Source organism: Pseudomonas sp. FW215-R2 (assembly GCF_058789255.1).
On the sequence record NZ_JBYTBO010000014.1, the window covers coordinates 1 to 184,059 of the forward strand.

Annotated in this window: 163 protein-coding genes and 1 tRNA gene; 82 read left to right on the plus strand and 82 right to left on the minus strand. The window is 60.4% G+C overall.

Translation table 11 applies throughout. The features are described 5' to 3' along the window. Positions 1 to 67 precede the first annotated feature (67 nt). Both AC3WRD_RS19310 and AC3WRD_RS19315 read right to left on the minus strand, forming a co-directional pair. Positions 68 to 682 carry an NAD(P)-dependent oxidoreductase gene (locus AC3WRD_RS19310; protein WP_096818388.1) on the minus strand — a complete coding sequence of 205 codons (615 nt, stop codon included), beginning with the start codon at positions 680 to 682 and terminating at the stop codon, positions 68 to 70. Positions 683 to 728: 46 nt separating this feature from the next. Continuing rightward, positions 729 to 1,607 carry an MBL fold metallo-hydrolase gene (locus AC3WRD_RS19315; protein WP_096818389.1) on the minus strand — a complete coding sequence of 293 codons (879 nt, stop codon included), beginning with the start codon at positions 1,605 to 1,607 and terminating at the stop codon, positions 729 to 731. 114 nt (positions 1,608 to 1,721) lie between these two features. Here AC3WRD_RS19315 and AC3WRD_RS19320 point away from each other — a divergent pair, with 114 nt between their 5' ends. Both AC3WRD_RS19320 and AC3WRD_RS19325 read left to right on the plus strand, forming a co-directional pair. Continuing rightward, positions 1,722 to 2,627: a LysR family transcriptional regulator gene (locus tag AC3WRD_RS19320; protein WP_096818391.1), complete on the plus strand. Its 906-nt coding sequence runs from the start codon at positions 1,722 to 1,724 to the stop codon at positions 2,625 to 2,627. A 41-nt stretch (positions 2,628 to 2,668) separates the two neighbouring features. Then, positions 2,669 to 2,896, plus strand: a complete 228-nt coding sequence (locus AC3WRD_RS19325; protein WP_085730216.1) for a hypothetical protein — start codon at positions 2,669 to 2,671, stop codon at positions 2,894 to 2,896. 9 nt (positions 2,897 to 2,905) lie between these two features. Here the strand turns inward: AC3WRD_RS19325 and AC3WRD_RS19330 are convergent, their stop codons facing one another. Continuing rightward, positions 2,906 to 3,802, minus strand: coding sequence for a helix-turn-helix domain-containing protein (locus AC3WRD_RS19330; RefSeq protein WP_096818393.1), 897 nt, complete (start codon positions 3,800 to 3,802; stop codon positions 2,906 to 2,908). A gap of 178 nt (positions 3,803 to 3,980) precedes the next feature. On the opposite strand from AC3WRD_RS19330, the gene pobA reads away from it, so the two are divergent. Together pobA and AC3WRD_RS19340 are read left to right on the plus strand one after the other, a co-directional pair. After that, positions 3,981 to 5,174 carry a 4-hydroxybenzoate 3-monooxygenase gene (pobA, locus tag AC3WRD_RS19335; protein WP_102620739.1) on the plus strand — a complete coding sequence of 398 codons (1,194 nt, stop codon included), beginning with the start codon at positions 3,981 to 3,983 and terminating at the stop codon, positions 5,172 to 5,174. Positions 5,175 to 5,253: 79 nt separating this feature from the next. Next, on the plus strand, positions 5,254 to 6,771 hold the full coding sequence (locus tag AC3WRD_RS19340) for an MDR family MFS transporter (RefSeq protein ID WP_102620740.1): 1,518 nt from the start codon (positions 5,254 to 5,256) through the stop codon (positions 6,769 to 6,771). Positions 6,772 to 6,814: 43 nt separating this feature from the next. Here the strand turns inward: AC3WRD_RS19340 and AC3WRD_RS19345 are convergent, their stop codons facing one another. The 4 genes from AC3WRD_RS19345 to AC3WRD_RS19360 all read right to left on the minus strand — a co-directional run bounded on the left by AC3WRD_RS19345 (position 6,815) and on the right by AC3WRD_RS19360 (position 10,717). Further along, a complete protein-coding gene (locus AC3WRD_RS19345) occupies positions 6,815 to 7,660 on the minus strand; it encodes a cache domain-containing protein (protein ID WP_102620741.1) in 846 nt (281 codons plus the stop codon). Positions 7,661 to 7,792: 132 nt separating this feature from the next. Then, positions 7,793 to 8,671 (minus strand): ATPase, encoded by an 879-nt coding sequence (locus AC3WRD_RS19350; protein ID WP_096818401.1) that lies wholly within the window; start codon positions 8,669 to 8,671, stop codon positions 7,793 to 7,795. A gap of 105 nt (positions 8,672 to 8,776) precedes the next feature. Then, entirely contained in the window at positions 8,777 to 9,769 is a 993-nt protein-coding gene (locus tag AC3WRD_RS19355; RefSeq protein WP_102620742.1) for an NAD-dependent epimerase/dehydratase family protein, read from the minus strand. A gap of 54 nt (positions 9,770 to 9,823) precedes the next feature. Next, entirely contained in the window at positions 9,824 to 10,717 is an 894-nt protein-coding gene (locus AC3WRD_RS19360; RefSeq protein WP_096818404.1) for a LysR family transcriptional regulator ArgP, read from the minus strand. Between the two features lie 96 nt (positions 10,718 to 10,813). Between AC3WRD_RS19360 and AC3WRD_RS19365 the strand changes: the two genes are divergently transcribed. From AC3WRD_RS19365 to AC3WRD_RS19410, 10 genes are all read left to right on the plus strand, one after another. Further along, positions 10,814 to 11,215, plus strand: a complete 402-nt coding sequence (locus AC3WRD_RS19365) for an ACT domain-containing protein (protein ID WP_102620743.1) — start codon at positions 10,814 to 10,816, stop codon at positions 11,213 to 11,215. Between the two features lie 5 nt (positions 11,216 to 11,220). Further along, positions 11,221 to 11,823, plus strand: a complete 603-nt coding sequence (locus tag AC3WRD_RS19370; protein WP_085709557.1) for a LysE/ArgO family amino acid transporter — start codon at positions 11,221 to 11,223, stop codon at positions 11,821 to 11,823. Between the two features lie 175 nt (positions 11,824 to 11,998). Then, positions 11,999 to 12,595 carry a superoxide dismutase gene (locus tag AC3WRD_RS19375; RefSeq protein ID WP_003227660.1) on the plus strand — a complete coding sequence of 199 codons (597 nt, stop codon included), beginning with the start codon at positions 11,999 to 12,001 and terminating at the stop codon, positions 12,593 to 12,595. A gap of 356 nt (positions 12,596 to 12,951) precedes the next feature. Continuing rightward, the gene (locus AC3WRD_RS19380) at positions 12,952 to 15,003 is read left to right on the plus strand and encodes a putative bifunctional diguanylate cyclase/phosphodiesterase (protein ID WP_102620744.1); all 2,052 of its coding nucleotides are present in this window, start codon (positions 12,952 to 12,954) and stop codon (positions 15,001 to 15,003) included. A gap of 184 nt (positions 15,004 to 15,187) precedes the next feature. Further along, positions 15,188 to 16,531, plus strand: coding sequence for an imelysin family protein (locus AC3WRD_RS19385; protein WP_096818411.1), 1,344 nt, complete (start codon positions 15,188 to 15,190; stop codon positions 16,529 to 16,531). A 155-nt stretch (positions 16,532 to 16,686) separates the two neighbouring features. Further along, positions 16,687 to 18,114, plus strand: coding sequence for a di-heme oxidoreductase family protein (locus AC3WRD_RS19390; protein ID WP_102620745.1), 1,428 nt, complete (start codon positions 16,687 to 16,689; stop codon positions 18,112 to 18,114). 26 nt (positions 18,115 to 18,140) lie between these two features. Continuing rightward, the gene (locus tag AC3WRD_RS19395; protein WP_096818414.1) at positions 18,141 to 19,205 is read left to right on the plus strand and encodes an imelysin family protein; all 1,065 of its coding nucleotides are present in this window, start codon (positions 18,141 to 18,143) and stop codon (positions 19,203 to 19,205) included. Between the two features lie 14 nt (positions 19,206 to 19,219). After that, a complete protein-coding gene (locus tag AC3WRD_RS19400; protein ID WP_102620746.1) occupies positions 19,220 to 20,320 on the plus strand; it encodes a DUF1513 domain-containing protein in 1,101 nt (366 codons plus the stop codon). Positions 20,321 to 20,466: 146 nt separating this feature from the next. After that, complete coding sequence (locus AC3WRD_RS19405; RefSeq protein WP_096818418.1) at positions 20,467 to 21,615, plus strand: efflux RND transporter periplasmic adaptor subunit; 1,149 nt, start codon at positions 20,467 to 20,469, stop codon at positions 21,613 to 21,615. Positions 21,616 to 21,628: 13 nt separating this feature from the next. Further along, a complete protein-coding gene (locus AC3WRD_RS19410; RefSeq protein ID WP_102620747.1) occupies positions 21,629 to 24,664 on the plus strand; it encodes a multidrug efflux RND transporter permease subunit in 3,036 nt (1,011 codons plus the stop codon). A gap of 67 nt (positions 24,665 to 24,731) precedes the next feature. On the opposite strand, the gene AC3WRD_RS19415 is transcribed toward AC3WRD_RS19410, so the two are convergent. The 5 genes from AC3WRD_RS19415 to colR form a co-directional block, all read right to left on the minus strand. Further along, on the minus strand, positions 24,732 to 24,959 hold the full coding sequence (locus AC3WRD_RS19415; protein WP_102620748.1) for a hypothetical protein: 228 nt from the start codon (positions 24,957 to 24,959) through the stop codon (positions 24,732 to 24,734). Positions 24,960 to 24,961: 2 nt separating this feature from the next. Further along, positions 24,962 to 25,675, minus strand: coding sequence for a lipopolysaccharide kinase InaA family protein (locus tag AC3WRD_RS19420; RefSeq protein ID WP_102620749.1), 714 nt, complete (start codon positions 25,673 to 25,675; stop codon positions 24,962 to 24,964). Between the two features lie 4 nt (positions 25,676 to 25,679). Beyond that, positions 25,680 to 26,348, minus strand: coding sequence for a class I SAM-dependent methyltransferase (locus tag AC3WRD_RS19425; RefSeq protein WP_096818423.1), 669 nt, complete (start codon positions 26,346 to 26,348; stop codon positions 25,680 to 25,682). A gap of 160 nt (positions 26,349 to 26,508) precedes the next feature. Further along, on the minus strand, positions 26,509 to 27,783 hold the full coding sequence (locus tag AC3WRD_RS19430) for a sensor histidine kinase (protein ID WP_102620750.1): 1,275 nt from the start codon (positions 27,781 to 27,783) through the stop codon (positions 26,509 to 26,511). Further along, entirely contained in the window at positions 27,773 to 28,456 is a 684-nt protein-coding gene (gene colR / locus AC3WRD_RS19435; RefSeq protein WP_065258608.1) for a two-component system response regulator ColR, read from the minus strand. Before colR ends, AC3WRD_RS19430 begins: the two co-directional genes overlap by 11 nt. A 203-nt stretch (positions 28,457 to 28,659) precedes the next feature. Between colR and AC3WRD_RS19440 the strand changes: the two genes are divergently transcribed. Both AC3WRD_RS19440 and AC3WRD_RS19445 read left to right on the plus strand, forming a co-directional pair. Further along, the gene (locus tag AC3WRD_RS19440; protein WP_102620751.1) at positions 28,660 to 30,609 is read left to right on the plus strand and encodes an LTA synthase family protein; all 1,950 of its coding nucleotides are present in this window, start codon (positions 28,660 to 28,662) and stop codon (positions 30,607 to 30,609) included. 52 nt (positions 30,610 to 30,661) lie between these two features. Next, on the plus strand, positions 30,662 to 31,405 hold the full coding sequence (locus tag AC3WRD_RS19445; protein ID WP_102620752.1) for a phosphatase PAP2 family protein: 744 nt from the start codon (positions 30,662 to 30,664) through the stop codon (positions 31,403 to 31,405). 90 nt (positions 31,406 to 31,495) lie between these two features. Here AC3WRD_RS19445 and groL read toward each other — a convergent pair whose 3' ends face one another. From groL to AC3WRD_RS19465, 4 genes are all read right to left on the minus strand, one after another. After that, on the minus strand, positions 31,496 to 33,142 hold the full coding sequence (gene groL, locus AC3WRD_RS19450) for a chaperonin GroEL (RefSeq protein ID WP_096818431.1): 1,647 nt from the start codon (positions 33,140 to 33,142) through the stop codon (positions 31,496 to 31,498). A 51-nt stretch (positions 33,143 to 33,193) separates the two neighbouring features. Beyond that, on the minus strand, positions 33,194 to 33,487 hold the full coding sequence (locus AC3WRD_RS19455; RefSeq protein WP_007916610.1) for a co-chaperone GroES: 294 nt from the start codon (positions 33,485 to 33,487) through the stop codon (positions 33,194 to 33,196). Between the two features lie 259 nt (positions 33,488 to 33,746). Further along, positions 33,747 to 34,223 carry an FxsA family protein gene (locus AC3WRD_RS19460; RefSeq protein WP_096818434.1) on the minus strand — a complete coding sequence of 159 codons (477 nt, stop codon included), beginning with the start codon at positions 34,221 to 34,223 and terminating at the stop codon, positions 33,747 to 33,749. Positions 34,224 to 34,288: 65 nt separating this feature from the next. Next, complete coding sequence (locus tag AC3WRD_RS19465; protein ID WP_102620753.1) at positions 34,289 to 35,020, minus strand: HugZ family pyridoxamine 5'-phosphate oxidase; 732 nt, start codon at positions 35,018 to 35,020, stop codon at positions 34,289 to 34,291. Between the two features lie 162 nt (positions 35,021 to 35,182). Here AC3WRD_RS19465 and AC3WRD_RS19470 point away from each other — a divergent pair, with 162 nt between their 5' ends. Further along, positions 35,183 to 35,941 (plus strand): SDR family oxidoreductase, encoded by a 759-nt coding sequence (locus AC3WRD_RS19470; protein ID WP_085709540.1) that lies wholly within the window; start codon positions 35,183 to 35,185, stop codon positions 35,939 to 35,941. A gap of 68 nt (positions 35,942 to 36,009) precedes the next feature. On the opposite strand, the gene apbC is transcribed toward AC3WRD_RS19470, so the two are convergent. After that, complete coding sequence (gene apbC, locus AC3WRD_RS19475) at positions 36,010 to 37,104, minus strand: iron-sulfur cluster carrier protein ApbC (protein WP_096818437.1); 1,095 nt, start codon at positions 37,102 to 37,104, stop codon at positions 36,010 to 36,012. Between the two features lie 155 nt (positions 37,105 to 37,259). Here apbC and metG point away from each other — a divergent pair, with 155 nt between their 5' ends. From metG to AC3WRD_RS19515, 8 genes are all read left to right on the plus strand, one after another. Beyond that, entirely contained in the window at positions 37,260 to 39,311 is a 2,052-nt protein-coding gene (gene metG, locus AC3WRD_RS19480; RefSeq protein WP_102620754.1) for a methionine--tRNA ligase, read from the plus strand. 131 nt (positions 39,312 to 39,442) lie between these two features. Next, complete coding sequence (locus AC3WRD_RS19485) at positions 39,443 to 40,012, plus strand: electron transport complex protein RnfA (RefSeq protein ID WP_102620755.1); 570 nt, start codon at positions 39,443 to 39,445, stop codon at positions 40,010 to 40,012. Beyond that, complete coding sequence (gene rsxB, locus AC3WRD_RS19490; RefSeq protein ID WP_102620756.1) at positions 40,009 to 41,223, plus strand: electron transport complex subunit RsxB; 1,215 nt, start codon at positions 40,009 to 40,011, stop codon at positions 41,221 to 41,223. Before AC3WRD_RS19485 ends, rsxB begins: the two co-directional genes overlap by 4 nt. Next, the gene (locus tag AC3WRD_RS19495) at positions 41,210 to 42,193 is read left to right on the plus strand and encodes an RnfABCDGE type electron transport complex subunit D (RefSeq protein WP_102620757.1); all 984 of its coding nucleotides are present in this window, start codon (positions 41,210 to 41,212) and stop codon (positions 42,191 to 42,193) included. Before rsxB ends, AC3WRD_RS19495 begins: the two co-directional genes overlap by 14 nt. Beyond that, entirely contained in the window at positions 42,190 to 42,795 is a 606-nt protein-coding gene (locus tag AC3WRD_RS19500; RefSeq protein ID WP_102620758.1) for an RnfABCDGE type electron transport complex subunit G, read from the plus strand. Before AC3WRD_RS19495 ends, AC3WRD_RS19500 begins: the two co-directional genes overlap by 4 nt. After that, entirely contained in the window at positions 42,792 to 43,373 is a 582-nt protein-coding gene (locus AC3WRD_RS19505) for an Rnf-Nqr domain containing protein (protein ID WP_102620759.1), read from the plus strand. Before AC3WRD_RS19500 ends, AC3WRD_RS19505 begins: the two co-directional genes overlap by 4 nt. Continuing rightward, positions 43,370 to 44,008: an endonuclease III gene (gene nth / locus AC3WRD_RS19510; RefSeq protein WP_096818452.1), complete on the plus strand. Its 639-nt coding sequence runs from the start codon at positions 43,370 to 43,372 to the stop codon at positions 44,006 to 44,008. The genes AC3WRD_RS19505 and nth overlap by 4 nt, the downstream gene beginning before the upstream one ends. 107 nt (positions 44,009 to 44,115) lie before the next feature. Beyond that, positions 44,116 to 44,289 (plus strand): PA3496 family putative envelope integrity protein, encoded by a 174-nt coding sequence (locus AC3WRD_RS19515; RefSeq protein WP_096818454.1) that lies wholly within the window; start codon positions 44,116 to 44,118, stop codon positions 44,287 to 44,289. 88 nt (positions 44,290 to 44,377) lie between these two features. On the opposite strand, the gene AC3WRD_RS19520 is transcribed toward AC3WRD_RS19515, so the two are convergent. Beyond that, complete coding sequence (locus AC3WRD_RS19520; RefSeq protein ID WP_085730184.1) at positions 44,378 to 45,004, minus strand: response regulator transcription factor; 627 nt, start codon at positions 45,002 to 45,004, stop codon at positions 44,378 to 44,380. Between the two features lie 395 nt (positions 45,005 to 45,399). Here AC3WRD_RS19520 and AC3WRD_RS19525 point away from each other — a divergent pair, with 395 nt between their 5' ends. Continuing rightward, a complete protein-coding gene (locus AC3WRD_RS19525) occupies positions 45,400 to 45,984 on the plus strand; it encodes a hypothetical protein (RefSeq protein ID WP_102620760.1) in 585 nt (194 codons plus the stop codon). Between the two features lie 161 nt (positions 45,985 to 46,145). Here the strand turns inward: AC3WRD_RS19525 and AC3WRD_RS19530 are convergent, their stop codons facing one another. Further along, positions 46,146 to 47,363, minus strand: a complete 1,218-nt coding sequence (locus tag AC3WRD_RS19530) for an argininosuccinate synthase (RefSeq protein WP_096818458.1) — start codon at positions 47,361 to 47,363, stop codon at positions 46,146 to 46,148. Positions 47,364 to 47,492: 129 nt separating this feature from the next. Then, positions 47,493 to 48,401 carry a flagellar protein MotY gene (locus AC3WRD_RS19535; protein ID WP_096818459.1) on the minus strand — a complete coding sequence of 303 codons (909 nt, stop codon included), beginning with the start codon at positions 48,399 to 48,401 and terminating at the stop codon, positions 47,493 to 47,495. A 159-nt stretch (positions 48,402 to 48,560) separates the two neighbouring features. Here AC3WRD_RS19535 and pyrC point away from each other — a divergent pair, with 159 nt between their 5' ends. Then, complete coding sequence (pyrC, locus tag AC3WRD_RS19540; protein WP_095190451.1) at positions 48,561 to 49,607, plus strand: dihydroorotase; 1,047 nt, start codon at positions 48,561 to 48,563, stop codon at positions 49,605 to 49,607. Further along, the gene (gene rnt, locus AC3WRD_RS19545; RefSeq protein WP_085709496.1) at positions 49,604 to 50,278 is read left to right on the plus strand and encodes a ribonuclease T; all 675 of its coding nucleotides are present in this window, start codon (positions 49,604 to 49,606) and stop codon (positions 50,276 to 50,278) included. The genes pyrC and rnt overlap by 4 nt, the downstream gene beginning before the upstream one ends. 74 nt (positions 50,279 to 50,352) lie before the next feature. On the opposite strand, the gene AC3WRD_RS19550 is transcribed toward rnt, so the two are convergent. Beyond that, positions 50,353 to 50,955 carry a peroxiredoxin gene (locus AC3WRD_RS19550; protein ID WP_003227723.1) on the minus strand — a complete coding sequence of 201 codons (603 nt, stop codon included), beginning with the start codon at positions 50,953 to 50,955 and terminating at the stop codon, positions 50,353 to 50,355. A gap of 291 nt (positions 50,956 to 51,246) precedes the next feature. Between AC3WRD_RS19550 and AC3WRD_RS19555 the strand changes: the two genes are divergently transcribed. Together AC3WRD_RS19555 and bfr are read left to right on the plus strand one after the other, a co-directional pair. Continuing rightward, positions 51,247 to 51,465 (plus strand): bacterioferritin-associated ferredoxin, encoded by a 219-nt coding sequence (locus AC3WRD_RS19555; protein ID WP_003227725.1) that lies wholly within the window; start codon positions 51,247 to 51,249, stop codon positions 51,463 to 51,465. Between the two features lie 199 nt (positions 51,466 to 51,664). Continuing rightward, the gene (bfr, locus tag AC3WRD_RS19560; protein ID WP_102620761.1) at positions 51,665 to 52,141 is read left to right on the plus strand and encodes a bacterioferritin; all 477 of its coding nucleotides are present in this window, start codon (positions 51,665 to 51,667) and stop codon (positions 52,139 to 52,141) included. Positions 52,142 to 52,247: 106 nt separating this feature from the next. On the opposite strand, the gene grxD is transcribed toward bfr, so the two are convergent. From grxD to plzR, 3 genes are all read right to left on the minus strand, one after another. Continuing rightward, a complete protein-coding gene (grxD, locus tag AC3WRD_RS19565) occupies positions 52,248 to 52,589 on the minus strand; it encodes a Grx4 family monothiol glutaredoxin (protein ID WP_003227729.1) in 342 nt (113 codons plus the stop codon). Positions 52,590 to 52,686: 97 nt separating this feature from the next. Further along, entirely contained in the window at positions 52,687 to 54,792 is a 2,106-nt protein-coding gene (locus AC3WRD_RS19570) for a molybdopterin oxidoreductase family protein (RefSeq protein WP_102620762.1), read from the minus strand. Between the two features lie 134 nt (positions 54,793 to 54,926). After that, positions 54,927 to 55,217, minus strand: coding sequence for a PlzR type 4 pili assembly inhibitor (plzR, locus tag AC3WRD_RS19575; protein WP_085730176.1), 291 nt, complete (start codon positions 55,215 to 55,217; stop codon positions 54,927 to 54,929). 393 nt (positions 55,218 to 55,610) lie between these two features. On the opposite strand from plzR, the gene argF reads away from it, so the two are divergent. Then, positions 55,611 to 56,531, plus strand: coding sequence for an ornithine carbamoyltransferase (gene argF, locus AC3WRD_RS19580; protein ID WP_096818463.1), 921 nt, complete (start codon positions 55,611 to 55,613; stop codon positions 56,529 to 56,531). Next, positions 56,528 to 57,637: an ABC transporter ATP-binding protein gene (locus tag AC3WRD_RS19585; protein WP_102620763.1), complete on the plus strand. Its 1,110-nt coding sequence runs from the start codon at positions 56,528 to 56,530 to the stop codon at positions 57,635 to 57,637. Before argF ends, AC3WRD_RS19585 begins: the two co-directional genes overlap by 4 nt. Positions 57,638 to 57,687: 50 nt before the next feature. Here AC3WRD_RS19585 and AC3WRD_RS19590 read toward each other — a convergent pair whose 3' ends face one another. Both AC3WRD_RS19590 and ybaK read right to left on the minus strand, forming a co-directional pair. Then, entirely contained in the window at positions 57,688 to 58,470 is a 783-nt protein-coding gene (locus AC3WRD_RS19590; RefSeq protein ID WP_102620764.1) for a PhzF family phenazine biosynthesis protein, read from the minus strand. A gap of 89 nt (positions 58,471 to 58,559) precedes the next feature. Then, positions 58,560 to 59,030 carry a Cys-tRNA(Pro) deacylase gene (ybaK, locus tag AC3WRD_RS19595; RefSeq protein ID WP_102620765.1) on the minus strand — a complete coding sequence of 157 codons (471 nt, stop codon included), beginning with the start codon at positions 59,028 to 59,030 and terminating at the stop codon, positions 58,560 to 58,562. A 361-nt stretch (positions 59,031 to 59,391) separates the two neighbouring features. Between ybaK and AC3WRD_RS19600 the strand changes: the two genes are divergently transcribed. From AC3WRD_RS19600 to AC3WRD_RS19665, 14 genes are all read left to right on the plus strand, one after another. Further along, complete coding sequence (locus AC3WRD_RS19600) at positions 59,392 to 60,243, plus strand: MIP/aquaporin family protein (RefSeq protein WP_085730171.1); 852 nt, start codon at positions 59,392 to 59,394, stop codon at positions 60,241 to 60,243. A gap of 77 nt (positions 60,244 to 60,320) precedes the next feature. Further along, positions 60,321 to 61,823 (plus strand): glycerol kinase GlpK, encoded by a 1,503-nt coding sequence (gene glpK / locus AC3WRD_RS19605; protein WP_096818468.1) that lies wholly within the window; start codon positions 60,321 to 60,323, stop codon positions 61,821 to 61,823. A gap of 95 nt (positions 61,824 to 61,918) precedes the next feature. Beyond that, entirely contained in the window at positions 61,919 to 62,674 is a 756-nt protein-coding gene (locus AC3WRD_RS19610; protein WP_007953179.1) for a DeoR/GlpR family transcriptional regulator, read from the plus strand. Between the two features lie 325 nt (positions 62,675 to 62,999). Next, a complete protein-coding gene (gene glpD, locus AC3WRD_RS19615; RefSeq protein ID WP_102620766.1) occupies positions 63,000 to 64,535 on the plus strand; it encodes a glycerol-3-phosphate dehydrogenase in 1,536 nt (511 codons plus the stop codon). 342 nt (positions 64,536 to 64,877) lie between these two features. Beyond that, positions 64,878 to 65,792 (plus strand): glutamate/aspartate ABC transporter substrate-binding protein, encoded by a 915-nt coding sequence (locus AC3WRD_RS19620; protein WP_102620767.1) that lies wholly within the window; start codon positions 64,878 to 64,880, stop codon positions 65,790 to 65,792. Between the two features lie 194 nt (positions 65,793 to 65,986). Continuing rightward, positions 65,987 to 66,733, plus strand: a complete 747-nt coding sequence (locus AC3WRD_RS19625; protein WP_102620768.1) for an amino acid ABC transporter permease — start codon at positions 65,987 to 65,989, stop codon at positions 66,731 to 66,733. Next, positions 66,733 to 67,404, plus strand: a complete 672-nt coding sequence (locus AC3WRD_RS19630; RefSeq protein ID WP_102620769.1) for an amino acid ABC transporter permease — start codon at positions 66,733 to 66,735, stop codon at positions 67,402 to 67,404. The genes AC3WRD_RS19625 and AC3WRD_RS19630 overlap by 1 nt, the downstream gene beginning before the upstream one ends. Continuing rightward, a complete protein-coding gene (locus tag AC3WRD_RS19635; RefSeq protein WP_102620770.1) occupies positions 67,401 to 68,135 on the plus strand; it encodes an amino acid ABC transporter ATP-binding protein in 735 nt (244 codons plus the stop codon). The genes AC3WRD_RS19630 and AC3WRD_RS19635 overlap by 4 nt, the downstream gene beginning before the upstream one ends. Positions 68,136 to 68,200: 65 nt before the next feature. Next, positions 68,201 to 70,102: a two-component sensor histidine kinase AauS gene (gene aauS, locus AC3WRD_RS19640; RefSeq protein ID WP_096818478.1), complete on the plus strand. Its 1,902-nt coding sequence runs from the start codon at positions 68,201 to 68,203 to the stop codon at positions 70,100 to 70,102. After that, entirely contained in the window at positions 70,099 to 71,427 is a 1,329-nt protein-coding gene (aauR, locus tag AC3WRD_RS19645) for a two-component response regulator AauR (RefSeq protein WP_102620771.1), read from the plus strand. Before aauS ends, aauR begins: the two co-directional genes overlap by 4 nt. 20 nt (positions 71,428 to 71,447) lie before the next feature. Continuing rightward, positions 71,448 to 71,777: a GlpM family protein gene (locus tag AC3WRD_RS19650; RefSeq protein ID WP_173861349.1), complete on the plus strand. Its 330-nt coding sequence runs from the start codon at positions 71,448 to 71,450 to the stop codon at positions 71,775 to 71,777. Between the two features lie 123 nt (positions 71,778 to 71,900). After that, entirely contained in the window at positions 71,901 to 72,821 is a 921-nt protein-coding gene (locus AC3WRD_RS19655; protein WP_102620772.1) for an arginase family protein, read from the plus strand. After that, positions 72,818 to 73,192 carry a DMT family transporter gene (locus AC3WRD_RS19660; RefSeq protein WP_085730163.1) on the plus strand — a complete coding sequence of 125 codons (375 nt, stop codon included), beginning with the start codon at positions 72,818 to 72,820 and terminating at the stop codon, positions 73,190 to 73,192. Before AC3WRD_RS19655 ends, AC3WRD_RS19660 begins: the two co-directional genes overlap by 4 nt. A gap of 31 nt (positions 73,193 to 73,223) precedes the next feature. Next, complete coding sequence (locus AC3WRD_RS19665; RefSeq protein WP_371858314.1) at positions 73,224 to 73,607, plus strand: DMT family transporter; 384 nt, start codon at positions 73,224 to 73,226, stop codon at positions 73,605 to 73,607. 45 nt (positions 73,608 to 73,652) lie between these two features. Here the strand turns inward: AC3WRD_RS19665 and AC3WRD_RS19670 are convergent, their stop codons facing one another. Together AC3WRD_RS19670 and AC3WRD_RS19675 are read right to left on the minus strand one after the other, a co-directional pair. Beyond that, the gene (locus AC3WRD_RS19670) at positions 73,653 to 74,519 is read right to left on the minus strand and encodes a fatty acid desaturase family protein (RefSeq protein WP_096818489.1); all 867 of its coding nucleotides are present in this window, start codon (positions 74,517 to 74,519) and stop codon (positions 73,653 to 73,655) included. Positions 74,520 to 74,586: 67 nt separating this feature from the next. Continuing rightward, positions 74,587 to 75,348 carry a MipA/OmpV family protein gene (locus AC3WRD_RS19675; protein ID WP_102620774.1) on the minus strand — a complete coding sequence of 254 codons (762 nt, stop codon included), beginning with the start codon at positions 75,346 to 75,348 and terminating at the stop codon, positions 74,587 to 74,589. A gap of 218 nt (positions 75,349 to 75,566) precedes the next feature. On the opposite strand from AC3WRD_RS19675, the gene AC3WRD_RS19680 reads away from it, so the two are divergent. From AC3WRD_RS19680 to AC3WRD_RS19705, 6 genes are read left to right on the plus strand one after another with little or no spacing between them, the layout of a single operon-like run. Further along, positions 75,567 to 76,295: an HAD-IB family phosphatase gene (locus AC3WRD_RS19680; RefSeq protein WP_096818663.1), complete on the plus strand. Its 729-nt coding sequence runs from the start codon at positions 75,567 to 75,569 to the stop codon at positions 76,293 to 76,295. Beyond that, positions 76,288 to 77,682, plus strand: a complete 1,395-nt coding sequence (locus tag AC3WRD_RS19685) for an aspartate aminotransferase family protein (RefSeq protein WP_096818493.1) — start codon at positions 76,288 to 76,290, stop codon at positions 77,680 to 77,682. The genes AC3WRD_RS19680 and AC3WRD_RS19685 overlap by 8 nt, the downstream gene beginning before the upstream one ends. Beyond that, positions 77,679 to 78,560 (plus strand): alpha/beta hydrolase, encoded by an 882-nt coding sequence (locus tag AC3WRD_RS19690; protein ID WP_102620775.1) that lies wholly within the window; start codon positions 77,679 to 77,681, stop codon positions 78,558 to 78,560. Before AC3WRD_RS19685 ends, AC3WRD_RS19690 begins: the two co-directional genes overlap by 4 nt. A gap of 43 nt (positions 78,561 to 78,603) precedes the next feature. Next, positions 78,604 to 79,731, plus strand: coding sequence for a GNAT family N-acetyltransferase (locus tag AC3WRD_RS19695; protein ID WP_102620776.1), 1,128 nt, complete (start codon positions 78,604 to 78,606; stop codon positions 79,729 to 79,731). A 9-nt stretch (positions 79,732 to 79,740) separates the two neighbouring features. Beyond that, on the plus strand, positions 79,741 to 81,513 hold the full coding sequence (locus AC3WRD_RS19700) for a sensor histidine kinase (protein ID WP_173861350.1): 1,773 nt from the start codon (positions 79,741 to 79,743) through the stop codon (positions 81,511 to 81,513). Continuing rightward, positions 81,503 to 82,891 carry a sigma-54-dependent transcriptional regulator gene (locus AC3WRD_RS19705; protein WP_096818501.1) on the plus strand — a complete coding sequence of 463 codons (1,389 nt, stop codon included), beginning with the start codon at positions 81,503 to 81,505 and terminating at the stop codon, positions 82,889 to 82,891. The genes AC3WRD_RS19700 and AC3WRD_RS19705 overlap by 11 nt, the downstream gene beginning before the upstream one ends. Positions 82,892 to 82,929: 38 nt before the next feature. On the opposite strand, the gene AC3WRD_RS19710 is transcribed toward AC3WRD_RS19705, so the two are convergent. From AC3WRD_RS19710 to metE, 3 genes are all read right to left on the minus strand, one after another. Continuing rightward, entirely contained in the window at positions 82,930 to 83,595 is a 666-nt protein-coding gene (locus AC3WRD_RS19710) for a DsbA family oxidoreductase (protein WP_102620778.1), read from the minus strand. Between the two features lie 50 nt (positions 83,596 to 83,645). Further along, positions 83,646 to 84,680 carry an alpha/beta fold hydrolase gene (locus AC3WRD_RS19715; protein WP_102620779.1) on the minus strand — a complete coding sequence of 345 codons (1,035 nt, stop codon included), beginning with the start codon at positions 84,678 to 84,680 and terminating at the stop codon, positions 83,646 to 83,648. A 149-nt stretch (positions 84,681 to 84,829) separates the two neighbouring features. After that, complete coding sequence (gene metE, locus AC3WRD_RS19720) at positions 84,830 to 87,142, minus strand: 5-methyltetrahydropteroyltriglutamate--homocysteine S-methyltransferase (protein WP_102620780.1); 2,313 nt, start codon at positions 87,140 to 87,142, stop codon at positions 84,830 to 84,832. Between the two features lie 111 nt (positions 87,143 to 87,253). Here metE and metR point away from each other — a divergent pair, with 111 nt between their 5' ends. After that, positions 87,254 to 88,171, plus strand: a complete 918-nt coding sequence (gene metR, locus AC3WRD_RS19725; RefSeq protein ID WP_096818509.1) for a transcriptional regulator MetR — start codon at positions 87,254 to 87,256, stop codon at positions 88,169 to 88,171. Here the strand turns inward: metR and AC3WRD_RS19730 are convergent. The 4 genes from AC3WRD_RS19730 to nosR form a co-directional block, all read right to left on the minus strand. Continuing rightward, entirely contained in the window at positions 88,155 to 88,685 is a 531-nt protein-coding gene (locus AC3WRD_RS19730; RefSeq protein WP_102620781.1) for a GNAT family N-acetyltransferase, read from the minus strand. The genes metR and AC3WRD_RS19730 overlap by 17 nt on opposite strands. A 2-nt stretch (positions 88,686 to 88,687) precedes the next feature. After that, positions 88,688 to 89,326, minus strand: a complete 639-nt coding sequence (locus AC3WRD_RS19735; RefSeq protein ID WP_102620782.1) for a LysE family translocator — start codon at positions 89,324 to 89,326, stop codon at positions 88,688 to 88,690. A 23-nt stretch (positions 89,327 to 89,349) separates the two neighbouring features. Next, positions 89,350 to 89,784, minus strand: a complete 435-nt coding sequence (locus AC3WRD_RS19740; protein ID WP_102620783.1) for an NUDIX hydrolase — start codon at positions 89,782 to 89,784, stop codon at positions 89,350 to 89,352. 72 nt (positions 89,785 to 89,856) lie between these two features. After that, positions 89,857 to 91,212 carry a response regulator c-di-GMP phosphodiesterase, NosR family gene (gene nosR, locus AC3WRD_RS19745; RefSeq protein ID WP_096818516.1) on the minus strand — a complete coding sequence of 452 codons (1,356 nt, stop codon included), beginning with the start codon at positions 91,210 to 91,212 and terminating at the stop codon, positions 89,857 to 89,859. Between the two features lie 248 nt (positions 91,213 to 91,460). Between nosR and AC3WRD_RS19750 the strand changes: the two genes are divergently transcribed. The 5 genes from AC3WRD_RS19750 to AC3WRD_RS19770 are packed head-to-tail and all read left to right on the plus strand — an operon-like array spanning position 91,461 to position 99,781. Next, positions 91,461 to 93,734 carry a GGDEF/EAL domain-containing response regulator gene (locus AC3WRD_RS19750; protein WP_102620784.1) on the plus strand — a complete coding sequence of 758 codons (2,274 nt, stop codon included), beginning with the start codon at positions 91,461 to 91,463 and terminating at the stop codon, positions 93,732 to 93,734. Then, complete coding sequence (locus AC3WRD_RS19755; protein WP_102620785.1) at positions 93,731 to 95,605, plus strand: putative bifunctional diguanylate cyclase/phosphodiesterase; 1,875 nt, start codon at positions 93,731 to 93,733, stop codon at positions 95,603 to 95,605. The genes AC3WRD_RS19750 and AC3WRD_RS19755 overlap by 4 nt, the downstream gene beginning before the upstream one ends. Then, on the plus strand, positions 95,602 to 96,570 hold the full coding sequence (locus AC3WRD_RS19760; RefSeq protein WP_102620786.1) for a cytochrome-c peroxidase: 969 nt from the start codon (positions 95,602 to 95,604) through the stop codon (positions 96,568 to 96,570). Before AC3WRD_RS19755 ends, AC3WRD_RS19760 begins: the two co-directional genes overlap by 4 nt. After that, on the plus strand, positions 96,567 to 98,381 hold the full coding sequence (locus AC3WRD_RS19765; protein WP_102620787.1) for a DAHL domain-containing protein: 1,815 nt from the start codon (positions 96,567 to 96,569) through the stop codon (positions 98,379 to 98,381). Before AC3WRD_RS19760 ends, AC3WRD_RS19765 begins: the two co-directional genes overlap by 4 nt. Continuing rightward, positions 98,378 to 99,781 (plus strand): ATP-binding protein, encoded by a 1,404-nt coding sequence (locus AC3WRD_RS19770; RefSeq protein ID WP_102620788.1) that lies wholly within the window; start codon positions 98,378 to 98,380, stop codon positions 99,779 to 99,781. Before AC3WRD_RS19765 ends, AC3WRD_RS19770 begins: the two co-directional genes overlap by 4 nt. Before the next feature lie 12 nt (positions 99,782 to 99,793). Here AC3WRD_RS19770 and AC3WRD_RS19775 read toward each other — a convergent pair whose 3' ends face one another. Both AC3WRD_RS19775 and AC3WRD_RS19780 read right to left on the minus strand, forming a co-directional pair. After that, positions 99,794 to 101,119, minus strand: coding sequence for an APC family permease (locus tag AC3WRD_RS19775; protein ID WP_096818526.1), 1,326 nt, complete (start codon positions 101,117 to 101,119; stop codon positions 99,794 to 99,796). A 224-nt stretch (positions 101,120 to 101,343) separates the two neighbouring features. Next, complete coding sequence (locus tag AC3WRD_RS19780) at positions 101,344 to 102,165, minus strand: carbon-nitrogen hydrolase family protein (protein ID WP_102620790.1); 822 nt, start codon at positions 102,163 to 102,165, stop codon at positions 101,344 to 101,346. A 125-nt stretch (positions 102,166 to 102,290) separates the two neighbouring features. Between AC3WRD_RS19780 and AC3WRD_RS19785 the strand changes: the two genes are divergently transcribed. Continuing rightward, positions 102,291 to 103,091 carry a helix-turn-helix transcriptional regulator gene (locus AC3WRD_RS19785; RefSeq protein ID WP_102620791.1) on the plus strand — a complete coding sequence of 267 codons (801 nt, stop codon included), beginning with the start codon at positions 102,291 to 102,293 and terminating at the stop codon, positions 103,089 to 103,091. 36 nt (positions 103,092 to 103,127) lie between these two features. Further along, positions 103,128 to 104,747 (plus strand): FMN-binding glutamate synthase family protein, encoded by a 1,620-nt coding sequence (locus AC3WRD_RS19790; RefSeq protein ID WP_096818530.1) that lies wholly within the window; start codon positions 103,128 to 103,130, stop codon positions 104,745 to 104,747. Positions 104,748 to 104,779: 32 nt separating this feature from the next. Here AC3WRD_RS19790 and AC3WRD_RS19795 read toward each other — a convergent pair whose 3' ends face one another. After that, positions 104,780 to 106,285 carry a glucosyltransferase domain-containing protein gene (locus tag AC3WRD_RS19795; protein ID WP_102620792.1) on the minus strand — a complete coding sequence of 502 codons (1,506 nt, stop codon included), beginning with the start codon at positions 106,283 to 106,285 and terminating at the stop codon, positions 104,780 to 104,782. 170 nt (positions 106,286 to 106,455) lie between these two features. Further along, entirely contained in the window at positions 106,456 to 107,877 is a 1,422-nt protein-coding gene (locus AC3WRD_RS19800; RefSeq protein ID WP_102620793.1) for an amino acid permease, read from the minus strand. Positions 107,878 to 108,374: 497 nt separating this feature from the next. Between AC3WRD_RS19800 and AC3WRD_RS19805 the strand changes: the two genes are divergently transcribed. After that, positions 108,375 to 111,518, plus strand: coding sequence for a transglycosylase domain-containing protein (locus tag AC3WRD_RS19805; RefSeq protein ID WP_102620794.1), 3,144 nt, complete (start codon positions 108,375 to 108,377; stop codon positions 111,516 to 111,518). A gap of 150 nt (positions 111,519 to 111,668) precedes the next feature. Beyond that, positions 111,669 to 116,693 (plus strand): NEL-type E3 ubiquitin ligase domain-containing protein, encoded by a 5,025-nt coding sequence (locus AC3WRD_RS19810; RefSeq protein ID WP_102620795.1) that lies wholly within the window; start codon positions 111,669 to 111,671, stop codon positions 116,691 to 116,693. A 52-nt stretch (positions 116,694 to 116,745) separates the two neighbouring features. Here AC3WRD_RS19810 and AC3WRD_RS19815 read toward each other — a convergent pair whose 3' ends face one another. The 7 genes from AC3WRD_RS19815 to AC3WRD_RS19845 form a co-directional block, all read right to left on the minus strand. After that, on the minus strand, positions 116,746 to 117,906 hold the full coding sequence (locus AC3WRD_RS19815) for a hypothetical protein (RefSeq protein ID WP_256580615.1): 1,161 nt from the start codon (positions 117,904 to 117,906) through the stop codon (positions 116,746 to 116,748). A 137-nt stretch (positions 117,907 to 118,043) separates the two neighbouring features. Next, on the minus strand, positions 118,044 to 118,547 hold the full coding sequence (locus tag AC3WRD_RS19820; RefSeq protein WP_102620797.1) for a CS1 type fimbrial major subunit: 504 nt from the start codon (positions 118,545 to 118,547) through the stop codon (positions 118,044 to 118,046). A 111-nt stretch (positions 118,548 to 118,658) separates the two neighbouring features. After that, positions 118,659 to 119,159 (minus strand): CS1 type fimbrial major subunit, encoded by a 501-nt coding sequence (locus AC3WRD_RS19825; protein WP_102620798.1) that lies wholly within the window; start codon positions 119,157 to 119,159, stop codon positions 118,659 to 118,661. Positions 119,160 to 119,173: 14 nt separating this feature from the next. Next, positions 119,174 to 119,917, minus strand: coding sequence for a pilus assembly protein (locus AC3WRD_RS19830; protein ID WP_102620799.1), 744 nt, complete (start codon positions 119,915 to 119,917; stop codon positions 119,174 to 119,176). Positions 119,918 to 119,961: 44 nt separating this feature from the next. Further along, positions 119,962 to 121,173: a hypothetical protein gene (locus AC3WRD_RS19835; protein WP_102620800.1), complete on the minus strand. Its 1,212-nt coding sequence runs from the start codon at positions 121,171 to 121,173 to the stop codon at positions 119,962 to 119,964. A gap of 4 nt (positions 121,174 to 121,177) precedes the next feature. After that, positions 121,178 to 123,700, minus strand: a complete 2,523-nt coding sequence (locus tag AC3WRD_RS19840; protein ID WP_102620801.1) for a TcfC E-set like domain-containing protein — start codon at positions 123,698 to 123,700, stop codon at positions 121,178 to 121,180. Between the two features lie 103 nt (positions 123,701 to 123,803). Then, positions 123,804 to 124,295, minus strand: coding sequence for a CS1 type fimbrial major subunit (locus tag AC3WRD_RS19845; protein WP_102620802.1), 492 nt, complete (start codon positions 124,293 to 124,295; stop codon positions 123,804 to 123,806). Positions 124,296 to 124,798: 503 nt separating this feature from the next. Here AC3WRD_RS19845 and AC3WRD_RS19850 point away from each other — a divergent pair. Then, a complete protein-coding gene (locus tag AC3WRD_RS19850; RefSeq protein WP_102620803.1) occupies positions 124,799 to 125,374 on the plus strand; it encodes a PadR family transcriptional regulator in 576 nt (191 codons plus the stop codon). Further along, complete coding sequence (locus tag AC3WRD_RS19855; protein ID WP_102620804.1) at positions 125,371 to 126,156, plus strand: siderophore-interacting protein; 786 nt, start codon at positions 125,371 to 125,373, stop codon at positions 126,154 to 126,156. Before AC3WRD_RS19850 ends, AC3WRD_RS19855 begins: the two co-directional genes overlap by 4 nt. Before the next feature lie 17 nt (positions 126,157 to 126,173). On the opposite strand, the gene AC3WRD_RS19860 is transcribed toward AC3WRD_RS19855, so the two are convergent. Beyond that, entirely contained in the window at positions 126,174 to 126,812 is a 639-nt protein-coding gene (locus AC3WRD_RS19860) for a Pr6Pr family membrane protein (RefSeq protein ID WP_102620805.1), read from the minus strand. Position 126,813: 1 nt separating this feature from the next. Further along, positions 126,814 to 127,044 (minus strand): VF530 family protein, encoded by a 231-nt coding sequence (locus AC3WRD_RS19865; RefSeq protein WP_007956650.1) that lies wholly within the window; start codon positions 127,042 to 127,044, stop codon positions 126,814 to 126,816. A 301-nt stretch (positions 127,045 to 127,345) separates the two neighbouring features. On the opposite strand from AC3WRD_RS19865, the gene AC3WRD_RS19870 reads away from it, so the two are divergent. From AC3WRD_RS19870 to cmoB, 9 genes are all read left to right on the plus strand, one after another. Then, positions 127,346 to 128,707: a carbohydrate porin gene (locus AC3WRD_RS19870; protein WP_102620806.1), complete on the plus strand. Its 1,362-nt coding sequence runs from the start codon at positions 127,346 to 127,348 to the stop codon at positions 128,705 to 128,707. 120 nt (positions 128,708 to 128,827) lie between these two features. Further along, a complete protein-coding gene (locus AC3WRD_RS19875; protein ID WP_102620807.1) occupies positions 128,828 to 131,239 on the plus strand; it encodes a glucose/quinate/shikimate family membrane-bound PQQ-dependent dehydrogenase in 2,412 nt (803 codons plus the stop codon). A 392-nt stretch (positions 131,240 to 131,631) separates the two neighbouring features. Beyond that, the gene (locus tag AC3WRD_RS19880; RefSeq protein WP_102620808.1) at positions 131,632 to 132,006 is read left to right on the plus strand and encodes a DUF6124 family protein; all 375 of its coding nucleotides are present in this window, start codon (positions 131,632 to 131,634) and stop codon (positions 132,004 to 132,006) included. A 635-nt stretch (positions 132,007 to 132,641) separates the two neighbouring features. Continuing rightward, complete coding sequence (gene lon, locus AC3WRD_RS19885) at positions 132,642 to 135,065, plus strand: endopeptidase La (RefSeq protein ID WP_102620809.1); 2,424 nt, start codon at positions 132,642 to 132,644, stop codon at positions 135,063 to 135,065. A gap of 208 nt (positions 135,066 to 135,273) precedes the next feature. Then, complete coding sequence (locus AC3WRD_RS19890; RefSeq protein ID WP_102620810.1) at positions 135,274 to 135,666, plus strand: protease inhibitor I42 family protein; 393 nt, start codon at positions 135,274 to 135,276, stop codon at positions 135,664 to 135,666. Between the two features lie 2 nt (positions 135,667 to 135,668). After that, the gene (locus AC3WRD_RS19895) at positions 135,669 to 136,304 is read left to right on the plus strand and encodes a lysoplasmalogenase (RefSeq protein WP_173861346.1); all 636 of its coding nucleotides are present in this window, start codon (positions 135,669 to 135,671) and stop codon (positions 136,302 to 136,304) included. A 132-nt stretch (positions 136,305 to 136,436) separates the two neighbouring features. After that, complete coding sequence (locus AC3WRD_RS19900) at positions 136,437 to 136,919, plus strand: hypothetical protein (protein ID WP_102620812.1); 483 nt, start codon at positions 136,437 to 136,439, stop codon at positions 136,917 to 136,919. Between the two features lie 205 nt (positions 136,920 to 137,124). Continuing rightward, a complete protein-coding gene (cmoA, locus tag AC3WRD_RS19905) occupies positions 137,125 to 137,832 on the plus strand; it encodes a carboxy-S-adenosyl-L-methionine synthase CmoA (protein WP_219737186.1) in 708 nt (235 codons plus the stop codon). Continuing rightward, on the plus strand, positions 137,829 to 138,785 hold the full coding sequence (cmoB, locus tag AC3WRD_RS19910) for a tRNA 5-methoxyuridine(34)/uridine 5-oxyacetic acid(34) synthase CmoB (RefSeq protein ID WP_102620813.1): 957 nt from the start codon (positions 137,829 to 137,831) through the stop codon (positions 138,783 to 138,785). The genes cmoA and cmoB overlap by 4 nt, the downstream gene beginning before the upstream one ends. 58 nt (positions 138,786 to 138,843) lie before the next feature. On the opposite strand, the gene tadA is transcribed toward cmoB, so the two are convergent. Both tadA and AC3WRD_RS19920 read right to left on the minus strand, forming a co-directional pair. Further along, positions 138,844 to 139,341 carry a tRNA adenosine(34) deaminase TadA gene (tadA, locus tag AC3WRD_RS19915; protein ID WP_102620814.1) on the minus strand — a complete coding sequence of 166 codons (498 nt, stop codon included), beginning with the start codon at positions 139,339 to 139,341 and terminating at the stop codon, positions 138,844 to 138,846. Next, entirely contained in the window at positions 139,341 to 140,717 is a 1,377-nt protein-coding gene (locus AC3WRD_RS19920) for a multicopper oxidase family protein (RefSeq protein WP_102620815.1), read from the minus strand. Before AC3WRD_RS19920 ends, tadA begins: the two co-directional genes overlap by 1 nt. A gap of 291 nt (positions 140,718 to 141,008) precedes the next feature. Between AC3WRD_RS19920 and AC3WRD_RS19925 the strand changes: the two genes are divergently transcribed. Then, the gene (locus tag AC3WRD_RS19925; RefSeq protein WP_102620816.1) at positions 141,009 to 145,313 is read left to right on the plus strand and encodes a membrane-targeted effector domain-containing toxin; all 4,305 of its coding nucleotides are present in this window, start codon (positions 141,009 to 141,011) and stop codon (positions 145,311 to 145,313) included. Positions 145,314 to 145,410: 97 nt separating this feature from the next. Here AC3WRD_RS19925 and guaA read toward each other — a convergent pair whose 3' ends face one another. The 4 genes from guaA to AC3WRD_RS19945 all read right to left on the minus strand — a co-directional run bounded on the left by guaA (position 145,411) and on the right by AC3WRD_RS19945 (position 150,062). Next, positions 145,411 to 146,988: a glutamine-hydrolyzing GMP synthase gene (guaA, locus tag AC3WRD_RS19930; protein ID WP_096818575.1), complete on the minus strand. Its 1,578-nt coding sequence runs from the start codon at positions 146,986 to 146,988 to the stop codon at positions 145,411 to 145,413. Between the two features lie 99 nt (positions 146,989 to 147,087). Further along, positions 147,088 to 148,557: an IMP dehydrogenase gene (gene guaB, locus AC3WRD_RS19935; RefSeq protein ID WP_085709413.1), complete on the minus strand. Its 1,470-nt coding sequence runs from the start codon at positions 148,555 to 148,557 to the stop codon at positions 147,088 to 147,090. A 115-nt stretch (positions 148,558 to 148,672) separates the two neighbouring features. Further along, positions 148,673 to 149,221 (minus strand): sugar ABC transporter ATPase, encoded by a 549-nt coding sequence (locus tag AC3WRD_RS19940; protein WP_096818577.1) that lies wholly within the window; start codon positions 149,219 to 149,221, stop codon positions 148,673 to 148,675. Between the two features lie 73 nt (positions 149,222 to 149,294). Beyond that, complete coding sequence (locus tag AC3WRD_RS19945) at positions 149,295 to 150,062, minus strand: sulfite exporter TauE/SafE family protein (RefSeq protein WP_096818578.1); 768 nt, start codon at positions 150,060 to 150,062, stop codon at positions 149,295 to 149,297. Positions 150,063 to 150,162: 100 nt separating this feature from the next. On the opposite strand from AC3WRD_RS19945, the gene AC3WRD_RS19950 reads away from it, so the two are divergent. The 4 genes from AC3WRD_RS19950 to leuA all read left to right on the plus strand — a co-directional run bounded on the left by AC3WRD_RS19950 (position 150,163) and on the right by leuA (position 155,288). Beyond that, the gene (locus tag AC3WRD_RS19950; protein ID WP_102620817.1) at positions 150,163 to 151,050 is read left to right on the plus strand and encodes a LysR family transcriptional regulator; all 888 of its coding nucleotides are present in this window, start codon (positions 150,163 to 150,165) and stop codon (positions 151,048 to 151,050) included. 10 nt (positions 151,051 to 151,060) lie between these two features. Continuing rightward, entirely contained in the window at positions 151,061 to 152,440 is a 1,380-nt protein-coding gene (gene xseA / locus AC3WRD_RS19955) for an exodeoxyribonuclease VII large subunit (protein WP_102620818.1), read from the plus strand. A 3-nt stretch (positions 152,441 to 152,443) separates the two neighbouring features. Further along, a complete protein-coding gene (locus AC3WRD_RS19960) occupies positions 152,444 to 153,265 on the plus strand; it encodes a peptidoglycan DD-metalloendopeptidase family protein (protein ID WP_102620819.1) in 822 nt (273 codons plus the stop codon). A gap of 343 nt (positions 153,266 to 153,608) precedes the next feature. Further along, a complete protein-coding gene (gene leuA / locus AC3WRD_RS19965) occupies positions 153,609 to 155,288 on the plus strand; it encodes a 2-isopropylmalate synthase (protein ID WP_096818584.1) in 1,680 nt (559 codons plus the stop codon). 68 nt (positions 155,289 to 155,356) lie between these two features. On the opposite strand, the gene AC3WRD_RS19970 is transcribed toward leuA, so the two are convergent. The 21 genes from AC3WRD_RS19970 to trmJ all read right to left on the minus strand — a co-directional run bounded on the left by AC3WRD_RS19970 (position 155,357) and on the right by trmJ (position 174,255). After that, positions 155,357 to 156,148, minus strand: coding sequence for an amidohydrolase (locus tag AC3WRD_RS19970; RefSeq protein ID WP_102620820.1), 792 nt, complete (start codon positions 156,146 to 156,148; stop codon positions 155,357 to 155,359). After that, positions 156,136 to 157,284: a pyridoxal phosphate-dependent aminotransferase gene (locus AC3WRD_RS19975; RefSeq protein ID WP_096818588.1), complete on the minus strand. Its 1,149-nt coding sequence runs from the start codon at positions 157,282 to 157,284 to the stop codon at positions 156,136 to 156,138. The genes AC3WRD_RS19970 and AC3WRD_RS19975 overlap by 13 nt, the downstream gene beginning before the upstream one ends. A gap of 155 nt (positions 157,285 to 157,439) precedes the next feature. Then, the gene (gene der / locus AC3WRD_RS19980; protein ID WP_096818590.1) at positions 157,440 to 158,912 is read right to left on the minus strand and encodes a ribosome biogenesis GTPase Der; all 1,473 of its coding nucleotides are present in this window, start codon (positions 158,910 to 158,912) and stop codon (positions 157,440 to 157,442) included. A gap of 260 nt (positions 158,913 to 159,172) precedes the next feature. After that, positions 159,173 to 160,324 (minus strand): outer membrane protein assembly factor BamB, encoded by a 1,152-nt coding sequence (bamB, locus tag AC3WRD_RS19985; protein ID WP_096818592.1) that lies wholly within the window; start codon positions 160,322 to 160,324, stop codon positions 159,173 to 159,175. Next, positions 160,317 to 160,958 (minus strand): tetratricopeptide repeat protein, encoded by a 642-nt coding sequence (locus tag AC3WRD_RS19990; protein WP_096818595.1) that lies wholly within the window; start codon positions 160,956 to 160,958, stop codon positions 160,317 to 160,319. Before AC3WRD_RS19990 ends, bamB begins: the two co-directional genes overlap by 8 nt. Positions 160,959 to 160,999: 41 nt before the next feature. After that, a complete protein-coding gene (hisS, locus tag AC3WRD_RS19995; protein WP_096818596.1) occupies positions 161,000 to 162,289 on the minus strand; it encodes a histidine--tRNA ligase in 1,290 nt (429 codons plus the stop codon). A gap of 22 nt (positions 162,290 to 162,311) precedes the next feature. Next, on the minus strand, positions 162,312 to 163,421 hold the full coding sequence (gene ispG / locus AC3WRD_RS20000; protein WP_020795607.1) for a flavodoxin-dependent (E)-4-hydroxy-3-methylbut-2-enyl-diphosphate synthase: 1,110 nt from the start codon (positions 163,419 to 163,421) through the stop codon (positions 162,312 to 162,314). A 3-nt stretch (positions 163,422 to 163,424) separates the two neighbouring features. Continuing rightward, positions 163,425 to 164,474 (minus strand): RodZ domain-containing protein, encoded by a 1,050-nt coding sequence (locus tag AC3WRD_RS20005; protein ID WP_102620821.1) that lies wholly within the window; start codon positions 164,472 to 164,474, stop codon positions 163,425 to 163,427. Next, on the minus strand, positions 164,474 to 165,232 hold the full coding sequence (gene pilW, locus AC3WRD_RS20010) for a type IV pilus biogenesis/stability protein PilW (protein WP_096818600.1): 759 nt from the start codon (positions 165,230 to 165,232) through the stop codon (positions 164,474 to 164,476). The genes AC3WRD_RS20005 and pilW overlap by 1 nt, the downstream gene beginning before the upstream one ends. Before the next feature lie 12 nt (positions 165,233 to 165,244). Next, on the minus strand, positions 165,245 to 166,393 hold the full coding sequence (gene rlmN, locus AC3WRD_RS20015; protein ID WP_096818602.1) for a dual-specificity RNA methyltransferase RlmN: 1,149 nt from the start codon (positions 166,391 to 166,393) through the stop codon (positions 165,245 to 165,247). Positions 166,394 to 166,422: 29 nt separating this feature from the next. Continuing rightward, entirely contained in the window at positions 166,423 to 166,848 is a 426-nt protein-coding gene (gene ndk, locus AC3WRD_RS20020) for a nucleoside-diphosphate kinase (RefSeq protein WP_007916882.1), read from the minus strand. A gap of 88 nt (positions 166,849 to 166,936) precedes the next feature. Next, positions 166,937 to 167,137, minus strand: a complete 201-nt coding sequence (gene iscX, locus AC3WRD_RS20025) for a Fe-S cluster assembly protein IscX (protein WP_027619659.1) — start codon at positions 167,135 to 167,137, stop codon at positions 166,937 to 166,939. A 14-nt stretch (positions 167,138 to 167,151) separates the two neighbouring features. Next, the gene (fdx, locus tag AC3WRD_RS20030) at positions 167,152 to 167,493 is read right to left on the minus strand and encodes an ISC system 2Fe-2S type ferredoxin (RefSeq protein WP_003227897.1); all 342 of its coding nucleotides are present in this window, start codon (positions 167,491 to 167,493) and stop codon (positions 167,152 to 167,154) included. Further along, entirely contained in the window at positions 167,493 to 169,358 is a 1,866-nt protein-coding gene (gene hscA / locus AC3WRD_RS20035) for a Fe-S protein assembly chaperone HscA (RefSeq protein ID WP_102620822.1), read from the minus strand. Before hscA ends, fdx begins: the two co-directional genes overlap by 1 nt. Before the next feature lie 51 nt (positions 169,359 to 169,409). Then, entirely contained in the window at positions 169,410 to 169,931 is a 522-nt protein-coding gene (hscB, locus tag AC3WRD_RS20040) for a co-chaperone HscB (protein ID WP_102620823.1), read from the minus strand. Positions 169,932 to 169,939: 8 nt separating this feature from the next. Continuing rightward, positions 169,940 to 170,263 carry an iron-sulfur cluster assembly protein IscA gene (gene iscA / locus AC3WRD_RS20045; protein ID WP_003227904.1) on the minus strand — a complete coding sequence of 108 codons (324 nt, stop codon included), beginning with the start codon at positions 170,261 to 170,263 and terminating at the stop codon, positions 169,940 to 169,942. Positions 170,264 to 170,291: 28 nt separating this feature from the next. Next, positions 170,292 to 170,678, minus strand: a complete 387-nt coding sequence (gene iscU / locus AC3WRD_RS20050; protein WP_003227907.1) for a Fe-S cluster assembly scaffold IscU — start codon at positions 170,676 to 170,678, stop codon at positions 170,292 to 170,294. Positions 170,679 to 170,779: 101 nt separating this feature from the next. Next, the gene (locus tag AC3WRD_RS20055; RefSeq protein ID WP_007956689.1) at positions 170,780 to 171,994 is read right to left on the minus strand and encodes an IscS subfamily cysteine desulfurase; all 1,215 of its coding nucleotides are present in this window, start codon (positions 171,992 to 171,994) and stop codon (positions 170,780 to 170,782) included. Positions 171,995 to 172,044: 50 nt separating this feature from the next. Then, positions 172,045 to 172,536, minus strand: a complete 492-nt coding sequence (gene iscR, locus AC3WRD_RS20060) for a Fe-S cluster assembly transcriptional regulator IscR (protein WP_007956690.1) — start codon at positions 172,534 to 172,536, stop codon at positions 172,045 to 172,047. 169 nt (positions 172,537 to 172,705) lie between these two features. Further along, on the minus strand, positions 172,706 to 173,482 hold the full coding sequence (cysE, locus tag AC3WRD_RS20065; RefSeq protein ID WP_007956691.1) for a serine O-acetyltransferase: 777 nt from the start codon (positions 173,480 to 173,482) through the stop codon (positions 172,706 to 172,708). A 2-nt stretch (positions 173,483 to 173,484) separates the two neighbouring features. Then, on the minus strand, positions 173,485 to 174,255 hold the full coding sequence (gene trmJ, locus AC3WRD_RS20070; RefSeq protein WP_007956692.1) for a tRNA (cytosine(32)/uridine(32)-2'-O)-methyltransferase TrmJ: 771 nt from the start codon (positions 174,253 to 174,255) through the stop codon (positions 173,485 to 173,487). Positions 174,256 to 174,400: 145 nt separating this feature from the next. Here trmJ and suhB point away from each other — a divergent pair, with 145 nt between their 5' ends. Beyond that, on the plus strand, positions 174,401 to 175,219 hold the full coding sequence (suhB, locus tag AC3WRD_RS20075) for a type III secretion system regulator SuhB (RefSeq protein ID WP_007903571.1): 819 nt from the start codon (positions 174,401 to 174,403) through the stop codon (positions 175,217 to 175,219). Positions 175,220 to 175,356: 137 nt separating this feature from the next. Here suhB and AC3WRD_RS20080 read toward each other — a convergent pair whose 3' ends face one another. The 6 genes from AC3WRD_RS20080 to queA form a co-directional block, all read right to left on the minus strand. Continuing rightward, positions 175,357 to 175,905, minus strand: coding sequence for a glycine zipper 2TM domain-containing protein (locus AC3WRD_RS20080; protein WP_085709392.1), 549 nt, complete (start codon positions 175,903 to 175,905; stop codon positions 175,357 to 175,359). A 131-nt stretch (positions 175,906 to 176,036) separates the two neighbouring features. Further along, positions 176,037 to 176,951 carry a protein translocase subunit SecF gene (secF, locus tag AC3WRD_RS20085; protein ID WP_102620824.1) on the minus strand — a complete coding sequence of 305 codons (915 nt, stop codon included), beginning with the start codon at positions 176,949 to 176,951 and terminating at the stop codon, positions 176,037 to 176,039. Between the two features lie 9 nt (positions 176,952 to 176,960). Next, positions 176,961 to 178,829, minus strand: a complete 1,869-nt coding sequence (secD, locus tag AC3WRD_RS20090) for a protein translocase subunit SecD (RefSeq protein ID WP_096818611.1) — start codon at positions 178,827 to 178,829, stop codon at positions 176,961 to 176,963. Between the two features lie 62 nt (positions 178,830 to 178,891). Continuing rightward, a complete protein-coding gene (yajC, locus tag AC3WRD_RS20095; RefSeq protein WP_003227923.1) occupies positions 178,892 to 179,230 on the minus strand; it encodes a preprotein translocase subunit YajC in 339 nt (112 codons plus the stop codon). A gap of 43 nt (positions 179,231 to 179,273) precedes the next feature. After that, positions 179,274 to 180,389 (minus strand): tRNA guanosine(34) transglycosylase Tgt, encoded by a 1,116-nt coding sequence (gene tgt, locus AC3WRD_RS20100; protein WP_173861352.1) that lies wholly within the window; start codon positions 180,387 to 180,389, stop codon positions 179,274 to 179,276. A gap of 14 nt (positions 180,390 to 180,403) precedes the next feature. Then, complete coding sequence (gene queA / locus AC3WRD_RS20105; protein WP_102620826.1) at positions 180,404 to 181,468, minus strand: tRNA preQ1(34) S-adenosylmethionine ribosyltransferase-isomerase QueA; 1,065 nt, start codon at positions 181,466 to 181,468, stop codon at positions 180,404 to 180,406. 108 nt (positions 181,469 to 181,576) lie between these two features. Here queA and AC3WRD_RS20110 point away from each other — a divergent pair. Continuing rightward, positions 181,577 to 181,661 (plus strand) — tRNA-Leu (locus AC3WRD_RS20110). 137 nt (positions 181,662 to 181,798) lie between these two features. Beyond that, complete coding sequence (locus AC3WRD_RS20115) at positions 181,799 to 182,128, plus strand: hypothetical protein (RefSeq protein ID WP_096823087.1); 330 nt, start codon at positions 181,799 to 181,801, stop codon at positions 182,126 to 182,128. Positions 182,129 to 182,162: 34 nt separating this feature from the next. On the opposite strand, the gene AC3WRD_RS20120 is transcribed toward AC3WRD_RS20115, so the two are convergent. After that, a complete protein-coding gene (locus AC3WRD_RS20120) occupies positions 182,163 to 182,912 on the minus strand; it encodes a hypothetical protein (RefSeq protein ID WP_102620827.1) in 750 nt (249 codons plus the stop codon). A gap of 119 nt (positions 182,913 to 183,031) precedes the next feature. On the opposite strand from AC3WRD_RS20120, the gene AC3WRD_RS20125 reads away from it, so the two are divergent. Then, the gene (locus tag AC3WRD_RS20125; RefSeq protein ID WP_102620828.1) at positions 183,032 to 183,397 is read left to right on the plus strand and encodes a hypothetical protein; all 366 of its coding nucleotides are present in this window, start codon (positions 183,032 to 183,034) and stop codon (positions 183,395 to 183,397) included. Positions 183,398 to 184,059: the final 662 nt, after the last annotated feature.

The following is a 184,059-nucleotide window of genomic DNA, read 5'->3' on the forward strand; positions in this document are numbered from 1 at the left end:
CTTCGGCATGGGACGCGGAGCGTCCCGGGCTGCATTCCCACGCGGAGCGTGGGAACGATCCAAACCATCAATAACCGACCGTAAACCGCTGACGCGAATGCTTCGGCGTTTCCACTTCGTCGATCAGCGCAATCGCGTAGTCGGCAAAGGTGATCGAGCTCTGGCCTTCGGCGCTCACCAGCAAGTCATCCTTGCCGACGCGGAACTTGCCGGTGCGCTCGCCTTCGACAAACAGCGCCGACGGCGACAGGAACGTCCAGTCCAGCTCCTTCTCCTGACGCAGCGCATCAAGGAACGCCGCACCGGCGCTGGCCTCAGCCTTGTACTCGGCTGGGAAACCGGCGCTGTCGATCACTCGGGTGCCGTCCGGCAGCAACAGCGAACCGGCACCGCCGACCACCAGCAGACGTTTCACCCCGGCCTGTTTCACCGGACCGATCAGCGCGCTGGCCGGGACCGTGGCGAAATGCGCGGCACTGATCACCACATCGTGACCGGCGACGGCGTCTTGCAGCGCGGCGGCATTCAAAACGTCTACGTTCTTGCTGACCACACCGGCGCGGGCGCCGATCTTCGAGGTGTCCCGAGCGATGGCGGTGACGCTGTGGCCGCGACGCAGGGCTTCTTCCAGCAATTGGCTGCCGGCACGGCCGGTGGCACCAATGATTGCGATCTTGCTCATGACATTCTCCAGTTGGCTTGAGAGTGCTGCGTTTTTCAGAATCGGGTTACCACTTCATCTCGCCCTTGGCGACTTTGGCGCTCAGCTCCAGCGAGCTTTCTTCGCCCAGTTTCGGGTAGCGTTTTTTCATCGCGGCGATCAGCGCGGCAGAGTCCTTGGCCTTGGCGGTTTCTTCGTCGAACGCCTTGATGTAGTCGGCGGTGAACTTCACGGCGGCCAGTGAACGGGCGCTATCACCCAGGTAGTGACCCGGCACCACGGTTTTCGGTTTCAGGGTTTCGATCGAGTGCAGGGTTTCCAGCCAGTCGGCGTGGGATTGTGCAGTCTGGGTATCGGCCATCCACACGTGGATGTTCTCGGCGACAACGACACCACCGACCACGGCTTTTAACGAAGGAATCCACACGAAGCTGCGATCCGGTTGCTTGCCTTCCAGACCGACTACCTGCAGTTTCTGGCCTTCAAGCATCAGGCTGTCGCCCTTGAGCACGCCCGGCACGATGGTTTTGGCCGGCACGTCGGCGCCCATTTTCGGGCCCCAGAACGCCAGTTTGCCGTCGACGGTTTGCTTGATGTGATCAACGGTCGGCTGCGAAGCCAGTACCTTGGCATTCGGGAATGCCTTGGTCAGGGTGTCGAGACCGAAGTAGTAATCCGGGTCACCGTGGCTGATGTAGATCGTGGTCAGTTGCTTGCCGCTGGCGCGGATCTTTTCCACCACTTGCTCGGCCTGGGACTTGCCGAACTGGGCGTCCACCAGGATCGCGTCCTTCTCGCCGCTGACCAGCACCGAGGTCACCGGGAAGATTGCGTTGGTGCCTGGGTTGTAGACATCGAGGCTCAGGTTCGCTGCCGCTGCGTGGGCAGCAAAACCGAGGGTGGCGGTGGCCAGTAAAACGCGCTTGAGAGTGGTGAAGCCGATCATGGGTTGCTCCGCTGTTCGTATGCCGTGCTTGGCGATGGGACAGAGCTTAGTTGCCAGACTCATTACAAAAAATGCGATGCTTAAACATAGTTTGTTTCTGAAAGCGGGCAAATCATGGATCGTCTCCAAGCAATGCGGGTGTTTGTCACGGTTGTGGATCTGGGCAGCCAGTCGGCGGCGGCCGATCACCTGGACCTGTCGCGGCCAGTGGTGTCGCGGTATCTGGCGGAACTGGAAGACTGGGTCGGCGCGCGCCTGATGCACCGCACCACGCGCAAACTGAGCCTGACCGCCGCCGGCAACGAGATCCTGCCGCGCTGCCGGCAGATGCTCGAACTGTCGAGCGACATGCAGGCCGCCGTCAGCGAACCCGACGATGCGCCACGGGGTTTGCTGCGGATCAGCGTCAGCACCTCGTTCGGCCAGGCGCAACTGGCCGATGCCATGGCCGCGTTCGTCAAACGCTACCCGGGCGTCAACATCGACCTGCAAATGCTCGACCGCACGGTGAATCTGGTGGACGAGCGCATCGACCTGGCGATCCGCACCAGCAACGATCTCGATCCCAACCTGATCGCCCGGCGCCTGACCGTCTGCCGCTCGGTGGTCTGCGCCGCACCTGCCTATCTGCGGGAACACCCGCAGCCGCAGCGCGTAGAAGATCTGAGCCGACACAACTGCCTGACCCATTCCTATTTCGGCAAGAGCCTGTGGCATTTCGAAGAGGATGGCGAACCGGTGTCGGTGCCGGTGCAGGGCAACATCAGCGCCAATGAGGCCAGCACCCTGCTGCGCGCGACACTGGCCGGTGCCGGGGTGGCGATGCTGCCGACCTATCAGGCCGGCGTACATATTCACAGCGGGGAACTGGTGCGCCTGCTGCCGCACGCCGAGCCTCGGCGGATGAACATCTACGCGGTGTACGCCTCGCGCAAGCACATGCCGGTGGCGCTGCGCAGCATGCTGGATTTCCTGGTACTGCGGTTTCCCGAAAACCCGCAATGGGATGTCGGCTTGTAAACCCGTTCGCCGCGCGGCTGGCAACTCCACGGCGCTGACCTATGCTGAAAGTAGTACCCAAGGGTATTCGTTCAGAGGTCAACGCCATGATCATGAGCACCAGAACAAGAAGATACCTCGCGATTTTCATCACCTGCGCGGCCACGCTGGCGCTGTACGGCACCGCGGCATGGCGCGTGGAGCAGTTGCGGCAACTGCCCCGTGAGTACGCGAGCTGCAACTTCGAGCGCTGCATCCCTCACAACGCCACCCTCAACGCCCTGCGCTGATACAGGACGTCAGGCGTCGTCGTTCTGCTCGGCCTTCAAGCGGTCGCGGAACGCCTTTGGCGAGATCCCCACCCGGCGCCGGAACAGGCGCGTGAAGTTGGTCGGATCGGAAAAACCCAACACGTCGGACATCTCGTAAATGGTCATGCTGGTGTACGTCAGCAGACGCTTGGCTTCCAGCAACTGACGTTCATGCATGATCTGCAACGCCGGCTGCCCCGCCAGTTCGCGGCAGGTGCCGTTGAGGTGCGAGACCGAAATCCCCAGGCGATGAGCCAGGTCCTCGACCTTGACGTGCTGACGGTACGTCTCCTCTACCAGTTGAATAAAGCCATTAAGGTATTCGCGCTGACGCTGCGGGCGTTGCGTGGCGTTGTGACGGTGGATCGCCTGGCGGCTGACCCAGACCATGATCACGCTGACCAGCGAATGCATGAGCATTTCCCGCGCCGGTTGATGACCGTTGTACTCGGCCTGCAACGCGGCAAACAGACTGTTGAGGTAGTCCGCGTCCTTGCCCGCCGGGTAGCTTTCGGCCTGGGCCAAAGCCTGCACTGCGCTGCCCAGTTGCGCCTGCAAATGGTTGATCAACGGCGTGGCCAGGGTGACGACAAATCCTTCGACGTCCTCGGAAAAACGGAAACCATGCACCGATAACGGCGGCAGGATCTGGATCGCGGTTTCGTTCAGTTGCGTGCGTTGGCCTTCGATTTCAAGCTCTGCCTGACCTTTGAATACGAAGAGCAACTGGCACAAATCGGCGTGGCGGTGGGGTTTGATTTCCCATTGATGTTCGCGGCTGCGTTTGGAAATGGTTTCACAGTGCAGCAAGTCAGGGGTTGGCCAGTCCAGGCTTTCACCGTAGAGCTTGAACACCGGAATCGAAGGCAGGTCAGGCTTGTTCATCACTTCAATCCAGGCCTCGAAGGTTGCGGGCGATAATCGCACCGATTGGCAGAATGTACAGGTATCGGCTCAGTTTTCACCTTCAATTGACAGACCCGCAAGGGAAAAATGCAAGCACTCGAATCCTGAAAATCATTCACCGGCCGTTGTCGCGTGAAGCTTGCGAGTCATAAAAACAATGAAAACGCTGAAAACCCAAGTCGCCATCATTGGCGCCGGTCCGTCCGGATTATTGCTCGGCCAACTGCTGCACAACGCTGGCATCGACACCCTGATTATCGAGCGCCAGACACCTGACTATGTACTCGGCCGAATCCGCGCCGGGGTCCTTGAACAGGGCATGGTAGAGCTGTTGCGCGAGGCTGGCGTGGGTCAGCGGATGGACGCCGAAGGGCTGGTCCACGGTGGGTTCGAACTGGCCCTCGACGGGCGTCGGGTGCACATCGATCTGCAGGCGCTGACCGGTGGAAAAACCGTGATGGTCTATGGCCAGACCGAGGTCACCCGCGACCTGATGGCCGCTCGTCGGGAGACCGGCGGACAGACGATCTACGAAGCCAGCCATGTCGCTCCCTGTGGCATGAAAAGCGACGAGGCCTACGTCACGTTTGAAAAGGATGGCGAAACCTGGCGTGTCGATTGCGATTACATTGCCGGTTGCGACGGTTTCCATGGCGTGGCCCGGCAGTCGATTCCGGCGGAATGCCTGAAGGTCTTCGAACAGGTTTATCCGTTCGGCTGGCTGGGGATACTCGCCGACACACCACCGATTCACGACGAACTGGTCTACGCCCGTCACGAGCGCGGCTTTGCCCTGTGCAGCATGCGTTCGGCAACCCGCACCCGCTATTACCTGCAAGTGCCGGCCGAGGAGAACGTCGACGACTGGTCGGATCAACGCTTCTGGGATGAACTGCGCAATCGTCTGCCGGCGGATCTGGCGCAGAAGCTGGTGACCGGTCCGTCGATTGAAAAGAGCATCGCGCCGCTGCGCAGTTTTGTGGTCGAGCCGATGCAGTACGGGCGGATGTTTCTGGTGGGGGATGCAGCGCATATCGTTCCGCCGACCGGTGCCAAGGGTTTGAACCTGGCGGCCAGCGACGTCAGCACCCTGTTCAGGATTCTGCTGAAGGTTTACCGCGAAGGGCGCGCTGACTTGCTGGAGAAGTATTCGGAAATCTGCCTGCGTCGGGTGTGGAAAGCCGAGCGGTTTTCCTGGTGGATGACCTCGATGCTGCACCGTTTCGACGAACACGATGATTTCAGCCAGCGGATCAGTGCTTCGGAACTGGACTACTTTGTCAGTTCAGAGGCCGGTCAAAAAACCATTGCAGAAAATTACGTCGGACTTCCTTATGAGGCTATCGAATAGCCTGCTACCGACTTACACTGGCGAGCATCCACCCGCTCGCCTTGCCCCTGCGGGTCAATCACTGCCCGCAGGTTCGCCCGTGACCAATCTCAACCATCCCGAAACGCCCAAACCGGCCATTCGCAGCGTGCTGGTCGCGCTGATGATGGCGATCTTCCTTGGCGCGCTGGACCAGACCATCGTCGCGGTTTCCATGCCGGCCATCTCCGCGCAATTCAAGGACGTGAGCCTGCTGGCCTGGGTGATTTCCGGCTATATGGTGGCGATGACCGTGGCGGTGCCGATCTACGGCAAGCTCGGTGACTTGTACGGGCGGCGCAAACTGATGCTGTTCGGCATGGGCCTGTTCACCCTGGCCTCGCTGTTCTGTGGCATGGCTCAGAGCATGGAGCAACTGGTGCTGGCGCGGATCTTCCAGGGCATCGGTGCCGGCGGGATGATTTCGGTGAGCCAGGCGATCATCGGCGACATCGTCCCGCCCCGGGAGCGTGGTCGCTATCAGGGTTACTTCTCCAGCATGTACGCGGTGGCCAGTGTTGCCGGTCCGGTGCTGGGCGGCTACATGACCGAGTACCTGTCGTGGCGCTGGGTGTTCCTGATCAACCTGCCGCTGGGCCTCGGCGCCTACTGGGTAGCGCGACGCAATCTGATCGGCCTGCCGATTCCCCAGCGCAAACCGGTCATCGACTACCTCGGCACACTGCTGATGATCATCGGCCTGACGGCATTGTTGCTGGCGATCACTCAGGTCGGCCAAGGCCATGCGTGGCGCAGCAGTGAAGTCCTCGGTCTGTTCGCTTGTGCAGTGGCGGTGCTGGCGGTGTTCGTCTGGCATGAGCGACGTGCCCGGGAGCCGTTGCTGCCGATGCACCTGTTCACCAACCGCAGCGCCCTGCTGTGCTGGTGCACGATTTTCTTTTGCAGCTTTCAGGCGATTTCGTTGATCGTGCTGATGCCGCTGCGCTTCCAGAGCGTGACTGGCGCCGGGGCGGACAGCGCGGCCCTGCACTTGTTGCCGCTGGCGATGGGTTTGCCGATCGGTGCCTATTTCGCCGGTCGTCGCACGTCGATTACCGGGCGCTACAAGCCACAGATTTTCACCGGTGCGCTGCTGATGCCGATCTCGATCCTCGGCATGGCCTTCAGCCCGCCCGATGCGACGCTGATCAGTAGTGTGTTCATGTTGCTCAGCGGTATCGCCGGGGGTATGCAGTTCCCGACCTCGCTGGTCGGCACGCAAAACTCGGTCGAGCAAAAGGACATTGGCGTCGCCACCAGCACCACCAACCTGTTCCGCTCTTTGGGCGGTGCGGTGGGCGTGGCGTTGATGTCAGCACTGTTGCTGGCGTTGTTGCAGGACTCCAGTTTCGCCCACCTGACCGGCGCATCGCTGATCGGCGAAGGTCATTCCGGCAACGTGCTGCTCGATGGCCTGAACGCGGCGCCCGGCGATGCGCAGAATGCCTTGCGCGCCGAGTTGCTGGTGACGTTCCGGCATTTGCTGATGGTCAGTGCCGGGGTGTCGCTGCTCGGGCTGGCGGCGGCGATTGCCATGCCGAACCGCCTGTTGCGCGGGCGTGAACACAGCGCCCGCTGACCGATGCCGATGGCTCCCACGCCTTGCGTGGGAGCCACTGGGATCAAGCGCTGTAATAACCGACCGCCACCAGATAATCCCCGACCTTCTTCAGGTAGGCATGTTTGTCCTCGACCTTGCCGGTCACCGGATTTTTCCAGCGGTATTCGTACTCGCCCTCATCCTGTTTGCCGATCAGCGCCAGAATCGGCTCGCCCACCGGTTTGCCTTCCGGGTCCTTGACCTTGGCGAAGTCGGTATTGATCAACCGCAGGTTGGTACCGTGGGCGACGTAACGCTGGGTTTTCAGGTCCACCACGAACACGTAAAGGTCGTCCTGCAAGTAACCGCCCTTGAGCGAGTTGACCGCCATCAGCGTGCCCTTCTCGTCCTTGGTCAAATCGGTGGCGGCTTTGTCGAGGAATGATTTCGCCTGTTCCGCCGATGCTCGTGGCAAGTAATAACCGACCGCCAGAATCCGCTGACCGATGCGCTGATAGAACACATGCTTGCGCTCGACCTTGCCGTCGGCCTGATTCTGCCAGCGATATTCGGCCTGCTGGATGCCGTTGCCTTCCGGCACTTTCAGCGCGTCCTTGAACGCTTTCTGCAAATCCGGCCCGAGCACTTCGCTCACGTCCCGGCCGATCAACGCCGAAGACGGCCCGCCGCTGGCGAGCATTACGCCCTTGGTATCGACCACGAACACGTAGCGATCCTTGTCGACGAACTCGCCCTGGCGGCTGAACGCCGCGAACGCCTTGTCGCCGTTGTCGTGATAGTAGGCCAGAGCCTTTTCCAGCAAGGCGATGGCGGCCTTGCTGTCATCCTTTTCCGTGGCCGCATTGGCCTGTCCGAAACTCAACAACAGCACCGCGCCGAGCCAGGCCAGTTTTTGCACAAACCCCATGACGCATCCCTCGTTCTTGTTGGTGTTTCAAGAGCGTAGACGGCCTGACGGCAGGTATGGATATTCAGAAAGCTTCTGAATGTTGCGATGGGTGTGTGGCGAGGGCGTTCGCGCCCTCGCCACAGAAGGGGCTCACGGCCGGGCGTTGATCTGCTGTTGCAGGTTCTGGATCTGCGCCTGCAGGGTGTTGAGGTTGCGGGTCATCTGCCCACGAAACGCATCGAACTCGGCGGTGCTGGAGCCGCCCTGTGCCGAAGCCGGACGGTTATCCTGCTCGCTCTTGAGCACAACGATTTCCTGTTCCAGACGATCGATCGCGGCGTTCGACCCGCCTTGTTTTTTCAGGGCCGTGATGTCGGCGCCGAGGCTCTTGAACTGCGCATCGAAACCCTTGACCTGTGCATCGAAGCTTTTCAGCTGGGCATCGACCTTGCTGGTGTCGGCCGGCGTGCTTTTCAGCGTTGCCAGCTCTGCACTCAGGGCTTTGACCTGGGCCTGCAACTGGGTATTAGCGTTCTGCTGTTCAGTGGTCTGGGCGGTCATCTGCGCCAGACGCTTGTCCAGATCCGTCGCCTGACCCGCCACACCCTGCTGCTGTTTGCTCTGATCCTGCAGTGCGCTTTGCAACTGTTTGATCTGCAGTTTCAGCGCTTCGCTGTCGGTGTTGACGTTGGTCTGGCTGGCCACGACCTTGCCGGAAATGTCCTGCAGGCGTCCCGCCGCTTCTTCACTGATCCGCGCGAAGCTTTCCTGGGTCGCCACCAGTTGCTGCTCCATCAGCGAGATCTGCTGGAAACTCCACCAGGCCAGACCGATGAAGGCAAAGAACAATGCGCCGACCAGCGCCCACAATGGCCCGGTGCTGGCCGACTTGACCTTGACCACGGGTGGCGTGCGCGAATGCACGGAAGTGCGAGTGGTGGTAGGGAAATCGTCGTCATCGAGTGTGTCGGCGCGCAGGCTCGGAACATCGTCGAAATCGTCGTCGTGTGCATCGTTACGCATGGACATTGAGGCAACCTTTGTGAAACCCGGTAATGGCTGATTGCGGCGCAGTATAAACCCCGCAGCCGCAGGGATTGACCCCCAACCCGTGGCTGGGTTCAGCACTTCGTATCAACGAATGTCCTGGGCCTTCCACCAGCCACAGAACTCATCGAGGGCCGTCCAGAGACTGACTTTCGGATCGTAGTCCAGATAATGCCGGGCGCGACTGATGTCGAGGGTGAAATTTTTGTTCATCACCTGCATGCCCAGCCGCGACAGGGTCGGCTCGGGACGTCCCGGCCAGAGTTTACATGCGCCTTCGTTGAGCGCCGCCACACTGTAGGCCAGCCCGTAGGAACGGTACTTGGTGACCTGTGGGACTTCCATTCTGCGCATCACGTAATTGACCACATCCCACAGCGGCACCGGGGCGCCGTTGCTGATGTTGTAGGCCTTGCCCAGCGCAGAACCGGCCGCCAGAAGACTGCTCAACAACGCTTCGTTGAGGTTGTGCACGCTGGTGAAGTCGACCTTGTTCAGGCCGTTGCCGATGATTGCCAGACGCCCTTTGCGCTGCATCTTCAGCAGGCGCGGAAAAATGCTCATGTCCCCGGCGCCGGTGACGAAACGCGGGCGCAGGGCCAGGGTTTCGAGGCCGAACTCCTGAGCGCCGGAGACCTTTTGCTCGGCCAGATACTTGGTCGCCGCGTAGTGGTGTTTAAAGCGCTTGGGCACTTGCTCTTCGGTCAGGCCGAGGTGGTCGCGGCCGTCAAAATAGATCGACGGCGACGACAGATGCACCAGACGTCGCACCCGTTGCTTGAGGCAGGCTTCGACTACGTTTTCGGTGACCTGCACATTGCCCTGATGAAAGTCCTGATAGCGTCCCCACAGCCCGACCGCGCCGGCGCAATGCACCACGGCTTCAACGTCGGTGCAGAGCGCACGCACCAGTTCCGGATCGCTCAGGTCGCCCTGAACGAACTCCGCACCCCGACGCACCAAATGCTCGACACCCTCGGCCCGGCGACCGTTGACCCGCACGTCCAGGCCCTGCTCCAGGGCAAAACGCGCAAAGCGTCCGCCAATGAAGCCGCTTGCGCCGGTGACCAGAATTTTCATGTAGAGCTCCGCTGTCTTTCGTTTTGCCTGATTCGTGAGTCTTGACGCTGGCCGTCAGTCCAACGGCACCAGCCATTGCGACGACGAACGCACCAATTGGTCGGTCAACAACCCCAGCAACTGGCCGCCATTGCGCCAATGATGCCAGTACAACGGCACGTCGATCGGTTTATCTGGCAACAGTTCGCGCAACACGCCGCGTTCCAGTTGCTCGCGCACCTGCAATTCCGGCACCAGTCCCCAGCCGAGCCCGGCTTCGGTCAGGCGGATAAAACCTTCGGATGACGGGCACAAATGATGTTCGAAACCACCATCGACGCCGAGAGACGCGAGATACCGGTGTTGCAGAAAGTCGTCCGGACCGAACACCAGCGCCGGGGTGCGCGGCAGTTGTTCGGCCCGAACGCCGTCGGGAAAATGCCGCTCGATGAATGCCGGACTGGCCAGCGCCCGATAGCGCATCGCCCCGAGCAACACACTGCGGGCGCCCGCCACCGGCCGTTCACTGGCGCAGACACAGGCCGCCACTTCACCAGCACGCATGCGCTTGAGGCCGACGGTCTGGTCTTCGACGATCAGGTCCAGCAACAGGTGTTGCTCGGCGCAGAAGTCGCCCACCGCCTCGGCCCACCAGGTGGCGAGGCTGTCGGCGTTCAGCGCGATGCGCAGCCGTTCCGGCAGGCCCTCTTCGTCCAGCGCCGGCACCAGCGTCTGCAAATCCCGTTCGAGCAGGCGCACCTGCTGCACATGGTTGAGCAGGCGCCGACCGATCTCGGTGGGTGATGGCGGCGTCCCGCGCACCAGCACCGGCTGGCCAACCCGCGCTTCCAGCAGTTTGATCCGCTGGGAAATCGCCGATTGCGAAAGGCCCAGCACCTGCGCCGCCCGTTCGAATCCGGCCTGCTCGACCACGGCGGCCAGAGCGGAAAGCAATTTGTAGTCGAACATCAGTTTTCCTAATGAGCGATCAGCACTATTGGTTTTTCTTATACAGCGTCTGCCCGGAGAATAGCCAGCAAGCACTCTTTATCAAGGACCACCCCCATGGCTGGCGAAACCTCTTTGACCACCCTGCTGCGCAGCATGAGCCCGCAGCTCAATGCCGGCGAATACGTGTTCTGCACCTTGCGCGACGGCCAGTTGCCGAGTGGCCTGGAGGTCGTGGGCAGTTTCCGCGAACAGGAAGGCCTGACGGTGATTCTGGAGCGCTCCCACGCCGAACGCGCCGGTTTCAGTTTCGACTACGTTGCGGCCTGGATCACCTTGAACGTGCATTCGGCGCTGGAAGCCGTTGGCCTGACCGCCGCATTCGCCACCGCACTGGGCAAGTCCGGTATCAGCTGCAACGTGATTGCCGGCTACTACCACGACCATTTGTTCGTCGGTCAGGCCGACGCCGAACGCGCCGTGCAAGTGCTGCGCGATCTCGCAGCCAACGCGGAGTAATTGTCATGTGGCAAAGCTATACCAACGGTTTGCTGGTGGCGTTCGGGCTGATCATGGCGATCGGCACCCAGAATGCTTTTGTCCTGGCCCAGAGTCTGCGTCGTGAACATCACCTGCCGGTCGCCGCGCTGTGCGTCGCCTGCGATGCGTTGCTGGTGGCGGCGGGCGTGTTCGGTCTGGCCACGGTGCTGGCGCAGAACCCGACGTTGCTGGCGGTTGCCCGCTGGGGCGGTGCAGTGTTCCTGATCTGGTACGGCAGCCAGGCGTTGCGCCGGGCGTTCTCGAAACAGAGCCTGCAACAGGGTGAAAACCAGACCGTGCGTTCATTGCGCGCGGTGATGCTCAGCGCACTGGCGGTGACCCTCCTCAACCCGCACGTCTATCTGGACACCGTGCTGCTGATCGGCTCCCTCGGCGCGCAACAGTCAGTGCCCGGCGCTTATGTCGTGGGCGCGGCGAGCGCTTCGCTGCTGTGGTTTTTCACTCTGGCGTTCGGCGCGGCATGGCTGGCACCGTGGCTGGCGCGTCCGGGTACGTGGCGAATTCTCGATCTGTTGGTGGCGGTGATGATGTTCACGGTGGCGGGTCAGCTCATTCTGGCCTCGTGATTATTCCAAACGGCTCTGGAACCTCTATCCCACACAGTTGTTGCGTGGTTATGCCGCACCCCCGGTGCTATGATCCGAACCCTGCGCCGCAAAGAGTAAAAACTCGCCGGTGCATTTCTGGCCGCCCGTGATCGGCCTTGCGCTCACCGCAACAGACCTGATTAGGAGAATCATCATGGCTTTCGAATTGCCGCCGCTGCCTTACGCACACGATGCCCTGCAGCCGCACATTTCCAAGGAAACCCTGGAATTCCACCACGACAAGCACCACAACACCTACGTCGTGAACCTGAACAACCTGGTGCCAGGCACCGAGTTCGAAGGCAAGACCCTGGAAGAAATCGTCAAGACTTCCTCGGGTGGCATCTTCAACAACGCCGCTCAGGTCTGGAACCACACCTTCTACTGGAACTGCCTGGCGCCAAACGCCGGCGGTCAACCAACCGGCGCACTGGCTGAAGCCATCAACGCGGCTTTCGGTTCGTTCGACAAGTTCAAGGAAGAGTTCAGCAAAACCTCGATCGGCACCTTCGGTTCCGGCTGGGGCTGGCTGGTGAAAAAGGCTGACGGTTCCCTGGCTCTGGCCAGCACCATCGGCGCCGGCAACCCGCTGACCAGCGGCGACACCCCGCTGCTGACCTGCGACGTCTGGGAACACGCTTACTACATCGACTACCGTAACCTGCGTCCTAAGTACGTCGAGGCGTTCTGGAACCTGGTCAACTGGAAGTTCGTGGCCGAGCAGTTCGAAGGCAAGACCTTCACCGCTTAAGCTGCGCGCCAGACAAAAAACCCGGCTATTGCCGGGTTTTTTTATGCCTGCGAAAAACACGAAGGTGAATCTGATCGCAAACAGGGCCATTTCCCACACGCAAAGCAGCCCTTGTCCCCTTGCTCCCGAGCCACAGCGGACTAACATCAAACAGAGGAAAAAATGTCCGACGCCCCTCAAGTTGGAGGCCAAAACTACCGACACAGTACAACCAGGGCAAATACTCCAGGCAGCAGCATTTCGGCCAAGGCCACGGACAAATTTTCCGCGGCTCGATTGTCCCTTTGACTGCCAACACGGGATTGCCAATACTCATGGCAACTTGACGCTACCCGCACGGAACAAGGAATAACCCTTTGAAGCTGGAACTCAAGAACAGCTTGTCGGTGAAGTTGCTCCGGGTCGTGCTCCTGTCGGCATTGATCGTCGGCGTAGTCTTGAGCTGCGCGCAGATCGTTTTCGATGCCTATAAAACACGCCAGGCCGTCGCCGGCGATGCCGAACGCATCCTCGACATGTTCCGCGATCCTTCAACCCAGGCCGTCTACAGCCTGGACCGGGAGATGGGCATGCAGGTGATCGAAGGCCTGTTCCAGGACGATGCCGTGCGCCAGGCCTCCATCGGGCATCCCAACGAAGCGATGCTCGCGCAGAAATCCCGTGAATTGCAGCATTCCAACAGCCGCTGGCTGACCGACCTGATTCTCGGACAGGAGCGCACGTTCACCACCCAACTCGTGGGTCGCGGCCCCTACAGCGAATATTACGGCGACCTGAGCATCACCCTCGACACCGCCACCTACGGTCAGGGTTTCATCGTCAGTTCAGTGATCATCTTCATTTCCGGCGTATTGCGCGCCCTGGCCATGGGCCTGGTGCTGTATCTGGTCTATCACTGGCTGCTGACCAAGCCGCTGTCGCGGATCATCGAGCACCTCACGGAAATCAACCCGGACCGCCCCAGCGAACACAAGATTCCACAGCTCAAGGGTCACGAGAAAAACGAACTCGGCATCTGGATCAACACCGCCAACCAGTTGCTCGAATCCATCGAACGCAACACCCATCTGCGCCACGAAGCGGAAAACAGTCTGCTGCGCATGGCCCAGTACGACTTCCTCACCGGCCTGCCGAACCGTCAGCAATTGCAGCAACAGCTGGACAAGATTCTGGTGGACGCCGGCAAGCTGCAGCGCCGGGTCGCGGTGTTGTGCGTCGGGCTGGATGACTTCAAGGGCATCAACGAACAATTCAGCTACCAGACCGGCGACCAATTGCTGTTGGCCCTCGCTGATCGCCTGCGCGCCCACAGCGGCCGTCTCGGCGCCCTCGCCCGCCTGGGTGGCGACCAGTTCGCCCTGGTACAGGCCGACATCGAACAACCTTACGAAGCGGCGGAACTGGCGCAAAGCATCCTCGATGATCTGGAAGCGGCATTCGCCCTCGACCATCAGGAAATCCGCCTGCGCGCCACCATCGGCATCACCCTGTTCCCGGAGGACGGCGACAGCACCGAGAAGCTGTTGCAGAAAGCCGAGCAGACCATGACCCTGGCCAAGACCCGCTCGCGCAACCGCTATCAGTTCTATATCGCCAGCGTCGACAGCGAGATGCGCCGTCGCCGCGAACTGGAAAAAGACCTGCGCGATGCCTTGCTGCGGGATCAGTTCTACCTCGTCTATCAGCCACAGATCAGCTACCGCGATCACCGCGTGGTCGGTGTCGAGGCCCTGATCCGCTGGCAACATCCGGAGCACGGGCTGGTGCCGCCGGACCTGTTCATTCCGCTGGCCGAACAGAACGGTACGATCATCGCCATCGGCGAGTGGGTGCTGGATCAGGCCTGCAAACAACTGCGCGAATGGCACGATCAGGGTTTCGTCGACCTGCGCATGGCGGTCAACCTGTCCACCGTGCAACTGCACCACGCCGAGCTGCCCCGGGTGGTCAACAACCTGTTGCAGATGTACCGCCTGCCGCCGCGCAGCCTGGAACTGGAAGTCACCGAAACCGGCCTGATGGAAGACATCAGCACCGCCGCCCAGCACTTGCTGAGCCTGCGCCGCTCCGGCGCACTGATCGCCATCGACGACTTCGGAACCGGCTACTCCTCGCTGAGCTATCTCAAGAGTCTGCCGCTGGACAAGATCAAGATCGACAAGAGCTTCGTCCAGGATCTGCTGGATGACGACGATGACGCGACCATCGTTCGCGCCATCATTCAACTGGGCAAGAGCCTCGGCATGCAGGTGATCGCAGAAGGCGTGGAAACCGCCGAACAGGAGACCTACATCATCTCCGAAGGCTGCCATGAAGGTCAGGGCTATCACTACAGCAAGCCGCTGCCGGCGCGGGAGTTGAGCGTTTATCTCAAACAGGCCCAGCGCAGCAACGCGGCGATCCTCTGAACGCTGCCGGCAAGGGCCGCCACACGCCTTGTGCCCGGCACCGTTGATCCAGCGCAAACCCCGCGCGAATAGGAAATATTTCCAGCCACAACCCTTTACACATAATGCGAAAGATTTGCATTATGTCGCAGCTTTTGCGCACCCCCGCGCCTGTCCACTCAATTACCGAAGCAGGATGTTCGCCATGATTCGTATGCCTCTGGCTACCGCCAGTCTGCTGGCCATCGCTATTTCCCTCGCCGGTTGCGGCGAAGGCAAAGACAAGGCCGCCGCTCCAGCAGCGCCGACGCCAGCCGCCAGCACCGCCGCGCCGGCGGCTCCTGCCACTGCCGGTAAAGTCGACGAGGCCGCTGCCAAGGCTGTGGTCGCACACTACGCCGACATGGTCTTCGCCGTTTACAGCGATGCCGAATCCACCGCGAAAACCCTGCAGACCGCTATCGACGCTTTCCTCGCCAAGCCGAACGCCGACACTCTGAAGGCCGCACGTGCAGCCTGGGTTGCCGCCCGCGTTCCTTACCTGCAGAGCGAAGTGTTCCGCTTCGGCAACACCATCATCGACGACTGGGAAGGTCAGGTTAACTCCTGGCCTCTGGACGAAGGCCTGATCGACTACGTCGACAAATCCTACGAACACGCACTGGGCAACCCGGGCGCCACCGCCAACATCATCGCCAACACCGAAGTACAGGTCGGCGAAGACAAGGTCGACGTCAAGGACATCACTCCGGAAAAACTCGCCAGCCTGAACGAGCTGGGCGGTTCCGAAGCCAACGTTGCCACCGGCTACCACGCCATCGAATTCCTGCTCTGGGGCCAGGACCTGAACGGCACCGGCCCTGGCGCCGGCAACCGTCCAGCTTCGGATTACCTGGAAGGCGCTGGCGCCACCGGCGGTCACAACGATCGTCGTCGTGCCTACCTGAAAGCCGTGACCCAACTGCTGGTCAGCGACCTGGAAGAAATGGTCGGCAACTGGAAGCCGAACGTGGCCGACAACTACCGCGCCACCCTGGAAGCCGAACCGGCCGAAAGCGGCCTGCGCAAAATGCTGTTCGGCATGGGCAGCCTGTCTCTGGGCGAGCTGGCTGGCGAGCGCATGAAGGTGTCCCTGGAAGCGAACTCCCCGGAAGACGAACAGGACTGCTTCAGCGACAACACCCACAACTCGCACTTCTACGATGCCAAAGGCATTCGTAACGTTTACCTGGGCGAGTACACCCGCGTCGACGGCACCAAAATGACCGGTGCCAGCCTGTCGTCGCTGGTGGCCAAGGTTGACCCGGCTGCCGACACCGCCCTGAAAGCCGATCTGGCCGCTACCGAAGCCAAGATCCAGGTCATGGTCGATCACGCCAACAAGGGTGAGCACTACGACCAGTTGATCGCCGCCGGCAACACCGCTGGCAACCAGATCGTTCGTGACGCCATCGCCTCGCTGGTCAAGCAGACCGGTTCGATCGAAACGGCGGCCGGCAAGCTGGGTATCAGCGACCTGAACCCGGACAACGCCGATCACGAGTTCTGATCAAGCGCGTCTGACTGAACAAGGCGACCTCCGGGTCGCCTTGTTCGTTCTGGCTGACCTGACGTGTATCAAGCAAACGATAATTCCTCTTATTCAAACCCCCTCGCCCTGTTAGACTTTGCGCCTTTAAATTCGCCCCTCTTGCAGGAAGTCTGATGCCCTCGCTGCCTCTTCGCTTGTCCGCACTGTTTCTGGCCCTGGGCCTGAGTGCCTGCGATGACGCCCCGCGTTTCACCAAGGCCGAGCCCGGCGAAGCCCGCTCCGGCGGCACCGCGACCGTACGCAAGACGGGTCAGAATTCATTTTCCCTGCCCTCCGCGAATCTTCCGCCCTCGCGTCGGGTGGACTTCAGCGTCGGTAACAGCTTCTTTCGCAGCCCTTGGGTGATCGCACCGTCGACCACCACCGCCCGCGACGGCCTCGGCCCGTTGTTCAACACCAACGCCTGCCAGGGCTGCCACATCAAGGACGGCCGCGGCCATCCGCCGACGCCGGATGCGCCCAACGCCGTATCGATGCTGGTGCGCCTGTCGATTCCCGATGCGCCGCAGTACGCCAGATTGATCGAGCAGGTCGGCGTGGTGCCGGAGCCGGTCTACGGTGGGCAGTTCCAGGACATGGCCGTGCCCGGCGTTGCGCCGGAAGGCAAGGTGCGGGTCGATTACACGCCAGTGCCGGTGCGCTTCACGGACGGCACCGAAATCGAACTGCGCAAGCCGGTCTTGCAGATCACCCAACTCGGCTACGGCCCGATGCACCCCGACACACGTTTCTCCGCACGCGTTGCGCCACCGATGATCGGCCTGGGTCTGCTCGAAGCCATCCCCGAAGAAGCGATTCTCGCCAACGCCGCCGCGCAGGCCAAAGAAAACAACGGCATCAACGGCCGGCCCAACCGCGTCTGGGATGACGCACAGCAAAAGACGGTCATGGGGCGATTTGGCTGGAAAGCCGGCCAACCGAACCTCAATCAACAAAATGTTCACGCGTTTTCTGGTGATATGGGCCTCACCACGAGCCTGAGACCGTTTGATGACTGCACTGATGCGCAAATCGCCTGCAAACAGGCGCCGAATGGCAATGGCCCGGACGGCGAACCTGAAGTCAGCGACAACATCCTGCGCCTGGTGCTGTTCTACACCCGCAACCTCGCCGTTCCCGCACGCCGTGGCGTCAACGATGCTCAGGTGCTGGCCGGCAAGAACCTGTTTTTCCAGGCTGGCTGTCAGTCCTGTCACACGCCGAAATACACCACCGCCGCCAACGCGGCCGAACCTGAACTGGCCAATCAAGTGATTCGCCCGTACAGCGATCTGCTGCTGCATGACATGGGCGAAGGCCTGGCCGACAACCGCACCGAATTCCAGGCCAGCGGCCGCGACTGGCGCACCCCGCCCCTTTGGGGCATCGGCCTGACGCAGGCGGTCAGCGGCCACACTCAGTTTCTGCATGACGGCCGCGCCCGCAACCTGCTCGAAGCTGTGCTCTGGCATGGCGGCGAAGCCAAGGCGGCGCAGCAACAGGTTTTGTCTTTCAATGCCGAGCAGCGTGCCGCGCTGCTGGCGTTTTTGAATTCACTTTAAACACTTAAAAGAATCGGGAGCCCGACATGTTCCGTCCCAAGCTGTTGTTCACCAGCCTTGCCGCACTGGCCCTCGGCGCGTGCTCGCCGCAGGATCCGCAAGCCGTCACCTCCGCCGCCATCGCCAAATCGGTGATCCTGCCGACTTACACCCGCTGGGTCGAAGCCGACAAGCAACTGGCTGTCAGCGCCCTCGCCTACTGTCAGGGCAAGGAAAACCTGGAAACCGCCCGCGCCGACTTCCTGCACGCGCAGAAAGCCTGGGCCGAGCTGCAACCGCTGCTGATCGGTCCACTGGCCGAGGGCAATCGCTCGTGGCAGGTGCAGTTCTGGCCGGACAAGAAAAACCTGGTCGGCCGTCAGGTCGAGCAACTGGTCACCGCCCAGCCGCAGATCGATGCCGCTGCACTGGCCAAGTCCAGCGTCGTGGTCCAGGGCCTGTCGGCCTACGAGTACATCCTGTTCGACGCCAAGCCTGACGTGGCCAACGACGCGCAGAAAGCCAAGTACTGCCCGCTGCTGGTGGCCATTGGCGAGCGCCAGAAACTCCTGGCCGAAGAGATCCTCAGCAGCTGGAACAACACCGACGGCATGCTTGCGCAGATGAGCAAGTTCCCGAACCAGCGCTACGCCGATTCCCACGAAGCGATCGCTGATCTGCTGCGGGTACAGGTCACCGCCCTCGACACCCTGAAGAAAAAGCTCGGTACGCCAATGGGCCGCCAGAGCAAAGGCGTGCCGCAACCGTTCCAGGCCGACGCGTGGCGCAGCCAGTCGTCTCTGACGGCCATGGAAGCCAGCCTCGCCGCCGCCAAGACCGTTTGGGAAGGCGTCGACAACAAAGGCCTGCGCGGCTTGCTGCCAACTGAGCAGAAACCATTGGCGGACAAGATCGACGCCGCTTACGCAGCCTCGCTCAAACTGTTCGGTAGCACTCAACGCTCGCTGACTGAAATGCTCGAAGACGACGCCGGTCGCCAGCAACTCAACGACATCTACGACAGTCTCAACGTCGTCCATCGCCTGCACGAAGGCGAACTGGCCAAGGCGCTGGGCATCCAACTGGGCTTCAACGCCAACGACGGTGACTGATGAGGGCAAGTGCCATGCTGCGACGCCAGGCTCTGACTTTAGGTAGTTTGCTGCTGGGAGCAGTGACACTGGGCGGCTGGACGCTGTTCAAGCGCAAGGATCAGAGCCCGCTGCTGCTGTCGGCGCGGGACGACACCGACGGCAAGCACTACGCCGTCGGCTATCGGCTGGACGGCAGGCGAGTGTTCGCCACCGAAGTCGGTCAGCGCTGCCACGACATCATCAATCACCCGACGCTGCCGATCGCGCTGTTCGTCGCCCGGCGTCCGGGCACCGAGAGCTACCTGATCGACCTGCGCGACGGTGCGTTGTTGCAGACCGTGTCCTCGCAGCCGAACCGGCATTTTTACGGCCACGCGGTGATCCACCACAGCGGCGATTACCTGTACGCCACCGAGAACGACACCACCGATCCGGGCCGCGGCCTGCTCGGGGTGTACAAGTTCGAGGGTGAACGGCTGGTGCACAGCGGCGAGATTTCCACCCACGGTCTCGGCCCGCATCAAGTGTCGTGGATGCCCGACGGTGAAACCCTGGTGGTGGCCAACGGCGGGATCCGCACCGAAGCCGAAAGCCGGGTCGACATGAACCTCGACGCCATGGAACCGAGCCTGGTGCTGATGCAACGCGACGGCACCCTGCTGAGCAAGGAAACCCTCGCCCAGTCGATGAACAGCGTGCGGCACCTGGGGATCGCCGGCGACGGCACCATCGTCGCCGGCCAGCAATTCATGGGGCCTTCCCAGGAGCGTTCCGAGTTGCTGGCGATCAAACGTCCGGGCCAGCCGTTCGTGGCGTTCCCGGTGCCGGAGCATCAGTTACAGTCGATGGGTCATTACACCGCCAGCGTTGCCGTACACAGCGACCTGCGTCTGGTGGCGCTGACCGCACCGCGTGGCAACCGCTTCTTCATCTGGGATCTGGACAGCGGCGAAGTACGCCTCGATGCACCGTTACCCGACTGCGCCGGTGTCGGTGCGGTGAAGGACGGTTTTGTCGTGACCTCGGGGCAAGGACGTTGCCGTTATTACGATTGCCGCCAGGACGAACTGCTGGCCAAACCGCTGGATTTGCCCGCAGGGCTCTGGGACAACCATCTTCATCTGATGGCCTGAAATTCGCCGCCGACCGCTCGGTCGGCGGCACCGCTTTTCTACACCTTCCTCCATCACACCCTGTAAAAACTGGCAGTTGGAATCCCTGCCGGAGTCGGGGTAATGTGCCCGCCTGTCTCGCCTGATTTTCTCCAAGGAACTGGAATATGCTGCGTCGCCGCATGCTGATCATGTTGGGTGTTGTACTGCTGATCGTTCTGCTCCTCGCCGGTTACAAGGCCTTCTCGATCTACACGATGATCCAGGGCTTTGCCAAACCGAAGCCGCCGATCAGCGTCGCCGTGGCCACCGCCGCCGAGCGCCCGTGGCAGATGCGCCTGCCTACCGTCGGCACGCTCAAGGCGCTGCAGGGTGTCGAGCTGAGCCTGGAAGTCGCCGGCACCGTGACCGAACTCAAGTTCGAATCAGGCCAGAAGGTCAAGGCCGGGCAACCGTTGCTGCAACTCGACAGCGCCGTCGAATCCGCACTGCTGGAAACCGCCAAGGCCGACCTCGGTCTGGCGCAACTGGACTTCGGCCGTGGCAGCCAGCTGGTTGGCAGCAGTGCTATTTCAAAAGGCGAGTACGACCGACTCTCGGCGGTCCTGCAAAAGAACAAGGCCACGGTCAATCAGCTCAATGCATCGCTGGCAAAAAAACGCATTTCCGCACCGTTCAGCGGCACCATCGGTATCCGTCAGGTCGACGTCGGTGACTATCTCGCCAGCGGCACGAAAATCGCCACCCTGCAGGATCTGAGCAGCCTCTACGCCGACTTCTATGTGCCTGAGCAATCAGTGCCGAAGCTGGCCATCGGTCAGCCGGTGCAGATTTCGGTTGCCGCCTATCCCGGGCAGAACTTCCCTGGCGCGATCAGCGCGATCAACCCGATTGTCGAAAGCACCACCCGCAACATTCTGGTCCGCGCGACGCTGGCCAATCCCGACGGCAAGTTGCTGCCGGGCATGTTCGCCAGCCTTGAAGTGCTGCTGCCGGACCCGCAGAAACACATCGTCGTGCCGGAAAGCGCGATCACCTACACCCTTTACGGCAACTCGATCTACGTGGTCGGGCAGAAGAAAGCCGAGGACGGCAGTGTCGAGAAAGACGACAAGGGCCAACCGGTACTGATCGCCGAGCGCCGTTTCATTGAAACCGGTGAGCGCCGCGAGGGGCTGGTGATGATCAACAAGGGCGTGCAGAGCGGCGAACAAGTGGTGACGGCCGGCCAGATCAAACTGGACAACGGCGCGCACATCGCCATCAGCGACGACAAGACCCTCGGCGAGCAGAACAGTCCGCGCCGCGCTGACTGATCAAGGAATCCTCATGGCCTTTACCGATCCGTTCATTCGCCGCCCGGTGCTCGCCACCGTGGTCAGCCTGCTGATTGTGCTGCTGGGCTTCCAGGCCTGGAGCAAGCTGCCGCTGCGCCAGTACCCGCAAATGGAAAACGCCCTGATCACGGTGACCACCGCCTACCCCGGGGCCAACGCCGAAACCATCCAGGGCTACATCACCCAGCCGATGCAGCAGAGCCTGGCGAGCGCCGAGGGCATCGACTACATGACCTCGGTCAGTCGGCAGAACTTCTCGGTGATTTCGATCTACGCACGCATCGGTTCCAACAGCGACCGCTTGTTCACCGAACTGCTGGCCAAGGCCAACGAGGTGAAAAACAAACTGCCACAGGATGCCGAAGACCCGGTACTGAGCAAGGAAGCCGCCGATGCCTCGGCACTGATGTACATCAGCTTCTTCAGCAAGGAACTGAGCAACCCGCAGATCACTGACTACCTGTCCCGGGTGATCCAGCCGAAACTGGCGACGCTGCCAGGCATGGCCGAAGCCGAGATTCTGGGTAACCAGGTGTTCGCCATGCGCCTGTGGATCGACCCGGTGAAACTCGCCGGTTTCGGCCTCAGCGCCAGCGACGTGAGCAACGCGGTGCGCCAGTACAACTTCCTCTCCGCCGCCGGCGAGGTAAAAGGCGAGTACGTGGTTACCAGCATCAACGCCAACACCGAACTGAAGTCGGCCGAGGCCTTCGGCAAGATTCCGCTCAAGGTCAGTGGCGACAGCCGTGTGCTGCTCAGCGATGTGGCGCGGGTGGAAATGGGTGCGGAGAATTACAACTCCATCAGCTCCTTCGGTGGTACACCCTCGGTGTACATCGGGATCAAGGCGACGCCCGGCGCCAACCCGCTCGACGTGATCAAGGAAGTGCGCAAGATCATGCCCGAGCTGGAGGCCCAGTTGCCGCCCAACCTCAAGAGCGAGATCGCCTACGACGCGACGCTGTTCATCCAGGCCTCCATCGACGAGGTGGTGAAAACCCTGTTCGAAGCGGTGCTGATCGTGATCGTGGTGGTGTTCCTGTTCCTCGGCGCCCTGCGTTCAGTGGTGATCCCGGTGGTGACCATTCCACTGTCGATGATCGGCGTGATGTTCTTCATGCAGATGATGGGCTACTCGATCAATCTGCTGACCCTGCTGGCGATGGTGCTGGCGATCGGTCTGGTGGTGGACGATGCCATCGTCGTGGTGGAAAACATCCACCGACATATCGAAGAAGGCAAGACACCGCTGGACGCCGCACTTGAGGGCGCCCGGGAAATCGCGATGCCGGTGGTCTCGATGACCATCACCCTGGCAGCGGTGTATGCGCCGATCGGTTTCCTCACCGGGCTGACCGGGGCACTCTTCAAGGAGTTTGCGTTGACTCTGGCCGGGGCCGTGGTGATTTCCGGCATCGTCGCCCTGACCCTGTCACCGATGATGTGTGCCTTTCTGTTGCGACATGAAGAAAACCCCAGCGGACTTGCCCACCGCCTCGACCGGATCTTCGAAAACCTCAAGCGACGCTATCAGAGCATGCTCCACGGCACCCTCAACACCCGGCCAGTGGTGCTGGTGTTCGCAGTGATCGTGCTGTGCCTGATTCCGGTACTGCTCAAGTTCACCAAATCGGAACTGGCGCCGGATGAAGACCAAGGCATCATTTTCATGATGGCCAACGCGCCGCAACCGACCAACCTCGATTACCTGAACACCTACACCGACGAGTTCGTGAAGATCTTCAAGGAATTCCCGGAGTACTACTCCTCGTTCCAGATCAACGGCTACAACGGTGTACAGACCGGTATCGGCGGTTTCCTGCTCAAACCGTGGAACGAGCGCAGCCGTACACAGATGCAGATTCTTCCCGAGGTGCAGGGCAAACTCGGCAACATCCCGGGGTTGCAGATCTTCGGTTTCAACCTGCCTTCCCTGCCCGGCACCGGCGAGGGTCTTCCGTTCGAATTCGTGATCAACACGGCCAATGACTACGAGCTGTTGCTGCAGGTGGCTGACCGGATCAAGAAGCGTGCGATGGAGTCGGGCAAGTTCGCGTTCGTCGACCTTGACCTGGCCTTCGACAAACCGGAGGTGGTGGTCGATATCGACCGCGCCAAGGCGGCGCAGATGGGCGTGTCGATGCAGGATCTGGGCGGTACCCTCGCCACCCTGCTTGGCGAAGCGGAGATAAACCGTTTCACCATCGAGGGTCGCAGTTACAAGGTCATCGCCCAGGTTGAACGGGCCTACCGCGACAATCCGGACTGGCTGAACAACTACTACGTGAAAAACACCCAGGGCGAGCTGTTGCCGCTGTCGACCCTGATCACCGTGACCGATCGGGCACGACCGCGACAGCTCAACCAGTTCCAGCAGCTCAATGCGGCGAAGCTGTCCGGGTTCCCACTGGTCAGCATGGGCGAGGCCATCGACAGCGTGGTGCAGATCGCCCGGGAAGAGGCACCCGCCGGTTTTGCTTTCGATTACGGCGGCGCTTCACGGCAGTTCGTACAGGAAGGCAGCGCGCTGTGGGTCACCTTCGCGTTGGCGCTGGCGATCATTTTCCTGGTGCTGGCGGCGCAGTTCGAGAGTTTCCGCGACCCGCTGGTGATCCTGGTGACCGTACCGCTGTCGATTTGCGGGGCGCTGATTCCGCTGTTCCTCGGCTGGTCGAGCATGAATATTTACACCCAGGTCGGGCTCGTGACACTGATCGGCCTGATCAGTAAACACGGGATCCTGATCGTCGAATTTGCCAATCAACTGCGCAAGGAAAAGGGCCTGACGCCCCGTGAAGCGGTCGAGGAAGCGGCGGCGATTCGCTTGCGACCCGTCCTGATGACCACCGCTGCCATGGTGTTCGGCATGGTGCCGTTGATCCTCGCCAGTGGCGCGGGTGCGGTGAGCCGCTTCGATATCGGGACGGTGATTGCCACCGGGATGTCGATCGGGACGTTGTTTACGCTGTTCGTCTTGCCCTGCGTCTACACCGTGCTGGCCAAACCCGATCCCAAACCCTCCACCTGACCGCCGCTTCCACACAAGCATAAAAAAAGGCCTCGCATGTGCGAGGCCTTTGGCTCTTGTAGACGTTTCAACTCTGCGGCCTCATCCCTTGAGAAAGTCCGAACATGAACAGCAGCAAATCATGGTCGGGCTTGGTTGCCACGGAGGCTTTCGCCACCCGCGGCATCGGACAATGGGCATCATTGGTCGATGCCCCGATCACTTGCATGCGTGGCTGTTCCCAGGCCGCCACCGCCAAAGATGCAACTGCCAAGGCTCCTACCAGAAACAAACCTCGCGCAATTTCTAGTTTCATCGCTATAAACCTTTGATAGCGCTGCCAAACGCCGTCTCATAAAAATAGACGAGTTTCTTCCAGTCCGTAGGGCTGAACGACGAGTGGCGGCGCAATTGTTTCATGTCATGGGAGGCCGCGCGATGAGCGGTCAGGCGTTGACGGCACTTTTCCAGATCGATCAGGGCCACTTCGACTTTGGCTGACTCACCCTCGCCGGTGACGCGGACAAATACGTGCTTGATGTAAATGCAGCTGTGCTGCCAGCGCCCCTTGTGCATGCGAGCCAGGTTCTCCGCGAGATCCTTGAGTACACGCTCATACACCGCTTCACCGTACTGCTCGCGGCCGCCTGCCGCTTCCCAATGTTCAAGCTCCTGAAAGCCGTCCAGCGACTTGGTGACCAGCAACGCCCGCCACTTGTGCTGCGGGTCAGGCTGAGCACCGCAAAAGACAATTTCCGGTACCCGGACGCCAAGTTTGGTTACACCGGTCAGTGCATCCAGTTCACGCAAAACAGTCGGTCGCCCGAACGGGTGCAGCCAACTGCGATAGATATGGCCTGTCTGGCGTTTGGCATACAGCAGTTGACCATCGCGCCCCACCACCCGCTGTACACCACTTTCCCCACCACGACGCACGTTGGGTTCTTCCACCCATTCACCGCGCTGGTTCCAGTAGTAGTCAAAGCGATCCTGGGGAGCGACTCCCGTTTCTGCTGCAAATTGCACTGCCATCCTCTTACCTCTTGCGTAGTACGTAAACTCGCCACATGGCATAGAGCGGAATAAAGTCCAGTTGTTCCTGGATCCTGAATCCTGCCTCTTCGAATTCCTTTTCAACCGTAGCGGCCGGTAGCACAAATCGATTCTGGTAACCTTCCTGCCCGCGTTTTTTCTCGGCGCGCTTGCGTTTCCAGGCTTTGAAATTGCCATCTACCCACAACGAAATGATCACACTGTCCCGGGTAACGCGTTCGAACTCACGCAAAATCGTCTGCCGATGCTCGGCCTCGCCGATGTGGTGCAGCAGACGCATGCAGAAAATGCTGTCCACGGAGTTGTCAGGCAACGCAATGTCGAACGCCGAAGTGTGCAAGGGTTGTACCCGTTTCACCACATCCGCCGGTTGGGCCTGCATCGCCGTCTTGATCATCGACTCGGAATTGTCTGCCCCGATGATCACCCGATTGGGCTTTTCTGCCAGCAGTGGCCAGAAACGCCCGGCACCGCACGGCAGATCCAGCACCAGCCCCGGCTCACCGACCAGGGTCAGTGCCTTGCGAGCCAACTGCTGATCTCGCCAGTTGGACAAACGACGCCCCAGACCATCCTGATGCTTGCGCAGGTATTTCTGCGCGTGGTTGTCGTCGTACTTTTCGGAAAAATCGAGTTTGATCGGGCCGGCCATCGTCGGGACTCCTGAATGCTGATAGCTCCACCTTAGGCACGGGAGTGTCAGCGTCAGGTCATCCCTTTGTGAAAAAAACGTCGCGTAAACCCCCGAACTATTTCAAGGTTATACAGGATTCGTTCAGGTTGGCAGCTTTTTTACGTCGCCCGGGAGGGATTCAGCGCTTGCCAAGATCTACTTCGAAACGGCAGCCATTGGGCTCCATCGTACTCAATGTGACACTCCAGCCCTGGTTCTCGCAGATGCGCTGTACCAATGACAGACCGAGCCCCAGACCCTCTCCACGCTTTTCGCTGCCCCGTACGAAAGGCTGGAACATCGCCTCGCGTTTCTCCTCGGGAATGCCCACGCCCGAGTCCTCGACCACAAAGCCGTTGTCATTGAGCGTCAGCCGAATGAAGCCATGCTCGGTGTAGTGCAACGCATTACGCAGCAGGTTGCCCATCACGGCATTGAGCAGGGTGGCGTTGTAACGGGTTTCCGGCGGGTTGCCCGGTTCGAAAATCAAATTCAGGCCCTTCGACTCGATCGGCTCGCGCCACAGGCCCAACAGATTGTCCGCCACCTGGCCGAGATTGTGCTGGGGCGCGGCCCCCGCATCTTCGCGCTGGGCACGGGCCAGCATCAGGAAAGTCTGCACCAGTTCGCGCATTTCTTCGCTGGCACGGGCGATGCGTTCGACCTGGGCGCGGCCGCGCTGATCGATGCCCGGGTTTTCCAGCAACAGTTCACAGGAACTGGCCAGCACCATCAGCGGTGTACGCAATTCATGGCTGACGTCACTGGTGAACAGCCGCTCACGCGTCAGCGCCTGACGCAAACGCCCCAGCGTCGCATCGAATGCCACCGCCAGTTCACCCACTTCATCGGCGGCGTAGTCCGGCGCCAGCGGCGGTGCGAGTCCCAGCAACTGATCGCGATGACGCACCTGACGCGCCAGCCGGACCACCGGCGCCATCACCTTGCGTGCCAGCACCCAGCCGAGGAAAACCGCCAGCGCCAGGCTGAGCACGAAGCCCACCAGCACCACGGCAAACAGTACGCGCTCACGCTCTTCGAAATCGCTTTGGTCCTGCAGCAGCACATAGCGCCGGCCGTCGACGATTTCGACCATCGCGTGATACGACAGCTGCTCGCGGAAGACTTCGTGGAACCCGGAATCCAGATGTCGCAGATCCTTGGGCAGCTCGAAGTCACCCGGGCCGCCGCTGAAATAGAACAGTTGATCCGGCTCCGGCCGATGGCTCCAGTCCGAGACGTTGTCCATCAACAACAGGCGCTGCAAGTCGCCGCCCAGTCCTGCGGAAATCAGTTTTTCTTCCACCAGGTGCACGGTCGCGACGATGCCCATGGCGAAGGCCCCTGCCACCAGTGCGCTCATCAGCGCAAAGGCGATGATGATCCGCTGGGCAAGGCTTTGCTTAAACTCCATCGCGGCCCTCGGCCAAGCGATAACCCACGCCGTGCACGGTGTGCAGCAGTGGTTTGGCGAACGGCTTGTCGATCACCTGACGCAATTGGTGGACGTGGCTGCGCAGGCTGTCGCTGTCCGGGCAGTCATCGCCCCACAGGGCTTCTTCGAGAATTTCCCGACGCAGTACATGCGGGCTCTTCTGCATCAGCACCGCGAGCAACTTGAGGCCGACCGGGTTGAGCTTGAGCAGTTTGCCTTCGCGGGTCACTTCGAGTGTGTCGAGGTCGTAGCTCAGGTCACCGACCTGCAGGGAACGGCGACCGCCGCCCTGGGTCCGGCGCATCACGGCTTCGACCCGCGCGGCCAGTTCCGACAACGCAAAGGGTTTGACCAGGTAATCGTCAGCCCCGGATTTGAAGCCCTGCAGGCGATCGTCGAGTTGGTCGCGGGCGGTGAGCATGATCACCGGCGTGTCGCGGCGCGCATCTTCGCGCAGGCGTTTGCACAGGGTGTAGCCGTCGATGCCGGGCAACATGATGTCGAGCACGATCAGGTCATAGTGCTCGGTAGCCGCCAGATGCAGGCCCGACAGACCGTCCTGGGCGCAATCGACGGTATAGCCCTTCAGGCCCAGGTAATCGGCCAGGTTGGCCAGGATATCGCGGTTGTCTTCGACCAATAGAATTCGCATGGGCACCTCTTCCGTACACAGTAACGGCCGTCATGGCCCGCGCAGCTTACGGCCAACTTCGGCTCAGGGCTAGGGTTGCAGCCCCGACAGATCGATTTGCTCAACCAACATAAATCTTTAACAAAGTTTTCACTATCGGTTCACAACCTCATTACAGTGACTTCGCGAAACTCCCGCGCCATTGATAAAAGGAAAAGAAAACAATGGGTTTCTTCAAGACAGCGCCTATGCGCTATCTGCTGCTGGTCACCGGTGCCTGGCTGGTCGTGTTTCTCCTCACCCGTATCGTACTGCTGCTGACTCATCTGGATGAGGCCGGTGGCGGTGCGCTGTCCGTGTTCGGTGTCGGTCTGGTCTACGACCTGGGCTTCCTCGCCTACGCCGCTTTGCCGATGGGTCTGTATCTGCTGCTGTGCCCGCCGGCCTTGTGGCGCCGTCGCGGTCACCGCTGGTTCCTGCAGGGACTGCTGACCGTCAGCCTGTACGCCATGCTGTTCACGGCGGTGGCCGAATGGCTGTTCTGGGATGAGTTCGGGGTGCGCTTCAACTTCATCGCTGTCGACTACCTGGTGTACTCCGACGAAGTGCTGAACAACGTGCTGGAGTCTTATCCGATCGGCAAGTTGCTGAGCATTCTGGCAGTTCTGGCCGTGGGACTGAGTCTTGTCTTGCGCAAGGCATTCAATGCAGCGCTGGATGCACCGCTGCCGCCACTGCGCGGTCGGCTGCTGAATGCCTTGGCGCTGTTGGTGGTGGCGGGCCTGAGCCTGCAACTGGTCAGTCAGGACGCACCGCGTGCCCAGGGCGGCAACGCCTATCAGAATGAACTGGCGAGCAATGGCCCGTATCAGTTCTTCGCCGCGTTCCGTAACAACGAACTGGACTACAGCCAGTTCTACAAGAGCCTGCCAGCGGACAAGGTTGCCGGTCAGATTCGTGCCGAACTGAACGAGCCCAATGCCCGTTTCGTCGGCCAGGATCCGCAGGACATCCGTCGCAATATCGATAACCCCGGCGTCACCCGCAAGCCGAACATCGTGCTGGTGACCATCGAAAGCCTGAGCGCCAAATACCTGGGCAGCAATGGTGATGGCCGCAACCTGACGCCGAACCTCGACGCCTTGCGCAAGCAGAGCCTGTACTTCAACAACTTCTATGCCACCGGCACTCGCACAGACCGTGGACTGGAAGCCATCACCCTGGCTATTCCACCGACGCCGGGCCGTTCGATCGTCAAGCGCATCGGTCGCGAAAGCGGTTTCGCCAGCCTCGGCCAGCAATTGAGCGCGGTCGGCTATGACAGCGTGTTCGTGTACGGTGGGCGTGGTTACTTCGACAACATGAACGCGTTCTTCAGTGGCAACGGTTATCGCGTTGTCGATCAGAGCAGCGTCGATGAGTCGGAGATTCACTTCAAGAACGCCTGGGGCATGGCTGACGAGGATCTGTACAAACAGACCCTGAAGCTGGCGGACGCCGACTACGCCAAGCAGCAACCTTTCCTGTTGCAGCTGATGACCACCTCCAACCATCGTCCGTACACCTATCCGGATAACCGGATCGACATCAAGTCCGGCAACGGTCGCGATGGTGCGGTGAAGTACACCGACTACGCCATCGGCCAGTTCCTGGCGCAGGCGCGTGAGAAGCCGTGGTTCGACAACACGATCTTCATCTTCGTCGCCGACCACACGGCCGGCAGCGCGGGCAAGGAAGACCTGCCGATCACCAACTACCAGATCCCGCTGTTCATCTATGCACCGAAGATGATCGAAGCACGGGAAAACGCGCAACTGGCCAGCCAGATCGACCTCGCGCCGACCCTGCTGGGGTTGCTGAACCTGGATTACCAATCGACCTTCTTCGGTCGCAATCTGCTGCAGGACAACCCGCTGCCACCTCGGGTCGTGGTGGGCAACTATCAGCATCTGGGGCTGTTCGACGGCAAGGATCTGGCGATCCTCAGCCCACGCCAGGGCCTGCGCCGGCATGACGACGCACTGACCGAAAGCCGCGAGTCCCGGGTCAACAGCGACGACCCACTGGTCAGCCGCGCCATCACGTATTACCAAACCGCCAGTTATGGCTTCAAGCAACAGCTGCTTGGCTGGAAAGCGCCCAAGGAGGGTGCCGCGCAAGTCAGCGATCGTTAATCGAAGCGCCCCGGGCTGATGCCCCGGGGCGTTTTCCCGTTCTGGATCCCTCATGTCATCAAGCGTTGTACGCCCTGCCCCTCGCCCGCTGAACTTTTGGCTGTGCCTGGGGATACCCGCCGTCGCGGCCGCCATTCTGGTCTTGCTCGAACTGACCGATCTGGACATGAACCTGGCCCGGATGTTTTACGACCCCGCCGCCGGCGACTTCATCGGGCGCCACAGTTACTTCCTGGAGAACATCCTTCACGACCGCGCCAAACAGGTGGTGATCGCGTTTTCGGTGTTTTCCGTCATTGGTTTCATCGCGGCGTTCTTCATCGCGCGGCTCAAGCCCTTCAAGCGTGAGCTGGGTTGCCTGGTGCTGTCGCTGGGCCTGGCGACGTCATTCGTGACACCGATGAAAGCCGTGACTGCCGTGCAGTGCCCGTGGAGCCTTGAGCAGTTCGGCGGCCATGAAACCTACAGCAAACTGCTGGATCACCGCCCGCCGACCGACAAGCCCGGACGTTGCTGGCCCGGTGGCCATGCCGCAACGGGTTTCACCTTGTTTGCGCTGTTCTTCGTGCTGCGTGACCGTCGCCCGCGACTGGCGCGGCAGGCATTCATCTTTGCCTTTGCGCTGGGCTCGGTGTTCTCGATCAGCCGGATGATGCAGGGCGCGCACTTCTTTTCGCACAACGTGTGGACGGCGATTTTCTGCTGGTTGATCTGCCTGGGGTCGTATTACTGGGTGCTCTATCGCCCGACCGTCAAAGCGGAAGCGGTCATGAAGGCACAACCGGTAAACGCCTGAGTACTTGAAGCTCTGCCTATAAAATCAGGGCAATAAAAAACCCCGCCTGCTCATCGCAGGCGGGGTTTTTCGTTTCGGGGTAAGGCTGGCTTACATCATGCCGCCCATGCCACCCATGCCGCCCATGTCTGGCATACCGCCGCCAGCTGCACCGTCTTTCTTCGGTGCGTCAGCAACAGCAGCTTCGGTGGTCAGGATCAGACCGCCGATCGACGATGCAGCTTGCAGAGCGGAACGGGTTACCTTGGTTGGGTCCAGGATGCCCATTTCGATCATGTCGCCGTATTCGCCAGTCGCAGCGTTGTAACCGAAGTTACCTTTGCCGTTCTTGACTTCGTTGACCACAACGCTTGGCTCGTCGCCGCTGTTGGCAGCGATCTGACGCAGCGGTGCTTCAACGGCACGACGCAGAACAGCGATACCTACGTCCTGGTCGGCGTTGTCGCCTTTCAGGTTGATGATCGCGTTCAGAGCGCGGATCAGCGCAACGCCACCGCCAGGTACCACGCCTTCTTCAACGGCTGCGCGGGTTGCGTGCAGGGCGTCTTCAACGCGGGCTTTCTTCTCTTTCATTTCAACTTCGGAACCAGCGCCAACCTTGATCACTGCAACGCCGCCGGACAGCTTGGCCAGACGCTCTTGCAGTTTTTCACGGTCGTAGTCCGAGGAAGTCTCGGCAACCTGGGCACGGATCTGAGCGATACGCGCCTGGATGTCGCCTTCAACGCCAGCACCGTCAACGATGATGGTGTTTTCCTTGGACAGGGTCACGCGCTTGGCGCTACCCAGGTGTTCCAGGGTGGTGCTTTCCAGGCTCAGGCCGATCTCTTCGGAGATAACGGTACCGCCGGTCAGAACGGCGATGTCCTGCAGCATGGCCTTGCGACGGTCGCCGAAGCCTGGAGCCTTGACGGCTGCGACTTTAACGATGCCACGCATGTTGTTCACTACCAGAGTCGCCAGGGCTTCGCCTTCAACGTCTTCGGCAACGATCAGCAGTGGGCGGCCGGCTTTGGCAACGGCTTCCAGCACTGGCAGCATTTCGCGGATGTTCGAGATCTTCTTGTCGACCAGCAGGATCAGCGCGCCTTCCAGCTCGGCAACCATGGTCTCTGGCTTGTTGACGAAGTATGGGGACAGGTAGCCACGGTCGAACTGCATGCCTTCTACAACCGACAGTTCGTTTTCCAGGCCCGAGCCTTCTTCAACGGTGATCACGCCTTCTTTACCGACTTTCTCCATGGCTTCGGCAATGATGTCGCCGATGGAGTTGTCGGAGTTGGCGGAGATGGTGCCAACCTGAGCGATCGCTTTAGTGTCGGTGCATGGTGCGGACAGCTTTTTCAGCTCGGCAACAACAGCGATGGTCGCTTTGTCGATACCGCGCTTCAGGTCCATCGGGTTCATGCCGGCAGCGACGGCTTTCAGGCCTTCGTTGACGATCGACTGAGCCAGAACGGTAGCGGTGGTAGTACCGTCACCAGCGTCATCGTTGGCACGGGAGGCAACGTCTTTGACCAGCTGCGCGCCCATGTTTTCGAAACGGTCTTCGAGTTCGATTTCCTTGGCAACGGAAACGCCGTCCTTGGTGATGGTCGGAGCGCCGAAGCTCTTCTCGAGGATCACGTTACGGCCTTTCGGGCCCAGGGTCGCTTTTACCGCGTCAGCCAGGACGTTTACGCCAACCAGCATTTTCTTGCGGGCGGAATCGCCGAATTTAACTTCTTTAGCAGCCATGATCGATATTCCTTAAATACTTTGTAGTAGCGGGAAAATGAACGGGGGTCATCAGCCTTCGATAACAGCGAGGATTTCGTTCTCGCTCATTACCAGCAGGTCTTCGCCGTCGACTTTCACAGTGTTGCTGCCGGAGTAAGGACCGAACACAACCTTGTCGCCTTCCTTAACGGACAGTGCGCGCACTTCGCCGTTTTCCAGAGCTTTGCCCGGGCCTACAGCGAGAATCACACCGTGGTTGGCTTTTTCAGCAGCCGAACCTGGCAGGACGATACCGCCAGCGGTTTTCTTTTCTTCTTCGCTGCGACGGATAACGACGCGGTCATGCAGAGGACGAAGCTTCATTGTCGATCTCTCCTAATTGTGGTTTTCATCGGCCGGTGTAGTCCCGGCGGGTTTAACGAATCCGGCCTGCGCCGGTTGCGGCTCGTCGAGCGAACCGCGGAAGTCTGTCCGACTCAAATGTCGGAAACCTTTCGGTGACCGATACATAAGGGCGCATAAGCTTATTACAAGGGCGGGGCTAAAAAAATTTCACTGCAGGTTTGATGAATCTGCCCCGCAAACGAACACGGCACCCGAAGGTGCCGTGTCGATGCAGAAGTTACTGGGTGTCGCGGTGTTCGAACTCGCCTTCGATCACATCGCCTTCGCGCCCCAGAGGCTGACGCGGTGCGGGACCGCCGCGAGGTTGCAGGTCATCGGCGAACGCGCGCTGACGCATGGCCTGTTCTTCGGCGCGCTGGCGCATTTTGTTGGCGACCAGACGACGGCTGAATGGCAGCAACAGCACCAGACCGACCACGTCGCTGATGAAACCCGGCAGGATCAACAGGCCACCGGCCAGGGCCAGCATCAGGCCTTCGAGCATGGTTTGCGCGGGCAGTTCGCCGCGGTTCAGGCTTTCACGGGCACGCAGGGCGGTTGCCAGTCCGGCGACGCGCAGCACGAACACGCCGAACATCGAGCCGAGAATGATCAGCAGCAGGGCCGGGAAAAATCCGATCGATCCTGCCACTTTGACGAATACGAACAGCTCCAACACCGGGAACAGCAGAAAGAGCAACAAAAAAGGGCGCATCAAAGTTTCCTCAACGCAAGAAATGCCTTGCAGTAAGCCTTAGATGACGTCGCCCTTTCGTGAATTCAAGCGTCGGCCACCGCATTTTTTGGCCAGACCTCGGCGTGAGCCAGAGAAACCAAGGCTTCGCGCACTTGTATCGGCGTATGACAAGGCGCTTGAAACGGCAGCCAGTACAGCGCCTGACCGATGCGCAGGTGCATGCCTTCGGTGTCGATCCCGGCCATTTGTGCCGGGACGGTTTTCGGCAGCCCGGCGAGGTCGACGTAATGCGCGATGGCCTTGGCGTGGTCGCTGTTCATGTGCTCGACCATGCTGATTTCGGCCTTGCCGGCGAACGGGTTGGCCAGGGTCAGTTGATCGACCCAGTGGATCGCGCCGAAACCGCCGATGTAGCGATGACGTACCGGAGTGAGCACCCAGAAGTCGAAATCGTGGGCCTTGTGGTAATTCTGCGAGTCGGGGAAATAGCGGTAGTAGCGCTCGGCGGCGGCTTCGATGGCAGCCGCATCTTCGAGCTTTTGAGCCTCGGCCAGATAGGTCAGGCGACCGACGGCTTGCACGTCATCGGCCTCGCGCTCGCCCACCAGCAGCGAACACTTCGGATCTTTCTGCAGGTTGTGGGTGTGCTGGGCGATGCGGCTGATCAGGATCAGCGGCCGGCCCTGCTCGTCCAGACAGTAGGGAACCACGGAGCCGAACGGAAAACCGGGCATCGATTTGGAGTGGGTCGACAGCACGCCACGGTATTCCTTGAGAAGCAATTCTCGGGCATTCTTAGCCGCTTCAACGCTCAATTTATGACTCCTTAAATAGAATCCGTCGAAAAAACGGACGGGCGACACGGATAAGTATCAGTCGCCACAGGGGCAGTTCTCATGTGCAGCCGGGCTTTGTCAGGCGCAGATCGAGAGGCTCTCTAAAGGACACCACTCTGACCTGCTCTCGGGGACATGCGAATGCAACTCAACGACAAAGTAATCATTATCACTGGCGGTTGCCAAGGCCTGGGCCGCTCGATGGCCGAGTATTTCGCAGGCCTGGGCGCGAAGCTGGCACTGGTCGACCTGAATCAGGAAAAACTCGATGACGCCGTCGCGGCCTGCAAGGCCAAGGGCGTCGAGGCGCGCAGCTATCTGTGCAACGTCGCCAATGAAGAGCAAGTGACGCACATGGTTGCCCAGGTCGCCGAGGACTTCGGCGCGATTCACGGCTTGATCAACAACGCCGGGATCCTGCGCGACGGCCTGCTGCTCAAGGTCAAGGACGGCGAAATGACCAAGATGAGCCTGGCCCAATGGCAGGCGGTGATCGACGTCAACCTGACCGGCGTGTTCCTCTGCACCCGTGAAGTGGCGGCGAAAATGGTCGAGCTTAAGAACAGCGGCGCGATCATCAACATCTCGTCGATCTCCCGCGCGGGCAACGTCGGCCAGACCAACTACTCCGCCGCCAAGGCCGGTGTGGCGGCAGCGACCGTGACCTGGGCCAAGGAGCTGGCGCGCTACGGCATTCGTGTGGCCGGCATCGCGCCGGGCTTCATCGAAACCGAGATGACCCTGGGCATGAAACCGGAAGCGCTGGAGAAAATGACTTCGGGCATTCCGCTCAAGCGCATGGGCAAGCCGGAAGAGATCGCCCATTCGGCGGCGTACATCTTCGAGAACGACTACTACACCGGTCGGATTCTGGAGATGGACGGCGGGTTGCGCATCTGACCGCTGTCGCGAAATGAAAAACGCCCCGGTGCTTAAGCACCGGGGCGTTTTTGTTTAAACCACAGGCATCAATCGTCGCTGATGGTGATATTCGGCATCGCTGGCGATGCCGCTTCCTGCAACACGATCCGCGCACCGACGTGGCGGGCCAGTTCCTGATAGACCATGGCGATCTGGCTGTCCGGCTCGGAAATCACCGTCGGTTTGCCACCATCGGCCTGTTCGCGGATCAGCATCGACAATGGCAGCGAAGCCAGCAGTTCGACGCCGAACTGGGTCGCCAGCTTCTCGCCACCGCCCTCACCGAACAGATGCTCGGCGTGTCCGCAGTTCGAGCAGATGTGCACGGCCATGTTTTCCACCACGCCCAGCACCGGAATGTTGACCTTGCGAAACATCTCCACGCCTTTGCGTGCGTCGAGCAGCGCCAGATCCTGCGGCGTGGTGACGATCACGGCGCCAGCCACCGGGACTTTCTGCGCCAGGGTCAGCTGGATATCGCCGGTGCCTGGCGGCATGTCGATCACCAGATAATCCAGGTCGCCCCACGCGGTTTGCGTGACCAGTTGCAGCAGCGCGCCGGAGACCATCGGCCCGCGCCAGACCATCGGCGTGTTGTCATCGGTCAGGAAGGCCATCGACATGACTTCCACGCCATGGGCCTGCAGCGGCACGAACCACTTCTGATCCTTGACCTGCGGACGGGTGCCCTCGGGAATGCCGAACATGATGCCCTGGCTCGGGCCGTAGATATCGGCGTCGAGAATCCCGACTTTCGCGCCTTCACGGGCCAGTGCCAGCGCCAGGTTGGCGGCGGTGGTGGATTTGCCCACGCCGCCCTTGCCGGACGCCACGGCGACCACGTTCTTGACGTTGGCCAGCCCCGGGATCTGCGCCTGGGCCTTGTGCGCGGCGATCACGCTGTTGACCTCGACCTTGGCCGACACTACGCCGTCGAGGTTTTCGATGGCCAGTTGCAGCAATTGCGCCCAGCCGCTCTTGAACAGACCGGCGGCATAACCGATTTCCAGCTGCACGCTGACGCGATCACCGGTGATTTCGATGTTGCGCACGCAACCGGCGCTGACCGGATCCTGGTTCAGGTAAGGGTCGGTGTATTGGCTGAGGACGGCTTCCACCGCTGCGCGAGTGACGGCGCTCATGGGCAACTCCGATAACAAGACTGGGAAAAGATGGCGGGTATCCTACCCCTTCTGTCCTCCGGACGGCATGCCCGGCAACGATTTGCAGGGGTGAAATATCTTTCCCGGCGCTTTATAGTGGCCGACCTCCGTTTCATCAAGTAGCGAAGCCCCACATGTCCGAACCACGCAAGATTCTCGTCACCAGCGCCCTGCCCTACGCCAACGGTTCGATTCACCTTGGCCATATGCTGGAATACATCCAGACCGATATGTGGGTGCGCTTCCAGAAGCATCGCGGCAATCAGTGCATTTATGTCTGCGCCGACGACGCCCACGGTTCGGCGATCATGCTGCGCGCGGAAAAGGAAGGCATCACCCCGGAACAACTGATCGCCAACGTCCAGGCTGAACACAGCGCCGACTTTGCCGAGTTCCTGGTGGACTTCGACAACTTCCACTCCACTCACGCCGAAGAAAACCGTGAGCTGTCGAGCCAGATCTACCTGAAGCTGCGTGACGCCGGGCACATCGCCCAACGTTCGATCACCCAGTATTTCGACCCGGAAAAGAAAATGTTCCTGGCCGACCGCTTCATCAAGGGCACCTGCCCGAAATGCGGCACCGAGGACCAGTACGGCGACAACTGCGAAAAATGCGGTGCGACCTACGCGCCGACCGACCTGAAGGATCCGAAGTCGGCAATCTCCGGCGCCACTCCGGTGCTCAAGGATTCCCAGCACTTCTTCTTCAAGCTGCCGGACTTCCAGCAGATGCTGCAGACCTGGACCCGCAGCGGCACCCTGCAGGACGCCGTGGCCAACAAGATCGCCGAATGGCTGGACGCCGGCCTGCAACAGTGGGACATCTCCCGCGATGCGCCGTACTTCGGTTTCGAGATCCCGGGCGAACCAGGCAAGTATTTCTACGTGTGGCTGGACGCGCCGATCGGCTACATGGCCAGCTTCAAGAACCTGTGCAACCGCACGCCGGAGCTGGACTTCGACGCGTTCTGGGGCAAGGACTCCACCGCCGAGCTGTACCACTTCATCGGCAAGGACATCGTCAACTTCCACGCCCTGTTCTGGCCGGCGATGCTTGAAGGCGCGGGTTTCCGCAAGCCGACGGGGATCAACGTGCACGGCTACCTGACCGTCAACGGCCAGAAGATGTCCAAGTCCCGCGGTACCTTCATCAAGGCCCGGACCTACCTGGATCACCTGTCGCCGGAATACCTGCGCTACTACTACGCGGCCAAACTGGGCCGTGGCGTGGACGATCTCGACCTGAACCTCGAAGACTTCGTGCAGAAGGTCAACTCCGACCTGGTCGGCAAAGTGGTCAACATCGCCAGCCGTTGCGCCGGTTTCATCCAGAAGGGCAACGCCGGCCTGCTGGTCGACAACAACGCCGCACCGGAACTGACCGACGCGTTCCTGGCCGCTGCGCCGAGCATCGCCGACGCCTATGAAGCCCGCGACTTCGCCCGTGCCATGCGCGAAACCATGGCCCTGGCCGACCGCGCCAACGCCTGGATCGCCGACAAGGCACCGTGGTCGCTGAACAAGCAGGAAGGCAAGCAGGATGAAGTCCAGGCGGTCTGCGCCACGGCGATCAACCTGTTCCGCCAGTTGGTGATCTTCCTCAAGCCGGTGCTGCCAGTGCTGGCTGCCGATGCCGAGGCGTTCCTCAACGTCGCCCCGCTGACCTGGAACGACCACACCACCCTGCTGGCCAACCACCAGTTGAACGAATTCAAACCGTTGATGACCCGCATCGACCCGGTAAAAGTGCAAGCCATGACCGACGCCTCGAAAGAAGACCTGACCGCCAGCCAGACCGACACCGGCGCCGCCGCGCCTGCCGGCAATGGCGAACTGGCCAAGGATCCGCTGTCGCCGGAAATCGACTTCGACACCTTCGCCGCCGTCGACCTGCGCGTCGCGCTGATCGTCAAGGCCGAACACGTTGAAGGGGCGGACAAGCTGCTGCGTCTGACCCTCGACATCGGAGACGAACAACGCAACGTGTTCTCGGGGATCAAGAGCGCCTATCCGGATCCGTCGAAACTCGACGGTCGCCTGACCATGATGATCGCCAACCTCAAGCCACGGAAAATGAAGTTCGGCATCTCCGAAGGCATGGTGATGGCGGCCGGCCCTGGCGGTGAAGAAATCTACCTGCTGAGCCCGGACAGCGGCGCCAAGCCGGGTCAGCGCATCAAGTAAGGTTTTGCACTGACCGATCCCACAGGCGTACCCCGTGCGCCTGTGGGATTTTTCATATCTGGCCCACCCGTCATGGCCGCCGGATAAAGCCTAATCTTAAGTGACACTCGCCCGCTCTCACCGGCAGAACCATGACCGAACTCGTGCTTACGCTCTTCAGTGCTGCGCTGATCAACAACTTCGTGTTGCACTGGCCGCTGGGCGTCGATCCGCTGCTGGCTGGCGAGCGCCGTCAGGTGCATGCGCTGGGGCTGGCGACGTTATGTCTGATGCTGATTGTCGGTGTGGCGGGTTACGCGATCTGGCATTGGCTGCTGGTGCCATTGCAACTGGAATTCCTGCGTCTGTTTGTATTCCTGCCGCTGAGCGTCCTGCTGATCACGCCGTTGCTGAAGTTGCTGGCGCGCTGGCGACCCGCCCTGCCGTTCGACGGTTTGTGGCCGTTGCTGCTGGGCAATGCCGGTGTGCTGGGGCTGACGCTGATCGACGCGCAAACGGATAAAGGCCTGTTTCATGCAACTGCGCTGAGCCTTGGCGCCGGTCTGGGTTTCTGGCTGGTGTTGAGCCTGTTCAGCGATTTGCGTGAGCGCACGGCCGACAACGATATTCCCCTGCCCTTTCGTGGCCTGCCAATCCAGTTGATCGGCGCCGGATTGATGGCCGTGGCTTTTCTCGGATTCAGTGGACTGATCAAAACATGAGTCTGATTCAACGCATCGATGCCTTGCTGCCGCAAACCCAATGCGGCAAATGCGGCCATCCCGGATGCAAACCCTACGCTGAAGGCATCGCCGACGGCGAGCCGATCAACAAATGCCCGCCGGGTGGTGACGAAACCATCGCGGCGCTGGCCGAACTGCTGAAAGTCCCGGTGCTGGAGCTGGACATCAGCCGTGGCGCGGCACCGCCGCAAGTGGCGTTCATCCGCGAAGCCGAGTGCATCGGCTGCACCAAGTGCATCCAGGCCTGCCCGATCGACGCCATCGTCGGCGCGGCGAAACTGATGCACACGGTGATCATCGACGAGTGCACCGGTTGCGATCTGTGCGTGGCGCCTTGCCCCGTCGATTGCATCGAGATGCACCCGCTGCCGCTCGGAACGCTGCCAGTGGTGGGCGGCCTGGCCAGCAGCCTCGAAGAACAACAGGCGCGTACCGCCAAGCGCGATCACGCCCGGCAACGCTTCGAACGGCGTAACGCCCGGCTGCAAAGAGAAGAACAGCAGAAGCAGGCCGAACGCGAAGCCCGTGCGAAACGTGCGGCGCAGGTTGAAGTCGCAGCCACCACGCTCGATCCGGTGCAAGCGGCGCTGGAACGGGTACGTGCGCAGAAAGCCGCGACAGCCGACGCCGCGCTGAAGAAGGCCAAGATCGATGTGGCGATGAGCCGCGCTCAATTGCACAAATCGTTGAAAGCCTTCGGTCATCCGCCGACCTTCGAACAACAGTCGCAATTGATCGTATTGCAACAGCAGTTCGAAGCCGCCGAACAAGCGCTGGCGAAACTGGAAAGCAGCGCCGCACCTGCGCCGGTCGTGACAGCCCCAGCAAAAGACGCCGACTTGAAACGAGCGAAAATCCAGTTGGCGATGCGCCGTGCCGAGCTGAAAAAGGCGCAGACCGCAGAGGCTCCGCCGGAGCAGATTGCAGCGCTGGAACAAGCACTGCGTGATGCCGAACAAGCGTTGCACGACGCCGAAGCCGCGAGCGATCAACCGCTGCCCGACCTTGTGCGCGTGGAGAAACGTCCGATCGACAACCAGCTTCGTCAGCTGAAAACCGAACTGGCCTACGCTCGCGCCGACCTGAACAAACTGCAACGACGTGACGGCACGCCAGCCGAGATCCTCGACAAGGCCCGCACCCGCCTGCAAGAGGCGGAGCGGCAGGTAGAAGCCCATGTCATCCATTGAAACCAGAGACGAACGCCTGCAACAGGCAATGAAGCTGGTTTTGCTGGCGACATTGCCGGGGTTGTTGGCGTTGTTCTGGTTTTACGGCTGGGGCGTGCTGATCAACCTGATCCTGTCCGTCGTCACAGCCTTGAGCGTCGAAGCCGCCGTGACTCGTCTGCGCCGGCAGCCGGTGCAAGCCACTCTCACCGATGGCAGCGCAGTGGTCAGCGCCACACTGCTGGCAATCGCCTTGCCGCCTTACTGCCCGTGGTGGCTGACGGTCACGGCGATCGGCTCGGGCCTGCTGTTAGGCAAACACTTGTACGGTGGCGTGGGCAGAAACCCTTTCAATCCGGCCATGCTCGGTTTTGCTTTCGCGATGGTGATGTTCCCGCAGCCGATGACCCATTGGCCGGCCCATGGCATGGATCTGACGACGGCCATTGAACAGGTGTTCAACCTGGGCGTGGCGCCGGACGCCAGGGTCCAGGCCACGGCGCTGGACAGCCTGCGCATCAACAAAAGCCTGACCATCGATGAATTGTTTGCCAGCAACCCGGCATTCGGCCGCTTCGGCGGGCATGGCGTGGAGTGGGTGAACCTGGCATTTCTTGCCGGTGGACTGTTGCTGCTACAGCGCCGGGTGATCGGCTGGCACGCACCGGTCGGCATGCTTGCCAGCCTGTTCGTCATCAGCCTGCTGTGCTGGAACGGTTCGGGGTCCGACGCTCATGGCTCGCCGCTGTTTCATCTGCTGAGTGGCGCGACCATGCTGGGTGCGTTCTTCATCGTCACTGAACCGGTGTCGGGGGCAAAGAGTCCGCTCGCCCGCTTGTTGTTCGGCGTGGGCGTCGGCCTGCTGACCTATCTGATTCGCACCTGGGGCGGCTATCCGGATGGCGTGGCGTTCTCAGTGTTGCTGATGAATCTGTGCGTGCCGGCGCTGGAACGCATTGCAGCCGCTCGTCAGTCGCAGGTGATGCCATGAACCGCACAAGCAGCCTGATCACCCTGGCGCTGCTGGCAACGATTGGTGTCGGCGCGACTTATGTTGTGCAACGCAGCAATGCGCCGCAGATCGCCGCCGAACAGCGCCAGCTCGAAAGTCGCAAACTGCTGGACGTGCTCTCAGTCGACGCCTACGACAATCAGCCTCTGGAACAGCCTCTGGCACTGACCGCCCCCCACCTGAGCCACAGCGAGTTGCTGGGCGGTTATCGGGCGACCAGGGCCGGCCAACCCGTGGCGGTGCTGCTGCGCAGCCAGACCGAGGGTTATGCGGGTCGCATCGAGTTGCTGATTGCCATCGATGCCAATGGCCGATTGCTCGGCGTGAAAACCCTTGAGCAAACTGAAACGCCGGCGCTGGGCGGGCATCTCGGTGACTGGCCAAATAGCTGGTTGCAAGCGTTTATCGGCAAATCCAGCGGCCAGCCGACCGATGCCGGATGGGCCTTGAGAAAGGATCAGGGGCAATTCGACCAGATCGCTGGCGCAACCATCACATCTCGCGCGGCCATCAACGCCATCCACGATGCTCTGCGTTACTTCGACGACCACCGGACGACCCTGCTGGGGAGCGCGCCATGAACGCATCAACGACCCTGTCGAACTCAATGATGCTAGTGCTGTTGATCGGTGCCACTGACTCAGTGGCCGGCGCGCTGGCGATCCTGCTGATGTTCGCCGTTGTGGTGAGTATGTACGGCTTGTGCATGGCACCACTGCGGTCGCGCCTGAGCAGTGAAACCTTGTTGCCGGTCAGTCTGGTAATCGCCGCGACCCTGGCCGGGTGCGCCGATATTCTGCTGCAGCGCGCCGCTGTGCAGTGGCATCAGATGATCAGCCTCTACGCCGGCCTGATCGGTCTGCAGTGCGTCATATTCGAACACAATGGATTCTTTCGACTGCCAGCCCGATGGCGTCTTAAAATCTGTGGCGTGTTTACCGCCCTGATGACCGTGCTGGCGGTGTTGCGCGAGCTGCTCGGTCAGGGCAGCATCGGCCATCACCTGTCGGATCACTGGCAAGGTTTTATTCTGTTCAGCGACGGCCTGCATTTCGCGACGCTGGCTCCCGGCGCCTTCATACTGCTGGGGCTGGTACTCGCCGCCCGTCAGGCCTGTTCTCGCCCTGCCGCCCTATCCGAGGAAACGCATCACCCATGAATGCCGCAAAACGTCTGGAGATCTTCCGCAGGCTTCACGAGGACAATCCCGAACCCAAGACCGAACTCGCCTACTCTTCGCCTTTCGAGTTGTTGATCGCGGTGATTCTGTCCGCACAATCGACTGACGTCGGGGTGAACAAGGCGACGGCGAAGCTTTACCCGGTGGCCAACACGCCGGCCGCCATTCATGCCTTGGGCGTCGAAGGTTTGTCCGAGTACATCAAGACCATCGGCCTCTATAACAGCAAGGCCAAAAACGTGATCGAGACCTGTCGCATGCTGGTCGAGTTGCACAATGGCGAAGTCCCACAGACGCGCGAAGCGCTGGAAGCCCTGCCCGGCGTCGGCCGCAAGACTGCCAACGTCGTGCTCAACACCGCGTTCCGTCAATTGACGATGGCGGTGGACACCCACATTTTCCGGGTCAGTAACCGCACCGGCATTGCGCCGGGCAAAAACGTGGTAGAGGTGGAAAACAAACTGATGAAGTTTGTACCCAAGCAATACCTGCTCGATTCGCACCACTGGCTCATTCTTCACGGGCGCTACGTGTGCCTGGCCCGCAAGCCGCGGTGCGGCAGCTGTCGGATCGAAGACTTGTGCGAATACAAGGACAAAACTTCGGACGATTGAGCGTCTATTAAGTTTATTGATATTGCGATTGAAAAAATCTTTTTTACGATCTGCTGGAATATCGATATAAGGAGCGCCAAAGGCAGCCTTAGCCTGGAGTTAACCTTATGAGCACCAGCAAAGAGCAAGTGGACGTAGAAGACGATTTCGTCGCGGAGTCGGACGACGAACCGGTGGTTGAGGTCGCCAAGACCAACCTGAGCAAACGCCGCACCATCGATAACATGCTTGAGGAACGCCGACTGCAGAAGCAATTGGCCGATTACGACTTTGATCTCTGACATTTGAAAGCCTCCCGCAACGGAGGCTTTTTCGTTTCTGCTGCAAGCTGATGCCGACCTGCCCAGGATCCGTCAGCGACTGAAGCGGTCAGACCAGGCCATTGCGCTGGGCAAGTTCGATCAGATCCACCAGTGAACGCGCATTGAGCTTCAGCAGCAACCGCGTCTTGTAGGTGCTGACGGTCTTGTTGCTGAGAAACATGCCATCGGCGATTTCCTTGTTGGTCTTGCCGCGTGCCAACTGCTGCAACACCATCATCTCGCGCCCGGACAAACGATCGACCATGTCGGCTTCACTGGCATTGCCCAGGCTGGTGCGTACGGTGTGCAACGCCTGATTCGGAAAATAGCTGTACCCGGACAGCACAGCCTTGATAGCGCTGAGCAGCTCGGTCAGGTCCTGTTGTTTGCAAACATATCCCGCCGCTCCCGACTGCATGCAGCGCATGGAAAAATGGCCCGGGGCCTGGGACGTCAACACCAGCACTTTCAAAGGCATCGCGCTGGTTGTAAGACGCGCAATGACTTCCAGTCCATCAAGTTTCGGTATACCGATATCCAGAATGACAATATCGGGCATCTGGTCGCGAGCCAGTTGTAATGCATCCACTCCGTTATCCGTTTCTGCAATGACTTCGTAGCCATGACGTTCCATCAGCATACGCACCGCAAGACGAATGACCGGGTGATCATCCACGATCAGCACTTTATTCATGGGCAAGTCCAGTTTCGCTGTTCGAATTTTTAGAACCGGCACAATAACGTAGTCATTTCACCCATGGCATAGCGAAGTTCCCTTGCATTGGCAGCGAGAGACACTTCCTACAGGCAATAAAGATTTCTCCTACAGAAAAGACTCATAAATGTAGCGACAAGACATCCAGACCAAGTGACCACTTGAAAATTATTTAACCTGCAACACCGGCTTATCGAGTAGCGAATCCTGAAAAGAGGGACTCGACACGACAAAAAACCGAAACAACATATTTATATCCACCCGGCCGTTTTTAATATAAATACCAGACATCGGGGACAAAAAGCCTCCACTCCCCTTACAACAACTCCAACATTCCAACATGACGAGAAAGATCATACTCATGAGTAAAGAATATGTTAAAGATCAACAAGAAAATCACCAACCCCATCAGTGTCATTGCCATATTCGCGTTCATCTCCGAAACGTCCGCAGCGGTGTCCCTGCCCTTTCTTGACAATGACGAACGGGAAATCTACATCTGGTTTCTGATCAGTTTTCCATTCTATTTACTGTTCCTGTTTTTCATCACCTTGAACTTCAACTACCGATCCCTTTATGCACCTTCGGACTTTGATGACGACAAGAACTTTCTGAAAGCATTTGAAGATAACAACATTGATTTCCCCGGAGAACCGGGTGACCAACCCGTTACCGGAATTCAGACTGTAAAACTACCGAAACCGCTGAGTACGCTGTGTATCATCGACATTCGGGGCATGAACGCCGAATCAAAAATAAACACACTCCTGGAAAAAATCCCACAACCCGCCAAGCACTCGCTCAGAATATTCCTCGTTTTAACAGATGATATGTCAGACATTTTACCGAAAGAAAACATCGCCAAATCGCTCAAGCGAGGAAGGAAAACCACGGGGACGACGTATTGTATTATTTACGACGTTCAAGCGCAGAACATCAGTGTATTGGGAAGAGTTTAAATTGAGGCGCAGAGACACGAAGTACATCAATGCGATGCGCACAGTACAACAGATGAGTTCGGGAACGCCGATCCACTACGATCAGGTAAACAGAAGGGTTTTGCAGCATAGCGGTCTTGTCAGAACGACAAGACCGCTATTTCACGTCTGGTCCGAAGGACTCAGAACAGCTTGCGGCCTTTGTTGGCAGCAATGCGCATACGCAGCGCGTTGAGCTTGATGAAGCCCGCCGCGTCGGCCTGGTTGTAGGCGCCGCCGTCTTCTTCGAAGGTCGCGATGTTGGCGTCGAACAGCGAATCGTCGGACTTGCGGCCGGTCACGATCACGTTGCCCTTGTACAGCTTCAGGCGCACGACGCCATTCACGTTGACCTGGGAGGCGTCGATCATCTGTTGCAGCATCAGACGCTCCGGGCTCCACCAGTAACCGGTGTAGATCAGGCTGGCGTACTTCGGCATCAGCTCGTCTTTCAAGTGAGCGACTTCGCGGTCCAGGGTGATCGACTCGATGGCGCGGTGAGCGCGCAGCATGATGGTGCCGCCCGGGGTTTCGTAGCAGCCACGGGACTTCATGCCGACATAACGGTTCTCGACGATGTCGAGACGGCCGATGCCGTGTTGGCCACCGATCTTGTTCAGGGTCGCCAGTACGGTGGCCGGAGTCATTTCGACGCCGTCCAGAGCGACGATGTCGCCGTTGCGGTAGGTCAGTTCCAGGTATTGCGGCTTGTCAGGTGCGTTCTCCGGGGAGACAGTCCAGCGCCACATGTCTTCTTCGTGCTCGGTCCAGGTGTCTTCCAGCACGCCGCCTTCATAGGAGATGTGCAGCAGGTTGGCATCCATCGAGTACGGGGATTTTTTCTTGCCGTGGCGCTCGATCGGGATCGCGTGCTTCTCGGCGTAGTCCATCAGTTTCTCGCGGGACAGCAGGTCCCACTCGCGCCAAGGGGCAATCACTTTTACGCCTGGCTTGAGCGCGTAGGCACCCAGTTCGAAACGGACCTGGTCGTTGCCCTTGCCGGTTGCGCCGTGGGAAATGGCGTCGGCGCCGGTTTCGTTGGCGATTTCGATCAGACGCTTGGCAATCAGCGGACGCGCGATGGAAGTACCCAGCAGGTACTCGCCTTCGTAAACGGTGTTGGCACGGAACATCGGGAACACGAAGTCACGCACGAATTCTTCGCGCAGGTCGTCGATGTAGATTTCTTTGACGCCCATGGCCTGAGCCTTGGCGCGAGCCGGTTCGACCTCTTCGCCCTGACCCAGGTCAGCGGTGAAGGTCACGACTTCACAGTTATAAGTATCCTGCAGCCACTTGAGGATCACCGAAGTGTCCAGGCCGCCGGAATACGCCAGAACGACCTTGTTTACGTCCGCCATGCCATCACTCCACGGGGTTCTACGGAAAGCCGAGGAGTCTACCGCTCAAACGCGATAATTTACAGAGGCGCGACAGCTTAAGACGACAAAGCGACAGAATCTGTCGAGAGGGCGACGATGACCGGCGGGTCAGGACGTCGCCGCAGCGTTGGCCGGTGTGCTGGCCTGAGGCGCAGGAGCGGTAGTCGGTGCCACCCGCGCAAGGTGCACGTTGACCCGACGGTTCTTGGCCCGGTTGGCGGCATTGGTGTTTGGCACCAACGGGTAACGTTCACCATGGAAGCGCACGGTGATCTGCGATTCCTGGATACCGTTGGCCTTGAAGAAGTCGACCACCGCCAGAGCGCGCCGGCGCGACAGTTCGCGGTTGGTCAGGCGATTGCCGCTGTTGTCGGAGTGGCCGTCGAGCTCGATGTGGTTGACCGTCGGATCGGCCTTCATATATTCGAGCATGACTTGCAGCTTGGCCTTGGCGGCGGCGTCCAGTTCGATGCCTTCGCCGGGGAAACCGATCTGCGATTGCTTGACCTGCTCGAAATTCTGCGGGAGCAGTTTCGCCACGCAGGCCTGATAGTCGTTGAACGCCTTGCTGAACTTGACCGGCAACAGACGCACTTCCGACACACGGCCATCGCCCGATGCATGGCGCACCACGGGGCTGCGTCCGTCCATCAGGCCGCTGATCAACTGTCCGGCCTGCGCCTGAGAACTGTTGAAGAGGATATTGCCACTGCCGATCCTGACCGTGCCCAGATTGATATCGCCACGGCCCGGCTGCCAGGGCGCCGCTGCCGCCATCAAGGTCGCCGAACCGCCGCCGAGCATGGCGTTGTAGGCGTTCAGGCGGAAAGTCGCCTGCTCGCCGGCCTTGCGCACGAACTGGCCCGAGCCGAAATCGGTGATCGGCTGCGTCAGGCGGCATTCGAACTTGTCGCCCTCGACCGTCCACTCAATGTTCTCCAGACGGGTCTGGTAGGTCAGCGCCATCGCCGGAAGGCTGGCAAACACACTGAGCAAGGCTAAATAACGCTGGCGCACGGGAGGCTCCATTGGCTTCTACAACAAAAAGACCGATACATACATGTTTACGGCATACCTATGGGATATCGGACGCTCGTCGCAAAACTTGATAGCGAGTGCCTGCAAGAGTCTTTTCCGGTAGCATTCGCCTCAGTTTGACCCGCCTGGAATCCCCTCATGTCCGACCGCCTGACCCTGCTGCGTCCCGACGACTGGCACATTCATCTTCGCGATGGTGCCGTGTTGACCAATACCGTTGCAGATGTTGCGCGCACCTTTGGTCGCGCGATCATCATGCCTAACCTGGTACCTCCGGTGCGCAACGCCGCTGAAGCCGACGGCTATCGCCAGCGGATTCTCGCTGCCCGCCCGGCCGGCAGTCGTTTCGAGCCGTTGATGGTGCTGTACCTCACCGACCGTACCCAGCCCGAAGAAATTCGTGAAGCCAAGGCCAGCGGTTTTGTCCACGCGGCCAAGTTGTACCCGGCCGGCGCCACCACCAACTCCGATTCCGGGGTCACCAGCATCGACAAGATCTTCCCGGCGCTGGAAGCCATGGCCGAAGTCGGCATGCCGCTGTTGATCCACGGTGAAGTCACCCGTGGCGACGTTGACGTGTTCGACCGCGAGAAAATCTTCATCGACGAGCACATGCGTCGTGTGGTCGAGCGTTTCCCGACGCTCAAGGTCGTGTTCGAACACATCACCACCGGCGACGCCGTGCAGTTCGTCAACGAGGCTTCGGCCAACGTTGGCGCGACGATCACCGCGCATCACCTGCTCTACAACCGCAACCACATGCTGGTAGGCGGAATCCGGCCGCACTTCTATTGCCTGCCGATCCTCAAGCGCAATACCCACCAGGAAGCCCTGCTCGACGCCGCCACCAGCGGCAGCGCGAAGTTCTTCCTCGGCACCGACTCGGCGCCGCACGCCCAGCACGCCAAGGAAGCCGCCTGCGGCTGCGCCGGCTGCTACACCGCGTACGCCGCCATCGAGTTGTATGCCGAAGCCTTTGAACAGCGCAATGCGCTGGACAAGCTCGAAGCCTTCGCCAGTCTCAACGGCCCGCGTTTCTACGGCCTGCCGGCGAACACCGATCGCATTACCCTGGTCCGTGAAGAATGGACCGCCCCGACCAGCCTGCCCTTCGGCGAGCTGACCGTTATCCCGCTGCGCGCCGGTGAAAAACTGCGCTGGCGCCTGCTGGAGGAACACGCGTGAGTGAAGACCATTTCGACGACGAACTGGACGGTCAAGGTGGCGGCGGTTCACGCCATCCAATGGCAGCACGCTTTCGCGGCTACCTGCCGGTTGTCGTCGACGTAGAGACCGGTGGTTTCAACTCGGCCACCGACGCATTGCTGGAGATTGCCGCGACCACCATCGCCATGGATGAAAAGGGTTTCGTTTACCCGGACCACACCTACTTCTTCCGTGTCGAGCCATTCGAAGGCGCCAACATCGAAGCGGCCGCGCTGGAGTTCACCGGGATCAAGCTCGATCACCCGTTGCGCATGGCGGTCAGCGAAGAGACGGCCCTGACCGATATCTTCCGTGGCGTGCGCAAGGCCTTGAAGGCCAACGGTTGCAAACGGGCGATCCTGGTCGGCCACAACAGCAGCTTCGACCTGGGCTTCCTCAACGCCGCCGTCGCGCGGCTGGACATGAAGCGCAACCCGTTCCATCCGTTCTCCAGCTTCGACACCGCAACCCTCGCGGGTCTGGCGTACGGTCAGACCGTGCTGGCCAAGGCCTGTCAGGCAGCCGACATCGATTTCGATGGCCGTGAAGCGCACTCCGCGCGTTACGACACCGAAAAGACGGCCGAGCTGTTCTGCGGCATCGTCAACCGCTGGAAACAGATGGGCGGCTGGGAAGACTTCGACGACTGAGGGTCGTCGGATTAAATCCCGCGCATGAAAAAACCGGCTCAAGAGCCGGTTTTTTTGTACCTCGACGTTGCGCCTTACAGGGCAGCAGCGTTCTCGGTCAGGTAAGCCGCAACGCCTTCTGGTGAAGCGTTCATGCCTTTGTCGCCTTTTTTCCAGTTGGCAGGGCAGACTTCGCCGTGCTCTTCGTGGAATTGCAGAGCGTCGACCAGACGGATCAGCTCTTCCATGTTACGGCCCAGCGGCAGGTCGTTGATGATCTGCGAGCGGACAACGCCTTTGTCGTCGATCAGGAACGCGCCACGGAAAGCCACGCCGCCTTCGGATTCAACGTCGTAGGCCTTGGCGATGTCGTGCTTCATGTCGGCAGCCATGGTGTATTTCACCTGGCCGATGCCGCCATTGTTGACCGGGGTGTTGCGCCAGGCGTTGTGGGTGAAGTGCGAGTCGATCGACACAGCGATCACTTCTACGTTGCGCGCCTTGAAGTCGGCCATGCGGTTGTCCAGAGCGATCAGCTCGGACGGGCAGACGAAGGTGAAGTCCAGCGGGTAGAAGAACACCAGGCCGTATTTGCCTTTGATGGCCGAGGACAGGGTGAAGCTGTCAACGATCTCGCCATTGCCGAGTACGGCCGGGACGGTGAAGTCAGGGGCTTGTTTGCCTACGAGTACGCTCATTGATATCTCCTGGTGTAGAAACTTGAAGTTCAGGGTTCGCGCCAGCCTGCCACCCTCAGGCGACAGCCCTGTGACACGAACCCCCTTCGCAAGGGCCGACCATCATACACTGCGTTTTTCGACTGTCCTTAACGGTTTTTCGCGAAATCCCGGCTGGCATTCAGCCATGCACCACCGTTCGTCAGTCACAGTCGTTGGCGATGAAAACCGTTGGGAAAGCACTTTGACAATCATTCTCGTTAACATTAAGATCCATCGCAATTGAGCCACAACCAGCGACGGTTCTCACTTATGTATGTTTGCCTCTGCACTGGCGTCACCGACGGACAGATCCGCGAAGCGATCTATGAAGGTTGCTGCAGCTATAAAGAAGTCCGTCAGGCCACCGGCGTAGCCAGCCAATGCGGCAAATGTGCCTGCCTCGCGAAGGAAGTGGTACGCGAAACCCTGACCAAGCTGCAAACCGCCCAGGCCGCGATCCCCTACCCTGTAGAATTTACTGCCGCGTAATTGCACCCATTTCAAAGAACCGGACTTATGTCCGGTTTTTTTATGCCTGAAAATCAATTGCTTAGCGACTAGACGCGGAACACAAACATTCTTATTCCGATTAATTTTCATATATTATTCAATAACTTAGGTTTGACACTTATAAGTACCAAGCTCAAACTCCGCCTTATATACCGCTACTTAGGGCAGGACTCCCATCATGAAAGGCGACGTAACAGTCATCCAGCATCTCAACAAGATCCTTGCCAATGAGCTGGTCGCGATCAATCAGTACTTCCTGCATGCGCGCATGTATGAAGATTGGGGCCTGAACAAGCTCGGCAAGCACGAGTACAAAGAATCCATCGACGAGATGAAGCACGCGGACAAGCTGATCAAGCGCATCCTGTTCCTCGAAGGCCTGCCGAACGTGCAGGACCTGGGCAAGCTGCACATCGGCGAGCACACCAAGGAAATGCTGGAGTGCGACCTGCGTATCGAGCGCACCGGCCATGCCGATCTGAAGGCCGCCATCGCTCATTGCGAATCGGTTGGTGACTTCGGCAGCCGCGAACTGCTTGAAGACATTCTCGAATCCGAAGAAGAACACATCGACTGGCTGGAAACCCAACTGGGCCTGATCGATAAAGTCGGTCTTGAGAACTATCTGCAATCGCAGATGGGCGAAGACGAGTAATTAGCGAGCGCTAAACTCGAGACACTAAAAAGCCCCGCCCTCTTTCGAGAGGCGGGGCTTTTTATTACCCGGACTTCAGACTCGCCGAAATCCGGGCAGAAACCAATCAGGCTTCGGACTTGGCCGCAGCAGCCTTGGCGGATGCTTCCTTGACCAGAGTCTGCAGCTCACCGTTGGCGAACATTTCAGCCATGATGTCGCTGCCGCCGACCAGTTCACCGCCTACCCACAACTGCGGGAAAGTCGGCCAGTTGGCGTACTTCGGCAGGTTGGCACGGATTTCCGGGTTCTGCAGGATGTCGACGTAGGCGAACTTCTCGCCACAGCCCATCACAGCCTGCGCAGCTTTCGCGGAGAAGCCACACTGCGGGGCATTCGGCGAGCCTTTCATGTAAAGCAGAATGGTGTTGTTGGCAATCTGCTCTTTAATCGTTTCGATGATATCCATGGAGCACCTCGGCTGAACTTTCCGACTCATGGGTCGGCACGGTGGCGCATTGTAACGGAATCCCGAGCGCCCTGCTCGGTCTCCCCGACAGACATGCTCAAGCCGCCGCCACCGTCACCGGCACGCCATTGAGCGCCGCGTTGCCCGAGAGCTCGTCGAGCTGGCACTCATCGGTCAGGTCGTTGGCGCTGGAGCCCGGCTGGCCGCTGGCAATCGCCATCTGCACGCCCGGGCGCGCATGGCCCCAACCGTGTGGCAGGCTGACCACGCCCGGCATCATGTCCGCACTGCCCAGCACTTCAACCTCGATCTGTCCGACCCGCGAGCTTACGCGCACAAGCTGGCCATCGCTGAGCCCGCGACTGGCGAGATCCTCCGGGTTCATCAGCAACTGATGACGCGGCTTGCCCTTCACCAGTCGATGATAGTTGTGCATCCACGAGTTGTTGCTGCGCACATGGCGACGGCCGATCATCAACAGCTCATCGGCAGCCGGCGCCTGCAATGCGGAAAAGCGCGCAAGGTCGGCAAGAATTTCCGGCGGTGCCGCCTGGACTCGTTGATTGGCGGTCTTCAATCGCGGTGTCAGGTTGGGTTTCAGCGCCCCCAGATCCACGCCGTGCGGATGATCGAACAGCGTCGCCAGCGACAACTTGTGTTCGGATGCATCGCCATACAGGCCCATGCGCAGACCCATGTCGATCATCTTCGCCGGCGGCATCGTCGGTTTCAGTTCCTTGTCGGTCTTCGCCGCAAAGGCCTTGGCCAGGCCGACGAAGATCTCCCAGTCATGCAGCGCGCCCACGGGTTTGGCGAGGATCGCCCGGTTGAAACGGGTAACGTTGCGCACCGCGAACAGATTGAACGTGGTGTCGTAGTGATCGTTTTCCAGCGCTGAGGTGGACGGCAGGATCAGGTCGGCATAACGGGTGGTTTCGTTGATATAGAGGTCGACACTGACCATGAACTCCAACCCGTCCAGCGCCTGCTCCAGTTGCCGGCCGTTGGGCGTCGACAGCACCGGATTGCCGGCCACGGTGATCAGCGCACGAATCTGGCCCTCGCCTTCGGTGAGCATTTCTTCGGCCAGCGCCGAAACCGGCAGCTCGCCGCCGTACTCGGGACGGCCCGAGACACGGCTCTGCCATTTGTTGAAGTGCCCGCCCGAAGTGGACGCCACCAGATCCACTGCCGGCTCGGTGCACAGTGCACCACCCACGCGGTCGAGGTTGCCGGTCACCAGATTGATCAGTTGCACGACCCAATGGCACAGCGTGCCGAAAGCCTGGGTGGAAACGCCCATGCGACCGTAGCAGACGGCGCTTGGCGCCGCGGCGAAGTCCCGGGCCAATTGGCGGATCTGTTCGGCAGGAACGGCGCACAGCAGGCTCATGGCCTCGGCCGTGAACGCCGCCACCGCTGCGCGAACCTCGTCCAGACCGTCCACCGGCAAATGGCTTTCCGTTGTCAGGCCCTCGCTGAACAGCGTGTTGAGCACACCAAACAGCAACGCCGCATCGCCACCGGGACGCACGAACAGGTGCTGATCGGCCATCGCTGCCGTCTCGCTACGCCGCGGATCGACCACCACCACTTTACCGCCTCGAGCCTGAATCGCCTTCAGACGCTTTTCCACGTCCGGCACGGTCATGATGCTGCCGTTGGAGGCCAGCGGGTTGCCGCCCAGTATCAGCATGAAATCGGTGTGATCGATATCCGGGATCGGCAGCAGCAAGCCGTGGCCGTACATCAGGTAGCTGGTCAGGTGATGCGGCAATTGGTCGACCGAGGTTGCCGAATAGCGATTACGGGTTTTCAGCAGGCCGAGGAAATAATTGCTGTGAGTCATCAACCCGTAGTTATGCACGCTGGGATTGCCCTGATACACGGCAACCGAGTTCTGCCCATGACGCGCCTGAATCGCCGACAGCTTTTCAGCCACCAGCTCAAAAGCCTCTTCCCACCCGATCGGCAACCATTCACTGCCGACCCGGCGCATGGGTTGACGCAGGCGATCCGGATCGTTCTGGATATCTTGCAACGCCACAGCCTTGGGGCAGATGTGCCCGCGACTGAAGGTGTCCAGTGCGTCACCCTTGATCGAGGTGATCTGCACCTGGCCGTCGGTTTCAGTGGTTTCGATGCTCAGGCCGCAGATGGCTTCGCACAGGTGGCAGGCACGGTGGTGGAGAGTCTTGGTCATGGCCAGTCTCTGTCTTGTTCTGGGCAGGCAATAACGCCTGCGGGAACAAAACTATGGCGCGTGGCCGGGCGCGGCGCCAGCGACGTTCGTCTTGTGAATCGACGACCATCAGGCGAGCCGATAGCCCGACGCAATCAACTGGAGGGTAACTGGGGCGGCGCTGCCAGCTGGATTTCCTGGATGGTTTCGATCTGCTCGTGGGCGACGTGCACCCCGGTGAGTTCGCCGATCAGTCGCCAGTGCTCGTCGAGCCCGGTGCTGATGGTGGCCATGCGATCGATCATGTGGCGGCCGGCCGTCTTGACCACTTCGTCTTCACTGCGCAGCAGTTCGAAGGACAATGAGGTGACCGAAGCGGTCAGATGAGTCAGTGAGCGAGCCGTGTGGCCCAGCAATTCCATTAACAGTTTTTCTTTCGATTCCATGCGGAGGCTTCCTGCGTCGCTCGTGAGTTATTTATAACCCAGCACTTTGCTTTAGCAAATGTTTCAGGTCTGACATCCGACCAGCGAATCCATGGCTGGCCGGTCGCAAACCGACCAGGCCTGCTCCATCCCCGCCCCGCCTGATTGCCAAGCCCTGCGGCGCCAGTGTACAAAGGGTTGGAAATCCGGCTTCAAACCAGCGCTTCGTGTGACCTCGTCACCCCCGCACAATCCGCAAAAATCGTAGCCTATTGGAAAAACGCGACATTTAGTGTCAATATCGCGCCTCCCCCTATTTCGTCGCCCCGTGCGGCTTACGCCGCAGGTCTCGCCCGTTGTTCCGATAAACAAGGCTTTGAGCATCTGCGGTTTGTAGCAAAAAGGTAGTCAATGATGAGCGCAAGGCACTTTCTCTCCCTGATGGATTGCACGCCCGAAGAGCTGGTCAGCGTGATCCGTCGAGGCGTTGAGCTCAAGGACCTGCGTAACCGCGGCGTACTGTTCGAGCCTCTGAAAAACCGCGTCCTGGGGATGATCTTCGAGAAATCCTCGACCCGCACCCGGATCTCCTTCGAGGCCGGCATGATCCAGCTCGGTGGCCAGGCGATCTTCCTTTCGCCCCGCGACACCCAACTGGGCCGTGGCGAGCCCATCGGCGACTGCGCCATCGTCATGTCGAGCATGCTCGATGCGGTGATGATCCGTACCTTTGCCCACAGCACCCTGACCGAATTTGCCGCCAACTCCCGCGTGCCGGTGATCAACGGCCTGTCCGATGACCTGCACCCGTGCCAGTTGCTGGCCGACATGCAGACGTTCCTCGAACACCGTGGCTCGATCCAGGGCAAGACCGTGGCCTGGATCGGCGACGGCAACAACATGTGCAACAGCTATATAGAAGCGGCGATCCAGTTCGACTTCCAGTTGCGCGTCGCCTGCCCCGAAGGCTATGAGCCAAACCCTGAATTCCTGGCCAAGGCCGGTGATCGCGTGACCATCGTCCGCGATCCGAAGGACGCCGTGCGCGGCGCGCATCTGGTGAGCACCGACGTCTGGACCTCCATGGGCCAGGAAGAGGAAACCGCCAAGCGCCTCAAGCTGTTCGCGCCGTTCCAGGTCACCCGCGCCCTGCTCGACCTGGCCGCCGAGGACGTGCTGTTCCTGCACTGCCTGCCCGCCCACCGCGGCGAAGAAATCAGCCTCGACCTGCTTGATGACCCGCGCTCCGTCGCCTGGGATCAGGCAGAAAACCGTCTCCACGCACAGAAGGCCCTGCTCGAGTTCCTCGTCGAACCGGCATATCACCACGCATGAGCCATGAATTACTGCTGAACCTGCGCAACCTCGCTTGCGGCTATCAAGATCAACGTGTGGTGCAGAACCTCAATCTGCACCTCAACGCCGGCGACATCGGTTGCCTGCTCGGCTCTTCGGGCTGCGGCAAGACCACCACCCTGCGCGCCATTGCCGGTTTCGAACCGGTGCACGAAGGGGAAATCCAGCTGGGCGGTGAAGTGATCTCCAGCGCCGGTTTCACCCTCGCCCCGGAGAAACGCCGGATCGGCATGGTGTTCCAGGACTACGCGCTGTTCCCGCACCTGAGTGTCGCGGACAACATCGCCTTCGGCATTCGCAAGCACCCGAACAAGGAGCGCGTCACCGAAGAGCTGCTGGAACTGGTCAACCTGAAGAACCTCGGCAAGCGCTTCCCGCACGAACTGTCCGGCGGGCAGCAACAACGTGTCGCCCTCGCCCGCGCCCTGGCGCCGGAGCCACAACTGCTGCTGCTCGACGAACCGTTCTCGAACCTCGACGGCGAGCTGCGACGCAAGCTCAGCCATGAAGTGCGCGACATCCTCAAGGCCCGTGGCACCAGTGCGATTCTGGTGACTCACGACCAGGAAGAAGCCTTTGCCGTCAGCGATCACGTCGGTGTGTTCAAGGAAGGCCGGCTGGAGCAGTGGGATACGCCCTACAACCTCTATCACGAACCGGCGACGCCGTTTGTTGCCAGCTTCATTGGCCAGGGTTACTTCATTCGCGGCCAGCTCGGCAGCCCGGAATCGGTGCACACCGAACTCGGTGAACTGCGCGGCAATCGCGCCTACACCTGGCCGATCGGCGGTGCGGTGGATGTGTTGCTGCGTCCGGATGACATTGTTTATGCACCGGACAGCGGGTTGAAAGCACGGATCGTCGGCAAGACCTTCCTCGGCGCCTCGACCCTGTATCGCCTGCAACTGCCAACCGGCGCGCAACTGGAGTCGATCTTCCCGAGCCACGCAGACCATCAGGTCGGTGCGGATGTAGGGATTCGCGTGGCGGCGGAGCATCTGGTGTTGTTCCAGGCATCCGGCAGCACGGCTGCGCAGATCCCGGCGGTGGAAAACGGTGTTCGCCGGTACAGCACCGCACACTGATCTACACAAAAACAAAGAGGGAGCCTGATGGCTCCCTCTTTTTTTTGGCTTCAACCCAGCATCAAGGTGCCGCTGGCCACCAGCGTCGCATTTCCGCCGATCTTCACCCGCTCGCCTTCCAGCCGACAGAACAACTCCCCGCCCCGCGCCGAACGCTGGCACGCGGTCAGGCTCGATTTGCCCAGACGTTTTGACCAATACGGAATCAGGCTGCAATGGGTCGAGCCGGTCACCGGGTCTTCATTGATACCGATGGCCGGAGCGAAGTAGCGCGAGACGAAATCATGCTGGTTACCCCGGGCCGTGACGATGGCGCCGAGCCAAGGCAGTTTGGCCAGGGCGACCATGTCCGGCGTGCAATCGAGCACCGCCTGCTCCGATTCCAGCACCACAAACAGCTCGTTGGAACCGAGCACGTCCACGGCTTCGACGCCCAGCGCCCGCTCGACATCCAGCGTCACACCGATTTCCGACGGCACGATCGAAGGGAAATCCAGCCACAAACGACCATCTTCGCGACTGACACTCAACGGCCCGGACTTGCAGGTGAAATCCAGACGCTCGGCCGTTTCCTTATAGATCTCGAACAATACATACGCGCTGGCCAGCGTCGCGTGACCGCACAATGGCACCTCGGTGGTCGGCGTGAACCAGCGGATATGCCAGGCCTGGCCTTCGCGCACCAGAAACGCAGTTTCCGCCAGGTTGTGCTCGGCGGCGATCTTCTGCATCAAGTCGTCCGCGAGCCAGGCGTCGAGCCGATAGACCATCGCCGGGTTGCCACTGAACGGCCGATCACTGAAGGCGTCGACCTGATGAAACTCGAGCTGCATAACGTTCTCCCTGAATTCGTCAACGGAGCATGCCGCTACGGCTCGTTCATCGCCAGTGACAGAACCGGCCAATTTTCTTCATACAGAACTCAGGGGCGACCAATGTCGGCGAACTTCGCCTGTGTGTGCTCGGCCAGAACGGCGGGCGCCAGTTCCACTTCCAGTCCACGTCGCCCGGCACTGACATAAATGGTCGCAAAAGCCTGGGCGGAATTATCGATGAAGGTACGCAGGCGCTTTTTCTGCCCCAGCGGACTGATGCCGCCCAACAGGTAACCGGTGGAACGCTGCGCAGCGGCCGGGTCGGCCATCTCCACTTTTTTCACGCCGGCGGCGTGGGCCAGCCCCTTGAGGTCGAGGCTTCCGACGACCGGCACCACCGCCACCAGCAATTCACCTTTTTCGCTGGCCGCCAGCAGCGTCTTGAACACCTGCGCCGGCTCCAGGCCCAGTTTTTCCGCGGCCTCCAGCCCGTAGGACGCCGCCTTGGGGTCATGTTCGTAACTGTGCACGCGATGTTCGGCACGAACTTTTTTCAACAAGTCCAACGCAGGGGTCATGGCAGCTCCGGGCTCGGCAGTGGCAAAAAATCCTGCGCCGGATTCTAGGCCATCGCCATACAAAAGGCTCTACCACGCGCCACGTTTCCCGGGGTTTGCAGGCCGATAACAGGATCGTCAGGCCAGTGACCCGCAGGATCATTCACACGACTGATAGTTTATTTGTGACTGACGGTTCACTTTCGACCTTTGACAGCTTTGTTTCTTGTCTATATTTTTTCGAATCTGAATAATGTAAGAATTATCGTCACCGCAGCACCCAGCAGTAAACCGGGAACAGGATGGGGATCCTGCCCTGGCGAAAATCGCGCCTTGCCCTGTCGGCAAACGCGCCAGACAACAACAAAAACCGAGGTTTTCAATGACAACTGCGTTACAGCAACCATCGCTCTCGAGCCAGTGCCTGGCCGAGTTTCTGGGTACTGCACTTCTGATCTTTTTCGGTACGGGCTGCGTCGCCGCGCTCAAGGTCGCGGGCGCGAGCTTCGGCCTGTGGGAAATCAGCATCATCTGGGGCGTTGGCGTGAGCATGGCGATCTACCTCACCGCCGGGGTTTCCGGTGCGCACCTGAACCCTGCCGTCAGTATCGCCCTGAGCATTTTCGCCGACTTCGAAAAGCGCAAACTGCCGTTCTACATCCTCGCTCAGGTCGCCGGCGCCTTCTGCGGCGCGCTGTTGGTTTACACGCTGTACAGCAACCTGTTCTTCGATTTCGAACAAACTCACCACATGGTTCGTGGCTCGGCCGCCAGCCTGGAACTGGCGTCGGTGTTCTCCACCTTCCCGAACCCTGCGCTGTCGACTGCCCAGGCGTTCCTGGTCGAGGTGATCATCACGGCGATCCTGATGGGCGTGATCATGTCCCTGACCGACGACAACAACGGCCTGCCGAAAGGCCCGCTGGCACCACTGCTGATCGGCTTGTTGATTGCCGTGATCGGCAGCTCGATGGGCCCGCTGACCGGCTTCGCGATGAACCCGGCCCGTGACTTCGGTCCGAAACTGATGACTTTCTTCGCGGGCTGGGGTGAAATTTCCTTCACCGGCGCACGTGAAATCCCGTACTTCCTGATTCCGATTTTTGCACCGATTGTCGGTGCCTGCCTCGGCGCTGCCGGGTATCGCGGGCTGATTGCCCGTCACCTGACCGGCGCCACACCTGCTACAAAGGATGCAGAACCGGCCATTGACGGCAAACCAAGAACTTCTTGAAACAGTCGGCGCAGGTTCCTGCCCATTCGAACCTGCGCCACGGCCCACTCTCCCTTATTTCGTCCAAGGCAATCGACATGACCGACATTCAGAATAAGAACTACATCATTGCCCTCGATCAGGGTACGACCAGCTCCCGCGCGATCATTTTCGACCGCGATGCGAACGTGGTCTGCACCGCGCAGCGCGAATTCGCCCAGCATTACCCGCAAGCCGGCTGGGTCGAACATGACCCGATGGAAATCTTCGCCACCCAGAGCGCCGTGATGGTCGAAGCGCTGGCCCAGGCCGGTCTGCATCACGACCAGGTGGCCGCCATCGGCATCACCAACCAGCGTGAAACCACCGTGGTCTGGGACAAGACCACCGGCCGCCCGGTCTACAACGCGATCGTCTGGCAATGCCGCCGCAGCACCGAGATCTGCCAGCAGCTCAAGCGCGACGGCCACGAAGAATATATCCGTGACACCACGGGCCTGGTCACCGACCCGTACTTCTCCGGCACCAAACTGAAGTGGATCCTCGACAACGTCGAAGGCAGCCGCGAACGTGCGCGCAACGGCGAACTGCTGTTCGGCACCGTCGACAGCTGGCTGATCTGGAAATTCACCGGCGGCAAGGTCCACGTCACCGACTACACCAACGCCTCGCGCACCATGCTCTTCAACATCCACACACTTGAGTGGGACGCGAAGATGCTGGAGATTCTCGACATCCCGCGCGAAATGCTGCCGGAAGTCAAAGCCTCCTCGGAAATCTACGGTCGTACCAAGAGCGGCATCGCCATCGGTGGTATCGCCGGCGACCAGCAGGCTGCGCTGTTCGGCCAGATGTGCGTGGAGCCCGGCCAGGCGAAAAACACCTACGGCACCGGCTGCTTCCTGCTGATGAACACCGGCGACAAAGCGGTGAAGTCCCAGCACGGCATGCTCACCACCATCGCCTGCGGCCCGCGCGGCGAAGTGGCTTACGCGCTGGAAGGCGCTGTGTTCAACGGCGGTTCGACCGTGCAGTGGCTGCGCGATGAACTGAAAATCATCAACGACGCTCACGACACCGAATACTTCGCCAATAAAGTGAAGGACAGCAACGGCGTTTATCTGGTGCCAGCCTTCACCGGCCTCGGCGCTCCGTACTGGGACCCGTATGCCCGTGGCGCCCTGTTCGGCCTGACTCGCGGCGTGCGTGTGGATCACATCATTCGCGCTGCGCTGGAATCGATTGCCTACCAGACCCGCGACGTACTCGACGCCATGCAACAGGACTCCGGCGAACGCCTCAAGGCCCTGCGCGTGGACGGCGGCGCAGTGGCGAACAACTTCCTCATGCAGTTCCAGGCCGACATCCTCGGCACTCAGGTCGAGCGCCCGCAAATGCGCGAAACCACAGCACTCGGTGCCGCTTACCTGGCCGGTCTGGCGTGCGGTTTCTGGGGCAGCCTGGAAGAACTGCGCGGCAAGGCAGTGATCGAACGCGAATTCGAACCGAGCCTGGACGAAGCGGCAAAAGAGAAGCTGTATAAAGGCTGGAAAAAAGCCGTCAGCCGTACCCGTGACTGGGAACGTGAAGACGCCGAATAAGCCACGAACCGGACTCGTATCCGTATGTAACTGGTAGGGAGCGGATTCCTGCGGCATCATGGGCAAATTTTGCACGGCAGCCCAAAGGAAGCCCCATGAATCTGCCTCCCCGTCAGCAGCAAATCCTCGAGCTGGTCCGCGAACGCGGCTATGTGAGCATCGAGGAAATGGCCACGCTGTTCGTTGTTACCCCGCAAACCATCCGCCGCGACATCAATCAACTGGCGGAAGCCAATCTGCTGCGTCGTTACCACGGCGGCGCTGCCTATGATTCCAGCGTCGAAAACACCGCCTATGCGATGCGCGCCGATCAGATGCGCGATGAAAAACAACGCATCGGCGAAGCCATCGCCGCACAGATTCCCGATCACGCCTCGCTGTTCATCAACATCGGCACCACCACCGAATCCATCGCCCGCGCCCTGCTCAATCACAGCCACCTGAAAATCATCACCAACAACCTTCACGTCGCCTCGATGCTCAGCGCCAAGGATGATTTCGATGTGCTGCTCACCGGCGGCAATGTCCGTCGCGACGGCGGCGTGGTGGGTCAGGCGAGCGTGGATTTCATCAATCAGTTCAAGGTCGACTTTGCGCTGGTGGGCATCAGCGGCATCGACGAAGACGGCAGCCTGCTCGACTTCGATTACCAGGAAGTGCGGGTGTCCCAGGCAATCATCGCCAATGCCCGCCAGGTGATCCTCGCGGCGGACTCCAGCAAGTTCGGCCGTAACGCGATGATCCGCCTCGGCCCGATCAGCCTGATCGATTGCCTGGTCACCGACCAGCAGCCGGTGCCAGCCCTGGCGCAACTGCTGAGCCAGCACAAGATTCGCCTGGAAGTCGTTTAACCCCCCCTCCTTTTATTTCTCGTTCCCACGCTCCGCGTGGGAACGCAGCCCGGGACGCTCCGCGTCCCCTCCCAAGCGCTGACGCAGAGCGTCAATGTATGCATTCCCACGCAGACGGTTCGACGCCTCGACGTGGGAACGATCAATCGCTCGCGTAGGGCGATCCGCCCGCGAATGTTCGAATATTTTCCTTTCTCCGCCCTTCGATGAGTTTTTTCAATCGAAGTCGGCTGGCTGTGCGCGTCTTTATGGGCTACCATTTTCGCAAATGAACATTCATGTTCGATTTCCAAGACAGAAAATCAAAAGAGCCCGAGGCCAGCCGATGTCCACATCTACCTTGCGTACGCCCCCTATCTCCGAGATCTACGATATCGCCGTCATCGGCGGCGGGATCAATGGCGTGGGGATCGCAGCGGATGCCGCCGGTCGCGGTCTTTCGGTGTTCCTTTGCGAAAAGGACGACCTGGCCAGCCACACCTCGTCGGCCAGCAGCAAGCTGATCCACGGTGGCCTGCGCTACCTCGAACATTATGAATTCCGCCTGGTACGCGAAGCCCTGGCCGAGCGCGAAGTGCTGCTGGCCAAGGCCCCGCACATCGTCAAGCCGATGCGTTTCGTACTGCCACACCGTCCGCACCTGCGTCCGGCGTGGATGATCCGTGCCGGCCTGTTCCTCTACGACAACCTCGGCAAGCGCGAAAAACTCGCCGGTTCCAAGAGCCTGAAGTTCGGCGCCGACAGCGCGCTGAAAAGCGAAATCACCAAAGGCTTCGAATACTCCGACTGCTGGGTCGATGACGCCCGCCTCGTCGTGCTGAACGCCATGGCCGCCCGTGAGAAAGGCGCGCATGTCCACACCCAGACCCGTTGCGTCAGCGCCCGCCGGGCCAAAGGCCTGTGGCACCTGAACCTGGAACGCGCCGATGGCAGCCTGTTTTCGATCACCGCCAAGGCACTGGTGAACGCCGCCGGCCCATGGGTCGCCAAGTTCATCCGTGACGACCTGAAGATGGAATCGCCGTACGGCATCCGCCTGATCCAGGGCAGCCATGTCATCGTGCCGAAACTGTACGAAGGCGATCACGCGCACATCCTGCAGAACGAAGATCAGCGCATCGTTTTCACCATTCCGTACCTGAACCACTTCACCCTGATCGGCACCACCGACCGCGAATACACCGGCGATCCGGCCAAAGTAGCGATCACCGACGGCGAAACCGATTACCTGCTCAAAGTGGTCAACGCCCACTTCAAGAAGCAGATCAGTCGCGAAGACATCCTGCACAGCTACTCGGGCGTGCGCCCACTGTGCAACGACGAATCCGACAATCCTTCGGCCGTGACCCGCGACTACACCCTGGCGCTGTCCGGCAGCACCGAAGAAGCGCCGCTGCTGTCGGTGTTCGGCGGCAAGCTGACCACCTACCGCAAACTCGCCGAGTCGGCGATGGCGCAACTGATGCCGTTCTTTACGCAGATGCGTCCGAGCTGGACCGCCAGCGCCACCCTGCCGGGCGGCGAAGACATGACCACGCCGCAGGCCCTGAGCGCGCTGATCCGCGACAAGTTCGACTTCGTGCCGACCGAAATTGCCCGCCGCTGGGCCACCACCTACGGCAGCCGCACCTGGCGCATGCTGGAAGGCGTCGACACCCTCGCCGACATGGGCGAGCACATCGGCGGCGGTCTCTACACCCGTGAAGTCGATTACCTGTGCAGCGAAGAATGGGCCTCCACCGCGCACGACATCCTGTGGCGCCGCAGCAAACTGGGGCTGTTCACCACCCCGGCCGAGCAGGAAAAACTCGCGGCGTACCTGAACAAGGTCGAGCAGAACCGCAAGATCGAAGCGGCCTGATCGATCCGCCCGTAAAACAAAAAGCCCCTGAATCGAGAGATTCAGGGGCTTTTTGCATCCCGGCTGAAACATGGGATGACGAATGCCGTTCGGTTTTCCGAACGCGACCTGTCAGTCGATTCGGATAACCGGATCAGAAACGCAGAAAAACACCATCACAAAACCTTAATCATCAAATAAATCAATAAGTTAACTTGTAGCAACTGGTCTGGCACGAGTCATGCTCTACACTCCTTCGACGAATGCCTGTTGCGCCAACACAGCAGGAGCCGTCAGGCATTCGAAGCACAAAAGGGCCCGCTCAACCGGCTCCATAAAAAAAACAATGTCGAGGAAAATTTGATGCGCATCGTTCCCCATATCCTGGGCGCAGCCATTGCTGCCGCTCTGATCAGCACACCAGTTTTCGCTGCCGAGCTCACCGGCACCCTTAAGAAGATCAAAGAGTCCAACACCATCACCCTGGGGCACCGCGACGCCTCCATTCCGTTTTCCTACATCGCTGACGCCTCCGGCAAACCGGTCGGCTACTCCCACGATATCCAGCTGGCCATCGTCGAAGCGATCAAGAAAGACCTGGACCTGCCAAACCTGCAGGTCAAATACAACCTCGTGACCTCGCAGACCCGTATCCCGCTGGTGCAGAACGGCACCGTGGACGTCGAGTGCGGCTCCACCACCAACAACGTCGAGCGTCAGCAGCAGGTCGACTTCTCCGTCGGCATCTTCGAGATCGGTACCCGTCTGCTGTCCAAGGCCGGTTCGCAGTACAAGGATTTCGACGATTTGAAAGGCAAGAACGTCGTGACCACCGCCGGCACCACCTCCGAGCGTATCCTCAAGGCGATGAACGCCGACAAGCAGATGGGCATGAACGTCATCTCTGCCAAAGACCACGGCGAATCCTTCCAGATGCTGGAATCGGGTCGTGCCGTTGCGTTCATGATGGACGACGCGCTGCTGGCAGGCGAAGCCGCCAAGGCCAAGAAAGCCACCGACTGGGCCGTAACCGGCACTCCGCAGTCCTATGAAATCTACGGCTGCATGGTCCGCAAGGGCGACGAGCCGTTCAAAAAGGCTGTGGATGACGCCATCAAGGCGACCTACGCATCGGGCGAGATCAACAAGATCTACACCAAGTGGTTCATGTCGCCGATTCCGCCAAAAGGCCTGAACCTGAACTTCCCGATGAGCGACGAGCTCAAGGCCCTGATCGCCAACCCGACCGACAAAGCGGCTGACGACAAGAAGTCCTGATTTCTGACTAACCTTGTTCCCTGAGGAGGCGCCTGCCTTCTCGGGGAATGGTCACTCCCTGCTGGCACTTTTTGGAAACACTCGAACCGGTGGCTGTCGAGCCGATCGCGTGTGCCTGACCGTCAGGATCAGGCCGGGAACGGAGCTTCCCCAGGCGGGCACTTGTACATCGATCGAATCGAGGGGAGACCCTAATGAATTACAACTGGGACTGGGGCGTGTTCTTCAAGTCCACCGGCGTGGGCAGCGAGACTTATCTCGACTGGTTCATTTCCGGTCTGGGCTGGACCATCGCCATCGCCATCGTGGCCTGGATCATCGCCCTGCTGCTGGGCTCGCTGCTGGGCATCATGCGCACCGTGCCGAACCGCATCGTATCGGGCATCGCGACCTGCTACGTCGAACTGTTCCGTAACGTACCGCTGCTGGTTCAGCTGTTCATCTGGTACTTCCTGGTGCCGGACCTGCTGCCGCCGGACCTGCAGGAGTGGTACAAGCAGGACCTGAACCCGACCACCTCGGCCTACCTGAGCGTTGTCGTGTGCCTGGGCCTGTTCACCGCCGCCCGTGTCTGCGAACAGGTTCGCACCGGTATCCAGGCGCTGCCACGTGGCCAGGAATCCGCCGCCCGCGCCATGGGTTTCAAGCTGCCGCAGATCTACTGGAACGTGCTGCTGCCCCAGGCCTACCGGATCATCATTCCACCGCTCACCTCGGAATTTTTGAACGTGTTCAAGAACTCCTCCGTGGCGTCCCTGATCGGTCTGATGGAACTGCTGGCGCAAACCAAACAGACCGCCGAGTTCTCGGCCAACCTGTTTGAAGCCTTCACCCTGGCGACCCTGATCTATTTCACCCTGAACATGAGCCTGATGCTGCTGATGCGCATGGTCGAGAAGAAAGTCTCCGTGCCCGGCCTGATCTCCGTGGGGGGTAAATAATGGACTTCGATTTCAGTGGCATCGTCCCGGCCATTCCCGGCCTGTGGAACGGCATGCTGATGACCCTCAAGCTGATGGCGATGGGCGTTGTCGGCGGGATCATTCTCGGCACCCTACTCGCGCTGTGCCGTCTGTCCCATAACAAACTGCTGTCGAACATTGCCGGCGCCTACGTCAACTATTTCCGCTCGATCCCGCTGCTGCTGGTCATCACCTGGTTCTACCTGGCGGTGCCGTTCGTGCTGCGCTGGATCACCGGCGAAGACACCCCGATCGGCGCGTTCACCTCGTGCATCGTGGCCTTCATGATGTTCGAAGCGGCGTACTTCTGCGAAATCGTCCGTGCCGGCGTGCAGTCGATTCCGAAAGGCCAGATGGGTGCCGCACAGGCACTGGGCATGAGCTACGGCCAGATGATGCGCCTGATCATCCTGCCCCAGGCGTTCCGCAAGATGACCCCGCTGCTACTGCAGCAGAGCATCATCCTGTTCCAGGACACCTCGCTGGTCTACACCGTGGGCCTGGTGGACTTCCTCAACGCCTCGCGCGCCAGTGGCGACATCATTGGCCGCTCGAATGAGTTCCTGATCTTCGCAGGTCTCGTGTACTTCACCATCAGCTTTGCCGCCTCGGTGCTGGTCAAGCGTCTGCAAAAAAGGTTCGCCGTATGATCTCTATCAAGAACATCAACAAGTGGTATGGGGACTTCCAGGTGCTGACCGATTGCAGCACCGAGGTCAAAAAGGGTGAAGTGATCGTGGTCTGCGGTCCGTCCGGTTCGGGCAAGTCGACCCTGATCAAGTGCGTCAACGCGCTGGAGCCGTTCCAGAAAGGCGACATCGTGGTCGACGGCACGTCGATTGCCGACCCGAAGACCAACCTGCCGAAACTGCGTTCGCGCGTCGGCATGGTGTTCCAGCATTTCGAACTGTTCCCGCACCTGACCATCACCGAAAACCTGACCATCGCGCAGATCAAGGTGCTGGGCCGCAGCAAGGAAGAGGCGACCAAGAAAGGTCTGCAACTGCTTGATCGCGTCGGTCTGGCTGCCCATGCCCACAAGCACCCGGGCCAACTGTCCGGCGGTCAACAACAGCGTGTGGCGATTGCCCGTGCGCTGGCGATGGACCCGATCGTCATGCTGTTCGACGAACCGACCTCGGCGCTGGACCCGGAAATGGTCAACGAAGTGCTCGACGTGATGGTGCAACTGGCTCACGAAGGCATGACCATGATGTGCGTGACCCACGAAATGGGCTTCGCCCGCAAAGTGGCCGACCGGGTGATCTTCATGGATGCCGGCAAGATCATCGAAGACTGCAAGAAAGAAGAGTTCTTCGGCGACATCAGCCAACGCTCCGAACGCGCGCAGCATTTCCTCGAGAAAATCCTGCAGCACTAAAAACCTGCCGGACTCCCCGACAGCAACTGTCGGGGAATCCGGGTGGTTGACCCAAGGCATCTGTGATGAAATGCGACCCCAATCTCTATCGCGCAACCACGCCATCACTTGCCGTGAAACCCCGTCTGATCCGCCATTTGTTCCTGCCGCCGCTGGTCATCATCCTGATGGTCGGGTTGGGTTACGCCGGCTTCTGGATCAGTGAACACTTCGGCATTCGCAGCCTCAGCGAAAACGGCCAGCGTCAGCTCGAACTGAACGCCCGTGCCGTCGAAAGCGAAATCAGCAAATACACCTACCTGCCCAGCCTGCTGGAACTCGAATCGAGCGTTTCGCAGTTGCTGGACGACCCGACCCCGGAACACCGGCAAACGGTCAACGATTACCTGGAAGGCCTGAACCGGCGCAGCCGCAGTCGGGCCATCTACGTCATGGACACCACCGGCCGCGTCATGGCCACCAGCAACTGGCGCGATGTCGACAGCTACCTCGGCGAAGACCTGTCGTTCCGCGCCTATTTCCAGCACGCCATCCGCGGCCAGCCCGGACGTTTCTACGGGATCGGCAGCACCAACGGCGAACCCGGCTATTACCTGGCCCACGGCCTGGAAGAACACGGCAAGATCATCGGCGTCGCGGTGGTCAAAGTGCGCCTGGAAGCCATGGAAGAGCGCTGGCAACGGGCGCGCCTGGAAGCCTTCGTCAGTGACGAGAACGGCATCATCATTCTCTCCAGCGATCCGGCCCGACGCCTGAAATCCGTGGTGCCACTGAGCGACGAGACCAAGGAAAAACTCGCCCGCAGCCTCCAGTACTACTGGTTCCCGCTCAACGAACTGCAACCGCTGGCCCGGGAAACCCTGGCCGAAGGCGTGGAAAAACTGACCTTCCCGGCCAACAGCGAAGTCGATGCCGACGAGGAGAACATCAGTTACCTGGCGCAAACCCGGCCGCTGAGCGACACTCCGTGGAATTTCACCCTGCTCACACCGTTGCAGGACCTGCGGCGCGAAGCGATCAATCAGGGGATTCTGGTGGCGGTCGCCTTCGCCCTCGTGGCCTTTCTGCTGATCGCCTGGAACGAGCGCCGCAAGGTCATCGCCACCCGCCTCGCCGCCCGGGAAGCCCTGCAGGAAGCCAACAATCAGCTGGAGCGTCGGATTACCGAACGCACCGCCGACCTGCGCGCCAGCAATGACCGACTCAAGAGTCAGATCCGCGAACGCCGTCAGGCCGAAGAAACCTTGCGTCGAGCCCAGGACGAACTGGTGCAGGCCGGCAAACTCGCGGCCATCGGCCAGATGTCCACCAGCATCGCCCACGAACTGAACCAGCCATTGGCAGCGATGCGCACCTTGTCCGGCAATACGATTCGCTTTCTGGAACGTGGTCAGCTCGACGTCGCCAGCACCAACCTGAAAACCATCAATGACCTGATCGACCGCATGGGTCGGATCACTGCCAGCCTGCGCTCGTTCGCCCGGCGCGGCGACGACAAGGGTCGCGCCAGCCTCGGCAAAGCCGTGGACGCCGCGCTGCAAGTACTCGGTGCCCGTGTCGAAAAAGCCGCCCTGCAAGTGCATCGTCAGTTCATTGATGAGCAAGTGCAGATCGACCAGACACGGCTGGAGCAGATTCTGGTCAACCTGATCGGCAACGCCCTCGACGCCATGCAGGCACAACCGCTGCCGGAGCTGTGGCTGGAGGGCGAAGAATTCGACGGCAAATATCGCCTGCGAGTACGCGACAACGGCCACGGTATCGACGCCGAAGCGCGCAAGCATCTGTTCGAGCCGTTCTTCACCACCAAACCCGGCGAACAGGGTCTGGGCCTCGGCCTGACTCTCTCCGCCAGCCTGGCCGCCGCCACCGGCGGACACCTGGGTGTCGAACACCCGGCCAGCGGTGGTACCACCTTCGTCCTCAGTTTACCGTTGGTAAGCCCTACTCCTGCCGAGCCAATATGAACAACGACCTTAGTGTGCTGATCGTCGAAGACGATCCCCATGTGCTGCTCGGCTGCCAGCAGGCCCTGACCCTGGAAGACATTCCCTGCATCGGCGTCGGCAGTGCCGAAGAAGCGCTGGAGCGGGTCGGCGACAATTTCGCCGGCATCGTCATCAGTGACATTCGCCTGCCCGGCATCGATGGCCTGGAACTGTTGACCCGTCTCAAGCAACGCGACCGCAGCCTGCCGGTGGTGCTGATCACCGGTCACGGCGACATCTCCATGGCGGTCGGCGCGATGCAGAAAGGCGCCTACGACTTCATGGAAAAACCGTTCTCCCCGGAACGGCTGGTGGACGTCGCCCGGCGTGCGCTGGAGCAACGCAGCCTGGCTCGCGAAGTCTCGTCTCTGCGCCGGCAACTGGCCGAGCGCGACTCCCTTGAAGGACGGATCATCGGTCGCTCGCCAGCCATGCAGAACCTGCGCGAACTGATCGCCAACGTCGCCGACACCTCGGCCAACGTGTTGATCGAAGGCGAAACCGGCACTGGCAAGGAACTGGTCGCCCGTTGCCTGCACGACTTCAGCCGCCGCCACACCAAGCAATTCGTTGCGCTGAACTGCGGCGGCCTGCCGGAAAACCTGTTCGAAAGCGAAATCTTCGGCCACGAGGCCAACGCCTTCACCGGCGCCGGCAAGCGGCGGATCGGCAAGATCGAACACGCCGACGGCGGCACGCTGTTCCTCGATGAAGTGGAAAGCATGCCGCTGCCACTGCAGATCAAATTGCTGCGGGTGTTGCAGGAGCGCACCCTCGAACGCCTCGGCTCGAACCAGAGCGTGGCGGTGGATTGCCGGGTGATCGCAGCGACCAAGTCCGACCTCGACGAATCGAGCAAGGCCGGGGAATTCCGCAGCGACTTGTACTACCGCCTCAACGTGGTGACGCTGGAGCTGCCGCCCCTGCGCGAGCGCCGCGAAGACATCCTGCAACTGTTCGAACACTTCACCCAGCAATCGGCCCTGCGCTTCGACCGCGCACTGCCGGAGCTGGACAACCAGACGCTGTCGAGCCTGATGAGCCACGACTGGCCGGGCAACGTGCGTGAACTGCGCAACGTCGCCGAACGCTTCGCCCTCGGTTTGCCAGCGTTCAAGAAGTCCGGTGCCAGCAGTGGCGGCCAGGGCCTGGCGTTCGCCGAAGCGGTCGAAGCCTTCGAACGCAACCTGCTCAGCGACGCCCTGCAACGCAGCGGCGGCAACCTGACCCAGGCCAGCCTCGAACTGGGCATGGCCAAGACCACGCTGTTCGACAAAGTGAAAAAATACGGCCTGAGCCATTAAGCGAGAACGATGTGGATCTGATTTTCAAGGCAATGATCGGTGCGGCGGTGGTGGTGATCCTCGCCATGCTGGCCAAGACCAAAAACTACTACATCGCCGGCCTGGTGCCGCTGTTTCCGACCTTCGCCCTGATCGCCCATTACATCGTCGGCAAGGGACGCTCGGTCGACGACCTGAAGACCACCATCGTGTTCGGCATGTGGTCGATCATTCCGTACTTCGTGTACCTGGCGACGCTGTACGTGATGGTTGACCGGATGCGTCTGGAAGCTTCACTGGCCGTGGCGGCTGTCGCGTGGCTGATGGCGGCGACGGTGCTGGTCAGCGTCTGGGTACGCCTGCACGCCTGACAGCTGCCGTATGGGAGAGGGCCTGGCCCGTCCCTTGCATTTACCCCCGAAAGCCCGCCCGGCCGGCGCTCATGTTCGATGAGGCCGGTGTCTGGGAGGGTCTGCCAAGGGTGAATTGCGACCTTGAACATTTTAGATCTCGACCACAGCCTGACCGGTCAGGCGTCCATCGCGCGGCTGCTCGACAGCGGCCGCGCCCAACGCCTGGACCTGCTCGACCTCGGCCCGAAACTGCGGCTCTGGTCCAGCGAACGGACCTTTCGCCGCTTTACCGAACGCCTGCGTGAGCGGCCCCGGCACAGCGGCCCTGCACCGGAAATCTTCTTCGTCGGCTCCGGCGACTATCACCATCTGACGCCGGCCTTCCTGACTGACCTGCCCGAGCCGGTAAGCCTGATCCACTTCGACAATCATCCCGACTGGGTTCACTTTGCCCCCCGTCGCCACTGCGGCTCGTGGGTCAATCAGGCCCTGAAACTGCCGAACATCGAACGCATCGTCACCCTCGGGCCGTGCAGCGACGATCTGCAAAATCCGCAGATCAAGGGCGGCAATCTCGGTGCCCTGAAACGCGGTGTGTTGCAGCTGTTCCCGTGGCAGCACCCGCCGTCGAAAGTCTGGGGCCGGGTCGGCGATGGCGCCGGTCATCAGCAACAGGAGAACCTGCTGCACTGGCACAACCTGGCCGATCAGGACTGGACGGCGTTTCTCGACCAGATGATCGCCAGCCTGCCCACCCAGGCGGTGTGGATCACCATCGACAAGGACGTGCTGGCCAGCGAAGACGCCGCGACCAATTGGGATCAGGGCCAGATGCGCCTGAGCCACTTGCTCCAGGCGATCCGCAGCCTGGCCGCCAGCAAGCGCATCCTCGGTATCGACATCTGTGGCGAGTTTGCCCGCCCGGCCTTCAGCAACGCGTTCAAACGCTGGGAAGCCAAGTCCGACCAGCCGCCGGCCGAACGCTGGAGCGAAACCGATCTGCTGCGCAACTCGGCAACCAATCAAGCGTTGATCGAGTTGTTCGAGGAGCTGTTCCCATGACCCTGACCGTGATTTTGCTGGTGGCGTTTTCCATTGTGCTCGACGTGATCGGCCAGCTCTGTTTCAAACTCGGCCTGGACCGTTTGCCTGAGCTTGAGGGCGGTTTTCGGCTGGGGGCGTTCTGGGGCCAGGTGTTCAACGCACCGCTGCTGTGGTGCGGGATCGGCGCCTACGTGATCGAGTTTTTCGTCTGGCTCGAAGCGCTGTCCCGGGCGCCGCTGAGCCTGTTGTTTCCCGCCGCCGCGCTGGCGTATTGCGGCGTGGTGCTGGCCGGCAAGCTGTTCCTTGGCGAGACCGTCAGTCGCCGCCGCTGGATGGGCACACTGGTGATTACGGCGGGCGTGATGCTCGTGTGTGTCGGCCATGCCTGATTCTCAACTGATACTCAAAAGGAATGGCTCGATGGATTGGCTTCACGGCCGCCTCGGCACCGTGGTGCTCTGGGCGTTGCTGATTATTCTGGAAAGTGGCGGGCAGATCGCGACCAAGGTCGGCGGCGATCAACTGGGGCAAATGGACTTCACCCTGCAATGGCTGCTCAACGTCGCCCAGGCACCGGGCGTACTGTTGGCGATTGCCTGTTACATCGGTGCGTTCTTTGTCTGGATGCTGATTCTGCGACGCAGCAGCCTGTCCCTGGCGTTTCCGCTCAGTTCGCTGGTGTTCGTCGGTGTGCTGCTGGGGTCGTGGCTGGGGCTGGGAGAACAGATCAGCGTGCTGCACTGGGTGGGTGTGGCCGTGATCATGGGCGGCATTGCGCTGCTGGCCGAGGGCGAGAAAAACTGAGGAAATCGACGGTGGGAGCCTGCTGGCTCCCACGTTGTGTACGGTTCAATCCTTGTGATGAGCCACCAGAAATCCGAGGCCGTGGGCCACCGGAATGTCCTTCACTCCCGCCTCCCGCTGTTGCCCGGCGATCTCCCGGTGAAAGGCCTTGACCCGGGTCCAGTGCATTTTCGGCCGGTAGTGGTGTTCGGCGTGGTAGCCGTTGTTCATCCACAACAGGTTGTAGAGCGGGCTGTAGGCGCTGACGCCCCAGGCAATCGGCGAATCCGGGTTGCCGCCAAAATGCTCGTAGTAGCCGTTGAGCGATGACAGCGCCTGACCCAGATACCAGAACGGCAACAACACCAGCACCGCCCGCCAGTCATAGGCAGCCAGCCCCAGGTAAAACGCCACTGTCACGCCAATTTCCACTTTGACCCAGCGCGCATCGTCGGGACGCTTGCGACGCATCTCGTCGTAGATCGGCTTGGGATCATCGCGAAAGAAACTCAAAAAGGTGTAGGCCCAGGGATTCTCGGGCTGGCCGTCCTTGCCTCGCTGGTAGATCGACAGCGGATCGATGGTCTTGCCATCCGCCCCCGGCCGGTCCGAATTGCCCCGGTGATGGCGGTTGTGGATGTCGCGATAGAGGGTCTGGGAGAAACCGATGGTCACCGACAGCAGCAGGTCAAAGGCTCGGTTGAGCCACGCCGGCGTGAAGTAGGCGTTGTGGATCTGGTTGTGGGAAATGCTGTTGATGCTCCACGACAGGCTCACCGCATAGCCCAGCGCCAACGGCAGCAACGCCCACCAGGACAGCGCATGAAAGGCTGTGACCAGCCACACGACAAAAGCGAAATGGGCCAGGCCGAGCGCGATGGGAATCAGGTCCCACAGCGAGTGGGCCAGCAGACGATAAACAGGGCGAGCCATGAAGAACATCCTGAAACAATGGGTTCGACACGGCTGTCTGCAAAGGCCAGACCAGTTCCCGCCTGGCTCACTTGAATTTATAGGCGATCGCCATCTGCACCTCGCCCTGATTGGTATCGCCGACGCTTTTGACAATGCTGCTGTCGGCCGCCGAGCTCGTCAGGTGAATCCAGCTGGCGCTGGCCACCAGCGACCATTGAGGCGCGATAGGGAACTCGAAACTCTGGGTCAGCGCAATATTCTGCAAGCCGCCGCCGGCGTTGTACGCACGGATGCCGGAGGCCAGGGCTTCCTTGTCGCTGACGCCGAAGAACGTGTTGTTCTGCCGGGCATTGGCGAAATGCGCGGTCAGATTGCTGCTGCCGATCACGCCGCCGCCCAGTGGATAGCCGATCTCGCCACCGACCCGACCGAGCACGCCGCCCTGCCCGCCGCCACCGCCGATGGCCTGGCCAACGGACGCGAACACCCGCCAGAAGTCGGCCGGGGCGTACTGCACAAAACCACCGGCCTCGGCCATGTCGGGCACATCGCGCAACCCACGCAATTCGCCGTTGGAGGTACGGCCCGGCAGGTAATTCACATACGGACCGGCGCTGAAACCGTTGGCCTTCAAGGCGCTCCAGGTCAGGCCATCGTCGGTGCTGAGGCTGACATCGCCCCAGTCCAGATCGAGATACGGTATCGGTCGGGTTTCATAACGGCTGCCGCTGGGATCATGAGGCTGATAACCCAGGCCCACGCCCGCCTCCCCGGTAATCCCCTGCGCCATTGCGCCTGCTGAAAAAGCGCTCAGCGCCGCCAGTAAAAGCAGTGTCTTCCTCTTCATGAGGCCATTCCTTTAATTGAACATGCGCGCATCAATCCCCGGATGCCGCCCACCGCGCAAGCACTCATGTTGTTTGTAGCAAGCTACAAAAATTGTAGCTTCGAATCGCCAAAGCACCTCATCAGCCCCGCCAACAAAGGGGCCGAAACACTTGGCACAGTCCCTGCTCTACCCCTCGGCAAGCGCACACAACGCGCTCTGACCAATAGGTAATGCAGATGATTGACTGGCATATCGTGTGTGATTTCGACGGGACCATCACCCGCACCGACGTGATCGACAGCATTCTCGAACGCTTCGCCGACCCGAGTTGGGAAGTGATCGAAAACCAGTGGCTGGCCGGTGAAATCGGTTCCCGTGAATGCCTCAGCCGCCAGCTCTCGCTGGTCAAGGCCACGCCCGGCCAATTGCTGGAATTCTTCGACAGCATCGAGATCGATCCGGATTTCCCCGACTTCGTCGACCACGCCATCGGCCTGGGCGCATCGTTCGAAGTGGTCAGCGACGGCATCGAACAAGGCATCGCGCGGATTCTTTCGCGCAACTACGTGACCCTGCTGCCGATCCTCGCCAACCGCCTGCGACAGCTGGATCACGAAAGCTGGCGCATCGACTTTCCGTATTCCAGCGATGCCTGCCGCGCGGCCTCCGGCAACTGCAAATGCAAATCCACGCCCGGCAACAAACGGGTGCTGGTGATCGGCGACGGCCAGTCCGACATGTGCGTGTCGTCCACCGCCGACTTCGTCTTCGCCAAGGGGCGCCTCGCCGAATACTGCGAACGCAACGCGATCCCTTACGCCCGCTTCGACAGCTTCGCTGAACTGCCGGCGCTGCTGGCCCTGCTGCCGAAGGCCAGTGCCGCCAACGCCACCTCTTTCAATGCCGAAGCTTTCAACTCGGAAACTTTCAATACAGAAACACAGGAACTCTTCCACCATGTCTGATATTCGAATTGCTACTGCGGAAGACCAGATTCTTCTGGAAAAAGAAGCCAAGTACTGCTCCTACGGCGACACCGTTCACTACATCGAACCGCCGCGCATTTTCAGCCGCTGCGAAGGCTCCTACGTCTGGGACACCGAAGACCAGGCCTACCTCGACCTGCAAATGTGGTACTCGGCGGTCAACTTCGGTTACGCCAACCCGCGCCTGAACAATGCGCTGAAACAGCAGATCGACACCCTGCCGCAGATCGCCAGCCAATACCTGCACAAAGGCAAGATCGAGCTTTCGGAAATGATCGCCGTGGACGCCAAGAAGAAGTTCGGCCTCGACGGTCGCGTGCACTTCAACGTCGGCGGTTCGCAGTCCATCGAGGACTCGCTGAAAGTCGTGCGTAACGCCAGCAACGGCAAAAGCCTGATGTTCGCCTTCGAGGGCGGTTACCACGGTCGTACCCTCGGCGCCTCGTCGATCACCTCCAGCTACCGCTATCGCCGCCGCTACGGCCACTTCGGCGAACGCGCCAACTTCATCCCGTTCCCATACCACTTCCGCGGCCCGAAAGGCATGACCAAGGAAGAGTACGGCAGCCACTGCGTGCAGCAGTTCGCCCGCCTGTTCGAAACTGAATACAACGGCGTCTGGGACCCGAAAGTCGGCCAGAGCGAATACGCAGCGTTCTACGTCGAGCCGATCCAGGGCACCGGCGGCTACGTGATTCCACCGATGAACTTCTACAGCGAACTCAAGCATGTGCTGGACCAGCACGGCATCCTGATGGTGGTCGACGAAATCCAGATGGGCTTCTATCGCACCGGCAAGCTGTGGTCGATCGAACACTTCGACGTCAAACCGGACGTGATCGTCTTCGGCAAGGCACTGACCAACGGCCTCAACCCGCTGGGCGGCATCTGGGCCAAGGAAGAACTGATCAACCCGAAAGTCTTCCCGCCAGGTTCGACCCACTCCACCTTCGCCTCCAACCCGCTGGGCACCGCCGTGGGCCTGGAAATGTTCAAGATGACCAGCGAAGTCGACTACGGCGCGATGGTCATGGCCAAGGGCAAATACTTCCTCGAAGGCCTGCAGGACCTGCAGAAACGCTACCCGATCATCGGCGACGTCGATGGCCTGGGCCTGGCCCTGCGCTGCGAAATCTGCGGCCCGGACGGTTTCACTCCGGACAAGGCCACCCTGGACTTCATGGTCGAGGAAGGCATGAAAGGCGACATCGAGATCGACGGCCGCAAACTGGGCCTGATCCTCGACGTGGGCGGCTACTACAAGAACGTGATCACCCTCGCGCCATCGCTGGAAATCAGCTACCCGGAAATCGACCTGGGCATCGCCCTGCTCGACCGTCTGCTGGCCCGGGCGATGAAACGATGAACGCGGCCGGGATCGATCTGGGCGAAGGCGACGCCGGTTTCGTTCTCGGCACAGGGGAGGTCGCGGTGTTGTTGATCCACGGCCTCACCGGCACCCCGACGGAGTTGCGTCGGGTCGCCGTGGGACTGGCCAAGGCCGGTTGCACGGTGTACGTGCCGACCCTCGCCGGGCACTGCGGCGGCAATGCCGACTTGCAGGCCACCGGCTGGCGCGACTGGTACGAAGGCGTGCGCAAGACCTTCGTCGGCATTCGTCGTCAGCACAGCAAGGTATTTGTCGGCGGTCTGTCGATGGGTGCGGTGATGTCGATGTACGTGGCGTCCGAACACCCGGGTCAGGTCGCCGGATTACTGATGTATTCCACGACTTTGAAGTACGACGGCTGGAGCATCCACAAACTGGCGTTCCTGACGCCGTTGCTGATGAAAATCCCGTTCGGCGTGCACATCTGCAAGTTCGAGGAGAAACCACCCTACGGCATCAAGAATGAACGCCTGCGGGCCATCGTCGAACGGCAGATGAAGGAAGGCCACAGCAGTGAGGCCGGCTTGCTGACCATGGAGGGCGTGACCGTGCGCGAATTGCACCGGATGAACGCCGTGGTGCGCAAACGCATGCCTTCCATCACGGTGCCGGCCCTGGTGCTGCACTCCATCGAGGACGACATCACCAGCCGCTGGAACGCCGACTACGTGGAACGCAAGCTCGGTGGCGAAGTGGTGAAGATCCTGCTGGACGACTGCTATCACATGATCACGGTCGACCTGCAGTACCGACGCGTCGTGGAACTGAGTGTGCAATTCATCCAAAACCACCGCACCGACCTGCCGCTCACCGCTCCCTCCCTGCCAACCGAGGAATACCGGCAGCGGGCGTGAGTCGACTGCAAAAACGATACGCCTTGCCGGTTAAGGAAACGACGTGATCACGGCCCAAGCCTTTTCAACCATCGAAGCGATTGATCGCGACGCGTGGAATGCCTGCTTTCCCGAGGAGCTCGAAGACTGGGCCTACTATCGCGCCGTTGAACAGGCCGGCATCGATGGCTTCCAGTGGCGCTACCTGGCGCTGTTTGAAGACAACCACCTGATTGCGGCGGTCGTGGCCTTCACGACCGCCTATTCGCTCGACACCACCCTGCAGGGCACCGGCAAACGCTTGAGCCAATGGCTGCGCAGTTGCTGGCCGGGGCTGTTCGACATCCGCCTGTACGCCCTCGGTTCGCCGGTGGCGGAGCAGTGCCACGTCGGCACCCTCCCGTCTATTGATCCGACCCGCTTGCCTGACCTGTTCGCGCGCCTGCTGAAACTGGCTCGCGAGGACGCGGACCAGGCCGGAATCGGCCTGCTGGCCGTCAAGGATGCTTCCCATCGCAACCCGCAATGGCTCCAGGCCTGTCGCGAGGCCGGGTTGCAAAGCATGCCGGGGTTGCCCGGTGCCGAGCTGCCGATCACCTTCGCATCGGTCGACGCCTACCTCGGCACCCTGGGCAAATCCACCCGCAAGGACTTGCGCCGGACCCTGCGTGGTTCGGGCCCGCGCATCGAATGGCGGCGCTCGGTCGACGACCTGCTGCCGACCATGATGCGTCTCTACGAAGCGACCCTGGCCCGCAGCGACCTGACGTTCGAGTGCCTGCCGGCTGCGTACTTTCGCCAGGTGCTGGAACACCTCGACGAGCGTGCCGCCTGCGTTTTGTACTGGGTCGGCGATGAGCTGGTAGCGTTCAACCTGGTGCTGCTGGACGAGCAAAGGCTGGTGGACAAGTTTTTTGCCCATGATCTGGCCCGGACCCGCGAGCACAAACTGTACATGCGCAGCTGGCTGGCCAATGTCGGCTACTGTATTGAACACCGCATCCCGATCTACGCGTGCGGCCAGGCCGGTTATGCCAGTAAGCTGCGCCTGGGTTGCTCGTTCGTCGGCAACACCGTGTTTTTCCGCCACCGCCATCCTGTGCTCAATCAACTGCTGCGGCTGGTGAAGTTATTCATCCGCCCGGATCGTACCGACCCGGCCATGGCGACTGCGATAAGCGAACAACAATAAGCGAGCATGATGATCAACGACCGACGCGCCACCGCCCGACCCTTCGCCCTCTCCGGCTGGAGCCTGCAACGCAAACTGGTGCTGGCGTTCTGGCTGGTCAGCGTGATCCCGACCATGATCGCCGCGGAACTGGCGGCCACCACCCTGTCGCAGATTTTCGACAGCAACGTGCGGATCTGGCTGCAGGAATCGACCAAGATCGTCGAGGACGAGATTCGCGAGATCGTGCGCGACAACGCCCGCGTCGCACAGTTGTTCCTGCGCTACACCCGCCCGCCCACGGACCGGCAGTCGTCCAGACGCGACAAGCTCACCGCTGACATCGCTGACTCCATGGGCATCGACGTGGTCGCCCTGGTGCGCAACAGCGATCACAAAGTGGTATTCAGCACTGCCGCCGATGACATCGTGCGGCAAATCAGCACCGCGCCCAAAGCCGTGCTGCAGACTCTGCAGGTCGGCGGCGTGGCGACCGGTGCCGTGGTTTCAACCTTCGAAAGCGATCAGGACGGCACCGACTACAAACTGATTGTCGTGACCTACCTCGATAACAGTTTCCTCACCAGCGTCGCCGACGTGCACTCTCTGGATCTGCGCCTGTACCTGGCCAAGGGCGCCGACTTCTCGGAAATCTTTTCCACTCAGCGTTTTGAAGATCACCCGGCGATCGTGCCTGCAAAAATCGAGGACCAACTGCGCAGCACCAAGTTGCCGATCGAGCAGTCGACCAACCGCTACAGCGGCATCTACCGACCGATTCTCAACGAAAACGGTGAACTGCAAGGCGTGGTCTTCAGCGGTCTGCTGCGCCACACGACACTGGTCGGGCTGGTGAACCAGAGCAACCTGTTCATCCTGATCTTCATCCTCAGCTCGGCGGCTTCGCTCGCGGTGGGCTGGCTGGTATCCCAGCGCCTGACCATGCCGCTGCGCGGTCTGGCCAAAGGCGTGCAAGCGGTGATCGCCGGGGACTACCGTCAGCGCCTGCCCGTCACCGGCGGCGATGAACTGGCGGAACTGAGCAGCACCTTCAACCACATGAGCGAACGCCTCGGCGAGTTGCAACACCTGGAATCGCAACTGCGACGCCGCGACCGCTTGCATGCGCTGGGTGAGGTCGCGATGGGCCTGGCCCATGAAATCCGCAACCCGCTGGGCATCATCAAGACCGCCACGCAACTGCTGCACCGGCGCGCCGACCTGCCGGAGACCGACAAGCGTCATCTGGAATACGTGGTCAGCGAAGTCAGCCGCATCAACGACCTGATCACCGAATTTCTCGACTTCGCCAAGCCCAGCGCGCCGCTACGCTCGACCCAACTGGCGCGGCCGCTGGTGGATGAGCTGGTGGGCTTCTGCGCCCCGGAACTGGCCAGCCACAATATCGATGTGCGGATCGACGACCGCGCTCCCGCCGCCACCCTGTATGCCGATGCGCGGCAACTCAAGCAGGCCGGCCTGAACCTGATCGTCAACGCCATCGATGCCATGCCCGACGGCGGTCGCCTGACCCTGGGCATCCACAGCGATAAGCACAATACGGTCATCAGCGTCAGCGACACGGGCCAGGGTATCGAAGCAGACATGCTCGAGCGGATCTTCACGCCGTTCGTCACCACCAAGGCGTCCGGCACCGGGCTCGGCCTGGCCAAGGTGTACTCGATCATGGAAAGCCATGACGGGCGCATCGAATGCGTCAGCGAAAAAGATGCCGGGGCCACGTTCAGCCTGTACATTCCGGCCAACGGTGAAGATTTCGACGAGGACAGCGATGACGCATAACGTACTGGTGGTCGACGACGAGCCCAAGCTCTGCGACCTGCTGGCATCGGCCTTGAGTCAGAACGACATTGTGGTGTTCACCGCCGGCAACGGCCTGCACGCGCTCAAGGTGCTGGAAGCCGAAGACATCGATCTGGTGATCAGCGACTGGCGCATGCCCGGCATGGACGGCCCGCAACTGCTGGCGGAAATCAAAAACCGTTTCCCGCAGTTGCCGGTGATCGTCATGACCGCCTACAGCACGGTGAAAAACGCCGTGCAGTCGATGCGCAACGGCGCCTTCGACTACATCGCCAAACCTTTCGACATCGATGAACTGGACATCACCGTCAGCAAGGCCCTGCAATTTCGCGACATCCTCAAAGACAACCAGCGCATGCGCGCCGAGCTCGACGAACACCAGCAGATCGACAGCCTGGTCGGCGACAGCCCGAGCTTTCGTCGGGTACTGAGCGCGATCGACTCGGTGCGCGAAAGCAACGCCACCATCCTGCTGACCGGCGAAAGCGGCACCGGCAAGGAAATGGTCGCCCGGGCCATCCACAAGCACGGCAACCGCGCCGACAAGCCGTTTGTCGCGGTCAACTGTGCGGCGATCCCGGAAGGTTTGCTGGAAAGTGAAATGTTCGGCCACCGCAAAGGCGCGTTCACCGGTGCGGTGGCGGACCGGGTCGGGCGCTTCCAGCAGGCGGACAAGGGCACGCTGTTTCTCGATGAGATCGGCGAGATGCCTTTGGCACTGCAAGCGAAAATCCTCCGCGCCTTACAGGAACGCATCATCGAACCAGTGGGCGATCCGCGCGAGCGCAAGGTCGATGTGCGGGTCATCGCCGCGACCAACAAGAACCTGCTGGATGCGGTGGCCAACAAGGAGTTTCGCGAAGACCTGTATTACCGCCTCAACGTGTTCCCGATTCCGTTGCCGGCCCTGCGTGAGCGGGTCGAAGACATCGCGCCGCTGGCCCGGCATTTCGCCCACACCCTGGGCGCTGCGGCGGGCAAACGCTTTAGCGGTTTCAGTGCCGAAGCGTTGCAGGCGATGGCCCGCTATTCGTGGCCGGGCAATATTCGTGAACTGCAGAACTGCGTCGAACGCGCGACCATCGTAGCGTCCGGCGCAGAGATTGAAGAGCAGGACTTGCCGGCCTATCTGTTTGCCTCACAGCCGACCGAGCCCGGCGCCCTGGTCGCTGAAGGCAGCGTGCCGGCCGACCTGGAAGCGGCATTGGCCGAGGTGGAAAAAGCCTACATCCTCGCCGCGCTGGCGCAGAGCAACGGCGTGCAGGCTGCGGCAGCGCAGTTGATCGGGATTTCCGAGCGCAGTTTCTGGTATCGACTGAAAAAACTGGGGATTCACGTGGACAAGATCGTCCGCTAGCCACGGTTCCCGAACAATGACCGGGAACCCTCGCAGCATCAGTTCACCGTGCCACCCTTCGCCTCGCTCATGATCTGCCGGATCGCCCCGACAAAGGTCTCGACCGGCTGCCCGCCACTGACCGCGTATTGCCCGTTGAACACCACGGTCGGCACCGAGCTTACGCCGCGCGACAGCCACAATTGCTCTTCCTTGCGCACGTCGCTGGCGAATTCGTCGGATGCCAGAATCGCCTCGGCACGCTGTCGGTCGAGGCCCACGCTTTCGGCAATCTGCGCCAGTTGCCCGTGATCGGACGGGTTGCCGCCATCGGTGAAATACGCCTTGAACAGCGCCTCTTTCAACGGCAACTGCAAGCCCTCCTCCCCGGCCCAGTGCAGCAACCGATGAGCATCGAAGGTGTTGTAGATGCGGCTGTTCGAATCGGTGCGAAAACTGAAACCGACATCGGCACCTCGGGAGCGGATCACTTCACGATTCTTCTGTGACTGCTCCGGGGTCGATCCGTATTTTTCATGGATATGTTCGCCGATGCTCTGCCCTTCCGGCCCCATCTTCGGGTTCAGTTCGAACGGCTGGAAACGGATCTCGGCCTGCACCTCGTTGCGCAAAACCTCTAGCGCCCGCAGCAGACCGTACAGACCGACGACGCACCACGGGCAGGACACGTCGCTGACAAAATCGATTTTCAGGGCAGAACTCATGACTCACCTCGCGCGTTCAATCGTGGCCAAAGACCTGCACGATACACCCGCTAGAGCAGATTGCGCTCGGTCACCGGTTCGATCTGCGCCCAGTGCGAGGTGTCTTCACGGTGTTGCTGCAAATACGGCAACACCGCCGCCAGCAACGGCGCCTTGAACGCCTCCTGGAAACGATGGGCCAGACCTGGAATCAGCTTCAACTGGCTGCCGCGAATGTGCGCCGCCAGATGCACGCCGTGCATCACCGGCAGCAATGGGTCGGCCGTGCCGTGAACCACCAGCGTCGGCACCCGCAATTGATTGAGCAATGCCACGCGGCTCGGCTCGGCAAGGATCGCCATGATCTGACGCTTCACGCCTTCGGGGTTGAACGCCCGGTCATAGGACACCGCCGCCTGATGCAACAGCATCTGACGATCATCGGTGACCATCGGGCTGCCCAGCGCTGCCAGCAGATCGGCCTGTTGCTCCAGCGCCACTTCGCGATTGGGTGCGCCGCGTCGCGACAGCAACTGCACCAGCGCCGCGCTCGGTGCCGGCAGGCCTTCGGCACCGGAGCTGGTCATGATCAGCGTCAGGCTCTCGACCCGTTGCGGCGCCATGGCCGCCAGGTGCTGGGCGATCATCCCGCCCATGCTCGCGCCGAGCACGTGGAATTGCTCGACGTGCAACGCGTCCATCAGGCCCAGCGCATCCTCGGCCATGTCGGTCAGGCTGTAAGGCGCCGCCACCGGCAGACCGAGCTTGTAACGCAGCACTTCAAACGTCAGGTTGGCCTCGGCCGGCGCCTGGCGCCAGGTCGAAAGACCCACGTCACGATTGTCATAACGAATCACCCGAAAACCCTGCTGACACAGGGCGATCACCACTTCATCCGGCCAGTGAATCAACTGCCCGCCCAGCCCCATCACCAGCAACAACGCCGGATCCGACGCACGACCAATGCTCTGGTACGCCAGGCTCACCTGCTGCAGATCGACCCGTTCGGTCGGTACATTGACGTCGCAACGCGACGCCGCAGAAGACGCCGGAACGAAAAAAACCGCGGCCAACAACGCCGCGATTGCAAAAATTCCCTTGAACATGAAAAACACCGAAACGCAGAACCCCAGTAGAGCGCGAGTCTGATGAAGTTTGTTCAAGCGCGCTGCCACAGTTCGATGACAGTTTGATGAAGAGTGCCGAGCGGTCGAATCTGCGGGAGCGAAAAGACTCGCTCCCGCAGGGTTATGGGTTACGCCAACTGACTGCGCAGTTGCCGTGCTGCCGCGACCATGTTGATCAGTGCCGCTTCAGTCTCAGGCCACGCGCGGGTCTTGAGGCCGCAATCGGGGTTGACCCACAGACGCTCTGCCGGGATTCGTTTCACGGCTTTGCTCATCAACTTGACCATTTCGGCCGTGTCCGGCACCCGTGGCGAGTGGATGTCGTAGACGCCCGGGCCGATGTCGTTCGGGTAGTCGAACGCTTCGAAGGCTTCGAGCAGCTCCATGTCCGAGCGCGAGGTTTCGATGGTGATCACGTCGGCGTCCATGTCGGCGATGGCCTTGATCACGTCGTTGAATTCGCTGTAGCACATGTGGGTGTGAATCTGGGTTTCATCCTTCACGCCCGAGGCCGTCAGGCGGAACGCGTCCACGGCCCAGTCGAGGTATTCCTGCCATTGCGCACGGCGCAGCGGCAGGCCTTCGCGGAACGCGGCTTCGTCGATCTGGACGATCTTGATCCCGGCGTTTTCCAGATCCACCACTTCGTCACGCAGGGCCAGCGCCAGTTGCTGTGCCTGGACTTTGCGCGACACGTCTTCGCGGGGGAACGACCACATCAGCATCGTCACCGGGCCGGTTAGCATGCCTTTCATGACCTTGTCGGTCAGGCTCTGGGCGTAGGTGATCCAGTCCACGGTCATGGCGTTCGGACGAGACAGATCACCATAAATCACCGCCGGTTTGACGCAACGGGAACCGTAGCTCTGGACCCAGCCGAACCGGGTGAACAGGTAACCATCGAGCTGCTCGGCGAAGTACTCGACCATGTCGTTGCGCTCCGCTTCACCGTGCACCAGCACATCGAGGCCCAGACGTTCCTGGACTTGCACCGCATGGCGGATTTCGCTGCGCATGGCATCGTGGTAATCGTTGGCCGACAGCTTGCCCTGCTTGAACGCCTGACGGGCCAGACGGATCGAGCCGGTCTGCGGGAACGAACCGATGGTGGTGGTCGGGAACGTCGGCAATTGCAGGCGCGCCTGTTGTGCGGCGATGCGTTTGGCGAACGGCGAATGGCGTTGGCTGTCGCTGGCGCTGATCGCGTTGATCCGCGCCTGCACGTCGGCCTTGTGAATGCGTGGCGAGCGGGCGCGGCTTTCTTGGATGGCGCGGCTTTCGGCCAGTGCGCTTTGCACTTTCGGCGCTTGCGGATCGTTCAAGGCATCACGCAAAACCGAGATTTCGCTGCACTTCTGCACGGCGAAGGCCAGCCAGTTTTTCAGTTCCGGATCGAGCTTGTCTTCACGCTCGACATCCACCGGGCTGTGCAGCAGCGAGCAGGAACTGCTGACCCACAGGTTGTCGCCAAAACGCTCCTGGGCCGGTTGCAGTTGTGCCAGCGCCTGTTCCAGTTCGCAGCGCCAGACATTGCGACCGTTGACCAGGCCCACCGAAAGAATCTTGTAGGTCGGCAGGCGATCCAGCACCTGACCGAGCTGATCCGGCGCACGCACCGCATCGATGTGCAGCCCTTGCACCGGCAAGCCGACGGCGAGGCCGAGGTTGTCTTGCAGACCGCTGAAATAGGTCGCCACCAGTTTCTTCAGCGGCGAGTACTGAAGGATGTGATAGGCGCGTTCGAACGCACTTTTCCACGCCTGCGGCAGGTCGAGGGTCAGGATCGGTTCGTCGATCTGTACCCACTCCACGCCCTGCGCGGCGAGGCGACCGAGGATTTCGTTGTAGACCGGCAGCAGGCGCTCGAGCAGGTCGAGCTTGTCGAAGTCGTTGCCTTTCGCCTTGCCCAGCCACAGGTAAGTCAGCGGGCCGATGATCACCGGTTTGACGTTGTGACCAAGGGCCTTGGCTTCTTCGACTTCATCGAACAGCTGTTCCCAGCTCAGCTTGAACGACTGGTCTGCGGTGAATTCCGGGACCAGGTAGTGGTAGTTGGTGTCGAACCACTTGGTCAGTTCTTGCGCATATTGGGTCTTGCCATGTTCGCCGCCACAGCAGGAAGTCGTGGCGCCACGGGCCATGGCGAAGAGTGTGTCGAGGGTCGGCAGGCCGCGTTCATCGCGCACGCCATCGAAGCGCTCGGGGATCACACCGAAGGTCAGCGAATGGGTCAGCACCTGGTCGTACCAGGCAAAGTCGCCGACCGGCAGCAGATCGATGCCGGCATCTTTCTGCAGTTGCCAGTGTTTGGCGCGCAGCTCACGGCCGACCTGATTCAAAGCGGCCTGATCAAGATCGCCTTTCCAGTAGGCTTCGAGGGCTTTTTTCAGTTCGCGGTCAGCGCCGATGCGCGGGAAACCTAGGGTGTGGGCCACGGCCATGTCGAGTGTTCTCCATTGCGTAAAAGATGGCGCCATTGTCGACAGCCAGGGCAACATGAGACAAACTCAACCTTTTCGTGTTGATCACAAATTTTCCTCATGGAGCCTGCGGTGCTTGAGATCCGTCACCTGAAAACCCTGCACGCCCTGCGCGAAGCCGACAGCCTGGTCGATGCGGCCGACCGCCTGCACCTGACCCAGTCGGCGCTGTCCCACCAGTTCAAGGAACTGGAAGAACGCATGGGCATGCCGTTGTTCGTGCGCAAGACCAAACCGGTGCGTTTCACCAGCGCCGGCCTGCGCCTGCTACAACTGGCGGACGCGACCCTGCCGCTGCTGCGCGGTGCCGAACGTGATATCGCGCGCCTGGCCGGTGGCACCGCCGGGCGTCTGCACATGGCGATCGAATGCCACAGCTGCTTCCAGTGGCTGATGCCGACCATCGACCAGTTCCGCGATGCGTGGCCGGAAGTCGAACTCGACCTGGCCTCGGGTTTCTCCTTCGCACCGCTGCCGGCGTTGGCCCGGGGTGACCTGGATCTGGTAGTGACGTCCGATCCGTTGGAAATTGCCGGCATCACCTACGTGCCGCTGTTCACCTACGAAGCGATGCTCGCGGTCGCCAACCAGCACGCATTGGCGAGCAAACCGTACATCGTCCCCGAAGACCTGCTGACCGAAACCCTGATCACTTATCCGGTTGAACGCGACCGGCTGGACATCTTCACCCGCTTCCTCGAACCGGCCGACATCGAACCTGCGCAGGTGCGCACGTCAGAGCTGACGGTGATGATGATGCAACTGGTGGCCAGTGGTCGTGGCGTGTGCGGCATGCCGCACTGGGCGCTGCATGAATACAGCTCACGGGGTTACGTGAAGGCCAAGCGGCTGGGCGAGAAAGGTCTTTTTGCGACGCTGTATGCGGCGATCCGTGCCGACATGCTGGACGCGCCGTACATGCGCGATTTCCTGCTGACGGCCAAGGACACGTCGTTCTCGACGCTGGATGGGGTCAGCGCGGTTCGTTGAGGCTGGCGGTTGGCACGAAAGGCGCGCACCACATGTGGATCTTGTCGAAGTAGTCCTCGCCGACCCGCACCGCCATCGGCTCCAGGCCGAACTGGACGAAGCCGCAGCGCTGGTACAGATGAAACGCCGCCTCGTTGCCGGCAGTGACGGTCAGTTGAATGACTTTCAGTGCCGGATGCTGCTGCGCTTCCCCCAGCACGGCCTCCATCAGTTTCAGGCCCAGCCCGCGCTGACGAAAGTCCGCCGACACATACATGCCGAAGACCGTTGCCTTGTGCCGGGCCTTTTCCCGAGGCTCGAACGCCAGGCCAACGATGCCCGCCAGCCGGCCTTCTTCGAACGCGCCGAACACCGCATCAAGCTTGCTGGTCAGGCGCGATTCCCACCAACTCAAGGGCATCGCCGCGCGCTCGCGCACGCTGGAGGTGAACGCCTGCGGATGCCGGTCATAGGCTTCCAGCATCAATTCGCGATAGGCCAGCGCATGACTGGCGTCCAGCCGTTCGATCCACATGTTCAAGCCGACCGGCGTTGTTCAAGCATCAGCCGTACGGCCAGACCGCCGAGCACAAACCCCATGAAATAACGCTGCGCCGCCAGCCACGTCGGGTTGCTGACGAACCACGAAGCGATGCCCGCCGCGAACAGCGCGATCAACAGATTGACGCTGAAACTGACGCTGATCTGGGTCAGGCCGAGAATGATGCTTTGAGTGAACACCGAGCCGTGTTCCGGGGTAATGAACTGCGGAAATACCGAAAGGTAGAACACTGCGATTTTCGGGTTCAGGGCACTGGTGAGAAAGCCCATGGTGATCAGTTTGCGCGACGAATCCGCCGGCAGTTGCTGCGCCTCGAACGGCGAACGCGCGCCGGGCTTCACCGCCTGCCAGGCCAGCCACAGCAGGTAGAACGCGCCGGCCCATTTCAACACTTCATAGGCCATCGGCACCGCGAGAAACACCGCGGTCAATCCGGCCGCCGCCGCGAACAGATGCACGAAGAACCCTGCCACCACGCCGAGCAGAGAGGTCACTCCGGCCTTGCGTCCCTGACAGATCGAACGGGAGATCAGGTAGATCATGTTCGGCCCCGGCGTCAGTACCATCAGCAGTGCAGCGGCAGCAAAAATCAGCAGGTCTTGAAGCGGGATCATGACGAAGTCCTTTGTACGAATGATCAGGCGATCGCAGTCAGCGAGGCTCGATAAAACGGCAGGATCAGGTCACGTGTCAATGGGGCGAGAACGACATCGCCGTCGGTGGCCGGATCGATCCAGATCACCTCTTCGATCTCGGCGGCCGGGGAGACGTCGGCGTCGATGGTCAGTTGAAAGATCTCGGCCTGCACGACAAACCCCGGCTCGTTGGCAGCCGGTGCCGAGAACTGGCCGAGAAAAGTCGCCTGCGCCGTATCGATCACCAGCCCCAGTTCTTCCTCCAGCTCACGGGCCAGCGCATGTACCGGCAGCTCATGGGCCTCGATCTTGCCGCCGGGCTGCATGAACGCCGTGGTGTCGCGCTTGCGCACCAGCAGGGTCTGGCCGTCGGGGTTGAGCAGCAGCGCGGCGGCAATACGAATGATGCGGGGGGAAACAGCGGATACAGAGGTCATGGGACAGCCACCGGCCTTGAGAAAAACCGCAAGGATCCCATGCCGGCGGCGCCAGCGTCACCTCATACGGTCTCAAGACTGGGCCAGAAGCGCCGCCTCGCCCTCCTCCGGCACTTTTACGAACACCTTGTATTTGCCACCTTCCATGGCTTCGAAACTGATCAGTTTGTCCACCAGCAGTGCACTCAGCACCTTGCCGGCATTGAGCAGCAACATGCCGTTATCGGCATTGAGGTTGCGCGCCAGCATCATCCCCGCCGCCAGTTCCCGGGTGCCCAGCACCTTGACGCTCGGATCGGTCAGGGTGATGTCGCTGACCATCGCGCACACCTTGATGAAATCCTCGATCAGCTCGGGATCATAGAGTTTGCCCGCGTACTGACGCAGGTACAGCAACGCTTCATCGCTATTCATCTGCCGCTCGAGAATCAACCCGCGCTGCAACTCGACAAAATCCACCGCCAGTTTCAACAGCCGCGAGCCCAAGGGAATCGCCTCACCCTTGAGCCGGTCGGGAAACCCGCTGCCGTCCCAATGCTCCTGATGGTGCAGGATCAGCCGCGCGGCATCCTTCATCGGGTCCAGGGTCATCAGCAGCGACTCACTCTGCTTCGGATAACCCCGATAGCGGTCGCGTTCGGTGCTGTGCAGCAGGTCCGAGGGGGTGGTCATCATGCTGTCGGTCCAGCTCAGCTTGCCGATGTTGTAGAGCGCGGCGGCCATGGTCAGGTCGCGGCTGGCGGCTTCGTCCAGCCGATGCACCTTGCAGTAGCCGCGCACCAGTTCAATGATCTGCCGGTTGGTCTGCTTGGCTGGCGGCAGGCGCAGGTTGGCGAGCAACGAGAACACTTCGGTGCCGGTCACATAGCTGTGCTTGAGCTCCTCGTAGGCCAGGTCGAGCATGTCGGCGGTCTGTTGCAGCTCGGCGGTACGGGCGCTGACATGTTTTTCCAGGGTGCTGTTGAGCAACTTCAACTGATCGTTCTGCACCCGGGTCAGTTGCTCCAGGCGCTCGCGCTCCCGGGCCAGATGTTGATGTTCCAGCGCCTGGCGCAGGATCAGGAGCATTTCTTCGTCGTTCCAGGGTTTGCTGATATAGCGGTCGATCTGCCCTTCGTTGATGGCCTTGATGATCGCCGAAGGGTCGGCATACCCCGTCAACATGATCCGCGTGGTCGCCGGATACAGCTGGTGAACGTTGGCCAGCAAGGTGGCGCCGTCCATGTTGGGCATCCGCGCGTCACTCATCACCAGATCGACCGGGCGTTGCGCCATCATTTCCAGTGCCTGGGTACCGCTGGTGGCGAGCAACACGTCATAGGGCTGGCCACGCAGCAGGCGGCGCAGGCTGTTGAGGATCGACTCCTCGTCATCGACCAGCAACACGGTGGGCCGGTGGGTCAAAGTCGGGGCGGATTGCTCTTCCATGGCGAGGCCTCACGGGAAACGGTGGACATGACAGGCGTCTCGGCAGACCTCCTCGCTTGCCCGCGCCTCAGTGACAGGCTAGATGATTTTTTCGCGCAGACCGCACAAATCATCGGGTAAGGCGAAGTGCCGAAGGGGCAACTATGCTCAAGTCGCTGGACGACACCATCGGCCTGCGCGCAGGCGTGTGATGAGGGGAAAAGGATGCTCCCGATGACGAACGTGCGTGAACTTGCGGGTATTGCGCCATGAGTGCGCAACTCGGGCAAATCAATCGTCGCGTACTGATCGTCGACGATACGGCGTCGATCCACGGCGATTTCGAGAAAATCCTCAAACCCGCCACGATTGAAGACGACAGCCTGGACGAAACCGAAAGCCTGCTGTTCGGCACCCCGTCCACCGCGTCTGCCACGCAGAAAGAACACTTCGAGCTGGATTCGGCCTTTCAGGGGCGCGAGGCCCTGGACAAGGTCGAGGCCGCCCTGGCCGCTGGTCGTCCTTACGCCATGGCCTTCATCGACATGCGCATGCCACCGGGCTGGGACGGCCTGGAAACCATCGAACGGCTCTGGCAGGTCGATCCCAAGCTGCAAGTGGCCCTGTGCACCGCCTACTCCGACTACTCCTGGGAAGACATCGACGAGCGGTTGCCGCTGAACGATCGCCTGCTGATCCTGAAAAAACCCTTCGATGCGATCGAAATCCGCCAGATGGCCAGCGCTCTGACCGTCAAATGGCAAATGACCGAAGACGCCGCGCTGAAGATGAACCTGCTGGAACAAGCCGTGCAGGACCGCACGCGGGAGCTGTCCGACGCCAACATCATCGTGCAGAACAGCCCGACCATCCTTTACCGCTTGCGCGGCGAGCCATCGTTTCCGCTGATGTACATCTCCCACAACATCACCCGCTACGGGCATGTCGCGGCCGATCTGGTGGGGGCGGCCAACTGGGCGCAGGTGCTGATCCATCCGGACGATCAGGCCAATGTCGATGCCGCCATGGCGCGGGTGCTGGACCGGCATGCCCTGGGCGCTTCGATCGAGTTTCGCCTGCGCACCGGCCAGGGCACGTGGCGCTGGGTGGAGAACCGCTACATCCCGGTGCGCGACCACGACGGCCGGCTGCTGGAAGTGGAAGGCATCATCCTCGACATCACCGAACGCCGGGTGGCCGAGGAGAAAATGGCCCAGCTGGCCCGTACGGACGGCCTCACCGGGCTGGCCAATCGCGCCACACTGATCGAACGCCTGCATCAAGCCTTTGCCGCCGCACGTCGGGGGGCGGCGCCATTCGCGGTGTTTTACCTGGACCTGGATCACTTCAAGCGAATAAACGACACCCTCGGTCATCCGGTCGGCGACCTGCTGTTGCAGCAAGTGGCACAACGGATCAAATCCGGCGTTCGGGAAAACGATGTAGTGGCGCGTCTGGGCGGCGATGAATTCGCGATCCTGCAACTGGACGTCAGCGAACCGACCCAATCCGCCGCCATGGCCACCAAGATCCTTGAGGCTCTGCAGGTGCCCTATCAACTGGCCGGCAACGCCGTGCGCATTTCGGTCAGCATCGGCATCAGCAGCTACAGCCCCGCCAGCTTCGATGCCGACAGCCTGTTGGGACAGGCCGACATGGCGCTGTACCGCGCCAAGGAATCCGGACGCAATCAGTATCACTTCCACTCCGAGGAAATCACCCGGGAGGTGGCCGAGCGCATGGTCCTTGCCGAGGAGTTGACGACGGCCCTCACCCAGGGAGGGCTGAAGCTCGATTACATGCCGGAAGTGGACCTGCACAGCGGCAAGATTCTCGGCATGGCCGCGCAGGTCTGTTGGCAACATCCCAGGCTTGGCCTGCTGCCGGCGTCGGCCTTCGTACCGGCGGCGGAAAAGACCGGCGCAATCATTCCACTCGGACGCTGGATCCTCGATCACGCCTGCTGGCAGATGCGTCAGTGGCAAAACGAGGGAGTGGCGCCACCGGTGATGGCGATCAAGATTTCCCTGGCACAGCTCAAGTCCGGTCCCGAACTGATCTACGACGTGTTGCGCACCACGGCCCGCTGGGAGCTGGCGCCATGGGATCTGCGTTTCGATGTCACCGAAGCCACACTGGCCCAGACCCAATGGACACACAACGATGCGTTGCCGCGCCTGCGGGAGTTGGGTGTGACCATCGCCATCGATGATTTCGGCACCGAATACTCATCGTTCGATTACCTGAAAACCTACCGGGTCAATCACCTCAAACTCGCCCAGTCCCTGATCGACAATGCGGCTCAGGATGAAGACGGCGCCAATCGGCTGCGGGCGATCGTCAATTTCGCCCGGGACCTGGCGATCGACATCAGCGCCGAAGGCGTCACGCCTGAGGATCAGGGCAGTGCCCTGGTGTCCTGCGCGCCGTTGAAAAACGTGCAGGGCTTCAGCTTGAGCGAAGCGGTCAGCCCTGAACAGGCAGCCCGACTGCTCAAGGACTGGAGTGCGGCCGCCCCGCTGCCCAAGGAGGATGAAGGATGAAAACGCCTTTTCCCCAGACCAACCGGCGGATTCTGATCGTCGACGATACGCCGGCGATCCATGCCGACTTCCGCAAGATCCTCGCCCCCGAGAGCGGTGGCGAAGCGGATCTGAGCGGTCTTGAACAAACGCTGTTCGGTACCCGCCAGTCGCCGCATCTGACCTTCCAGCTCGACTCTGCCTACCAGGGCCAGGAAGCCTTGAAACTGGTGCAACACGCGCTGGACGAAGGCCGTCCCTATGCCCTCGCCTTCACCGACATGCGGATGCCGCCCGGCTGGGACGGTCTGGAAACCATTGAAAAACTTTGGGAGGTCGATCCCAACCTGCAAATCGCGCTGTGCACCGCCTACTCCGACTACAGCTGGGAAGCCATGGCCGAGCGCCTGGAGTTCGGCGATCAGTTACTGATCCTGAAAAAACCGTTCGACACCCTGGAAATCCGGCAGATGGCCAATGCCCTGACCTGGAAATGGCAACTGGCCCAGGACGCGGCGCTGAAGATGCTCAGCCTCGAACAAACCATCGAGGCGCGCGTGCACGAGTTGCTCAAGGTCTCGCATCTGTTGCAATACGACAGCCTCACGGGCCTGCCCAACAGCACCTTGCTCGGCGACCGTCTGACCCAGTCACTGGCCGCATGCCGGCGCCATGACAAACAACTGGTGGTGATGTTTCTCGGCTTGGATCGTTTCAAGCGCATCAACAATGCCCTGGGCCATCCGGCGGGCGACGAGATGCTCAAACGGGTCGGCCAGCAACTACTGGCCTGCGTGCGCGAATCGGACTCGGTCTTTCGCTATGGCTCCGACGAGTTCGTGGTGATGCTCAGCGACATCAACCACCCGCAGCAGACGCGCAGCATCGCCGAAAAACTGCTGGCGGCCATCCGTGAGCCACAGACGATTGTCGGTCACGACGTCAGTGTCACCGCCAGCGTGGGCATCAGTATTTATCCGGACGACGGACTGGAAGCCATCGACCTGATCAAAAAAGCCGAAACGGCCATGCGCAATGCCAAGGAAAGCGGCCCGAACGAGATCGGTTTCTTCATCGAGGCCATGAACCAGCGTGCCCGGGAACAGCAAGGCATCGAGTCGGGCATCCGCCAGGCCCTGCAACGGCACGAATTCGTCCTGCACTACCAGCCGAAAATCGATCTGGGCAGCGGCCGGGTGGTGGGCGCCGAAGCGCTGGTGCGCTGGCAAAAACCGGGACATGGCTGGGTGTATCCATCGGAGTTCATCCCGGTGGCCGAAGACAGCGGCCTGATCGTGCCTCTGAGCAAATGGGTGCTGGGCGAAGCTTGTCGTCAGACGCGAGACTGGCAAAAAGCCGGGCTGCCGCCGATCCGCATGTCGGTCAACACCTCGGCCATCGACTTTCGCCAGCGCCTCTTTGTCGAGGGCATCGAACAGGTGCTGGAAGAGACCGGGCTGGATCCCGTGCTGCTGGAACTGGAGATCACCGAGGGCGTGCTGATGCAGAACGTCGACGCGACCATGAGCGCGTTGAACCGGTTGAAAGCGCTGGGGGTCAAGCTGGCCATCGATGATTTCGGGACCGGGTATTCCAGCCTGAGTTACCTGCGGCGGTTCCCCATCGATGTGCTGAAAATCGATCAGTCGTTCATTCGCGGCCTGAGCCATGACAGCAGCGACGCCGCGCTGGTCGGCGCGATCATCAGCCTGGGCAAGAGCCTGAACCTGAACGTCATCGCCGAAGGGGTGGAGACCGCGCAACAGTTGGCTTTTCTCAGGTCCCACCACTGCGAGGAAGGCCAGGGCTACTACTTCAGCAAGGCCCTGCCGGCGGACGCCTTCGCCAGCCTGCTGATGACCGGGTTGCCGGGGCCATGGAGCGCATCATGAACACGCCGCCGAGGTGCCCGTCCCGCAGCGTTCTGTTCCTGCTGCTGTTCGTTCCCTGCGCCAATACCGTTGCCGCGCCGCTGGACGAGCCGCTGAAACCCTTGCCCGAGATTCCGAAACAGGACCCGAAGCGCGTCGAACTGGGTCGCCAGCTTTTCCACGATCCACGGCTATCGGTCAACAACACCCTGTCCTGCGCCAGTTGCCATCAACTGGACAAGAACGGGGCCGACAGCCGAGCCTTTTCCCCGGGCTTCGATGGACAACCGGTAGCGGTGAACACGCCGACCGTGCTCAACGCCAGCCTCAATTTCCGCCAGTTCTGGGACGGTCGCGTCGAAACGCTGGAAGAGCAGACCAATGTCGTCATCACCAGCCCCCACGAAATGGGCAGCGACTGGAAAACCGTTGTGCAACGGATCGCCGACGAACCCGACTATCGCCAGTCTTTCAGCGCCGCCTACCCGGATGCCGTGACGAAAGCCAATATCCAGAACGCCCTGGCGGCCTACGAACGCACGCTGCTGACACCCGACTCACGCTTCGATCAGTACCTTTTGGGCAACACGGACATCCTGACCCTGGATGAAAAATACGGCTATCAGCGTTTCAAGGACTACGGCTGTATCGCCTGCCATCAGGGGGTGAACATCGGCGGCAACATGTTCCAGAAGTTCGGGGTGTTCGGCGACTACATCGCCGATCGCGGCAACCCGACGCTGGCCGACCAGGGCCGGTTCAACGTGACCGGCGACGAAGACGATCGCGCCGTGTTCAAGGTGCCGAGCCTGCGCAACGTCGCGCTGACCGCGCCGTACTTCCACGACGGCTCGGCGCCCACCCTCGAACGGGCCGTGGATGTGATGTTCCAGTATCAGTTGGGCCGCATGCCGAGCGAGGAAGACAAGGCACTGATCATCGAGTTTCTCAAGACCCTGACCGGGCACTGGGAGGGCAAGCCATGATGAAGATGTCACGCCGGGTCAGCCTGATATTGCTCGGGCTTGTCGCCGTGCTGCTGGCCTCGACCCTGGTTTTTCTGTACCTCAAGTCCAGCTCCGAGCAGACCACGACCTACACCGAATCCCGGGACCTGATCCGCCAGATCAAGCAACAGGACGCCCTGTGGGAAAGCGAAATCCTCAAGGCCCGGGTGGCGATCTCGCACAATTACGACCCGCTGGTTTCACCGATGAACGAGATGAACCGCCTGTGGGCACGCTTCGACACCATGGAGTCCGGGCACGGGCGCAACGACTCCACGCAATGGGATGAGGCCCACGAAGGGTTCCTGAAAGCCATGCAGGAAAAGACCCGTCTGGTCGAACAGTTCAAGTCGCACAACGCGTTGTTGCGCAACTCCCTGGCGTTTCTGCCGACCGCCGAGGATGACATTCAGGCGCAGCTGACCAATCTGTCCGACCTCGACAAGATTCAATTGCAGAACATCGTCACCGACACCTATGACCTGCTGCTCAGCGCACTGGAATTCGCCCAGGTCGCCTCCGACGACAAGGCGGCCGATATCGAGCTGGGTTTGAACAAACTCACGGTGAACGCGCAACGCTTGCCCCGGGACTTCCAGACGCCGATCAGGATCCTGAGCAATCACATCACCCTGATCCTGCGCGAGCAGCCGATCGTCAACCGCCTGCTCGACCAGATCGAAGCCATTCCCGTGGCCGAGCGCCTGGACACCATCACCAACATGCTCGATCAGGATCAGCAGCGGGTCGAAAAGATCGACCAGAAATACCATTTCTACCTGCTGCTGTTTTCCGTCCTGCTGATGTTGTCGCTGCTGTGGCTGGCCATCCGGCTGATCCGCAGCTTCGCCGAGATCAACCGGGTCAACGCGGCCCTGCAAACCGCCAACGATGTGCTGGAACAAAGGGTCGATGAACGGACCCGCGAGCTCAAGAACGTCCAGAGCGAATTGCTCGACGCCGCGCGCCAGGCCGGCATGGCCGAAATCGCGACCAACGTGTTGCACAACGTCGGCAACGTGCTCAACAGCGTGAACATTTCCTCCGACCTGATCTCGCGAAAACTGCGCAGCAGCAAGGCCCTGGGATTGGGCAAGGCCATGCAACTGATCAACGAACACCCGGACGACCTCGGGCCATTCCTGACCGAGGACGCCAAGGGCAAGTTGCTGCCCGGCTATCTCAACCAACTGGTAGGCGCCATCGCCCAGGAACAGCAGGAAATGGCCGACGAACTGGCCCAGATGAACAAGAGCGTCGATCACATCAAGGACATCGTCGCCACCCAGCAATCCTATGCCGGGGCCAACAGCATGACCGAGCCGTTGTACATCAACGAACTGCTCGAAGACGCCCTGCGCATGAATGCCGGCGCACTCACCCGGCACCATGTCACGGTGGTCAAGGAATACGGCGACGTGCCTCAGGTGATGGGCGACAAACACCGTTTGCTGCTGATCCTGATCAACCTCATCAGCAACGCCAAGTACGCGATGTCCGACCTCAGCAACCGCCCACGGACCATGACCCTGGGCGTGAAGATCGTCGACGAGAGTTTTCTGGAAATCAGCGTCAGGGACGATGGCGAAGGCATCGCCCCGGAAAACATGACACGGATCTTTGCCCACGGCTTCACGACCCGCAAGGAGGGTCATGGCTTCGGCCTGCACAGCTGCGCCCTGGCGGCCATCGAGATGAACGGCCATCTCACCGCCCACAGTGACGGGCCGGGGCTGGGCGCCATGTTCACCCTGCAGATTCCGCTGATCACCGTAACGGAGAACGCATGAGCGAACTGTCGAACCGCCGCATTCTGTTGATCGACGACATGCCGTCGATCCACGAAGACTTTCGCAAAATCCTCGCCCCGACCCAGGCGCAGTCAGCGGAACTGGACGAGATGGAAGCGGCCCTGTTCGGCGCACCTGCCAAGCCCCGGCGAGCAACGTTCGAACTGGACTCGGCCTATGGCGGTGAAGAAGGCCTGGCCAAACTCAACCTGGCGTTGCAGGAGCAGTGCCCGTACGCCCTGGCCTTTGTCGACATGCGCATGCCCGACGGTTGGGACGGGGCGAAAACCATCGAGCATCTCTGGCAACAGGATCCGCAATTGCAGGTGGTGGTGTGCACCGCATATTCCGACTATTCCTGGGACGAACTGCTGGATCGCCTGCACGCCCATGACCGGTTGCTGATCCTGAAAAAGCCGTTCGACAACATCGAAGTCCAGCAGATGGCCAACACCCTGCTGACCAAATGGCAGATGACCGAACGCGCGTCGCTGCAAATGCATCACCTGGAACATTTGGTTGACCAGCGCACCGCCCAGTTCAAGCAGGCCAGCGAAGCCTTGCAGCGAGAGATCGACGAACGCAAGCAACTGGAAGGCCAGTTGGTGCAGTCGGAAAAACTCGCCTCGCTGGGGCAACTGGCGGCCGGGGTTGCCCATGAAATCAACAACCCGATCGGGTTCATTTCCTCCAACCTCGGCACGCTCGACGGCTACTTCCAGCAGTTGCTGGCCATGCTCGGGGCCTATCACGCCGCCGGGCAGACTCTGGCCGCCGAACCCGCCGCGCAGTTGCAGCAACTGCGCGAACACCTCGAAGTGGATTTTCTGCTCGAAGACATTCCGGTGCTGATCCGCGAATCCAAGGAAGGCATCGGCCGGGTCGGGCAGATCGTCAAGGACCTCAAGGACTTCTCCCGGGTCGATACCCAGCAGCAATGGCAGTGGGCGAACCTGCAACAGGGCATCGACTCGACCCTGAACATTGTCGCCAGCGAACTCAAGTACAAGGCCGATGTGGTCAAGGAGTATCAGGACCTTCCGGACATCGAATGCCTGCCCTCGCAGATCAATCAGGTGATCATGAACCTGGTGGTCAACGCGGCGCAGGCCATGGGTTCGGAACGCGGCACCATTACCCTGCGCACCGCTGTGCAGGGGGAGTCGGCGATCATCGAAGTGGCCGACAACGGCTCGGGCATTGCGCCCGAGACCCTGCAGAAAATCTTCGACCCGTTTTTCACGACCAAACCCGTAGGCCAGGGGACAGGGCTGGGGTTGTCCCTGTCCTATGGCATCGTGAAGAAACACGGCGGGGACATTTCCGTCAGCAGCACGCCGGGGACCGGCACAACGTTTCGCGTGCAACTGCCATTGCGCCAGACCCGGCCTGCGGCTTGATGTCAGGTCAGTTCAGGTCGCTTCCTGGAAATCCATTTCCGGTGGCTGGCGACGGAATCCGCCGGTCAGCACCGCCAGATACACCACGCCAATCGCCAGCCAGCTCAGGCCCAGATACACCGCCAGGTGATCGAGGCTGACCATCAGCCACAAGTCCGCGACCAGGCCGATGAACGGGAAGACCAGAAACAGCACCAGCTCGCGCAGGCCTTTCTTCTCGCCGCCAATCCAGTAATGGAAGATCACCGACAGGTTGACCAGGCTGAAGGCCAGGAACGCGCCGAAGTTGATGAACGAGGTCGACGTGGTCACATCGAGTTTCAGCGCCAGCAAGGCCACCACCGCGCAGAGCAGGATGCTGTTGACCGGCGTGCCGAAGCGCTCGTGCAAGGTGCCGAAGAACGACTTGGGCAACACGCCGTCACGACCCATCGCGAACAGCAGCCGCGAACCACTGGCCTGGGCGGACAGGCCCGAAGCGAACTGACCGACGATCAGGCCGATGAGGAAGATCGAGACGAACAGGTCACCACCGATATTGCGCGCAATTTCGTAGGCCGCCGAATCGACGTTGTCGAACTGGAACGACGGATGCGCAATCTGCACGAAGTACGACACACCGACGAAAATCAGCCCGCCGATCAGGGTGATCAGCATGATTGCTCGAGGGATGGTGCGGCGCGGGTCGCGAGTTTCTTCGGTGAGGGTGCTGACCGCATCGAAACCGAGGAACGAGTAGCAGGCGATGGCCGCGCCACTCATGATCAGCGGCATCTGCATGTCGCCGTTGAAGAACGGTTTGATCGACCACAGCGGTGTGCTGGCATCACCGCCGATGTAATGCACGCACAGGGCGACGAAAGCGACCAGCACCAGGAACTGCACCAGCATCAGCAAGGCGTTGATGCCGTTGGCCAGTTTCAGGCCGATGATGTTGATCGCGCTGGTGATGCCGATGAACGCCAGCACCCAGATCCACTGCGGGATCGACGGGAAGGCCGAAGCGAGGTACGCGGCGCCGATCAGCCAGATCGCCATCGGCAAAAACAGGTAATCGAGCAGCACCGCCCAACCGGCGATGAAACCGAGTTTCGGGCTGATGGCCTTGCGCACATAGCTGTAGGCCGAACCGGCCACCGGAAACGCGGCGGCCATGTGGCCGTAACTCATGGCGGTGAAGAACATCGCCACCAGTGCCGCCAGATACGCGGCCGGCACCATGCCGGCGGTGGATTGGGCGAGGATGCCGAACGTGCCGAGGACAATGATCGGCGTCATGTAGGCGATGCCGAACAGCACCACCGACCCCAGCGAAAGGGTGCGTTGCAAACGAGCCATGGGCGACTTACTCCGGATTTTATTGGATTTATGGCAGAGGCCGAGTTCGGCGAATGTTTCGGGTGTTGCGTTGTTGTTTTGGTCAAACAGGTGTGTTGTTTGATCGTTCCCACGCTCCGCGTGGGAATGTCTCCATGGACGCTCCGCGTCCGCTCTTTGGACGCAGAGCGTCCCGGGCTGCATGCCCACGCAGAGCGTGGGCACGATCGGATATCTTCTGTTCTTTAGCGCGAAGGGATCAGCAGCTCTCGTACTCCCGAGGCGTGTTCAACCACCTCCCCCGGCAACCTCAACCGCTGATCATCCAGATAGCGGTAATCCTTGCGCGCCAGTTCCAACTGGCCGAAATCCAGTTCAACGCCGAACCGCCCTTCCTCACGCCCGGCCTCGAACAGCACCGTGCCCAGCGGATCCACCAGCGCACTGCCGCCGGCAAACATCAACCCGTCATCCCCGGCTTCCACACGGTTGACCATCAGCGCAAACGCCTGGTTTTCCTGGGCCCGGGCCATGATCGCGGTGCGGTGAGTCGGCCCGTACGGATCCATGTTGCCGTTGGTGACGATCAGCAACTCGGCGCCCAGTTGCGCCAGGGCGCGGGCCGATTCTGGGAACTCGATGTCGTAGCAGATCAACAGGCCGACCCGCACGCCGTTCCACAGGCAGGTGGCGTAACGGTCGCCGGCCTCGAACACACCGCGATCCGACGCCCAGAGGTGGGTCTTGCGGTATTTGAGGGCGATGCCTTCGGGGGTGACCAGCAGCGTGGTGTTGTAGAAACGGCCGTTGTCGTTTTCGGCCATGCCGATCACCACGGCGATGTTGCGTTCGCGAGCCGCGGCCTGCACCGCGCTGACGGTCGGGCCGTCTACCGGCTCGGCGATCTGCGCCACGGTGTCAGCGGTCGGAAAGCCCATCAGGTGGGTCTCGGGGAACACGATCAGTTGCGTGTCGGCCGGGCACGCGGCAATCGCCGCCAGGGCGCGTTCGAGGTTGTACGCCGTGTCTTTGTCACGGCCCGCCAGTTGGGCGAGTTCGACTTTCATGGGGAGTCCTTGTTATGAGCGCCGGGCGCCGAAAGATTGCCCGGCGGCTGTCTGTGGGCCAGTATGCTTCGCATTCGACTGGCCAGGGAATTACGCGGCCGGGGTAACCCGATAGGGGTAGAGGCATGACTCTTTCGTTTGACGACATCACCTGGCACCGCGCCGTCGGGCAGTTGATCGACGCCCTCGACAAGCCGAATTTCTGGGCGCAACTGGTGCGCCTGCTCGACCAGTACGTCCCGTTCGATAGCTGGGTGGCGCTGCTGTTCAGCGCCGACCGTCACCCTCAGGTGTTCGCCGAATGCCCGGGCGAAGACGGCAGTCCCGACCAGTTGTTCCAGGATTATCTGCGCGGGTTGTACCTGCTCGACCCGTTCTACATCGCCTGTCGCGAGCAATCGCGCACCGGGTTGTATCGCCTGTCGGAGGTCGCGCCGGAGCATTTCGAGCTGACCGAGTATTACCAGCGATACTTTCGTCTGAATGTGGTGGCCGACGAAATCCAGTTCAATTGCCAGCTCGAAGGCGACCGCACGCTGTGCCTGTCACTGGGCAGCAAGCAGCGCTTCAGCGGCGAGCAGATCGCCCTGCTGTCGCTGATCCAGCCGTGGGTGCTTGGCCTGTTGCGCCAGCGCCTGCCCTACGAAATCAATGAAATCGTCGCCCTCGCCCCGTCGCCGGCGCAACCGGACTGGCGGGTGCAGCTTGAAGCGTCGGTGCAGCAACTCAAGGGCGCGCAACTGACCGCCCGGGAACTGGATGTCGGGCGTTTGATGCTCAGCGGTTGCTCCAGTAAAGAAATCGCCCGTAAGCTGGAAATCTCTGTTGAAACCGTGAAAGTCCATAAGAAACACATGTACAGCAAGCTGGGGATCAAGTCCCAGTCGGAGCTGTTTTCGATCTTTCTGCAGGCGCAGAACGCCTGACTGCCGCAAAAAAACCGTCCGAACCAAGGAAACCGTATGAGCCTGTCACTCCTGAGCCGCTACGCCTTCTTTGCCGTCTGCGTGATTTTCACCCTCGCCAGCCTGCCCTTTCTCGACCATGACTGGTTGTGGCCGATCACCGCCGTCACCGGGGTGCTGAGCCTGATCGGTCTGTTCGACCTGATGCAGAGCCCCCACGCGGTACGCCGCAACTATCCGATCCTGGGCAACATCCGCTATCTGGTCGAGGGTATTCGCCCGGAAATCCGCCAGTACCTGCTGGAATCCGACAGCGATGCCCTGCCCTTCTCCCGCGCCCAGCGTTCGCTGGTGTACTCGCGGGCCAAGAACGAAAGCGCCGACAAACCGTTCGGCACCCTGATCGATGTGTATCAGTCCGGTTTCGAGTTCATCGGTCACTCGATGCGCCCGGCGCCGTTGAGCGACCCGAACAGCTTTCGCGTGACCGTTGGCGGCCCGCAATGCACCCAGCCGTACTCGGCGTCGGTGTTCAACATTTCGGCCATGAGTTTTGGCTCCCTCAGCGCCAACGCGATCCGCGCGCTGAACCAGGGTGCGAAACTCGGCAACTTCGCCCACGACACCGGTGAAGGCAGCATCAGCCCGTATCACCGCGAAAACGGCGGCGACCTGACCTGGGAACTGGGCAGCGGCTACTTCGGCTGCCGCACCAGCGACGGCCGTTTCGACCCGGAACGTTTCGCCGCCCAGGCGCAGACCCCGCAAGTGCGGATGATCGAAATCAAGATGAGCCAGGGCGCCAAACCCGGCCACGGCGGGATTCTGCCCAAGCACAAAGTGACCCAGGAAATCGCCGACACCCGCGGCATTTCCATGGGCGAAGACTGCATCTCACCGTCCCGCCACAGCGCGTTCTCCACGCCGATCGAGATGATGCATTTCATCCAGCAATTGCGTGAACTGTCCGGCGGTAAACCGGTGGGCTTCAAGTTCTGCCTCGGTCATCCGTGGGAGTTCATGGGCATCGCCAAGGCCATGCTGGAAACCGGCATCCTGCCGGACTTCATCGTGGTCGACGGCAAGGAAGGCGGTACTGGCGCCGCGCCGGTGGAGTTCACCGACCACATCGGCGTGCCGATGCGCGAAGGTCTGTTGTTTGTGCACAACACGCTTGTGGGCTTGAATCTGCGGGACAAGATCAAACTCGGCGCCAGCGGCAAGATCGTCAGCGCCTTCGACATCGCCAGCGTCCTGGCCATCGGCGCCGACTGGGCCAACTCGGCGCGCGGCTTCATGTTCGCCATCGGCTGCATCCAGTCGCAAAGCTGCCACACCAACAAATGCCCGACCGGCGTCGCCACCCAGGACAATCTGCGCCAGCGCGCGCTGGTGGTGCCGGACAAGGCGCAGCGGGTCTACAACTTCCACCGCAATACGTTGAAGGCGCTGGCAGAAATGCTCGCCGCCGCCGGCCTCGAACATCCATCGCAACTGTCGGCCAAGCATCTGGTTCGGCGCATGTCGGCGACCGAGATCAAACTGTTCTCGCAGCTGCACGTGTTCCTGAAACCGGGGGAGTTGCTCACCGGGGAAGTGAACGGCGAGTTCTATTCGCGGATGTGGCAGATGGCGCGGGCGGACAGTTTCGAGCCGCAGGAGATCGCGGCCGCCTAGCGGTAACGCTCAGGGCATAGCACTTCGGATACTCACCAACTCAAGAGCCGACCATGGGGCGGCTCTTTCATGACGATGAAACCGTAATCTCCGATCAGGTAGATGCGGTAATAGAGTCGATCCACCAACGCTGGAAACCCCTGATAGCCGACGCGGGTGGCGTTGCGCCGTTCGCGTTCCGCGACCACGTTGGTGATACCGGCCGACGGCAGGTTTTCCGCGAGCATGAAGTAGTCGATGTTCAGCAAGTAGCGCAGCACCGGCAGCTGCCTGAAGGTGCCCTCTGCACCCGCCAGCCAGCGGTCGGAGTAAGTCACTGACATATAAATCCGTTTGGCTTCGCGCAGTTCGCGATGGGAGGAAATGTCCTGGCTGAGGCTGTACAGGGCGCTATTGGCGAAGGTTTTTTCCATCATCAGCACCCGCCCGTAAGCGAAGGACAGCGACAACGTTGCCAGAAGCGGAATTGCCAACAACAGGGGCAGCCGCGAGTGCAGCGACGTCAACCCGACATAGGCCAGATAGAACAGCAAGATCAGCAGCACGCCGAACCCCATCAGGGTGCGTGCGCCTTCGTTGAAGTCGCGAAACAGCAGCGTCATACCCGGCACCAGCAGCACAATCAACGGCAGCGTCAGCAGGCAGATAAATCCCAGGAGCAAACCTTGTGCGGTGGGCTCATTGCGCAGGCGAATCTGCCGTCCCAACCGCACACCACCGAACAGTGCACACAGCACCAACACAATAAACACCGTTGTGTAGCCGCCGTGAAACAGCAGCGCAACTTTCTCCATCACCCGACCGATATTGATGCCGATCTGCAACAGCGGATCAGCGCTACCGTTGAGCAACTCCGTGCGCCCGGATTCCGTGAACGGATAGGCCGTGACCGCATAGATCAGCACCGCCAGCACCAGTTGCGCCAGCCTCCATCCCGACAGGCGCCAGAACTCCGCCCACGGCACTCGCCGATGAACATTCCTCAGCAACTCCACACAACACAGCCCGAGAAACACATTGAGACTGACCTGATACAACCCGATCGCCAGCGTCAGCAACACCGACGGCACCAGCCATCGCTGTATCCGGGAAGTGCCGCAAAAAGTGATCGCGTAAATCACCGCAACCAGGCTCAGGGCCATGCCGGCCCCGTCGTATTGATAGGACAGGTTCTGCAACAGGAACGGGTTGTACCAGAGCGGCAACGGCACCAGGCAACAGGCCAGGGTCGGTTCGGGGAAATAATGAAAGGTCAGGCGAGTAAGGGCCAATGACATGGCCACTGTGGCGAGCAACAACGGCAAAGGAAAGATGTTCGGCGCAGCGCCGGTGAACGTCAGCGCCTGATACAGCCAGTCCATGAACAACCGCCCCTGCCCGGCCCAGACATTGCCGGCAGCCAGGGTGCGCCAGTTGTCGTCGATGTAGGGGAAGTCGGCGAGGATCAGCGGCAGGATGTACAGCGTCGTGGCGAGCAGGAAAAACAGTACGACCTGACGGCGGCCGAGTTCTCGTACGAGAAAATCGCTCATCCTCATTTCAGTGCCTCTGTTCACTGCTGTGCTGATTTCGACAGTGATAAAGCTTGGAACATGACAAAGGATCAGAAGTCGTTTTCACCGGTCTTTCAGACCAGCGGTTTTAAACCTGCACCAACGAAAAAGCCCCGGCCAATCGACCGGGGCTTTCGCGTTTCAGCACTGGCGTTTTACGACGCCGAACGCACCGCGCCCCGGGACGCATCGCTCGGTTGCAGCTTGAACACGTAGAACAACACGGTCAGCAGCACCAGGAACGCCGGGCCGACATACAGCGCCACGCGAGTGTCCGGGAAGTACGCCATCAGACCTACCACCAGCACCAGGAACGCCAGCGCCAGATAGGAACTGACCGGGAACAGCCACATCTTGTACTTCAGGCCCGCACGTTCGCTGGCGCTCAGGCCTTTGCGGAATTTCAGTTGAGCCAGCAGGATCATCACCCAGGTCCAGATCGCACCGAAGGTGGCGATCGAGGTGACCCAGACGAAGACTTTTTCCGGCACCAGATAATTCAGCAACACACCCAGCAGCAGGGCGAAAATCGACAGCAGCAATGCCCGACGCGGTACGCCGTTGCTCGACGTGCGGGCGAAACCGGCCGGCGCCTGGCCGTTCTGCGCCAGGCTGTAGAGCATGCGCCCGGTGCTGAAGATGCCGCCGTTGCACGACGACAGTGCGGCGGTGATCACCACGAAGTTGATGATGCCGGCGGCGGTCTTGATGCCCAGACGCTCGAAGGTCATCACGAACGGACTGCCCTGAGTGCCGATTTCATTCCACGGGTAGATCGACAGGATCACGAACAGCGCGCCGACGTAGAACAACAGAATCCGCCAGAACACCGAGCCGATCGCATTGGGAATGGTCTTCTGCGGGTTCTTCGCTTCACCGGCGGTCAGGCCGATCATTTCCACACCCAGATAGGCGAACATCACCATCTGCAGGGACATCAATACGCCCGTCACGCCGTTGGGCATGAAGCCGCCGTGGGCCCACAGGTTGGAAATCCCCAGCGCCACACCGTCGTTGCCGAAACCGAAGGCAATGATGCCGATGCCGCCGAGCACCATGGCGATGATGGTGACGATCTTGATCAGGGCGAACCAGAACTCGAACTCACCGAAGGCCTTCACCGCGATCAGGTTGATCGAGCCCATGCTGATCAGCGCCGCCAGCGCCCAGATCCAGCGCGGCACATCGGGAAACCAGATGCCCATGTACACCGCCACCGCGGTGATTTCCGCGACGCAGGTCACCAGCCACAGGAACCAGTAGTTCCAGCCAGTCAGAAAGCCCGCCAGCGGGCCGAGATAATCCTGTGCGTAACGGCTGAAGGAGCCGGCGACCGGGTTGTGCACGGCCATCTCGCCGAGGGCGCGCATGATCACCAGGATCGCCAGACCACCGATGATGTAAGACAGCATGATCGCCGGGCCGGCCATTTCGATGGCCTTGGCCGAACCGAGAAACAGACCGACACCGATACAGGCGCCGAGCGCCATCAGGCGAATGTGCCGTTCGCCGAGTTCGCGTTTGAGCGGGCCGCCTTGAGCGGTCTCGCCATGAGGCAGGTGATTGCCTGTTGGCATTTGGGGACATCCTCGTCTTGTTATTGGATAGACCACCGTGTGTCGAAGCGTCGGCCGATAGGCCTTGGCTTCCCGACACCGCGCCTGCCTCGTGGGCAGATGCGTCCTGCAGGGCCAGACCTGGAGGATCAGCGGGCTGGCAGTATAAAAAGCTTCCAGCAGGAAATTTCACTCTAAAAGACGCGATATTCAGCGACATGATTCGCCAATCATCGGACTTTCGAGATAAACACTCCTGAAAAAACCGGATTATTCACTGCCGAAATGGGCGCCGAGTATTGCACAGCAATGGTGCAGCGTCATGCCCCTACCCAAGTCGTATTTACCCGCGCACTGCTCTAATCCGGCCCTGTCGGGCTTGCAGTCCAGCATTGCGAAGCGACTGCCCGGTTTGCAGATTTGTTCAGGCTCGCCCCTTCACAATTTTTTCACCCGCGCCAACCACCGACTAAGCTTCAGACAAGTCCGATCAATCTGCGTGAATGGATCAATCGACTATGGGCGCTTTGTGGCAAACCGATTCGAGTGAAAAAGTGGTTCCGACTGAACGTGTGGATGAAGCGCCTGCACCTGAGAAACCCCGTCGTAATCGGCATGGGTGGAAGGCTTTCTGGCTATTGCTGTTGATCATTGCAATTGTGGTGGGCCTGGCCGCGACCAAGGAAATGCGCACCTCGCGCTTTCAATCCCGCGAGGTCAGCCAGTACGCCGCCAGACTGACCTATGAACTGCAACCGGGCCCCAGCGAAGCCATTCGTTATCCGGGCAACGGGCCGTTCGATCTGCGTCTGGGCTACAGCTCGCTGGACGAATTTCTGCCTCGGTTGCTCAAGCGCAATTATGTGATCACCGAACAGACACGCTTCTCGCCAGCGCTGCTCGGCTATACCGACAAGGGCCTGTTCGTGCCCTACTCCGAAAAGATCCAGGCCGGGCTGTCGATCACCGATTGCCGGGCCGCGCCGCTGTATCAGTACAACTATCCGCAACAGCTGTATTCGAGTTTCGAGTCAATTCCGCCGGTGGTGGTCAACAGCCTGCTGTTCATCGAAAACCGCTTCCTGCTCGATCCCAAACAGCCGATGGCCAACCCGGCGGTGGACTGGCCGCGCTTCGGCATGGCCGCGTGGTCGCAAGTCGCCAAGCTCCTGCACCTGCCCGGGCAGTCGGCCGGCGGCAGCACCCTGGCCACGCAACTGGAAAAGTATCGTCACTCGCCTGACGGACTGACGGTGAACGGTGCCGAGAAAATCCGCCAGATGATTTCCGCCAGCGTGCGCGCCTATCAGGCCGGCCCGGATACCTTGCCGGCGCGGCGCAACATCATTCGTGACTACCTCAACAGCGTGCCGTTGTCGGCGGTGCCGGGGCATGGCGAAGTCCACGGCATGGCCGAGGGTTTGCGGGTCTGGTACGGCGCCGACTTCAATGAAGCCAACGCAAAACTGGCAAGCACCGCGACTGATCCGAAGACCCTGGCGGACAAAGGCCTGGCCCTGCGCGAAATGCTCTCGCTGATGATCGCCCAACGCCGCCCTTCGCATTACCTGACCAAGGGCCGCGAAGAACTGGCCGACCTCACCGACAGCCACTTGCGCCTGCTTAAGCAGAACGGTGTGATCGACGCGGCGCTGGCCGATGCTTCCCTGGCCAGCAAGGTCACCTACCGCGACTGGCAGACCCAGCCGACCATTCAGCCGATCGAGACCAACAAAGGCATCAGCGTCGCGCGCAGCCGTCTGGCCTCGATGCTCAATCGTCCGCTGTACGACCTCGACCGCCTCGACCTCTCGGCCACCAGCACCCTGCAAGGCGAGCTGCAAACCCAGGCCACCGCCTACCTGAAAAAACTCGCCGACCCGGCCTATGCAACCGAAGTCGGGCTGATGGGCGAGCGCCTGCTGACGCCCACCAGCACCACTCAGGTGCGCTACAGCTTCACCCTGTTCGAGCTCACTCCGGACGGTTCGCGAGTGCGGGTGCAGACCGACAGCACCGACCAGCCGTTCGACATCAACGAGGGCAGCAAACTGGAACTGGGCTCCACGGCGAAGATGCGGGTGCTGACCACCTACCTGCAAATCATCTCGGAACTGCATGACAAGTACGGCGCCATGACCGTGCCGGAACTGAAGAAAGTCGACGTGCCGGATCAGGATCGCCTGACCCAGTGGGTGATCGATTACCTGATCCAGAACAAGGATCACGATCTGTCGAAAATGCTCGGCGCCGCCCTCGACCGCAAATATTCCGCCAGCCCCGGCGAAGCGTTTTTCACCGGTGGCGGCCTGCACGTGTTCCACAACTTCCGCAAGGAAGACAACGGCCGCATGCCGACCTTGCGCGATGCCCTGCGCGAGTCGATCAACCTGCCGTTCATTCGCCTGATGCGCGATCTGGTGCGTTACACCACCTATTCCGGCCCCAACAACAGCGCCGAATTGCTCAAGGACGACCGCGACCCGCGTCGTCAGGAATACCTCGCTTCGTTCGCCGACCGCGAAGGCACCTCGTTCCTGCTCAAGTTCTGGAAGAAGTACAAGAACAAGGACACCCAGGCCCGGCTCGATACGTTCCTCGACAGCATGCGCCCGACGCCGATCCGCATGGCCGCCGTGCACCGCTATCTGCTGCCCAACGCCAGTCAGGAAGACTTCAACACCTTCGTGCGCTCGCACCTGAAGGGCGTCAAAATCACCGAAAAGCTCACCGACGAGCGCTTGGAACGCCTCTACCTCGCCTACGGTCCCGGCACCTATGATTTGCCGGATCAAGGCTTCATCGCCAAGGTCCACCCGCTGGACCTGTGGCTGATCGGCTACCTGCTCAATCACCCGGACGCGACCTGGGGCCAGATCGTCAAGGCCAGCCAGTTCGAGCGTCAGGAAGTCTACAGCTGGCTGTTCAAGAGCAAGCACAAGGGCGCCCGTGACAGTCGCATCCGCACCATGCTGGAGATCGAGGCGTTCCTCGACATCCATCAGCGCTGGCAGAAAGTCGGCTATCCGTTCGATCACCTGGTGCCGTCGCTGGCCACCGCCATTGGCAGCTCCGGCGACCGCCCCGCTGCGCTGGCCGAGTTGATCGGCACCATCCTCAACGACGGTGTGCGCATGCCGACCCTACGCATCGACAGCCTGCATTTTGCTGCCGGCACGCCTTACGAAACCAAACTGGTCAATGACCCTCACGTTGGTAAACGTGTGATGCCGTCCGAAGTCGCCACGGCGATGCGTGAAGCGCTATCGCAAGTGGTGGACTCGGGAACGGCCAAACGTGTTTCTGGCAGTTTCAAACTGAACGATGGAACACCGCTGACCATGGGCGGCAAGACCGGTACCGGCGACAACCGGATCGAGGCGATCGGCTCCGGCGGACGGATTCTCAGCTCGAAATCGATCAACCGCACGGCCACCTTCGTGTTCTACATCGGTGACCACCATTTCGGCACGCTCACCGCGTTCGTGCCGGGACGCTCGGCGGAGAACTTCAAGTTCACTTCCGCGTTGCCGGTGCAGGTGCTCAAGGGCATGGCGCCGATTCTGATGCCCTATCTGCAACCGGGCAGTGATTCGCAATGTCGGCCACCGCAGGTTCCCCAGGTGGCCCTGATGAACCTGCCATCGCTTAACCCCGATTGAAGTTGTGGAGGCAATAATTAATTATTTTATGCATTCCAATATTCAATGATTTGCCTGCCAGGCTCGCACTCGAACAGCAGGCTTTTGAACTAATTCTCTGCACTCTTGAACGTTAGGCTGAACCTTCCTGACTTATTCAAGGCTGTACCCATGACCGCAACAACTGAATACAAAGGGCAACATTACGAATTAATCAAATCGCGGATCGATCCGGTATTTATCGATATGAAGCCGCAACACGGCGAAGCGTTGAGAAAGATCAAACCTCGCCATGAGCCGTGGATGACGCCGCAACTGGCCAGGGTCAATAAAAACGCCTGGGCAGCCCGTAACAGCGCCGACAAGGCACTGACCCGACTGAAAGACATTCACTCGTTTGCCGAACCGCTGCTCAAGGCCCGTTTACGGGAAAAAACCGGCATTGATGTCGACACCGGAAATACGTTTCTGATGCTGTATCGCGAAGCCACATCGCCTTGGTACGTGATAGGGACATTAAGGGGTTCAACTACAAGAAAAGTGTCATTGCTCGAAGCCGCGTTGAACAACTTTTCCTATAACGAAACTTACGCATCGAATTCCGCGTTTCTCGTCAAAAGAGAACATGTGGATGATCAGTACGATATTTCGCCACTTGATCGACTGATGACCGTTGCCCAGTTCCAGACGCTGTGTCGGGAACTGGATATCGGCAAACTCTATCAAGCGCACCTGCAGGAAATGCTGTTGAACGACGAGCCGGTGGCGCGCAGTTATGTGCAGTCACGGGTTGTACAGAGTCACAAGGCCACGCTGCAGGCAGCCGCGCACATGGCGTTGGCGAAAAAAGAGATCAGCCGCGAAGGTTTTCAACTGATTCGCGCCCTGCTCGATGGTCGCGTGGCACTCAAGCTTGGCCAACAATCGATGCAAGCCTGCGAGCTGAACATCATGGATCTGAAGCTGACCAGCATCCTGATCCTGCGTCCCGAGCCCGCTCAGCCGCTGCATTCCTCGCGAGTCATCGTCTACGTCCCGCACGACCCCGAACATCCGTTGAAGGAATACGACTCCCACCTCGCCTTTCTCAAGGAACTGACCGGTCAGTTGCAGAGGAACGAAACCCTGCCCTCCAGCAGTGGCAATTACTGGCAGTTCTTCAGTCAGTTCGTCGATCACCATGAACGCGGGCACTTCTTCGCCGATCTCAAACAGCGTCTGACGCATGTGAAATGGTATCCACACGAACGCGGAGACTCACGTCCCTCCTGGCGCGAAACACCGATCAGCAACCCGAACCTGCAATACGGCGCGACAGCCATCACCGGGCCATTGTGGGAATCTCTCTATCAGCGGCAGCTCGACAAGATCCTCAACGATGCACGCAACATTGCCGTGCCTACCGCCGATGCGGACAAGAGCGCGCGCGCAGACTGGTGGGCGAACGTCTTCAAGATTGTCCAGGACATCCTGAACGTGGCGGTGATGGTGGCTGCGCCCTTTGTGCCTGTCGTCGGCCTTGCAATGCTTGGCTACACCGCCTGGCAATTGACCAATGAGGTCATCGAAGGTGTGGTGGATCTGACGCTGGCCCATTGGGAAGAAGCCGCGGAGCATGTGGTGGGGGTGGTCAACGATGTTCTTCAACTGGCGGCTTTCGCCAGTGGCGCCTTGATCGCCAAGCCGTTGCTGCTGAAGCTGTCTCCGTTGATTGAAAACATGAAAGCGGTGCGTTCGTTCGATGGCCGCACGCGCTTGTGGCACCCGGATCTCAAACCGTACGAGCAGTCGCAACTGACGCTTCCGGTTGGCTCCAGACCGGATGCCCTGGGTCTGCACCAACACGCCGGCAAGTCTGTACTGCCGCTGGAGGGCAGGCACTATGCGGTCAGGCTCGATCGCAACAGTGGTCACTATCGTGTCGAGCACCCTTCCCGACCGCAGGCTTATTCACCACGACTGCAGCACAACGGCCGGGGGGCCTGGACTCACGAGGCCGAGACCCCGCATGAGTGGGAAGGCACACGCCTGATGCGCCGAATGGGTCACCCGGTCGACGGTTTGAGTGACGCCGAGCTGGAACGAATACGCCGCATCAGTGGCACGCCGTTCGACTCGCTGCGCCGGATGCATGTGGAAAACACCCCGCCACCGCCGTTACTGGACGATACGCTCACCCGCTTCAAGACCTGGCAGGAAGCCAAAAATGTCGGCGAACTCATTCGTACCGGACAGCCGCTCTATCCAGAATCGCACTGGTTCGACCGGATAGTCCCTGACATGCCGGGCTGGCCTGCCGACAAGGCCCTGAAGGTCTGGCAAAACAACGATCTGACCGGTGCTTACAGGCAATACGGCAATCCCCAGGCTTCTGACGGTCAGACACTGTCCATCGGCATTGCCGATGTAATGGCCAACAAACTCCCTGAGCGGCTGGTGGACTTTCTCGACGACGTCGACATGCAATCCCTGCTCGGCGGGAACTACCCGAAGGCCGAACGGGTGCAAGTGTTGCGCAACCAGTTGGCCGAACTCGCGGTTACCCGGCGAATGGAGATTTTCGACTATCAGTACAACTTCAAGAATCGCACGCCCGATACCGGGGCCCAGTTGATCCAGCGCCACTTTCCGCGGTTGCCTGCACGGCTCGCCGAATCGGTGGCAGGCGAGGCGACAGCTGCCGAACACAGCATCATGACCGACCAGCAACGCCTCCCGCTGCGCCTGAAGAGTCAGGCTCGCGAAATCGAATTCGAGGTTCTGGCGACCCGGGCCAATGAGGGCGTGCATGATCCGGCACTGCTGATACCCGACACCGAACGCCTCGCCCTGAATGCCTTGAAGATCCACACCGACACTTACCAGGACTGGCGCATCGAGGTGCGCGAAGGCACGGACGACGGCCAGCTGCGCTGCAGCGCGGGCCCTAATGCTGCCACCACGGTGCGCAGGCTGATCAGGGACGAACACGGCCGCTATGAGGTGCATGACGCAGCTCACAACAGACTGCACGAGGCTGCCGGTTTCTACGACGCCGTACTGTCAGCCTTGCCCTCAGCCAAGCGCACGGCCCTTGGCTATCGCATCGGTGAAGGGCGAATGTTCAGGCAATGGGTGATGCTCATGAGCGAGACGCCGGCCGAACGCAGGACATTGCTGGCCCGCCCCTCCGTCCACCCATTCGTCCCGCTGGAAACGGAACTGCTGTTGCGCGGCCCGAGGCTATCCAAGGGGCCGCTGACCGTGGAAGAGAAAGTCGGAAATCTCTACCCGCATTTCAGCGAAACAGAAGTGACGGCGTTCACCCGGTCATTGCACGGCACCGGCGATGCGCACTGGAAAGTCGAACGGCTGGAACGTGAACTCAAAGCTTTGAAGGAAATACTAAAATCCTGGGAACATAAACTCCGGGCAGAGAGTGCGCCGGTTGACTACGAGAGCATGGGGGTGCCGCAAACCTATTGGGCATATCAACACAAGGGCGGACGCTTTATCGCCGACCGTCTTCTGGAGTGTTTCGAACGCAGATCCGAGGTGTTCCAGGAGCGCAGCACCAGCCTTGAGAGTGGGTACGCGCTGGACCTGTCGAAAGAGATGCTGCCCCATGACCTTCAGGATTGGTGGAGGCAGTTGCCCGAAGGCCTCAAACCCTGGCTCGATCAGGTCACGACACTGAACCTGGACGGTCAGGGGTTCTCTTCGGCCTCGAACGGGCTGTTGAAGGATTTCCCTCAGTTGCGACAACTGAGCGCCAGACGCTGCGGTCTCAAGACCCTGCCGGCCAGTATCGGTCAGATGCAGCGTCTGGAAACCCTGCGTCTGAACGACAACCAGCTGCAACTGACACCCGCCAATGCGCAGCAATTGAACACGCTGACACGCCTGGAAGTCCTGAGGCTGGACAACAATCCCGTCAGCATGCCCCTGTCGGTCGGGCGCATGCCAAGGTTGCGGATCCTGAGCCTGATCAATACGCAGATCGACGCCTGGCCGCTGGGCCTGTTCGATGTTTCCCGCTCCCGAGGATTCTTTCTCGATCTGGGCAACAATCCGCTCAGGTACATCCCCGAAGTGGCGCCCGGTTCCAATGAAGCACGACTGATCGCCCGTACTCGCGTCCATCTGGATCAACTCACCAGACGAGCCCGCTCCACCTACGAGCAATATCGAAGGTCAGTGGGTATGCGCCCTTCGCAAAGCTACGCGACCATTGCTGAAGATTTGCTGGAGCAATGGCCGGTTTCCGTGGACACCGAACTGGCTGATGAAACGCCCGGCATCGGGGCTCTTCGTCCAGAAGCGTGGCACGAACTGGCAAGCGAGCCTGGTTCCGATGGTTTTTTCAGGGTACTGCAAGACCTGACCCGCTCTGCCGACTACCAACAGGGTGGCGAGGCCCTGGATCAGTTGACCGACCGTGTCTGGCGAATGGTCGACGCCATGGACATCGACACCCGGCTGCGCGAAGAGCTGTTCCTGATGTCCACCGATCCCGAAGGTTGCGAAGATGCCGGGGCCCAGTTGTTCAACAGCATGGGAATACGCGTACTGGAGTCGGAGGCACGCACCTTTTCCAGCTCTCCCGAGGAGCTTGAACGGCGATTGGTGACACTGGCCAAAGGCGCTGCACGACTCAAGCAAGTGAACGAGATCGCCCGAGCCGATATCGCGGCCCGAGAAGGCGAACCGGACGAGGTTGAAGTCCATCTGGCCTATGAAACAGGCCTGGCCAGACGCCTTGAACTGCCCTGGCAGTCCGAGGCCATGAAATTCCGTCAGGTTGCCGGGGTCAGCGATGAAACCATTGATGCCGCCTACGACAGCATTGTCGATGATGAAGCCGGTGACGGTCTGATCGACCAGATGCTCGACCAACCCTTCTGGGATCAGTATCTGCGTGAGACCTGGCCGGGAGAAATCGAAGCCAACACTCGTGCGCATCAGGAAAAGGCCGATCTGCTGATCGATTTGCGGGCAGCCCAGGCGACTTGGGTCGAATCCGCTGATCGTTCACCGCCACTCAGGCGGGCACTCGCCGAACTGGCGCGCAAACTCTCCATACCGGACGCAGCGGTCTTCACGCCGGAAAAAATGAGCCAGAAGACTTACGACGAGTTGCTTGAAGGCATTGGCCGGCAGGAGAAAGCGTTGAAACGAAGACTGACTCGCGAGGCCATGGCCCGCGCAAGGATCTGACCCGACCGGAGTCAGCTGAAGGCAACCGGACCGGTTGCCTTCAGGGTGAGCGTCAGACCTCTGAATCCCAGATCACCGTGACATTACCGGCGTACCGCCTGGCCTGGCCGGGCTGCAGCATCTGCTCGACGTAGTCCCTGGGTATTTCGAAATGCAACGTGCCCGCTGCCCGTTCCAGAAACCGGCCCGGCTGAAATCCCGGGGCATCGGGGCTGGACGTCAACGGCCGACGACGCACAGGCTGGCCCGCGCTGTCGGTGATGCTGTCGGGCAGGCTGACACTCACGAACACTTGCGCATCGGTCACGCCCCCCTCGGCATCCCGTAGCCCACAGGACTGCACGCCGCCGTACTGGCATTCGACAAACATCTTGAATCGCGACGACGACGAAATGTTGAAGGTCTGATCGCGGAACAATCGCACCGGTTTGCGCCCCTGTTGCAGCCAGGCCTGCCAGCCGCCTTGCGGTACCAGTACGACCTTGTTACCGCCGGGGGGAATGTCGACCTTGAGCACATGCTGCACATCCAGCACGAACCTGAAGGTCACGGCCGAATTGTCCGGCAACAGATTGTCGCCAGTGTCCATGTCCATCCCGGGGCCGACGCCATAGGTCAATGCGCCTGTGTACAGGCCGGCCGACATCTGCAGCGGATTCGGCGTACGCAGTTCATAGGCCACGTCCAGATAACCGTACGACATCCACGGAATCATGAATGCCGTCTGTTTGGCGCACGTCCCTTCGGCAGGTGTTTTCCAGAAGAAGCGATAGAAGTCCGGCCCGTACGATGACATCGCTCCGGCGCGGCAAGGTAACGGCGCAAATCCCCAACTGGTTCCCCAGAGTTTGAAATGCGCCTGCTGATCATCGGTTTCGCCCGTCAGGCTGGCCGCTGTGTCGCTCAGCACATACTGGGAACCAAATCCGCCGATGCGCATTTCCACCGTTGCCGATTCACCGGTGAACACATTGGTGACCACCAGGCTGCGCCATTGCGCCGGCATCTTGAACATCGCGCCGTTACGCTCGGACGCACCCGGTTCGATCGCTCGTATTGAAGCGAAACGCAGTGGCAGGCGAACACCCGACATGGGTTTGCAATCGTTTGGATAAGTGCCGCAGTAGCCGCTCTGGGGTGTCTGGTTGATGAAGGTGTTGGTCTGTGGATTGGCCGGATCGGGAATGTAGACCGCACGGATTTCCTGAGACACTCCGTACGCGGCGCTCGACAGCAACCACCCGCATACCCCGCCCCACCCAATTGCCTGATTGAATCTGTGGATCTTTCGCAACCCTGAAACCATTACCAACTCCTTGCTCAGCAATCGGTCTGTTGTGTTTCAAGCGTTCAACCCGCCGGGGCCGCCACGTTGAAAATGATGTTGACGCTGCCGTAGTAGTCTCCCGGCGTATACCCGTCCGGGTGCACACGGGGTTCGATTTCAAGGCTCACCCGCTTGCCCGCCACCGCCTCCTCGCGGGACACGACCTGACGCGGTACCGGGTTGTGGTTCAGTTCGACGCCGTTGAAGGTGACGCGCAGGCTGATGTCATCCCGCGAGTCCTGGCCGCTGGAAAGAATGGCGAAACTTTCGAGACGGGCTTCGATGGCGCTGCTGTCGGTGCGTACATCGAAGTTCTTGCGCAGACCACCGAGGGTGGACGTCCTCAGGTCCCAGGGCAGCGTCTGCTGATGGTGGATCCAGTCCGATTCGCTGGGTATCACATAAAATTCCAGGGTCGGAATGTCCACCGAGACTTCAAAGATGTGTTTCTCCTGCGCCGCGAAAACGCCTCCGGACATCGGCGTCGAAACGCCCACGGACACGGCAATGACCGCTTGCTTGATCATGTCACTTCCCTTTGCATCGATAAAAAGCCGCCTCCCTGGCGGCTTTGTGGCAGGTGTTGACTGCGACCTTTCATGTTCCGTAAACGAAGAACGGACGCCGGTCGTCACCACTTATTCGCCTGGGGCCCTGGCGTTGAACAGCACCAGGACGTTGCCGACGTATTCGCCGGCCTTGTAACCGCCCACCGGTGTGATCGGGTCTATCTCCAGCGGAACACGTTTGCCTGTCACGGCCTCCTCTTTTGACAGCACCTGACGAAATGCCGGATCGGCACTCAGCTCTACATTGTTGAAGCGCACGCGCAGGTCGATGTTTTCGCCAGGCCTGCCATTGGACAGGTACGGCGCACTTTCCAGGCGAGCCTCGATGGCACTGGTGTCATGCCGCACATCGAAGTTCTTGCTGAAGCCGCCAAGTGTTGAATCCGGGTAGTTCCAGAGCAGAACCTGTGGCCGATGAATCCACCCCGGTTCCGACGGCAGGATGTAGAACGATCGGCTGGGGATCGTCAGCGTGACTTCGAACTGCAGCGTTTCCCGGGCCGCCCACGCCGTGGTGCAAGACAATGCGCTGATTGCTGCCAGTGTGGCGGCCATAAAATGTCTGTTCATCGGGTTATCCGTATTCAGCGGCTGACGACCTTGAGATCCTGCCTGCGCTCGCCTTCGACGAGCTTGAAGCGGTATTCGCGGCCTTTTTCCTTATCGAAACCGAACGTACGGCCGGCCATGACGTGGTGTTTGACGGTCGCACCGCAATCGGTTTCCTTGTCCAGCGAGCAGCTCTTGAACTCGTCGACCACCACCACCGTGTTGCCGTTGTTGCGCACTTCATACCGACTACCGGTGTCATTGAGGACGGTGTCGTAGCGGGCATCTTTCGGGCGCACGAAAAACACCGTGCCGAATCCGGTCATCACATTGACGCCGGCCGACAGCGTCTTCTTGTAGTCTTCGCGCTCCTCGCTGGAGATCACGAAGTCGTCCTCCTTCTCCGGTACCACCGGCACGAATCGCACCCGGAAATAGCGCTCGCGATCGCGCTCGCCCATGTACAGCAAGCGCGTACCCTGCATACCCTGGGCCGGGATGATCAGCCGTGCCGGGCTGGCCATCAGGCCGTTGCGCGACGCACCATCAGCGGCATTGGTGACCGGGATTTCCTTGGGCTGACCGTCGCTGCCGTAAACGATCTCCAGCACGTTGACCTTGACGAACGCGGTGCTGTCGCCGCTGTTGAACACCCGTTTCAGGTAGGTGCTCTTCTCGCCGTCCAGGTAGTCGTACACCGTCCCCACATTGATCTGCGGCCCGGCGTTGGCCGTCGTCCAGAACATCGCGCACAGCAACAGAAAAAACAGTCGTGTCATCGTTTCAACCTCATGAGAAACCGGAATGGCCGCGTGTCGGGCAGTCATACTTCCGAATCGAAAATGATCGTGGCGTTGCCCGTCAGCGTGCCGTTCATGCCGGGCCTGAGAAAATCCATGAATCGGGGGGAAATGAAGAAGCGCAGCATTCCCTGTTTGCGGTCGATGTACCGGCTGAGTTCGAACGGGCCGATCCACGTGTTGTGGCTTAGAGTGCTGGACCAACCGTCTTGATTTCCGGGTCCCACGATGCCCGGCGGTACCGTGAGCCGGACCTGAAACTTGGAGTAACCCACCTGGTTATTGCCAATGTCGCAGTCCGCCCCCCCCAGAGAGCTGCATTGCAGCATCACCTTGAATCGCGAAGACGAGGACAGGAAAAACGGCTGATCACGAAAGATCTCTGTCGGCCGGCGACCGCTGTCGATCCAGCGTTGCCAGCCTCCGGCGGGCTCTAGCGCAATCTTGTTTCCACCGGGCGGAAGATCGACTTTCAGCGTGTGTTGCACGTCCAGTACGAAGTCCAGGGTCAGATTGCCGTCATCCGGCACCATCATCGACCCCATCTGGAAGTCGCCGGTGGGACCGAGTGTGTAGGACAGCGATCCGGTGTACAGCCCGGAGGACATGCCCAGAGGATTGGGTGTACGCAACTCATAGGCAAAATCGAGGGTGTCGAAGGACATCGACGGGATTCGGTAGGCGGCCACTTTGGTACACGCGGCCTCTACGGGTGCCTTCCAGAAAAACCTGTAGGCCGCAGGGGAATAGGCACCTACGCCACTGTATGCACAGGGTGACGGAACATAGACCCAACTGCTGCTGGTCCAGAGTCTCTGATGCCCTTCAAGGATGTTTGTCACCCCCACCAGATTGGCAGCCGAATCGCTCAGGATAAAGTTGGACCCTATACCGATGATTCGCACTTCAACGGTTTCGGTTTCCTGTGTGTCCCGGTTCGTGACCATCAACCGCCGCCAATTGGCCGGTGCCCTCACTCCCAAACCATCGCCAGGCGCAATGGCGCGTGTGGATTCGAACCGCACCGGAATCTGAATGCTGAACATATTGCTCACGGAGCACTGACCGGGATAAGTCGCGCAATAACCGCTGTTCGGTGTTTTGTTGACGAACACATTTTTGTTCGGCTGCGAGGAATCGGGCTGGAACAGCGCCCGGATTTCCTGATTGACCGCCTCGGCCGATGGCAGGCTCAGCGCTGCCAGCAGGCCCAGCCAGTACGGAGATCTTTTCATGGTCTCAACCCGCCTTCTGTTCGATGGATGCGAGATCGGCCAGGGTGTCCGGCGTGCAGCGCAGGTCGCCGATCATCAGCACGCTGTTTTCACTTCGATGGTCTTTTTCGTTGAGACGGAACTGGCACAGCAGGTTGTTATCGCGGCGCACTTCCAGGGTCGGGGAGCCGGCGTTCATTTCCATCGAGAAGAACCCGTCGACTTCCGTCACCCCGCGACTGGCGTGGTTGATCACGTGATGCCCCTTGAGTGGCCGGCCCTGTTCATCGATCAGGCGGCCGAGCACGGTCAGGGTTTTCATCACCCGGATCTGCCGGTAATCCACGCCACCCTTGTTCAGGTGATAGCGGGTCCGGGCCGGGGCAATGGTCGCGGCGGGCACATGGTTGCCTTCGAAGTCGAAGCTCACGGAGCTGTTCTGGTACGCAGTCAGCGGAATGAAATTGCGCCCCGGTTTCAACGCCGTACCACCGCCACTGAGGTCATCGGCCCGCAGGACAATGCCGTCGATGTCCGACTCCACGTCGACGATCATGCCGGCGCCGCGCATCTCGTATTCGCTGGTCATCAGCATCTTTTGTCCGCCGACCACCAGGGTGCTGTCGAGGTTGAGGCCACCGGTAAAATTGTTGTTGTAGGACGAACGCTGAACGAAACCGTCGCCATTGACCGTGTCGGTGCGGAAATTGGCCAGGCTCGACAGGCCCATGCCGTAGGTGTCGCTCAACGCGGTGACCGAAACGTTTTGCAGCACGTGATCCTTGAAGTCCTTGCGCCAGCCGATCGAGGCATTGTTGTCGCGTCCGCCGTCACGGTCGGTACGAGAGCCGATGCTGCCGGTCAACTGCTGGCCTGGTGCGCCGATGGCCAGGTTCAGGCTCAGATCGACACCACGGTTGCGATCATTGCCGCTGCTGAAACTGCCCGGCCGGTCGAACAGCGACAGGCGCCAGTTGGCGTCGTTGCCGAACAGCACCGTGCGCCGGTTCCAGCCCAGATCCACGCCGACGCCTTCGACGTTACCTTCGCTGTGAGAAACCCGGGCGTTGAGGGAGTTGCGCTGATCGAGCCGATGGTTGATCGCCAGTGACGAGTTGCTGGTCTGGCCGACGAACACGTTGCGTTGTCGCACACGGGTGCCGTCAGGCAGGGTGTCGTAGAGGTTGGTAGTGTCCAGCCAGCTTCGGTTGTGGCTGAGGATCAGGCTGCCGGCGCCATAGTTGTAAAGACTTTGCAGATCCAGCCCTGTGCCGTAATCCCGAGTCTGGTAGACGTTGGCGTACAGGCTGAGGTGGTTGGCCAGGGTCCAGTCGATGGACGTGCCGTATTGCAGTTTTTCCCGGATCTGACGCGCCGAGAGTCCAAGAATCACCCGAGGGTGCGCCAGGTAGTTGATCGATGCTCCAGCCGTAGGACTGCCGCTGGCCTGTTGATCCCAGTTGCTGAGCAGCTTGCTCTCTTCACCGGCGAACAGGTTGTAGCGCCAGCGCTCGTCGAGGTTGCGCCAGTTGTTCGGCTTGTAGACCAGTTCCTGAGTGCTGGAAGTTATCTGCCCGTCTTCGACCAGCCGCACTTCCACTTCATAGATGCCGCCAGGCAATGGCCGGGTGTCGAGAGTCTGCAAACCGGCGGGCACCGACTGGGTGTTGATCAGCAGGCCGTCGCGATAGATCTCCACCGAACCCTGACGGTTGGCGGTGACATAAATCGGGTAAACGCTGGGCATTGCATTGTTGATGGCCAGACTGTCGGAGCTGCCGTACATCACACCGACAGCCGTGTCAGGGCTAGTGCCGAATGTACGCGGCTGACGGGTCAGGCCTTCGGAATTGGGGGTGAAATAGCCCAGGCGAAAGAAGCTGCCTTGCAGCTCGCGCTGGGTGTAAAGCTCGTGCACGGCGTGGTAAAGCTTGTCGTCGGGGCCGCCCATGCGTGCCAGTTGCATGTTGAACGTCTGGCTCCAGTTGCCCAGGCTGCCACTGGCCTCCAGGCCATAGCGCCCGCCCAGGTCCTGATCCTGACCACCATTGAGATTGAGCTGGTTGCGCACCATCAGACCGCTGCTGCCTTCCAGAGGCTGGTCGTGATAACGCTTGGCCTCGAGATCGCGCTCGGCATTGCGGGTGAGGATCGAGACCAGGGAGTTTTCCAGGTTGTAGTGCACCGCCAGCACATCATCCGGACAAGATCCGGAGCAATCGCCCAGCGGCACACCTGGCTTGAGGAAAGCAGCCCACTTTTCCCGCTCGGCGGGGCCGTAGCGGTTCTCGCTGGTATCGGTGAATTCAAGCAGGGTGATGCGATCATCGCGCGACAGCACCACCAGGGCCTCGCCCAGCGGTTGCTGGTCAAGCTCGACCCGCACCGCCAGGGGTACGTCGAAGAAATGCTCCTCGAAATCCGCCGGCAAACCTTTGGCTTGCGCCAGCAGACTGCGAGGTGTCGTACCCGCAGGAGCAGGGGCCGCCATCGCACCGGTACAAAACAGCAGTGCAAGCGCAACCGCGATGGGTGTCATCGGGAACATGAACTCTTACTCTGATTTCGAACAAGTTGAAGTCCGGCGGGACAAATCGGGGAGGGGTTGTCCCGCCGGGAAACGCTACCGGGCAGTCAGCGCAGAGACTTGATCAACGCCCAGCAACCGGCGGCACGGCGTCGAAGGTCATCGCGACAGTACCGGTGTAATCACCCGGATTGAACGTGGTGCCCTTGGCGCTGATTTTCAGCGGAGCACGATAGTTCACATCGGACTCGGACTCACCCACGACCATTTGCGGAGTCTGGGTCAGCACTTTGTTATTGAACAGTACTTCCAGTGCGATGGTTTCGTTCCCGTAGATCAACTGCGGAACACTTTCAAGGCTGGCATGAACCGAACCGTTATTGTTGCGTACATCGAAGAAACCATTGATTTCGCGCATCTTGCCGGTGCTTGGCTGGAAACTCATGTCCTGGTCCTTGTTGACCAGATCTGCATCGGTCGGCACCACGTAGAAACCATTGGTAGGTACGTGGGCGATGAGGCTGATGGAGTGACGCGCTTCACCGGCGGCGAAGGTCACGGAGGAGCTCAGGGCCAGGGCGGCGAGAGAAGCGGTGATTGCGATTTTCTTGAACATCGGTCAGTACCTGTTTTCTTTTAAGGAATCGAAACATTGAAGTTCATGTCATACCGGTCGATAAGAACCGAAACATGAAAGTTCAACGCCGGGGCATGATCGACTCTTGGCTCAAGAATGTAAGCAGGCAACTTCCCACGAGCTCGTAGTTCAACAACCTCGTGACACGAAAGAAAAAACATCAAAATATAAAAATATATAAAAGCGACTGTAAGCAATACCCTACCCACAGTTAAAAAGAAAAAACATTACAACATCTAGAGTACGGCGAGACGGCACTTTCTATTGTTTTTAGAATATAAGCTCAAGCATTAATAGAGTGTGAGCTTTAACCTTCTGGTTATTCTTGTCTGGATGAACAAGTAACCCATATTCGTCCGGCTACGCTCCTTTTGCACCTGCTGACCACTCGTCAGCTGCCATTTCTTCTCGGGCAAAAAGACCTTGCCCAGCCGTAAAGATATATCTTAAGTTGTATCTAAACACGACGAGAGAAGACTGAAATGAGAGACCATCATTCCCCCCACCGCGACCACGGCGACAGCCGTGACGGCTTCGAAAAACGCCACGGCCGTGAACGCGGCGGGCGCGGCCCCCGGGTATTCGCACCGGGTGACCTGAAATTGCTGTTGCTGGCATTGATCGCCGAACAGCCCTGCCACGGCTACGACCTGATCCGCCAGATCGAAACCATGTTCGACGGCGCCTACAGCCCCAGCCCCGGCGTGATCTACCCGACCCTGACGTTTCTCGAAGAAAGCGAAATGATCACCGGCGATGCCGAGGGCGGCAAAAAGCGTTACGCGGTCACCGATGCCGGTCGCCAATCGCTGAGCGAACAGGCGGTGGCCCTCGACGGCGTGCGCATGCGCATCGATGTCAGCAAGCGCTCGTTGCGCGGCCACGACCGGCCGCCGGAAATCCATGAAGCGGTGCATAACCTGCGCCACGCCCTGCAAATGCACCACGGGCGCTGGAGCCCGGAAGAAATCCTGCGGGTGCGTGACCTGCTCAACGACACCGCCAAAGCCATTGTCGACGGCCCCGCCGTTCAACCTGCCCCGGAGAAAGCCGAATGACTGAAGTCCAGACCCAAGGCATCCACCGCGTAATGCATGAAATCAAACGCCGCCGACTCGAGGTTTTGCGAGTGGTCGATCTGACCCCGCGCATGCGCCGCATCACCCTCGGCGGGCCGGAACTGGCCGGGTTCATCAGCCTCGGTACCGACGATCACGTCAAACTGCTGTTCCCGCAGAACGCCGAACAGGCCGCCGCGCTGGAAACCCTGGTGCTCGGCGCCGGCAAGAGCGACGTACCGATGCCGGAAATGCGCGACTACACCCCGCGTCGCTATGACCTCGACAAGCTTGAGCTGGACATCGACTTCGTCCTCCACGGAGACGGCCCTGCCTCGACCTGGGCGGAACAGGCCAAGCCTGGGCAATTCCTGCACATCGGCGGCCCGCGTGGTTCGATGATCGTGCCGGACATCTTCGACAGCTACCTGCTGATCGGCGACGAAACCGCCCTGCCCGCCATCGCCCGCCGCCTCGAAGGCCTGACGGCCAATCGCAAGGCGCTGGTGGTGATCGAAGTGGAAAACGGCAAGGAGCAGCAAACGCTGGAAAGCGCGGCGCAGGTCAATGTGATCTGGGTATTGCGCGGAGACAACAAGGACAGCCTGCTGACCACCGTGAAACAGTTGCAGGTGCCAAAGGGCAATCTGTATGCGTGGGTAGCGACAGAAACGAAAGTCTCGCGGCAGATCCGCCGGGTGCTGCTCGATGAGCACGGGCTGGACGAGCAGTTTGTCAAAGCCGTCGGTTACTGGCGCGCCGAAGGCTCCGAAGAAGAGTGAAACGAGCGGCGGCGCTGTTAAAGGCGCCGCCCCTTCCAGCGATCAATCCCGATCACCAACAACGCAATCAGCACAAACCCCAGCAGAATCCCTCCTGCATTGACGAACACCTGTGGATAACCCAGCAGTGCCACGTCAATGAACAGATACGCGTAAGCCCCCAGCAGATGCCCGCGCAACAGCGCATAGGCGAAGTACACCAGCGGATAGATCAGCCATAGCGGCAGGTGCTTCAGACGCAAGCTGCCCTTCGGCACGCAAAACCACCAGTAAGCCAGGAACAGCAGCGGCATCACGTCGTGCAGCAATTCGTCGGCGAGAAACTGCCAGCCCTGCGGATGCCACAGATGCCGCAGCAAAAGGCTGTAGGCCAGGCCCACCACGGCAATGCTGACGGCAATCCCGCTGCTGACCCAGGGTTGCAGAAACCAGCGCCGTGCAGCGGATTCGCGATTCGTTACCGCGCAGGTCAGCACCACCGCCACCAGGGTGTTGGTGATCACGGTGAAGTAACTGAAGAAACTCACCAGCCCGCCCAGCAGACTGGCGCCAACGCTCAGGCGAGCGAAGAAAATCAGGTACAGCTGAATCCCCAGCCCGGCCCAGCCCAGCACCGCGGCCGAAGTGATCAGGTGTCGCCGCCGCACGGCGTTCATCTCAGAGCGGACGCTTGGTGCGCATCAACTTAACGTACAGGCGTTCGACCTTCTCCCGCGCCCATGGCGTCTTGCGCAAAAAGGTCAGGCTCGACTTGATGGTCGGATCGCTCTTGAAGCAACGGATGTCGATGCGCTCGGCCAGGCCCGACCATTCGTAGTGGGTCACCAGTGCATTGAGGATCTGTTCGAGGGTCACGCCGTGCAGCGGATCGGGGTTGTGGTCGTTCATGCCGGGCCTTTGGGCGAAGTGAAAATGCAGAAGCCGCGCACCTTAGCCGAGGGGCTGAGCCGGTGGAAGGCCTTCCTTCAAATGTAGGTGAACCGCGCAAGATCGCAGGCTCCGTCGACAGCGGCAATGTGATCGATTGCCGCACTGTTACCGAATCCGAAAGGGTTCATGTCTGCAAAAGCACTTTGTGTTTTTGTAACGGGACATTATCCTGCCGCCCTTCTGCTGAATCGCTTCACTGCCTGCGTCAAATCGTAGCGGTCAGCCCATCCCCCCAAAAAGATCAAGAAAGACCCATTTCATGCCTGATTTTCCGTTCTCCCGAGACAGCGCTATCTCAACCCTGCGCCTGATCGGCGGCTGCACCGCCCTTGGCCTCGCCACCTGCACCCAGGCCGCTCCGGCCTTCGACAGTGAATCACCGTATATGCTCGGTGACTGGAACGGCACCCGCAGCGAACTCTCGGCCAAAGGCATCGACTTCAAGCTCGACTACACCGGCGAAATGGGTAGCAACCTGCACGGCGGCTATGACCACGACCGCACTGCGCGCTACAGCGATCAATGGGGCCTCGGCACGCATCTGGACCTGCAAAAACTGCTGGGCTGGAACGACGCCGAATTCCAGTTGACCGTGACCAAGCGCAGCGGCAACAACATCAGCAACGACCGCATCAACGACCCGCGCGTCGGCGGCTTCACCTCGGCCCAGGAAGTCTGGGGCCGTGGCCAGACCACCCGCCTGACACAGATGTGGTATCAGCAGAAATTCTTCGACCAGAAGCTCGACATCAAGGTCGGCCGCTTCGGCGAAGGCGAAGACTTCAACAGCTTCCCGTGCGACTTCCAGAACCTGGCGTTCTGCGGCTCGCAGGTCGGCAACTGGGTGGGTGGCATCTGGTACAACTGGCCGGTCAGCCAATGGGCGCTGCGCGTCAAATATCACCTGACACCAGAGTTGTACGCGCAGGTCGGCGCCTATGAGCAGAACCCGTCGAACCTCGATCGCGGCAACGGCTTCAAACTCAGCGGCAGCGGCACCCAGGGCGCGATCCTGCCGATCGAACTGGTGTGGACGCCGAAACTGAACGGCCTGCCGGGCGAATACCGCGCCGGTTACTACTACAGCAACGCCAAGGCCACTGACGCCTATAAAGACAGCAACGGCCAGCCGGCGGCCCTGAGCGGCGAGGCCTATCGCAGCGCCTCCAGCAAACACGGCGTGTGGCTCGGCGTGCAGCAGCAGATCACCAGCGTCGCCAGCGACAACTCCCGTGGCCTGAGCGTGTTTGCCAACGGCACGATGCACGACAAGAAGACCAACGCCGTCGACAACTACGTTCAGGCCGGCGTGGTCTACAAAGGCCTGTTCGACGCCCGCGCCAAGGACGATATCGGCTTTGCCCTGGCTCGCGTCCACGTCAACCCGGCCTACCGCAAGAACGCCGAAGCGACCAACCAGGCCCGCGCCGTCTACGACTACGACGATCCGTCCTACCTGCCGCCGCAGGACACCGAATACAGCGCCGAACTCTATTACGGCGTGCACGTCACCAATTGGCTGACCGTGCGCCCGAACCTGCAATACATCCGCCATCCGGGTGGTGTGGACAAGGTCGATGACGCGCTGATCGGCGGGATCAAGATCCAGTCGTCGTTCTGACCGGTACCCGCAGAAGATTCACTTAGCTGAACAAGTTTTATATGAACCATGCCCGCGCCCAATCGTCATCTACAGTGACTACAGCGCGGGACTACTTGAAACGTCACGGAGAACCACACTATGAGCACCGAAAGTGCTTCGAGTCGAGGCCGTCTGCTTCCGAGCCTGCTCGGCATTCTGCTTCTACTGATGGGCCTGGCCATGCTGGCCGGGGGAATCAAGCTGAGCACGCTCGGCGGCTCGCTGTACTACCTGCTGGCCGGTATCGGCATCACGCTGACTGGCATTCTGATGCTGATGCGTCGCCGCGCAGCACTGGGCCTGTACGCCATCGTGCTGTTCGCCAGCACCGTCTGGGCGCTGTGGGAAGTCGGTCTGGACTGGTGGCAACTGGTGCCGCGTCTGGCACTGTGGTTTGTCCTCGGCTTCGTGATGCTGCTGCCGTGGTTCCGTCGTCCGCTGCTGCTTAACGGCCCGGCGCCGATGGGCACCGGCGGCCTGACCGTGGCCGTGATTCTGGCCGGCGTCACCGCTCTGGCCAGCCTGTTCACCCACCCGGGCGAAACCTTTGGCGAACTGGGTCGCGACACCGCCGACACCACCAGCACCGCGCCAGCCATGCCCGATGGCGACTGGCAGGCCTATGGCCGCAGCGAATTCGGTGACCGCTACTCGCCACTGAAGCAGATCACCCCGGCCAACGTCGGCAAGCTGCAAGAAGCCTGGCGCATCCAGACCGGCGACCTGCCGACTGCTGATGACCCGGTCGAGCTCACCAACGAAAACACTCCGCTGAAAGCCAACGGCATGCTCTATGCCTGCACCGCTCACAGTAAAGTGCTGGCGCTGGACCCGGACACCGGCAAGGAACTGTGGCGCTTCGACCCGCAGATCAAAAGCCCGGTCGGCTTCAAGGGCTTCGCCCACATGACCTGCCGTGGCGTGTCGTACTACGACGAAGCCGCGTACGCCAAGTCTGCAACTGCCGCTTCCGCCGTCATCTCCGAGGCCGGCAAAGCCGTCGCCCAGGCGTGCCCGCGTCGCCTGTACCTGCCGACCGCCGATGCCCGCCTGATCGCACTGAACGCCGACACCGGCAAGATCTGCGAAGGCTTCGGCAACAAAGGCGTGGTTGACCTGACCCAGGGCATCGGCCCGTTCACCCCGGGTGGCTACTACTCCACCTCGCCAGCCGCGATTACTCGTGATCTGGTGATCATGGGTGGCCACGTGACCGACAACGAATCGACCAACGAGCCGTCCGGCGTGATCCGCGCCTACGACGTTCGCGACGGTCACCTGGTGTGGAACTGGGACAGCAACAACCCGGACGCCACCGAACCGTTGGCCCCGGGCCAGATCTACAGCCGCAACTCGGCGAACATGTGGTCGCTGGCCAGTGTTGATGAAAAACTCAACATGGTTTACCTGCCACTGGGCAACCAGACCCCAGACCAGTGGGGCGCTGACCGCACCCCGGGCGCCGAGAAATTCAGCGCCGGCGTCGTCGCCCTGGACCTGACCACCGGTAAAGTGCGCTGGAACTACCAGTTCACCCACCACGACCTGTGGGACATGGACGTTGGCAGCCAGCCAACCCTGCTGGACATGAAAACCGCCGACGGCATCAAGCCTGCGCTGATCGCCCCGACCAAACAGGGCAGCCTGTACGTCCTCGACCGTCGTGACGGCACGCCGATCATCCCGATCAAGGAAATCCCGGTTCCGCAAGGCGCCGTGAAAGGCGACCACACCGCACCGACCCAGGCCCGTTCGGACCTGAACCTGCTGGCCCCGGAACTGACCGAAAAAGCCATGTGGGGCGCCAGCCCGTTCGACCAGATGCTGTGCCGCATCCAGTTCAAGGAATTGCGCTACGAAGGCCAATACACGCCTCCGTCGGAACAGGGCAGCCTGATCTATCCGGGTAACGTCGGCGTGTTCAACTGGGGCGGTGTTTCTGTCGACCCGGTTCGCCAGATGCTGTTCACCAGCCCGAACTACATGGCCTTCGTCTCGAAAATGGTGCCACGCGAAAAAGTCGCGGCCGGCAGCAAACGCGAGAGCGAAACCGCTGGCGTGCAACCAAACACCGGCGCGCCTTATGCGGTGATCATGCACCCGTTCATGTCGCCACTCGGCGTACCGTGCCAGGCCCCGGCCTGGGGCTACGTCGCCGGTATCGACCTGACCACCGGCAAAGTCGTCTGGAAACGCAAGAACGGCACCAGCCGCGACAGCTCGCCAATCCCGATCGGCTTCACCCTGGGTGTGCCTAGCATGGGCGGCTCGATCGTTACTGCTGGCGGCGTCGGCTTCCTCAGCGGCACCCTCGACCAGTACCTGCGCGCCTACGACGTGAACTCTGGTAAAGAACTGTGGAAATCGCGCCTGCCTGCGGGCGGCCAAGCGACCCCGATGACCTACACCGGCAAGGACGGCAAGCAATACGTCCTGCTCGTGGTGGGTGGTCACGGCTCGCTGGGCACCAAGATGGGTGACTATGTGATTGCGTACAAACTGCCGGAATAAGTTGTAACGGCAGTAAGGAAAAAGGCGATGCCCTGTGAGGGGTGTCGCCTTTTTTGTGGGCTGCGTTTTTACACTGGGTGTGTATGTCCTACAGACAGGGTGTTTGCAGGGGATGTTTCTGACATGTCGCGTCGGTTGTCGCTCGGAAACGGGATGGATAGGCTTTCGAGGTCGCTGCAAATTCAGCGAACGGGCGTCGCGGCCCGACTTCTGAGGCATAATTGCCGCCGCTTAACAGCAGCACCTCAAATGCTTGTTTATGGTGGCTGTGCGCGGGATACCTTCGGGTATGCCGAATGCCTCAGGTCGGTCCGCGAACCCGCGTACAGCTGCCACCCCTCTTTTTGCGTCGCGGCAATTAGAGGAATGGACCCATTCCTGAGGAGTAAAAAATGAAAAAACCAACACCCAATCCCCCCGAATCAAACGACGCATCGCCCTACGAATCACCAGACTCCAAAAAACTCCACGACGCTGCCGAGCGCGCGCTCGACCACTACCTGAAACCCAACACCACCACCCTGCGCTTCCACAAACCCAGCACCATGTTCCAGGTCGCACCCGATCAGGACAGTGAAAGCCTGCTGGTCCACGCCTGCGAATCACTGGCACAGGCCAGCCTCATGACCAGTGACATCGCCTCACACATCGACCTCCCGCAGCGGCGGACAATTCTGGCCATTCAGCAAATCATCATGCTGGCTGAACTGGCGGTGAATCGGGTGCTGGATAACGTCGAAGTACAGCGCTACCCAACACACAGCTGAGTCGCCCTGACGAAATCGACCTGCCAGCCACAGACCACATTCGCTGGCAGATCGATTGGGACGCGGAGCGTCCCGGGCTGCATTCCCACGCGGAGCGTGGGAACGATCACGTTACAGCCATGCGCGGGAGGGCCTACGCCCTGCCAGGTTCCATTCCCCGGTCGACCAACCCGCGCATGGCTCCCCCAAACAAACCGGATGAGCGTTAGCTCGACAACGCTTTTGATCTTGATCTACCCGCCCCTTCGGAAGGCTGAGTGGAGGTGTTCATCCGGGGATTGGCGCGCAGCGCCGTTTGGCGAAGCCGAACTCATCGACGAAGTCGATGCCCCCGGAGGGACGCCGGAGCGAAGGGACCCGAGCTTGCGAGGGCCGAACGCCGGGGCGAGACCTTTTGGTTCCTTTTGGGGCGTTTGCCAAAAGGGACTCGCCGTAAGGGCGAAACCGCCAGCCGCAGCACCCGAAGCAACGGATATTCACCCAAAACACCCAGAGCATGGTCGGCCCAAAGGCCGCCAAGCCCAAAGCCCAAACCCTGTCAAAACCCTGAACACACAAGCAGAAACATCCACCCCCATTGAAACCACCAAAACCCTGCCCCATCTAACACCCATACCCCATTGCGCAGGTGCCCCATGAGCGACCAGCAAGAATTCCCCGAGAACCCCGACGACATCACCGAAACCCAAGCCGAACACATCGAACACCACGTCCCCGGCAAAGGCCTCGCCCTGCCCGGCCAGAACCTGCCGGACAAGGTCTACATCATCCCGATCCACAACCGCCCGTTCTTCCCGGCCCAGGTCCTGCCGGTCATCGTCAACGAAGAACCCTGGGCCGAAACCCTCGAACTGGTCAGCAAATCCGACCACCACTCCCTGGCCCTGTTCTTCATGGACACGCCCCAGGAAGACCCGCGCCACTTCGACACCAAGGCATTGCCGCAATACGGCACCCTGGTCAAGGTGCACCACGCCAGCCGCGAAAACGGCAAACTGCAATTCGTCGCCCAGGGCCTGAGCCGTGTGCGCATCAAGACCTGGCTCAAGCACCATCGCCCGCCGTATCTGGTGGAAGTCGAATACCCACACCAGCCCACCGAGCCGACCGACGAGGTCAAGGCCTACGGCATGGCGCTGATCAACGCGATCAAGGAACTGCTGCCGCTCAACCCGCTGTACAGCGAAGAGCTGAAGAACTACCTCAACCGCTTCAGCCCCAACGATCCGTCGCCACTGACAGACTTCGCCGCCGCCCTGACCTCCGCCACCGGCCCCGAATTGCAGGAAGTGCTCGACTGTGTGCCGATGCTCAAGCGCATGGAAAAAGTCCTGCCGATGCTGCGCAAGGAAGTCGAAGTCGCGCGCCTGCAAAAAGAAATCTCCGCCGAGGTGAACCGCAAGATCGGCGAGCATCAGCGCGAGTTCTTCCTTAAAGAACAGCTCAAGGTCATCCAGCAGGAACTCGGCCTGACCAAGGACGACCGCAGCGCCGACCTCGAACAGTTCGAGCAGCGTCTGGAAGGCAAAGTCCTGCCGACGCAGGTGCAAAAGCGCCTTGAAGAAGAGATGAACAAACTGTCGATCCTCGAAACCGGATCGCCGGAGTACGCGGTCACCCGCAACTACCTCGACTGGGCGACCTCGGTGCCGTGGGGCGTGTACGGCGAGGACAAACTCGACCTCAAGCACGCGCGCAAGGTGCTGGACAAACACCACGCCGGTCTGGACGACATCAAGGACCGCATCCTCGAATTTCTCGCGGTCGGTGCCTATAAAGGCGAGATCAGCGGTTCCATCGTGCTGCTGGTCGGCCCGCCAGGCGTGGGTAAAACCAGCGTCGGCAAGTCCATTGCCGAATCCCTCGGCCGGCCGTTCTACCGCTTCAGCCTCGGCGGCATGCGCGACGAAGCCGAGATCAAGGGCCATCGCCGCACCTACATCGGCGCGCAGCCGGGCAAACTCGTCCAGGCGTTGAAAGACGTCGAAGTGATGAACCCGGTGATCATGCTCGACGAGATCGACAAGATGGGCCAGAGCTACCAGGGCGACCCGGCCTCGGCGCTGCTGGAAACCCTCGACCCGGAACAGAACGTCGAATTCCTCGACCACTACCTCGATCTGCGGATGGACCTGTCGAAAGTCCTGTTCGTCTGCACCGCCAACACCCTGGATTCGATTCCCGGCCCGTTGCTTGACCGGATGGAAGTGATTCGCCTGTCGGGCTACATCACCGAAGAAAAAGTCGCCATCGCCAAGCGTCATCTGTGGCCGAAACTGCTGGAAAAGGCCGGCGTGTCCAAGGGCAGCCTGAGCATCAGCGACACGGCGCTCAAAGCCTTGATCGACGGCTACGCCCGTGAAGCCGGCGTGCGCCAGCTGGAAAAGCAGATGGGCAAACTGGTGCGCAAAGCGGTGATGAAGCTGATTGATGAGCCGAAAGCGGTGATCAAGATCGGCCCGAAAGACCTCGAAGCGTCCCTCGGCCATCCGGTGTTCCGCAACGAGCAAGTGTTGTCCGGCACCGGCGTGATTACCGGTCTCGCCTGGACGAGCATGGGCGGCGCGACCTTGCCGATCGAGGCCACGCGGATTCACACCCTGAACCGAGGTTTCAAACTTACCGGGCAATTGGGCGATGTGATGAAGGAGTCGGCGGAGATCGCCTACAGCTACGTCAGTTCGCACCTGAAATCCTTCGGTGGCGATCCGAAATTCTTCGACGAGGCTTTTGTCCACCTGCATGTGCCAGAAGGCGCCACGCCGAAAGACGGCCCGAGCGCCGGCGTGACCATGGCCAGTGCCCTGCTCTCCCTCGCCCGTAATCAGCCGCCGAAAAAAGGCGTGGCAATGACCGGCGAACTGACACTGACCGGGCATGTACTGCCGATTGGCGGGGTACGTGAGAAGGTGATCGCGGCGCGGCGGCAGAAGATTTTCGAGCTGATTCTGCCGGAGCCGAATCGGGGTAACTTCGAGGAACTGCCGGATTACCTGAAGGAAGGGATCACCGTGCATTTCGCCAAGAAGTTTGCGGATGTGGCGAAGGTGCTTTTCTAACCCTACCCTGCTGATGATCGTTCCCACGCTCTGCGTGGGAATGCCGCCCGGGACGCTCTGCGTCCCTTCACAAGCGTGACGCGGAGCGTCACAGGATGCATTCCCACGCGGAGCGTGGGAACGATCACGCCAAGCTCGGCGTTGTCACACTTTGTCTCATCTTCAGTTATGCTCGCCGTTCGTCGCCAACGCCGGAGCCACTGAATCCATGTCCCCCCTTCGCCTGTTTGTCCCCCTGTCCCTCGCCCTGCTGGCCGCCTGCGCCACGCAACCGAAAACCAACGTGACCGTGGAAAAACAGAGCGAATGCCCGGTACGGCTGACCAACGGGCAAAACCTGATCGTCATGCTCCCGAGCAACCCCACTACCGGCTACCGCTGGGCCATTCAAGACTCGGCCGGCGGCGTGTTGCATGCGCTGAGCCCCGAGGTTTACAGCAGTCCGAAAGATTCCGGCATGGTCGGCGCGGGCGGTTTCTCCACCTGGCGCTTCCAGGCCTTTGCTCCCGGCACCGGGCGCTTGCGCCTGACGTCGCAGCAACCCTGGGAACCTGAAGTCGAGCCGGTGGAAACCTTTGACTGCGCGATCTCGGTGAACTGACCGTGGGCTGGCTGATCCTCGCGCTGATGGGCGCAGTGACCTTTCTCTATGGCGTCAGCACCCATGCGGCGTTGCTTTGCCTGCTGGTCAAACCGTTGCCGGTACTGGCCCTGCTCGGCTGGCTGCACGATGCGCCGCCCAGCGACTATCGCCGCTGGATCAGCCTCGGTCTGATTTTCTCGTTGATCGGCGATGTGTTGCTGGCGTGGCCGGGGGATCTGTTCGTGTTCGGCCTCGGTGCGTTTCTGGTCGCGCATCTGGCGTATCTCAAGGCTTACCTCAGCGATTGCCGGCGCCTGGCCCTGCTGCCGCTGATCCTGGCGCTCAGCGTCGGCGCCGTGCTGTTGGGCATATTGATCGGCAGCGGACTCGGGCCGTTGACCGTGCCGGTGATCGTCTACGGCACCGCCATCAGCGCCATGCTCTGGCGCGCACTGGCCCGACTCGGCAGCGGCGTACCACAACGTTCGGCACTGCTGGCGGCGGGCGGCGCAGTGGCGTTCGTGTTCTCCGACAGCGTGATCGGCATCAACCGGTTTGTCTCACCGTTCAACGCAGCGCCCTACATCATCATCCTCAGTTACTGGCTGGGGCAGTGGGGGATTGCAGCGTCGGCATTCAATCAGAAATCAAAATGATGAGAACGCTGCTTTCATCTATCGCTAAAAGCTCTTAAAAACTGTCATATCTGACAGTACCCCCGCCTCCTCCTGCGGAATTAGGATTCGAGTGGCGTCATCAACCACCTCTCTAACCCAAGGAAGAACAACATGAGCTTTTTTCAAAGCAACAAAAAACGGGGCGCTGCTCAGCGTTTCATTACTGTCAGCGCAGAAACCACTGCAACGGTTTCCAACCGAGTAGATCTTAGTACTCAGGTTGTTCAGTTCGAGGCTGACGAACACAGCAACAATGTTGTGTTCGCTTCACGGGCCAATACTGGCGATTACTCCGAGCGAAACAAAAAAGGCATCGTGCTTGTATTGGATAAAGATACCCCGACCGGCCAGTACTCAGCGACAGATCCAAAATTCCCCTCCCTTTACTATTTTGAGACGGGTGAAAATGAGAACTTCACGACTTCATATCAGTATCACGCCAAAAGCGGTTCCCTGACGTTGGAGGTCGTGGAAAACAGTACAGACAAGCTGCATTTAGAACTCGATTTTGATTTCAAGGGTGAAGACAGTAGGACAGAGGAGCTCAAGATCACCGGCAAATCGGTCTTTATCGTCCTGTTCAACGACAAATGATTCACGCTTGAATCCTGAGTGGCCAAACATCTTTATCCGTTGTTTGGCCACCCAATCATTTTTTTGAGTCATCACGCTTCGCCATCCCCTCGTTTTATCAGACACCCAAGCACCCGCGCGCTACTTTGGCTAAAATGCCGGCCTTTTCATCGACACCGCCGGAACCGCCGTGAGCAAAGAACCCGATCGCATTTTCGCCCAGCCGATGGCCCAGGTGCCTGACTTCGCCTTCAACGAAGACGTGGTGCGGGTGTTCCCGGACATGATCAAGCGTTCGGTGCCGGGCTACCCGACCATCGTCGAGAACCTCGGCGTGCTTGCGGCGCAGTTCGCTCAGCCAAACAGCGTGCTCTACGACCTCGGCGCTTCGCTGGGTGCCGTGACTCAGGCCCTGCGCCGACATGTACGCACAGACGGTTGCCGGGTGATCGCGGTGGATAACTCGGCAGCGATGGTTGAGCGCTGCCGTGAATACCTCAACGGTCAGGATTCGATGTTCCAGGAGTTGCTACCGGTCGAGGTGATTGAAGGCGATATCCTCGCCCTCGACTTCAAACCGGCCTCGGTGGTGGCGCTGAACTTCACCCTGCAATTCATCGCCCCGGAGCAGCGTACGGCGTTGCTGTCGCGCATTCGCCAATCGTTGCTGCCGGGCGGCGCGCTGATCCTGTCGGAGAAGCTGCGCTTCAACGATGCCGAGGAACACGCGCTGCTGACCGACCTGCACGTCGCCTTCAAACGCGCCAACGGCTACAGCGAACTGGAAATCGCCCAGAAGCGCAGCGCCATCGAAAACGTCATGAAGCCCGACAGCCTCGAAGAACACCGCGAACGCCTGCTGGCCGCCGGGTTCTCGAAAGTCGTGCCGTGGTTCCAGTGTCTTAACTTTGCCTCGTTGATTGCCTTGCCATGATTGATCTGTCCCCCCTCGCCCGCCGTCTGGCCGGCTCGCCGCTGGCCGAATGGGCCAACACCCTGCAAGCACAGCTCGACAAGAAAATGGAAAAGGGTCACGGCGATCTGGAGCGCTGGCAGAGTGCGCTGGACGCCTTGCCGAAAATCCAGCCGACCGAAGTCGACCTGCTCGATGGCCTGAAGCTGGACACCGATTGCGACGACGAAACCCGCGCGCAGATGCGCACCGCGCTGATGGGCCTGTCGCCGTGGCGCAAGGGGCCGTTCGATTTGTTCGGCGTACACGTCGACACCGAATGGCGCTCGGACTGGAAGTGGTCGCGAGTCGCTCCGCATCTGGACCTGAAAGGCAAACGCATCCTCGATGTCGGTTGCGGTAACGGCTATTACATGTGGCGCATGCTCGGTGCCGGCGCCGACAGCGTGATCGGCGTCGATCCGAATTGGCTGTTCTTCTGCCAGTTCCAGGCGGTGCAGCGTTATCTGTCAGAGCCGAATGCCTGGCACTTGCCGTTCCCGTTTGAAGACCTGCCGCCGAATCTGGAAGGCTTCGACACGGTGTTTTCCATGGGCGTGTTCTATCACCGTCGTTCGCCGATCGAGCATTTGCTGGCGCTGAAGGATTGCCTGGTCAAGGGTGGCGAGCTGGTGCTGGAAACGCTGGTGGTCGAAGGTGACAAGCATCAGGTGCTGGTGCCGGAAGACCGTTATGCGCAGATGCGCAACGTGTGGTTCCTGCCGTCCGTGCCGGCGCTGGAACTGTGGTTGCGTCGTGCCGGGTTTACGGATGTGAAATGCGTGGACGTGAGCACCACCACTGTTGAAGAGCAGCGTGGGACCGAGTGGATGAAGTATCAGTCGCTGAGCGATTTCCTTGATCCGGAAGATCACAGCAAGACGATCGAAGGGTTGCCGGCGCCGATGCGGGCCGTAATCGTCGCGAAGAAGTAAATCTTCCGAACACTAAAAAACTGTGGGAGTGGGCATGCTCGTTCCCACAGTTTTTTATTCAGTCTGCAGGTTTCGCGCGTCGCGCCCTGAAGAACTCAGTCAGCACCGCCCCGCACTCTTCCGCCAACACCCCGCCTTCATACAGCACTCGATGGTTGAGAAAGCCCTGAGTGAAGAACTGCCCCTGGCTCTGCACAATCCCGGCCTTGGGCTCCAGCGCGCCGTACACCACCCGCGCAATCCGTGAATGCACGATCAGCCCGGCGCACATGCTGCACGGTTCCAGCGTCACGTAGAGCGTGCTGCCCGGCAGGCGATAATTGCTGACCGCCTGAGCGGCGGCACGGATAGCAACCATCTCCGCATGCGCGCTCGGATCGCTCCCCGTGATCGGGCAGTTGAAGCCACGACCGATGATCTCGCCATCCTGCACCAGCACCGCGCCCACCGGCACTTCGCCGAGGGCCGCGCCTTCGGCTGCCAACGCCAATGCTTCACGCATGAAGTCGCGATCACGGCTGCGGTCGATGATCGCCGCGGGGCGAATCTGGCGCATCACTTCACCTCGATGGCGGCCATCAGGCCGGTTTCCATGTGGTCGATCACGTGGCAGTGGAACATCCACACACCCGGGTTATCCGCCACCAGCGCCACTTGTGCGCGCTCGTTCTTGCCCAGCAGATAAGTGTCGGTGAAGTACGGCACGATCTTGTGCCGGTTCGACGCAATCACCTTGAAGCTCATGCCGTGCAGGTGGATCGGGTGCTGGTACTGGGTCATGTTCTTCAATTCGAAAATATAGCTCTGGCCCAGTTTCAGGCTGGCAATCGGCCGGTCGGCGCAAGTCTTGTCGGTGATGTCCCAGGCCTTGCCGTTGATCTGCCACAGGCTCGGCGGCTTGCCGTTGTCGACATTCACCGACACCGAACCGACCCATTCGAAATTGAAGTTGAGTTTCTCGGCATTGGCCAGGTCCGGCTCGGCCACCGGGTTGGCGGGCAATGCCTTCGGCCATTCGGTCGGCGCGTCATTGTTGGCCACCGAACGCAGAGTGCCCAGACGCACCGGGCCGTTGCGCAGCGACAGTTCCTCACCGGCCGGCGGTGCCTTGATCGCCAGGCAGATGCGCATGCCCGGGCCGAGCCAGTATTCCTTGCCCAACGGCCGCGGCTCGACCGGGTTGCCGTCCAGCGCATAGATCTGCGCTTCGACACCAGGAATATTGATGCGATAGGTCAGGGTGTTGTCGAGGTTGAGCAGGCGCACGCGGGTGATCTGCCCGGCCGGCAGCTCGATGACCGGCGCAGGCACACCGTTGATGGTCGACAGCCGCCCCGCCGTACCGCCACGGGCCGCTTCGCGCGGAATGCTGAACTCGACGAAGTTGCCCTCGTCGTCGATGTGCCAGTTTTTCAGGCTCAGGGTTTTTTCGTATTTGAATCCGGTCGGTTCGCGCTCTTCGACAATCAACGGCCCGACCAACCCGCGACCGAGTTCCTCGCTGCTGCTGACGTGCGGGTGATACCAATAGCTGCCGGCATCCGGCACGCGGAATTTGTAATCGAAGTATTCGCCCGGCAGTACCGGCAATTGCGAGACGTACGGCACACCGTCCATTTCCAGCGGCAGGCGAATGCCGTGCCAGTGAATGGTCGTCGCGACCGGCAGATGGTTGATGAACCGTACCCGCAGCCATTCGCCCTGACGCACGCGCAACTCGGTACCCGGCGCCGACCGGCCGAACGCCCAGGCTTCGGTCTTGTGCCCTGGCACCAGCTCGACGTCCAGTGGCGCAGCGATCAACTCGTAGTCATGACCCGCGTCGGCATCGGCCATTTTGCCCAGCCAGTAACGCGACGCGCCCCCCGCGCCCACACCAACGACAACAAGACCGGCCAGGCCACCGAGGATTTGGCGACGGGTAAAGGACATGAACTCAACTACCTCACGTATCTGCGGCGGGCCCGCAGGCCCGTAAAGGGCGAATACGATACACCTGCAGATGAGAAACAGTAAGGGCAGCGCGGCGACTGGCCGCAGTTCCTCAAGATGCCAAACGGGACTCAAGCGCCCATCCCCCAGAGCTTTCGTACCCTGGCCCGATCGATTTCCCATACGTCATGCCTATTGTTCCGACACTTGATACACCCAACTGCCGACAGACCCGTCCTACGTCACCTGAAATGATCCGGGCCCTATCCGTACCACCCTCAAGGAAAGACCGTGGACACATCTGAAAACACTGCATTACCCAACGTTGCCGACAAACTGGCACTCAAGAACCTCGTGCCCGCCCTGGTTCAGGCATGTCCCGACATGTACGAAATGGCCTGCGATGTCGCCAGAGAAATCCTGCTCAAACACGGTGTGAATCATCTGGATCCCGAACAGGTTTACTGGCACCGCTTCAAGTACTCCAGCAGCAGCTGGAAAGCCTTCACGGGGTGGGAACACCATGGCGCCAGGCCAACCGAGTCCATGACGTTGCCGCAACTGGTGATCCAGCGTTTCCGCGTCGGTGACCAGGACAACTCCGACATGCTGGACGTCGACGGAGGCTTCTACACGGCCGGGCCGGACGTCGAGGACTTCGACGAGACCAATGAAGTGCGGTTGCATGGCAATGAGGTATTGAAGGATTTCTGGGCGACCAACTTTGCCGATCTTTTCAATCAGAAGGTCGCCTCGTTCTGGAAAAAGCACACCAGGACATTCCGCAGCCTGGCCAAGTGCACCTTTCTCGCCCAGGCCATGGAAGATCGCGAAGGGGGTCGGTTGTCGGACGATAACTTCCGAACCGTAATCAAGGCCGTCGCCGGCAATGTAAGCTGGCCCGTCACGCTACAGATGCTGGAAGAGGATGCGGCGCCCGCCAAGGGGATGAGTCTCAGCCTGCTGAAAGTCGGCGGTTACGTGGCGACCGATATCCTGTGCATCGCCGACGGCAATGGCCGCAAGATCCTTTACACCCCGGGGGAAGTGTGGGGTCTGCACGCCTTCGAGACGGCCAGGGACCTGCATTGGTGGCTGCTGTCGCAAACCCGAAAACCGGCAGACCGCAAACGTTTCCTCGCGCACTTTCAGGTGGCCGACCACGATGTCATGGAAGACACCTCATGGCGCGATGCCGCGAAATCGAGCTGGCTCTCGGTCTTGAATCCCGGGGTTAATCTGGTCGTCGAGATATTCCGCCCACCGCATGTCGAAAACGTCGGACTTAATCATGTCCTGGATCTATTGGTCAGCACCTGGGACTGCGCCGATCACTCTCTGATCGAACACACGAGCGACACGCTCAAGAACGATGCCTTCACCTTCCTCGCCAGCGCTACGCACACCCGAATGATCAGCGACGCCACATTCATGATGCACACCAATGGCGATCTGCGGAAAAAGCTGTGGATCGGCTATCTGAATGCTTTCGGTCGCATGTTCGGCCCGATGGCCGCTGTCGGCTGGCCCGTGGCGCTGGCTGTCGTGGGTGCCGGCATTGCCAACGTCGGGCTGCAGATTGATCAGGCGGTCAATGGCAAGACACCCGGCGAGCGCAAGGCTGCCGTGACGGGCGCCATCTTCGCGACAATCGATACCCTGTTCAACGCCACCTTCCTCAAGGGCAGTGGCCGTCTGCCAGAAATAGCCGAGGCCAGTACGGTCTTCGAACCGGAAGAAAAACTCGCCGAAGCGGTGCTTGCCCGTCCCTCTCTGCCCCCGCTGGAGGAGATCGCCCCGACACGTATCCTGCCCGCGCAGCCAGAGGATTTTCTCGCCTCATTCAAGACTGAGATCACGGAGGGCACCCGCGTCGAAACCGGCGATCCAAAATTGCAGGAGATCATCCTGGCCGCGTCGGGCAAACGGTACATTTACATGCGCCGCGTGGGGAGAGACGGCTTTTACCAGGTGCGCCATGTCGAGCAACTACGCGGCTGGGTGATTGTCGATCCCGCCAATCCTTTCTCGTTTTACCGCAATGTCCCGGTCCGTTTGAACGAAGCACTCAGATGGGAACCCGTTGCCCGCCCTGGCCTCAAGGGCGGCATGAAGATTTTCGGCAAGTGGCCCTTCGGACACACCGCCGACCCGCTGCCCGAAGTGGAGGTGCAGCCGCTGGCGTATGACGTCCCGCAGACCTCACGGCCGGCGTTGCAACCTGTTGCCGAAGCGCAGGTGGACGATTTCCCCCTGGATCCTCAGGACAGCAGCGACCGCCTCTACCAAGACTTCAAAACCTTGCGTCGCGGCCTGTACGACGATGCCATCGGCGCCTATGCCAGCGCCGAGTTCCCGCCGCGGCCGCTGGTTCCAGCCTTCAAACCCACGACACCGTTCACTGAAATGACCAAGCGTCTGTTCAAGGACGGCACCGGTCTGGTGATCGGTCAGGACAGCTCGGTGATCGGTGCCCGAAAGCTACTGGTCGAGAACCTCAAGGCACTGAACAAGCAAAAAGTCAGAACCCTTTACCTGGATCACTTGCTCACGGACTTCCATCAAACGGATCTGGATGTTCTCCATCAGACCGGCAAGATGCCGCCCGCCCTCGAACGATATCTGAAGACTTTGGACGTTCGGTTCAAGACCGATCCGGCCGGACCGCACTCCTACACCGAACTGGTAAAAAACGCACAGAAAAACCACATCCGCGTGCAAGCCATCGACAGCATGGCCAGCGGGCGTTTCCCACGGATGGAGGGCACAACCGAGGCCAGCAGCCGGAAAATGATGAACTACTACTCGGACACCGTGATTCAGGCTGACCAGGCCGCGCGGGGTTCTCATCGCTGGATAGCTCTGGTCGATGAGGCTCGTGCCAGCCGCTTCGACACGGTCGCCGGGCTGAGTGAGCTGGAAGGAACGGTCGCACTGCGTGTCGAGGAAAGCGCGCTCGGTCAGACTCAGGGACTGACCACCGACCCGGGAAAAAAGATCAAGGACATCCTGGGACGTCCCTTGGACGAGTTGAAAAGTGACCTGCGCCTGCAACTGGGCGCCCCGCCACCGACGGCAACCGCTCGCTCACTGGAGGAGGCGTTGCCCAAGCCTGGCATGTTCATGGTGCAGGAGCCTTCCACCCTTGTTCACCGAAGCGGCGATGGCAGCCTGGTGCGCACGCCGATCCAGCAGGACACCGCCGGTTTCTCCATCCTCCGGCCTAAGTGGTCAGCCGTCAGCGGACGTCACTTCGACAGCCTGCATGAATTGCTGGAAGCCATTGAACATGAAGGTCTCACACAGGTACGCGTGCGTATTGACCCAACCGCCACGCCCGGTCAGTTGCCAGACATTCAACCGTCCATCCCGGTGACAGAAGCGCCGCCCGCCCCGGACTTGATGGTCAAGGATCCACCTCGCTTTACCTCGCCGTATGAGATTCCGGTGCAGGCGCGGGCGGAACTGAAAAATGTTGCCCGGGGCAACGACAGCCATCTGCTGGGCGACGCCTTCAAGTCATGGAGCGGCAACTCGCCTCTCGACACTTTCAAGACGCTGCGTGGGCAACTGCACGAGGCGGCGGTGCGCTTCTATGCCGAATTGCGCCTGCCGGTGCGCCCATCGATGGAACCATTGAAATCAGGACTGTCGGGAGAAACCTTCATCGAACAGGTATTCGCGGAGTTTCGAGGACTGGTCATAGGTGAGAGTCATTCCGGTGTCGGCAGCAAACAATGGCTGATCGACAATATGCAAACCCTGGCCAACAAAGGTGTGAAGACCCTCTACTCCGAGCACCTGCTCACGGACTTTCACCAGGCCGCGCTGGACAATTACGCCAGGACTTCGGTCATGCCGCGGGATCTGGAGAACTACCTGATTCAGCTCGACAACGGTCACATGACCGATCCGCTGCAACGCTACACCTTTCTCAATCTGGTCAAGGAAGCCAATCGCAACGGAATACGCGTTCAGGCCCTCGATTGCCTGGCCAGCTATCGGGTTGAAGGAATGAGAACGGCTGACCTGTCGGCGCGCCAGAGAATGATGAACTACTACGCTCACACCGTGATCGAGGCCGACCAGGCGGCTCGTGGGCCGAATAACTGGGTGGCGCTGGTGGGAAATTCCCACTCCAACACCTTTGAAGGCGTTGCCGGTGTCAGTGAGCTGGAAGGCGCCGTCGGTCTGCGCGCCGAAGATATCGCTGAAGGTCAGTCCGGTGGTATCGAAGCGGATCCCGGTAAAAGTCTCGGCGATCAAATGGGCAAGAATGAGGCGCTCGTCAAAGGCGACCTGCGCCTGCAAGTCGAAACGCCGTGGTATGCGCGGACGAACTCAGAGATTGAACAGTTACTTTCCCGACCTGGCATGTATACCTTGACCAAGAAACTGCGCAACACACTCCTGGTTCATCGCAGCCGCACCAACCTGATCGTGGAAACTGATATTCGCTTCGAATCCGACCGCGTATTCATTGAACGGCCCGAATGGCCCACCGTGCATGAAAAACGCTTCGCCAATCTCCAGGCGCTGCTGAAGGCCCTCGATGAACGAGGCATGAAACTGGCCGGCTGGTCCAAGCCGTTGTAATCGACGTCTGATCGCCAGAAACAGAAAAGCCGCGTGAAACATTGTTTCACGCGGCTTTTTGTTGATCCGGCTTCAAGCCATCATGGCTTGCGCGGGATCATTCCCACTCAATGGTCGCCGGTGGCTTGCTCGACACGTCATAAGTAACGCGCGAAATGCCTTCGATTTCATTGATGATGCGGCCGGAGACGGTTTCCAGCAGTTCGTAAGGCAGATGTGCCCAACGCGCGGTCATGAAGTCGATGGTTTCCACGGCACGCAGGGCCACGACCCAGGCGTAACGGCGGCCATCGCCAACCACGCCAACCGATTTCACCGGTTGGAACACCACGAATGCCTGGCTGACCTTGTGATACCAGTCGGCCTTGCGCAGTTCTTCGATGAAGATGTGGTCGGCGCGACGCAGCAGGTCGGCGTATTCCTTCTTCACTTCACCGAGGATCCGCACACCCAGGCCCGGGCCCGGGAACGGGTGACGGTAGACCATGTCGTACGGCAGGCCCAGTTCCAGGCCCAGACGACGGACTTCGTCCTTGAACAGTTCGCGCAGTGGCTCGACCAGTTTCAGGTTCATCTCTTCCGGCAGGCCGCCCACGTTGTGGTGCGACTTGATCACGTGAGCCTTGCCGCTTTTCGCGCCAGCCGACTCGATCACGTCCGGGTAGATGGTGCCCTGGGCCAGGTACTTGATGTTGTCCAGCTTGCAGGATTCGGCATCGAACACGTCGATGAAGGTACGGCCGATGATCTTGCGCTTCTTCTCTGGATCGGCTTCGCCGGCCAGGTTGTTCAGGAACTGGTCTTCAGCGTTGGCGCGGATCACCTTGACGCCCATGTTCTCGGCGAACATGGCCATCACTTGCTCGCCTTCATGCAGACGCAGCAGGCCGTTGTCGACGAATACGCAAGTCAGTTGATCGCCGATGGCCTTGTGCAGCAGCGCCGCAACCACCGAGGAGTCCACACCGCCGGACAGACCCAGCAGCACGTTGTCGGTACCGACCTGTGCGCGGATGTTGGCGATGGCGTCTTCGGCAATCTTCGACGGGGTCCACAGCGCTTCGCAACCGCAGATGTCGAGGATGAAGCGCGACAGGATGCGACCGCCCTGCTTGGTGTGGGTCACTTCCGGGTGGAACTGCACGCCGTAATAAGCGCGCTCGTCGTTGAACATGCCGGCGATCGGGCAGCTCGGGGTGCTGGCCAGGATGTGGAAGTCTTCCGGCATCTTGGTGACCTTGTCACCGTGGCTCATCCACACGTCGAGGCCGAACAGGCCGTCGGCGTCGATGTGGTCTTCGATGCCGTCGAGCAGGCGGCTCTTGCCGACCACGTCAACGCGGGCATAACCGAACTCACGCAGCTCGGAACCTTCAACCTTGCCACCCAGTTGCTCGGCCATGGTCTGCATGCCGTAGCAGATACCGAAGACCGGTACACCCAGGTCGAACACCGCTTGCGGGCAGCGCGGGCTGTTGGCTTCGTGCACGGACTCGGGGCCGCCGGCGAGGATCACGCCTTTTGGCGCGAATTGGCGAATGGCTTCCTCGTCCATGTCGAACGGATGCAGTTCGCAGTACACGCCGATCTCGCGCACGCGGCGAGCGATCAGTTGGGTGTACTGCGAACCGAAGTCGAGGATCAGGATGCGGTGAGCGTGAATGTCGAGGGCCATGATTCAGTCTCGTCTAAGTAATTCAGAAACAGTCTTGATTCAGAAACGACTCGGGGCTGAATAAAACAGCCCCGGTCATTTAACGTTTTGCTTGAAGCCTCAACCTACGCGGTAGTTTGGCGCTTCTTTGGTGATCTGCACGTCGTGAACATGGGATTCGGCCATGCCGGCACCGGTGATCCGCACGAACTCAGGCTTGGTGCGCATTTCTTCGATGTTGGCGCTGCCGGTGTAACCCATCGAGGAACGCAGACCGCCCATCAACTGGTGAATGATCGCGCTCAGGGTGCCCTTGTAAGGAACACGGCCTTCGATGCCTTCCGGAACGAGTTTCTCGGCGCCTGCCGAGGAGTCCTGGAAGTAACGGTCGGAGGAACCTTGAGCCTGGGACATGGCGCCCAGCGAACCCATGCCGCGATAAGCCTTGTACGAACGGCCCTGGAACAGTTCGATCTCGCCCGGTGCTTCTTCGGTACCGGCGAACATCGAGCCCATCATCACGCAGGAAGCACCGGCAACGATGGCCTTGGACAGGTCACCGGAGAAACGGATGCCGCCGTCGGCGATCAACGGAACACCGGTGCCTTCAAGGGCAGCGGCGACGTTGGCGATGGCACTGATTTGCGGAACGCCGACACCGGCGACGATACGGGTGGTGCAGATCGAGCCAGGGCCGATACCGACCTTGACGGCGTCGGCGCCAGCCTCGGCCAGGGCCTTGGCGGCTGCGCCGGTGGCGATGTTGCCGCCGATCACCTGCACTTCAGGGAAATTCTCCTTGACCCAGCGAACGCGGTCGATCACGCCTTTGGAGTGACCGTGAGCGGTATCGACCACCACCACGTCCACACCGGCATTGACCAGCGCGGCAACGCGGTCACCGGTGTCTTTACCGGTACCGACCGCAGCGCCGACACGCAGACGACCTTGGTCGTCCTTGCTGGCCAGCGGGTAAGCCTTGGCTTTTTCGATGTCTTTGACGGTCATCATGCCTTTGAGGGCAAACTTGTCGTCGACGATCAGGACTTTTTCCAGACGGTGCTTGTGCAGCAACTCGCGGACTTCGTTCTTGTTGGCGCCTTCGCGAACAGTGACCAGACGCTCTTTAGGCGTCATCACTTCACGAACGGTGGCTTCCAGACGAGTTTCGAAACGCACGTCACGGGAAGTGACGATGCCGACCAGGTCGCCATCGTGCAGCACCGGAACGCCGGAAATGTTGTGCATGCGGGTCAGTTCGAACAGATCACGAACCGTGGCGTCAGCCTCGATGGTGATTGGGTCCTTGACCACACCGGCTTCGAACTTCTTGACCTTGCGGACTTCGGCAGCTTGCTGCTCGATGGTCATGTTCTTGTGGATAATGCCGATGCCACCTTCCTGAGCCATGGCGATTGCCAGACGGGCTTCAGTAACGGTGTCCATGGCGGCAGAAACCAGAGGAATATTCAGTTCGATGCCACGGGTGAGGCGGGTCTTGAGACTGACTTCGTTAGGAAGCACCTCGGAATAACCAGGCACTAAAAGAATGTCGTCGAAGGTCAGAGCTTCTTGGCTGATACGCAGCATCGCGGGGGCTCCCGAGCGGGAAAATGGAAGCGCGCCATTATAGTCAGACACCCCTTCGGGTTCAATGTAAAACTTGTCTTATATCAATGTTGCTGATGTACGGGAAAAGCGCACCCTACAACTCGACCTTGACCCAGCTCACCGGTTGATCCAGCCAGTCGGCGAATTCGTCGATGAAACTCTGCTTGAACCCCGCCTCCAGCCAGTTGTTGAAGATGAAACCGAGGTTGGAAAACCCGCACTCCTGCAAATACAGAAAACCGTTGATGTCATCTTCATGCCCGCACTCGGGGCAGGTGAAGTTGTCGGTGCGACCCGGCATCCAGTCTTCCAGGCTTTCGAACAGCGCTTCGCCGATTTCCTGGCGACACTCGGCACAACCGGCTTCTTCGAGAAAGCCCTTGGCCGGGGTGTAGATGCAGCGCTTGGTGACGACCTCCAGACCATTGATCGGCTCACCGAACGGCAGCGCCTCGGGATGCAGCACCACCGCGCGGGCGCCATCGGCGATGGCGTAGGCCATGCGATTACCGGTGCGCCCGCAGGTGCTCAGCTCTTCCTTGATGATGTTCTTGCGCACCAGCCAGCGCAGGATCGCCCGGGCCCGGGGTTCGTGCACCGGCAGGTTGGAGATTTTCGGGACGATGATGCTTTGGGAATTCATGGTGCAAGCCTGCTGCGTCAAAGGATGTTCTGCGACGAACGCGGCCGGCAGCTTAATCCCTGAGACAATCCGGTCAAGTGCTTAAATAGCGGCCGATCAGCGCCAGACCGCTCGCCAGCACCAACCAGGTCACCAGTCGCACGAAGGCCTCGCGGGACAAGCGCATGGTCAGCCGCCGTCCAATCCACAGTCCCAGCGCCATGGCCGGCAACAGGCACAGTGCAAGCATCAACAAGGGTAGCTCGGCATACACCCCGGCGATGGCGAACAGGCTCAAACGCACCACCGTGCTGCAACTGATCAGCGCACTTTGCGTGGCCCGGGCCGCGTCCTTGGGCAGTCGGCTGTTGAGGTAGATCGCATAAAGAAAGCCGCCACTGCCGAACAACGCCCCGAACAGCCCGCCCACCGTGCCCATCGGCAACGCCCACATCGCGGACAACTGCGCCGGCCGGGCCTTGATCCACAAGCTGTAAACCGCGTAGGCACTGATGAACAGCCCCATCAACAGCAACAACAGGTCGGACTTGAGGTTAAGCAGGAAAATCACCCCCAGCGTGCAACCCACCGCCATGCACGGCAGCAGCCGCAGCAATTCCGGTTTCGCCACATCGCGCCGCGACGGCAGCAGATTGCCGAACGCGGCGACGAAATCCAGCAGCACCAGCAACGGCACGATCTTCGACAACGGCATGAACAGAATCAGGATCGGCCCCGCCACCAGCGCCGTACCGAAACCGGCAATGCCGAACACGATGTAGGCCAGCGCGATCGCCAGTCCGATCACCACCCAGCCCTGCACGCCCCACGACCATTCGCTCAACAACCCCGCCACACTCATTCGCTCGCTTCCTATATAAGCCTGCGATGACTTTAGCCAGCGCCGAGGGTTGCGACTAATATCATCGAAACCGCCAAGCCATCTCGAAAAGGCATGTCTCGTGCTTTCAACCCGTCAATTGCGTTACTTCGTGGAAATCGCCGAGAGCGGCAGCTTCAGTGCCGCAGCCGAACGGTTGTTCATCGCCCAGTCGGCACTGAGCCGGCAGATCAAGGACATGGAAACCCGCCTGCAGACGCCGCTGTTCGAACGCACGGCGCGCCAGCCCCGGCTCACCGCCGCCGGCGAAGCGTTCTTGCCCCGGGCGAAAAATCTGCTCAACGAATTGAACAAGGCCAGCACCCTGGCCACGGAAATCGGCCAGGGCCAGCGTGGCACCTTGCGCCTGTCTCACTCCAGCACCGTACCGATCAGCGGCCGACTGTTGCGCGACATGAGCAGTTACCTGGAGCAACAGCCCGGGGTTTCGCTGGACATCGGCACGTTGTCTTCGGAGGCGCAGCTTGAAGAACTGGCCGAGGGCCGGCTCGATATCGGCCTTCTACGCCTGCCGGTTTTGCGTCAGCGCGAGGGCGTTCAGGTTGTGCCGCTCTACACCGAACGCTTGCTGCTTGCCGTGCCGGCGGAGCATCGACTGGCTTTGGCGGAGGTAGTCGATCTGGCGCAATTGAAGGACGAAGCGTTCATCTCCATCCCGCATCCGCAGCGCGGCGGGCTTAGTTACTTGTGCGCGGACCTGTGCATGCGTCACGGCTTTTTCCCCCAGGCTGCGCGGGTGATGTCGCGCAAGACCACGCAATTGCAGTTGATCCAGGCCGGATTCGGCATAGCTCTGCTGCCGGAATCGATGCAGGACATCGCGCCCGCCGGTGTGAGATTTCTGCCACTGACCGGCGATTGCCAGAGCACCGTCGCCCTCGCCTTTCGGCAGAATCCCACACCGTTGGTGCAACACTTCCTCCAGACATTCACCGGCGAAAGCCTTTAAACTGCGCCCCATGATTAAAGATCCCTTTGCAAGACTCGGCCTGGACCGCGAAGTCCTGACCGTCAGCCAGCTCAACGGCCGCGCGCGGGTGTTGCTCGAAGACGTGTTCAGCAACATCTGGGTCGAAGGCGAAATTTCCAACCTCGCCCGCCCGGCGTCCGGCCACGTGTATTTCACGCTCAAGGACAGCGGCGCGCAGGTACGTTGTGCGCTGTTCCGCCAGAACGCTGCGCGGGTGCGTCAGGCGCTGAAGGATGGTCTGGCGGTCAAGGTACGCGGCAAGGTCTCGCTGTTCGAAGGGCGTGGCGACTATCAGTTGATCCTCGACACCGTGGAGCCTGCCGGTGACGGTGCCCTGCGTCTGGCCTTCGATGCCTTGAAGGAAAAGCTCAGCGCCGAAGGCCTGTTCAGTGCCGAGCGCAAGGTGCCGCTGCCGGCGCACCCGCAGCGCATCGGTATCATCAGTTCGCCGACCGGCGCGGTGATCCGCGACATCATCAGCGTGTTCCGCCGCCGTGCGCCGCAGGTGCAACTGACGCTGATTCCCACCGCCGTTCAGGGCCGCGAAGCCACCGCGCAGATCGTCCGCGCCCTGAAACTCGCAGATGCCCGTGGCTTCGACGCGCTGATTCTTGCCCGTGGCGGCGGCTCGCTGGAGGATCTCTGGTGCTTCAACGAAGAGGCCGTGGCCCGGGCAGTGGATGCCTGTGTGACGCCGATCGTCAGTGCGGTCGGGCATGAAACCGATGTGTCGATCAGCGACTTTGTGGCTGACGTGCGCGCACCGACGCCCTCTGCGGCGGCCGAATTGCTCGCCCCGGATTCCAGCCACCTGATCCGCCAGGTCGAAAGCCTGCATCGTCGGCTGGTGATGCGCATGCGCGATCGATTGATGCGTGATCGTCTGCGTCTTGAGGGCATGGCCCGTCGTCTGCGCCATCCCGGCGAGCGACTGCGCCAGCAGGCACAACGCCTGGATGACCTGGACATGCGCATGCGCCGGGCGTTCGAGCGCCAGCTCAACACCTGCCGCGAACGCCTGATCCGCCTGGAAACCCGCCTCGCCGGGCAACACCCGGGGCGCCAACTGGCCCTGTTGCGCCAGCGTCTCGACAGCCTCGCCGAGCGCTTGCCACGCGCAATGAACGAAGGCCTGAAACGGCGCCGTTTACAGTTGCAAAGCCAGATGCAGACCCTGCATGTGGTCAGCCCGCTGGCGACGCTTGGCCGTGGCTACAGCATTCTGCTCGACGAGCGTGGCAATGCGATCCGCGACGCGGCGCAAACCCACACCGGCCAGCGCCTGAAGGCCAGACTGGGCGAAGGCGAACTGCAAGTGCGCGTCGAGGACAATCACCTGACGCCCGTCACCCTCTCTTTACTGGACTGATCCATGCCGCGTTTTCTCGCTCCGCTGTTGTTGATGTGCCTGACCTTCAACGCCCACGCCGACAGCTACATCACCCGGCTGCTGAACAAACCGGTACCGGGCGGCGTTGCTGTCGTCGATCTGGGCACTGCCGCGCAAGCGCCGAAAGCCACGTATCAGGGCAAACCGGTGCTGGTGGTCAAGGAACAGAACAACTGGCTGGCGATTGTCGGCGTACCGCTGACCGTCAAACCCGGCATCCAGCAGATCAGCAGCGGCGGCCGAAACCTGAACTTCAGCGTCGGCAACAAGAAATACCCGGAACAGCACATCACCCTGAAGAACACTCAGCAGGTCAATCCGAACCCGGCCAACCTGAAGCGCATCGAGGGCGAACTGGCCGAACAGATCAAGGCCTACCGCAGTTTCAGCCCGAATACGCCGAGCAACCTGCTGCTCGACAAACCGGTCAACGGGCCGCTGTCGAGCAAGTTTGGCGTGCGCCGTTTCTTCAACGGTGAAGAACGCAACCCTCACGCCGGCCTCGACTTCGCGGTGCCGGCCGGCACACCGATCAAGACCCCGGCGGCGGGCAAGGTGATCCTGATCGGCAATTACTTCTTCAATGGCAACACCGTGTTCGTCGACCACGGCCAGGGCTTCATCAGCATGTTCTGCCACATGTCGAAGATCGATGTGCAGAACGGTCAGCAACTGGCTCGCGGTGCGGTGGTGGGCAAAGTGGGTGCCACAGGTCGAGCGACCGGGCCGCACATGCACTGGAACGTCAGCCTGAACGACGCGCGGGTTGATCCGGCGATTTTCATTGGTGCATTCCAGCCTTGATTCCGGGCTGAGCCTCCTTCAGCAGGGATTGCGCACGACGAATGGTCTGCGCAATCCCTGCCAACAATTACCGCCATATCAAGAATAAAATCTCGGAAAAAACCGCTTTCCGAGTATTCCTCTCAATTTTTTTCGACTGCTTGCCATCCTCATCCCCCGCGGTTAGGGTTGAAGGCATGAAAACCTCTCACACCCTTATTCAGCTTCGCCAGCACCGCAGCCTGTGCCTCGTCAGCGCACGACTGCCGGGCTGAATCGCTGCGCCTCGTCCCAAGCTTCTCCCCGAACATTCGTTCCACCGGCAGGCCGCCTCTTTTCGGCCCAGACAATAAGGAATTTCCCGATGAGCATGCTCAAAGACCCGTCTTCGAAATACCGCGCGTTTCCTGTGATCAACCTGCCGGATCGCACCTGGCCGTCGAAAACCATCGATGCCGCGCCGATCTGGTGCAGCTCCGACCTGCGTGACGGCAACCAGTCGCTGATCGAGCCGATGGACGCGGTGAAAAAGCTGCGCTTCTGGAAAACTCTGGTGCAAGTGGGCGTGAAGGAAATCGAAGCCTCGTTCCCGGCCGCTTCGCAAACCGACTTCGACTTCGTGCGTACCCTGATCGAAGAAGGCCACATCCCGGACGACACCACCATCCAGGTGTTGACCCAGGGCCGTGAAGACCTGATCGAGCGCACCTTCGAATCCCTGCGCGGGGCGAAAAAGGCGATTGTTCACCTGTACAACGCCACCTCCCCTTCTTTCCGTCGCATCGTGTTCAACCAGGACAAGGACGGGATCAAGGCCATCGCCGTGAACGCCGCCAAGCTGTTCGTCAAATACGCAGCCATGCAGCCGGACACCGAATGGACTTTCGAGTACTCGCCGGAAACCTTCAGCGCCACCGAGCTGGAATTCGCCAAGGAAGTCTGTGACGCCGTGATCGAGGTCTGGAACCCGACGCCTGAGCACAAGATCATCCTCAACCTGCCGGCTACCGTTGAATGCGCGACCCCGAACGTCTACGCCGACCAGATCGAGTGGTTCCACCGCAACATCAACCGTCGTGACAGCGTGATCATCAGCCTGCACACCCACAACGACCGTGGCACTGGCGTGGCCGCCACCGAGTTGGGCCTGATGGCTGGCGCCGACCGTGTCGAAGGCTGCCTGTTCGGCAACGGCGAGCGTACCGGTAACGTCGACCTCGTTACCGTCGCACTGAACATGTACACCCAGGGCCTCGACCCGCAACTGGACTTCTCCGACATCGACGGCGTGCGCAAAGTCGTCGAAGAGTGCAACCAGATTCAGGTTCACCCCCGTCACCCGTACGTCGGCGACCTGGTGCACACCGCGTTCTCCGGCTCCCACCAGGATGCGATCCGCAAGGGTTTCGCCCAGCAGAAATCCGACGCACTGTGGGAAGTACCGTACCTGCCGATCGACCCGGCCGACATCGGTCGCAGCTACGAGGCGGTGATCCGCGTCAACAGCCAGTCGGGCAAGGGCGGCATCGCCTACCTGCTGGAACAGGAATACGGCATCAGCCTGCCACGTCGCATGCAGATCGAATTCAGCCAGGTCGTGCAGCGTGAAACCGATCGCCTGGGCCTGGAGATGACTGCCAAGCAGATTCACTCGCTGTTGATCAGCGAATACCTGCAAGCCAACACTCCGTACGCGCTGGTCAGCCATCGCCTGCAGGAAGAAAACGGCAACAGCGCCGTCGAAGTCGAAGTCGCGAGCAAGGGTCAGGGCGAAACCAACCTGCACTGGCGCGGCAAGGGCAACGGCGCGCTGGAAGCGCTGGTGGCCGGTCTGCCGATTCCGGTGGAGATCATGGACTACAACGAACACGCCATCGGCGCGGGCACCAACGCCAAGGCTGCGGCGTACATCGAATTGCGTGTGAACGGCGAGCGTGCGGTACACGGCGTGGGCATCGATGAAAACATCACCACGGCCAGCTTCAAGGCCCTGTTCAGCGCGCTGAACCGCTCGCTGAGCCAGCCGGAAGCGAAAGCGGCGTAACTGATCGCTGAAATACAAAAGGCCCCGGGGTTTGCACCTCGGGGCCTTTTTCGTTCTGATCGCGATTATCAGGTGAATTCGAAGGTATCTGCATCCAGATTCGCCGGGAACCGCTCTCGGTAAGCGGCCAGCGATGCTGCTTCCAAAACTACCTTGAACACCCCGTCCGCCTCCCCCGCCGCCAGCAACGTTTCGCCCTGGAAATCCAGCACCTGACTGTCGCCGGTATAGGCAAAGCCCTTGCCGTCAGTACCGACCCGGTTAACCGCCGCCACATAGCACAGGTTTTCAATGGCCCGGGCCGGCAGCAGACGGTTCCAGTGCTGACGCCGTGCACCCGGCCAGTTGGCGGTGTACAGCAGCAGGTCGGTGTCTTGCGCATCGCGGCTCCACACCGGGAAGCGCAAGTCGTAGCAGATCAGCGGACGCACACGCCAGCCCTTGAGTTCGAACTGCACCTGGCGTTCGCCGGGGGTGTAGTGATTGTGCTCGCCGGCCATGCGGAACAGGTGGCGCTTGTCGTAATGCAGTACTTCGCCGTCCGGTCGCGCCCACAGCAAGCGGTTGCGGTGGCTGCCGTCGGCGGCCTGGATGATCACGCTGCCAGTGACCACGGCATCCAGTTTCGCCGCCTGGGCCCGCAGCCATTTGCTGGTCGGGCCGTTTTCGGCTTCGGCCAGGGTTTCGGATTCCATGGAGAAGCCGGTGGTGAACATTTCCGGCAGGATAATCAGATCCGCACCCCGCGCCTGCTCCAGCAAAGCGTCGAAATGCTCAAGGTTGGCCTGACGATCATGCCAGGCCAGGCTGGTCTGGATCAGCGCCAGATTGAGATCGGGTAACGCACTCAGATCACGCATAGTTTTGCCGCCGCTTCCCGCAGCGTCTCCTCGCGTTTGGCAAAGCACAGACGCACCAGGCGCTGGCCTTCGGGTGGATTCTGGTAGAACACCGACACCGGGATACTGGCGACGCCATGCTCGCGGGTCATCCACATCGCCATCTCGACATCGTTCAAGTCAGGACGGATCTGCGAGTAGTCGACCAGTTGGAAATAGGTGCCGGTGACCCGGGTGAAGCTGAATCGCGAAGGCTCCAGCAAATCGCAGAACAGATCACGCTTGGCCTGATAGAAACCCGGCAGTTCTTCGACGTGTTCCGGATGCTCGGCCATGTAATCGGCCAGAGCGTACTGCAGCGGCGTCACACCACAGAAGCTCACATATTGGTGCACTTTTCGCAGCTCCGCCGTCAGGGCCGGCGGTGCTACGACGTAGCCGGTTTTCCAGCCAGTGACGTGATAGGTCTTGCCGAACGAACTGACCACGAACGCCCGCTGATACAGCTCTTCATGAGCCAGCACACTGACGTGCGGCACACCGTCGAACACCAGGTGTTCGTACACTTCGTCGCTGATCACATAGATGTCGCGGTCGCGGATCAACGCCGCCAACTGGTCGAGCTCGGCGCGACTGATCAGCGCGCCGCTCGGGTTGTGCGGGGTGTTGAGGATGATCATCCGCGTGCGCGGGCTCAGGGCTGCACTGAGTTTGTCGAAGTCGATGGAGAAATCATTCAGGCCCAACTGCACATGCACGCAGCGCCCGCCGGCCAGTTCCACCGACGGCTCATAGCTGTCATAAGCCGGGTCGAACACGATGACTTCGTCGCCGCTGTGGATAACCGCCTGGATCGCACAGAAGATCGCCTGGGTCGCACCGGGGGTCACGGTCACTTCAGTGTCGGCATCGACATTGGCGCCATAGCTGCGAGCGATTTTGGCCGCGATCTGCTGACGCAACGCCGGCAGGCCGGTCATCGGCGAATACTGGTTATGGCCACTGGCAATGTGCCGACCGACCGCATCGCGCAGCGACTGCGGGCCGTCGAAATCGGGAAAACCCTGGGACAGGTTGATGGCTCCGGTCTGTGCCGCGAGCTGAGACATCTGCGTGAAAATAGTGATGCCGACATTCGGCAGCTTGCTGGTAATCATCGGGGTTCCCTGCTCTGCCCCGGCACTGACGACGGCGCGGGAGAGCCCGAGGATAGCCCATCCGGCGCCCATAAAAAAAGGGCGCCAAACGGCGCCCCTTCTCTCTCGATGATCGTTTCTGTGCTGTGCATGGAAACGATCAACGGGCAGCGACCTTACTTCTTGTCGCGGCGCTTCTTGCTGGCCTTCTTGTTGTGCGACATCAAACGACGCTTCTTGTTGACCTGGCGGTCGGTCAGCGTGTTCTTGTTGCCTTCGTACGGGTTCTCGCCACCCTTGAACTCGATACGGATCGGCGTACCGACCAGTTTGAGCACACGGCGGTAAGTGTTTTCCAGATAGCGCACGTAGGACTTCGGCACTTTCTCGATCTGGTTACCGTGGATCACGATGATCGGCGGGTTCGCGCCACCCAGGTGAGCGTAACGCAGCTTGATCCGGCGGCTGTTGACCATCGGCGGCTGGTGCTCGCTGACCGCGTCTTCGAGGATCTGGGTCAGGCGGCTGGTCGGCCAGCGGGTGACCGCGGACTTGAACGAGTTCTGCACCGAAGCGTAGAGGTTGCCCACGCCGGTACCGTGCAGTGCCGAGATGAAGTGGATGTCGGCGAACTCGACGAAGAACAGGCGACGTTGCAGCTCGATCTTCACGAAGTCGCGCTCGCTCGGCGTCATGCCGTCCCACTTGTTGATCGCGATCACCAGAGCCCGACCGGCTTCAAGGGCGAAGCCCAGCAGGTTGAGGTCGTGATCGACCACGCCTTCGCGGGCGTCCATCACGAAGATCACCACGTTGGCGTCTTTGATCGCCTGCAGGGTTTTGACCACGGAGAACTTTTCGACTTCTTCGTGGATCTTGCCGCGCTTGCGCACACCGGCGGTGTCGATCAGCGTGTACTTCTCGTCGTTACGCTCGAACGGGATGTAGATACTGTCGCGGGTGGTACCGGGTTGGTCATAGACGATTACCCGGTCTTCACCGAGCATGCGGTTGACCAGCGTCGACTTGCCAACGTTAGGACGACCGATGATGGCGATCTTGATGCCGTCTTTTTCGCTCGGGCCAGGAATGCGCTTGGCTTCCTCGCCTTCGGCAACGATCTCTTCCTCTTCGCCTTCCGCCGGTTCGTCATCATCGCGCGGGAAATCGCTCAGGGCGGCTTCCAGCAATTGAGTGATGCCGCGACCGTGGGCGCCAGCGATCGGGATCGCGTGGCCCATGCCCAGCGGGGCGAATTCGGCGCGGGCCATTTCCGGGTCGATGTTGTCGACCTTGTTGGCGACCACGTGGGAACGCTTGTTACGTTTGCGCAAGTGTTCGGCGATCATCTGGTCGGCGGCGGTGAAACCGGCCTTGGCATCTACCAGGAACAGAACGACATCCGCTTCTTCAATGGCCAGCAGCGACTGCTCGGCCATTTTTTCGTCCATACCATGTTCGTCACCGGAGATACCGCCGGTGTCGATCAGAATGTAGGAACGCCCTTGCCACTTGGCCTCACCGTACTGGCGATCACGGGTCAGACCGGACAAGTCGCCGACGATGGCGTCGCGAGTCCTGGTCAGGCGGTTGAACAAGGTGGACTTGCCGACGTTCGGTCGGCCCACCAGGGCGATTACGGGAACCATGCGGCTCTCCACTTCGTTATTTCAGAAAATACAAAAGCCGCTGCGAGGCAGCGGCTGGTGCTCGGGGCAACGCCAGAAAGCGCTGCAAGCCCCGGTAAACCGGGGCCGCCTGGGGTTTTAACCCCAAGCATAGCTAAAGGGCCTGCGCTCGATCATGCGGCGTTAAAAATCAGCTCGGGATGCTCATTGACTAAAGTCAACTCCGCTCCCTCGCTGATTTTTGCCTTGCCTGATCTTCGCTCGGCTCCTTTAGTGAATTGTTACTTGATGGTCAGGGCTTCCAGTTTGCCGCTGTTGCCATACACATAAATCGTGTCACCCACCACCAGCGGACGGGCACGCAGGCCGTCGCTGTCGATGCGCTCGCGGCCGACGAAACGACCGTCCACCTGACTCAGCAGATGCAGGTAACCTTCCAGGTCACCGACTGCAACGTAGCTGGAGAACACTTCCGGTGCCGACAGTTGACGACGGGCCAGCGAATCGTTGGTCCACAGTGCAGTGGTCGAACGCTCGTCGACACCTTCAACGGTGCCCGAAGACAGGCTCACGTAAACGTTGCCGAAACCCTGGGCGATACCGGCGTAGCTCGACGCGTCGCGCTGCCACAGTTGACGACCGCTTTCCAGGTCCAGTGCCGCAACGCGACCCTGATAGCTGGCAACGTACAGCGTGCCGCCGGACAGCAGCAGACCGCCGTCGATATCGACCACGCGCTCCAGTTCCGAACGACCTTGTGGAATCGCGATCCGTTGTTCCCAGACCGGCACGCCGTTGGAAATGTCCAGAGCAATCACTTTACCGGTCGACAGGCCAGCCACCGCGAGGCGGTTGGTCACGAGCGGTGCACTGGTGCCTCGCAGAGTCAGCACGGCTGGCGTGCTGTCGTACACCCAACGCTGTTGACCGGTGGAGGCATCCAGACCGATCAGACGATCGTCCTGGGTCTGCACGACCACGATGTCACCGTTGTTGGCAGGTGGCGCCAGCACTTCACTGGTCACGCGAGCACGCCATTTCTCTTCACCGTTGATGGTGTCGAGTGCAATGACTTCGCCTCGCAGCGTGCCGACCAGCACCAGACCGTAACCCACGCCAACGGCGCCGGAGACAGGCAGGTCAAGTTCCTTTTTCCACTTCACGTCGCCGTTGCTGCGATCCATGGCCATTACGATGCCGGTAACGTCGGCCGCGTAGATGGTGTCACCATCGATTGCCGGCACCAGCATGTTGTAGGTTTCGCCCTGACCGTCACCGATCGAGCGGCTCCACTGCTTGTGCAGAACCACTTCTTCCTTGAAATCGGTCAGTTCGGCCGGTGGCAGTTCTTTTTTGCTGTTGCTGCTGCAACCCGCGGCCAGAAGGGCCAGAGCCAGCAATGCTGCATGCTTCCAACGGATCACGTCACGCATCCCCTTTGGCCAGGTCGTCCAGCTTGATTTGAAGGCCACCGACCGCCGCTTCATCCGACAGTGCCGCCTTGGCTTTTTGATACGCCGTGTTCGCTTCATCAGTGCGGCCCAGCTGTACCAGCAGGTCGCCCTTGAGTTCTTCGCGAGTGGCCAGGAACGACTTGTCGGCATCGCCTTCAAGCAGTTTCAGAGCCTCATCAGCCTTGTTCTGTGCACCCAGCACCTGCGCCAGACGCTGACGGGCGATTTCGCCCAGTGCTGCGTTGGCCGGTTTGGCAACGATGGTTTTCAGCTCGGTCGCTGCGTCGTCCAGCTTGCCGCTGTCGACCGCTACCTTGGCCACGAACAGGCTGCCGTACTGCGCGTAGGCAGTCCCGCCGAATTCGCTGTTGAGCTTGCCGGCCAGATCCGCAACGCGCGCGGCATCAGGCTTGCCATCCGGGGTCAGCGTGGTTTCCAGCAATTGCTGATAGAGCACCGAGGCGCCTTGCGACTGGTTGCTCTGATACTTGTGAAAAGCCTGCCAGCCGAACACGATGACCAGCGCCAACAGGCCGCCAGTGACCAGAGGTTTGCCGTTGCGTGTCCACCAGTCCTTCAAATCCGCCAACTGTTCGTCTTCGGTACTCGACACCCCAATACTCCTTAATCGCTAAATCGGCTGTTTAGACAGCTTCAACCCTGCACGACGCAGGTGGCCAGGTGTGCAGCGAGCGCATCCCAGGCAATGCTTTGTTGTTCGCCCTGGCCACGCAGGGGTTTGAAACCTACCACTTGCTGGGCCATTTCGTCGTCACCGAGGATCAGTGCGTACAGCGCACCGCTCTTGTCGGCTTTCTTGAACTGGCTCTTGAAGCTGCCGGCGCCGGCATTGACTTGCAGGCGCAGGTTGGGCAGTTGGTCGCGTACACGCTCGGCCAGAGCCAGACCGGCCAGCTCTGCTGCTTCGCCGAAGGCGCAGAGATAGACGTCCACCTGACGGGAGATTTCTTCCGGAATCTGCTCCAGGGTTTCCAGCAGCAACACCAGACGCTCGATCCCCATGGCGAAACCGACACCCGGGGTTGGCTTGCCGCCCATCTGCTCGACCAGACCGTCATAACGGCCGCCCGCGCACACGGTGCCCTGGGCGCCGAGCTTGTCGGTGACCCATTCGAATACGGTTTTGCTGTAGTAATCGAGGCCGCGTACCAGTTTCGGGTTGAGCACGTAAGGAATGCCGACGGCATCCAGACGGGCCTTCAGGCCTTCGAAGTGGGCACGGGATTCATCATCCAGGTAGTCGGCCATCTTCGGCGCATCGACCAGTACCGCCTGCGTGTCGGCGTTCTTGGTGTCGAGCACGCGCAGTGGGTTGGTCTTCAGGCGACGCTGGCTGTCTTCGTCCAGTTTGTCGTGGTGCGCCGAGAGATACTCGACCAGCGCTTCACGATAACGGCCACGGGACTCGCTGGTGCCCAGGCTGTTGAGTTCAAGCTTGACCGCATCGCGGATACCCAGCTCGCCCCACAGGCGCCAGGTCAGCACGATCAGTTCGGCGTCGATGTCCGGACCGTCGAGATTGAAGACTTCCAGACCGATCTGGTGGAACTGGCGATAACGGCCTTTCTGCGGACGCTCGTGACGGAACATCGGGCCGATGTACCAGAGTTTCTGCACCTGGCCACCGCCGGTGATGCCGTGCTCGAGCACTGCACGCACGCACGCTGCCGTGCCTTCCGGACGCAGGGTCAGGGAGTCGCCGTTGCGGTCGTCGAAGGTGTACATCTCTTTTTCGACGATGTCGGTCACTTCACCGATCGAGCGCTTGAACAGCTCGGTGAACTCGACGATCGGCATGCGGATCTGCTTGTAACCGTAGTTATCCAGCAAACGCGAAACAGTACCTTCGAAGTAGCGCCATACCGGCGTCTGTTCCGGCAGGATGTCGTTCATGCCACGAATGGCTTGCAGAGACTTGCTCACAGAAATTCCTTAATTCGTTCGATCAGCCGCGCGCGATAACCGCTGCGTCAGCTTCGACCTTCTCGGCCGCTTTCTCGCGGATCAGCCTTTCGAGCTCGTCCACCAGATTGTCATTCGTCAGTTTCTGCGACGGCTTGCCGTCGATGTAAATCAAGTTTGGCGTGCCGCCAGTCAAGCCGATATGGGCTTCCTTGGCTTCGCCGGGGCCGTTGACCACGCAACCGATCACCGCGACATCCAGAGGCACCAGCAGGTCTTCAAGGCGCCCTTCCAGCTCGTTCATGGTCTTGACCACATCGAAGTTCTGCCGCGAGCAGCTCGGGCAGGCGATGAAGTTGATGCCACGGGAACGCAGATGCAAAGACTTGAGAATGTCGTAACCGACCTTCACTTCCTCGACCGGATCGGCCGCCAGCGAGATGCGGATAGTATCGCCAATCCCCTCGGCGAGCAGCATACCTAGGCCCACGGCGGATTTCACTGTACCGGAGCGCAATCCACCGGCTTCAGTGATGCCCAGGTGCAGCGGCTGGACGATTTCCTTGGCCAGCAAACGATAGGCTTCGACGGCCATGAACACGTCGGAAGCCTTCACGCTGACCTTGAAGTCCTGAAAATTCAGGCGTTCGAGGTGCTCGACGTGACGCAGTGCCGACTCGACCAGCGCGGCCGGGGTCGGTTCGCCGTATTTCTTTTGCAGGTCCTTTTCCAGGGAACCGGCGTTGACGCCGATGCGGATCGGAATCCCGCGGTCACGGGCGGCATCGACCACCGCACGCACACGGTCTTCACGACCGATGTTGCCCGGGTTGATCCGCAGGCAATCGACACCCAACTCAGCCACGCGCAAAGCGATGCGGTAGTCGAAGTGGATGTCAGCAACCAACGGCACCTTGACCAGTTGCTTGATCTTGCCGAATGCCTCGGCGGCGTCCATGTCCGGCACCGAAACCCGCACGATGTCGACACCGGCGGCTTCAAGGCGATTGATCTGGGCGACGGTGGCAGCGACGTCATTGGTGTCGCTGTTGGTCATGCTCTGCACAGCGATAGGCGCATCGCCGCCGACAGGCACGTTACCGACCCAGATCTTGCGTGATTCGCGACGTTTGATTGGAGATTCGCCGTGCATGACTTATTGACCCAACTTCAGGCGAGCAGTCTCGCCACTGGTGAACGGAGCGATATCGACCGGTTGGCCGTTGTAGCTGACCTGCGCGGCCCGGGCAACGCCCAGACGAACAGCCAGCGGTGGCTTGCCAGCCACGGAGACGCTGTCGCCCTTGTGCTTGAGACCGCTGAACAACACTTTGCCGCTGCCGTCAGTGACCTGAGCCCAGCAATCGGCGGTGAATTGCAGTTGAACCTGGCCCTGGCCGGCAACCGGAGCTGCCGGGGCAACTGGCGCGGGTGCTGGAACAACAGCGGTCGGAGCGACAGGAGCCGTGACGACAGGTGCTGGTGTAGCCGGAACGTTTGGCGCAGGCACGGCAGGAGCAGCCACCACCGGAGCTGGCGTGTGAACCGGAGCAGGAGCGGTTACGACTGGAGCAGGCGTCACCGGAGCTGTTGCTGGAGCAGCAGCCTCGGCACCCGTCGACTCGGCGGCGGTTTCCGCTTGTGGCAGTGCCAGGGCGGTTGAGCCCTCGGCTTCGCCTTCCGCGACGGCCTGGTCTTCCGGCTCGTCCAGCGGGTGAATCTGGGTAGTGCCGTCAGCGCCTTCTACTTCGACGTGCTCAGGCGCCAGCGTGGTCAGATCCTTGGTCCGCAGCGAGGTCTGATCCTGCCACCAGACGAAACCGCCGCCGATGACCGCAATCAGCAGCAACAGGCTGACGATCCGCAAAATGGTGTGGGAAACCCGGACCGGCTCTTCGATCCGACCCAGGGCGTGGACGTTGCTGCCCTGGGAGTCGGTGCCGGTGGACTGGTCGAACTGCTGGACCAGGACCGCCTGATCCATGCCGAGCAATTTGGCATAGGCGCGAATGTAACCGCGAGCGAAGGTATGCCCCGGCAGCTTGTCGAACGCACCGGCTTCGAGGTTGGTCAGGGAAGTCACGGTGAGGTTGAGCTTGAGGGCCACTTCGGCCAGCGACCAGCCATTGCTTTCGCGGGCCTGGCGCAAGGTCTCACCGGGGTTAACGCGATTCGCTGCTACAACTTCGGGATGCGCCGCTTTCATCATTGCTCCGACAGGTATTGCTGATATTCCGGCGTACCGGGATAGAGTCGTTTTAATTGCAGGCCCGCACTGGCGGCCTTGTCGCGATCTTCAAACACTTTTGCCAACCGAACCGCGAGCAACAGACTACGTGCATTTTGCTCGGACAGCTGGCTGAAACGATCGTAATAGTCACGCGCGGGCACATAATGCCTGTCTTCGAATGACAACTCAGCCATTTCCAGCAATGCCCGTGGTTGCTGACGGTTCAAACGCAATGCTTTTTCCAGTTGCTGCTGGGCCAGATCACGCTGACCAAGCTTGGACGCCGTCATGCCGAGGTTCTCGAACACGCGCGAACGCTCAGGATACAGGGTATCGGCGGCGGCCTGTTCAAAACGCTCGTAGGCTTCCTTGTAACGCTTTTCTTCGTAGAGAAAACTGCCGTAATTGTTGAGGATGCGGGCATCGGCGGGACGGGAGGACAGTGCCTTGCGAAAGTGCTCATCCGCCAGTGCAGGCTCCATCTCGGACTGGAAAACCAGCCCGAGGGCCGCGTTGGCGTCAGGATCCGAACTGTCCAGCTCGAGGGCCTTTTTCAACGGCACCTTGGCCCGTTCGGTCATGCCTTGCTGCAAGTATCCCAGTCCCAGCTGCACGTAGGCAGCCCGCGCTTCATCGCGGCCCTTGCTGGTCTTCATCGGGTTGTAATCGCCCGACAGGACACAGCCAGCACACAGGCTGGCCAACAGCAACAGCAGCGCAAAGCGCAGGGACATAGAGATCCTCTCTTAGTTAGTGTTCGCGGCGTTCTGTGCCAGATCGCTGTCGGCGCTCAATTCGCGCACGGCGATGTAACGTTCGCTGCGACGGGTGCGATCCAGCACCTGCCCTACCAATTGACCGCAAGCCGCGTCGATGTCTTCACCACGGGTGGTGCGCACGGTCACGTTATAGCCTGCCTGGTGAAGCTGATCCTGGAACCGGCGGATGGCGTTGTTGCTCGGCCGCTCGTACCCGGAATGCGGGAACGGGTTGAACGGAATCAGGTTGATCTTGCAGGGAATATCCTTGAGCAGCTCGATCATTTCCACGGCGTGCTCAAGCTTGTCGTTGACGTCCTTGAGCAAGGTGTACTCGATGGTCAGCACGCGCTTCTCGCCCAGTTCGGACATGTAGCGCTGGCACGACTCGAGCAGCATCTTAAGCGGATATTTCTTGTTGATCGGCACCAATTGGTTACGCAATGCGTCATTCGGTGCGTGCAGGGACAACGCCAGGGATACGTCGATGTGCTTGGCCAGCTCATCGATCATCGGCACCACACCCGACGTGGACAGGGTCACGCGGCGCTTGGAGATCCCGTAGCCCAGGTCATCCATCATCAGATGCATGGCGGCCACGACGTTGTCGAAGTTCAGCAGCGGTTCGCCCATGCCCATCATCACCACGTTGGTGATGGCGCGGTCGATGGTAGCCGGAACACTGCCGAAGGATTTGTTGGCAATCCACACCTGACCGATGACTTCGGCGGCGGTGAGGTTGCTGTTGAAGCCTTGCTTGCCGGTGGAGCAGAAACTGCAGTCCAGGGCACAGCCTGCCTGGGACGAAACGCACAGAGTGCCGCGTTTGCCCTGGGGAATGTAAACGGTCTCGACACAGCTGCCGGACGCCACGCGCACCACCCACTTACGAGTGCCGTCGCTGGAGATGTCCTCGCTGACCACTTCGGGACCACGGACTTCAGCAATAGCCTTGAGCTTGTCGCGCAAGGCCTTGCTGACGTTCGTCATGGCGTCGAAATCATCCACGCCAAAGTGGTGAATCCATTTCATTACCTGACCGGCACGGAAACGCTTCTCCCCGATTGAGTCGAAGAATTTTTCCATTTCCGGCTGGGTCAGACCCAGCAGGTTGGTTTTAACAGTCGATGTAGTCATGGATTCACCTTCACTCTTTAAGCCAATGCTTAGCGAGTGGTTACTTCAGTAGCTGCGAAGAAGTACGAGATTTCACGAGCAGCAGCGGCTTCGGAGTCCGAACCGTGTACAGCGTTGGCGTCGATGGAATCAGCGAAGTCAGCACGGATGGTGCCGGCAGCAGCTTCTTTAGGGTTGGTAGCGCCCATCAGCTCACGGTTCAGAGCGATAGCGTTTTCGCCTTCCAGAACCTGAACAACAACAGGACCGGAGATCATGAAGGCAACCAGGTCGCCGAAGAAACCACGAGCGCTGTGCTCAGCGTAGAAGCCTTCAGCTTCGGCTTTGGACAGTTGCTTCAGTTTCGAAGCTACAACGCGCAGGCCTGCTTTTTCGAAACGAGTGGTGATCTCGCCGATGACGTTTTTTGCAACAGCGTCAGGCTTGATGATGGAGAAAGTACGTTGAACAGCCATGGTGTAACTCCAGAAACGGTAATTTGCGAAAAATTAAACCCGCGAATTATACGCGGGTTCTTGGGTATTGCCTAACCTGCAAGGACGATCAGTCTACTTCTTCGATCCAGAGGGCCTGGACCGCTTCCAACACTTTCTCGCCGACACGGCCAGAGGTGTTGTCGAAATCAGGCAGTTCCATGATCCATCGCTGCAGGTCGACGAAATTGACAGAGAGCGGATCGACATCCGGCTTGGCTTCGGCCAGCTCTTCTGCAATACGTTGAACATCATTCCAACCGTAGCTCATGACAGTCTTACCAGTCAGTGCGGCGCTTCGGCCGCATGGTTAAGCGAATATTTCGGGATTTCGACGGTGATGTCTTCTTCACCCACGATAGCCTGACAGGCCAGACGCGACTGCGCCTCCAGACCCCACGCACGATCAAGGAAATCTTCCTCCAACTCATCGGCTTCTTCCAGCGAGTCGAAACCCTCGCGAATGATGCAGTGACAAGTGGTGCAAGCGCAGACGCCGCCGCAGGCGCTTTCCATCTCGATATGGTGTTCGTGGGCCAGATCGAGAATCGATGTGCCGGGCTCAGCCTCGACAACCATGCCTTCAGGGCAGAACTTCTCGTGTGGCAGAAAAATGACCTGCGGCATCAGATATCCTCGATTTCATTCAGATTGCGCCCCGACAGAGCGGCCTTCACCGTCTGATCCATACGGCGAGCAGCAAAAGCATCGGTCACTTGCGACAGACGCTTGGTCTGCTGCTCGATGGCGTAACCATCGGTACCTTTCATCAGTTCGGCCAGTTCCTGCACCTGCAGATCGATGACCAGGCGCTCTTCGGCGTCGAGCAAACGCTCGCCATCCGCCTCCAGAGCGCCCTGCACCGCTTCGATCAGGCGCTGGGCATCAACCTGCTGCTCGCGCAAAACGCGGGCGACCTTGTCGTCATTGGCGTGCTGGAACGAATCTTTCAGCATCTTGGCGATTTCGCCGTCGGTCAAACCATAGGACGGCTTGACCTGGATGCTGGCTTCAACGCCCGAACCCAATTCACGGGCGGAAACGCTGAGCAGACCGTCGGCATCGACCTGGAAGGTCACGCGAATTTTCGCCGCGCCTGCGACCATTGCCGGAATGCCGCGCAATTCGAAGCGAGCCAGGGAGCGACAATCGGAGATCAACTCACGCTCGCCCTGCAACACGTGGATCGCCATGGCCGACTGGCCGTCTTTATAAGTGGTGAAGTCCTGGGCGCGAGCGACGGGAATGGTGGTGTTGCGCGGAATCACCTTCTCCATCAGGCCGCCCATGGTTTCCAGCCCAAGGGACAACGGGATCACGTCGAGCAGCAGCAGTTCGCCGCCATCGCGCTTGTTGCCGGCCAGCGTATCGGCCTGGATCGCGGCACCGATGGCCACCACTTGATCCGGGTCGATTTCGGTCAGCGGCTGACGACCGAAGGCTTCGGCGACGGCTTCGCGAACACGTGGAACGCGAGTCGAACCACCCACCATGACCACGGCGTGTACGTCTTCCAGCTCGACGCCGGAGTCGCGGACGGCGCGACGGCAGGCTTTCAGGCTGCGGGCGACCATTGGTTCGATCAGTACATCGAAAGCTTCGCGGGTCAGTTGTGCTTTCCAGTCGCCGTAGGCCACTTCAACACTGTCGGCATCCGTCAGGGCTTCTTTGGCGGCGCAAGCGGTTTGCAGCAGGCTGCGCTGTGCGCCCGGATCGAGGTCGGCGGACAAACCGGCGCTCTCGATGATCCAGCCGGCAATCGCGTGATCGAAGTCATCGCCACCCAGCGCGCTGTCGCCGCCGGTTGCCAGGACTTCGAAGACACCGCCGGTCAGACGCAGAATCGAAATATCGAAAGTGCCGCCACCCAGGTCATAAATCGCGACCAGGCCTTCGGCATGCTGGTCCAGACCGTACGCCACCGCCGCCGCCGTCGGCTCGTTGAGCAGACGCAGCACGTTCAGACCGGCGAGCTTCGCCGCATCCTTGGTAGCCTGACGCTGAGCATCGTCGAAATACGCCGGAACGGTGATCACCGCACCCACCAGCTCACCACCAAGGGTCGCCTCGGCGCGCTGACGCAACACCTTGAGGATATCGGCGGACACTTCGACCGGGCTTTTCGGACCCTGCACGGTGTCGATGAACGGCATGTGCGATTCGCCGCCGACAAAGCGGTACGGCAGTTGATCGCCCAATTGCTTGACGTCGGACAGACCACGGCCCATCAGGCGCTTGACCGACAGCACGGTATTCAGGGGATCGGAGGACGCGGCCAGCTTGGCCGACTCGCCGACTTCGACGCGATCGGCGTGATAGCGCACGGCAGAAGGCAGGATGACCCGCCCTTCGGCGTCGGCCAGCGGCTCGGAAAGACCACTGCGCAACGCAGCGACCAGCGAATTGGTAGTGCCCAAGTCGATCCCCACAGCCAGACGACGCTGGTGCGGTTGAGGACTTTGGCCGGGTTCGGCGATCTGCAGTAGGGCCATCGTGATCAGGACTTATCTGTATATCAGGCGTGCGACCGGAGCGGCACTGGGTTAATCGTCGAGGCGCTCTTCTAACTGGCGCACTTCGTAGGTGAGCTTGTCGAGGAACTGCATGCGTCGCATCAGGCGTTCAGCCTGCTCGCGTTGCGCTGCATCATCCCAACAGGCTGCGAAGCTTTCGTTCAGCTCGTCCTGGGCGGTTTTCAGGCGACGCTTGAAGGTCGCGACACCGTCCAGGTCGGCACTGTCCTGCAGATCTTCGAGTTCTTCGCGCCATTGCATCTGCTGCAGAAGAAACTCGGGATCGTGGACCGTCACTTCCATCGGCACTTCATGCCCGCTGATGGTCAGCAGGTAACGTGCGCGCTGGGCCGGACTCTTGAGCGTCTGATAGGCGTCGTTGAGCCGCGCGGACTGCTCGAGAGCGGAGCGCTGCTCTCGCTCGGAAGCGTCGGCGAAGCGGTCAGGGTGAACGCCGCGCGCCAGCTCGCGATAGCGCGTGGCCAACTGTTCGAGATCCAGACGAAAGCCCGGTTGCAGCTCGAATAAAGCGAAATGACAAGGAATACCCACGACAAGCCTCAGATGTTGAAGCTTTCGCCGCAGCCACATTCACCGCGCACGTTGGGGTTGTTGAACTTGAAGCCTTCGTTCAACCCTTCCTTGACGAAATCGAGCTCGGTGCCGTCGAGGTAAGCCAGGCTTTTCGGGTCGATAATCACTTTTTCGCCGTGACTTTCGAACACCTGATCTTCTGCAACCACCTCGTCGACAAACTCCAGCACGTAGGCAAGGCCGGAACAGCCCGTGGTGCGAACACCCAGACGAATCCCTTCACCCTTGCCGCGCCCGTCGAGGGAGCGTCGCACGTGTCGAGCAGCCGCTTCTGTCATGCTGATAGCCATCGTTGACTCCTTACTCGTCGCCCAATGCTTAGATCAAGCCTTTCTTCTGCTTGTAATCGCGAACAGCCGCCTTGATGGCGTCTTCAGCGAGTACCGAGCAGTGGATTTTCACTGGCGGCAGGGCCAGTTCTTCGGCCAGCTGGGTGTTCTTGATGGTTTCAGCTTCGTCCAGGGTCTTGCCCTTCATCCACTCGGTGGCGAGGGAGCTGGAGGCGATAGCCGAACCGCAGCCGTAAGTCTTGAACTTGGCGTCTTCGATAACGCCCTGATCGTTGACCTTGATCTGCAGACGCATCACGTCGCCGCATGCCGGGGCGCCGACCATGCCGGTGCCGACATCCGGGTCTTCGGCATTCATCTTGCCGACGTTACGCGGGTTTTCGTAGTGGTCGATGACCTTTTCGCTGTAAGCCATGATTCTCAATCCTCACTCATCAGGGCCGCTCTTGAGACCCTGCAACTGCGCTGCGTAAACCGCCGCGTCGCTACAGGATCTGTATCCGGCGGCTTCTATATTTAGTGTGCCGCCCACTCGATCTTCGAGATATCGACGCCGTCTTTGTACATGTCCCACAGCGGCGACAGAGCGCGCAGCTTGGTAACGGCCTCGCAGACTTTCTGCGCGGCGTAGTCGATTTCTTCTTCGGTGGTGAAACGGCCGAAGGTGAAACGGATCGAGCTGTGTGCCAGTTCGTCGTTGCGGCCCAGGGCGCGCAGTACGTACGAAGGCTCAAGCGACGCCGAGGTGCAGGCCGAACCGGACGAAACCGCCAGATCCTTGAGCGCCATGATCAGCGACTCGCCTTCAACGTAGTTGAAGCTCAGGTTCAGGTTGTGCGGAACGCGGGCGGTCAGGCTGCCGTTGACGTACAGCTCTTCCAGGTGTTCGACCTGCTTGTAGAAGCGGTCGCTCAACGCCTTGATGCGGACGTTTTCGGCAGCCATGTCTTCCTTGGCCACACGGAACGCTTCGCCCATGCCGACGATCTGGTGGGTCGCCAGGGTGCCGGAACGCATGCCACGTTCGTGACCGCCACCGTGCATGGTCGCTTCGATGCGCACACGCGGCTTGCGGCTCACGTACAGCGCACCGATGCCTTTAGGGCCGTAGGTCTTGTGGGCAGAGAACGACATCATGTCGACTTTCAGCTTCTGCAGGTCGATCTCGACCTTGCCGGTGGACTGAGCGGCGTCGACGTGGAACAGGATGCCTTTCGAACGAAGCAGTTCGCCGATGGCGGCGATGTCGTTGACGGTGCCGATTTCGTTGTTCACGTGCATTACCGACACCAGGATGGTGTCTTCACGCAGTGCAGCTTCGATCATGGCAGGCGTGATCAGACCGTCTTCGGTCGGATCGAGGTAGGTCACTTCGAAACCTTCGCGCTCCAGTTGGCGCATGGTGTCGAGGACCGCCTTGTGCTCGATCTTGGAGGTGATCAGGTGCTTGCCCTTGGAGGCGTAGAAATGTGCCGCACCCTTGATTGCCAGGTTGTCGGACTCGGTGGCACCGGAGGTCCAGACGATTTCACGCGGGTCGGCATTGACCAGATCGGCCACCTGACGACGAGCGTTTTCGACGGACTCTTCGGCCTTCCAGCCGAACACGTGGGAACGGGACGCCGGGTTACCGAAGTTTCCGTCGACCAGCAGGCATTCACTCATTTTTTGCGCAACGCGCGGATCGACCGGGGTGGTCGCAGAGTAATCAAGGTAAATCGGCAATTTCATGGACTATCTCCTAAATCAGGCTGGCTGGCGTGCCGCTAGCTCTCTGGCTGTCATTCGACGGCGGACGCTTCAATCTTGTCCAGGCGCGGCGCCTTGCCATTGCAACGACGCTGATCCTGACGCTGGGCCACTTCCTGCACCTCACGGCGAGTTACGAGGTCGGCCAAGCTGATACCGCTGAGAAATTCGTGAATCTGCAGGCTCAGGTCGCACCACAGGTGATGGGTCAGGCAGGTGTCGCCGGAATGGCAATCGCCTTGGCCCTGGCATTTTGTTGCATCGACCGATTCGTTCACCGCATCGATCACCTGAGCGACCTGGATGCCCTGCATGTCGCGGGACAACTGGTAGCCACCGCCCGGACCGCGAACACTGGAAACCAGGTTACTGCGGCGCAGCTTGGCGAACAGCTGTTCGAGATAGGACAGGGAGATGCCTTGGCGCTCGGAGATATCGGCCAGGGACACCGGCCCGTGTTGCGCGTGCAACGCCAGATCAAGCATGGCGGTCACGGCGTATCGGCCTTTTGTAGTCAGTCGCATGGACAATTACCACGGAGTTCGGAATGGACGGGAGTATGCAATTCCCGAGCATTTAAGTCAACTATAAGACCTAGTGCTTTAGTCGGGTTTACCCGCAAAAGAGCGCGCGAATGATAGCAGGGTCTGCGGCTTAATGGCACACCGGTCAGCAGCAGCCCCTGCCGGGACGTCAGTGGAGCTTGGATTCGTCCTTGCCTTTGACGCAGGCGAAGTCTTCTTCACGCAATTCAGGCAGATCTTTCGCACAATAATTGCTGCCCAGATCCTTCAACGCACCGCACATCCCTTCCAGACGGCCATCCACCGCCTGAAGGTGATCCAGCAGTTGACCAATGGCACGCGCCACCGGGTCCGGCATGTCTTCGCTCACACCGTAAGCATCAAAACCGATCTTCTCGGCCATCGCTTTACGCTTGGCGTCGGCTTCATCATCGGACTTGACGATGATCCGGCCCGGGATGCCCACCACCGTGGCACCTGGCGGCACTTCCTTGGTCACTACGGCATTGGAGCCAACCTTGGCACCGGCACCGACCGTGAACGGGCCAAGCACTTTCGCGCCAGCCCCCACGACTACGCCATCACCCAGCGTCGGGTGACGCTTGCCCTTGTTCCAGCTGGTGCCGCCAAGGGTCACACCCTGATAGATGGTGACGTCATCGCCGATTTCAGCGGTTTCGCCAATCACGATGCCCATGCCATGGTCGATGAAGAAGCGACGACCGACCTTGGCGCCCGGATGAATCTCAATACCGGTCAACCAGCGACCGAAGTTCGACACCAGCCGCGCCAGCCATTTCAGATCATTGCGCCAGAGCATGCCGGCCAGTCGATGAATCCAGATTGCATGCATGCCGGGGTAGCAGGTCAGGACTTCAAAAGCGTTACGCGCCGCCGGGTCTCGGTGGAATACGCTCTGGATATCTTCACGCAAACGCTCGAACATCATTAATCCTTCCGTTTAAGGAGCTCGCCACGGGCCGCTTTCTGGGTTTCCGTGAGGATGCCACGCAAAATATTCATTTCCGCCCGGCTGACCGAGCTGCGTCCGTACAACCGGCGCAGGCGCGCCATCAAGTGCCGCGGTTTTTCCGGATCGAGGAATTCGATGGCCACCAGGGTCTGTTCCAGGTGCTCGTAGAATCGCTCCAGCTCATCCATGGTCGCCAGCTCGGCGCTTTTCACGGAGGCCACTTCTTCCTTCTCGATCTTGGTCGGCTGACCTTGTGCGGCCAGCCAGGCCATGCGCACTTCATAACTCAACACCTGCACCGCCGCCCCGAGGTTCAGCGAACTGAATTCAGGATCGGAGGGAATGTGCACGTGATAGTGACATCGCTGCAGCTCGTCATTGGTCAGGCCGGAATCTTCACGACCGAACACCAGTGCGATTTCCGCGCCCTGCCCGGCCTCCTCGACCACTTTGGTTCCGCACTCGCGCGGGTCCAGCAATGGCCAGGGAATGCGCCGGTCGCGGGCACTGGTGCCGAGCACCAGATTGCAGCCGACCAGGGCGTCTTCCAAGGTGGCGACGACTTGTGCGTTTTCAAGGATGTCACCGGCACCAGAGGCGCGAGCGTCGGCTTCGTGATGCGGGAAGACTCGCGGGTCAACCAGCACCAACCGCGACAGGCCCATGTTTTTCATGGCGCGCGCGGTCCCGCCGATGTTTCCCGGATGGCTGGTATTGACCAGGACGACACGAATATTTTGCAGCACGGCGGGCGCTCTCGGACTCGGCAAAGGGGTGCAAATCTTACAGAACAGCCTACCGTTAAGCTATGAAAGCGAACAGCGACCTTCACCTGAAGAAAAGTTCTGATAGAATGCGCGGCTTTCTTTAACAACCTTAGGTGACACATCCATGCAGCCCATGCTGAATATCGCGCTGCGCGCCGCCCGCAGCGCCAGTGAACTGATCTTCCGCTCCATCGAGCGCCTGGATACCATCAAGGTCGACGAAAAAGACGCCAAGGATTATGTATCCGAGGTTGATCGCGCCGCCGAACAGAAAATCATCGATGCTCTGCGCAAGGCTTACCCGAATCACTCGATCATGGGTGAAGAGACCGGCATGCACGCCGGTAACGGCATCGAAGGCGAAGAATACCTGTGGATCATTGACCCACTGGACGGCACCACCAACTTCCTGCGCGGCATTCCTCACTTCGCTGTCAGCATTGCCTGCAAATACCGTGGTCGCCTGGAACACGCCGTTGTTCTGGATCCGGTTCGCCAGGAAGAATTCACTGCCAGCCGTGGTCGCGGCGCTCAACTGAACGGTCGTCGCCTGCGTGTCAGCGGTCGCACCAGCCTGGACGGCGCTCTGCTCGGCACCGGTTTCCCGTTCCGTGACGACCAGATGGACAACCTCGACAACTACCTGGGCATGTTCCGCGCCCTGGTTGGCCAGACTGCCGGCATCCGCCGCGCCGGCTCGGCGAGCCTGGACCTGGCTTACGTGGCCGCCGGTCGTTTCGACGCGTTCTGGGAGTCGGGCCTGTCCGAGTGGGACATGGCTGCTGGCGCCCTGCTGATTCAGGAAGCAGGCGGCCTGGTGAGCGATTTCACCGGCGGTCACGACTTCCTTGAAAAAGGCCACGTCGTTGCCGGCAACACCAAATGCTTCAAGGCAGTTCTGACGGCGATCCAGCCGCACCTGCCGGCTTCGCTGAAGCGCTAAGCTTTTCGCGAAACCCAAAAAAGCACCCTTCGGGGTGCTTTTTTTATGCCTCTAATTCGATCCCCCTGCATTTCTCGCTCAAATCGCAGACATAAAAAAGCACCCCGAAGGGTGCTTTCTTATCAGCTTTCAGCAGATCACTGCCCCGGCTGCGCCTGAGACAGGATCAGCTTGCCTTCCTTGTCGACCGGAATCTGGTTGCCCGGATCACGATCCATCCGCACTTTGCCTTCCTTGCCGTCCAGCGAGTAACGAACGTCATAGCCTACGACCTTGTCGCTGATGTCATTCACCGTATTACAGCGAGTCTGCGTGGTGGTGTAGGTATCGCGATTCTGCATGCCTTCCTGCACCTTGTTGCCGGCATAACCGCCACCGACCGCACCGGCCACCGTGGCAATCTTCTTGCCGGTGCCGCCGCCGATCTGATTACCCAGCAAACCACCTGCCACGGCACCGATGGCGGTACCGAGAATCTGGTGTTGATCCTTGACCGGCGCCTGCCGGGTCACAGCGACATCCTTGCACACTTCACGTGGAGTCTTGATCTGTGTCTTGACCGGTTCGACGGCCAACACTTGCGCATACTCAGGGCCGCTTTTAACCAGGCTGTAGGTGGCAACAGCACCCCCGGCAGTCACACCGACAGCACCCAATACCGCACCAACCAGTAACGACTTGTTCACATGAACCTCCTGACCATCACATGCGGGACAAGCCCGCGCTTCTCCCAGCCTTGGAGCAAAAAAAAAGACGCGAGTTCAACTCGCGTCTTTTTTGTCTAGTACCACCGGGAGAATGCTATGGAAGCAGAGCCTCAAGGACGGTCGTCGACTTCCTTCTCGGTGTTGGCCGGAGGAATCAGGTCTTCGGTAGACAGGTTCAGCCAGATCAGCACCACGTTGGCGATGTAGATCGACGAATAGGTACCCGCCAGAACACCCACCAGCAGCGCCAGGGAGAAGCCGTACAGGTTGTCACCGCCGAAGAACAGCAGCGCCGCGATTGCCAGCAAGGTGGAAACCGAAGTCGCGATGGTCCGCAACAGGGTCTGGGTGGTCGAGATGTTGATGTTCTCGATCAGCGTAGCCTTGCGCAGTACGCGGAAGTTCTCACGCACCCGGTCGAATACGACGATGGTGTCGTTCAGCGAGTAGCCGATGATCGCCAGTACTGCCGCCAGCACCGTCAGATCGAAGGTGATCTGGAAGAACGACAGGATACCGACGGTCACGATCACGTCGTGAATCAGCGAAACGATGGCGCCGACCGCGAATTTCCACTGAAAGCGGAAAGCCAGGTAGATCAGGATGCCGCCGAGTGCCAGCAGCATGCCGAGGCCACCCTGGTCACGCAGCTCTTCACCGACCTGCGGGCCGACGAACTCGACGCGCTTGACCGTCGCCGGGTTGTCGCCACCGACCTTCTGCAGCGCTTGCGCTACCTGATGACCCAACTGCGGATCTTCACCCGGCATGCGCACCAGCAGATCGGTGGTAGCACCGAAGTTCTGCACGATAGCTTCGTGATAGCCGGCGGTGGTCAGCTGATCACGCACCTTGGTGACATCGGCCGGACGCTCGTAGGTCAGCTCGATGAGCGTACCGCCGGTGAAGTCCAGACCCCAGTTCATGCCCTTGTGGAATACGCTGAAAACAGCCAGCAAGGTCAGGAACACTGTGACGCCGAACGCGAAGTTGCGGACGCCCATGAAGTTGATTGTACGTAACATGGCAGCCCCTTAAATCCACAACTTCTTGAAGTCACGACCGCCGAAGATCAGGTTGACCATCGCGCGGGTGACCATGATGGCCGTGAACATCGAAGTCAGAACCCCGAGGGACATGGTTACTGCGAAGCCCTTCACCGGGCCGGTGCCCATGGCGAAGAGAATGCCGCCGACCAGCAATGTGGTCAGGTTGGCGTCGAGAATCGCAGTGAATGCCCGACCGAAGCCTTCGTTGATTGCACGCTGCACGGTCATGCCGGCGGCGATCTCTTCACGGATCCGCGAGAAGATCAGCACGTTGGCGTCGACCGCCATACCCATGGTCAACACGATACCGGCGATACCCGGCAGGGTCAGCGTGGCACCCAGCAGCGACATCAGTGCCAGCAGCAGCACCATGTTCACCGCCAGCGCGACGGTGGCGATCAGGCCGAAGAAGCGGTAGATGGCGATGATGAACAGCGAGACGAACAGCATGCCCCACAGCGATGCATCGATACCCTTGGTGATGTTGTCCGCACCCAGGCTAGGGCCGATGGTTCGTTCTTCAGCGAAGTACATCGGAGCGGCCAGACCACCGGCACGCAGCAGCAGCGCCAATTCGGACGACTCGCCCTGGCCGTTCAGGCCGGTGATACGGAATTGCGCACCCAGCGGCGACTGAATGGTCGCCAGGCTGATGATCTTCTTCTCTTCCTTGAACGTCTGTACGGCAACGTCTTTCTCGACGCCGTCGACCATTTGCTTGGTGTACGTGGTCACCGGACGCTGTTCGATGAAGATCACCGCCATGCTGCGACCGACGTTGCTGCGGGTCGCGCGGCTCATCAGTTCGCCACCGTGGCCATCCAGACGGATGTTCACTTCAGGGGTGCCGTGCTCACCGAAGCCGGCCTTGGCGTCAGTCACCTGGTCACCGGTGATGATCAGGCCACGCTCGATCTGTGCAGGAGGACGCTTGCCTTCGCGGAACTCGAACGTCTCGGAAGTGGCTTTCGAAGCACCCGGCTCGGCGGCCAGGCGGAACTCGAGGTTGGCCGTCTTGCCGAGGATACGCTTGGCTTCGGCAGTGTCCTGTACGCCCGGCAGCTCAACCACGATACGGTTGGCACCCTGACGCTGGACGATCGGTTCGGCAACACCCAGCTCGTTGACGCGGTTACGTACCGTGGTCAAGTTCTGCTTGATGGAGTATTCACGGATTTCCGCCAGCTTGGCCGGGGTCATCGCCAGACGCAGCACCGGTTGACCATTGAGGTCGGCCGGAACAATGTCGAAATCGTTGAAGTTCTTGCGGATCAGCACACGGGCCTGTTCGCGGGAGTCTTCATCGCTGAAGCCCAACTGAATGGCACCGCCCAGTTGCGGCAGGCTGCGATAGCGCAGTTTTTCTTTACGCAGCAGGCTCTTGACGTCGCCTTCATAGACTTTCAGGCGTGCATCGAGGGCTTTTTCCATGTCCACTTCCAGCAGGAAGTGCACACCACCGGACAAGTCCAGACCCAGCTTCATCGGGTGCGCGGCCACGCTGCGCAGCCATTGCGGGGTGGTCTGTGCCAGGTTCAGCGCGACGACGTAGTCATCACCCAATGCCTTGCGCACAACGTCCTTGGCCGGCAGCTGGTCTTCAGCCTTGGTCAGACGGATCAGACCGCCCTTGCCGTTTGCAGCCAGGCTCGAGGCCTTGACGTTGATCCCGGATTCCTTGAGCGCGGTGCTCACGCGATCCAGGTCGGCCTGATTGACCTGCAGGGCCGTGCTGGCGCCGCTGATCTGAATGGCCGGGTCATCGGGGTATAGATTGGGAGCGGAATAAATCAGACCGATCGCCAGCACCGCCAGGATCAGAATGTATTTCCACAGAGGATATTTGTTCAGCATCACGCCGCCCGTTATGACGCGGGGCGCCTTGCGCGCCCCGTCGATTGAGTAGAAGTTGAAACTTAGATCGCTTTCAGCGTGCCTTTTGGCAGCGTGGCGGCGATGGCGCCCTTCTGGAACTTCATTTCCACGGTGTCGGAAACTTCCAGAACCACGAAGTCGTCGGCCACTTTGGTGATCTTGCCGGCGATGCCGCCGGTGGTAACCACTTCGTCACCCTTCGCCAGGCTGCTCAGCAGGTTTTTCTGCTCTTTGGCGCGCTTGGCCTGTGGACGCCAGATCATCAGGTAGAAGATGACCAGGAAGCCAACCAGGAAAATCCACTCGAAGCCGCCACCCATTGGGCCGGCTGCTGCCGGTGCAGCCGCGTCAGCCATGGCATTAGAGATAAAAAAGCTCATTTAGCACTCCAGTTGCAAATGTTGAATCTTGGGGTCAGAAAACTCAGTCCAAAGGCGGAACGGGAAGCCCGCGTTTGGCGTAGAAGGCATCGACAAAGGCGGCCAATGTACCCTGTTGAATAGCCTCGCGCAAACCAGCCATCAGCACCTGATAATGGCGCAAATTGTGGATGGTATTGAGCATGCTGCCGAGCATTTCGCCGCACTTGTCCAGATGATGCAGATAAGCGCGCGAGAAGTTCTGGCAGGTATAGCAATCGCAGGTCGGATCCAGCGGCGAATCATCATGGCGATGGAACGCGTTACGGATCTTCAGCACGCCAGTATCAATGAACAGATGCCCATTGCGGGCATTACGGGTTGGCATCACGCAATCGAACATGTCCACACCGCGGCGCACACCCTCAACCAGATCTTCCGGTTTGCCAACGCCCATAAGGTAACGAGGTTTGTCAGCCGGCATCATGCCCGGCAGATAATCCAGCACCTTGATCATTTCGTGCTTGGGCTCGCCCACCGACAGGCCGCCGATGGCCAGACCGTCGAAGCCGATCTTGTCCAGGCCTTCCAGAGAACGCATGCGCAGGTCCTGGTGCATGCCGCCCTGAACGATACCGAACAACGCCGCCGTGTTGTCGCCATGGGCATTCTTCGAACGCTGGGCCCAGCGCAACGACAGCTCCATGGAAACACGGGCAACGTCTTCGTCGGCCGGGTACGGGGTGCATTCGTCGAAGATCATCACGATGTCCGAGCCCAGATCACGCTGGACCTGCATCGACTCTTCCGGACCCATGAACACTTTCGAGCCGTCGACCGGGGAGGAGAAGGTCACGCCCTCCTCCTTGATCTTGCGCATGGCGCCGAGGCTGAACACCTGGAAGCCGCCGGAATCGGTGAGGATCGGGCCTTTCCACTGCATGAAATCGTGCAGGTCGCCGTGTTCCTTGATCACTTCAGTACCAGGACGCAGCCACAGGTGGAAGGTGTTGCCCAGAATGATCTCAGCGCCCGTGGCGACGATGTCACGCGGCAACATGCCCTTGACCGTGCCGTAGGTGCCAACCGGCATGAAGGCCGGGGTCTCGACGGTGCCACGGGGGAAGGTCAGGCGACCACGACGAGCCTTGCCGTCGGTGGCCAGGAGCTCGAAGGACATGCGGCATTGGCGACTCATTCTGTTTCCTCGGGGCCTGTTTCTTTAGGGGCAGTAGGTGCGGGGTTACGGGTGATGAACATCGCATCACCGTAGCTGAAAAAGCGGTATTCGTTTTCGACGGCGGCCTTGTAGGCAGCCATGGTTTCCGGATAGCCGGCGAACGCCGAAACCAGCATCAACAACGTGGATTCGGGCAAATGGAAATTGGTGACCAGGGCGTCGACCACATGGAACGGCCGGCCCGGGAAGATAAAGATATCGGTGTCGCCACTGAACGGCTTGAGCACGCCATCACGAGCGGCGCTCTCCAGCGAACGTACGCTGGTGGTGCCCACGGCAATCACCCGACCGCCACGCGCACGGCAGGCAGCGACTGCATCGACCACGTCCTGGCCGACTTCCAGCCATTCGCTGTGCATGTGGTGATCTTCGAGCTTTTCGACACGCACCGGCTGGAACGTACCCGCACCGACGTGCAACGTAACGAACGCGGTCTCGACACCCTTGGCGGCGATCGCTTCCATCAGCGTCTGGTCGAAGTGCAGCCCGGCGGTCGGCGCTGCCACCGCGCCGAGCTTCTCGGCGTACACGGTCTGATAACGCTCACGATCCGAGCCTTCGTCCGGGCGGTCGATATAAGGCGGCAGCGGCATGTGCCCGACGCGGTCGAGGAGCGGCAGCACTTCTTCAGCGAAACTCAACTCGAACAGGGCATCGTGGCGAGCCAGCATTTCGGCTTCGCCTCCACCGTCGATGAGGATCTTCGAACCCGGCTTGGGTGACTTGCTGGAGCGCACATGGGCCAGCACGCGGTGCGTGTCGAGCACTCGCTCGATGAGGATTTCCAGCTTGCCGCCAGACGCCTTCTGACCGAACAGCCGTGCCGGAATCACCCGGGTATTGTTGAACACCATCAGATCGCCCGGGCGCAAATGCTCAAGCAGATCAGTGAATTGACGGTGTGCCAGGGCGCCGCTGACACCATCCAGGGTCAACAGGCGACTACCGCGACGCTCGGCCAAAGGGTGGCGGGCGATCAGCGAATCAGGAAGCTCGAAGGTAAAGTCAGCAACGCGCATGATGGAGTTCGTCTAGCAGGGCCGGAAAGTCTAGCGGAAATATCGAAAATTGACCATGAAACGTGATTGACCAACGGTAGGTACCTCTCTATACTTCGCCGCCATTGAGCCCTGATGGCGGAATTGGTAGACGCGGCGGATTCAAAATCCGTTTTCGAAAGGAGTGGGAGTTCGAGTCTCCCTCGGGGCACCAAAATTAAGAAAGGTCTTGCTTTGCAAGGCCTTTTTTTTCGCCTGCCGGAAAGTGGCTGCTGTTGTCGGAGCCGCCGAAGGCTGCGATCTTTTGATCTTCCCTGTAACAACAACAGGACACCTCAAAGGATTCACTGCATGGAAACGTCACTGGAAACCGTCGCCCTGTTCTCCCTCAAACTCGCGTACGAGGAAGAAGGCCTGAGCCCGATTCTGCGGGATGACATGGTCATGGGCGACTATCAGAAAGACGTATTCGAATTGCTGGTGCGCCGGGGTGATGTCGAGACGATCCAGTTCAAGATGAACGAGTGCCTGGCGCTGGCGATGGATGCGCTGGGTGGCTTCGAGAAACCGCTGGGGCGGGAACTGCACAAGTTGTCGACCGACCTCAGTCAGGCACAGTCGCTGGAACAACTGGATCAGCCGCTCCTCGCGCTCAAGGGTTATTTGAAGGACATTCTGTAATCAGACACGCGATCTGAAGGAACAGCCCCTCGGATTACTTGCGCACTTTTACCACTTGAATGTCGATGGGGAACCCACCTGCCCCTTCCAGTTTCTTCCATCCAACGTATTGAAAAATCGCGTCCCGATCGATGGTATCGCCCCTCTCCACCATTGCTCCGCCCAGCACCGCAACCTCTCTATAGATTGCGCAGCTGCCCTCATCGGGATAGGCGGTGTAGATCACATAGGGTTTGTCGTATCGCACGGCACGAAAATGTCGGCCGCAACCCCAGTCGACCGTGATCATCAATGTCTTCAGTAACGCTTCGCCATCCGTTTCCGAATCCTCGGCGATCTCATGGAGTTTGCCGAGTTTGCCGACGTCACTAAAGCCCAGAGCACGGGCGCGCTTGTATTCCGGGGACTCCAAATGTTCGGCCTCAGCCTTTAAGGCTTGCTGCAGAATCTCTTTGTCCTGGACGTTATGTTCGTTGTTCCAGATCTCGGTTGCTTGGGCAATGACGTTTTCGCAACGGGCATAATCGGAAGAGGCAAGGCTCGCGTGGGTGAGGTGCTCGCGATGGACGAAAACAGGTCGCATCAAGCTATCGACGCGGAACATCGCATCCCTGGCAGTAATTGTCCCGCTTTGAACGTTGTTCAACACTTGCTGAAAACGTTCACAATCGGAGAGGTATCCCTTCCAGGCGGCCTCCGGGGTTTCGGCGGCAAGCGCCGGAGCCATTACGATGGCGAGAAGGAAAGCGCCGAGCAGGCGCGAGACAGAAGAAACGCCAGGCAAGTGTAGTCCGTTACGCAGATGAAGAAAGTGGCGCGAAGCTACTATTTTGATATCTTGCCGTCCACTCTCGCTGGAGGCCTATCAACCGCCTCAGTTATCACGCACTCGGGAATAAACCCATGGATGCTTTGCTGTGCTTGATGGTGATGGCCGGAACCTGGTGGTGGGTGGTGAAGCAACGGGGTGAGTGGAACTTGTTACTTGGCAACCTTGCTGGCGCCGGAAGTAGCGTGGTAACCGGTATTGTGTTCACGCTGATATACGACGGGGTCATTGGTACGACGATGGCGACACCCAACCTGGATCGCAGTCTGGTGGTGTTCATCACAAGCGCGAGCGTTCTGGCGGGGGTATGGTTGTGGATTGCCAATCGTCGCCAACCGGCACATCCGGCTGCACGTCAGTTGCTGGGCGCCGTGTGTGGGGTTGCCGCCGGCGTGGCGACCCTGCTGTTTCTTGCAGTGAATTATTTCCCCAACATGTGATCGGACGGCGTGACTGTTCTGCTATCTCGCCGCCCATCGTTAGCGTTCACTTCGCAAAAAATGAATCAGCCCCCTTTTTTCCAGCCTTCCCTCAAACTCGCTTATGAGGAAGACGGCCTGAGCCCGCCCCTGCGCGATGATCTGGCCATGGGTGATTACCAAGGGGCTTTTGCTGCCTGGGATAATGTCACCATCTCTTCTAGACAGCTCCACCCTCATCTTTCGAGACAGTCTCAACGACAGCTTATCGATTTCTTGTTACCAAGCCCCTAGCAGCTTGGCGGCATCATCGTTGACTGCAAAACCATCGCGATACATCCAGCACTGGCAAGGCCGAGAGAGCGCCGTAACCAGCCGCCATTGCGACTCAACCCAACAAGTCTCACAAGGTAGTCCAGCTCTTCAGGGGCGCCCTGGAGGGCCTCTCATGAGATACCGACACCCCGGCGGCAAATGGCCGCCAATCGCACTGTGTCCGGCATGAAGGCTTCCTTTGGAAAAGTACAAAAGCTAGGGCTGAACCTTAGCATTGTCGGCAGGCGAGGACAGCCGCAAGGCGTCCGAGAATGTCGTACGAACTTTCCCGCGGGCAAAACAAAACCCCAACTGCTTTCGCAATTGGGGTTTCGGAATTTAATCTTGACGATGACCTACTCTCACAT

What these genes read in the sequence shown, in the direction of transcription:
- AC3WRD_RS19310 (WP_096818388.1), bottom strand. Translation starts at nt 682, where the DNA reads ATGAGCAAGATCGCAATCATTGGTGCCACCGGCCGTGCCGGCAGCCAA.
- AC3WRD_RS19315 (WP_096818389.1), bottom strand. Translation starts at nt 1,607, where the DNA reads ATGATCGGCTTCACCACTCTCAAGCGCGTTTTACTGGCCACCGCCACC.
- AC3WRD_RS19320 (WP_096818391.1), top strand. Translation starts at nt 1,722, where the DNA reads ATGGATCGTCTCCAAGCAATGCGGGTGTTTGTCACGGTTGTGGATCTG.
- AC3WRD_RS19325 (WP_085730216.1), top strand. Translation starts at nt 2,669, where the DNA reads ATGCTGAAAGTAGTACCCAAGGGTATTCGTTCAGAGGTCAACGCCATG.
- AC3WRD_RS19330 (WP_096818393.1), bottom strand. Translation starts at nt 3,802, where the DNA reads ATGAACAAGCCTGACCTGCCTTCGATTCCGGTGTTCAAGCTCTACGGT.
- pobA (WP_102620739.1), top strand. Translation starts at nt 3,981, where the DNA reads ATGAAAACGCTGAAAACCCAAGTCGCCATCATTGGCGCCGGTCCGTCC.
- AC3WRD_RS19345 (WP_102620741.1), bottom strand. Translation starts at nt 7,660, where the DNA reads ATGGGGTTTGTGCAAAAACTGGCCTGGCTCGGCGCGGTGCTGTTGTTG.
- AC3WRD_RS19350 (WP_096818401.1), bottom strand. Translation starts at nt 8,671, where the DNA reads ATGTCCATGCGTAACGATGCACACGACGACGATTTCGACGATGTTCCG.
- AC3WRD_RS19355 (WP_102620742.1), bottom strand. Translation starts at nt 9,769, where the DNA reads ATGAAAATTCTGGTCACCGGCGCAAGCGGCTTCATTGGCGGACGCTTT.
- AC3WRD_RS19360 (WP_096818404.1), bottom strand. Translation starts at nt 10,717, where the DNA reads ATGTTCGACTACAAATTGCTTTCCGCTCTGGCCGCCGTGGTCGAGCAG.
- AC3WRD_RS19365 (WP_102620743.1), top strand. Translation starts at nt 10,814, where the DNA reads ATGGCTGGCGAAACCTCTTTGACCACCCTGCTGCGCAGCATGAGCCCG.
- AC3WRD_RS19370 (WP_085709557.1), top strand. Translation starts at nt 11,221, where the DNA reads ATGTGGCAAAGCTATACCAACGGTTTGCTGGTGGCGTTCGGGCTGATC.
- AC3WRD_RS19375 (WP_003227660.1), top strand. Translation starts at nt 11,999, where the DNA reads ATGGCTTTCGAATTGCCGCCGCTGCCTTACGCACACGATGCCCTGCAG.
- AC3WRD_RS19385 (WP_096818411.1), top strand. Translation starts at nt 15,188, where the DNA reads ATGATTCGTATGCCTCTGGCTACCGCCAGTCTGCTGGCCATCGCTATT.
- AC3WRD_RS19390 (WP_102620745.1), top strand. Translation starts at nt 16,687, where the DNA reads ATGCCCTCGCTGCCTCTTCGCTTGTCCGCACTGTTTCTGGCCCTGGGC.
- AC3WRD_RS19395 (WP_096818414.1), top strand. Translation starts at nt 18,141, where the DNA reads ATGTTCCGTCCCAAGCTGTTGTTCACCAGCCTTGCCGCACTGGCCCTC.
- AC3WRD_RS19400 (WP_102620746.1), top strand. Translation starts at nt 19,220, where the DNA reads ATGCTGCGACGCCAGGCTCTGACTTTAGGTAGTTTGCTGCTGGGAGCA.
- AC3WRD_RS19405 (WP_096818418.1), top strand. Translation starts at nt 20,467, where the DNA reads ATGCTGCGTCGCCGCATGCTGATCATGTTGGGTGTTGTACTGCTGATC.
- AC3WRD_RS19410 (WP_102620747.1), top strand. Translation starts at nt 21,629, where the DNA reads ATGGCCTTTACCGATCCGTTCATTCGCCGCCCGGTGCTCGCCACCGTG.
- AC3WRD_RS19415 (WP_102620748.1), bottom strand. Translation starts at nt 24,959, where the DNA reads ATGAAACTAGAAATTGCGCGAGGTTTGTTTCTGGTAGGAGCCTTGGCA.
- AC3WRD_RS19420 (WP_102620749.1), bottom strand. Translation starts at nt 25,675, where the DNA reads ATGGCAGTGCAATTTGCAGCAGAAACGGGAGTCGCTCCCCAGGATCGC.
- AC3WRD_RS19425 (WP_096818423.1), bottom strand. Translation starts at nt 26,348, where the DNA reads ATGGCCGGCCCGATCAAACTCGATTTTTCCGAAAAGTACGACGACAAC.
- AC3WRD_RS19430 (WP_102620750.1), bottom strand. Translation starts at nt 27,783, where the DNA reads ATGGAGTTTAAGCAAAGCCTTGCCCAGCGGATCATCATCGCCTTTGCG.
- colR (WP_065258608.1), bottom strand. Translation starts at nt 28,456, where the DNA reads ATGCGAATTCTATTGGTCGAAGACAACCGCGATATCCTGGCCAACCTG.
- AC3WRD_RS19440 (WP_102620751.1), top strand. Translation starts at nt 28,660, where the DNA reads ATGGGTTTCTTCAAGACAGCGCCTATGCGCTATCTGCTGCTGGTCACC.
- AC3WRD_RS19445 (WP_102620752.1), top strand. Translation starts at nt 30,662, where the DNA reads ATGTCATCAAGCGTTGTACGCCCTGCCCCTCGCCCGCTGAACTTTTGG.
- groL (WP_096818431.1), bottom strand. Translation starts at nt 33,142, where the DNA reads ATGGCTGCTAAAGAAGTTAAATTCGGCGATTCCGCCCGCAAGAAAATG.
- AC3WRD_RS19455 (WP_007916610.1), bottom strand. Translation starts at nt 33,487, where the DNA reads ATGAAGCTTCGTCCTCTGCATGACCGCGTCGTTATCCGTCGCAGCGAA.
- AC3WRD_RS19460 (WP_096818434.1), bottom strand. Translation starts at nt 34,223, where the DNA reads ATGCGCCCTTTTTTGTTGCTCTTTCTGCTGTTCCCGGTGTTGGAGCTG.
- AC3WRD_RS19470 (WP_085709540.1), top strand. Translation starts at nt 35,183, where the DNA reads ATGCAACTCAACGACAAAGTAATCATTATCACTGGCGGTTGCCAAGGC.
- apbC (WP_096818437.1), bottom strand. Translation starts at nt 37,104, where the DNA reads ATGAGCGCCGTCACTCGCGCAGCGGTGGAAGCCGTCCTCAGCCAATAC.
- metG (WP_102620754.1), top strand. Translation starts at nt 37,260, where the DNA reads ATGTCCGAACCACGCAAGATTCTCGTCACCAGCGCCCTGCCCTACGCC.
- AC3WRD_RS19485 (WP_102620755.1), top strand. Translation starts at nt 39,443, where the DNA reads ATGACCGAACTCGTGCTTACGCTCTTCAGTGCTGCGCTGATCAACAAC.
- rsxB (WP_102620756.1), top strand. Translation starts at nt 40,009, where the DNA reads ATGAGTCTGATTCAACGCATCGATGCCTTGCTGCCGCAAACCCAATGC.
- AC3WRD_RS19495 (WP_102620757.1), top strand. Translation starts at nt 41,210, where the DNA reads ATGTCATCCATTGAAACCAGAGACGAACGCCTGCAACAGGCAATGAAG.
- AC3WRD_RS19500 (WP_102620758.1), top strand. Translation starts at nt 42,190, where the DNA reads ATGAACCGCACAAGCAGCCTGATCACCCTGGCGCTGCTGGCAACGATT.
- AC3WRD_RS19505 (WP_102620759.1), top strand. Translation starts at nt 42,792, where the DNA reads ATGAACGCATCAACGACCCTGTCGAACTCAATGATGCTAGTGCTGTTG.
- nth (WP_096818452.1), top strand. Translation starts at nt 43,370, where the DNA reads ATGAATGCCGCAAAACGTCTGGAGATCTTCCGCAGGCTTCACGAGGAC.
- AC3WRD_RS19515 (WP_096818454.1), top strand. Translation starts at nt 44,116, where the DNA reads ATGAGCACCAGCAAAGAGCAAGTGGACGTAGAAGACGATTTCGTCGCG.
- AC3WRD_RS19520 (WP_085730184.1), bottom strand. Translation starts at nt 45,004, where the DNA reads ATGAATAAAGTGCTGATCGTGGATGATCACCCGGTCATTCGTCTTGCG.
- AC3WRD_RS19525 (WP_102620760.1), top strand. Translation starts at nt 45,400, where the DNA reads ATGTTAAAGATCAACAAGAAAATCACCAACCCCATCAGTGTCATTGCC.
- AC3WRD_RS19530 (WP_096818458.1), bottom strand. Translation starts at nt 47,363, where the DNA reads ATGGCGGACGTAAACAAGGTCGTTCTGGCGTATTCCGGCGGCCTGGAC.
- pyrC (WP_095190451.1), top strand. Translation starts at nt 48,561, where the DNA reads ATGTCCGACCGCCTGACCCTGCTGCGTCCCGACGACTGGCACATTCAT.
- AC3WRD_RS19550 (WP_003227723.1), bottom strand. Translation starts at nt 50,955, where the DNA reads ATGAGCGTACTCGTAGGCAAACAAGCCCCTGACTTCACCGTCCCGGCC.
- AC3WRD_RS19555 (WP_003227725.1), top strand. Translation starts at nt 51,247, where the DNA reads ATGTATGTTTGCCTCTGCACTGGCGTCACCGACGGACAGATCCGCGAA.
- bfr (WP_102620761.1), top strand. Translation starts at nt 51,665, where the DNA reads ATGAAAGGCGACGTAACAGTCATCCAGCATCTCAACAAGATCCTTGCC.
- grxD (WP_003227729.1), bottom strand. Translation starts at nt 52,589, where the DNA reads ATGGATATCATCGAAACGATTAAAGAGCAGATTGCCAACAACACCATT.
- AC3WRD_RS19570 (WP_102620762.1), bottom strand. Translation starts at nt 54,792, where the DNA reads ATGACCAAGACTCTCCACCACCGTGCCTGCCACCTGTGCGAAGCCATC.
- plzR (WP_085730176.1), bottom strand. Translation starts at nt 55,217, where the DNA reads ATGGAATCGAAAGAAAAACTGTTAATGGAATTGCTGGGCCACACGGCT.
- argF (WP_096818463.1), top strand. Translation starts at nt 55,611, where the DNA reads ATGAGCGCAAGGCACTTTCTCTCCCTGATGGATTGCACGCCCGAAGAG.
- AC3WRD_RS19585 (WP_102620763.1), top strand. Translation starts at nt 56,528, where the DNA reads ATGAGCCATGAATTACTGCTGAACCTGCGCAACCTCGCTTGCGGCTAT.
- AC3WRD_RS19590 (WP_102620764.1), bottom strand. Translation starts at nt 58,470, where the DNA reads ATGCAGCTCGAGTTTCATCAGGTCGACGCCTTCAGTGATCGGCCGTTC.
- ybaK (WP_102620765.1), bottom strand. Translation starts at nt 59,030, where the DNA reads ATGACCCCTGCGTTGGACTTGTTGAAAAAAGTTCGTGCCGAACATCGC.
- AC3WRD_RS19600 (WP_085730171.1), top strand. Translation starts at nt 59,392, where the DNA reads ATGACAACTGCGTTACAGCAACCATCGCTCTCGAGCCAGTGCCTGGCC.
- glpK (WP_096818468.1), top strand. Translation starts at nt 60,321, where the DNA reads ATGACCGACATTCAGAATAAGAACTACATCATTGCCCTCGATCAGGGT.
- AC3WRD_RS19610 (WP_007953179.1), top strand. Translation starts at nt 61,919, where the DNA reads ATGAATCTGCCTCCCCGTCAGCAGCAAATCCTCGAGCTGGTCCGCGAA.
- glpD (WP_102620766.1), top strand. Translation starts at nt 63,000, where the DNA reads ATGTCCACATCTACCTTGCGTACGCCCCCTATCTCCGAGATCTACGAT.
- AC3WRD_RS19620 (WP_102620767.1), top strand. Translation starts at nt 64,878, where the DNA reads ATGCGCATCGTTCCCCATATCCTGGGCGCAGCCATTGCTGCCGCTCTG.
- AC3WRD_RS19625 (WP_102620768.1), top strand. Translation starts at nt 65,987, where the DNA reads ATGAATTACAACTGGGACTGGGGCGTGTTCTTCAAGTCCACCGGCGTG.
- AC3WRD_RS19630 (WP_102620769.1), top strand. Translation starts at nt 66,733, where the DNA reads ATGGACTTCGATTTCAGTGGCATCGTCCCGGCCATTCCCGGCCTGTGG.
- AC3WRD_RS19635 (WP_102620770.1), top strand. Translation starts at nt 67,401, where the DNA reads ATGATCTCTATCAAGAACATCAACAAGTGGTATGGGGACTTCCAGGTG.
- aauS (WP_096818478.1), top strand. Translation starts at nt 68,201, where the DNA reads ATGAAATGCGACCCCAATCTCTATCGCGCAACCACGCCATCACTTGCC.
- aauR (WP_102620771.1), top strand. Translation starts at nt 70,099, where the DNA reads ATGAACAACGACCTTAGTGTGCTGATCGTCGAAGACGATCCCCATGTG.
- AC3WRD_RS19660 (WP_085730163.1), top strand. Translation starts at nt 72,818, where the DNA reads ATGACCCTGACCGTGATTTTGCTGGTGGCGTTTTCCATTGTGCTCGAC.
- AC3WRD_RS19665 (WP_371858314.1), top strand. Translation starts at nt 73,224, where the DNA reads ATGGATTGGCTTCACGGCCGCCTCGGCACCGTGGTGCTCTGGGCGTTG.
- AC3WRD_RS19670 (WP_096818489.1), bottom strand. Translation starts at nt 74,519, where the DNA reads ATGGCTCGCCCTGTTTATCGTCTGCTGGCCCACTCGCTGTGGGACCTG.
- AC3WRD_RS19675 (WP_102620774.1), bottom strand. Translation starts at nt 75,348, where the DNA reads ATGAAGAGGAAGACACTGCTTTTACTGGCGGCGCTGAGCGCTTTTTCA.
- AC3WRD_RS19680 (WP_096818663.1), top strand. Translation starts at nt 75,567, where the DNA reads ATGATTGACTGGCATATCGTGTGTGATTTCGACGGGACCATCACCCGC.
- AC3WRD_RS19685 (WP_096818493.1), top strand. Translation starts at nt 76,288, where the DNA reads ATGTCTGATATTCGAATTGCTACTGCGGAAGACCAGATTCTTCTGGAA.
- AC3WRD_RS19690 (WP_102620775.1), top strand. Translation starts at nt 77,679, where the DNA reads ATGAACGCGGCCGGGATCGATCTGGGCGAAGGCGACGCCGGTTTCGTT.
- AC3WRD_RS19700 (WP_173861350.1), top strand. Translation starts at nt 79,741, where the DNA reads ATGATCAACGACCGACGCGCCACCGCCCGACCCTTCGCCCTCTCCGGC.
- AC3WRD_RS19705 (WP_096818501.1), top strand. Translation starts at nt 81,503, where the DNA reads ATGACGCATAACGTACTGGTGGTCGACGACGAGCCCAAGCTCTGCGAC.
- AC3WRD_RS19710 (WP_102620778.1), bottom strand. Translation starts at nt 83,595, where the DNA reads ATGAGTTCTGCCCTGAAAATCGATTTTGTCAGCGACGTGTCCTGCCCG.
- AC3WRD_RS19715 (WP_102620779.1), bottom strand. Translation starts at nt 84,680, where the DNA reads ATGTTCAAGGGAATTTTTGCAATCGCGGCGTTGTTGGCCGCGGTTTTT.
- metE (WP_102620780.1), bottom strand. Translation starts at nt 87,142, where the DNA reads ATGGCCGTGGCCCACACCCTAGGTTTCCCGCGCATCGGCGCTGACCGC.
- AC3WRD_RS19730 (WP_102620781.1), bottom strand. Translation starts at nt 88,685, where the DNA reads ATGTGGATCGAACGGCTGGACGCCAGTCATGCGCTGGCCTATCGCGAA.
- AC3WRD_RS19735 (WP_102620782.1), bottom strand. Translation starts at nt 89,326, where the DNA reads ATGATCCCGCTTCAAGACCTGCTGATTTTTGCTGCCGCTGCACTGCTG.
- AC3WRD_RS19740 (WP_102620783.1), bottom strand. Translation starts at nt 89,784, where the DNA reads ATGACCTCTGTATCCGCTGTTTCCCCCCGCATCATTCGTATTGCCGCC.
- nosR (WP_096818516.1), bottom strand. Translation starts at nt 91,212, where the DNA reads ATGGAAGAGCAATCCGCCCCGACTTTGACCCACCGGCCCACCGTGTTG.
- AC3WRD_RS19750 (WP_102620784.1), top strand. Translation starts at nt 91,461, where the DNA reads ATGAGTGCGCAACTCGGGCAAATCAATCGTCGCGTACTGATCGTCGAC.
- AC3WRD_RS19755 (WP_102620785.1), top strand. Translation starts at nt 93,731, where the DNA reads ATGAAAACGCCTTTTCCCCAGACCAACCGGCGGATTCTGATCGTCGAC.
- AC3WRD_RS19760 (WP_102620786.1), top strand. Translation starts at nt 95,602, where the DNA reads ATGAACACGCCGCCGAGGTGCCCGTCCCGCAGCGTTCTGTTCCTGCTG.
- AC3WRD_RS19765 (WP_102620787.1), top strand. Translation starts at nt 96,567, where the DNA reads ATGATGAAGATGTCACGCCGGGTCAGCCTGATATTGCTCGGGCTTGTC.
- AC3WRD_RS19770 (WP_102620788.1), top strand. Translation starts at nt 98,378, where the DNA reads ATGAGCGAACTGTCGAACCGCCGCATTCTGTTGATCGACGACATGCCG.
- AC3WRD_RS19775 (WP_096818526.1), bottom strand. Translation starts at nt 101,119, where the DNA reads ATGGCTCGTTTGCAACGCACCCTTTCGCTGGGGTCGGTGGTGCTGTTC.
- AC3WRD_RS19780 (WP_102620790.1), bottom strand. Translation starts at nt 102,165, where the DNA reads ATGAAAGTCGAACTCGCCCAACTGGCGGGCCGTGACAAAGACACGGCG.
- AC3WRD_RS19785 (WP_102620791.1), top strand. Translation starts at nt 102,291, where the DNA reads ATGACTCTTTCGTTTGACGACATCACCTGGCACCGCGCCGTCGGGCAG.
- AC3WRD_RS19790 (WP_096818530.1), top strand. Translation starts at nt 103,128, where the DNA reads ATGAGCCTGTCACTCCTGAGCCGCTACGCCTTCTTTGCCGTCTGCGTG.
- AC3WRD_RS19795 (WP_102620792.1), bottom strand. Translation starts at nt 106,285, where the DNA reads ATGAGGATGAGCGATTTTCTCGTACGAGAACTCGGCCGCCGTCAGGTC.
- AC3WRD_RS19800 (WP_102620793.1), bottom strand. Translation starts at nt 107,877, where the DNA reads ATGCCAACAGGCAATCACCTGCCTCATGGCGAGACCGCTCAAGGCGGC.
- AC3WRD_RS19805 (WP_102620794.1), top strand. Translation starts at nt 108,375, where the DNA reads ATGGGCGCTTTGTGGCAAACCGATTCGAGTGAAAAAGTGGTTCCGACT.
- AC3WRD_RS19810 (WP_102620795.1), top strand. Translation starts at nt 111,669, where the DNA reads ATGACCGCAACAACTGAATACAAAGGGCAACATTACGAATTAATCAAA.
- AC3WRD_RS19820 (WP_102620797.1), bottom strand. Translation starts at nt 118,547, where the DNA reads ATGATCAAGCAAGCGGTCATTGCCGTGTCCGTGGGCGTTTCGACGCCG.
- AC3WRD_RS19825 (WP_102620798.1), bottom strand. Translation starts at nt 119,159, where the DNA reads ATGAACAGACATTTTATGGCCGCCACACTGGCAGCAATCAGCGCATTG.
- AC3WRD_RS19830 (WP_102620799.1), bottom strand. Translation starts at nt 119,917, where the DNA reads ATGACACGACTGTTTTTTCTGTTGCTGTGCGCGATGTTCTGGACGACG.
- AC3WRD_RS19835 (WP_102620800.1), bottom strand. Translation starts at nt 121,173, where the DNA reads ATGAAAAGATCTCCGTACTGGCTGGGCCTGCTGGCAGCGCTGAGCCTG.
- AC3WRD_RS19840 (WP_102620801.1), bottom strand. Translation starts at nt 123,700, where the DNA reads ATGTTCCCGATGACACCCATCGCGGTTGCGCTTGCACTGCTGTTTTGT.
- AC3WRD_RS19845 (WP_102620802.1), bottom strand. Translation starts at nt 124,295, where the DNA reads ATGTTCAAGAAAATCGCAATCACCGCTTCTCTCGCCGCCCTGGCCCTG.
- AC3WRD_RS19850 (WP_102620803.1), top strand. Translation starts at nt 124,799, where the DNA reads ATGAGAGACCATCATTCCCCCCACCGCGACCACGGCGACAGCCGTGAC.
- AC3WRD_RS19855 (WP_102620804.1), top strand. Translation starts at nt 125,371, where the DNA reads ATGACTGAAGTCCAGACCCAAGGCATCCACCGCGTAATGCATGAAATC.
- AC3WRD_RS19860 (WP_102620805.1), bottom strand. Translation starts at nt 126,812, where the DNA reads ATGAACGCCGTGCGGCGGCGACACCTGATCACTTCGGCCGCGGTGCTG.
- AC3WRD_RS19865 (WP_007956650.1), bottom strand. Translation starts at nt 127,044, where the DNA reads ATGAACGACCACAACCCCGATCCGCTGCACGGCGTGACCCTCGAACAG.
- AC3WRD_RS19870 (WP_102620806.1), top strand. Translation starts at nt 127,346, where the DNA reads ATGCCTGATTTTCCGTTCTCCCGAGACAGCGCTATCTCAACCCTGCGC.
- AC3WRD_RS19875 (WP_102620807.1), top strand. Translation starts at nt 128,828, where the DNA reads ATGAGCACCGAAAGTGCTTCGAGTCGAGGCCGTCTGCTTCCGAGCCTG.
- AC3WRD_RS19880 (WP_102620808.1), top strand. Translation starts at nt 131,632, where the DNA reads ATGAAAAAACCAACACCCAATCCCCCCGAATCAAACGACGCATCGCCC.
- lon (WP_102620809.1), top strand. Translation starts at nt 132,642, where the DNA reads ATGAGCGACCAGCAAGAATTCCCCGAGAACCCCGACGACATCACCGAA.
- AC3WRD_RS19890 (WP_102620810.1), top strand. Translation starts at nt 135,274, where the DNA reads ATGTCCCCCCTTCGCCTGTTTGTCCCCCTGTCCCTCGCCCTGCTGGCC.
- AC3WRD_RS19900 (WP_102620812.1), top strand. Translation starts at nt 136,437, where the DNA reads ATGAGCTTTTTTCAAAGCAACAAAAAACGGGGCGCTGCTCAGCGTTTC.
- cmoA (WP_219737186.1), top strand. Translation starts at nt 137,125, where the DNA reads ATGGCCCAGGTGCCTGACTTCGCCTTCAACGAAGACGTGGTGCGGGTG.
- cmoB (WP_102620813.1), top strand. Translation starts at nt 137,829, where the DNA reads ATGATTGATCTGTCCCCCCTCGCCCGCCGTCTGGCCGGCTCGCCGCTG.
- tadA (WP_102620814.1), bottom strand. Translation starts at nt 139,341, where the DNA reads ATGCGCCAGATTCGCCCCGCGGCGATCATCGACCGCAGCCGTGATCGC.
- AC3WRD_RS19920 (WP_102620815.1), bottom strand. Translation starts at nt 140,717, where the DNA reads ATGTCCTTTACCCGTCGCCAAATCCTCGGTGGCCTGGCCGGTCTTGTT.
- guaA (WP_096818575.1), bottom strand. Translation starts at nt 146,988, where the DNA reads ATGGCCCTCGACATTCACGCTCACCGCATCCTGATCCTCGACTTCGGT.
- guaB (WP_085709413.1), bottom strand. Translation starts at nt 148,557, where the DNA reads ATGCTGCGTATCAGCCAAGAAGCTCTGACCTTCGACGACATTCTTTTA.
- AC3WRD_RS19940 (WP_096818577.1), bottom strand. Translation starts at nt 149,221, where the DNA reads ATGAATTCCCAAAGCATCATCGTCCCGAAAATCTCCAACCTGCCGGTG.
- AC3WRD_RS19945 (WP_096818578.1), bottom strand. Translation starts at nt 150,062, where the DNA reads ATGAGTGTGGCGGGGTTGTTGAGCGAATGGTCGTGGGGCGTGCAGGGC.
- xseA (WP_102620818.1), top strand. Translation starts at nt 151,061, where the DNA reads ATGATTAAAGATCCCTTTGCAAGACTCGGCCTGGACCGCGAAGTCCTG.
- AC3WRD_RS19960 (WP_102620819.1), top strand. Translation starts at nt 152,444, where the DNA reads ATGCCGCGTTTTCTCGCTCCGCTGTTGTTGATGTGCCTGACCTTCAAC.
- leuA (WP_096818584.1), top strand. Translation starts at nt 153,609, where the DNA reads ATGAGCATGCTCAAAGACCCGTCTTCGAAATACCGCGCGTTTCCTGTG.
- AC3WRD_RS19970 (WP_102620820.1), bottom strand. Translation starts at nt 156,148, where the DNA reads ATGCGTGATCTGAGTGCGTTACCCGATCTCAATCTGGCGCTGATCCAG.
- AC3WRD_RS19975 (WP_096818588.1), bottom strand. Translation starts at nt 157,284, where the DNA reads ATGATTACCAGCAAGCTGCCGAATGTCGGCATCACTATTTTCACGCAG.
- der (WP_096818590.1), bottom strand. Translation starts at nt 158,912, where the DNA reads ATGGTTCCCGTAATCGCCCTGGTGGGCCGACCGAACGTCGGCAAGTCC.
- bamB (WP_096818592.1), bottom strand. Translation starts at nt 160,324, where the DNA reads ATGCGTGACGTGATCCGTTGGAAGCATGCAGCATTGCTGGCTCTGGCC.
- ispG (WP_020795607.1), bottom strand. Translation starts at nt 163,421, where the DNA reads ATGCACGGCGAATCTCCAATCAAACGTCGCGAATCACGCAAGATCTGG.
- AC3WRD_RS20005 (WP_102620821.1), bottom strand. Translation starts at nt 164,474, where the DNA reads ATGAAAGCGGCGCATCCCGAAGTTGTAGCAGCGAATCGCGTTAACCCC.
- pilW (WP_096818600.1), bottom strand. Translation starts at nt 165,232, where the DNA reads ATGTCCCTGCGCTTTGCGCTGCTGTTGCTGTTGGCCAGCCTGTGTGCT.
- rlmN (WP_096818602.1), bottom strand. Translation starts at nt 166,393, where the DNA reads ATGACTACATCGACTGTTAAAACCAACCTGCTGGGTCTGACCCAGCCG.
- ndk (WP_007916882.1), bottom strand. Translation starts at nt 166,848, where the DNA reads ATGGCTGTTCAACGTACTTTCTCCATCATCAAGCCTGACGCTGTTGCA.
- iscX (WP_027619659.1), bottom strand. Translation starts at nt 167,137, where the DNA reads ATGAGCTACGGTTGGAATGATGTTCAACGTATTGCAGAAGAGCTGGCC.
- fdx (WP_003227897.1), bottom strand. Translation starts at nt 167,493, where the DNA reads ATGCCGCAGGTCATTTTTCTGCCACACGAGAAGTTCTGCCCTGAAGGC.
- hscA (WP_102620822.1), bottom strand. Translation starts at nt 169,358, where the DNA reads ATGGCCCTACTGCAGATCGCCGAACCCGGCCAAAGTCCTCAACCGCAC.
- iscA (WP_003227904.1), bottom strand. Translation starts at nt 170,263, where the DNA reads ATGGCTATCAGCATGACAGAAGCGGCTGCTCGACACGTGCGACGCTCC.
- iscU (WP_003227907.1), bottom strand. Translation starts at nt 170,678, where the DNA reads ATGGCTTACAGCGAAAAGGTCATCGACCACTACGAAAACCCGCGTAAC.
- AC3WRD_RS20055 (WP_007956689.1), bottom strand. Translation starts at nt 171,994, where the DNA reads ATGAAATTGCCGATTTACCTTGATTACTCTGCGACCACCCCGGTCGAT.
- iscR (WP_007956690.1), bottom strand. Translation starts at nt 172,536, where the DNA reads ATGCGACTGACTACAAAAGGCCGATACGCCGTGACCGCCATGCTTGAT.
- cysE (WP_007956691.1), bottom strand. Translation starts at nt 173,482, where the DNA reads ATGTTCGAGCGTTTGCGTGAAGATATCCAGAGCGTATTCCACCGAGAC.
- suhB (WP_007903571.1), top strand. Translation starts at nt 174,401, where the DNA reads ATGCAGCCCATGCTGAATATCGCGCTGCGCGCCGCCCGCAGCGCCAGT.
- secF (WP_102620824.1), bottom strand. Translation starts at nt 176,951, where the DNA reads ATGTTACGTACAATCAACTTCATGGGCGTCCGCAACTTCGCGTTCGGC.
- secD (WP_096818611.1), bottom strand. Translation starts at nt 178,829, where the DNA reads ATGCTGAACAAATATCCTCTGTGGAAATACATTCTGATCCTGGCGGTG.
- yajC (WP_003227923.1), bottom strand. Translation starts at nt 179,230, where the DNA reads ATGAGCTTTTTTATCTCTAATGCCATGGCTGACGCGGCTGCACCGGCA.
- tgt (WP_173861352.1), bottom strand. Translation starts at nt 180,389, where the DNA reads ATGTCCTTCGAGCTCCTGGCCACCGACGGCAAGGCTCGTCGTGGTCGC.
- queA (WP_102620826.1), bottom strand. Translation starts at nt 181,468, where the DNA reads ATGCGCGTTGCTGACTTTACCTTCGAGCTTCCTGATTCGCTGATCGCC.
- AC3WRD_RS20115 (WP_096823087.1), top strand. Translation starts at nt 181,799, where the DNA reads ATGGAAACGTCACTGGAAACCGTCGCCCTGTTCTCCCTCAAACTCGCG.
- AC3WRD_RS20125 (WP_102620828.1), top strand. Translation starts at nt 183,032, where the DNA reads ATGGATGCTTTGCTGTGCTTGATGGTGATGGCCGGAACCTGGTGGTGG.